Origin of the sequence: Neobacillus drentensis, from assembly GCF_021560175.1 — a bacterium.
In the GTDB taxonomy this organism is placed as follows: Bacteria; Bacillota; Bacilli; order Bacillales; family Cytobacillaceae; genus Neobacillus; species Neobacillus drentensis_A.
Genome location: NZ_CP091110.1, coordinates 5,024,322 through 5,255,007 on the forward strand (window position 1 = coordinate 5,024,322; position 230,686 = coordinate 5,255,007).

The 230,686-nt window shown below is 38.5% G+C and carries 190 protein-coding genes, 3 pseudogenes, 2 riboswitches and 1 other annotated feature (1 of these 196 running past the window's edge); of the genes and pseudogenes, 31 read left to right on the forward strand and 162 right to left on the reverse strand.

Annotated features, from left to right (window positions below; genetic code table 11):
- The 4 genes from L1999_RS24040 to L1999_RS24055 form a co-directional block, all read right to left on the reverse strand.
- On the reverse strand, nucleotides 1-658 hold the 5' portion of the coding sequence (locus L1999_RS24040; protein WP_235740824.1) for an IclR family transcriptional regulator. It extends 128 nt beyond the left edge of the window; 658 of the gene's 786 nt are visible here — the first part of the coding sequence; it begins with the start codon at nucleotides 656-658; its stop codon lies off the left edge, out of view.
- Nucleotides 659-731: 73 nt separating this feature from the next.
- Complete coding sequence (kduD, locus tag L1999_RS24045) at nucleotides 732-1,514, reverse strand: 2-dehydro-3-deoxy-D-gluconate 5-dehydrogenase KduD (RefSeq protein WP_235740825.1); 783 nt, start codon at nucleotides 1,512-1,514, stop codon at nucleotides 732-734.
- A 60-nt stretch (nucleotides 1,515-1,574) separates the two neighbouring features.
- Complete coding sequence (kduI, locus tag L1999_RS24050; protein WP_235740826.1) at nucleotides 1,575-2,405, reverse strand: 5-dehydro-4-deoxy-D-glucuronate isomerase; 831 nt, start codon at nucleotides 2,403-2,405, stop codon at nucleotides 1,575-1,577.
- 386 nt (nucleotides 2,406-2,791) lie between these two features.
- Nucleotides 2,792-3,733, reverse strand: a complete 942-nt coding sequence (locus L1999_RS24055; RefSeq protein ID WP_235740827.1) for a family 43 glycosylhydrolase — start codon at nucleotides 3,731-3,733, stop codon at nucleotides 2,792-2,794.
- A 318-nt stretch (nucleotides 3,734-4,051) separates the two neighbouring features.
- Between L1999_RS24055 and L1999_RS24060 the strand changes: the two genes are divergently transcribed.
- The gene (locus L1999_RS24060) at nucleotides 4,052-6,607 is read left to right on the forward strand and encodes a LamG-like jellyroll fold domain-containing protein (protein ID WP_235740828.1); all 2,556 of its coding nucleotides are present in this window, start codon (nucleotides 4,052-4,054) and stop codon (nucleotides 6,605-6,607) included.
- Between the two features lie 47 nt (nucleotides 6,608-6,654).
- Here L1999_RS24060 and L1999_RS24065 read toward each other — a convergent pair whose 3' ends face one another.
- From L1999_RS24065 to L1999_RS24150, 18 genes are all read right to left on the reverse strand, one after another.
- Nucleotides 6,655-7,602: an ArsR/SmtB family transcription factor gene (locus L1999_RS24065; protein ID WP_235740829.1), complete on the reverse strand. Its 948-nt coding sequence runs from the start codon at nucleotides 7,600-7,602 to the stop codon at nucleotides 6,655-6,657.
- 135 nt (nucleotides 7,603-7,737) lie between these two features.
- Nucleotides 7,738-8,586, reverse strand: a complete 849-nt coding sequence (locus tag L1999_RS24070) for an MBL fold metallo-hydrolase (protein ID WP_235740830.1) — start codon at nucleotides 8,584-8,586, stop codon at nucleotides 7,738-7,740.
- A gap of 641 nt (nucleotides 8,587-9,227) precedes the next feature.
- Nucleotides 9,228-10,202: an aldo/keto reductase family protein gene (locus tag L1999_RS24075; RefSeq protein ID WP_235740831.1), complete on the reverse strand. Its 975-nt coding sequence runs from the start codon at nucleotides 10,200-10,202 to the stop codon at nucleotides 9,228-9,230.
- A 28-nt stretch (nucleotides 10,203-10,230) separates the two neighbouring features.
- On the reverse strand, nucleotides 10,231-11,598 hold the full coding sequence (locus tag L1999_RS24080; protein WP_235740832.1) for an MATE family efflux transporter: 1,368 nt from the start codon (nucleotides 11,596-11,598) through the stop codon (nucleotides 10,231-10,233).
- Nucleotides 11,599-11,718: 120 nt separating this feature from the next.
- Entirely contained in the window at nucleotides 11,719-12,684 is a 966-nt protein-coding gene (locus L1999_RS24085; protein WP_235740833.1) for a glycoside hydrolase family 43 protein, read from the reverse strand.
- A 39-nt stretch (nucleotides 12,685-12,723) separates the two neighbouring features.
- Entirely contained in the window at nucleotides 12,724-13,674 is a 951-nt protein-coding gene (locus tag L1999_RS24090) for a glycoside hydrolase family 43 protein (RefSeq protein ID WP_235740834.1), read from the reverse strand.
- A gap of 23 nt (nucleotides 13,675-13,697) precedes the next feature.
- A complete protein-coding gene (locus tag L1999_RS24095) occupies nucleotides 13,698-14,939 on the reverse strand; it encodes a sn-glycerol-1-phosphate dehydrogenase (protein ID WP_235740835.1) in 1,242 nt (413 codons plus the stop codon).
- A gap of 34 nt (nucleotides 14,940-14,973) precedes the next feature.
- Nucleotides 14,974-16,029 carry an aldose epimerase family protein gene (locus L1999_RS24100; RefSeq protein ID WP_235740836.1) on the reverse strand — a complete coding sequence of 352 codons (1,056 nt, stop codon included), beginning with the start codon at nucleotides 16,027-16,029 and terminating at the stop codon, nucleotides 14,974-14,976.
- Between the two features lie 82 nt (nucleotides 16,030-16,111).
- On the reverse strand, nucleotides 16,112-17,623 hold the full coding sequence (locus tag L1999_RS24105) for an arabinosylfuranosidase ArfA (RefSeq protein WP_235740837.1): 1,512 nt from the start codon (nucleotides 17,621-17,623) through the stop codon (nucleotides 16,112-16,114).
- A gap of 64 nt (nucleotides 17,624-17,687) precedes the next feature.
- Nucleotides 17,688-17,960 (reverse strand): DUF6171 family protein, encoded by a 273-nt coding sequence (locus L1999_RS24110; protein ID WP_215044693.1) that lies wholly within the window; start codon nucleotides 17,958-17,960, stop codon nucleotides 17,688-17,690.
- A 20-nt stretch (nucleotides 17,961-17,980) separates the two neighbouring features.
- Nucleotides 17,981-19,468 carry an alpha-N-arabinofuranosidase gene (locus L1999_RS24115; RefSeq protein ID WP_275677232.1) on the reverse strand — a complete coding sequence of 496 codons (1,488 nt, stop codon included), beginning with the start codon at nucleotides 19,466-19,468 and terminating at the stop codon, nucleotides 17,981-17,983.
- Between the two features lie 151 nt (nucleotides 19,469-19,619).
- Nucleotides 19,620-21,107, reverse strand: coding sequence for an L-arabinose isomerase (araA, locus tag L1999_RS24120; protein WP_235740839.1), 1,488 nt, complete (start codon nucleotides 21,105-21,107; stop codon nucleotides 19,620-19,622).
- Nucleotides 21,108-21,216: 109 nt separating this feature from the next.
- Entirely contained in the window at nucleotides 21,217-21,912 is a 696-nt protein-coding gene (gene araD, locus L1999_RS24125) for an L-ribulose-5-phosphate 4-epimerase (RefSeq protein WP_235740840.1), read from the reverse strand.
- Nucleotides 21,913-22,269: 357 nt separating this feature from the next.
- On the reverse strand, nucleotides 22,270-23,868 hold the full coding sequence (locus L1999_RS24130; protein WP_235740841.1) for a xylulokinase: 1,599 nt from the start codon (nucleotides 23,866-23,868) through the stop codon (nucleotides 22,270-22,272).
- A gap of 204 nt (nucleotides 23,869-24,072) precedes the next feature.
- Nucleotides 24,073-25,539 carry an arabinan endo-1,5-alpha-L-arabinosidase gene (locus tag L1999_RS24135; RefSeq protein ID WP_235740842.1) on the reverse strand — a complete coding sequence of 489 codons (1,467 nt, stop codon included), beginning with the start codon at nucleotides 25,537-25,539 and terminating at the stop codon, nucleotides 24,073-24,075.
- A 108-nt stretch (nucleotides 25,540-25,647) separates the two neighbouring features.
- The gene (locus L1999_RS24140) at nucleotides 25,648-26,532 is read right to left on the reverse strand and encodes a carbohydrate ABC transporter permease (RefSeq protein ID WP_374104061.1); all 885 of its coding nucleotides are present in this window, start codon (nucleotides 26,530-26,532) and stop codon (nucleotides 25,648-25,650) included.
- Between the two features lie 41 nt (nucleotides 26,533-26,573).
- Entirely contained in the window at nucleotides 26,574-27,464 is an 891-nt protein-coding gene (locus tag L1999_RS24145; RefSeq protein ID WP_235740843.1) for a carbohydrate ABC transporter permease, read from the reverse strand.
- A 143-nt stretch (nucleotides 27,465-27,607) separates the two neighbouring features.
- Nucleotides 27,608-28,966 (reverse strand): ABC transporter substrate-binding protein, encoded by a 1,359-nt coding sequence (locus L1999_RS24150; protein WP_235740844.1) that lies wholly within the window; start codon nucleotides 28,964-28,966, stop codon nucleotides 27,608-27,610.
- A 632-nt stretch (nucleotides 28,967-29,598) separates the two neighbouring features.
- Here L1999_RS24150 and L1999_RS24155 point away from each other — a divergent pair.
- Nucleotides 29,599-30,732: a GntR family transcriptional regulator gene (locus L1999_RS24155; RefSeq protein ID WP_235740845.1), complete on the forward strand. Its 1,134-nt coding sequence runs from the start codon at nucleotides 29,599-29,601 to the stop codon at nucleotides 30,730-30,732.
- A 173-nt stretch (nucleotides 30,733-30,905) separates the two neighbouring features.
- Complete coding sequence (locus L1999_RS24160) at nucleotides 30,906-31,505, forward strand: YesL family protein (RefSeq protein ID WP_235740846.1); 600 nt, start codon at nucleotides 30,906-30,908, stop codon at nucleotides 31,503-31,505.
- Between the two features lie 130 nt (nucleotides 31,506-31,635).
- Here the strand turns inward: L1999_RS24160 and L1999_RS24165 are convergent, their stop codons facing one another.
- The 3 genes from L1999_RS24165 to L1999_RS24175 form a co-directional block, all read right to left on the reverse strand.
- Entirely contained in the window at nucleotides 31,636-32,916 is a 1,281-nt protein-coding gene (locus L1999_RS24165; protein WP_235740847.1) for a glycoside hydrolase family 27 protein, read from the reverse strand.
- A 120-nt stretch (nucleotides 32,917-33,036) separates the two neighbouring features.
- The gene (locus L1999_RS24170) at nucleotides 33,037-33,912 is read right to left on the reverse strand and encodes an AraC family transcriptional regulator (RefSeq protein WP_235740848.1); all 876 of its coding nucleotides are present in this window, start codon (nucleotides 33,910-33,912) and stop codon (nucleotides 33,037-33,039) included.
- A gap of 507 nt (nucleotides 33,913-34,419) precedes the next feature.
- On the reverse strand, nucleotides 34,420-35,526 hold the full coding sequence (locus L1999_RS24175; protein ID WP_235740849.1) for a GerAB/ArcD/ProY family transporter: 1,107 nt from the start codon (nucleotides 35,524-35,526) through the stop codon (nucleotides 34,420-34,422).
- Between the two features lie 141 nt (nucleotides 35,527-35,667).
- Here L1999_RS24175 and L1999_RS24180 point away from each other — a divergent pair, with 141 nt between their 5' ends.
- Nucleotides 35,668-37,266 (forward strand): spore germination protein, encoded by a 1,599-nt coding sequence (locus L1999_RS24180; protein ID WP_235740850.1) that lies wholly within the window; start codon nucleotides 35,668-35,670, stop codon nucleotides 37,264-37,266.
- A gap of 37 nt (nucleotides 37,267-37,303) precedes the next feature.
- Complete coding sequence (locus L1999_RS24185) at nucleotides 37,304-38,476, forward strand: Ger(x)C family spore germination protein (RefSeq protein ID WP_235740851.1); 1,173 nt, start codon at nucleotides 37,304-37,306, stop codon at nucleotides 38,474-38,476.
- A 381-nt stretch (nucleotides 38,477-38,857) separates the two neighbouring features.
- Here the strand turns inward: L1999_RS24185 and L1999_RS24190 are convergent, their stop codons facing one another.
- The 6 genes from L1999_RS24190 to L1999_RS24215 all read right to left on the reverse strand — a co-directional run bounded on the left by L1999_RS24190 (nucleotide 38,858) and on the right by L1999_RS24215 (nucleotide 48,101).
- A complete protein-coding gene (locus L1999_RS24190; protein WP_235740852.1) occupies nucleotides 38,858-41,056 on the reverse strand; it encodes a dihydroxy-acid dehydratase domain-containing protein in 2,199 nt (732 codons plus the stop codon).
- Nucleotides 41,057-41,205: 149 nt separating this feature from the next.
- Nucleotides 41,206-42,672, reverse strand: coding sequence for an alpha-ketoglutaric semialdehyde dehydrogenase GucD (gene gucD / locus L1999_RS24195; RefSeq protein WP_235740853.1), 1,467 nt, complete (start codon nucleotides 42,670-42,672; stop codon nucleotides 41,206-41,208).
- A 34-nt stretch (nucleotides 42,673-42,706) separates the two neighbouring features.
- On the reverse strand, nucleotides 42,707-43,609 hold the full coding sequence (locus L1999_RS24200; RefSeq protein WP_235740854.1) for a fumarylacetoacetate hydrolase family protein: 903 nt from the start codon (nucleotides 43,607-43,609) through the stop codon (nucleotides 42,707-42,709).
- Nucleotides 43,610-43,679: 70 nt separating this feature from the next.
- The gene (locus L1999_RS24205; protein ID WP_235740855.1) at nucleotides 43,680-44,453 is read right to left on the reverse strand and encodes an IclR family transcriptional regulator; all 774 of its coding nucleotides are present in this window, start codon (nucleotides 44,451-44,453) and stop codon (nucleotides 43,680-43,682) included.
- A gap of 299 nt (nucleotides 44,454-44,752) precedes the next feature.
- Nucleotides 44,753-46,498, reverse strand: a complete 1,746-nt coding sequence (locus tag L1999_RS24210) for an SGNH/GDSL hydrolase family protein (RefSeq protein WP_235740856.1) — start codon at nucleotides 46,496-46,498, stop codon at nucleotides 44,753-44,755.
- Nucleotides 46,499-46,571: 73 nt separating this feature from the next.
- Nucleotides 46,572-48,101 carry a glycoside hydrolase family 43 protein gene (locus L1999_RS24215; RefSeq protein WP_235740857.1) on the reverse strand — a complete coding sequence of 510 codons (1,530 nt, stop codon included), beginning with the start codon at nucleotides 48,099-48,101 and terminating at the stop codon, nucleotides 46,572-46,574.
- 380 nt (nucleotides 48,102-48,481) lie between these two features.
- On the opposite strand from L1999_RS24215, the gene L1999_RS24220 reads away from it, so the two are divergent.
- Complete coding sequence (locus L1999_RS24220; protein WP_235740858.1) at nucleotides 48,482-49,276, forward strand: AraC family transcriptional regulator; 795 nt, start codon at nucleotides 48,482-48,484, stop codon at nucleotides 49,274-49,276.
- A gap of 48 nt (nucleotides 49,277-49,324) precedes the next feature.
- On the opposite strand, the gene L1999_RS24225 is transcribed toward L1999_RS24220, so the two are convergent.
- The 47 genes and pseudogenes from L1999_RS24225 to L1999_RS24445 form a co-directional block, all read right to left on the reverse strand.
- Complete coding sequence (locus L1999_RS24225; RefSeq protein ID WP_430539987.1) at nucleotides 49,325-51,649, reverse strand: glycoside hydrolase family 95 protein; 2,325 nt, start codon at nucleotides 51,647-51,649, stop codon at nucleotides 49,325-49,327.
- 108 nt (nucleotides 51,650-51,757) lie between these two features.
- A pseudogene (locus L1999_RS29910) lies at nucleotides 51,758-52,021 on the reverse strand (DUF624 domain-containing protein); the annotation flags it as partial.
- Nucleotides 52,022-52,505: 484 nt separating this feature from the next.
- Nucleotides 52,506-54,707 carry a glycoside hydrolase family protein gene (locus tag L1999_RS24230; protein ID WP_235740860.1) on the reverse strand — a complete coding sequence of 734 codons (2,202 nt, stop codon included), beginning with the start codon at nucleotides 54,705-54,707 and terminating at the stop codon, nucleotides 52,506-52,508.
- The gene (locus L1999_RS24235; RefSeq protein ID WP_235740861.1) at nucleotides 54,704-56,245 is read right to left on the reverse strand and encodes a carboxylesterase/lipase family protein; all 1,542 of its coding nucleotides are present in this window, start codon (nucleotides 56,243-56,245) and stop codon (nucleotides 54,704-54,706) included. The genes L1999_RS24230 and L1999_RS24235 overlap by 4 nt, the downstream gene beginning before the upstream one ends.
- 233 nt (nucleotides 56,246-56,478) lie before the next feature.
- Complete coding sequence (locus L1999_RS24240) at nucleotides 56,479-56,676, reverse strand: hypothetical protein (RefSeq protein WP_235740862.1); 198 nt, start codon at nucleotides 56,674-56,676, stop codon at nucleotides 56,479-56,481.
- 107 nt (nucleotides 56,677-56,783) lie between these two features.
- On the reverse strand, nucleotides 56,784-57,698 hold the full coding sequence (locus tag L1999_RS24245) for a carbohydrate ABC transporter permease (RefSeq protein ID WP_235740863.1): 915 nt from the start codon (nucleotides 57,696-57,698) through the stop codon (nucleotides 56,784-56,786).
- Between the two features lie 36 nt (nucleotides 57,699-57,734).
- Nucleotides 57,735-58,724 carry an ABC transporter permease gene (locus L1999_RS24250; RefSeq protein WP_235740864.1) on the reverse strand — a complete coding sequence of 330 codons (990 nt, stop codon included), beginning with the start codon at nucleotides 58,722-58,724 and terminating at the stop codon, nucleotides 57,735-57,737.
- 151 nt (nucleotides 58,725-58,875) lie between these two features.
- On the reverse strand, nucleotides 58,876-60,501 hold the full coding sequence (locus L1999_RS24255; RefSeq protein WP_235740865.1) for a type 2 periplasmic-binding domain-containing protein: 1,626 nt from the start codon (nucleotides 60,499-60,501) through the stop codon (nucleotides 58,876-58,878).
- Nucleotides 60,502-60,670: 169 nt separating this feature from the next.
- Nucleotides 60,671-62,416, reverse strand: coding sequence for a sensor histidine kinase (locus L1999_RS24260; RefSeq protein WP_235740866.1), 1,746 nt, complete (start codon nucleotides 62,414-62,416; stop codon nucleotides 60,671-60,673).
- Nucleotides 62,417-62,428: 12 nt separating this feature from the next.
- Nucleotides 62,429-64,009: a response regulator gene (locus L1999_RS24265; RefSeq protein WP_235740867.1), complete on the reverse strand. Its 1,581-nt coding sequence runs from the start codon at nucleotides 64,007-64,009 to the stop codon at nucleotides 62,429-62,431.
- A 635-nt stretch (nucleotides 64,010-64,644) separates the two neighbouring features.
- A complete protein-coding gene (locus L1999_RS24270) occupies nucleotides 64,645-65,181 on the reverse strand; it encodes a nitroreductase (protein ID WP_235740868.1) in 537 nt (178 codons plus the stop codon).
- A gap of 151 nt (nucleotides 65,182-65,332) precedes the next feature.
- Nucleotides 65,333-66,814, reverse strand: a complete 1,482-nt coding sequence (locus L1999_RS24275) for a glycoside hydrolase family 5 protein (RefSeq protein ID WP_235740869.1) — start codon at nucleotides 66,812-66,814, stop codon at nucleotides 65,333-65,335.
- 30 nt (nucleotides 66,815-66,844) lie between these two features.
- Entirely contained in the window at nucleotides 66,845-68,449 is a 1,605-nt protein-coding gene (locus L1999_RS24280; protein ID WP_235740870.1) for a glycoside hydrolase family 43 protein, read from the reverse strand.
- A 4-nt stretch (nucleotides 68,450-68,453) separates the two neighbouring features.
- Nucleotides 68,454-69,836, reverse strand: coding sequence for a glycoside-pentoside-hexuronide (GPH):cation symporter (locus tag L1999_RS24285; RefSeq protein WP_235740871.1), 1,383 nt, complete (start codon nucleotides 69,834-69,836; stop codon nucleotides 68,454-68,456).
- Nucleotides 69,837-69,961: 125 nt separating this feature from the next.
- Nucleotides 69,962-70,996 carry a CdaR family transcriptional regulator gene (locus L1999_RS24290; RefSeq protein ID WP_235740872.1) on the reverse strand — a complete coding sequence of 345 codons (1,035 nt, stop codon included), beginning with the start codon at nucleotides 70,994-70,996 and terminating at the stop codon, nucleotides 69,962-69,964.
- A 102-nt stretch (nucleotides 70,997-71,098) separates the two neighbouring features.
- Nucleotides 71,099-72,241, reverse strand: coding sequence for a glycerate kinase family protein (locus L1999_RS24295; RefSeq protein WP_235740873.1), 1,143 nt, complete (start codon nucleotides 72,239-72,241; stop codon nucleotides 71,099-71,101).
- 281 nt (nucleotides 72,242-72,522) lie between these two features.
- Nucleotides 72,523-73,419 (reverse strand): carbohydrate ABC transporter permease, encoded by an 897-nt coding sequence (locus L1999_RS24300; RefSeq protein ID WP_235740874.1) that lies wholly within the window; start codon nucleotides 73,417-73,419, stop codon nucleotides 72,523-72,525.
- An 18-nt stretch (nucleotides 73,420-73,437) separates the two neighbouring features.
- Nucleotides 73,438-74,313: a carbohydrate ABC transporter permease gene (locus L1999_RS24305; protein WP_215044632.1), complete on the reverse strand. Its 876-nt coding sequence runs from the start codon at nucleotides 74,311-74,313 to the stop codon at nucleotides 73,438-73,440.
- A 182-nt stretch (nucleotides 74,314-74,495) separates the two neighbouring features.
- Nucleotides 74,496-75,794: an extracellular solute-binding protein gene (locus L1999_RS24310; protein WP_215044813.1), complete on the reverse strand. Its 1,299-nt coding sequence runs from the start codon at nucleotides 75,792-75,794 to the stop codon at nucleotides 74,496-74,498.
- 385 nt (nucleotides 75,795-76,179) lie between these two features.
- Nucleotides 76,180-77,490 (reverse strand): extracellular solute-binding protein, encoded by a 1,311-nt coding sequence (locus tag L1999_RS24315; RefSeq protein ID WP_235744451.1) that lies wholly within the window; start codon nucleotides 77,488-77,490, stop codon nucleotides 76,180-76,182.
- 114 nt (nucleotides 77,491-77,604) lie between these two features.
- Nucleotides 77,605-78,393 (reverse strand): response regulator transcription factor, encoded by a 789-nt coding sequence (locus tag L1999_RS24320; protein WP_235740875.1) that lies wholly within the window; start codon nucleotides 78,391-78,393, stop codon nucleotides 77,605-77,607.
- Nucleotides 78,386-80,137 carry a sensor histidine kinase gene (locus L1999_RS24325; protein WP_235740876.1) on the reverse strand — a complete coding sequence of 584 codons (1,752 nt, stop codon included), beginning with the start codon at nucleotides 80,135-80,137 and terminating at the stop codon, nucleotides 78,386-78,388. Before L1999_RS24325 ends, L1999_RS24320 begins: the two co-directional genes overlap by 8 nt.
- Nucleotides 80,138-80,269: 132 nt before the next feature.
- Complete coding sequence (locus L1999_RS24330; RefSeq protein ID WP_235744452.1) at nucleotides 80,270-80,872, reverse strand: polysaccharide deacetylase family protein; 603 nt, start codon at nucleotides 80,870-80,872, stop codon at nucleotides 80,270-80,272.
- Nucleotides 80,873-80,979: 107 nt separating this feature from the next.
- Nucleotides 80,980-81,963: an aldo/keto reductase gene (locus L1999_RS24335; protein WP_235740877.1), complete on the reverse strand. Its 984-nt coding sequence runs from the start codon at nucleotides 81,961-81,963 to the stop codon at nucleotides 80,980-80,982.
- A gap of 22 nt (nucleotides 81,964-81,985) precedes the next feature.
- Nucleotides 81,986-82,642, reverse strand: a complete 657-nt coding sequence (locus L1999_RS24340; RefSeq protein WP_235740878.1) for an SGNH/GDSL hydrolase family protein — start codon at nucleotides 82,640-82,642, stop codon at nucleotides 81,986-81,988.
- Nucleotides 82,643-82,736: 94 nt separating this feature from the next.
- Nucleotides 82,737-83,390 carry a ThuA domain-containing protein gene (locus L1999_RS24345; protein WP_235740879.1) on the reverse strand — a complete coding sequence of 218 codons (654 nt, stop codon included), beginning with the start codon at nucleotides 83,388-83,390 and terminating at the stop codon, nucleotides 82,737-82,739.
- Between the two features lie 27 nt (nucleotides 83,391-83,417).
- Nucleotides 83,418-84,113 carry an SDR family NAD(P)-dependent oxidoreductase gene (locus L1999_RS24350; protein ID WP_235740880.1) on the reverse strand — a complete coding sequence of 232 codons (696 nt, stop codon included), beginning with the start codon at nucleotides 84,111-84,113 and terminating at the stop codon, nucleotides 83,418-83,420.
- A 42-nt stretch (nucleotides 84,114-84,155) separates the two neighbouring features.
- Entirely contained in the window at nucleotides 84,156-84,632 is a 477-nt protein-coding gene (locus L1999_RS24355) for a VOC family protein (protein WP_235740881.1), read from the reverse strand.
- A 515-nt stretch (nucleotides 84,633-85,147) separates the two neighbouring features.
- Nucleotides 85,148-86,149, reverse strand: a complete 1,002-nt coding sequence (locus L1999_RS24360) for a Gfo/Idh/MocA family protein (RefSeq protein WP_235740882.1) — start codon at nucleotides 86,147-86,149, stop codon at nucleotides 85,148-85,150.
- 229 nt (nucleotides 86,150-86,378) lie between these two features.
- Nucleotides 86,379-87,752, reverse strand: a complete 1,374-nt coding sequence (locus tag L1999_RS24365; protein WP_235740883.1) for an MATE family efflux transporter — start codon at nucleotides 87,750-87,752, stop codon at nucleotides 86,379-86,381.
- A gap of 46 nt (nucleotides 87,753-87,798) precedes the next feature.
- Complete coding sequence (locus tag L1999_RS24370; RefSeq protein WP_275677234.1) at nucleotides 87,799-89,910, reverse strand: alpha-glucuronidase family glycosyl hydrolase; 2,112 nt, start codon at nucleotides 89,908-89,910, stop codon at nucleotides 87,799-87,801.
- 43 nt (nucleotides 89,911-89,953) lie between these two features.
- A complete protein-coding gene (locus tag L1999_RS24375; protein ID WP_235744454.1) occupies nucleotides 89,954-90,748 on the reverse strand; it encodes a Nif3-like dinuclear metal center hexameric protein in 795 nt (264 codons plus the stop codon).
- A 104-nt stretch (nucleotides 90,749-90,852) separates the two neighbouring features.
- A complete protein-coding gene (locus L1999_RS24380) occupies nucleotides 90,853-91,857 on the reverse strand; it encodes an endo-1,4-beta-xylanase (protein ID WP_235740884.1) in 1,005 nt (334 codons plus the stop codon).
- Between the two features lie 154 nt (nucleotides 91,858-92,011).
- The gene (locus L1999_RS29915; protein WP_430540054.1) at nucleotides 92,012-92,320 is read right to left on the reverse strand and encodes an aldo/keto reductase; all 309 of its coding nucleotides are present in this window, start codon (nucleotides 92,318-92,320) and stop codon (nucleotides 92,012-92,014) included.
- Nucleotides 92,221-92,982, reverse strand: coding sequence for an aldo/keto reductase (locus L1999_RS24385; RefSeq protein WP_235740885.1), 762 nt, complete (start codon nucleotides 92,980-92,982; stop codon nucleotides 92,221-92,223). Before L1999_RS24385 ends, L1999_RS29915 begins: the two co-directional genes overlap by 100 nt.
- Before the next feature lie 86 nt (nucleotides 92,983-93,068).
- Nucleotides 93,069-94,577 (reverse strand): annotated as a pseudogene (locus L1999_RS24390) (alpha-N-arabinofuranosidase).
- A gap of 100 nt (nucleotides 94,578-94,677) precedes the next feature.
- A complete protein-coding gene (locus L1999_RS24395; protein WP_235740886.1) occupies nucleotides 94,678-96,090 on the reverse strand; it encodes a family 43 glycosylhydrolase in 1,413 nt (470 codons plus the stop codon).
- A 133-nt stretch (nucleotides 96,091-96,223) separates the two neighbouring features.
- Nucleotides 96,224-97,153, reverse strand: a complete 930-nt coding sequence (locus L1999_RS24400; RefSeq protein ID WP_430539988.1) for a carbohydrate ABC transporter permease — start codon at nucleotides 97,151-97,153, stop codon at nucleotides 96,224-96,226.
- Between the two features lie 11 nt (nucleotides 97,154-97,164).
- Nucleotides 97,165-98,145, reverse strand: coding sequence for an ABC transporter permease (locus tag L1999_RS24405; RefSeq protein WP_235740887.1), 981 nt, complete (start codon nucleotides 98,143-98,145; stop codon nucleotides 97,165-97,167).
- A gap of 190 nt (nucleotides 98,146-98,335) precedes the next feature.
- The gene (locus L1999_RS24410; RefSeq protein WP_235740888.1) at nucleotides 98,336-100,012 is read right to left on the reverse strand and encodes an ABC transporter substrate-binding protein; all 1,677 of its coding nucleotides are present in this window, start codon (nucleotides 100,010-100,012) and stop codon (nucleotides 98,336-98,338) included.
- A gap of 106 nt (nucleotides 100,013-100,118) precedes the next feature.
- Complete coding sequence (locus L1999_RS24415) at nucleotides 100,119-101,891, reverse strand: sensor histidine kinase (protein ID WP_235740889.1); 1,773 nt, start codon at nucleotides 101,889-101,891, stop codon at nucleotides 100,119-100,121.
- 5 nt (nucleotides 101,892-101,896) lie between these two features.
- The gene (locus L1999_RS24420; protein ID WP_235740890.1) at nucleotides 101,897-103,483 is read right to left on the reverse strand and encodes a response regulator transcription factor; all 1,587 of its coding nucleotides are present in this window, start codon (nucleotides 103,481-103,483) and stop codon (nucleotides 101,897-101,899) included.
- A 395-nt stretch (nucleotides 103,484-103,878) separates the two neighbouring features.
- Nucleotides 103,879-105,030 (reverse strand): family 8 glycosyl hydrolase, encoded by a 1,152-nt coding sequence (locus L1999_RS24425; RefSeq protein ID WP_235740891.1) that lies wholly within the window; start codon nucleotides 105,028-105,030, stop codon nucleotides 103,879-103,881.
- Nucleotides 105,031-105,058: 28 nt separating this feature from the next.
- Nucleotides 105,059-106,558 carry a xylulokinase gene (xylB, locus tag L1999_RS24430; protein ID WP_235740892.1) on the reverse strand — a complete coding sequence of 500 codons (1,500 nt, stop codon included), beginning with the start codon at nucleotides 106,556-106,558 and terminating at the stop codon, nucleotides 105,059-105,061.
- 86 nt (nucleotides 106,559-106,644) lie between these two features.
- Nucleotides 106,645-107,979 (reverse strand): xylose isomerase, encoded by a 1,335-nt coding sequence (xylA, locus tag L1999_RS24435; protein ID WP_235740893.1) that lies wholly within the window; start codon nucleotides 107,977-107,979, stop codon nucleotides 106,645-106,647.
- 227 nt (nucleotides 107,980-108,206) lie between these two features.
- Complete coding sequence (locus L1999_RS24440) at nucleotides 108,207-108,845, reverse strand: YesL family protein (RefSeq protein ID WP_235740894.1); 639 nt, start codon at nucleotides 108,843-108,845, stop codon at nucleotides 108,207-108,209.
- A gap of 106 nt (nucleotides 108,846-108,951) precedes the next feature.
- Nucleotides 108,952-111,102, reverse strand: a complete 2,151-nt coding sequence (locus L1999_RS24445) for a glycoside hydrolase family 52 protein (protein WP_235740895.1) — start codon at nucleotides 111,100-111,102, stop codon at nucleotides 108,952-108,954.
- 222 nt (nucleotides 111,103-111,324) lie between these two features.
- Here L1999_RS24445 and L1999_RS24450 point away from each other — a divergent pair, with 222 nt between their 5' ends.
- Nucleotides 111,325-112,485 carry an ROK family transcriptional regulator gene (locus L1999_RS24450; protein WP_235740896.1) on the forward strand — a complete coding sequence of 387 codons (1,161 nt, stop codon included), beginning with the start codon at nucleotides 111,325-111,327 and terminating at the stop codon, nucleotides 112,483-112,485.
- Between the two features lie 72 nt (nucleotides 112,486-112,557).
- On the opposite strand, the gene mgrA is transcribed toward L1999_RS24450, so the two are convergent.
- The 10 genes from mgrA to L1999_RS24500 all read right to left on the reverse strand — a co-directional run bounded on the left by mgrA (nucleotide 112,558) and on the right by L1999_RS24500 (nucleotide 125,346).
- Complete coding sequence (gene mgrA / locus L1999_RS24455) at nucleotides 112,558-113,550, reverse strand: L-glyceraldehyde 3-phosphate reductase (RefSeq protein WP_235740897.1); 993 nt, start codon at nucleotides 113,548-113,550, stop codon at nucleotides 112,558-112,560.
- Nucleotides 113,551-113,575: 25 nt separating this feature from the next.
- Nucleotides 113,576-114,850, reverse strand: a complete 1,275-nt coding sequence (locus tag L1999_RS24460; protein WP_345790864.1) for a sugar efflux transporter — start codon at nucleotides 114,848-114,850, stop codon at nucleotides 113,576-113,578.
- A gap of 31 nt (nucleotides 114,851-114,881) precedes the next feature.
- A complete protein-coding gene (locus L1999_RS24465; RefSeq protein ID WP_235740899.1) occupies nucleotides 114,882-116,321 on the reverse strand; it encodes a glycoside hydrolase family 1 protein in 1,440 nt (479 codons plus the stop codon).
- Between the two features lie 23 nt (nucleotides 116,322-116,344).
- Nucleotides 116,345-117,781 (reverse strand): glycoside hydrolase family 1 protein, encoded by a 1,437-nt coding sequence (locus L1999_RS24470; RefSeq protein WP_235740900.1) that lies wholly within the window; start codon nucleotides 117,779-117,781, stop codon nucleotides 116,345-116,347.
- Nucleotides 117,782-117,868: 87 nt separating this feature from the next.
- On the reverse strand, nucleotides 117,869-119,260 hold the full coding sequence (locus L1999_RS24475) for a glycoside hydrolase family 1 protein (RefSeq protein WP_235740901.1): 1,392 nt from the start codon (nucleotides 119,258-119,260) through the stop codon (nucleotides 117,869-117,871).
- A 282-nt stretch (nucleotides 119,261-119,542) separates the two neighbouring features.
- Complete coding sequence (locus tag L1999_RS24480) at nucleotides 119,543-120,874, reverse strand: cellulase family glycosylhydrolase (RefSeq protein WP_235740902.1); 1,332 nt, start codon at nucleotides 120,872-120,874, stop codon at nucleotides 119,543-119,545.
- A gap of 51 nt (nucleotides 120,875-120,925) precedes the next feature.
- Nucleotides 120,926-122,062, reverse strand: a complete 1,137-nt coding sequence (locus tag L1999_RS24485) for a GDSL-type esterase/lipase family protein (protein ID WP_235740903.1) — start codon at nucleotides 122,060-122,062, stop codon at nucleotides 120,926-120,928.
- Nucleotides 122,063-122,188: 126 nt separating this feature from the next.
- Nucleotides 122,189-123,457, reverse strand: a complete 1,269-nt coding sequence (locus L1999_RS24490; protein ID WP_235740904.1) for an ABC transporter substrate-binding protein — start codon at nucleotides 123,455-123,457, stop codon at nucleotides 122,189-122,191.
- 98 nt (nucleotides 123,458-123,555) lie between these two features.
- Nucleotides 123,556-124,440 (reverse strand): carbohydrate ABC transporter permease, encoded by an 885-nt coding sequence (locus tag L1999_RS24495; RefSeq protein WP_235740905.1) that lies wholly within the window; start codon nucleotides 124,438-124,440, stop codon nucleotides 123,556-123,558.
- Between the two features lie 21 nt (nucleotides 124,441-124,461).
- The gene (locus L1999_RS24500) at nucleotides 124,462-125,346 is read right to left on the reverse strand and encodes a carbohydrate ABC transporter permease (RefSeq protein ID WP_235740906.1); all 885 of its coding nucleotides are present in this window, start codon (nucleotides 125,344-125,346) and stop codon (nucleotides 124,462-124,464) included.
- Between the two features lie 722 nt (nucleotides 125,347-126,068).
- On the opposite strand from L1999_RS24500, the gene L1999_RS24505 reads away from it, so the two are divergent.
- Together L1999_RS24505 and L1999_RS24510 are read left to right on the forward strand one after the other, a co-directional pair.
- Complete coding sequence (locus L1999_RS24505) at nucleotides 126,069-128,303, forward strand: alpha-galactosidase (protein WP_235740907.1); 2,235 nt, start codon at nucleotides 126,069-126,071, stop codon at nucleotides 128,301-128,303.
- Between the two features lie 36 nt (nucleotides 128,304-128,339).
- Nucleotides 128,340-129,278 carry an ROK family protein gene (locus L1999_RS24510; protein WP_235740908.1) on the forward strand — a complete coding sequence of 313 codons (939 nt, stop codon included), beginning with the start codon at nucleotides 128,340-128,342 and terminating at the stop codon, nucleotides 129,276-129,278.
- A gap of 29 nt (nucleotides 129,279-129,307) precedes the next feature.
- Here L1999_RS24510 and L1999_RS24515 read toward each other — a convergent pair whose 3' ends face one another.
- Together L1999_RS24515 and L1999_RS24520 are read right to left on the reverse strand one after the other, a co-directional pair.
- Nucleotides 129,308-130,318: a LacI family DNA-binding transcriptional regulator gene (locus tag L1999_RS24515; RefSeq protein ID WP_235740909.1), complete on the reverse strand. Its 1,011-nt coding sequence runs from the start codon at nucleotides 130,316-130,318 to the stop codon at nucleotides 129,308-129,310.
- Nucleotides 130,319-130,499: 181 nt separating this feature from the next.
- The gene (locus L1999_RS24520; RefSeq protein ID WP_235740910.1) at nucleotides 130,500-131,468 is read right to left on the reverse strand and encodes an acetylxylan esterase; all 969 of its coding nucleotides are present in this window, start codon (nucleotides 131,466-131,468) and stop codon (nucleotides 130,500-130,502) included.
- A gap of 200 nt (nucleotides 131,469-131,668) precedes the next feature.
- Here L1999_RS24520 and L1999_RS24525 point away from each other — a divergent pair, with 200 nt between their 5' ends.
- The 3 genes and pseudogenes from L1999_RS24525 (at nucleotide 131,669) to L1999_RS24530 (ending at nucleotide 132,633) form a co-directional block, all read left to right on the forward strand.
- Nucleotides 131,669-131,920, forward strand: coding sequence for a hypothetical protein (locus L1999_RS24525; RefSeq protein WP_235740911.1), 252 nt, complete (start codon nucleotides 131,669-131,671; stop codon nucleotides 131,918-131,920).
- A gap of 71 nt (nucleotides 131,921-131,991) precedes the next feature.
- Nucleotides 131,992-132,258 (forward strand): annotated as a pseudogene (locus tag L1999_RS29920) (DUF624 domain-containing protein); the annotation flags it as partial.
- Between the two features lie 84 nt (nucleotides 132,259-132,342).
- Nucleotides 132,343-132,633, forward strand: a complete 291-nt coding sequence (locus L1999_RS24530) for a hypothetical protein (RefSeq protein ID WP_235740912.1) — start codon at nucleotides 132,343-132,345, stop codon at nucleotides 132,631-132,633.
- Between the two features lie 114 nt (nucleotides 132,634-132,747).
- Here the strand turns inward: L1999_RS24530 and L1999_RS24535 are convergent, their stop codons facing one another.
- The 10 genes from L1999_RS24535 to L1999_RS24580 form a co-directional block, all read right to left on the reverse strand.
- Nucleotides 132,748-135,309, reverse strand: coding sequence for a beta-mannosidase (locus L1999_RS24535; protein ID WP_430539989.1), 2,562 nt, complete (start codon nucleotides 135,307-135,309; stop codon nucleotides 132,748-132,750).
- 132 nt (nucleotides 135,310-135,441) lie between these two features.
- Nucleotides 135,442-138,015: a glycosyl hydrolase gene (locus tag L1999_RS24540; protein WP_235740913.1), complete on the reverse strand. Its 2,574-nt coding sequence runs from the start codon at nucleotides 138,013-138,015 to the stop codon at nucleotides 135,442-135,444.
- Between the two features lie 690 nt (nucleotides 138,016-138,705).
- Entirely contained in the window at nucleotides 138,706-139,338 is a 633-nt protein-coding gene (locus tag L1999_RS24545; RefSeq protein ID WP_235740914.1) for an SGNH/GDSL hydrolase family protein, read from the reverse strand.
- A 20-nt stretch (nucleotides 139,339-139,358) separates the two neighbouring features.
- Nucleotides 139,359-140,306, reverse strand: coding sequence for a mannose-6-phosphate isomerase, class I (gene manA, locus L1999_RS24550; protein WP_235744457.1), 948 nt, complete (start codon nucleotides 140,304-140,306; stop codon nucleotides 139,359-139,361).
- A 12-nt stretch (nucleotides 140,307-140,318) separates the two neighbouring features.
- Complete coding sequence (locus tag L1999_RS24555; RefSeq protein ID WP_235740915.1) at nucleotides 140,319-141,191, reverse strand: ROK family protein; 873 nt, start codon at nucleotides 141,189-141,191, stop codon at nucleotides 140,319-140,321.
- A 16-nt stretch (nucleotides 141,192-141,207) separates the two neighbouring features.
- The gene (locus L1999_RS24560; protein WP_235740916.1) at nucleotides 141,208-141,921 is read right to left on the reverse strand and encodes a GntR family transcriptional regulator; all 714 of its coding nucleotides are present in this window, start codon (nucleotides 141,919-141,921) and stop codon (nucleotides 141,208-141,210) included.
- A 172-nt stretch (nucleotides 141,922-142,093) separates the two neighbouring features.
- Nucleotides 142,094-143,497 carry a glycoside hydrolase family 1 protein gene (locus L1999_RS24565; RefSeq protein ID WP_235740917.1) on the reverse strand — a complete coding sequence of 468 codons (1,404 nt, stop codon included), beginning with the start codon at nucleotides 143,495-143,497 and terminating at the stop codon, nucleotides 142,094-142,096.
- A 124-nt stretch (nucleotides 143,498-143,621) separates the two neighbouring features.
- Nucleotides 143,622-144,920: a PTS cellobiose transporter subunit IIC gene (gene celB, locus L1999_RS24570; RefSeq protein WP_235740918.1), complete on the reverse strand. Its 1,299-nt coding sequence runs from the start codon at nucleotides 144,918-144,920 to the stop codon at nucleotides 143,622-143,624.
- An 18-nt stretch (nucleotides 144,921-144,938) separates the two neighbouring features.
- Complete coding sequence (locus tag L1999_RS24575) at nucleotides 144,939-145,271, reverse strand: PTS sugar transporter subunit IIA (protein WP_235740919.1); 333 nt, start codon at nucleotides 145,269-145,271, stop codon at nucleotides 144,939-144,941.
- Nucleotides 145,272-145,275: 4 nt separating this feature from the next.
- Entirely contained in the window at nucleotides 145,276-145,584 is a 309-nt protein-coding gene (locus L1999_RS24580) for a PTS sugar transporter subunit IIB (RefSeq protein ID WP_235740920.1), read from the reverse strand.
- Between the two features lie 282 nt (nucleotides 145,585-145,866).
- Between L1999_RS24580 and L1999_RS24585 the strand changes: the two genes are divergently transcribed.
- Together L1999_RS24585 and L1999_RS24590 are read left to right on the forward strand one after the other, a co-directional pair.
- Nucleotides 145,867-146,619: an SDR family NAD(P)-dependent oxidoreductase gene (locus tag L1999_RS24585; RefSeq protein ID WP_235740921.1), complete on the forward strand. Its 753-nt coding sequence runs from the start codon at nucleotides 145,867-145,869 to the stop codon at nucleotides 146,617-146,619.
- A gap of 108 nt (nucleotides 146,620-146,727) precedes the next feature.
- On the forward strand, nucleotides 146,728-147,783 hold the full coding sequence (locus L1999_RS24590; RefSeq protein WP_235740922.1) for a lactonase family protein: 1,056 nt from the start codon (nucleotides 146,728-146,730) through the stop codon (nucleotides 147,781-147,783).
- Nucleotides 147,784-148,009: 226 nt separating this feature from the next.
- On the opposite strand, the gene L1999_RS24595 is transcribed toward L1999_RS24590, so the two are convergent.
- From L1999_RS24595 to epsC, 5 genes are all read right to left on the reverse strand, one after another.
- Nucleotides 148,010-148,132 carry an anti-repressor SinI family protein gene (locus tag L1999_RS24595; RefSeq protein ID WP_235740923.1) on the reverse strand — a complete coding sequence of 41 codons (123 nt, stop codon included), beginning with the start codon at nucleotides 148,130-148,132 and terminating at the stop codon, nucleotides 148,010-148,012.
- 28 nt (nucleotides 148,133-148,160) lie between these two features.
- Nucleotides 148,161-148,244, reverse strand: a riboswitch (cyclic di-GMP riboswitch).
- Between the two features lie 932 nt (nucleotides 148,245-149,176).
- Nucleotides 149,177-151,054 (reverse strand): asparagine synthase (glutamine-hydrolyzing), encoded by a 1,878-nt coding sequence (asnB, locus tag L1999_RS24600; RefSeq protein WP_235740924.1) that lies wholly within the window; start codon nucleotides 151,052-151,054, stop codon nucleotides 149,177-149,179.
- Nucleotides 151,055-151,639: 585 nt separating this feature from the next.
- The gene (locus L1999_RS24605) at nucleotides 151,640-153,586 is read right to left on the reverse strand and encodes a glycosyl hydrolase family 28-related protein (RefSeq protein WP_345790909.1); all 1,947 of its coding nucleotides are present in this window, start codon (nucleotides 153,584-153,586) and stop codon (nucleotides 151,640-151,642) included.
- Between the two features lie 1,138 nt (nucleotides 153,587-154,724).
- Nucleotides 154,725-155,792, reverse strand: coding sequence for a thioesterase domain-containing protein (locus L1999_RS24610; RefSeq protein ID WP_235740925.1), 1,068 nt, complete (start codon nucleotides 155,790-155,792; stop codon nucleotides 154,725-154,727).
- 127 nt (nucleotides 155,793-155,919) lie between these two features.
- A complete protein-coding gene (gene epsC / locus L1999_RS24615) occupies nucleotides 155,920-156,759 on the reverse strand; it encodes a serine O-acetyltransferase EpsC (RefSeq protein ID WP_235740926.1) in 840 nt (279 codons plus the stop codon).
- A gap of 375 nt (nucleotides 156,760-157,134) precedes the next feature.
- Here epsC and L1999_RS29715 point away from each other — a divergent pair, with 375 nt between their 5' ends.
- Complete coding sequence (locus L1999_RS29715; RefSeq protein ID WP_275677238.1) at nucleotides 157,135-157,257, forward strand: hypothetical protein; 123 nt, start codon at nucleotides 157,135-157,137, stop codon at nucleotides 157,255-157,257.
- Between the two features lie 259 nt (nucleotides 157,258-157,516).
- Here L1999_RS29715 and L1999_RS24620 read toward each other — a convergent pair whose 3' ends face one another.
- The 22 genes from L1999_RS24620 to L1999_RS24725 all read right to left on the reverse strand — a co-directional run bounded on the left by L1999_RS24620 (nucleotide 157,517) and on the right by L1999_RS24725 (nucleotide 179,637).
- Nucleotides 157,517-158,629: a glycoside hydrolase family 5 protein gene (locus L1999_RS24620; protein WP_235740927.1), complete on the reverse strand. Its 1,113-nt coding sequence runs from the start codon at nucleotides 158,627-158,629 to the stop codon at nucleotides 157,517-157,519.
- Nucleotides 158,630-159,157: 528 nt separating this feature from the next.
- Nucleotides 159,158-159,442, reverse strand: a complete 285-nt coding sequence (locus tag L1999_RS24625; RefSeq protein ID WP_235740928.1) for a hypothetical protein — start codon at nucleotides 159,440-159,442, stop codon at nucleotides 159,158-159,160.
- A 473-nt stretch (nucleotides 159,443-159,915) separates the two neighbouring features.
- Nucleotides 159,916-161,307 (reverse strand): sugar phosphate nucleotidyltransferase, encoded by a 1,392-nt coding sequence (locus tag L1999_RS24630; RefSeq protein WP_235740929.1) that lies wholly within the window; start codon nucleotides 161,305-161,307, stop codon nucleotides 159,916-159,918.
- 136 nt (nucleotides 161,308-161,443) lie between these two features.
- Nucleotides 161,444-161,620 (reverse strand): hypothetical protein, encoded by a 177-nt coding sequence (locus L1999_RS24635; protein ID WP_235740930.1) that lies wholly within the window; start codon nucleotides 161,618-161,620, stop codon nucleotides 161,444-161,446.
- A gap of 139 nt (nucleotides 161,621-161,759) precedes the next feature.
- Nucleotides 161,760-161,864, reverse strand: a complete 105-nt coding sequence (locus L1999_RS24640) for a hypothetical protein (protein ID WP_345790910.1) — start codon at nucleotides 161,862-161,864, stop codon at nucleotides 161,760-161,762.
- 135 nt (nucleotides 161,865-161,999) lie between these two features.
- Entirely contained in the window at nucleotides 162,000-163,082 is a 1,083-nt protein-coding gene (locus L1999_RS24645; RefSeq protein WP_235740931.1) for a GDP-mannose 4,6-dehydratase, read from the reverse strand.
- Nucleotides 163,083-163,084: 2 nt separating this feature from the next.
- On the reverse strand, nucleotides 163,085-164,014 hold the full coding sequence (locus L1999_RS24650) for an ATP-grasp fold amidoligase family protein (RefSeq protein WP_235740932.1): 930 nt from the start codon (nucleotides 164,012-164,014) through the stop codon (nucleotides 163,085-163,087).
- Entirely contained in the window at nucleotides 163,998-165,500 is a 1,503-nt protein-coding gene (locus tag L1999_RS24655; RefSeq protein ID WP_235740933.1) for a lipopolysaccharide biosynthesis protein, read from the reverse strand. Before L1999_RS24655 ends, L1999_RS24650 begins: the two co-directional genes overlap by 17 nt.
- Before the next feature lie 50 nt (nucleotides 165,501-165,550).
- Nucleotides 165,551-166,165, reverse strand: a complete 615-nt coding sequence (locus L1999_RS24660; protein WP_235740934.1) for an acyltransferase — start codon at nucleotides 166,163-166,165, stop codon at nucleotides 165,551-165,553.
- Between the two features lie 309 nt (nucleotides 166,166-166,474).
- Nucleotides 166,475-167,638: a glycosyltransferase gene (locus L1999_RS24665; RefSeq protein WP_235740935.1), complete on the reverse strand. Its 1,164-nt coding sequence runs from the start codon at nucleotides 167,636-167,638 to the stop codon at nucleotides 166,475-166,477.
- Nucleotides 167,639-167,661: 23 nt separating this feature from the next.
- Nucleotides 167,662-168,978 (reverse strand): hypothetical protein, encoded by a 1,317-nt coding sequence (locus tag L1999_RS24670; protein WP_235740936.1) that lies wholly within the window; start codon nucleotides 168,976-168,978, stop codon nucleotides 167,662-167,664.
- A gap of 89 nt (nucleotides 168,979-169,067) precedes the next feature.
- Nucleotides 169,068-170,165 carry a glycosyltransferase gene (locus L1999_RS24675; RefSeq protein ID WP_235740937.1) on the reverse strand — a complete coding sequence of 366 codons (1,098 nt, stop codon included), beginning with the start codon at nucleotides 170,163-170,165 and terminating at the stop codon, nucleotides 169,068-169,070.
- A 115-nt stretch (nucleotides 170,166-170,280) separates the two neighbouring features.
- Complete coding sequence (locus tag L1999_RS24680; RefSeq protein WP_235740938.1) at nucleotides 170,281-171,486, reverse strand: glycosyltransferase; 1,206 nt, start codon at nucleotides 171,484-171,486, stop codon at nucleotides 170,281-170,283.
- Nucleotides 171,487-171,580: 94 nt separating this feature from the next.
- Complete coding sequence (locus L1999_RS24685; RefSeq protein ID WP_235740939.1) at nucleotides 171,581-172,648, reverse strand: glycosyltransferase family 4 protein; 1,068 nt, start codon at nucleotides 172,646-172,648, stop codon at nucleotides 171,581-171,583.
- Nucleotides 172,649-172,744: 96 nt separating this feature from the next.
- Nucleotides 172,745-173,548, reverse strand: coding sequence for a WecB/TagA/CpsF family glycosyltransferase (locus L1999_RS24690; RefSeq protein WP_235740940.1), 804 nt, complete (start codon nucleotides 173,546-173,548; stop codon nucleotides 172,745-172,747).
- A gap of 85 nt (nucleotides 173,549-173,633) precedes the next feature.
- The gene (gene gmd / locus L1999_RS24695; protein ID WP_235740941.1) at nucleotides 173,634-174,725 is read right to left on the reverse strand and encodes a GDP-mannose 4,6-dehydratase; all 1,092 of its coding nucleotides are present in this window, start codon (nucleotides 174,723-174,725) and stop codon (nucleotides 173,634-173,636) included.
- 17 nt (nucleotides 174,726-174,742) lie between these two features.
- Nucleotides 174,743-175,684, reverse strand: a complete 942-nt coding sequence (gene fcl, locus L1999_RS24700) for a GDP-L-fucose synthase (protein ID WP_235740942.1) — start codon at nucleotides 175,682-175,684, stop codon at nucleotides 174,743-174,745.
- A gap of 16 nt (nucleotides 175,685-175,700) precedes the next feature.
- Nucleotides 175,701-176,381 (reverse strand): sugar transferase, encoded by a 681-nt coding sequence (locus L1999_RS24705; protein ID WP_430539990.1) that lies wholly within the window; start codon nucleotides 176,379-176,381, stop codon nucleotides 175,701-175,703.
- 15 nt (nucleotides 176,382-176,396) lie between these two features.
- Nucleotides 176,397-177,278, reverse strand: a complete 882-nt coding sequence (galU, locus tag L1999_RS24710; RefSeq protein WP_235740943.1) for a UTP--glucose-1-phosphate uridylyltransferase GalU — start codon at nucleotides 177,276-177,278, stop codon at nucleotides 176,397-176,399.
- A gap of 362 nt (nucleotides 177,279-177,640) precedes the next feature.
- On the reverse strand, nucleotides 177,641-178,336 hold the full coding sequence (locus tag L1999_RS24715; protein ID WP_235740944.1) for a CpsD/CapB family tyrosine-protein kinase: 696 nt from the start codon (nucleotides 178,334-178,336) through the stop codon (nucleotides 177,641-177,643).
- Complete coding sequence (locus tag L1999_RS24720) at nucleotides 178,320-179,066, reverse strand: YveK family protein (protein WP_235740945.1); 747 nt, start codon at nucleotides 179,064-179,066, stop codon at nucleotides 178,320-178,322. The genes L1999_RS24715 and L1999_RS24720 overlap by 17 nt, the downstream gene beginning before the upstream one ends.
- 256 nt (nucleotides 179,067-179,322) lie before the next feature.
- A complete protein-coding gene (locus tag L1999_RS24725; RefSeq protein WP_235740946.1) occupies nucleotides 179,323-179,637 on the reverse strand; it encodes a helix-turn-helix domain-containing protein in 315 nt (104 codons plus the stop codon).
- Between the two features lie 384 nt (nucleotides 179,638-180,021).
- Between L1999_RS24725 and L1999_RS24730 the strand changes: the two genes are divergently transcribed.
- The 7 genes from L1999_RS24730 (at nucleotide 180,022) to L1999_RS24760 (ending at nucleotide 191,715) form a co-directional block, all read left to right on the forward strand.
- A complete protein-coding gene (locus tag L1999_RS24730; protein ID WP_235740947.1) occupies nucleotides 180,022-180,381 on the forward strand; it encodes a helix-turn-helix domain-containing protein in 360 nt (119 codons plus the stop codon).
- Between the two features lie 913 nt (nucleotides 180,382-181,294).
- Nucleotides 181,295-181,711: a sequence feature (23S ribosomal RNA rRNA prediction is too short), on the reverse strand.
- Between the two features lie 115 nt (nucleotides 181,712-181,826).
- A riboswitch (SAM riboswitch) is annotated at nucleotides 181,827-181,940 on the forward strand.
- A gap of 134 nt (nucleotides 181,941-182,074) precedes the next feature.
- Nucleotides 182,075-183,187, forward strand: a complete 1,113-nt coding sequence (locus L1999_RS24735; protein ID WP_235740948.1) for a methionine biosynthesis PLP-dependent protein — start codon at nucleotides 182,075-182,077, stop codon at nucleotides 183,185-183,187.
- Nucleotides 183,187-184,374: a cystathionine beta-lyase gene (metC, locus tag L1999_RS24740; RefSeq protein WP_235740949.1), complete on the forward strand. Its 1,188-nt coding sequence runs from the start codon at nucleotides 183,187-183,189 to the stop codon at nucleotides 184,372-184,374. The genes L1999_RS24735 and metC overlap by 1 nt, the downstream gene beginning before the upstream one ends.
- A gap of 2 nt (nucleotides 184,375-184,376) precedes the next feature.
- Nucleotides 184,377-186,236 (forward strand): bifunctional homocysteine S-methyltransferase/methylenetetrahydrofolate reductase, encoded by a 1,860-nt coding sequence (locus L1999_RS24745; RefSeq protein WP_235740950.1) that lies wholly within the window; start codon nucleotides 184,377-184,379, stop codon nucleotides 186,234-186,236.
- Entirely contained in the window at nucleotides 186,214-189,663 is a 3,450-nt protein-coding gene (metH, locus tag L1999_RS24750; protein WP_235740951.1) for a methionine synthase, read from the forward strand. Before L1999_RS24745 ends, metH begins: the two co-directional genes overlap by 23 nt.
- Before the next feature lie 414 nt (nucleotides 189,664-190,077).
- The gene (locus L1999_RS24755) at nucleotides 190,078-190,491 is read left to right on the forward strand and encodes a MarR family winged helix-turn-helix transcriptional regulator (RefSeq protein ID WP_235740952.1); all 414 of its coding nucleotides are present in this window, start codon (nucleotides 190,078-190,080) and stop codon (nucleotides 190,489-190,491) included.
- Between the two features lie 15 nt (nucleotides 190,492-190,506).
- Entirely contained in the window at nucleotides 190,507-191,715 is a 1,209-nt protein-coding gene (locus tag L1999_RS24760; RefSeq protein ID WP_235740953.1) for an MFS transporter, read from the forward strand.
- Nucleotides 191,716-191,968: 253 nt separating this feature from the next.
- On the opposite strand, the gene L1999_RS24770 is transcribed toward L1999_RS24760, so the two are convergent.
- The 3 genes from L1999_RS24770 to pxpB are packed head-to-tail and all read right to left on the reverse strand — an operon-like array spanning nucleotide 191,969 to nucleotide 194,401.
- Nucleotides 191,969-192,913, reverse strand: a complete 945-nt coding sequence (locus L1999_RS24770) for a 5-oxoprolinase subunit C family protein (RefSeq protein WP_235740955.1) — start codon at nucleotides 192,911-192,913, stop codon at nucleotides 191,969-191,971.
- On the reverse strand, nucleotides 192,913-193,677 hold the full coding sequence (locus L1999_RS24775) for a LamB/YcsF family protein (RefSeq protein WP_235740956.1): 765 nt from the start codon (nucleotides 193,675-193,677) through the stop codon (nucleotides 192,913-192,915). Before L1999_RS24775 ends, L1999_RS24770 begins: the two co-directional genes overlap by 1 nt.
- Entirely contained in the window at nucleotides 193,664-194,401 is a 738-nt protein-coding gene (gene pxpB, locus L1999_RS24780) for a 5-oxoprolinase subunit PxpB (protein WP_235740957.1), read from the reverse strand. Before pxpB ends, L1999_RS24775 begins: the two co-directional genes overlap by 14 nt.
- 607 nt (nucleotides 194,402-195,008) lie before the next feature.
- On the opposite strand from pxpB, the gene L1999_RS24785 reads away from it, so the two are divergent.
- Both L1999_RS24785 and L1999_RS24790 read left to right on the forward strand, forming a co-directional pair.
- Nucleotides 195,009-195,572: an FAD-dependent oxidoreductase gene (locus L1999_RS24785; RefSeq protein WP_235740958.1), complete on the forward strand. Its 564-nt coding sequence runs from the start codon at nucleotides 195,009-195,011 to the stop codon at nucleotides 195,570-195,572.
- A 19-nt stretch (nucleotides 195,573-195,591) separates the two neighbouring features.
- Nucleotides 195,592-195,975, forward strand: coding sequence for a VOC family protein (locus L1999_RS24790; RefSeq protein WP_235740959.1), 384 nt, complete (start codon nucleotides 195,592-195,594; stop codon nucleotides 195,973-195,975).
- Nucleotides 195,976-196,028: 53 nt separating this feature from the next.
- Here the strand turns inward: L1999_RS24790 and L1999_RS24795 are convergent, their stop codons facing one another.
- A complete protein-coding gene (locus L1999_RS24795) occupies nucleotides 196,029-196,895 on the reverse strand; it encodes an aldose epimerase family protein (protein WP_235740960.1) in 867 nt (288 codons plus the stop codon).
- Nucleotides 196,896-197,099: 204 nt separating this feature from the next.
- Between L1999_RS24795 and L1999_RS24800 the strand changes: the two genes are divergently transcribed.
- Entirely contained in the window at nucleotides 197,100-198,617 is a 1,518-nt protein-coding gene (locus L1999_RS24800) for an MDR family MFS transporter (protein WP_235740961.1), read from the forward strand.
- Between the two features lie 43 nt (nucleotides 198,618-198,660).
- Here the strand turns inward: L1999_RS24800 and L1999_RS24805 are convergent, their stop codons facing one another.
- From L1999_RS24805 to L1999_RS24845, 9 genes are all read right to left on the reverse strand, one after another.
- Nucleotides 198,661-199,062 carry a cytosolic protein gene (locus L1999_RS24805; RefSeq protein ID WP_235740962.1) on the reverse strand — a complete coding sequence of 134 codons (402 nt, stop codon included), beginning with the start codon at nucleotides 199,060-199,062 and terminating at the stop codon, nucleotides 198,661-198,663.
- Between the two features lie 68 nt (nucleotides 199,063-199,130).
- The gene (locus L1999_RS24810; protein ID WP_235740963.1) at nucleotides 199,131-199,313 is read right to left on the reverse strand and encodes a hypothetical protein; all 183 of its coding nucleotides are present in this window, start codon (nucleotides 199,311-199,313) and stop codon (nucleotides 199,131-199,133) included.
- A gap of 29 nt (nucleotides 199,314-199,342) precedes the next feature.
- Nucleotides 199,343-200,518 (reverse strand): trans-sulfuration enzyme family protein, encoded by a 1,176-nt coding sequence (locus L1999_RS24815; protein WP_235740964.1) that lies wholly within the window; start codon nucleotides 200,516-200,518, stop codon nucleotides 199,343-199,345.
- Between the two features lie 419 nt (nucleotides 200,519-200,937).
- Nucleotides 200,938-201,084, reverse strand: a complete 147-nt coding sequence (locus L1999_RS24820) for a hypothetical protein (protein ID WP_235740965.1) — start codon at nucleotides 201,082-201,084, stop codon at nucleotides 200,938-200,940.
- Nucleotides 201,081-202,316, reverse strand: coding sequence for a tetratricopeptide repeat protein (locus L1999_RS24825; protein ID WP_235740966.1), 1,236 nt, complete (start codon nucleotides 202,314-202,316; stop codon nucleotides 201,081-201,083). The genes L1999_RS24820 and L1999_RS24825 overlap by 4 nt, the downstream gene beginning before the upstream one ends.
- A 144-nt stretch (nucleotides 202,317-202,460) precedes the next feature.
- Nucleotides 202,461-203,711, reverse strand: a complete 1,251-nt coding sequence (locus tag L1999_RS24830; RefSeq protein WP_235740967.1) for a S8 family peptidase — start codon at nucleotides 203,709-203,711, stop codon at nucleotides 202,461-202,463.
- A gap of 151 nt (nucleotides 203,712-203,862) precedes the next feature.
- Nucleotides 203,863-204,801, reverse strand: a complete 939-nt coding sequence (locus L1999_RS24835; protein ID WP_235740968.1) for a magnesium transporter CorA family protein — start codon at nucleotides 204,799-204,801, stop codon at nucleotides 203,863-203,865.
- Between the two features lie 222 nt (nucleotides 204,802-205,023).
- The gene (locus L1999_RS24840; protein WP_275677244.1) at nucleotides 205,024-205,920 is read right to left on the reverse strand and encodes a cation diffusion facilitator family transporter; all 897 of its coding nucleotides are present in this window, start codon (nucleotides 205,918-205,920) and stop codon (nucleotides 205,024-205,026) included.
- Between the two features lie 150 nt (nucleotides 205,921-206,070).
- Entirely contained in the window at nucleotides 206,071-206,208 is a 138-nt protein-coding gene (locus tag L1999_RS24845; protein WP_235740969.1) for a hypothetical protein, read from the reverse strand.
- A 94-nt stretch (nucleotides 206,209-206,302) separates the two neighbouring features.
- Between L1999_RS24845 and L1999_RS24850 the strand changes: the two genes are divergently transcribed.
- Nucleotides 206,303-206,509 carry a YozQ family protein gene (locus L1999_RS24850; RefSeq protein ID WP_215044455.1) on the forward strand — a complete coding sequence of 69 codons (207 nt, stop codon included), beginning with the start codon at nucleotides 206,303-206,305 and terminating at the stop codon, nucleotides 206,507-206,509.
- A 325-nt stretch (nucleotides 206,510-206,834) separates the two neighbouring features.
- On the opposite strand, the gene L1999_RS24855 is transcribed toward L1999_RS24850, so the two are convergent.
- On the reverse strand, nucleotides 206,835-207,590 hold the full coding sequence (locus L1999_RS24855; protein WP_235740970.1) for a yteA family sporulation protein: 756 nt from the start codon (nucleotides 207,588-207,590) through the stop codon (nucleotides 206,835-206,837).
- A gap of 228 nt (nucleotides 207,591-207,818) precedes the next feature.
- On the opposite strand from L1999_RS24855, the gene L1999_RS24860 reads away from it, so the two are divergent.
- Both L1999_RS24860 and L1999_RS24865 read left to right on the forward strand, forming a co-directional pair.
- Nucleotides 207,819-207,980, forward strand: a complete 162-nt coding sequence (locus L1999_RS24860) for a hypothetical protein (protein WP_235740971.1) — start codon at nucleotides 207,819-207,821, stop codon at nucleotides 207,978-207,980.
- A gap of 91 nt (nucleotides 207,981-208,071) precedes the next feature.
- Nucleotides 208,072-209,445: an amino acid permease gene (locus L1999_RS24865; protein WP_235740972.1), complete on the forward strand. Its 1,374-nt coding sequence runs from the start codon at nucleotides 208,072-208,074 to the stop codon at nucleotides 209,443-209,445.
- Between the two features lie 39 nt (nucleotides 209,446-209,484).
- On the opposite strand, the gene L1999_RS24870 is transcribed toward L1999_RS24865, so the two are convergent.
- From L1999_RS24870 to L1999_RS24880, 3 genes are all read right to left on the reverse strand, one after another.
- Complete coding sequence (locus L1999_RS24870) at nucleotides 209,485-210,111, reverse strand: LysE family transporter (protein WP_235740973.1); 627 nt, start codon at nucleotides 210,109-210,111, stop codon at nucleotides 209,485-209,487.
- 131 nt (nucleotides 210,112-210,242) lie between these two features.
- Nucleotides 210,243-211,283: a glycosyltransferase family 2 protein gene (locus L1999_RS24875; RefSeq protein ID WP_235740974.1), complete on the reverse strand. Its 1,041-nt coding sequence runs from the start codon at nucleotides 211,281-211,283 to the stop codon at nucleotides 210,243-210,245.
- A gap of 18 nt (nucleotides 211,284-211,301) precedes the next feature.
- Nucleotides 211,302-212,978, reverse strand: a complete 1,677-nt coding sequence (locus L1999_RS24880; protein WP_235740975.1) for a DUF6044 family protein — start codon at nucleotides 212,976-212,978, stop codon at nucleotides 211,302-211,304.
- Nucleotides 212,979-213,162: 184 nt separating this feature from the next.
- Between L1999_RS24880 and L1999_RS24885 the strand changes: the two genes are divergently transcribed.
- A complete protein-coding gene (locus tag L1999_RS24885; protein WP_235740976.1) occupies nucleotides 213,163-214,149 on the forward strand; it encodes a potassium channel family protein in 987 nt (328 codons plus the stop codon).
- On the opposite strand, the gene L1999_RS24890 is transcribed toward L1999_RS24885, so the two are convergent.
- The 6 genes from L1999_RS24890 to yugI all read right to left on the reverse strand — a co-directional run bounded on the left by L1999_RS24890 (nucleotide 214,150) and on the right by yugI (nucleotide 220,971).
- Nucleotides 214,150-214,560: a YugN-like family protein gene (locus L1999_RS24890; RefSeq protein ID WP_235740977.1), complete on the reverse strand. Its 411-nt coding sequence runs from the start codon at nucleotides 214,558-214,560 to the stop codon at nucleotides 214,150-214,152.
- A 144-nt stretch (nucleotides 214,561-214,704) separates the two neighbouring features.
- Nucleotides 214,705-216,051 (reverse strand): glucose-6-phosphate isomerase, encoded by a 1,347-nt coding sequence (locus tag L1999_RS24895; RefSeq protein WP_235740978.1) that lies wholly within the window; start codon nucleotides 216,049-216,051, stop codon nucleotides 214,705-214,707.
- Nucleotides 216,052-216,162: 111 nt separating this feature from the next.
- Nucleotides 216,163-217,326: an iron-containing alcohol dehydrogenase gene (locus L1999_RS24900; RefSeq protein ID WP_235740979.1), complete on the reverse strand. Its 1,164-nt coding sequence runs from the start codon at nucleotides 217,324-217,326 to the stop codon at nucleotides 216,163-216,165.
- 564 nt (nucleotides 217,327-217,890) lie between these two features.
- A complete protein-coding gene (locus tag L1999_RS24905; RefSeq protein ID WP_235740980.1) occupies nucleotides 217,891-219,162 on the reverse strand; it encodes a Glu/Leu/Phe/Val family dehydrogenase in 1,272 nt (423 codons plus the stop codon).
- A 26-nt stretch (nucleotides 219,163-219,188) separates the two neighbouring features.
- The gene (locus L1999_RS24910; protein WP_235740981.1) at nucleotides 219,189-220,388 is read right to left on the reverse strand and encodes an ornithine--oxo-acid transaminase; all 1,200 of its coding nucleotides are present in this window, start codon (nucleotides 220,386-220,388) and stop codon (nucleotides 219,189-219,191) included.
- Between the two features lie 181 nt (nucleotides 220,389-220,569).
- A complete protein-coding gene (gene yugI, locus L1999_RS24915; RefSeq protein ID WP_235740982.1) occupies nucleotides 220,570-220,971 on the reverse strand; it encodes a S1 domain-containing post-transcriptional regulator GSP13 in 402 nt (133 codons plus the stop codon).
- Nucleotides 220,972-221,185: 214 nt separating this feature from the next.
- On the opposite strand from yugI, the gene L1999_RS24920 reads away from it, so the two are divergent.
- The gene (locus L1999_RS24920) at nucleotides 221,186-221,401 is read left to right on the forward strand and encodes a helix-turn-helix domain-containing protein (RefSeq protein WP_430539991.1); all 216 of its coding nucleotides are present in this window, start codon (nucleotides 221,186-221,188) and stop codon (nucleotides 221,399-221,401) included.
- A gap of 191 nt (nucleotides 221,402-221,592) precedes the next feature.
- On the opposite strand, the gene L1999_RS24925 is transcribed toward L1999_RS24920, so the two are convergent.
- The 6 genes from L1999_RS24925 to L1999_RS24950 form a co-directional block, all read right to left on the reverse strand.
- On the reverse strand, nucleotides 221,593-221,856 hold the full coding sequence (locus tag L1999_RS24925) for a DUF1871 family protein (RefSeq protein WP_235740983.1): 264 nt from the start codon (nucleotides 221,854-221,856) through the stop codon (nucleotides 221,593-221,595).
- Nucleotides 221,857-221,906: 50 nt separating this feature from the next.
- Nucleotides 221,907-223,091, reverse strand: coding sequence for an alanyl-tRNA editing protein (locus L1999_RS24930; protein WP_235740984.1), 1,185 nt, complete (start codon nucleotides 223,089-223,091; stop codon nucleotides 221,907-221,909).
- Nucleotides 223,092-223,205: 114 nt separating this feature from the next.
- The gene (locus tag L1999_RS24935; RefSeq protein ID WP_235740985.1) at nucleotides 223,206-223,601 is read right to left on the reverse strand and encodes a hypothetical protein; all 396 of its coding nucleotides are present in this window, start codon (nucleotides 223,599-223,601) and stop codon (nucleotides 223,206-223,208) included.
- A 118-nt stretch (nucleotides 223,602-223,719) separates the two neighbouring features.
- Nucleotides 223,720-224,271: a superoxide dismutase family protein gene (locus L1999_RS24940; RefSeq protein WP_235740986.1), complete on the reverse strand. Its 552-nt coding sequence runs from the start codon at nucleotides 224,269-224,271 to the stop codon at nucleotides 223,720-223,722.
- 106 nt (nucleotides 224,272-224,377) lie between these two features.
- Nucleotides 224,378-224,587: a hypothetical protein gene (locus tag L1999_RS24945; RefSeq protein WP_235740987.1), complete on the reverse strand. Its 210-nt coding sequence runs from the start codon at nucleotides 224,585-224,587 to the stop codon at nucleotides 224,378-224,380.
- 120 nt (nucleotides 224,588-224,707) lie between these two features.
- Nucleotides 224,708-225,457, reverse strand: coding sequence for a peptidylprolyl isomerase (locus L1999_RS24950; protein WP_235740988.1), 750 nt, complete (start codon nucleotides 225,455-225,457; stop codon nucleotides 224,708-224,710).
- Between the two features lie 108 nt (nucleotides 225,458-225,565).
- Between L1999_RS24950 and L1999_RS24955 the strand changes: the two genes are divergently transcribed.
- Nucleotides 225,566-225,946 carry a kinase-associated lipoprotein KapB gene (locus tag L1999_RS24955; RefSeq protein ID WP_235740989.1) on the forward strand — a complete coding sequence of 127 codons (381 nt, stop codon included), beginning with the start codon at nucleotides 225,566-225,568 and terminating at the stop codon, nucleotides 225,944-225,946.
- Nucleotides 225,947-225,988: 42 nt separating this feature from the next.
- Here the strand turns inward: L1999_RS24955 and kapD are convergent, their stop codons facing one another.
- The 6 genes from kapD to L1999_RS24985 form a co-directional block, all read right to left on the reverse strand.
- A complete protein-coding gene (gene kapD / locus L1999_RS24960; protein WP_235740990.1) occupies nucleotides 225,989-226,612 on the reverse strand; it encodes a 3'-5' exonuclease KapD in 624 nt (207 codons plus the stop codon).
- 210 nt (nucleotides 226,613-226,822) lie between these two features.
- A complete protein-coding gene (locus tag L1999_RS24965) occupies nucleotides 226,823-227,206 on the reverse strand; it encodes a hotdog fold thioesterase (protein WP_235740991.1) in 384 nt (127 codons plus the stop codon).
- 125 nt (nucleotides 227,207-227,331) lie between these two features.
- Nucleotides 227,332-227,577 (reverse strand): hypothetical protein, encoded by a 246-nt coding sequence (locus L1999_RS24970; protein WP_235740992.1) that lies wholly within the window; start codon nucleotides 227,575-227,577, stop codon nucleotides 227,332-227,334.
- A 309-nt stretch (nucleotides 227,578-227,886) separates the two neighbouring features.
- Nucleotides 227,887-229,395: a leucyl aminopeptidase gene (locus tag L1999_RS24975; protein WP_235740993.1), complete on the reverse strand. Its 1,509-nt coding sequence runs from the start codon at nucleotides 229,393-229,395 to the stop codon at nucleotides 227,887-227,889.
- A 120-nt stretch (nucleotides 229,396-229,515) separates the two neighbouring features.
- Nucleotides 229,516-230,127, reverse strand: coding sequence for a 3D domain-containing protein (locus L1999_RS24980; protein ID WP_235740994.1), 612 nt, complete (start codon nucleotides 230,125-230,127; stop codon nucleotides 229,516-229,518).
- Between the two features lie 113 nt (nucleotides 230,128-230,240).
- Complete coding sequence (locus L1999_RS24985) at nucleotides 230,241-230,564, reverse strand: YuiB family protein (RefSeq protein ID WP_235740995.1); 324 nt, start codon at nucleotides 230,562-230,564, stop codon at nucleotides 230,241-230,243.
- Nucleotides 230,565-230,686: the final 122 nt, after the last annotated feature.

A 230,686-nucleotide genomic window follows, 5' to 3' on the forward strand; every position in this document is an offset into this window, starting at 1 on the left:
CATAGGTATACTCATTTAAATAAAGGGAAACTCCCAAACAGTACACTTCTGTCTCCGCTTCATTGTCATCAATCGCATACCCATTTCTTTTTATTTCCTTTAGTTGCATCAATAACTCATTTGGATTGGTAATCGTGTTTTCCGTAATTGCTTGTAGCTCAACACGGTTTAAATAATCGATTACTTCATTTTCTGGTAATTCTGCAAGGACCGCTTTACCCATTGCAGTACAATAAAGCTGCTTTGTTAAACCTATTTTTGAATTCGTACAAACGATTGATTTTTGAGATTCCAATTTATTAACAGTAAGAATCTCGTCACCTTCAAGAATACCCAAATGGACTGTCTCATCCAAATGCAATTGCATTTCCTTTAAATAGGGATACGCTATTTTAGAAATGTCCAGATTTGAAAGGTACTGGTGTGCATATTTTATTAAGCCGCTGCCAAGCTCAAATTTTTTTGTCTCAGCATGTTTCTTTACATATCCGATTAAAAGGAGTGTATCTAATATTTTTAAGGCCGTTGAGCTTGTTAATCCAGTTTCTTGTGCAATGATATTCAGTGCCTGCGGCTCTTTCTTTGAGGATAAAAAATCAAGAATGCCAGCAGCTTTGATCAGAACGGTACCATATGGCTGTTTTTCTTTCTCCACCATTAATCCTCCCCTCTCTTTTAATTAGAACTAGATTCCCCTCAAATCTTATTAAAAATTTTGTTTGCTACCGTTATTACCGTACTAACCAACCGCCATCAACTGGTACAATCGCTCCGTTCATATAATCTGATGCTTTACTTGCCAAGAAGACAATAACACCTTGTAAATCTGCAGGAGAGGCCCATCGTTCAGCAGGTATACGTGAGGTAATTTCAGCTCTGCGCTTATTATCTTGAATAATTGGCGCTGTATTATTTGTTTCTACATACCCTGGAGCTATCGCGTTTGTTTGTATGCCATGTACAGCCAATTCATTGGCAAATGATTTGGTTAACCCAGCTACCGCATGTTTGCTCGCAGTGTAAGATGGGACAAATTTCCCGCCTTGAAAGGAAAGCATAGAAGCGACATTAATAATTTTTCCACTCTTCTGTTCTACCATGACCTTTGCCACCTCTTGGCTTAATAAGTAAACAGAAGTTAAGTTAAGATTGATGACTGCATCCCAATCTTCTTCTTTATACTCTACTAATGGCGAGCGGCGGATGGTCCCGGCATTGTTTACTAAAATATCAATTTTCCCATATACGTCTAAGCATTTGGCTACCACTGCTTTAATCGTTTCACGGTTTGATAAATCACCTTGGAAAAATTCCACGCGGCGGCCTTCTGCTTCAATTAGTTTTTTGGTTTCTTCCGACCCAGTATGATGAGTGGTAATAAACAAATCTGCGCCGGCTTTAGCTAAGGCAACGGCAAAGCCTTGGCCAAGGCCGGTGCTGCCACCGGTCACAATCGCTACTTTGCCATCAAGTTTGAAATAATCTAATGAAAATTGTTGTAAATCAAGTGTCATTCTATATTCCTCCATCTGTTTAATAACCAAAAATTCGATAATATAGTAGAAGAGTAGAAATTACTTCAACGCTTGCATTGGGACATTGTCCATATCTTCATAGGTAATATTTTCGCCGCACATTGCCCAAATAAAGGTATAGTCACTTGAGCCAACTCCAGAATGGATGGACCAGCTTGGAGAAATACAAGCTTGTTCATTGGCAACTACCAAGTGTTTTGTTTCATCCGGTTTCCCCATGAAATGGAATACACGTGTATCTTCTTTCATATCAAAATACAGATAGGTCTCCATGCGGCGTTCATGCGTATGGCATGGCATGGTGTTCCAAGCACTGCCAGGAGATAAAATGGTATAGCCCAATTGAAGCTGGCAGCTTTCACATACATTTGGATGAATATATTGATAGATGGAACGATGGTTTAAAGTAGCTGATTCACCTGTCACTTTTGGTTCGATTTTATCTATGCTGATTTTCACATTTGGATATTTTTGATGTGCCGGTACAGATACAACATAAAATTTAGCTGGATTAGCCGAGTCATCCGATTTAAATTGAAGTTCTTTTGTTTCTTTTCCTATGTAATAGCCATCTTGTTTTTTCATTAAATCCTCTGTTCCTTCGATGATGATGGAACCAGGCCCGCCAATATTGATAACACCTAATTCACGGCGTTCTAAGAAGTATGAAACACCTAATTCAGTTGAAAGTTCGATGGTTAATGGTTGATCTGTTGGGGTTACCCCGCCAAAGATCATTCGATCATTATGTGTATAGGTTAAAATAACTTCTCCTGGTGAAAAAATTTTCTCCACTAAAAACTCTTTTCTCAGTTGTTCTGTTGAGTAATTTCGAATATCTTCCGGGCTATGCGTATAACGTGTTTCCATTAGTATCTCTCCTCTTTATCAGGTGATTTTTGCTGAATCATTGTTCAGCATCGTTTCTACTTCTCTCACTAGGAATGGATTGTAATCAGTAAACACGGCATGCTCTAAAGCGTATTTGTCTTTTTAATGATAGACCTCCATTCTTTTATTTCCAAATAGGAAATTTGATTTTTTATTTGGAAATTACTAATTTCATTATAGTAAAGCTATTTTCAATTTTCAACAATATTCAAACATTTTCTAAAAATAAAAAGAGAACAGTGTTAGGTACTGTTTGTAACTACTAGATACACTCTAAAAATAGCGGTCTACGTATTTATTACTTTTTAGTATTATTATTATTAAAAAAACTCCCTAAAGGATTCTTTAGAGAGTTTCTTCATAACCTAAATATGCGGCCACCCATCTTCGCCCCAAAATAGTGGTCTAATTTGTAATGTAGGCTTGCCTTTTTTCAAGGCATCGTACGCGTGATTAACAAGCAGACTAGAGTCTCCAGAAAAGTAAACAGCACAGTGACCAGGACCAATCCAGCGGTCATCTCCTGCATCAATCAACGTTCCTCCTCCTTTCATCATTGAAACCCCATCTTTGTCGTAATAAGGCCCGGTAATAGTCTTCGCCCTTCCCACCACAATTTTGTAGGTACTTTCAATGCCGCGGCAGCAAAAATCAAAGGATACAAACTGATAGTAATAACCTTCTCGATAGACAATAAACGGAGCTTCAATGGTATTCGGCTGTTCCGTTTTGCTAGAAATGGACAGTAGTTCGGCATTTTCAGCCGGCTTCATGGTTTCAGGATCTAATTTAAGTAGCTTAATGCCGGACCAAAAGGAGCCAAAATTCAACCATGGCTGGCCGTCTTCGTCAAAGATTAAATTGGCATCAATACAATTATAATCATCTGATTCAGTCGAATGGATCACATGCCCTCTGTCTTTCCACTCGTATGCTGGATTCTCAGGGTTAAGTGTTGTATTCGTTACCAAACCGATGGCCGAAGTATTTTTTCCAAAGGTAGACACAGAGTAATAAATATAATAAACACCATTATGGAAATAAATATCCGGTGCCCAAATACTATCTTCGTCTTTTTCTGGTACATACTCTTTTGACCACTCTGGCAAAGAAGGAAAAATAGGGCCGACTTGTTTCCATTTCACGCCATCCTCTGAGGATTTCATTTGAATGCCGCTTCCTGTATGAAAGACATACCAACGCGAATCTTCCATTGCTATGACCGGATCATGTGCCCATAAGTCTCCTTGCAATTTCCAATCTATTTCATTAAAGTTAACGCCGCCAAATTGTTCTATTTTAACCATGATGTTTCCCCTTTCTTATCGTCAATAAACTACTTACTTAATTAATATTAATATTAACAAATATACTTCTTAAAAAGAAGACTTTACTACGGGTATTTCTATAACTTTTCCTAGTTTCACAAAATAGATTATCCAGTTTTTTATTTGAAACAAGATAAAATACCCATGGGCATTTTACTTATTTATATTACTATTAATCTATTAGTATTTTTGTTAATATTGATATTGAAAGCGTATAATCAAATATCAATTAGGTGGTGATTTTTAGAAGCGTGGATTTGTATTTCTTACCGTTACATAAAGAGAGGAGAAATTCTAATGAGTAAACGCATAGTTCAAAAGTTTGCATTTATGTTCTTAACACTCCTATTGATTATCCCAAGTGCTGTATTTGGGGAGACAAATTCTTCCAATTCCCAGCCTAGTGAAAACAGCAATAAACCACGCCTTGAATATCCAGGTGTGGATCCAAATTTCCAAAATGTATCTGTCCATGACCCATCCATTGTAAAAGATGGTGACACGTTTTATGTGTTCGGTTCCCACATTGAGGCTGCCAAATCAACTGATTTGATTCACTGGCAAACCTTTACGAATGGCTATACAACACCTAATAATGCGATATATGGTGATTTATCAAAGAATCTTGCTGGTTCTTTTAAATGGGCCGGGGAAAACGATTCTGACAGTAAAGGCGGGTTTGCGGTTTGGGCCCCGGATGTTTTCTATAACAAAAACTATATCAATGCTGACGGAACAAAAGGTGCCTATATGATTTATTATAGTGCCTCCTCAACGTATATCCGTTCTGCGATTGGTTTTGCCGTATCACAAAATATTGAAGGTCCTTATAAATATGTTGACACGATCGTCTATTCTGGTTTTACCAAAAATGATGCGAAGGATGCCAACAGTAACGTTAATAAAAAATGGACCAATACAAACATCGGACCACTTGTCGATAACGGTACGTTAGCAGGTCCAAGAGATGGCTGGTTTAATAAGGATGGCTCTTTCAACAATTACAACTTCCCAAATGCCATTGACTCTACTGTCTTCTATGATAAAGATGGAAAACTGTGGATGACTTATGGGTCTTGGTCTGGCGGCATTTATGTCTTGCAGATTGATGAAAAAACAGGTAAGGCCATCTATCCTGGCAAGGACGGAAAAACGGCAGACGGACGTCTAGTTGACCGTTATTTTGGCACAAAAATTGCCGGCGGATATTATAAATCCGGTGAAGGACCTTATGTGATTTATGATAAGAACACTGACTACTATTATTTATATGTCACGTATGGTTGGTTAGGGGCTGACGGCGGCTACAACATGAGACAATTCCGTTCTAAGAGCCCAGATGGCCCTTATGTAGATGCTTCAGGTCAAAATGCCGTTTTACCAAGTGATGTCCCTAATACTCCTTATGGAAATAAAATCATGGGGAATTTCTTATTTGAACGGAAAGTTGGCGACCCTGGAACAGGAATCGGTGTTGGTTATCTTTCTCCAGGACACAACTCTGTTTACTTAGATCCGAAAACGGGGCAGCAGTTCTTGGTTTTCCACAGCCGTTTTCCACAGTCAGGAGAATATCATGAACTTCGTGTTCACCAGATGTTTATGAATAAAGACGGCTGGCCAGTGGTTGCACCGTACCGCTATACAGGTGAAACGTTAGACAAGGTGAATAGACAAGACCTAATTGGCGACTATCAATTTATTAACCAAGGAAAAGATTATTCAGCTGCGATTAATAAATCTGTTTACATCCGATTAAATGAGGATGGCACCATTACTGGCGATGTAACTGGTTCATGGAAGAAAACCAGCCATAACCAAGCCGAAATAACCATTGATGGCAATACCACCTATAACGGAGTATTTGTCCGTGAGTGGGATCCTGTTTCAAAAAGCAATGTGATGACATTTACCGCCCTTTCAAACGAAGGAATTTCTGTTTGGGGAAGTAGACTAGCCGATAAAACAGATCAGGAAGTTGTTGCAGCAGTCGTTAAAGACCTCAATCTTGGTGATACGGAAAAGGTTATTTCCAATTTAACACTGCCAACGGAAGGAACTCGTCATACTTTGATTTCTTGGGAAACTTCAAATGCCGATGTTGTAACGAATACAGGGGTTATTACACGGCCGGAAGCAGGTTCGGAATCTGCTCATGCAACCCTTACTGCTACAATCACTAAAGGGGATGTAACAGACAAAAAGGTGTTTACGATTACTGTCCTGCCATATGAAGAGGCTGGTTTAGCAGCTCAATACTCGTTTGAAAATAATCTGAATGAGAAAACAGGTACATTTGGGCCAGGAAACATGACTGGTAATCGCATTGATAATACAGGCGGGGCGATTTCTTATGCTAACGGAAAAAGCGGAGAAGCGGCCGTCTTTAATGGCGCCTCTGGTATTCGTTTACCGAATGGACTGATTTCAAGTAACAAATATTCTGTATCGCTATGGTTAAAACCTGAACAACTAACGATGTATACCACTACATTCTTTGGTGCTGCAGACCCAAATAACTGGGTCAGCCTTGTTCCGAATGGTCCTGCTGGCGGGAACACGATGGTCTGGTCGGGCAGTGGTAAATGGTACGATGCCCCTTCAGGGTTAACGATTAAGAATGGCGAATGGACTCATTTAGCGTTTACCGTTGATAATGGTACGATTAAGGTGTACGTGAACGGTGTGGAAAAGTTCTCAGGTACCAACTTTTCGAATATTTTTACAACTAACAATGCCAGCTTCAGCCTAGGAGTTAACTGGTGGGATCCCCCATTCAAGGGATTAATGGATGAATTAAAAATCTATAATGGCGCCCTAACTCCTGCTCAAGTGGCTCAATTAGCTCAATAGTTTTTCAAAAAAAAGTCGTATGGATATCCAGGATCCATACGATTTTTTTATTGATAGGAGAGTTTTTCGGTTTCTTCTTTGGATAATTCACTATCATGGTAATAGAGACGGAAAAGAATATCCTGATTATAATTGCCAAATCCTGTTCCGAATAGAGTGACTCCACCAACATTTTGACTCTCTTCCAGAACGGCAATCCGGAACGTCCATTGTTTCTCACGAATACTAACATCATCCAGACTGACATCTGATATCTTGAGTCCATCAATATAGGTTCCCTCTGGAGTAATTCGAAGCCTTTTAAGCAAACCATACTGATTAATTTCACTCGGCCACCAGTCAGGGGTGAAATTTCCTCTGCTATCACCAAAATCGCCAGGACTCGTCCATTTCCCTAATAGCACATTATTTAGGTAAAAATGGATATCGGATGGCCAATTACTGTTCGTAAAAGGAGCCTCAGATGAGAGCTCTAAAGATATTTCCAGTTCGCTTGGGTCTTGATTGCCCAGCAGAAAGTTTGGCATCTTATATTCCACGTACCCTTTCCCAAACCACAAGATCTTGGCATTCATTCTATTAGGATAGAGAAAATATCTTGGATCATCAAATTCTCCAATAATGGTGTCCGTGGTGGCAATTCCACAGGTTGGTTCGATGGAAAAATCAGTATAGTGACCAACTGACACTTCTGTTTCATGAAATTTCTTAAGTTCACGTTCCTTTGTAGGAAACAATACTTCCATTTTTTCAGTCACAAGATAGCACTTTTTTTGCAATCCGCCTCTACCAGAGACTAATTCCGACTGGATGATTCCCGCTTTCTCTAATTTCTTTACATGCATGGTCATGATTGCGCTGGTGAGCTCTAAGCTTTGGGCGAGTTCCTTTACATTTCGAGGCTGTTCCGCCAAAAGGTGAATAATTTTCATCCTTACCTTACTGGCAAGAGCCTCAAAAACTGGAAGTGATTGTTCAGATATATCTAAATTCATGTAGTTGTGCCACCTTAATAATCATTAATAAATTTATTAACAATTATAACATACTACTAATTTCCTATGTTTTCAATATAGGACTCGAAATTTATTTAGGTAATCTAAAAAAACATGCAGATGTCTGCATGCCCTTTATTTATGATAGATAAATCTTTCACCAGGAACCATCATATGAAATTTTTGATTTGGATATTGATGGAATAGGTAATCGACAAAATGAGCAGGATTGTCGCGGTTATTTGGAAACAGGTCATAATGAATCGGAACCATCAGGTCTACCCCAACCGCAGCCGAAAAGTCCGCTGCTTCCCTAGAACTCATGTTTCCGACAATTCCTCGTGCCGTGCGGAAATAGTCCCCACCATTGATTGGCAAGAAAGCAACATGTGGTTTAAACATTTTTACTTTCTCAATCAACTCAGGTGTAACTACTGTATCCCCGCTGTGAAATAGCCGAATTCCGTTAACCTCTATCAAATAGCCTAAAAATGCATGGTTTCCTACCGAATCCTTTTCATATTCCGTATGGGCCGCAGGAATAGGGGTAATTTTAAAGCCTTTAATAGTAAAGGATTCACCATCTTTAGCTGCAAGTATATATTTATTTTCCACATGCTCTTGGACTAATGAGATGAGCGGTGCGGGGATTGCAAACAAGGAGTCAGAGGCTCTTGCAATCTCTTTAATGCTAAAAAGATCTAAATGATCATCGTGTCCATGTGTAACTAAAACACCGTCTAAGTCTTGAAGCATTTCCGGGGCAACAACCGGTGGAAAGGCTCTTTTAAATTCAGTCTCCGGATCCCGTTCTTCAATACTCCCGCTTAAATAAGGATCAATACAAATTAGCCCATCCTCTTCTGTTCCCTTTAGGAGGATACCTGCCTGTCCTAAATTCCAAAAGGAAATCGATTCTCCATAAATTTTTGTTTGGCTTACCTCATTGATTAATTCCTGATTACTCTTATAAATGGCTGCCATATATTTCACCTATTTTCCTTTTTTATTTTTCTTATTACATTGAGGCCTTTTTCTATTGGACAAATTACTTTGGGGGGCTATTGGATTGTCTAATAGAAGCCTGCTATTGGACAGTTTTTCTAGATTTTACACGGTTTTGTCTAATAGACTCTTTCTATTGGACAAATTATCTGGTGGACCTATTGACTTTGTCTTATAGAAGCCTGCTATTGGACAGTTTTTCTAGATTTTCCACGGTTTTGTCTAATAGACTCTTTCTATTGGACAAATTATCTGGTGGACCTATTGATTTTGTCTTATAGAAGCCCGCTATTGGACAGTTTTTCTAGATTCCCCACGGTTTTGTCCAATAGACTCTTTCTATTGGACAAATTATCTGGTGGACCTATTGAGTCTGTCTTATAGAAGCCTGCTATTGGACAGTTTTTCTAGATTCCCCACGGTTTTGTCCAATAGACTCTTTCTATTGGACAAATTATCTGGTGGACCTATTGAGTTTGTCTTATAGAAGCCTGCTATTGGACAGTTTTTCTAGATTCCCCAAGGTTTTGTTCAATAGACCTTTCTATCGGACAAATTAAATAGAGTTCTCATTGATTTTGTCTTATAGAACTCCCGCAAATAGATAGTGAGCCGTGGCTTTACCTTAACGGTGCAAAATCTTTTACCTGTTCTAGTATGTTTTCAATCTCACCCAAAACATCCTGAGTTAATACCACATCCACTGCTTTAACATTCTCCACCACTTGCTCAGGACGGCTGGCCCCAATAATAGCCGAACTAATACTAGGGTGTCGAAGAATCCAGGCAAGTGCCAGCTGACTCAACGTTACACCTAACTCCTCAGCCACGCCATTCAATTGCTGAACACATTCTAAAACATCATTTCTAAAATAACTATTAATCACCCAGTTAGTCGAATCATTCGCTGCCCGGCTGTCCTCAGGCTTCTCCGTATTAGGTTTATACTTTCCTGTTAAAACCCCTTGGGCTAACGGCGAAAAGACAATTTGGCCGATTCCTTTTTCCGTACAAACCGGCAGGACTTCCTTTTCTATATATCTCTCAAACATGTTATAGATTGGCTGATTGGAGATAATCGGCCGTAAGTGATTGGCCTTACCGAGTCCCACCGCGTTTTCAATTTGGGCAGCACTCCATTCACTGACGCCCGCATATAATATTTTCCCTTGCCTGATTAAATCATCTAATGCATATAGTGTTTCCTCTACTGGCACCTCTGGATCAAAGCGATGACATTGGTACAAATCAATATAGTCCAGGCCGAGCCGCTTAAGACTGGCGTCACATTGTTCAACGATATGCTTCCTTGATAATCCGCGCTCATTTGGCCGATCTCCCATTGGGAAGAATAGCTTTGTGGCGACTACATAACTGCTCCTTGAATACACTTTTAGTGCTTCCCCAAGGACCTCTTCTGCTTTCCCGCCTTCGTAGGCATTCGCTGTATCAAAAAAATTAATACCAAGTTCATATGCTTTATGGATGCAGTCGTATGCCGTATTGTCCGTGACAGCCTTCCCATATGTTAACCAGCTTCCTAAACCAATTTCACTAACCTTTAAACCGCTGTTTCCAAGTCTGCGATATTTCATTATTCAAGTCCCCTTATGCTCATTGATATTAACCAGCCGTTATCGTTTTTGAATTAACAACCAATATTTTTTTCTCCCATGCCCGGCTTCTCCACCTGAAATACATGACAATGCCTCGTTCCCATTCATCGACGATAAAGGCAATCCAAATCCCAGCCAAGCCCAATCCCATATGAATCCCTAATAAATAAGAAATGGGTACAGCAATCCCCCACATGGATAGCACGCCTATTTTCACTGAAAAAGCGGCATCACCGGTTGCGCGGAGTGAGTTGACGACCAAGATGTTAAAGGTCCGGCCCGGTTCAAGTATCAAACACAATAGCAATAACTTACCACCGGTATGGATAATTTCTTTATCACTCGTAAAGATGCGCATAATATCTTCTCTAAAAATAGCAACTATAATTGAGATGAAAATGGTAATAATAAAGCTAGATTTTAAACTTTTTAATAATTGCCGGTAGGCACCTTCAAAATCTCCTGCTCCTACTCGATATCCAATCAGAATTTGCGTTCCCTGCCCCATCGCTAATCCAAATAACATAATGAACGACATGATATTCCATGTATACACTCGAGTGGAAAGAGCGGCCGCTCCAATAATCGCGGTAATAGCCGTCATCGCCATCTGGCTCGTATTATAGCTGATTTGTTCGCTGGCAGCCGGTATGCCAATTTTTAAGATTTTTTTAATTTGTGATAGTTGGAAGTTAAAATAATCTTTCTTTCTTATAGCTATTGGAAGCCTTCTATACATTAGGATAAATGCAATAAGTAAAGCAGCAGCCCGGCTTAATGCAGTTGAAATAGCCACCCCCTTAACCCCCAGCACTGGGAATCCGAATAATCCAAAAATAACAATACTATTGCCAGCTAAGTGAATCACATTCATCATCACCGAGACAAACATGGCCTCTCTTGTAAAGCCATGTGCTCTTAAAATAGAGGAAACCGTAACGAGGACAGCTTGCAAAAACAAGGTCCCACCTACAATAGATAAATATTCGTAACCTATTTCAGCAATATCCGGTTTAAGGTGGAACAATGCTAAAAGCGGCCCTTTAAACGTAACCATTAACAAGCTAACTGCCAATCCTATACCCAAATTAATGGATATGGATATCGCTGATGCCTGCTTTGCTTCTTTTCTCATACCCGCACCTAAGTATTGTGAAACAAGAACCGCCGTCCCTGTTGCAGTAAAACTGAAGATCAGTATCGTAAAAAAGACAAGCTGATTGGCAACACCAACAGCAGCTACCACGTGATCAGAAATATGCGAGAGCATAATGGTGTCGGTACTGCCCATGATCGTTTGCAAGAATAACTCTACGAGAATAGGCCATGTGATCGTTCTTAAGCTCATGTTTCTTTGATCAATTGAAGTTGCCATTTTCCTGTCCACCTTATAAAATTTCACATCATAAAAGTTCGAACGAGACCAGCCGGTCTCTTCATTTTTACAGAAAAAGATTCATATCATAAAAAGATATGAATCTAATTATTAGTAGAGTTAACTAGGAAAACCTAGATTGGGAGTACCGTCCGGATTCCAGGTAAACTCTTTCGCGCAAGTGTGGCGATTTGGATCATATAGTGGATCTCCCACAATTTCTGTATAGTTTCTTACGTGATAGACAAGAATATCCTTGCTTCCATCTTCAGAAACTGTGAAACTATTATGTCCTGGACCATATTGACCTGCTTCATAATTGGTTTTAAATACCGGTGATTCCGATTTGCTCCATGAATTTGGGTCCAACAGGTCACTTGATTCATCCGCAGTCAAAAGGCCCATGCAATAATTCTCATCCGTTGCACTTCCGGAATAGGAAACAAAAATCTTCCCATTTCTCTTTAGTACAGCTGGCCCTTCATTAACCCAGAATCCAATCGTTTCCCAATCATATTCCGGTTTAGCCATCATTACCTGCGGCCCTTTAATCGTCCAAGGGTTTTCTAACGGGGCAATGTAAAGATTGGAATTGCCGCGGATGTTAGGGTCCTTTTGAGCCCAGACAAGATAGTGCTGTCCTTTATGCTCGAAAGTTGTCGCATCTAATGCAAATGATTCCCAATCGGTTTTAATTTGTCCCTTTTCTTCCCAAGTACCTTCTAACGGGTTAGCAGATTTGTTTTCAATCACAAACATGCGATGTTGAAAAAGTCCATCGATAATTTCTTTTGATGGTGCAGCAGCATAATAGATGTACCAGCTGCCATTGATATAATGGATTTCTGGTGCCCAAATCAGAGCACTCAATGGCCCGGTTTCATGCTTTTTCCAGGCGGTAACAGGTGCTGCATCCGCTATACCCTGGATGGTTTTTGAACGTCTAACCTCGATACGGTCGTATTCAGGAACAGATGCGGTATAGTAATAATATCCATCCGTATGTTTATAGACCCATGGATCCGCTCTCTGCTCGATAATCAGATCCTGTGCTGTTTTGGCCTGTTCGATTGTTACTTTTACCATCGTAATCTTCCTTCCAAACATAATGTCAGCTATTGTTTATTATTTTGCATCGGCGACTGGGGCACCAAAATTCGGTGTTCCATCTTCGTTCCAAGTAAACACTTGTGCCCGAGTGTGGCGGTTCGGATCCCATAACGGATCGCCCTCAATATCCCGATAGTTACGAGCGTGATAGATCAGAATATCTTGGTTTCCGTCTTCTGATACTGTGAAACTGTTATGGCCCGGTCCATATTGACTGTTTTCTACATTTGTTTGAAATACAGGAGTTTCTGTTTTTTTCCATGATGCAGGGTCTAATAAATCACTATCTTCATCTGCAGAAAGGAGACCCATACAATAATTGTCATCTGTGGCACTTGCAGAATAGGAAATGAAGATCTTTCCATTTCTCTTTAATACTGCCGCTCCTTCGTTTACTAAGAAGCCGATGGTTTCCCAATCATATTCAGGCTTTGTGATCATCACTTGCGGCCCTTCAATCGTCCAAGGATTAACCATTTTAGCGATATAAAGATTAGAGTTGCCAACAATTTTGGGGTCTCTTTGGGCCCAAACATAGTACCTTTGCCCTTTATGCTCAAAGGTCGTAGCATCCAGAGAGAATGACTCCCACTCTGTTACCACTTGACCCTTTTCTACCCAAGTTCCTTCCAGAGGGTTCACGGAATCATTTTCAATAACATACATGCGGTGATCAAAAATCTCATCTGCCCGTGCAGCCGCGAAATAGATATACCATTTTCCGTCAATGTAATGAATTTCAGGTGCCCAAATATTGGCACTCATTGGGCCTTCTTCATGTTTTCGCCAAGCAACGACAGGTTCTGCTTCACCTAACCCCTGTATGGTTGCAGCCCTTCTAACTTCAATCCGGTCATATTCCGGTACAGATGCCGTGAAATAATAGTAACCATCCGTATGTTTATAGACCCATGGATCAGCACGCTGCTTGACAATGGGATTATTTAATATTTCGTTCTTCAACATATTTGATCACCTTTCTCTTTCATTTATCTCACTTCTTCATGATGATTGACTTTGACTACCCCATTTAGAAACTTTAACGCTGTAAAACGATCTCTTAAATGGTGGGCTTCGGTTAAACTTCTCATGACAATATTTCCGTCAATCCCCAGTTGGCTCGGCAGTATTTCTCCTTCAACTTTTTCGATAAGTTCACGCAGTTGTGAGGCTTTTGGGATAGCCGCGTATACCGCTTTAATTTCTTCAATGTTTTCTTTAATATTTCGAACGATACTATAGTCTTCAATTGTTTTGATCGTATCATCTAATTTTCTCAGTATATAGAGAAATGGGATAAATTCTCTTTCATATACTTCTGCCAGGAGAGCAACCGCCACCCCCACCTTGGCCCCGTGAAGGACTAGTGGGCGGTTTTGTCGTAAAAATTCCATCTCCCAATAGTGTGAGAGGTGATGCTCCCCTCCTGAAGCAGGATGGGATTGGCCAAATAGTAACATTGCTAATCCAGTTTGAATAAGGGCTTCAATTAAAATGCGGATCCCTTCTTCATCAGCGGCGGCAATTTTATCCACTTTCTCAACACATAGATTAAGAGCCTCTCTCGTAATAGTTGCAACAAGGGGACAATAGGGTTCACCATAAACTAGATGCCCAAATTGCCAATCCGCAAGAGAGGTATATTTGGCTAACATATCCCCAAATCCGGCCGCAATCATTTTCTTAGGCGCATTTTTTAATACAATTAAATCAGCAAATACCGCAATTGGCGCCTTCATTTGAAAGGTTTTCTTCATTCCTCTCACAATTAGCGGGGCTCCCATTGATGTAAATCCATCAACGGAAGGAGCAGTAGGAACAGAAATGAACGGAATTTTCATTTTCGTACTTGTAAAGCGAGCGATATCATGGATAGTTCCAGAACCTACGGCTATAATGACATCCGTATCTTGTGACGTTTCCAACAATGCTTGTACTAAAGACTTTTCGTCTGCCACTACATCATTATTCTCGTCAGGCTGCAGCAAACAGGTAGAATAGCCGACCTTTGTTGTTGATAGATGCTTGGTTAGTTCTTCCCCAGCAGCACGAAAAGTCTGATCGTCTGCAATGATGATTGCTTTTTTAAAAGATTTCTTTTCCAAATAAGCAACGGCATCCCCTAAAACATTGTTTCCTACTAAAATAGTCTCAATCGGAATCTGATTATGATGAATGCCGCAGTCACAACTATTGGCTAAACTCATCATTTCCGTTATTATTTTTTTCATTATTGTTTCTCCTGCTCCGTCAACTTTTTTCCCCCTATTTATTAGCTGCAACTCCGAATTTATACTTTGTCACAGATGTGTACTCTTGGTCTTTTTCTAAGACCCAAGAAGGAAAGTTAGGATGGTGGACGGCATCTGGCAGCCCTTGTGTTTCCAAACAAATGCCAAGGTATTTACGGGACGGAACACCGTAGATCTCACCTTCTGATTTCATTTGGTTTCCAGAATAGACAACGACTCCTGGCTCATCGGTTTCAATGGTCAATGTACGTCCGCTCTCGGAATCTGTAAGAACAATTTCTTGGTCATTGTTGGATGATAATAGAAAGGGATGATCATATCCTTGGCCGGCTAATTGATTTTGCGGATGATTGGCTTCAACCCCCGATTGAATCAATCGTTCACTAGTAAAATCAAACGGTGTCCCATAAACGTCAACCAGTTCTCCGGTTGGAAGCAATTCATCATTTAATTCTAGGAATTTATCACTTTTAATTGATAGTGAATGATTGAGAATATCCCGTTTAATATTTCCACTTAGGTTAAAATAGGAATGATTGGTCAGATTTAATAATGTCTTTTCATCCGAAATTCCAGAATAGTGGATGGTTAGTTCATTCTGATTATTAAGTGTATACGTTACCTTACTATTTACATTTCCTGGGTAACCCTCTTCACCATCAGGGCTCAAGTAGGAAAATTGAACACTTACTTCTTTGTCATTCTCTTTTATAGAAGCATTCCAAATCACTTTATCGAACCCTTTATTCCCCCCATGGAGATGGTTGTTGTTTTCATTTTTTGCGAGGGTATAGGTTGTCCCGTCAAGTTCAAACGATCCGCCCTTTATGCGGCCGGCTACCCGTCCGACAACTGTACCGAAGAAATAACTCCCACTTACATATTCTGCTAATGTATCATATCCCAAAACAATGTTTTCAAAGTTTCCGTTCTGATCGGGAGTGATGATTTTAGTAATAATACAACCATAATTCAGACAAGTAAGCTCCATTCCATGGTCGTTAACGAGTGTATAAGAATTAACAGTTTGATTGTTTAATTCACCAAACTTTTCTTGAATAACCTTCATATTCCTCCTGCCTTTCTGTCAAATAAAAAATAGTCCATATCCTCATAGTCTTGTTGACTAAGAGGATATGGAATAAAAAGAATTACTTACGTTTCGCTAAACGGATTACATTCCAAGAAAGCTTCGGAAGAATAGCTGTTACCCCGCCATTCTCGGTCTTAGCATTTCCGTTAGGATGAGGAGCTACAGGAGTTCCCTTAGCTGAATTCGTTTGCTTAAGATCGTCATTTTCTAGGACAATATGCTCAACTACTTCGTAGCCTTCAAAATTACGGATATCGACTTCCAGGTCTAAACCTTCTTGAAGGTGACGGTTTACGGCAAAAATGGTTAATGTTTCTTCCTCTTCATTGTAAACAGCTGTTGACTCTAAATATGGAACATCTGTGAAATCCTTGCTATCATATTTAGGACTTGAAATGATAGGATTCAGCGAAACTCCACGTCCGAATACAGATGTATGCATGTATGGATAGAAAATCGTTTGCTTCCAAGCAGGTCCGTTATCCTCTGTCATAATCGGTGCAATAACGTTCACCAATTGTGCAAGGCAGGCAATTTTCACGCGGTCCGCATGCTTTAACAGCGTAATCAGCATACAGCCTACTAATAAAGCATCTTCAAAGTTATAAATATCTTCTAATTGTGGCGGTGCAATGCTCCATGGTTCAATTCGTTTATCCTGTTCATTGCTGTGATACCAAACGTTCCACTCGTCAAAAGAGAGATTAATATTCTTTTTGCCGCGTTTTTTCGCTTTAATGTAGTCAGCAATAGAAATGACCGATTTAATAAAATCATCCATTTCTAAGGAAAGGGCTAAATAGTTTGAAATCTCATTGTCACGATTGCCATAATATTGGTGAAGCGAAATAAATTCTACATGGTCATAGGTGTGGTCAAGTACAGTTGCTTCCCAATCTGCAAATGTAGGCATATGTCTGTTTGAGCTTCCGCAGGCAACTAGCTCAATTGATGGGTCCACCCACTTCATTACTTTTGCCGCTTCTTGGGCAAGACGGCCATATTCAGCAGCAGTCTTGTGACCAATCTGCCACGGACCATCCATTTCGTTCCCTAAGCACCAAGTTTTAATGTTATATGGATCTTTAACTCCATGAGAAATTCGTAGATCACTATAATAAGAGCCTCCAGGATGGTTACAATATTCTACTAAATTACGAGCCGCATCAATCCCGCGTGTTCCAAGGTTAACAGCCATGTTTACATCCGCATTTACAAGCTGGGCCCATTTCATGAACTCATTTGTACCCATTTCGTTTGTTTCCGTTGTACGCCAGGCTAGTTCTAAGCGACGCGGTCGGCTTTCGACAGGTCCCACTCCATCTTCCCAATTGTATCCGGATACAAAGTTTCCGCCTGGATAACGAACAAGCGGTACTTGCAGTTCTTTTACCATTTCAATCACGTCTTGGCGGAAGCCGTTTTCATCTGCTTGAGGGTGACCTGGTTCGTAAATACCGCCATAAACGGCACGTCCTAAATGTTCGATAAAAGAACCGTAAATTCGGTTATCGATCTCAGATACTTTAAAATCCTTTTCTAAAATCATTTTTGCTTTAGTAGTGGTCATGTTCCTTTTACCTCCCATGTCAAAATGAATGATCATGTACTTGAGAATATCCTATAAATTCTAGTTAACTGACTTTATCCCATTTGGGTTTACCTGCAAATGGACAAGCTTTGTTTTTAAACTTTGCCCGGTAGCGGACGATACATCCGCTATGTGCACAAGTGGTACCATATTGCAGGGAAGGACAGCTCTCACAAGTCTTCAGTCTTACTAGGTAGACCTCGTCAGAAACAATTACAGTTGGATTCTCTTCAGCTTCTTTTACTAGTTCCTGAATGACCTCTTCTGTCACCATTACACTTTCTACGCAGCCTTTACAAAGACTTTTTTGATTCACCGTAATTCCCCGCCTTTCTTTTACTCGATTACTAATGTCACAACAGACATAGCTGGAAGCTTGATGGCTAATTTATCATTTTCAACCACTACACCAGTGAATTCAACTGGTTTCACAACATCCGGCTGTTCAAACGTATTATGAGCATTCATCGTGTCCGCAGTGATAATGGTGCCTGACACCTTTGTATTCGCTGCAATAATACCGCGCAGGTCTAAATCTAGTTCAGCCCCGTTTTGGTGATCGATATTACATAAGCTTACATGGATTTTGCCTTCGGCATTTTTCGATGCTGATACCGTTACTTGCGGCAATGTTTCACCATTGTACTCATAAGCTCCGAAGGAAGAATCAACAGCTAAAACTTCTGCATCCTGGTGAACCTTGTACATATCAAACACGTGGTAAGTTGGAGTTAGGATCATCTGCTCGCCTTCTGTTAGAATCATGGCTTGGAGTACGTTAACGGTTTGAGCAATGTTTGTCATTTGAACACGATCTGCATGGTTATGAAAAATGTTAAAGTGTAATCCGGCTACTAACGCATCACGGATGGTATTTTGCTGATAAAGGAATCCTGGATTTGTACCTGGTTCTACGTCAAACCATGTACCCCACTCATCAATGATCATGCCAATTCGTTTTTGTGGATCATACTTATCCATAATGGTGCTATGTTTGGTAATCAACTCGTCCATATGAAGAGCTTTTTTCATGGTGATAAACCATTCATCTTCAGGGAAATCAATAGCAGAGCCCTTTCCTGTCCAGAATTCACCTGGGATCGTGTAATAGTGAAGGCTTAGTCCGTCCATTAACCAATGGGCGTTTTTCATTAATACTTCTGTCCAGTTATAGTCATCGACATTGGCGCCGCCGGCAATCTTATAGATTTTGTTATCGCCGTAATTTCTTACATACGTTTGATAACGGCGATATAGATCTGCATAGTATTCAGGACGCATGTTTCCGCCGCAGCCCCAGTTTTCATTACCTACACCGAAATACGTTAATTTCCAAGGCTCCTCACGGCCATTTTCACTGCGCCAGTTGGCCATTGGTGATTCGCCTTCAAAGGTCATGTATTCAACCCACTCAGACATCTCTTGAACCGTACCACTTCCAACGTTTCCGCAAATATATGGTTCGCACTCTAACAATTCACAAAGAAGCATAAATTCGTGTGTACCAAAGTGGTTGTTTTCAACGACACCGCCCCAGTGGGTATTCACCATGCGTTTACGGTTTTCCTTAGGACCAATACCATCTTTCCAGTGGTATTCATCGGCAAAACATCCGCCCGGCCAGCGAAGAACCGGAACTTTAATATTCTTTAATGCTGTTAATACATCATTGCGAATCCCTTTTGTATTGGGGATGGAGGAATCCTCCCCTACCCAAATACCTTCATAAATACATCTTCCAAGGTGTTCTGCAAAATGACCATAAATATTCTTATTTATTTTCCCTTTTTGAACATCAGCGTTGATAATTACTTTGTTTGCCAAAAAAAACGCCTCCATTTTTTGATATTTTCTGAAACGTTGATTCGATTCCTAATCGTTTTGAAGACAATAGAAATATGTCTCAACTTAACAACAGGGCTATTATTTTCTAATAGCCCTGTTATTTTTATTTAGTAGTCTTTAACCTTTTTAATTAACGAAAGATAACGTTGTTCCAGCGGATTTCGTTGTTGAATGCATGAGTGTTTGTATCATTATTGATTACTAGGAACTCAATTCCAGCTAGCTCAGCAAAGTCTCTAAGCTGTTCAGTTGTTACCTTATAAGAGAAGCCTGTGTGGTGTGCTCCGCCCGCTTGGATCCAGTTTTCAACTGCTTGGCTTAAAGATGGCTGAGTCTTCCAAAGTACACGTGCAACAGGAAGCTTTGGCATATCCTTTTCAATCTCTACCGCATCTACCTCATTTACAAGTAAACGGAAACGATGTCCAAGGTCCACGATCGTTGCATTCAATGCTGTTAAACCGCCTTTTCCATTAAATACAATTCGTGCTGGGTCTTCTTTACCGCCGATTCCAAGTGGATGAACTTCGATTCTTGGGCGAGTTGCAGCAATAGTTGGACAAACTTCAAGCATGTGAGAACCAAGAACCATTTCATTTCCTGGCTCAAAATTATACGTATAATCTTCCATGAAGGATGTTCCTTCATTACCTGAAATAATTTTCATCAATCTTACTAGAGCTGCTGTTTTCCAGTCACCCTCACCAGCGAAACCATATCCATGTTCCATCAAACGCTGTACTGCTAAACCAGGAAGCTGACGAATACCATGTAAATCTTCAAAAGTAGTTGTGAATGCAGTATAACCACCTTCTGTTAAGAAAGCTTTCATACCAAGTTCAATTCTAGCTTGATAACGGATGGAATCACGAACTGGACCATCAGTCAAGCCTTCTGGGGTAATATCATATTGCTCCTCGTATTCAGCCATTAATTGGTCAATCTCTTGTTCTGTTACATCATTCATGCGCTGAACAAGGTCGCCTACACCATAACCGTTGACGGTCCAGCCAAACTTGATTTGCGCTTCTACCTTATCCCCTTCTGTTACTGCTACTTCGCGCATATTGTCACCAAATCTTGCAACTTTAAGGTTTTTGCTTTCCTCAAACGCTGCCGCAGTTCTCATCCAGCTGCCAACACGTTCTCTAACTTCTTGATTTTCCCAATGACCTACGACAACTTTACGCTTTACATTCATACGTGCTGCGATAAATCCATGTTCACGGTCACCGTGTGCTGCTTGATTCAAGTTCATGAAATCCATATCGATTGAATCCCAAGGGACATCACGGTTAAATTGAGTAGCTAAGTGCAGATAAGGCTTTTGAAGGGCAGATAGACCTGCGATCCACATTTTTGATGGTGAGAAGGTGTGCATCCAAGTAATGATGCCTGCACAATTTTCATCAGCATTTGCTTCTAGAATCAATTTGCGGATAGAATCAGAATCTTTTACTACTGATTTAAAAATTAATTTATAGGAAACAGACGGGTCACTATCCAAACCCTTTACAATTGTTTTTGAGTTTTCTTCCACTTGGCGAAGTACATCTTCTCCGTATAATAATTGACTTCCTGTTACAAACCAGAATTCATATGCTTTTGTAGTTAACACTGCAATTCCTCCTAAGTATGGAAATATGATAGTAATTTATTAAATTTGCACTCTATTTTAATCATCCGTACAAGTTATCCGGGAGTACGGCATTTAGTATGCTATTAGACTACTTCTGTCCGTAATATGCGTTGGCGCCGTGCTTACGAAGATAATGTTTATCAAGCAAGAATTGGTCGATCGGCTTCATTTGCGGGTTAAGCGTAAATGTGTTTAAGGCCATTTTTGCCACTTCTTCTAAAACAACTGCATTATGGACCGCTTGGTTAGCATTTTTCCCCCAGCTAAATGGGGCATGACCGGATAATAAAATTCCAGGCATGGCCACAGGGTCAAGGCCTTCCTTTTCAAATGTCTCAATAATGACATTTCCCGTTTCAAGCTCATAGCCCCTGTCAATTTCTTCTTGAGTCAACGTGCGCGTACAAGGGATTTCTCCGTAAAAGTAGTCCGCATGTGTGGTTCCGAGTGCCGGAATTGGACGCCCTGCTTGCGCCCAGCTTGTCGCACCTGGGGAGTGAGTATGAACAATTCCTCCAATTTGCGGGAAAGCCCGATACAAGGCAAGGTGTGTTGGTGTATCGGAAGAAGGTCTTAAACTCCCTTCCGCGATGTTTCCATCTAAATCTAAGACAACTAGATCATCAATTTGTAACTCATCATACGGAACACCACTCGGTTTAATCACAACAAGGCCTGTTTCACGGTCGATTCCGCTCACATTTCCCCAAGTAAACGTAACTAAACCATGCTCCGGAAGCGCTAAGTTTGCTTCCAGGACCTCTTTTTTCAAACGTTCTAACATACGGTTTCTTCCTCCCTCTTCTCTATTGCACTTTTTCTAAATCATATTCATCACATTGTTCTCGCCGCGATCAAAGTTGATTATAGGCGGGCCTATTCAATGAAAATCACATTCCTTAATAAGAATACGTTTACAAATCTAAAAAAATATTTTCTTAATCTAAGAATGATGAATAGCTAAGTCAGTCATTCTATAAAAAATATAATTATGATACGTACAAGATAATTAATAAGATTGACAATCTTATCGATAAGTTATGCAAACAACCCCAACTTGTACGTATAACCTTGATTAAATTTTACCATCTATCTGTTTTTTTTCAATGGTATTTTTAAAATTAATTTGCGTTTTTACTATTTACTTTAAATTGTCTATGGCAGCTCTTTCAATTGCAAGTCCATTGGTATAACGTTTCATAAAACTCTCATATCCCTCAACGTCCTTTTGAACAGGGGACACAGTTGTACCAGCTCTTTCAGCAAATACATGACTGCTTAAATACTCTTCCAACGTTTCATATTGGGATTTGTTAACCATATAAGATGCTAACAGTGCGATCCCCCATGCTCCTCCTTCTCCTGCCGTTTCCATAACAGAAACAGGAACATTTAGAGCAGCGGCCATGATGTTCTGTCCAACGCCTTTTGTTTTAAACAAGCCGCCGTGACCTAGGATAACATCTAGTTCCACTTTTTCTTGTTTAAGAAGAATGTCCATCCCAATCTTCAGCGCGCCCAATGCGGTAAATAAATGTACACGCATGAAATTAGCCAGGTTGAAATTACTATCAGAAGAACGGACAAACAATGGACGCCCCTCTTCAAAGTGGGTTATGTGTTCACCGGAGAGATAGCCATATGCAAGTAAGCCGCCGCAATCGGGATCCCCTTGAAGGGCTAGACTATATAGAGTTCCATATAATTTATTCATGTCAATATCCATGCCCATCGCTTTTGAAAACTCGTCAAACAATCCGACCCATGCATTTAGATCTGAAGAACAGTTGTTAGAATGAGCCATCGCTACGAGGTTACCTGTCGGTGTGGTAACAAGGTCGATTTCAGAATAAACTTTGGACAGTTCTTTTTCTAATACAACCATTGCAAATACAGAAGTTCCGGCAGAGACATTGCCTGTACGCTTCGCCACACTGTTCGTTGCGACCATCCCAGTTCCTGCATCCCCTTCCGGCGGACAAAGCGGAATACCAGCTTTTAGCTCACCGGTAACATCCAGAAGCTTTGCTCCTTCTTCCGTAAGTACACCAGCGTTCTCCCCCGCTGACAATACCTTAGGCAGAATATCTTCAAGTTTCCACGGCAGTTGCTCCGCTGCAATCAATTCATTAAATTGCTCAATCATGGTTTGGTTAAAGTTCTTTGTATTCAAGTCAATTGGAAATACACCGGATGCTTCTCCAACTCCCAATACCTTTTCTCCTGTCAATTTCCAATGGATATATCCAGCTAGGGTTGTCTGGAAACTAATGTCCGTAATATGTTCTTCCTGATTCAAAATCGCTTGATACAGATGGGCAATACTCCATCTTTGAGGAATTTGATAGTTAAATAGTTCTGTTAGTACTTTCGAAGCCTGCTCGGTAATGTTGTTCCGCCAAGTTCGAAAAGGCACTAGAAGCTCTCCATCTTTGTCGAAAGCCATATAACCATGCATCATTGCACTGAAACCGATCGCCCCTACTGATTGCAGGTTGACTCCATATTGCTGTTTCACCTCTTCAGCCATTTTTTGATAGCTGTCTTGTATGCCCTTCCAAATATCTTCAAGGCTATAGGTCCAAATATTGTTCACATAGCTGTTTTCCCAGTCATGGCTTCCAGATGCGATTGGAGCATTGTCTTCTCCAATGAGAACTGCTTTAATTCGGGTTGAACCAAGTTCAATACCAAGTACGGTTTTGCCACTTTGAATAGCATTTCTTACATCAAAACTCATGTCATTTCCCCCCTATTTATAAAAACATCTTTAATTTGTTGTTTGATCGATAAAAACAAATCATTGTTACCGCTGTCTTGATTATATTATCAGTTATCCTTACAACTCCCTTAATCATCAAAACTTGTACGTATAACTCAATTAAATTTTACCATCTACGATTTTTTTTTCAATGCTTTTTTACTATTAATTTAATCTTTTGGACTATTTATTTATTATTTTCTTTCCCCATATAACAGTACCTTCCTGATTCATCCCCGTAAAAACCAAAGTTCCTTTCCAGTTCTCCCAATCCCAGCCGGGAAGTACTTTGACCGTAAATTTCCAATAGTCCTTTGGTGCACTTCCAGGATCATAGATCGACAACTCTAGTGTGTTTTGCCCGCTTAATTTCCAGCGACTTTTCCCTTTTTCATCCTTTATTTTTCCATTAGGCAGTAATTGAAGATTGGTAGAAATTTGCATAGAATCTTCGAAGCGATTAAGGACAATCTGCTGCCAGTTTCCGATTAGATTCGACTCTATTACTTTTTGCTCTTTTTCACCTGCATATCGTTCTGGTGAGACTACCGGCCAGCCATCATCGGTCCAGACCATTTTTCTTACATGCAAATGCGACCAATACTTATCCTCGCCTGCTCTGGCGTTGTGAATCAGATAATAGTTTTCTCCATCCTGAAGTAATCCATTATGCCCGGTTCCAAGCCAGCCAGGATCTTTTCCAAATGCATATGGAGCCACTATTTTATTACCGGTATTAAAGGAGTCATCACTAGGGTCGATCATGTCCTTATGGTTATAGTCTAAAAATGGCCCTGTAATGTTCTTTGAACGGGCAACTCTCACATTGTATGTGTCTTCTAACCAATCATAAGAAACAGTTAAATAATAATAACCTGTTTTTTTGTTATATATAATTTCAGGCCCTTCAATGCCGGCACTCATATCTTTCCTCTGGGCAAGGAGCGTTCCTTGATCATTTGGATTTACTAGTTTCCCCGTATTTTTATCAATTTTTGTGATAAAAATACCGCCAAAATAGGAACCATAGACCATCCATGGCTGGCCATTTTTATCAATCGTAATATCTGGGTCAATCGCATTCACCGTATTGCCGTCGCCCTCTTTTGATTTAAAAACTGGCCCTTCATCCTTCCAGGGCCCTTCAATCTTATGGCTAGTTGCGAGACCAATATATGAGTTCCTCTTCCCTACTTCGGAGACCGAATAATATAGGTAGTATTGATCATTCATTCGGATCACGCTTGGCGCCCAAAAGGTGGTTCCATGCGTCCAATCCCATGCCTCTTGGGACACTTGGTCAAAGACGCGTCCAGCAAATTTCCAATGAATCAAATCCTTGGATTTTCTGATTTGGATGCCCGGAGTGGGCGGTGCACCGACCATATAGTCGGTAGAAAATACATAATACCAGCCATCCGCTTTAATGATAGCCCCATCATGCGTAAAATTAGTCGTCCATTTCTTTTCATCATAAAGGACATCTGTATTCACATTTTTAACAGGTGTTTTTGCCGGGCTTGAAGGCAGCTTTATTCCTGTAAAATCATTTTCCTTTGGTTGGAAGTGTTTCATTCCTAAGATAACAGCCGGTATGATGATCAGAACGGCCAAGACAACCAGAAGGATTCCTTTTGTTTTAGTTTTCATTCATTATTCTCCCAAATAAAGAAACGACATGATTATTTTGATATAAGAAAAGGCACTTATCAAAACTAGATAATAAGTGCCCTTATACTGCCTTTTATTAAAATCTAATCAACCTTTTACCCCAGAAATGGCAATCGATTCAATGATTTGCTTCTGGAAGATAATAAATACGATTAACATTGGCAGTAACGCTACCATCGATGCCGCCATAATAAGCGGGTAGTCACTTTGAATAGCGTATGACGCATTAAAGTTTGCAATAACTAGCTGCAATGTTTGTTTCTCTGGTGAATTCAAGTAAAGAATTGGACCTAAGTAATCATTCCAGATTCCCATGAACCATAAAATTAACTGTGCCGCAACTGCTGGTTTGATTAATGGAAAGATAATCTTATAAAAGATTTGGAAATAAGAGCATCCATCGATTTTTGCCGCTTCAATGATGGAATTAGGAATACTCGTTAAGAACTGGCGCAAAAAGAAAATCATAAAAATGTTACCGAATAATCCAGGTACAATTAATGGCAACAGACTATCAATCCAGCCGATATTTGAAAACATAATGAACTGTGGGATCATGACAACCGGATACGGAATCATAACGGAAGCAAAGAGTGTAATGAAAATTTTATTTTTTCCAGCGAAGTGTAATTTTGAAAAAGCAAATGCTGCTAAGCTGGATGTAAACGTTCCGATGACCGTGACGGTTACAGCTACAATCAAACTATTGCCGATACCTGATAATAGCGGCCCCATATCCCAGATTTCAGTATATTTACTAAAAGAAATAGTATGAGGAATCCATACTGGCGGTAAGGCGAAGACGTCTTCCTTCGATTTGAGTGAAGTAGAAAACATCCACAATAACGGAGCTATCATGAAGATGGCTCCAATTGTTAGTAAAACAAAAATGAATATATTGGTGATTTTATCTTTCTTCTTTTCAGACATTGGTTCTGCTTTAACCGTCTTTTTTGAAATAGCAACTTCCATTTTTTATAGCCCCTTTCTATTACACTTTCATTCACCAATTCTTAATCCAAATCGAAAGAATTCTTCTCGTTGATCTTAAACTGGACTAAGGTAACAATAAAGATGAAAAGTCCCAGTACCAAGGCCATTGCAGACGCATAACCTAATTGGAAGTTACCAAATGCTTTCTGCCAGATGTAGAATACAACCGATGCGGAACTAAATTCAGGACCGCCAGTCGGGGTCATAACGTTAATTTCTGTAAAGATTTGCGCACCGCCAATAATATTTGTCACGATAATAAAGAAGGTTACTGGTTTTACCATTGGTAATGTGATGTACCAAAAGGATTTGAATGCATTCGCTCCATCTAACTTAGCCGCTTCATAAAAGGATTTCGGAACACTTTGGAGTGCTGCTAAATACAATAACATCGTATAACCTAAGCCCTTCCAAACGGTCATAATAATTAAGGCAGGTTTAACAGTAGCTGTATTTTGCAGCCAGTTTGGACCCTTAATGCCAAACAGCTCTAAAAATTGGTTCACTAAACCATAATCACCATTGTAAGCCCATTGCCATAGTATCGAAATCGCAGCAAGGGAAGAAATAACTGGGATATAGTAAAGGACCCGGAAGGTATTTGTTCCAGGAATTCCTCTATTTAATGCTAAAGCAAGTAATAGTGCTAAAACGATACCAATCGGAATTCCCAGCATCATGAAGATGGTATTATACATAGTCTTATAAAAATATTCATCATGAAATAAATTCTTAAAGTTTTCAAAACCAATAAAATTCATCTGTCCTAAACCGTTCCAATCTGTAAATGCGCCGTAAATCGAATACAATAAAGGAACCATAGCAAATATGAGGAATCCTAAAACCGGTGCCGCAATAAATAAATAGGCGTATCTTTGTTCCGTTCGATACAGCTTGGATGCTGTTTTCATCTTCCCCCACCCTTTCAATGGATTTTTCAAGTACATTTCCCTTTCTCTAAATTTCTTATCACTAAAAAAGTTAGATAAAAGGAATAAATGGCGCTAGCATAAATCTCTTAAACTAGCACCATTTACACTATGTCAAAACGATATTATTTCTTTGCAGATTGTTTTTCTTGTTGAATGGCTGCATCCAAAAGTTTCTGCATTTTTGGCTGTTCTTCTTTTACATACTGAGCAGCTGTTTTCTTGCCATCAAGTACAGGCTGAATGTTTTTGAAGAATTCATCATACCACTCACTAGTATAAGTGTACTCGCCTGGGAAGCTACGGCCATAATCATTAATAATATCTAAGAATTCTTGTTTGTTTGCTGGTTTTGTAGAAGTATTAGCTGCCCACTCTTCAGCAACTTTCACGCTGTTTGGAAGCTGGATTTGTGCATCAACTAGTGCTTTTTGTCCTTCTTGGTCAGCAGATAGATAGGTCGCTAATTCAGCAGCTGCTTTAGGGTTCTTAGTAGAAGCTCCTACACCAATTCCTAGTGAACCGATCCATGCAGCTGTTTTTCCAGTTGAGCCTGCAGGCCATGGAATTAAATCGTAATCAAATGGTAGTGAAGCATATGTTGCCATATCCCAAGGACCAACAGGGAAGAATGCTAATTGACCTTTCATCCATCTTTGGTATGTGTCAAGAGTTTGTGCTTCTGAGATAGATGGAGTCACTTTGTATTTAGTTTGTTGATCTGCAAACCATTGTAATGCTTCAACAAATTTAGGATCATCGATAGTGACTTTTGTATGTGTTTTGTCAATAAAATCAGCACCATTACTCCAAACGATCGGCTGTAATGACCATTGTACGTTGAATCCTGTACCGAATTGATCAATCTTACCGTCACCATTTGTATCTTTGGTTAATTGTTTTGCTACATTGATGAATTCATCTAATGTATATGGCTTATCTTTGTCAGGTAGTGGAACTCCTGCTTTTTCAAACATGGTTTTATTATAGCCTAGTGCAAATCCACTGATATCTTTTGGTAAACCGTAGATTGCACCTTGACCAAGTTCTTTACCATCGTAACGGTATTTGTTTACACCTTTTTCCCACATATCACTCAGCTTAACATCTTTTGAACCTTCAACATACTTTGTCATATCTAGTAGGATACCAGAGTTTACATATGCTTTAACTTGTGCTGGGTTATAGAAGAAAACATCCGGAATTTTGTGTCCTGCAATCGCAGCTTTTAATTTTGTATCATATTGATCCGGAGCGACAGAAACAACTGTAACTTTCACATTTGGATGTGACTTTTCATATTTCTTAACCGTAGATTGATAAGCTGCTAACTCTTTGGGCTGGCCGCGGAACATAAAGGTAAGCTGTGTTTTGCCGCCTTCTTTTCCACTACTCGCTTGATTCCCACAACCTGCAAGGATTGAGCCAACTACTAAAATCGCAAGCAATAAAAGTGCACTGATTTTTTTAGATGCTTTAAACAAGTAAATCCCTCCAATAAAATTGTTTTATAAATGGTGTAAAAATTAAAACCATTGGGAGCGTAATCACTTTTCAATAAAAATTAAAGTGCTAATGTTAGTAAACTAGTTAACTCTTTAAAATTTAGATGTACGGACATGTAAAAGTGATTAGATATCAATCCCTCCTAAAAAGCCTTCTAAAGTAAGATTTTTAGGTCTTATGTTCGATATTTCGGAAGACTTTTTTATCGTTTTTTGTAAAACTGTGAAAGCGTATTCCTTATATCCCAAATATTAATATACCTGTTCGTACATGTCAATCATTTTTCTGAGATTTTTTATTTTTTGTACGTACGTGTAAACAATTTTAATAGTTAGGCTTTTATCCTCATAATCTAGCTGTTTTTCAACTGAATTTTGAACTAGATCCAGCTCAATTATAACTATGGTCCATTTCCCCACGTCAATTCGTCAGTTTTAACCAGACTTCGACATAAACTTGATTCACGTTTAAAAATATACTAAATTTGGACAGGACAAATTAAAATTTTTTTTATAGTCTTTTTTGATTATTTTTGTTACGATAATGTTATAAAAATTGTTGTACGTATAAGTTAATGATTTTTCATACAAGTTGAAAGAAGGTGAAACCAATGGCTCAGAAGACAAAATATAATATGGTCAAAGAAAAAATAACCGAATGGATCACAAGCGGGACCGTACAACCAGGTGAAAAAATTTATTCTGAAAATGAATTAGTAAAAATGTTTGGGGTTAGCCGGCATACCGTCCGTCAAGCCGTTGGAGATTTAGTTCATGAAGGGTGGCTTTACCGTGAACAAGGTGCTGGTACATTCTGTTCCAATAAGATGTTCGAATCCAGCCAAGAAGCAGAAGCACCTCCTAAGGCTCAAAGATTAAACACAAACGGAAAAAATATCGGTGTCATTACCACTTACATCTCTGACTATATTTTTCCTTCCATTATTAAAGGCATTGAATCCTATCTAACAGCACAAGGTTATTCACTAACATTTGCTTGTACCGATAACGATGTGGAAAAAGAAAAACAATGTCTGGAGACAATGCTGAGCAGGAATATTAATGGTCTTATTGTTGAACCAACAAGGAGTAGTAATTATAACCCAAATATTCAATACTACCTGCAATTAGAGCAAAATAATATTCCATATCTCATGATTAACCAATATTACTCGCAGTTGATGCCTCCTCATATCATTATGAATGATGAACACGGAGGATTTATTGCGACTGAACATGTAATTAAGCTTGGTCACGAAAAGATAATTGGCCTTTTTAAAACAGATGACCTTCAAGGTGTCAATCGGATGCAAGGGTTTATCCGCGCATTTAGAGAGAATAACCTCTCCTTCTTTCCAGATATGGTGATTACCTATACAACGGAGGATAAAGATAGTAATGTTGTAGAACGATTACAGGAGTTTTTTAAGAAGGAAAATAAGCCGACTGCAATCGTTTGTTATAATGATCAGCTCGCCTTACAAGTCATCTTCATGTTAAGAGGACTTGGTTTAAAGGTTCCAGAGGATGTATCAATTGTCGGTTACGATGATTCTTCCTTAGCAGAAGCAACAGATATCAAATTAACATCTGTTTCCCATCCGAAAATGGATATGGGAATTGAAGCAGCAAAATGGATTGTTTCTGCGGTCGAAAAACGGGGCACCAATGAGCATTCAACCATTTATGAACCAGAGCTTGTCGTGCGGAATTCTACAGCAGCACTGGTCAAAAACCATAACTAATTTACTTTGCGCACTTTCTACAAAAGGGAGTCCCAAACATCCTTGGGACTCCTTTTTCCTAACACGACTTTATTTAGTCTACTAGCTTTCCATTATAAGGGACTTCTTTTATTAAGTAAGCTATGCTTATTTTTAAGTTACAACAAACTATTTAGGAAGTTGGTGAAAATACAATGTTTAGATATGATGGAAAATTCGTTCGCGTACTTGAAGTCGTTTCAGCGTTTTTTCAGTTAAACATTCTATGGTTGTTACTTTGTATCCCTGTCATAACCATTTTTCCTGCTACAGTTGCGATGTATTGTGTGACCCGCCAATGGATCTTACACAAGGACTATAGTGTGATCAGGCCCTTCTTTCAATTTTTCAAAGAAAACTTTAAACAAAGTTTTGGCCTGGGAATTCTATGGATTATCTTTTGCGGCCTGTTTTTTTTAGATTTGATGTTGTTGAAAAATGTCGGCTCGTTTCAGCCTATATTGCTTCCGGTTTTATTTTTAATGGGGATCTTAATTCTACTAACGACCATATTTATCTTTCCGACCATCGCTAATTTTAACATGAGCTGGATCAACGCAATCAAAAATTCACTGTTTTTCTCCATTAGGTATTTCCTAACCACTCTTATTGCGATCCTTTATCTTGGATTAATGGCTCTTATTCTTTATAAATGGCCGATAACCTTTTTATTTATTTTTAGTCTTGGTGCCTATAGTATTTACCTTCTGTGCCACCGAGTATTTACCAAAATTCAATTGGTTAAAACGTCTTAAATACTATGCATAAGTACAGCCATTATTATTTTTCATAAGTAGAGGGTGCCTCCAAAGTATGATTCTGGAGGCAAATTGTATAAAGTACCTCAAACGATGGAATTCTCCTTCTTCCACATCTTCGTAAATATTAAACTAACTTTATTAAAATGGAACCGTGCGGTGGCAGCTGTTGTTTCAATCCATCTGTAATTTCACCTAGCTCTTCCTGGCTCCACACATCTCTAGCTCTTTTTCTAGAGGAAATCCCCAATTGTTCTAATGTAACCTCAACTTCTGCTGGCTCATCTGTTGCATTAAACAAGGCTGCATAAGTATTATTTTCCTGATCCTTTGCCGTCCAGACGATTTTATCGTCCTTTCGGTAGACTAGGCGATTGCTGTGGCTATTCTGATTTAATTCAAGTACTTCTTTATTTGTTAGCAATGAAAGTGTCCATTCATCATTGTCCCTTAGCTCTCCGCCAAACATAAGCGGTGAACGGAAAATAGACCAGAGCGTCATCATCGTCACTTGTTCTTCTTTTGTGAACCGAGTCCAGCGGTCTGCCCCGCCTCCATCAACGGAACGAATGCCAATATGCCCTAATGGAAGCATGTCACAATCAGGCCAATGACCTGCCCCCGTATATTCGTTCCATTTTTCACACCGTTCAAACATGCCGTATAGCAGATTCCAATGATCCCAGAAATCATCCGTCATTCTCCACATGTTTGCATTTGCTTTTAAGTCTTCCGCATATTCCAATGGAGCAGGTCCCGGAGACAGACTAAGGACCATATCTCTTCCACAGTTTTCAATTGCATTTCGAATCAATTTAATTTCATCTAAATGGGTGTCATACAGCCGTGATGCTGCGATATCATCTACTTTTACAAAATCGACTCCCCATTCAGCATACAATTGGAACAAGGAAGCATAATATTCCTGAGCCCCTTCTTTTGAGGCATCTACCCCATACATATCGGTATTCCAAGGACAAATGGAATTAGGGTGAGCAATATCTCTTGCTGTAGCCTTCGTCCCTAGTATCGGGGTATTGGCATGGACAGCCTGACGCGGAATCCCTCTCATAATGTGAATTCCAAACTTTAACCCGAGGTTATGTACATATTCTGCTAACCTTTTAAATCCTTTACCGTCAGCGGCAGAAGGAAACCGATTGGCAGCTGGAATTAACCGTGAATATTCATCCATTTCCAGCGGAACAAACGGACGATAAACGGAGGAAATTGCTCCAGGTTCATACCATTGAATATCAACAACCACATACTCCCAGCCATATGGTTTAAGATACTCTGCCATATAATCAGCATTTCCCTTTACTTCTTCTTCCCTTACCGCTGCTCCATAGCAATCCCAGCTGTTCCAGCCTAATGGAGGAGTTTTTGCAAATGTATGATGTCTCATTTTCTCATTCCCTTTCTACTAAATTATTGCTCTTTAAATTAATAATAAGGAATTGTGACATCTACATCTACGATAACATTTTGCCCTTTGTTGTAAAATATTGCTCACTGAATCATTTCTTCAATCAAACCTGAGCTCATTTAAATAAGCAAGGTCTTTGCCTTGGCGAAACTCCCCTGGTGAAAAGCCAATCCACTCCCGGAATACCTTAATAAAGTAGCTGCCATTAGAATATCCAATGTTTCTTGCAATCTCTTCGATCGTTAAATCCGTATTTCGAAGAAGCTTGACTGCCTTTTCCATGCGGACTTTTGTTAAATATTCCATAGGTGACAGTCCCGTTATTTTTTTAAATAGACGGGTAAAATGATATTTGGATAATTCCACCCTGCTTGCAAGTTCTTCGAGACTCTGCAGGGAAACGTACTCTTCCTCTAAATAACCGACAGCTTGGACTACTTTTTTAGGCCAGATTTCTTTTTCCTTTTTATAAGCCGTACTATACCGGAAAAGCTCCATAATAAATTGATAGACTATAGAAGAAGCACGAAAACCATCGTTTATCTGATTCTTGCTTGCGGCGAAATAGGTACTTTTTAAAAAAATAATCGGCGAACTGTCCTCTGGAATTTTGGGAATCTTGCCGATTAATTTGACCAGTTCTGTCCATTCTCTTTTTATATTGGTAGGCCTTACTAAAATAAAATAAAATTCCCAGTTAACACTGTTAGCTGGCAAATAATAGCGGTGATTACTTGGGATTTCTACCATAAATGCCGATCCTGCATCGACCTGATGAACCTCTCCATCTATTTCAATATTTCCAAATCCTGAGATTGTATATTGGAACAAAAGAAGCGGGCCATCTTTTCGTTTTAAACCATCCCAATCATATGAAGATTCAGTGATATTTTGATACCCCACGGCAAATAGCTGGTAGAAGGAACTATTTAGAGTATCTAAGAAACGAAAGCCATAGACCCCATATTTAGACATATCGAACCCCTTATCTTTAAAAATTGAAACTCTATTTTCATATTACTTTTTTACCTTTTAGCAGGTTGTTTTTATTGTACTTCAAGAATAAAAGAAAGCTAGAAAGAATAATGAATGAAAAAACCTCCAACTTTATTTTGAACTGTGACCCATAAAGTGGACAGTTTAAAAAAGACCTTTTTATGCAAATAATTATAAACGGGTTTTAATTCAGGGGACACAAAAAACCCGAATAAGGGACTTTTTTTAAGTGTCCATTATTCGGGTTATAGTTCACCTTATCCGGACTGTTTTTTTCGCGTCTTGTAAATAAATGGAATTTGTGCAATATCCTACTAGCTACTCCTTATGAACATCTTTCCTTTTTTTTCTTATCCACGTTATGATAGATAAAATAATAGAAAGGCAACAGAGGAATGTATAAAATACCAAAGGATTATCAATTATTACTTTTGACTGCCACGGCCAGAGATATTTTTCCATACAGATATTCAGCTCCTAATGCCCCTACAATCCACTTCTAACCATTGATTTATTTGAAAATTTTCTGCGAATACAGGCTAAGATTAATAAGAGAAAGGGAATAACAATCCACCATATTAAGCCCATATATCCTAAATTTTTTATAGAATACCAATGTTCTGAAGTGCTCCTTGATATGGTTAATCCTAAAATAAATGCGATCATCGATACAGGCATTACCAATACCCTGCTGTCACGCAGGTACAACAATAGCTGCACCCCCCGAATGACACCATAAAGTTGTAACGACACTTTAAAGAACGCCGTTCCCACAAAATACAATATCCCCAATGCATCCAGGTTTTCAAGAAAATCTGCAACAGAGATAACTTTGACTAACCGGTAAAGGGGATAGATACTGGTTGAAAAGGTACCCTCACCAAAGGTAAGAACAGCTAGTGCATCAAAAGCAGCAAGGAGAATTCCGTACAAAACAGACGCTAAAAGAGTGGGTTTTACTATCCGTTTCGGATCGATCACTAATGTCCAAATCATCGCAAATTCAAGGGTCTCCGAAAAGGACTGCTGGATCCCGTTCGGCCATACCGCTTTCCAAATACGTCCCCATCCTTCCCCTAAAACCGGCTGTAAATGCTTGAGATGAATTATATCCGAGGAGAAAATTAAGACGATCTCTATTAAAAATAAAACTAAGATAACTGGTAAAATCAATTCGGCAAGCCGGGCTAGAACCTCAATTCCACTATACAAAGCATAAGAGATGGCAATCATAAACACACCGATTATGACCCAATTAGGAGTTCCAGGCAAAATGGTGGTGGGGATAAGATCCTTTATATCGCCAAGTGTTCGTCCTGCGTTATATAAAAACTGAAGCATATAGAACCAAGAAAGGGGAACACCGATCCATTGGCCAAACTGGGCGGGAAACCATTCAACAAGAGTCAATCCCGGCTGAAGACGCATTAAGATGAGATACATAATAATGAGGCATGTCCCAATCACCGTACATATTAAAGTAGATAACCAAGCATCACTACCTGCTGCAGAAGAAAATCCAAATATGACCGAGGTACCAATCTGAAATACTAGTGTTAGCATAAATAATTGGCTAATTGAGATTCTCTCCATGGTTTCCCACCACCTTACCCATTTTTTGTTAAATCCACTTAGTATTAACATAAACAAAATTTTCACATCTATCCGCGATTTTATTTTTATCTCTGGTTAAAATAAGAAAAAAATTTAACCATCAGGAGGTGAGTTTTTAAGATGGGATTCATGAGCTGGTTTGGGATGAAAACCTCAAATTCAAAACAAAGCCAAAACCAACAGCCATCTAACCATGAAAAAGATTTCTACGAGGAGCAGCTTAAAGGCAATTTTCACAGCGATTTAGAGCAGTTGAAAACGATTTTTGAACGATCTTCGGATATTATTTTTCGTGAATTTCAGCTGGCTGGGATACAAAATGGAGCTCTTATTTTTTTGGATGGTTTGGTTGATAATCAGATCATTGATTCCGACGTGATAAAACCCTTATTGAACGTGGGGAATAATGGGACGTTTCCGTACGCGAAAATACCTTTGAAAGAGATGGAGTCTTTTCTTCGAGATCCACTAATTTATGTTTCGCAAGTAAGTATAGGAAAAACCATGAAGGAAATAGTGAATCACATTTTAAGCGGTGACACGATTCTATTATTGGATGGAATCAATCAAGCTCTTTTTATTAAAGCTCAAGCATGGGAAATGAGATCCGTCGAAGAACCGGCGACCGAAGCAGTGATTAGGGGGCCCAGGGAAGGATTTACTGAAAATCTGCGAACCAACACCTGTCTGATTCGCAGAAGGCTAAAAACGCCTCAGCTTAAAATGGAATCCATGATCGTGGGGCGGTTATCTAAAACGGAGATAGTGATGACCTATTTGGATGGAATTGCTGAGAACTCACTAATAGCGGAGGTAAAAGAAAGACTCAATCAAATCGATATCGATGCAATTTTAGAAAGTGGCTATATCGAGGAACTTATTCAGGACAACCCCTATTCTGTTTTTCCTCAAGTAAACAATACGGAACGCCCGGATAAAATAGCGGCAAATTTATTGGAAGGCAGAATCGGGATTCTTATCGATAATACCCCTTTTGCCTTAATTGTTCCAGTTAGTTTTTTTGAAATGCTCCAATCGAGCGAGGATTATTATCAGCATTTCATGGTTTCGACGATCATCCGATGGCTTCGCTTGTTTATGCTGGCTGGCGCTTTGCTTTTGCCATCACTTTATATCGCCATTACTTCCTATCATCAAGAAATGCTTCCTACAACCTTATTACTCAGTGTGGCTTCGAGCAGGGAAACTGTTCCGTTTCCCGCTTTAGTAGAAGCTTTTATAATGGAAGTCTCCTTTGAGGCTTTGCGAGAAGCCGGTGTACGCCTGCCGCGGCCAGTTGGACAAGCTGTAAGTATTGTTGGGGCCCTTGTAATTGGGCAGGCCGCAGTAGAAGCAGGAATTGTATCAGCATCAATGGTTATTATCGTTTCCATAACAGGTATATCTTCATTTATTTTTCCCGTCTTTAGTCAGGGAATTGCCATTCGTTTGCTCCGATTTCCGATGATGATATGCGCTGGAACGCTCGGATTGTACGGTATCCTGGTAGCTTGTTTAATTCTTTTAATCCATATGACCCGGCTTCGCTCGTTCGGTATTCCTTATTTGTCTCCAGTTGCACCTTTGGATTTCTCGAGCCTCAAAGATACTTATGTACGTGCCCCTTGGTGGAAAATGATTGACCGTTCCGATCAGACAGGGAAAAAGAATCGTAAACGAATGAATCATTCAATGCGTCCACGGCCGCCTAAAAACTAGAAACTAGCACGAGTCGTGGTTCGGAAAGGGAAACAATATGAAAAAACTAGGAATCCTAGTGATAAGCTGTATGATGATATTCTTGCTGACCGGCTGTTGGAGCCGGATTGAGATCAATGATATCACAATCGTTACGGCTACCGCTATCGACAAGATGAATGATGGGAAAATTCGTGTTTCACTTCAAATAGCGATCCCAAAGCAGCTTGGGCCTGTGGGAACCGGCGGTTCCATCGGCAGCAATGGTTCTACCGTAGTCATTTCAGAGACAGGCGAAAGTATGATGGATGCGCTCAGGAGACTTCAAGAAAAATTGCCTCGCCGGATTTTCTTCTCTCATAACAGGATCTTAATTATTGGAGAAAAGGCTGCAAAGGATGGAGTTTATCAAATTTTGGATTACATATCAAGAGTTAGAGAAGCTCGCATGCGCAGCTTTATTTTGTTTTCAAAAGGAGAGGCCGCACCTATTTTGAAACTGACTCCGGTGATTGAACGATACTCTTCAGAAGGAATACGGGAGGAGGAGAAGGAAGGGGTGGGAGTAAAAGTTATGATAAAGGATTTTTTCAATATGCTCACGACCGAAGGCATCTCCCCTTTGGCGGCTGAAGTAGCCATACGATCAGAAGAAAAGGGCAGGAACAGTTCTAAAGAGACTGCCGCCATTATTGGAACAGCTGTATTTCGTAAAGATAAACTGGCAGGATGGATCAATGATAAGGATACACGTGGAGTGCTGTGGATTCGTGATGAGATGGTGAAAGGGAACATTACCGTATCGATCCCAAAAGAAAAAGGTGGAGGAAAAATCAGTGTTGAGTTAAAAAAAGGCCGGACAAAGGTTAAACCAAGACTTGTACAAAGCAAAGTAAAAATGAATGTGAATATTCAAGCACAAGTTGAAGTGTTTGAAAACAGTTCAAAATTGGATTTAGGTAACCCTAAGGTTTTACAATATGTTCAAACCTTAATGGAAAAGGATGTCGAGAAAAGGTGTGAATTAGCACTTTATAAAGCACAAAAAAAGTATCATACCGATATATTTGGATTTGGAAATGCGGTCTATCGCAGCTATCCAAAAGCATGGAAAGAACAACATAAACATAAATGGTCCGAGGAATTTTCAAACCTTGAGGTTAGCGTAACCCCTCACGTTACCATCGTTAGAACAGGGTTATCTATTAAGTCCCCAGAGATGAAAGATTGATAAGAAAAGACTAAGCGGCGTTAGCCTTGAACTCTACAGGGTTAACGTTGATTTTTGCTGGCGGCGGAATAGGCACTTTTAAGTAAAAAAATATGCAGCTTGCTTAGCAAACCTATTAGAAAAATCAGCTCCAATACCGGAGCTGATTTACTATTTTATTTATTTATGGTCGATAATTGCCCAATAGGCTGGTTTCACATTGTAGTCTGGATCAAAAACAAACTTTTACTCTATTATACCGTGATAAATTGTTACTCATATTCTGTTCTATTAATCAAAAAAATTATCCCCTTTTAATTAGCATTCAATTTGAATGAAAAGACAAAGAGACTGTTAGCTAAAGTAACAGTCTCACTAATACAAGTTAATAAAAAACTGATTCTATTGATGTTTAATAGCTATTCTAGGAGAAAATGGTATGACAGCATCCATCTTAACTGCTAACGGTACGACTCCTTCAACTGCACTTGTGCAGCCAACAAGACGGTTAGAAGCTGCTACCGTTCTTTGTCTCTTTTTCATGGTTTCCTTCCTCTGTTCTCCAAGTGTCCCTCTATCGAGCTTGAGATCACCTAAGTAAGGTTTCATTTCTCCATTTGTAAAACTCTCAGCATCAAGCAGTTCAATTCGTTTTGCGCGGAAGCGTAAGTGTAATAGATCCCCTTGTTTTAGGTATAACACCCCTCCGTCATTATAAGCTTCGGGAGTCATATGGCCTATTGCTGCCCCGTAAGTAACTCCAGAATAGCGGCCATCACTAATTAGAGTAGCTAAACGTTTGAGTTGGCGATTTGCATTAATATGCTGCATCGGATTGAACATCTCAGGCATTCCAAATGCCTCAGGTCCTTGACCAGCAATAATTATAGTAAGTTTCAAACATTGATCTTTTACCATTCGATTAAATAATTGATGATAGGATAAGGCACCTGCTTCTCCATAACTTTCTGGTTGATTATGTTTCCACATTTGCAGCAAATGCTCTTGCGAAAATGCTTGCTCGTCTCTTAGTTCATCTAATAATTGGTCATTTAATAATTGGTTATTCGCATCTTCTTCATTTTCAAAATAAAGTACAAACGAAACTTTATCATCAAATTGATCTAATTGATAAGTAGTCATCCCACTAATTTTGACAACCGCACTTTCAAAAAAGTTCCCCCGTAACACATCGACTCCACTGAACTTTCTTAGCGGCTTACTTTGGATGATTGGATTTTCCTTAACCCCATCTGCACTTAGTCCTTCCGTATTACTCAGCCTTTCCTTCCAAGTTTGGCCAGTGACAGTTAAAGCATCGACATCCATCGGAACTCCATTTCGAATTAATTCATAAAAAAGAGTTTCCATTCCTCTAATCTGACCAGAGCAGCATTGCTCTGCGAGTACGAAAATATCCCTGCCTTCTGTAAGGCTGTAATGAAATAAATCTGGTATAGGATGTGATTGATGAATTTTCTCAATATCCCAAAGACTGAAGTCATATCCAGCATAGACCATTGCCCCAACAATGTGCATCATTAAGTTGGTGGACCCGCCGCCAGAGCTATGAATCCGGATGGCATTAGCAATATTAGCACCGACCAGCTCAGCCACACTGCATTCTGGGCGATTCGCTATCGTAAATAAGGATTCAATGGCTGGCTTTAGCTGATCTGAAGTAGGTGGTTCTGTTAACAGTTCCAGTTTAGGATGAACTAAGCCAAAACCTGCCATCAAATCTCTGGAACTATTTCCAGTTCCATGGAAAGCACATATTCCCCCTGCAGAGTCACAAGTATTAATCGCAAGCCTCTTTTCATAATTCTTATGCTGCTCGTGGGTAATAATCCCTTTTTCAACAGCTCGAGCAAGAACTCCTTGAAATTGTGTATTCGATGTACATTGTAAGATAAAACTTAATGCATCGTTAAGATCATCGGCAATATTCTGTTCACCCATTAATGATGCTCTTTCTGCAATTTCTTTTAATTCTACTTGTAAATCCTGCGGAATTTCTCCTCCCTTTAAAACGTGCGAAGGTGCAAATGTTGCAAATACTGGTGCTTCCCCACGATAGCGCCGGACTCGATCCAATAAAGCTAAACCACTTAATACCCCTAACGGCTGCTTATCACAACCTTGGATAACAAATGCCCCATGATAGGAATGCGCTTCCATTTGATTGACGACAATCTCAGCAATGGCATTACGGCTTTGCAGTGAATAAGACATCCCCATATTACTTTGGGCTGTACCGTCACACATCACTGGTGTACTAAAATAAAACGGAACCCCGCCTTCTTCCCAAATTTTTAAAGCTGCCCGGGAAACGGTTTCTAGATCTAAAATATGGGCAGGATGGTCGGCAGAGCCGCCAATAATGGCGATACGAGGTGCATTTTCTTCTAAACGGTTATATATTTCCCCTAATGTCCAATCGGATTTTGACCCTTGATATGAGTCTCCTAGAACCTTTTTGGCCCGATCCAATAGTCCTGCCACTGTAATCGGTTCATTTGCCTTCCCTTGGACATTTTCCCTATAAGGGTTAATTGGATTGTTAATTATTGGCCTTTTATCATTTACATTTCCGGTCATATATAAAGCCTCCTGCTCCAAGACAATTTTCATTAAAACACTAGAATCGTTTTCTAGAAATCTATGCATTTATAAAAGGGAAACCATACTATAATGGATACTATCCACCTATGTACAGTCCCCTATCATAGACTAATTTTCTTTTTTCATTATGGCTTAACAAATACTGTTTTAATGGAGGTGTAAAACTCTATCGCAGCAGTTCCTTGTTCTCGTGCGCCGGAACTGGATGCTTTCATACCGCCAAATGGAGCTTGTAATTCTACTCCTGCTGTTTCATAATTTACACGAACAAGCCCTGCCTCGCTTGCCTCGATAAATTGAAATGCATTCCCAATGTTTTTCGTGAATATGGATGCACTTAAGCCATATGGAATGTCATTAGCCAATTCGATTGCTTCCTCAATTGTTTTAACTTTTATTAAGGCTAACACCGGACCAAAAATTTCTTCTTGACCTATTGTCATGTCTGATTTAACATCATCAAATATGGTCGGCTCTACAAAATACCCATCCTGCAGTTCAATTTCTGATGGCCTGTTACCACCAACTAGAACGGTTGCGCCTTCTTCTTTTCCTTTTTCAATATAGGAAAGTACAGTGTTTAACTGTGATTCATTTACACATGGTCCCATCCAGGTCCCTTCCTCAAGACCATCGCCAACCTTTAATTCTCTTGTTCTATCAACTAATCTTTTTTTGAATTCTTCATAGATTCCTTCTTGTACAATGACACGGCTAGTTGCGGTACATTTTTGACCCGTGGATCTAAGTCCCCCGCTTATAGTTGCTTCCACTGCCTCCTCAAGGTCGGCATCATCTGCAATAATAATCGGATTTTTCCCGCCCATTTCTAATTGATATTTTGCCCCCCGTTCAATTGCCCCAAATGCCACTCTTTTACCGGTAGAATTGGAACCAGTAAAGGAGATTCCGTTTATTTGAGGATGATCAATGATGCGCTGTCCAACAACTGAACCTTTCCCCGTCACCATATTGACTACCCCTGCAGGCAAGCCGGCTTGCTCCATACATTCGATTACTTTAGCACAAGTGACGGAAGCCTCCTGTGCAGGCTTAATTACAACGGTATTTCCATAAATTAAAGCGGGTGCCATTTTCCACAACGGAATCGCAACCGGAAAATTCCATGGAGTAATAATTCCCACAACACCCAAGGGTACACGGGTTGTATACATTAACGCCTTACTATCTGTTGCTGGAATGACATCACCGGTTTTCCGTAAGCCCTCTCCAGCATAATATCTTAGAATAGCGATACCGCGCAGCGTTTCCCCCTTTGCTTCTGGAAAGGTTTTTCCCATTTCTCTTGTAAGTGTTTCAGCAATTTCATCCAGGCGCTTTTCCATGATATCCGCAGTTTTAAAAAGGAAGTCACCTCTTTGAGCACCAGATAAATTCCGCCATGGCGCACTTGCATTTTGAGCAGCAGCAACAGCTTTATCTACATCACTTGCTGATGAACTTTGAACGTACCCAACTATTTCATTCCGGTGTGCCGGACTATAACTCTTTTCAACCAAATTGGTAGATGCTGGAACCCAATCTCCACCAATAAAATTCCCATACGTTTTTACTTCAGTTTGAACTGTCATAGCTACCCTTTCCCTTCTGTTCATATCTTTTCAACTAATTTGTTTCAACTAGTTTTACTGCTTGTTTTACTACCGGATTAACCAATTTACCTATACCCGGAATTTCTATTTCAATACGGTCACCGTCTTGTAAAGTATAACTTTCAGGTGGAACAATGCTTGTTCCTGTTAAAAGGACAGTCCCATTAAACACAATATTATCTTTTACAAGATAGGAGGAAAGTTCTTCATATGTTCTTCGTAAGTCACGGGTACTCGCTGTTTCTTCAAATACTTTTACCTGATTCCGATAGATGCGACAGGTAATCTGGAAGCTATAGAAATCTTCAACTGTTTCTGCCAAACGAATAGCTGGACCAATCGAGCATGAATTTTTCCATATTTTAGCTTGCGGTAAGTAGAGTGGATTTTCCCCCTCAATATCCCGGCAGCTCAAATCATTTCCAATTGTGAATCCAAAAATCTCCCCATTCTCATCTAAGACAAGAGCTAATTCAGGTTCGGGAACCTGCCAGCTTGAATCAGATCTTAAACAGAGGTCTTCGCCTGTTCCTCTTGTTCGTTCTTTAGTGGATTTCAAGAAAATTTCCGGTCTTTTTGCCTCATAAACCTTATCATAAATGGTTGGCTCGGTATGTTTCCCACCGGTAGCTTCATAGTTTCGTTCTTCCCTGCTTCTAAGATAAGTGACCCCAGCAGCCCATACCTCCTGTGCTTCAATTGGTACGAGTAATTGAAGCTGTCCTAAATCTTCCTTCTTAGGCAAGGTATCTTGGATCGCTTGCTGAATGATTTCAACCATCGAGACTTTTCCTTGTTTGGCTGTCTGTCTTAATTCGAGGATGTTTTCAAATGGCAATTCGTAAAGTAAATTCTCATCCGTAATAGCAGCCAATCTTGATAAACCGTTTTCTTCTAAGAATCGTATAATACGCATCCAATCACCTCTAATTAGTTTTACATTATAAAACTGAGTTTTATAATGTACTCATATAAAAACTCCATTATTAATAATAAGGAGTTTTTGACACATAACCCATTTCTCGAGATATTTTTTCGCCAGTGTGAAGCATCAATGGTATAATTCGTTCCATTTCCTCATCATTTAATCGAGGAGTAGGCATCGAAACACTAAAAGCAGCTACTGCATTGCCTGTATAATTACGAATCGGAAATGCGAGGCAGCAAATACCAGGCTCATTCTCTTCTCGATCATAAGCGAATCCATTTATTTTTATTTCAGCCAATTCATTTAAAAAATCAATTTTATTTGTAATTGTTCTAGGTGTCCTTTGCTCAAATACATAGCCATCCATCATTTTGTCAATCTCTTCTTGGGAACTTAAAGCAACAAGGAGCTTTCCTACTGCACTGGTATGTATCGGTACCCTCCTTCCAATCCGAGAATATAGAACATTTGCTGAAGTTCCCTCTACTTTATCTATATATAGACCTTCTTTTCCCTCTAATATGACGAGGTGAAGGGTGTGACCGGTTTTTTTCGATAAATCAAGTAAGTATTTTTTTGCGATGTTCCGGACATCTAAGTTGGTTATAACAAAATTACCTCTTTCAAGTAACTTCATGCCAAGCTTGTATTTTCCACTCTCTCCATCCTGATCAATATAACCGCTTTTTTTTAGCGTTTTCAATAATGAATGAACAGTACTTTTATTTAAGTTCATTCGCTCACTAATTTCGGTTATTTTTAATTCAGTTGAATGTTCATCAAACAAGTCTAAAATCGTCAATGCTCTTTCAACTGATTGAATTATTGGCATTTACTATCAATCCTTTTTTGTTGGGTCTCTAGACGTAGATTACTATGTTGAAGCATTAGTTCTCTTTTATAATTTGTTTTACATTATAAAACCAGATTTTATAATATAGCTTAAATCTAGTTAAAATATTACTGTAATGATTCACATGAGTCAACATAATTTACATAAATATTCTGAATCATTGAGATTTTTTTTATGAACACTGCTCCAAAAAAGTAAAGGCTTTCAAATAAACCATTATTTGGAATATGGATTCAATGAGAAATCATACTCACCATCACCAGGCAGGACATAAAAACTTAAAAGGTATATCCGAATCCCAAAATGGTATAACATTTGTTTTCATTATCGGAAGCCATCTTAATTTCTACCTTGTGTTCCCGGCAGGCATTCTCCTGATACAAGATGACAGCATTGCAATGAGTCCAGTTAACTTCATGAGGATCGGCGGTTTTTACATGCTTTCCATCCACAAATATTTCCGCTATCCCAAACTCACTATTTCCAGAATCCTTATAAACAAGAATGAGGCTTCTGCTGTTTATTGTCATTTTGAAACTTTCATTTCCTGATGTAGTTGTATGCATCCAGTTATTTGGAAATTGAGGTGTGACGAAAGGGTTAGCATCCATCTCTACCATCTGCAAATCTACATCTGTTTCCCAAAAACTGCCCACATTTATCTTTGCATCTATTCGGTTATCTTTCCTATCCAGTAACTGAACATCCTTAAAACCATTACCATAAACCGGCGATCTATCCATTTTTATATCATTTCTATCTCTAAAGGATTTCTTCGTTTCAGAAAATAGATAAGAAAGGCAATCTGCCATTATAGTATGACCGTCGTTCGTTGGATGATAGATATCGAAAAAAAATTGCCGCTTGGTTATGATATTTCCCTCTTCCTTTGTAAGTCTAAACTGCTCTACCACTGCATCTTTTACACTTACCATTGGGAGTTCATAGTGCATTCCTATGGGAGAAAGCCTTTCCTGCAGATTCCAGTCATCTACAAATACGCTGAATAATAAAATAACAGCTGGTTTGTTTTCCGAAGAAAGTATTTTTAAACATAGGCTCTCATAACATATTCCCTTTGTTTCGTCCCCTGCATCATTTACCGCAAACTCAACAATCACGATATCCGGCTCTACTTTTCCATTCCTTAAAACATCCCGTTCATAGCGGATCATGCCGAGTTCAGATGGTGTACCTCCTACTCCAGCCTTCACAAAGTGGACATTCCTTCCATCATCTTTACCAAACATTTCTCTGAACTTCAAATAAGATTGATAGGCATAACAATGAGTATGGATTGGTTTTGCTCCAGCTCCCTGAGTAATGGAGCCCCCTATATAGGCGATGGTTACATCCTCGCCTCTTTCTGCTTTTTCAATTGCCTCTTTCAATCTTTGATTGTTTCCTTTACTTAAAAGGGATTTTCTAATCATGGACTGATAACCTTTTGAGCCAAATGTGACCGGTGGTTCCAACGATATCTCAGGGACCTTATAGGAATCATGCAAATAGAATTTTACACTTGCTGTTGCTAGTTCACCTGGATGCTCAAATTCAAAGGCAAATTTACCTGGTACATCATCAGATGGGGACCATTGGTAATCTCCCAGGTCTAAAATGATCTCGGTTCCATCTGTTGGACAAGCTATTCTTAGTAGTGTTCCAGTATCATATTTTTTTCCTTTTCCATAATTTTGTAATACAAAGTTGATTTTTCCTGCATATTTATTTCCTGTTTTTATTACTATACCTATACTGTGAACCAGCTTACGGAATCCCTTACAATCTTCAAGGAGAGTCAACATTTCCTCATCTTCCACGCCACCTACAAATCTGGCAAGACTTTTCAATTGTTCTCCTTCTAAATAGATTTCCTGTGAGGGCTTGCCTTCATTACGGGGAGTTGCCTCAATCACACTCTCAAACATAACGAAAAAGCTATCTCGTTTTATCACTTGATCTTTTGGTGCTAGGAGATCTTCATCTCTATTGTCATTTTTCAACAATCTGCTTTTTTCAGTCATTTAACCTTTCTCTCCTATAAATCATCTATTTTTTTATGACAAATTATTTAGAATTAATCACTGTTTTTCTACGCTAGATTCTAACAGTGTTCAATGAGCCTCTTTGATAATGGAAATAAGCAATATCTACATATCCGCCAATTTGGGCAGTTGCATAATTAAATAAACCAATCCGGTAACCCATGAAATGATCTAATGTATACTTCATGTTTAATGGACAGCCAATTTTACTCCAGTTTTCTCCGTCTTCAGAATAGAAAAATTCCGCTAGATCAACACTATCATCAAAATTAAACTCAATTTTCAAATAAATCTGATTGCTAGAAAATGAAATCCTTTCAACCATTTTTTCATTACCATCACCACGGTTTACACACATTGAGACGTATTTATTTCCGTCCACTTCTGCCTTAATTCCCACAGTCCCAAAGCTATTCTGGAGAGCGACCAATCCTGCATAATCACCAGGCTTCATGTTTGAAATATCCATCTTTGTTATCCCTGTACAATCAGGTCCTTCCGTTCTTTGTGTCAATGTATTACGTGCATACAAAACGCTGTTAGTTAAATGCCCGGTTTCCAAACGCAGATAGCCTGGCCTTTTTGTGAATGACCATAGCTCATGATCCGGATTATGATTCCACTGCCAATTCAAGGCCAAATTATTTTCTGTATAGTCAAACTCATCACTGATCACTAACGGATTTTTGGAAGAAGCAGGCACGTTTATTTCCAATTCTTTTGGTGCCTTACCGTCAATCCCCACCATGGGCCATCCGTCCTTCCAAGTGACAGGCAGTATATAGGGGATTCTGCCAATGGCATCATGATCTTGAAACAACATGGCATACCACTCATGTTCCGGCGTATCAAAAATCGCTCCTTGTGCAATTCCATGATTATGGTATTCCATGTCATCATCAAAAATCACTTTACGCTCATACTTACCCAAAAGCTGGCTTGCGCGATAACATATTTGCCTTCTGCGCTTGTTTCCAACTATTGGCCATTCGATAAATAATAAATAATATCGCCCGTCTATCTTATACGCGTGGCATCCTTCACATCGCAAACCGATATCTTCTTTATCGGTTACCAACAATAATTGATGGATGCCTCCCGGTTTTATTGCTGTTGCATCTTCTGTCAATTCTGTTATATGAATGTCACCATTGCCATACATCACAAATACCCTTTTTTCATCAAAAAGCAATGTGGGATCGTGATATACTCCTTCAAAAGTTGAACGTGCCCATTTTCCATTTTCTATTTCTTTTGTTTGATAGATATAAGACCTGTTCATATCGTTACTGGAAAAAGATACATAAAAAGTTTCGTTATGATGGCGCAAACTTGCAGCCCACGAACCTTTCCCATAGATTCCTTTTCCATCCCTCAAATTATGTGCATCATTGTCTTCCAAAATATCAAATACATATCCGATAATCTCCCAATCTACTAAATTCTTCGACTTCATAATTGGGCACCCTGGCATAGTATGCATGCTCGTACTTATCATATAATAATATGTCCCGACTCTTATCACATCAGGATCCGGGACATCCGCCCATATAATGGGATTCGTTAAATTAGTTTTATTCATATAATTCTATAATCCTTCCATTGTCTATCTACTTCTAACCTGCCTTGGCAATTTAGTTATTTCTTTCTTAAAGCTGCCGTCTAATTCTCCTGATGTGTTGATTTCTTTTGGTGGAAAAGTCGACGCACTCGTTCAGTTTGAGTTGATAAGCAAGTCTTTCCGATAACTGTTCAGAGATATTTCTATATGTAATATTGTAAAGGAGTGATGAAACTTATTTTAATTTATTAGAATACAATTATCTTTATAATAATAAGTTATTGGATTTGACAGAAAAATGGTACATAATATGTATAAAATGTAATAATATCGTTAAATTGAATTTTTTAAATGAGCTGAGTAGCTAATGGTCTCATGTAAAACAAGATTAGGAGGATATTATGACAACTATTGACTATGCAGGAACTGATGCCGTGCACTCAAGTAATTTTGTTTTTGATATTCCTAAAGGTCATGACTGCTGGCTCCTTGTCGTCACTAAGACTCCAGCTATTATCTGGGTCAATGGTGAACTCAAGGAATATCCCGCGCACAGTGCGATACTATATCAACCACATCAGAAAATTTACTATCGGGCTTGTGTTGAAAAATACATGAATGACTGGATTCGTTTTGACACCAATGAACCTTATGTTACCGAAACAATGCTTCCACGTGGTGTACCTTTTTCATTGGCAGACCCTGAATATTGTCACAAGTTATTTCAGTTGCTTGTCACAGAGGACTCATTTAATAATGATTTTAGAGGATCATCAATAGACTACCTGTTAAGAATTCTGTTTAATAAACTTTTGGAGTCTTACTTTCAGACTGGAATTTCCCCACAATATTATAACCTTATAAATCTTCGTACTGAAATTTACACTAGCCCTGGTGATAATTGGACAATTCCTAAAATGTCAGAATATGTCCACCTAAGTCCTGGCTATCTACAAACACTCTATAAAAACACCTTTAGGATTTCCTGCATTGATGATGTCATCATCAGCCGAATCCGCCTAGCCAAAGAATATCTGATGCATGGTTCCTATACAGTTGCTGAAGTAGCATTTCGCTGTGGATATAATAATGTTGAACATTTTTGCCGACAATTCAAACAAAAGACAGGATTGACTCCAGGCAGATTTCGCAACAATGCTACCAGTTCAAACAGTGAAAAGGAGTCAATCATTTGATAGAGTACAAGTGACCAAATCACCTGATTGTTCCAAGTTTTACTTGGATCAATCAGATAAATGCCATTGCCGATGGCTGTATGAACGCAATATATAAACTCCATCCTGTACTGTATCAAATCGACTGATTCCTTCATTAATATCTGTACATTGTATGAGACCATTCGTTTGTTCACATGTCAGTTTGAAAGAGCAATTTAACTTTAAATAACAAGGTTTTCCATTTAACGATTTGACTTTTGCTCTTACAACGCGATAATCCTCCCATTCAATATCTACCTCGAATCCACCTCTAGCCCGTAATCCTCTTACAGACCCATCCTTCCATGCTTTAGGCAGTGCCGGGAGAAAGTGAATGACTTCATCATGACTTTGTAATATCATTTCTGCAATGGCTGCAGTACCTCCAAAATTGCCATCAATTTGAAATGGAGGGTGATCATCAAATAAATTGGGCAGTGTCGATTTTTGAAGTAAAGCTAAAAGATTTGAATAGGCCTGTTCTCCATCTTCTAATCTTGCCCATAAATTGATCAGCCAGGCACGGCTCCAGCCTGTGTGACCTCCCCCATATTCCAAGCGCCTTTCGATCGTTCGTCTCGCTGCAGAAGCCAATTCCGGCGTCCTGCGAACGGTAATTTGATTACCAGGATGTAATGCAAATAGGTGAGAGATATGCCGGTGCCCAGGCTCCATCTCCTCATAGTCTTCTAGCCACTCTTGTATTTGTCCATATTTTCCAATCTTCGGCTGAGGGATGCGCTGTAAAGCATTAGTTAATTGTCCCCTGAATTCGTCGTCTATTGAAAGAATCTCGCTTGCTTCCATACAACAATTAAAAAGTGCAGATAGAATCTGACTATCCATTGAAGGCCCCATACATAAAGTCCCTGATTCTCCATTTGATAGAATATATGTATTTTCCGGAGAAGAGGATGGACATGTAACAAGATATCCTTCTTTTGTTTCGATTAAAAAGTCCAGGAAGAATTGTACCGATTCTTTAATTGTTTCATAGCTTTTCTCTAAGAACTTCACATCACCGCTGTAATGATAGTGCTCCCATAAATGCAGGCAAAGCCATGCTGCTCCCATTGGCCAATAAGTGGCTGGCGGATAGATATCTTGCGGAGCTGTGTCTGCCCATATATCAGTGTTATGATGTGCCACAAAACCCCTGCAGCCGTACATGATTTCCGCTGTTCGCCGTCCAGGTTCTCTCATTCTCTCAATTAAATCGAATAATGGCTCGTGGCATTCTGACAAATTACAAGTCTCTGCAGGCCAATAATTCATCTGTGCATTAATATTAATCGTAAATTTGCTATCCCAAGGCGGCCGCATACTATTATTCCATATGCCCTGCAAATTAGCAGGTAAAGAGCCCGGCCGGCTGCTTGAAATAAGTAAATACCTTCCAAATTGAAAATAGAGTGCTATAAGGCCATTATCCTTATAGCCTTCCTTGAGACGTTTTAATCTCTGATTTGTTGGTAGCTGTTCATTTTGACCACTAGACAGATCATATAATTTTAGACTTACCCTGTTATAAAGTTCTATATAGTCCGTTATATGAATGCTTTTTAAACAGTCATAATCCATATGTTCTACTTTATCAACGGCATGAAAACAGGCTAACTCTGGGTCACTGTGATGAAAAGTTGTATTGGCAGCTAAAAATAAGGTGACTTCGTCCGCATCATTGACCAGTAAATGTTCACCAATAGTTTGAAGACTTCCACCCTTAGAGTTCGCAGAAAGAACCACTCGAAAATTAGATCCACCTTTACCGCCACAGTTGCCTCTCATCACAAGGCTGTTGCCTCTGTTTGCTCTAACCTCTTCCATCAGCCTGCTTTGATCTCTCGTTAATCTGGCTGAAAAAGAGATGGAGGCTGATTGATTTGCTGTAAGGCGAATGACAATTAAGCCGGAAGGATAGCTTGAATAGATTTCCCTTTGAAACTTCACCCCACTGCAGTTGTATTCAACCGAAACAATTCCATTTTCTAAGTCAAGTTCACGTTTGTAGTCGCTTACGTCATTATGATTAAAGTCTAAAAAAAGATCGCCCAAACCCATATAGTGCCTTTGAGTCTCAGGAATACCCGAAAGGGCCATCATGGCCAATTTTTCTGCATCCTTTGGTTTTCCGTTCATAAGCAGTTCCCTAATCGTAGAAATATTACCAAGTGCATCCGGGTTGTTGCGGTCTCTTGGTCCGCCATACCATACAGATTCTTCATTCAATTGAATTTGTTCCATACTGGTTTTTCCATAAACCATTGCGCCAAGACGACCGTTACCGATGGGCAGCGCCTCATTCCATTCTTTTGCCGGTTGGTCAAACCATATAATGCTTTTGGACACCATAAAACCTCCTCTTACGAGTAATGACTTGTATAGATAGTTATAGTTTAGTTATTGATTACACTAATAATTTGAAATGGATCCTAGCCTGGTTTTTTCCTATGTAAGACATTAAGAGATTAGTTTTTTCGACTTTTCCTGTTGGTTTTGATCTAGCTTTTTAAACAGAACTGAATTGGATGTATTGAATAGTAGGTGAAAGTCTAAGTATAAAAAATAATCAATAATATAGTAGATGAAACCGATTATATTTCCCTTTTTAAAATCCTTTTTATAGGTCTGCCAAAAAGTTTTTGTTAGCGGAATATCTGTACAACCTTGAATCCACTTTCTTGTAATAACAAAGGTACTTATCGTTGCTGGAAATAGTCCAAAGAGAGTGAGTCCAAATTAATGAAAAAACATCCACAAAATACTTATATAAGCGAATTTAGTTATCCATTCCGTTACACGGTAAATTCCACTCATTGCTCCGGTAAACATCATTTACCTACTCCTTTGTCATAAAATATTTTTATAGTCATTATTTTCTTCCGGACTTTTTGTCGGTGTACAGACGTTCAGATAAAGACAGTCCTCGATCATATGAATATCTGGATCAACGGCCCATCCCTTGTATAGTTGTTTTTTTCATCGATTACTGTTGGGGCCTCGAGGGAGATGGGTGAACTTCATAGGCACTTAAGATACCCTCCTAACCTGGATGACAAAACGAAAAAGTAGAACCAGATGGAAGAATATCATAAAAGCGATCCAGTATGTTTATTCCTCCGTTCTGATTCTATTTTTCCTAACAAAATATTTTGAAAGGCTGGGCAATTTAATCTTCGTCTAATTCTGAATCATAAACTTTCTAATTTTATACTACAAATGAAGCGTATGTGTCATATATGCGATTTCTCTTGGCCCTTTCCTCCGTGCTGAGTTTTTGAGCGTCTGCAATCTCATAACCGCCAAAGGTATCATACAGCCTCGATGAGGGGTCGACTTCCACATACGTACACCATGGCAGCCAATGATAGTTACTTTGCAAGGTTTGACTGGTAAAATTGCCGCTTTCGTGCCCCAGCCCCGGCATGATGTAGCCGATACTGCCGTCCACGTCACTGGACTGTCGGGTATTTTGATGGATGAACTCAGCAAAGTCGAGGTAATGCTCATCGCCCGTAATCACATACAACCGGTAATAGGTGTACGAGCAGGCGGCCATATATACATCAGCGCCTCCGCCAATGGTAATGATGCTTTGTCCGCTGATGGAGTACTTATTAAACGGATGTTTCGGCCAAAGCGTACGTACCGGGAATGTCCAGGCATAGGTCCAAGTTTCCGTATAGTCTGCGGCGCCAATCGCGCCTTCCAACCATTTATCCTGACCTGTCAAATCATACAGGGCAAGGAAACCGAATAAAGCATAGATGCCGGCCTCTTTATCCTGGATGTCCATGTTGTCACATGTTCCGCCACGGTACTCCAGGTTCCGATAATTGTTTTCGTAAGACCATTCACCGGCCATAATCGCTGCCGTTTTATATCTTTCGTCGCCGGACACCAGATAGAACTGTACCAGAAAACGAATCACACTTGGAGTGTTGGACTTCGAGTCCATGCGGATGGAGTTATCGGGATTGTAGGCCCGATAAAAACTTCCGTCTTCGTTTTGAATGTTCACAAGCCAATCAGCCGTTTTTCTGCAGAATTCCAACCAAGCAGGCCGCTCGTCGCCTTTCCTGCGCATATAGAGGTATGCGTCTAAAATGGCCTCGATTCCGTCAGCAAGCATTCGTACATAATGCGGATAGGGCTCGAATCCCTTGATGTTGGGATTGTAGCACATATGCGGCAGGCCGGATTCGGTCATTGCCGTCCTCACCCAAAAATCAATAATGTTTACGCCTTTTTCAAAGGATTCCAGTACGTTTTCTTTATCGCCATATCGCAGCAGCTGATATCCGATACCAGGCTGTTGTCCTACGAAGCCGAACTGAAAGGAAACGCAAGAGATATCCATGTCAGGTAACTGGCAGGCAAAGGGTAGACCATATGAATCACCATATTGCCGCGTATATTTGGTAAACACCTTCATACAGTCGTGGAAAAATTGCTCATTATCTACTTCAAATAACTGATCGCGCATCCGGTCATAAGTTACACGCCAGATGTCTCTCATCATCGGCTGGAAGCTGCTGTAATGCCCAAAATTGATTGCCACCGTGTAATTTTGCTCAAAGCCGACCTCCACAGGGTGGTTAACGCGCTGGAATGTTTTTGACTTATCTTTGTAGTCAAGACCTGCATACTGATTTCCTCTAGGCATCTGCCCATCGCAGCCAGGATACACATAATCGATAGAAAGGCCATCAATTTTCGCCTCGAATTCCTTGCGGTAGGCAAAACCATAATACAAATAGTTTAGCGTTTTGCTTTCCGGCTTGCTCATGCCGATGGCGCCAATGGTCAATTTCGGATCCACGTTGTTTTCGGATCTCACAATGTCCACAGACTGCATCGTTACATCTGAAGCCCAGCGCGACAGAGCCGCCATTTCCCCCGATGCGATGTTTTGCATCGCAAAAACAGGCAAGGCATAACAGGTTTCCATCCGATAGAAATATTCGCAATCCAAGTCTTTGCCAATAGCGTAATCAGGAGCGAATTCGTTTTGCTTATACCAGACACCAGGCGCGAAGCAGTTATAGTCATGAGTATCGTCCGATTCCGTCATCACAAAAGAGACCTTTGTGGAAAATCCAAGGTCATCCCCCACCTTCACCACCTTGACGTTACGGCTTACCTTGAATCCGGCCCTGGTTGCTTCATACACGTCCACAAATGAAAAATCGGAGCCAGAGGGCACAGTTACTGTGCCCTTGGCGACGATTGTATCACCCGAAATGTCAATCTCACTGTAAGCATTATCGTAAAATTCGCTAACGGCAGATACCGTCTTTACCGTTACAAACATCGGGCGTTTGTTGAAATAGAGCAGTTTGCCGTTTTTTTGAACTTCAAGGCCTCCATCGTTAAAGCTAAGGCGATAGTCCCCACATACTAGGCTCATATAGATGCTCCTTTTACTGTTTTTTTCTCGAAATATTGTTTAACAAGAAACTTCATTAGATCGCTCGGTTGCTCCCTTAAAAATTCGGGTTTATCTCTGAAAACCATACCGTACGGTTCCTCGGCAGTGTAAGGATCCCACTGTGGCATATCCTCACCTGTGGAATCTTTTCCGTTTGGATCTCCCGTTCTGATGAAATTAGCCCAGTAATTACACATTTGGCGCGCAAGGTCATAATGTTTGCCGACAAAGGGCCTCCAACATTTGGAAAGGGTTTCAAAAAAGAACCAAAGATCTACGGAGTGGAATGTTCCAGGGTTATCCCATCCCGGGATTTCTGCATCAAAATTGTAATAGTACAATGGTATATTGGCGCCCGTTTCCGCATTGGCCTGTGAAGCAACGCGGATAGCATATTCGAAGACGCTCAATGAAGCATTTTTCAATACTTCATTTATATCGTCCGACTGAGCTTGGCAAAGAGCAAGAAATTCGTCGGCATCATCGCCGAACATTTCAACAGCCATGTTTCGGAATTCGTCAAGCGTCTCGACATTCGGAACACTGAAAAACTCGGAGGACGTGTGGCCCCACAGCACAGGTACCTTCCAGTGCTTATTTTCCACGATAAGATCAAATGTGTTGCCTACGGAGAATACATCATCAACAACGGTACCCCAGAACTCCTTGTATTCCACCATTTTATAGCGGACATATTCTGCATCAAGCTTACGGGCTTCAGCAAGTGAGGAAACTCCAAGAAATTCAAAGAACTTAACCCCATCATGTTCGGCATCCGCCAGATTACGCCTGCCCCTTGGAAACCGGCTTCCTGGGTAAAGCGGTGAAAAGATACCGCTTTGAATAATCGCCCTCTGGAAGAGGCCCTCATTCTGCGGCGAGATGAGCTGGCTCATTACGCTTCCGCCTCCAGCTGATTGCCCGCCAATCGTGATGTTTTCTGGGTCACCGCCAAAAGCCTCAATGTTTCGTTTGACCCATTGTGTTGCCGCTTGCTGGTCGAGATGGCCGAAGTTTGCGGGGGCATCCGGGGATTCTGCCGTTATTTCAGGATGGCATAGAAATCCGAAAGCGTTCAGACGGTAACCAACTGTTACCACAATGATCCCCCTACGGGCGAGGCGTTCGCCGTCGAACTCCATCTCAGCCGTATGACCGACCTGCAGCCCTCCGCCGAAATACCATACATATACCGGCAGCTTTTCATCGGTACTTTCAGCCGGAGCCCATACGTTCAGGTAGAGACAATCCTCGTCCATGAGGATGTCCGGATCCACAGCCCATTCCCTGGTGTAGATGTTGTTGACATCGATCTTTTGCCTTACCTGCATCGGGATTGGTGCGAAATCGTATGCTCTTAATACACCATCCCAGTCGTTAGCGGGCTGCGGAGCACGCCAGCGGTTTTCGTCTACAGGCGGCGCAGCAAATGGAATACCTTTGAAACTCGTTATACGGGGGTCGGCTGCAGGCAATCCCTCCACGTACCCGTTTTCAACTTTTACTAATCTGTTCATATTTAATGGCTCCCTCCCGAGATTACTAGAATTCTAGAATTCTTTGCAGGTAATAAAGAATTGATATTACCTGCCTTTAATCGCTATTTTAAAAGGATGTCTACTATCTATTTCGTAAGGCGAATCACATTCCATGCCAGCTTCTTTGCAACGGCTGTCACTTTGCCGTTATCCATTTTTGTATCGCTATTTTTCGTTGGCTTAATCATATCCGGATTTTCAAAACCATTTCCCTATTCCAAATCATCAGTATACATTTCAATATGCTCAGCGAGCTGAATGCCTTTAATATCAGGGGATAGCGTAAGATCCCCCGATCCATGAAGAATTAAAAACGGCGGTTCGCCGCCGTTAATATCAAGTAGAGGACTCGCTATTGCTGCACGCCCAATCCCGCTTTCTAAGTCACAGATATCCCGAGCAGCTGCCATTATCTATAGCTATTCAAGCACGCTATACGTTTTCGGCATAAACCACCCGACACTTAAAATTACATGAAACTTCATACTTATTAGATAATTGAATCTCCAATTCGGCATTATTCCTTTATGGCACCTACTAACATACCTTTGGCAAAGTATTTCTGTAAAAAAGGAAATACACACATGATAGGGAGCATCGCTACAATAACTGCTGCCATTTTCATACCTTCTGAAAATTTCTCCGCTTGTACATTCGAAACATTCATTTGCTCACTCATCTGAGAATCGATGACAATCGATCTTAAAGCAAGCTGCAATGGAACAAGGTTGCCATCCCTTATGAAAATCATTGCATTAAACCATTCATTCCAACGGTCTACCGCATAGAACAATGTCATAGTCGCCATGATAGGCATCGATAAAGGTAATATGATCTTAAACAGAATAGACCACTCACCGGCTCCATCAAGCTTGGCCGACTCCATAAGCGAATTTGGGATGGACTGAAAATAGTTCATCATGATGATTAAATAAAATGAATTGACTCCATAGACTAACACTACAGACCAAATGCTATTAATTAAGTGCAGCTGCTTCATTAACAAGTACAATGGGATAATACCGCCATTAAACAGCATCGTAAGTACAACAAAATAGATGAGAGAACGCTTAAATGGAAACTCTGGGCGACTCAGCCCATACGCCATGCTGGTAGTCAGAATCATGTTAATCGGCAATCCTAATCCGAGGATCAGCAATGTTGTCCGATAACCGATCCATATGCGGCCGTCTGCAAACAATGCTTTGTAGTTCTCAAGTGTAAATGCCTTTGGTATCAATAGTACAGTTGATTTGAGGTATTCCTGTTGTGTTGCAAATGATATGGCAAATACGTTTATAAACGGAAAAACGATGGTGAAAGCAAAGGCTATAAGGATTAGCAGAAGGACAATATCCAATAGTTGTATTTTATTACGTTTCTTTTTAGTACCGCTTTTTAGTACGGGTTGAATAGATGTAACCTTTTTCATATTTACATTCCTCTCTCTCATGTAATCGCATCTGATTTATCCCCGAGCCTTTTTCCTCATAGACGGAAAAAGTCCTTCCGAACCAAGCGCTTTACAGACACGGTCAGCAATAAGTAATAGGACTAAGTTGATTACAGCCCTAAACAAACTTACTGCACTTGAGAAAGAAAAGTCGGCAGCAGATTGGAATGTAATGTTATAAATATACATATCCAGGATTTGACCTGCTTTGGCTGTTGCAGCATTACTGATATTAAAAATCTGATCAAAACCTGTTGTCATAAGATTTCCAACTGCTAGGATAAACATTACAACAATGGTATTTCGTATACCTGGAAGGGTTATATACCACATCGTCTGCAACCGGCTCGCACCATCAAGTTGAGCAGATTCATATTGTTCCGTATCAATTCCAGTAATAGCTGCAAGATAGATGATCATAACCCATCCTGACGCCTTCCAGTCACTTGTAAGATATAATAAGTATTGGAAAAATTTCGCGTTGCCAAGAAAATTGACTCCATCTCCACCCAGCAATTTGATTATACTGTTTACCAAACCGTGAGCATCCAGAATATTAAGCATAATACTTGAAACAATAATCCACGACAAAAAATGCGGGAATGTATAAATGGTTTGTAAAGTCTTTTTAAATCTGTTAATACGCAATTCATTCAACATCAAAGCAAGAATGATTGGAACGGGGAACTCAAATATCAGCCGTCCTGCATTAATCAACAGTGTCTTCCAGAGCGAGTACATAAATTCCGGATCCCTAAAAACATAGGTAAAATTGGTCAATCCTACCCACGGACTTCCAAAAATACCGAGATTGGCTTGATATGTTTTAAATGCTAATAACAACCCATACATCGGAATGTAAGCAAAAATAACGTACCATATGACCCCCGGCAATATGAGTTGGTAACTTTCCCTTGCTTTCCACATACGGCTAATCAAGGAGGAATTATTCTTCTTTTTAATCACGGATGGTTTATTCTTTTCTACTATTGTTGTATTCTCCATATTAAACTCCTTCTGACCCGTCTTATTCATATCAATCTCTAAAAAATAAAGGAATAGGAAGGACAGCAGCATCACCTAAAATCAAGCAGCCGGGGAATACTTTGCGATTCACCGCAGCTACTTGAAGTTGATTCAACTCAAAACTTGCTTCCTATTTAGCAAGTTTTGAGTTCAATTCGTCTAGAATCGGTTGTACAACTGCATTCTTTGACTTAACCCATTTCTTCCAGTTTTTTTCAATATCACCTGGCTGAGTAATAAGATTGACATACTCTTGATTGTATTGGAACTGGGCCCTTCTATAGGATGGTGAATCATATGTGTATAAATCCCAGTTTACTTTTGAGAATGTTTCAGGAGTGCCCTCTTTAACTCTTGAAGCATAAAGCTCCTTGGACCGATCTCTTAATCTTTGATCTATATTAGGATCCTCAAATGAGGTATCATCAAACAGAACTGTACTGCCTAAAAGATATCCCCATGATTGATACTTTCCACCAGGGCCGCCAAGCGCCTTGCCTTCTTTGGCTGGGTCATAGAGCGATTTTACTTTGCCATTGCTGTCATACGTCCAATCTACATCTTTTAAACCCATCATGTTGATGATTTCGCCCTCTTTTGTAGAGTTATAATCAAGAATATCCATATATCGCACAAATTTTTCCTCTGATATATTTGGGTTAAAGATGATTGTACCCCAGAAATTAATGAGATCTGTCTGATGATACTTCCCGTCATCACCCAAAACAGTAGCCATATGAATATTCTCATAAGGATCTTTTTTGATGTTTTTATTAAAATCATTATAAACCGTTTGAAGATTTGACGTCGGCGCCTGGTTGAAGGAAGCACCTGCAGTTCCTGTTACATTAAAGTCATTAAAAAACGTTTGATTTTTATTCGTGTAGAAATCCTTGCTAAGCAAACCGGAACGATAAGCTTCCTGGAGCTGTTTAAGCCCTTTCAAAGTATCTGGAGAGGCCGCGCCCCACTTATACTTACCGTCTGTATCTTTGTAAAATTCTTGGTAATGAGTACTATTTCTTCCTACAAACAAATCAGCTGCAAAGTTAGTATCCTCAGAAAGGGGAACTAATTTGTCGCCTATCTTTCCAGGGTCCTTATCCTTTATAAGTTTGGCATACTGAAGGATCTCAGAAGTTGTATATGAGTCCTTAACTGGGAAGCCCACAGCTTTAGCCCAATCTGCACGGATATATACAGTTGGATGATTCGGCAATGGATCTCCTGGAAGGTTATTCATAAAGCGTGCCCTAGGGAGAAAATATGTCCCACCCAATTTCTTCTCCATCTCAGGACCGAGTGATGTTTTTTCATAAACTGCTGCCAGGTGAGGCCAGCGAGTTTTCCAGTCGTCAGGAAGTTTTTTGAGAAGTCCCTGTTTTACAAAAGATGCCGCATCAGCATAAATGAAATTGTATACCGCAACATCCGGCATATCGCCTGAGTTAATCCATATTCGGAGATTTGAACTCCAGTTGTCCCAGTTTAGTGATGATACTTTTAAGGTGTAGTTAAACTTATCAGAGTAATACTTAGCCAGAGGATCACCCTTGGTGTAATCATATCCATCGATACCCTGCACGGATGCATAGGAGATTGTCACATGCTTGGATAGATTATCTTTGGTACTTGTTGAACTTTTACTGCTAGTTTGAGTTGATTGATTACTGGAGCATGCCGCAAGACTAAGGAACAGGAGTGCTGAAGTTACAAGCGAAACTGGTTTTGTCCATTTTTTCGTCAGTTTTTTCATACTTTTTTCCCCTCTTTTCGTAGTGTAAACGCTATCAATTAGAACAATTTCATTGTATAAAAAATGTGTGGTTTCCAAAACCACACAAAATTTAGATTTCTTTGAGAAAAGTTTAAAATTTCCGGGTACCGAGTTGGCTCAAAATAGTTTTTAAAACCAAACTTAAAAGCTAAGCTAACGCCCGAGCTTGATCCTCGCAAACAGGGATGGAAATACATACATTCGTTCCCACACCGGCGTCACTCTTGATGTTGAACTGGAAGTTATTCTGGTAGTAAAGCTTGAGACGAATAAACACATTTTTGATTCCAACGTGTTTGTCCATTCCTTCTTGTTCCAAATAGGATAGAATGGCGCTAAGCTTATCCGGGACAATCCCTATGCCGTTATCCGATAGCTGGAACGTGAGCATGTCTCCTGTACACGTAATCTGCATCTTAATCCATCCTTTACCGCGAATCGATTCAAGACCGTGAATGCAGGCGTTCTCAACGAAGGGCAAGAAGCACATTTTCGGAATTTTATACGAAAGCACTTCCTTATCGATCTGAAAGTCAAAGGAGAGCTTATCTTCGAATCGGTATTTTTGGATTTCCAGGAAGCACTCGATCAGCTCCAATTCTTCTTCGACCGTTACCAAATCCTTTTTCCACACCAACGACTTGCGAAAGATCACCGCCATGTTTCTGATAATTTGTGCCGTCTCGTCTTCATCCTTGATCACGCTTCGCATTCGGATCGTCTCTAGCGCATTGAATAAAAAATGTGGGTTGATCTGGCTTTGCAGAGCATTCAGCTGGGCTTGCTTCTGCTGTAATTCGGCACGATATACATTCTCAATAAGCTGCTTGATATTTGTGGTCATTCGATTGAACTCTTCGGTCAGCTGGCCGATCTCATCCTTGTGCCTATTGTGTTCTATCGTCTCGAATTTTTGGTTTTTCACCATTTTCATATGCTTCAGCAATGTAATGATCCGGGTGTGCAGCGACCTGAAAATCAACAGAATCAGGATTGTCGGAACCAGAAAATTGGCCAAAATCAAGTAAAGAAAAAATCCCCCTGAATTTTTGGTTAGATCAAACCATGACGTTTTCGGAAAAACACCTACGATTTTCCAACCATTTAAATAATTGACTGTATCGTATTCTTTTTCGAGTATGAAGGATTGCCGAGGGATGTCTATCTTGTTAAAGTACACTTTCTTGTTAGCCAGGTTAGGCGCACGATCCGTTGAGAATACGATTTCACCCGAATCGTTCAGCAAATACAGGTTACCGCCCATCGCATAATCCTCGAAGGTTGACATGATTTCACCCAAGTTAAAATCAATTTTTAATATTTTTAACTGCCTGTCCATATCGGGGTAAGCATTCATCCTGCGAATGAGACTGAACGTACTGAGCTGGCTATTGGACGTCCCCGTTCGAATAAGAAAAGGGGCTGAATTCTTGGAATGCATGGCTTTGGTGAACCAATCCGACATCTTGTCCTCGTCGGAAATCATGCTGATTCCGCCGGAAGAGCTCATCGTGCGATTGTCCGTATAAATCGTAATATTTTGAATTTCTTTGTAGACAGGTGTAAATTTATTCATCGCACCCTGGGTATAACCATTGGAATCCGATAGATACTCGAAAGGGGCTGAATATCGTTTGTCCAGTAAGCTATAAAGCATATAATCGATGGAATATATAGAAGAGACACCAACGGCAGTATAGATTTTGTTTCGAAATTCATTTTTGACCCGTTCCAGATCATCCGAATAGTCAATCTTCTTTTGTTCGGAAAGGTGACTCATCGTCACATTGTAAAATAACAGATTCGTTAAGATGACTGGAAAAAAAACGCAAACAAAATAAAGAATAAGTAATTTATTGCGTAAACGCATATTATCAAAGCTTGAAAGTCTCATATTTTTAATCCTTTACAAGATGTTCGCCTGCTGTCGATACTCCGTCGGGGTCATCTTTTCCATCCTTTTAAATTGGTTGACGAAGTAATCCTGGTGTTTAATTCCGACCCTGTCCGATATTTCGTAAACTCTCAGATCCGTCTGCCGCAGCAGCCTCTTGGCTTCTTGAATCCTGATGCCCATCAAGAATTCATTAAAGTAAACTCCGTATGTCTTTTTGAAAAGCTGACCCAGATATACTGGATTGAGCATCATTTTTTCAGCGATTAGTTTCAGGGTCAAATTTTCGCTGTAGTGCATTTCGATATACGTTTTCGTTTTGTGCAAAACGGAGTGTACGCGATTTTTTCGTACCTTGCGATTGAGTTCCACGTATTCCAGCACGAATTGCATAAACATACGTTGTAATTCAGCCGGTTGGATTGGATGATGTTCCCATTCTGTTATGAAATTCATGATCAAGCTTGCAGGATTGTTATCCTCCATCGGTTTGATCCGTTCTACGAGCTTGCAAAAACAACGGCTAAGCGAAGCATGGACCGCCTGTGGAGCCATCCGCCTTTGGCGAAATTCCAAGAACATGCTTTCTACTGCATGAGCGGCGCTATCTGCATCACAATCCTCCACACACTCCAATAGAGTTGAATAGAATTTGTCATCCAGATCGGTAAACTGCATCGGGATTTCGCGCACATGCTGGTAATCAAGGATGTGCATGTCCGGCAGCAAAAACTTATACTGAGTTGTTTCGACAGCTGTCTGATACGAGTGTTGAAGCGAACGGATTCCATTCACCGGATCTCCAATGTAAATTGCCACAGGAGTGTCAAGTATGCAGAGAAGCTGTGAATGGAGCGATTCGGCGATTCCTTGCACAGACATGTGACATTCATCCGGATTTGATGTAAGCACCAGCCCGTACTTGCCAGGATGCAGTTCGATCACGGTAGCGCGGAAATGGGGATCCAAACTGGATAAACAATCGCCTATTTGCTGTTTCAGCTGATGTTCACTCTGTTGGCAATCGGAAGAAGCTGGATGGAAAAATACCTCTATGATGCAAAAATTATATTCTCCTGTTGGGCCGCTATACCAGTCAGGAGCGTATTCTTCAAGCCACCATTCGCTAAAGCTTCCCTTAATCAGCCGTTCTAGTGCCGCTTCCGATATAATTTTGCGTGTAATTCCACTTTTTTGCAGTCTCATTCTCTCTTCACCGAAATGTACGGATAGACTTTCCAGAATGGCATGCAGTTCTTTCTCACCAACCGGTTTCAGAAGGAAATCATGTACTCCGTAACGGATAGCCTGCTGTGCAAATTTAAAGTCATTGAAACCGCTCAATATAATAAATTTCGGTGAATACCCGGTATTAGAGTTCACAACAAGTTTAATCAAATCCAATCCATCAAGTTCAGGCATTTTGATATCCGTAATGACCAGATCCGGTTTTTGGGACTGGATTAATTCATAGGCTTGTACACCGTCTTCTGCTTCATCGCAAATCTCAAACCCGTATTTTTGCCAATCTATCATTTTAGTTAAGCCTTTCCGAATAAACTTTTCGTCATCTACCAGCAAGACCTTATACATTCCAGATCACTGCCCTTCTTATTCCTATGTTTTATCGGTTCTTGAATACTAGTCCCATATTCAGTCTGTATTAACTAAAGCTTTTTTAAAACTTCTCCCTATGCAGGCTCTCAAAACTTGGTTTGAGGGTTGAACGATAGCTGCTTTTTGGAATGACAATGGACACATACACACCTACTAAACTTACAAAAAGAAGCCGCCCATTAATTAAGCAGCTCGTTAAATAACCTATAGATTGACCAAAAAGTAATGTAAGAAACTTTATTCCAAAGTCATCGTTAGTCCACTCCTTGTATCTTAATAAAAAGGGTGCTTTAACCACTTTAGGTGCAGGGTTTTCTTGGATTTCCCCATTGACCCAGAATTGAACTTAAATAAAACGTTTTCAACTTAATTAGAATAATAAGATAATTACTCCTTCCATGCATTGATATTTTCCTATATGTTATTGATATATTCTAAGTTTCTGTTAGCGTAAGGCCCTTCTAATAATTGCAGAATCAGTGATTAAATCCCCCTAAAATGGACAACTTCATCAATAGGGACCCTGTTTGAAACATATTGATTATATGGATGCTCGGGGTCCGCATACCCAATCATGATACCCACGATGATTTTCTGATTGGTCGGGATGCCTAGTACGTTTCTAATATATGGGGGTAGGAAACCGAGCTTGCTGCCGGTGCTGAATCCAGTCCATGGGCCTTAGCTGCAAGCATCAGGCTGTTGGCAAACATCCCAAGATCAAACAATGACCAATCTGTAAGCGAATGATCAAGGCATAGGAAGATGGCAACAGGAGCTCCAAAAAACTGATAGTTATTTTTCCAATTTTTATATCGCGCAGCCTCGTCATCACGGACAATTCCCATGCTTTTAAATGACTCTGCAAAGCTCTTTTTCATTCGGTCATCTATATACTCAGGCCATATCTTTGGTGTAGGTAAATCCTGAGTATGGGGTTCGTGATTTTCAAAGGATTGTAGGTAAGCCTTTCTTAACTCTTCTAACTTTTTATCACTCGCTGCATATATTTCCCAAGGTTGTGAATTGGCCCAAGACGGTGCACGAATAGCTGCTGACAGTACCAATGTCAATAATTCCTTGCTTACAGGCTTATTTAAAAATTTCCGAATGGTATGCCTTTCAAAAAATATTTTGGTAGCTTCCATTTAGAACCTCCTTTAACTACTCTAAAAACCAGTTAGCTCTTATATATTTAGCTAGTTATGAAAATGGGTTAAAAGAGAAAGCTGATTTCAAAAGGCTATTACGATCACTCCTTTTGAAATCAGCCTTTATACTCAGTTATCTATCAAAAAATCAACCATTTCCCAGCTGAACTTTTTCGTTTGTATGTTTTTTCAATATATTTAGCAAGCCTTCGTTAATTTTACAGTTTTTAAAGGCAAATGACTGCATCACAAGGTCGATTTCTTCTTCCGATAAATCTTTAAAAATCTTCGCATACTCAGGCTGAATCAAAGCCCCGACATAAATGGTAAAAATGGCTTGTGATATGCTGGAAAGATTAAAGCTATGAGACATTTCAGGATTAACAACCTCTTCTAAATGGCTGGCTAACTCCTCGACTGATTCTCTTGCCTTAAACCCAGGCAGCCAAATCATCCAATCATCCGTATTTAATGCATGTTTCATTTTTAAAATCGAAGAAACCTTCTGCATATACTCTGAATTAGGGTCAAGCGTCACTAACCCCATAACCCCAACATCTTTATACGTCCAAGTCGTCCAATGTGCGCCGAAATCTTCAAAAATACTAATTTGTTCATCCATTGCACTTAAACGATCTGGGATCTCCTGTTCTGGTCCATTATAGACAGAGCCAAACTCCCCCACCCAAAGAGGAACATCATATTTCTGTGCAAATTTAGTGCCTTCATGGTTATAAAATACTTCCTCTTGGACAGATTTATCCCAATACTTGCCACTTTCTACGCGGGCCGTTTTTGCATCGGCCACCCCTGGGTACTGTCCCGGTCCAAATCCAGCCGCCGTATAGTTATGACTGCTGTAGACTAAATTTTTAGCAAACGGAGCTTCTAAGCCATCAAATAGTTTGGAATAGTTATCCCCCTCAAGGAAAATGATGTGGTCTGGATCGATATTTCGAATTGCTTCCACTACCCGTCTGTAGACCCGATTCATCCTTTCCCAATCCGGTTTATAATTCCCAAAGAATGTATGTGGAAAATCGCCGTGCGGAGTATTCACACAAGGTTCATTCATGACGTTATATCCTGCAATTACAGCTCTCCCTTTGTAACGGCGTGCAAACTCTTCCCAAAGAGCAATAAATCGGTCTTGATACGTTTTGTCATGCCAGAAAAAGCTATGACGCACATCATTATCTGAATGCCAGTGGGTATTTTGAAACCCCTGCACGGCATGAAGATCAAGTATCACGTAAATCCCGTGCTTTTCACAGAGATAAATGATCTTGTCCAAGCGGTTAAATCCAGATTCCTTGTAAGTGAATGGGGCTTCATCATCCTCAAAATGACGATAATTTAAAGGAATGCGAATGGTGGTAGCTCCCCAGCTTTTAATAAACTCAATATCGTCTTCACCGAAGAAGTAATGCAGCAGCCGATCAAATAAAAATTCAGCTTTTTCTTTTCCAATCACTTCCGCAACTGTATGACGAAGGGCATGTTCCGTTCCTGTGTAGCCATTAATAAAGTCCTCCATATTCATCCAGCCGCCAATGCAGGTACCTCTAAGTTGGATTGGATTTCCCAATGAATCCGTAATTCTACTACCTTTTACCTGAAGCATTTCCATTTTGATTCCCTTCCTTTCACTAAAAACGTATTAGAGTTCTAGATAAGTAAACTGGTCAAAATCAGCTGGTTTACTTACTCCACTAGTATCTTGGCAATGCATACCTACAAATGCCCCGGTAAATCCGTTTAACCGGACATACTCATCTGACAGTTTGTAAGATTCGAAGGTGGCAGGAAGATCAGTCCACGTTACATTTTCAAAAGAATAAGCGAATTGATAGGTATGTTCCCTAACTTTTACTTTTAAATAAACATACTCAATCGATTCCGGTATTTGTACTTCTGACCCTTGAATCGGTTGGGAGAAAGTAAAGTTATCACAGCTTACGATGTCAATAATCCTGCCTTTTTCCTCATTCCAGGTAATTTGAACAGATGTCCAGTTCTCGGTATTGTAATAGCAAACCAAGCCCGCTGCCTGCTGGAAGGTATCTGGATTAAATGATACCGATGTGCTTGCGTCAAAATGGAATGACTGCCAGCGTCGTGCAACCAGTGCTTGAGTAAAGCAGGAGGTTAACGACTCTTTTCCATAAAGGCGCAGATGTCCCGGTCTGTCAGTCAATGACATGATATTTTCCGTTAATGGAATTCGTAAGGACTGGAAGTGATGATTTAAAGCCGGGCGATCAAAGTGATCCACGATATCATAATCCCGATCCCATTTTACTTCTTCCATTTGAGGTGCTTCTACTTCAACAGAGCCCTGCTTTCCACCCACAACATACGGCCAGCCGTCTCTCCACTCTAGTTTTTGAATGGCGGTTTCTCTGCCAAGCGGACAATATCCACGATAATCCAAAACAGGTTTGTCTTCGTGAGATAGCGGTCTGCCCGTTAGATGGGCTAAATACCATTCATTTGTATGTGTGTGAACAATGGAAGCATGTCCGCATTTTTGCAATGGGTTTCTAGGATCGTGCCAAGAAGTAAGAAAAGGATGATCTGGATGCAGCTCATAAGGTCCTTCTAGATTTTTGGATCTTGCTAAAGTGCCTGTATGAGCATATCTTGTGCCTCCCTCTGCTGTCAGCAGATAGTAGTAATCGTTAATATGATATAAATGCTGCCCTTCCGTAAGTCGAATATCCGTTCCTTCAAAAATCATTTTTGGCTTACCGATTAATCGTTTTTCCTCATGGGAGTATTCCTGCAAGACAATCCCGCCAAAGGAATGCTTATAGGTTCTTTGGTCCCATAACATATTAATAATGTATTTTCTACCGTCCACATCATGGAAAAGAGAAGGGTCAAAGCCTGAACTGTTTAAATAAACAGGGTCACTCCACTCCCCGTCAATGGTTTCACAGGTAGTTAAGTAGTTATGTGTATCCTTCCAGGCACCCGAATGCATTTTTACATCCGAATAGATGAGCCAGAACTTTCCGTCAGCATATGTTAAGCATGGTGCCCAAACACCGCCGGAATTAGGATTTCCTTTCATATCAATCAGTGAAACCCGATTTAGCGGTCGTGAGACAAGATGCCAATGAACTAAATCCTTCGAATGATGGATTTGAACGCCAGGAAACCAATCAAATGTCGATGTTGCAATATAATAATCATCTCCGACCCGGCAAATGCTCGGGTCGGGATTAAAGCCTTTTAATACTGGATTCTGTATTTTTTCCATTTTCTTATCCTCTCGTCTTTAGTTCAGCAAGCACTCTTTTATGTTCTTTTTCATCCAAGTTGTAGAAGTATATGGCCACAAGCTCGATAAGAACAAATACTGCCGGAATTGCGGTCATTGTGACCAAAATACCATGTAAAGCTGTTGCGGTTTGTACTTGATTGGCAACATAACCGAAGTTGGCCAATATCAAACCTGGGACAATTCCTCCGATTGCCATACCAAACTTGAAGAAGAATCCAACTAACGCGTAAATGACACCGCTTGCACGTTTGCCAGTCTTATATTCACCATAATCAATTGTTTCAGGGATTAATGCCCATGTAAAAGCACCTGCCGTGATGGTCCCTAATGCGGCAATTAAACGCCCTGCAAATACAAGTGGAACCATAGATGCAGGAATAACGAATAAAGCAATTAAGCCGATTGCCTTAAAGGATAAAGCAGTAAATAGTAACTTTTTCTTCCCCATCCATTTATACATCATTGGCATTAATGGCATAAGAATGAGTGCAGGAAGCGTTCCCATTAAACCATACCACTTAACTAAGTCCGGTCTTGCAACGTTATAAGTGACATAATAAATTCCAACCGAGTTGACGATGGAGTTAACACCGAAATTAAGAATAAAGAAAAAACATACGATGACTAGCGGCCGATTGGCCTTTAATTGAAGAAAGATATCTTTAAAATTAACTTTTGCATCTTTGGAGTGATTAATTTGTACTCGTTCTTTTGTATTCATGAAGCTGTAAATTAATAGAAGGGCACCTAAAACTCCCATGATTGACATGGTAATTTGCCATCCAGTACTTGTTTTTCCAGTTGCATTTGTAAAAAGTCCGGCTAAAAGCGGTACTCCAAAGGAAACAATTAAGCCACCAGTATTTGAGAATAACATTCTAACGGAGGTTAAACTGACAACCTCTTTGTTATCTTGGGTAATCGCTGAAGTAAGGGCGGCATAAGGAATGTTAATTACTGAATATGTGATTGATAAAAGAATATAAGTAATATAGGCATACACTAGTTTCATAGGATCAGAAAACGCAGGAGTGGTAAAACAAAGAATTGCTACCCCAGCAAACGGAAAGGCACCATATAAAAGGTATGGACGAAATCTTCCATATTTCGTATTTGTTTTATCAACAAATGTTCCAATAAGTGGATCCGCTACTGCATCAATCATACGAACGATCAGGAACATAAACCCTGCGGCTGCGGCCGAAATTCCAAATACATCAGTATAAAAGAATAATAGATAACTACTTACTGTTTGATAAATGAAGTTACAAGCTAAATCCCCAGTGGCATAGCCAACTTTTTCTTTCATTCTGATTTTTCCTGTTGGGAGTACTGTTATTTTTTCAGCGAGATTTGTATTCATTCTAATCCTCCTTTTTTAATCCTTACTATGGATAAAATGAAGTGGGAACCTTGGCCTTTACAAGTTAGAAATCTTTGTTTGTTTGACACACAAACAAAGATTCGACAAAGAACCCTTCACTTAATTCACTTAGACCAAATAATCGAACATATTAATTCAAATAATTCTAGTATGACTTTTGGATTCTTCCCTGTTAAATTTTTAATTTTTTCCAATCTATAGTTCAATGTATTTCTATGAATTTTCAGTTTATTAGCCGTATTGTTACTATCTCCATTTTCCTCCATATATACTTGTAAGGTATGGAACAACTCCTGATGGATTCCTGAACTTTCTAATGCCGACAAGATAGAAGGATGATAATCCCTGTTATCCAAAGCCAGATGTATAAATAACTTTAAATGATTATAATAATAGACCTTTTCTGAGGGTCTTATTTTCACACCAACTGAAAATGCATTGGCGGCTTGTTCTAGTGAACTGGCGGCAAATTCCTCGCTTTCACCTATCGCTACTTTTTCGATTTCCTTACTGACTAATAAATGAGTTACTGCTTCCTTAAAGCTGTTAGTTTCTGTGATAAACAAGACTCTCTTACTATTGTCAATGGTGAGAAAATGCCTAAACCCATCAAAAAATTCCATCATGCCTTTTGAATGTAAATTTCCTTTAATTAATATGGCTTGACATTTTCTTGTAAGGTCAATACCATACATTTTTCCTTGTTGTAAAAATTCATCATCATAGCTTGCTTTTCGATAGGATAATTCATGATAAAATGTCTCACGCTTGATTCTATCATTTTGTGCTTTCTTATTTATGCTCTCCTGTTCAATTAGCAGTTTTGCTGTTGCCCCAACAAGCTTACTAAATGGCCTCACTTCATCCGGATGCCCCGTAATCCCAATAACCCCAATTATCTCACCGTTAATAATAATAGGTTCATTGACACCAGGCCTCATTCCGTCGCCTTCGGTATAAATCTCATTGTTGCTCTTTTGCTCAATGACCTTCGATGCCCCCTTATGTAAGGATCCTATCCTTTGCTTATCTCCACTCCCAATAATCATCCCTCTTTCATCCATCAGATTAATGTTATAGGGTATGATTTTCATCATTTCCTTTGTGACTTTCTCAGCTATTGGCTTCGATAATTTCATGACATCACCTTTTCTTACCAGCTATTCAATATTAGTTTAATCCCATTAAACCATTTAATAAATAGGGCAGAACTCATATTATGGCCCCTGATTCAATCACATTTATCTCACCAAACTCATTAATCTTATTGTATTTTCAGAGGCTCTTTTCAGGTTTTGCTGACCATTTGCCAATGCTTCCTCTAGAGAACAAACTCCTTGCATAATGCTGAAAATCGAATCAATTTTCTCATACAAGGAATCGATATTTTCACCGACTTTTCCTGCGAATGCCACCACTGGCTTATGATATTTCTTAGCAAGTGAAGCCACCCCAAAAGGAGTTTTTCCAAATTGGGTTTGGAAATCTATACTGCCTTCACCAGTCCAGACCATATCAGCATCCATGACTTTCTCTTCCAGCGACGCATATTCAATAACCATATCAATACCTTTTTTTAAAGTTCCATTTAAGAACATCATGAGTCCAGCACCCAAGCCGCCTGCTGCGCCAGCTCCAGGTACATCGAGGAGGTCTAAATTAAATTGCGCTTTTATAATATTTGCGTAATTCATTAAGTTTTTGTCTAATAGTTCAATCATCTCTGGTGTTGCACCTTTTTGTGGTCCAAACACAAAGGATGCCCCGTATTCACCACAAAGTGGGTTATTAACATCACAGGCTACTTCAAGGCTAATATCCTTAATCCGTGAATCCAAATGGGTAAGATCGATTCTTGCCAAGCGGCCTAACTCTCCTCCGCCAAAGCTCAGCTCTTCTCCATTTACATCCAGCAGTTTTCCGCCTAGAGCCTGTAATACTCCAGCTCCGCCATCATTTGTAGCGCTTCCGCCGATACCAATTAAAAGCTTTTTTATCCCCTGATCTAAACAGGCTTTTATTAATTGACCTGTACCGTAGGTGGTGGTAACAAGCGGATTTCTTTTTTCCTTTGGTACTAAATGAAGTCCACTTGCACTAGCCATTTCAATGATCCCTGTTTGACCGTCTCCTAAAATCCCATAGAGAGCATCAACTTCATTTCCTAGCGGACCAATAACCTTTTCCGTATAAATTTCACCGCAGGTAGCATCAACCAGCGATTGCATCGTGCCTTCTCCACCATCCGCCATTGGAACTTGAATGCACGTAATCCAATGATTTACTTTCTTGATTCCTCTTTCCATTGCTTTACATGCTTCTTTTGCTGTCATACTTTCCTTAAATGAATCTGGTGCCAATACGATGACAAAATCTTTGTCCATGATTCCTCCCCCTTTCCTTAATAGACGTTTAACAAAATCAGTAAAGCGCTTTCTATTTAGAATATTAATCTATTGACTGTTATTTTGGTATAGTCGAAGCAACCAATATTTTTGTGCATTTGCACAAAAATATTAAATAAAAACCAGCAGATTAAGTTAGGGGTAAAGGGGAGGCTTTGTGATGTTAATTTTCCAAGCCAAACTACAGTTTCTGCACATCTTTTTCTGTAAAAAAGAAGCTGATCCTTGGCTTGGATCAGCTTCTTTTTGGTAACTTATTATTATCCTTTAACTGATCCAGCGGCAATACCTTCCACAATTCGATCACTAAGAATAAAGAAAGCAATAAGAACCGGAATAATACTAATCATTAATGTCGCACCAATCGCTCCCCAATCTGTTAAATACTGTCCGACAAAGTTATTAACCCCAACCGTGATGGTTTTCCATTTATCAGAACTTAAGAATGTATTAACGAACACGAATTCGTTCCAGTTGTAAATCATGTTAATGATCACCGTTGTTGAAAGTACTGGTACAGTCATTGGCAGTGTTATTTGGAAAAATATACGATGAATCGAACAGCCATCAATTACTGCTGCTTCTTCTACCTCTCTTGGAAGGGATTTGTAAAATCCGCTTAGGATCATGATCGTGATCGGTAAGTTGAAAGCTACATACGATAATATGACTGAAATAGGATTATCGATTAAATGGACTGATTTAAAGGTATTAAATAGCGGAATCAATGTTGAGTGAAGTGGAATCATATATCCCGCCATAAATAACCCTAGAACTAACCCGCTAAGTTTCCATTGCATTCTTGTAATCGCGAATGTCACAAAGCTGGCAAGAATTACTGTCAGCACAACTGCTACTACGGTGTAAATCACACTATTAAAAAAGTAGGAGCCTATGTGCCCGGCTGTCCAAGCCTTTAGATAGTTGCCCCATTGTGGATGTTGAGGTAATGAGAATGGGGACATACCAAAGACCTCTTGATTGGTTTTTAAAGAAAAAAGGAATAACCATATAAGTGGGTAAATTTGGATAATAGCAATGATTCCTAGAATAAAATAGAGAATTCCGTAGCCAATCTTTTTCCCAAACGTATTACTAGTTTTATATGAAGCGGATAGGGTCGAATGTGTTTGTTTTTCATATGCAACTTTGCTCATCTTATTCACTCCCCTTTTTTAATAATCTACATCTTTAGTAGAAAGTAGTTTTTGAATTAACCAGGTCATCAGCATACAGATAACAAGTAAACCAAACCCGATGGCACTTCCGTAACCAAAGTTATATTTTGTGAATGCTTCTGTATACATATAGGATGCCATAACCTCACTCGCATGGTTAGGACCGCCGCCAGTCAAGACGAAAATTAAATCAAAATACTTTAATGAACCAACGATGGCTAATATGACCATTACTTTGATGACTCCTGCGATGAGCGGAACTTTAATCTTATAAGCAATTTGAAAAGCTGTGGCTCCATCAATTTTCGCTGCTTCAATCAGTTCTTCAGGAACATTCTTTAATGCCGCGTAGAAAATAATGATATAAAAACCAGCATATTGCCAAACAATTGGGATAAAAAGCGCATATAATACGATGTTTGAATCCGCCAACCAAAGGGGTGGGTTTTCAACACCAAATGTCATTAACAATCTATTGATCATTCCGTTAGACGGGTCAAAGATCTTCGCCCATAGCTGTGCTATTGCAACAGAAGATAACAACATGGGGATTAAGTAAATTTTCCTTAAAAAGTTAGCTCCCTTAATCTTACTTGCTAAAATTAACGATAAAATCAAATAACCAATCAAGCTGATTGTGGAGAAAATACCGAGTAATAAGGAATGCCATGTACTTTGCCAAAACATTTTGTCATGGATTAGATTTTTGTAATTCTCTAAACCTATAAACTTCATCTTACCGATGCCGTTCCAGTCCATTAAACCATAATAACCTGTTTGAACGATTGGGATGTAAATCAAAATAAGAATAAGTAGTAAGGCAGGAAGTACGTAGAGGCTTATGGCTAACTTGTTTGACATTACGTTTTTCATTTTCTATACTCCCTTCTAATTAAAAACGTAAGCGCCTTGGTTGGGGCGACAGGCTTAATTCGAGCCTTCTTGAAGGATTGAACTAAGCCTGTCGCTCCTAAGCGCTGAAGCTGAATAGTCTAAACTAGATAGAGGGCATATTTTGTATGCCCTCTATTTTTAAGAGAATGAATTACGCTAACTTACTTTTGTTCTTTAGCAAGAGCATCTGCCTGTTGTTTAGCAAAGTCTTTCGGCGTAATTTGTTTTCCGAATAGTGCGGTCATTAAATCATGGTGCAACTCTGATACAGCCGGGCTGGATTGAGTATCAAAATAAGTGGTAACGTTGGATGCTTCACTCAAATCCTTCAAGATATCAATGTACATTGGAGAAAGTTTCAAGCTAGATGTGTCTACCTTCGTTGCAGGAATAACACCAGCATCCGTAACTGATTTTTTACCCCATTCTTTCACTAAGAATCCAACAAAATCTTTTGCTTCTTTCTTCACTTTAGAATCTTTCGCTACGAATAAACCAACGCCAGGGCCGCCAACATAACTGTTAATGTCTGTACCTTTACCGCCTTCATAAGTTGGGAATTTAAAGTAGCCAATCTTATCTTTAAACTCTTGTTTCACATCAGGGCTTGTTGTATAGTTTGGTAATTCCCAAGTAGCGGTTAAGAACATCGCTGCTTTTTCATTCATAAAGTAACCTTTTGCATCTTCATTTGATAAGGCGCTTGCACCTTTTTCAAAGCCGCCCATATCTACTAAGTTTTGAACTTCTTGAGCTGCTTTTACAACAGCAGGGTCTGTCATTTTTGCTTTTCCATGAATTACATCTGTTAAAATCGTAGGTCCACCGATACGATCTGCTAGATACATAAACCAGAAGGATGCTGGCCAGCCATCTTTAGCGCCTACAGTCGCAGGGGTAACTCCATTTTTTGCTAATGTTTTCACGACATTTTTATATTCTTCAAATGTTTTAGGAACTTCAAGGTTATATTTCTTGAAAATTTCTTTGTTGTAGAAAACATATGAAATGTTTAATTCTAATGGTAAACCATAAGTTTTACCATTAACCGCATACGATTCTTTTACACCAGGGATAAATGCATCTTTAAGAGCTGGATCTCCATTAACGACATCGTCTAATGGCTCTAACATGTCACCTTGTACATAAGGCTGGATAAATCCATCTGACCATGTCATCCCAATGTCAGGTAATTCATTGGATGAAGCTAAAACTTTAAGCTTGTCTCTGTATTGATCAGGGCTTAGAATTTCTGTTTCAATTTTTACATCTTTATGCTGTTTTTCATAATCAGCAATGATATTTTTTACAATTGAAAACTGTGCATTTGAACTGCCTTCCGGCCATAAATGCATAAATTTAATCACTTTCTTACCGCCGCTTGAAGCGCTTTCCTTACCAGAAGAACTTGATGAAGAACAGCCAGCAAGTGCTAAGGCAGCAAGCATTACTAAGGACATCAAGACTGAAATCGTTTTCTTTTTAAACAATTGTTATTCCCCCTATGACCTTTTATTGTGTGTTTGTTTACATTTATAGAATATCATTCTGATAGTTTTGAAAATAGGTCACAACGATTAGGAAAAATACCACTATTTTTAGAAAGCCCTTTCATATAAGAAAAGCGCATGCGCCCTGGTCAGCGGCGTATGGCCTGGAGTGCTCCAACTGAGATAAAGGAAACACGAAGAGCGAAAGCGATTCGATGTTGACTTATCGTAGGGCGGAGCGCGAAGGACACTAGCCGCTAGGGCGCTGGAGCAGGACATGTATAATGGGTGTAAACAAAAAACTCCCAGCAAAAATAACTGGGAGCCTGTGTTAAGCAAATGATTGAAACTTCTTTTACTTGTGTTCTTCTGCTAATGCGTCTGCTTGTTGTTTAACGAAATCTTTTGGGGTTACTTGTTTTCCGAATAAAGCCGTAAGTAATTCATGGTGTAATTCGGATACAGCCGGGCTGGATTGAGTATCGAAATAAGTAGTAACATTGGAAGCTTCGTTCAAATCCTTTAATATATCCATATACATTGGTGAAAGTTTCAAATTGGATGTATCCACTTTTGTTGCCGGGATGATACCTGCATCCGTCACTGATTTTTTGCCCCATTCTTTTACTAAAAATCCAACAAAATCTTTTGCTACTTTTTTAACCTTTGAGTCTTTCGCTACAAATAACCCTACACCGGGACCCCCTACATAACTGTTGATATCGGTGCCTTTACCGCCTTCGTAAAGCGGGAATTTGAAGTAGCCAATTTTATCTTTAAACTCATGTGGTACATCAGGGCTTGTTGTGAATGCCGGCAATTGCCAAAGTCCAGTTAGAAACATGGCCGCTTTTTCAAACATAAAATAATCCACGGAATCCTCATATGATAATGTGCTTGCCTCTTTTACAAAACCACCCATATTAACTAAATTTTGAACTTCTTGTGCTGCTTTTAAAAGTGCAGGGTCATCCATTTTTGCTTTTCCATGAATAACATCGGTTAAAATAGTCGGTCCGCCAATACGGTCAGCTAGATACATAAACCAGAAGGATGCTGGCCAACCATCCTTTGCACCTACAGTAGCAGGGATCACTCCATTTTCCGCTAGTGTTTTCACGACGTTTTTATACTCTTCGAAAGTTTTAGGAACTTCAAGGTTATATTTCTTGAAAATTTCCTTATTGTAAAAAACATATGAAGTGTTCAATTCTAAGGGCAAACCATACGTTTTTCCATTAACTGCATAGGACTCCTTTACGCCTGGGATGAATGCATCTCTAAGTGCTGGATCGTTATTAACGATATCGTCTAACGGCTCTAACATGTCACCATTTACGTACGGCCTAATAAATCCATCTGACCAAGTCATCCCAATGTCTGGTAACTCATTTGCTGTAGCTAAAACTTTAAGCTTGTCCTTATATTGATCAGAGTTAACAATTTCTGTTTCAATTTTTACATCTGGATGTTGTCTTTCGTAATCCGAAATGATACTTTTCATGATTAAATACTGAGAATTCGAACTGCTTTCCGGCCATATATGCATGAAATGAATCACTTTCTTGCTGTCGTTTAGAGCTACTACATCACCAGACGAACTTGATGAAGAACAGCCAGCAGCTATTGCAGCAAAAAGGACCATGAATACCAATACTGAAATCATTTTCTTTTTAGACAAGGGATATTCCTCCGATGACCTATTATTATCTTAGTTGTTTAGATTGATAGGTTAGTATTCAGATCGTTGTAAAATAGGTCTTAGGAAAGAGAACCCCAATTATTGGACAGCCTTTTCATTATTATTTTTACGATAGGCGCTAGGTGTTTCTCCTTCCATTTCCTTAAAAATCTTAATAAAATATTTTGCCGTTTTGTAACCAGATTCCTCTGCAATATCAGCAATCGGAAGATTAGTCGACATTAATAATTCCTTGGCGCGCTGGATCCTCCTTCTTGTTACATATTCACTGAAAGTCAGTTTAACATGGTCCTTAAATAAAACACTTAAATAACTTGGATTTAAATGAACATGGTCTGCAACTTCCTTTTGGGAAAGTTCATTTTTCAGATGTTGATTAATATAATCGAGCGCTTCACGGATTGGCAGCCGATTGGAAGGATTTTGGGTGTTTACATCAACAAGTTTAATATCCACCACTTTTTCAATCATTCCTGCCCGTTCTTTTTTCTCCACAGCCTTCGCGGCATCCTCCACTGCTTCAATTAGATTTTTTTTACTAATTGGTTTTAATAAATAGTTAATAACCCCGAGCCGAAGAGCCTCATGGGCATATTCGAATTCTGAATACGCAGAAATAACAATAATGACAGGTGACATGTTTTGCTCTTTGATTACTTTTAACAGCTCTAAACCAGTCATTTCCGGCATACGAATGTCTGTTAAGAGGATATCAATCTTATGCTGACGCATGATTTCGATTGTTTCTTCCGCATTAGCAGCAGTAATTATTTGGTATTCCCCATTTGCCCATGTATCCAATGTCTTCTTAAGTCCTTGCCGGGTTCTTGGTTCATCATCAACTATTAAAATGGTTCGTCTATACAACTTGGGTCTCCTCCATATTTACGGGAATTTCAAAAGAAATCGTTGTACCATTATTTAACTCACTTGAGATCGTCAAGCCCCTTTTTAAATGAGCATGATAGTATAATAGAAGACGTTTAAAAACATTGGAGATTGCCATCCCATTTCCTTTTAAGGAAGGGCCTCCTCCTTCCGTCATGGACTGTCTTACAACATCTAACTTTTCCTGATTCATTCCAGGGCCATCATCATGTACAAGTATTTCGAGGTACCGAGTATCGGCTGAAGGCTGAATCGATACAGTAACCGTACATGGCTTGACCGTATTCCCAGCCCCATGAAGGACAGCATTCTCCACCAAAGGCTGTATTAATAATTTTGGTATCTTTACCTTATCCCACTCTGAAGCAACATCCAATTTCCAATTTAACTGGTCTCCAAAACGCATTTTCATAATATCCAAATAATCTTCAATATGTTTGATTTCTTCTTTGATGGATACCCAATCACTATCGGATTGTTTAGTAATGGTATAACGAAATAAGTTGGACATCGCAATGACAAGATCGGCAAGTTCCTCTTCTTCTTTATCATCAAGTGACCATCTGAGGGCGTCTAATGTATTAAAAAGAAAATGGGGATTGATCTGTGCCTGCAGTGCCTTTAGTTCACTTTGACTGCGAATAATTTCTTTTTGATAAACCATTTTTATGAGATGATTGGTTTCCTTAACAAGCTGATTATAGGTACTGTTCAATTCGTTGATTTCATTAACAGATGGAACATAAGGATTCAAAGATAAAGAACCTTCGCTTGCTTTTTGCATTGTTTTTGTCAGTTTAATAATAGGTCTTGTAATGATGGTTGATAGAAATAATGAACTGATAAAAAAGATAAAAAGCCCTATAATTCCGGAAAGCATAATCCCCATTCTCAAAACATTAATCCCTTTAGTAAGCGCTTTAACAGGAGTTAAGATAATAAGCGTCCATCCGGTATTTTTCGAAGCTTGTTTTGTAACCATATAATCCTTATGGTCTATGGAAATAATTGATTTATCATTGTTTATAATCGGGGCAGGCGAACCAGAATAGTTTGACAAAATGGGCTTTAAATCCTTGTCTAGTAAAATAGAATATTGATTGATACCATTATTGTCTTGGTTTGCAAATTGAAAATAGTTTTGATAAACCCTAATAAGGAGATAACCACCCTTCCCATAGTCATTCCCCATGAGATTCACTTGTCTAAGTGCTAAAATATAATCAGAATTATGAGGATCTTCCCCTATCCAAACCAAACGGCCCTTTGCTTCATCGGCCTGCGTGATCCACCGCTTGCCAATGCGAGAAGTTAACTTGGAGTCGTCGTTTGGTAACAAGCGATTCTGATTTTTCGTAAAAATCTCGAATGAGAAGATTCCTTCCGTATTAGCTTGAATGGTATTAACCGTTCCTTTTGCTTCTTGAAGATCAGAAAAACTTACTTTTCTGTCTAAATAGGCTTTTGATAAAATCCCCTGAATTTTATCATTTGTCATAACAAGCTTTGAGGCCGTATTGACTTGTTCATATAGTGATTCCAATCTTCCATTTGCCTCAATGGCTGTTTGCTGGATTTGCTTTTCTCCATTATTGTTCAGCATATTGGAAACTTGATTAAAAGTTAAACTGCCAACGATTAATAAAACAATAGCCATGACTATTAAAAAGACGACTAAAATTTGATTTCTCATTGTATTCCATCTCTGCAACTTTGAAAGCATTTGGCCACCTTCTACCAATATTCATTTATACTATAATCATAACTTATTTTAGTATAAAAATAAGTGAAAACAGCAAAAAAAAGGACCAGCAAAATTTAGTAATTTTCCGACCCCTTTTTACTATAAATTTACCTAGTCTAAGTTTAATAATTCACTTACGGTTAGAAGCTGATAACCTTCAGATTTAAGCTCGAAGACAAGCTTCTTAACCGCTTGTATCGTTTGAGAACGATCTCCAAAGCCGTCATGGAAAATTAAAATACTACCATTCCTCACACATTTTTTTGAGGCTGATAGAATATGTTCCACTCCAGGCTGTTCCCAGTCCTGAGCCTCCATATTTAATGCTCCAATCATTGGATATCCCTTATCCTTTAGGATTGAGATCGTATCATTATTATAGTCTAGATATGGAGGCCGGAAGACAACGGGGAGTTGTCCAGTCAATTCTTGGATAATTTCCTCATTTCGTTCAATTTCCGATAAGCAGTCAGCAGGACTTAACTCCGATAATTTAGGATGTGAAAACGTATGATTGCCGATTTCATGCCCTTGTTCCGCCACTTCTTTTACTATTTCGGGATATCTCTCCATTTGTTCACCAATCATAAAAAACGTTGCTTTTCCTTCTGCCTTTGCAAAAATATCCAACACTTCCGGTGTATAAATCGGATTCGGACCATCATCGAACGTAATAGCAACTGCCTTTTGCGATGTAGAAACTTCGTTAATCATAGTAACCTCTGCCAATGGGACTCACTCCTAGTTTAAGTTTTGTCAATCACAATTACACACTAAGGAAGCCCCTAGTGGAGGTCAGAACACTTGGGGCTAATAGGTTTTTAATAAGGTCCTCTAATATAACTCTGTACTTTTTCCTGATAAAAGTTTTGGAGATTATGTTTTTCCTCTTCAGAAAATGACTTTGTTTCCAGTGCTAATAGATTATCCTCGACTTGTTTTACATTTTTAAAGCCCGGAATAATGCAAGTAATCTCCTTATGGTCCAAAATCCAGCGAAGGGCCGCACTTGCCATAGAATTCCGTCCCTCTGAAATCCATTTAAGCTGATCAGCTAATTCCACACCCTTTTGAAAGCCAAGCCCTGCAAAAGTTTCTCCTACATTGAAGGCCTCTCCATTTTCATTAAAACAGCGATGGTCATCCGCTTCAAATTGATGATTATTTGCGAATTTCCCCGTAAGCAGTCCGCTTGCCAGTGGTAATCTAACGAGAAGCCCTACGCCTTTTTGATAGGCCTCAGGGATTAAATTCTCTAATGGCTTCTGCCTAAAGATATTAAAAATAATCTGAAGGCTTTTTACATTTGGGTTTTCCAAACAAATTAAGCCTTCTTCGACGGTTTCCACACTAACCCCGTATTGCTTGATTTTCCCTTCTTGCTTCAATCGGTCAAGTACTTCAAATACACTGCCATCCCGCAATATTTCAGTTGCCGGGCAATGAATTTGATACAAATCGATTGCTTCCCGCTTCAAGCGGCGGAGACTGTCCTCGCAATAAGCACTTACCTTTTCATAGCTGTAGTTTTTTGGATCAAAGATATCTCCCTGCCGGCAAAACTTAGTTGCGATATGGATTTGATCCTCACGACCCTTTGTAGCTTTGGCCAATAGCTCTTCACTATGGCCGTCCCCATAAACATCGGCTGTATCAAAGAAGTTTACACCTTGCCCAATTGCATAATTCAATGATTTCAAGGCCTCTTCGTCGCTTGTCTTGCCCCATGACCCGCCGATCGCCCATGTTCCAAAGCTTACTTCACTGATTTTGATTCCTGTATTTCCTAATTCCCGATAATTCATGTCATCATCTCCAATAAATAAATTAAATACGGTCCCACTGAAAACCGATTTCCTGCAAGAATGCCCTGGCCAATACCATGTGCCCAGCAGCGGAAGGATGAACCCGGTCCCAGGCAATGGTCGCCGGATAGAGCTCCTCTAATAGTTCATTAAAAGCAGCTTGTGTATCTACAAATAAACAGCCAGTCTCTTCGGCAATTTTTTGAACGATTTGTCCATATTGGTCCATCGTTTTGCGCATCTTGTCCTGTTCATTGGTTTCCAAGTAAAATGGAGTCATAAGGACAAGTCCCTTTGTGAGTGGCTTCATTTCTGTCACAAGCTTACGAAGTGTTTCCTCGTATTCGTCAGCATAGACATGCCATTCTTTAATAAATGGGGTATCATACTGCCGCCAAACATCGTTGATACCGATCATAATCGATAACCAGTCGGGTTTTTGATCAAGGACATCCTCCTGCCATCTGTGCTTTAAATCACGAACGGTATTCCCGCTGATTCCTTTGTTCACCACCCGGATGCCCAATTCTGGATATACGGCCTGCAGAAGTGCATCCACATTTGCCACATAACCTTTCCCTAAGGCACCAAATAACCCTTCTCCTTCAGGGTTCGCTCTCTCACAATCCGTTACGGAATCACCAATAAATAATAGTTTCTGAGCTGCTTCAAGCCTCATTCATTTTTCCTCCATATCAATTAACTTGACATACCAAAAAATTCAAGCGAATACTACTTGCCCTAAGTCACTTTTCAACTAATTTTTAGCAAACTTACTTAGAAGTAATCCAATTGATGCAGCTTCCCAAAACGTTCAAAAATTCTTGATTCAACAGACCTTGTTTGGTATGAGCGGGTGTTAAACAACATACCCTTCCCATTCCAAAAGAATGTGACCACCCCGCCACAGCTTGACCATCAATGGATTCCGCTTGTAAAAAGACATTGGTATTAGCCTCATCACACTGGACGAAATAATGTTCATCCGAAAATTCAAAGTAAGATGGACCAGGAAGGAATGAATCTTTTTCTACAGTAGAATACTTTACGATCTGATGCTTTTCTGGATGATAAAGAAATAAGCCTCTTAACATCTTGGTGTAGCCGCTTTCAGAAGAATAGGATGCTAAACCAGAGTGCCAAGCCAACCAGCCTCCGCCATTCTCTACATATCTAGTAATCTCTGAAGCAAGCTCCTCTGTCATCCAATCCTTTACGATTTCATCCGTCGGGTTTAAGCGATTCTCTTTAAAAAGAATGACCCCATCTGGCTGATCTAAAAGCTCTTCTTTTAATGTTTCATAGGAACCAAAAATGAGTTGAACATCTTTACGTCCCAAAGTGGTACGAACCGCCTCCTCAAGCGACACTTTAGCCCACTCTGCCCGGTGATAATAATCTCCTAAAATTGCCAGCAATTTTACCATTCGCTATCCCTCACAAATTTTGTTTAATTAAATTGGCATAGGGTTTCCTTTATAATCAATGAACACATATTTACTTTCTATTGACGGTCTTTGTTCAATAAGATTAAAAATTCCCTTTGCTGTATCTTCAGGATTTCCAGGGGCATTTATACCACCCATATCTGTCTGGATCCATCCAGGATGAACAGCGTAAACCTGAATGTTATTCCCATTCACATATTTACTCAATTGTTGAGAAAACATATTTAGGGCTGTTTTAGATGCAGCATAAGCATAATCTCCACCATAAGCGGTTTCCATACTTCCCGCTTCAGAAGAAATATTGATGATCGATGAACTGTCGCCCAATAACAGTAAAGGCAGGAAATGTTTGACGACTCTCATTGGCCCAAATAGATTGATATCAAAGGACTCTTGAACTTGATCCAGATCCAAATCTTCTATTTGTTGCTCCCGTCCCAGCAGGATTCCAGCATTATTAATAATAGCGTCAATTGTACCAAACTGCTCTTTTACAAAATTGGCAGCTTGTCTAACAGAATCTTCTTTTGTCACATCTAATGGAACAATGCTAATGGACTTTGGGAATTCAAGATCAGATAATTTTTCTCTTCCTTGTTCTGGATCTCTAACTCCTGCAATAATATGATGGCCTTTTTCTGCCCCTAATTTAGCTAGCGCTAATCCTAAGCCTCGGTTGGCGCCTGTAACCAAAATCCTCATCTTATAAACACCTGCCCTGTAAATTTTAATAAGGAATCTCTTTTAATTATCATTTTCTAATAGCTCTAAAATAATTTTTAAATCCTTAAAGGTATCCATGTATGCATACCTTCCTCCGGTGTACTCGCCTTTTTGCATCAACGGCATTTGGCTTCTTTCCATTAAAGTAATTTTTTCTTTCATTCCTTTTATAATGAACGCAATATGATGCGGACCTTCACCATGCTCGTCGAGATATTCTCTCCATGTACTTGGATGCTGGTCTGGTTCAATTAATTCTAATTGAAGAGAACCCATATCAAAGAAAGCGAGCTTGGCACGTGCTTCGGTTGAGTTCCCTTTATATTCAGTCTCGGCTTTATCCACCGTATCGGTAAGACTCCAGCCAGGATTTTCCACTCCAAAAAAATCAGCATAAGCTTGACTGGTTTTTTCAATATCATGAACAAGGATTCCAATTTGAGCAATGACATTTGTACCGAGTATATTTTTCTCTGCAACTTGATCTTTATTAGCCATAAAATTCCCTCTTTTCGAAAATTTAAATTGATTTAGCCGGCTGGTTTCTGGTTCAAATTCCACAACTGCCACAACTGTTAATGAAAAGGCCTACTGCCTGCGAGCGATCAAACTTTGTCTATTCTCTTCCTTAGTTGATAGATTACTGGTCAATTAAGATTTCTAATTTTATTATAGCACCAGTAACTTAGTTTGCGTAATCAACAAACTAAGATTTTTAAAAACCTGTAATGGACCGTATCCAAAAGCTAAATAGACGGAATATTCCCTGGCCCAGGAGGACGGGCGCAAGAGGCATATTCCTGGTAATTCTTGACAAGTTTAAGTGATGCAAGGAATCTTTTAATGGGCCATTTTAAAAGCTAAGGTTATCTTCTCTTACTCTCAATTCCCTGCAAAGACCAGAAAATTGTTCTAATTGTACTCTGTGCTTTTCGATTTTAGCAGCGTCTCCTTATATAAAAGCTTAATGGTTTACTATTTTAGTTATCTCCCGTAGGAATGAAATTCTGGTTTTAAGTAAGTGCCACACGTTGTTTATTTTTTGCGGATAATAAACACGCATCGATGACTTTCATATTACTGATAGCATCTTCTGATGGAAAACGGAGCGATGTGCCGTCCATAATACTTTGGGCAAATTCATCCACCTGGATGGTATACTGATTTAGTTCCTTACATGGTTCGGTTCGTGTTTCCCCATCAACGGTAACGTTAAAATCTCCCCCTAAATCGGAATTCACGATAAAGGCGTTTAGAATATCTATTTTTCCTTTAGTCCCTACAATTTGAAGGGTGTTTTGAAAATGGGCCCACATACCGCACAAAAAGGTTACTCCAATATTTTCAGGAAATTCTATTAAGCCGGATACCATCATGTCAACATCGTCATGTTCTGGTGAGTAAAAAGCTTGTACCGTAACCGCTTCCGGTTCCCGATCCAACAAATATCGTGCGGCACTTATCGGATAACAGCCGACATCGTAAATGGATCCCCCGCCCCATTCAGCACGATAGCGGACATTGTTTTTGTCTGCGGCATTATTAAAGGTAAAGCTCCCATGCAGTCCGCGAATGGTTCCTATTTCTCCGGAATTTAAAATTTCCTTAATACGTTCATATCGAGGGTGATAACGGTACATAAATGCTTCGCCCAATTTGACCCCCGCCTCTTTGCATGCCTTAACCATTTCCCTTGCTTCTTCCTGGTTTAGCGCAAGCGGCTTTTCACATAAAACATGCTTACCCGCTTTTGCGGCTTTTATGGTCCATTCTTTATGCAAATGATTTGGCAATGGAATGTAAACCGCATCGATATCAGGATCTTGCAAAAGTGCATCATAACTATCGTATGCTCGCTCGATGCCTAACTCAGCAGCAGTCGACCTTGCCTTCTCTAATCCCCGGCTGGCAATCGCAAGCACCACACTAGTTTCAGAGTTTTTAATAGCTGGAATAACAGAATGGATGGCAATATTGGCACATCCTAAGACTCCCCAGCGCAGCTTCTCTTTCATTTCAATTTCCTCCTATTCACCAACCAGCATGTTTGTTGGATGACTGAATTAAGTGTATAAAAAAAGATATTTTTGACTTGTCTCTTCCAAGCAAAACAAGGAGACTAAGCTTATATATTCTTCATGTCCTAACATGTTCCTTCTAATCTCTCTCTTTTTCATTAATTTTTCACCGATTACCATAATCCCTGCCTTTTTAAGAAGATGAAAATTTTTCGATCATTCTTTGTTAGGCAGTTGGTGAAACTTGATTTTGAACCAAGACTTTTTTTTCCCATGCCCTGCTTTTCCATCTAAAGAACATGGTAATCCCTCTAACCCACTCATCTACAATAAAAGCGATCCAAAAACCCGGCAGTCCAAATCCGAGATGAATTCCTAAGAAGTAAGCCAGCGGCACGCAAATCCCCCACATCGAGATAACGGCCATTTTAACAGAGATGGTAGTATCACCAGCTGCCCTTAGTGAACTAATGACGACTAGGTTAAACGTTCGGCCCGGCTCCAAAATGAAGCAAAACAATAATAACTTGCTTCCCATAGAAATAATCTCTTTATTATCCGTAAAAATTGATAGGAGAGATTCCCGGAAGAAACAAATAAAGACAGCAACCGTAAAGGTGAGAATAAAGCTGTATTTTAAACTATTTAATAATTGGCGATAGGCACCATCGAAATCACGGGCACCTACCTTATAACCTATTAAAATCTGTGTTCCCTGCCCCATGGCCAAGCCAAATAAAACAATATAAGAATTAACACTTTGTGTATAAACACGGGTGGTTAAGGCGGCAGCACCAAGAATCGCGATCATCGACGTGATTACTAACTGACTGGCGTTATAACAGAGTTGCTCACTAGCAGCTGGAATACCAATGTTTAAGATTTTTTTTACTTGTGTACGATCATTTGTTAGGTAATCTTTTAACTTAATATTCATTGGAATCCTTTTATACATAATTGTGAGAATCACCAATAGCGCTGCTGTTCTGCTTATTCCTGTTGAGATAGCCGTCCCTTTCACACCCAATTGGGGGAATCCCAATAAACCAAAAATCAAAATACTATTGATCGCTAAATGAACCACGTTCATGAACATAGACACAAACATCGCATCCCGCGTGTAGCCATTTGCCCTTAAAATAGAAGATACAGTTTGCAATAATGCCTGAATAAAAAGAGTTCCGCCAACAATGGAAAGATACTGCTTTCCTAAACCAGCAAGATGTTCTGGGAGATGAAAAAATGCCAGAAATTCGCCTTTGAAAATGACCATGATGATACTAATAAGGAACCCCATGATGAAATTTAGCTTGATTGACATGGTCGTTACGATCTTAGCTTGTTCACGTAAGCCCGCTCCTAAATACTGGGAGAGGACTACAGCGGTCCCCATTGAAACAAAATTAAAGATAAGAATGGTAAAGAAAATAAGTTGATTCGATACCCCAACTGCGGCAACTGCATCATCGGAGATATGGGACAGCATGATCGTGTCCGTGCTGCCCATAATCACTTGAAGAAAAAGTTCGATAAAAATTGGCCATGTTAACCTAAGCAAACTGATTTGTGGCGCCGCTCCCTGACTATTCGCAATTTCCATTACAGATCCACCTTTGACGTGAGGGTAGCACCATTAACACATCATCTTAATAGATTTTTCTATTTTGTTCATCGGCAATGCCTGATTTTCTGTAAAAATAAGTGTTAATGATATCCCGCCACTCTTTAGAATGTGATACTTGTTCTTCCAATTTATTTAAAATGTCTTCATAACGCTCGGAATCTATTTTGCCCTCTAATTTTGTCCATCGTCCTTTTAATTCCTCTGCTTCTTGAACGCCCTCAAAGTGGGTATTGTAAATATGTTGAATCACTGTATCGCCCGATTTTAACCTATGGGTATATGGAACATGATGGAAGAACAATAACAATTCATCCGGGCAGGTTTCTAATGATTCATACATGTCTGCATTCTCTTTAAAATACTGTGCTGAATAACCAGTACCTGTTTTTACGGTACGGTCAACGCCAATACCACGGCAGTCAGCAAAATGATAGGTACCCCAAACTGAATATTCATAACCATCAACATTGGGTCCATAGTGATGATGCGGATTCACCATCCAGCCAACTCCAAGTGGTGAGGTATAATGTTCATAGATTTCCCACGCTTTAAGAAGCATCTGACTGATTTGATCGTTAACCAAACCATCTTGGCCAAAGGTTTGCCCAATCCATTCATTTGTAATGGTTTCTGCTTCAAGGTCAGGATTCCATGTTAAACGGCCAAAACCATATAGGTTCGCTTGTGCCAATGTATGTCCAGTCCAGTTGTAGTCATTCCCAATATTCGAAACGGCTGAGATACCTGAATAACGGTACGGGAACATAGAACCATCGACGACCTGTTTTACGGGTGAGCCTTCTCCGTTTGCATAGGTGTCAAAATCAAGGATTCCCTTCCACTGAGGAACCAAGTAACATAGATGTTTTTGCTGTCCTGTGTATTCTTGGGTGATTTGGAACTCCAACATTTGATTGGTTTGCGGCATAGCACCAAATAATGGGGAAACCGCCTCCCGTACTTGGAAATCCATCGGTCCATTTTTAATCTGCAAGATCACATTCTCATGGAACTTTCCATCTAAGGGTTTAAAGTGGTCATAGGCCGCCCTCGCACGGTCGGTTGAGCGATCACGCCAGTCCTGCATGCAGTTATAGACGAAACATCTCCAAATAACCAAACCGCCGAATGGCTCTAATGCTTCAGCTAACATATTTGCACCATCTGCATGATTTCGGTTATAAGTAAATGGACCAGGCCTATGTTCGGAGTCTGCTTTAACCAGGAAACCTCCAAAATCGGGAATATACTGGTAGATTTCTTTCGCTTTATTTTTCCACCATTCTTTCACTTCAGGATCAAGCGGATCTGCCGTTTCCAAATCGCCCAGTTGAATCGTACTTGCATAATTAATACTAAGAAACGTTTTAATTCCATAAGCTCTAAAAATGCTGGCAACCTCCACTACACGAGGAAGTAAGCTAGCAGTGATTAGATTAGTTTCTACTTGGTGGACATTTACATTATTAATAGCGATGGCATTGATCCCTACAGAAGATAGCAATCTTGCATAATCTTGAATACGATCTAGTTCATCGGAAAAAGCATTTTCTTTGTAAAAAATAGACTTTCCAGCATAACCACGTTCAATGCTGCCATCCATGTTATCCCACTGATTAATCATTCTTAATTGATTTTTAGGAGATTCCACAATGTTTAAATTTTTTATGCTTTCCCGATTCTGCATCAATCTTAACAGATGAAAAGCGGCATAAAGAACACCTATATCTCTTTTGCCCACTAGATAAATGGTAGTATTTTCATTAGTCGTAACCATCTTGATAAAATAACCAGCATCATTGATTTGATTAAAATCTACTTCAATCTTATTTTCCAACAAATTTAATTCCGTCTTGGTAACTAATACAATCCTATTTTTAGGTTTAGTCCCCGATGATGTTTCTGGATGTATATCAAGCATGGAAGAAAGGGCCGAGCGAAGCTCATTTCGTGCAGATTCTATGACGACGGAATCTGCAAAACTTTCTATATGGGCAGTGAGTTGTTGGTACTCCATTACCAATGTAGGATCATCTACTTTTTTATACTGAAGCCACGCGGAATAACTCTCTTTATGCTTTACCTTGTATTGTTGGGTTAGATTGTTCCAAGTATGATCGATTGTACTTTCCATTACAGAGCATCCTCCATTGAAATAATGTTTTATGGGAAGTTGATTATACAACTTTGAAAAGTGGTTTTTCAGGAATAAAATGGACAGGAATGCCAGGGAATTCAGATTGGATCCATTTTGCTAAATATTTCATACCAGGTGCCTCGCTTTCAGCATGTCCTAACACGATTAATGCTTTTCGTTTCCCCTGATAGACTGCATCCCTGACAAACTCTGGAGTTTCCCACTCTGGACCTTCACCTGAAATAATTAAATCTACATGCTCCTTCTCAAAGAGCGGGATCGACAAAGTTCCACCCCCTCTATACCCTGCCAACAAACCAATACGTGAACAAGTATCAGATAGCTCTCCAACTGTACGTACAAATTGAATTCCCAGCTTATCTTTTACGTACTCAGCAATTTCCCTAACAGACATCGGAGGAATTTTTACTACCGTTGATGTTGGGGTGTCCTTTTCTATAAATGTTTTCCATTCCAAGGCTTCTATCAAGCCAGTCATAATCCCATCTGGCTGGCAGCGATGTAGATAATCATGAAACCGATAGATCGATAGCCCAGACTCTGTAATGATCCTATTTTTTTCAGAATAGACAGTGTTTTCTTCCCATAACTCTGGATTGTCGATATGGCTATAAAAAAGGCCCTCATGGGTAATCAAAAGATTGACCCCTAGATGAATCGCCCGCTTTATGACTTGCTGTGTGGCCATAAACGTGGTGGCAATTCCTTTTACTTCCATGTTTGGATGGCCGAATTTAAGCATGTCTACAGTATTTTGAATGTGGTCCACTGGCTCCATTAATCGATCTAAAACATGTTGAACGGTTAATGTCATATTTTTACCTTCTCTCAAAAGAATCTTCCTTAAAAGAAAGAGTTGCCAGATCATCTGAGGCAACTCTTTGGCATAAGTTCTATCTCCTGCTTGTTGGTCTATTCTTAAAAGTTAATAACCTTCCAAAAAGCCTCTTTTGGCTGATGATTTTCATCAAATAAAAATGGCCAGTTTTTACGACCTCTTACTGGAAAATCATTTAACCATGTATAATCATCGGCAGCACCCCAGAACGTTACGGCCGTAAATACCTCTCGATATTCCCTAAGTAATTCGAATACCTGTTGATACCTTTGGGTCTGCAGTTCAATCATTTCGGTTGTTGGGTTGGTAAGGTCTGTGCGCTTGTCTTCATGTTTAAACACAGATATATCTAATTCTGTCAGTTGCAGTTTCAACCCAAGGGATGCATAACGTTCAATAGCCGCACGAATGTCCTCGAGACTTGGGTTTGTTAAATTCCAGTGTGCCTGAAGACCGACTCCATGAATCGGGACCCCTTTGTCAACCAATGATTTCACAAGCTGATAAATCTTTTCCCGCTTCCCTGGATTGGATTCATTATAATCATTGTAAAAAAGCAATGCATCTGGGTCAGCAGCATGCGCAAATTCAAAAGCTTTTTCGATGTAATCTTCGCCGATGATGTCTAGCCAATTGGTTTTTCTATACAACTCTGGACCTTCATCTGTTACTGCTTCATTGACTACATCCCAGCAGTAAATTTGCCCTTTATATCTCTGCATGACAGTGTTCATATGGTCTTTCATTCGTTGTAACAATTGATCCCTAGTAACCTGTTCTCCATTAGAATTCACAAAAACCCAGTCAGGAGTTTGATTGTGCCATACCAAAGTATGCCCACGCATCTTCATCCCGTGCGTTTGTGCAAACGCTGCCAATTTATCGGCTCGTTCAAATGTAAATTTGCCCTCTTCCGGTTGTAGTAACTCAAATTTCATATCATTTTCTGCAGTAATACTATTAAAATGTTTTGCTAATAAATTCTGCTGTGTTTCAATTGTACGAAGATTTACCGCTGCACCAATGTTAAAATAGTTTTCATATACTTTCTGCAATGAAGAAACCTCAACACTAGTCTTTGCCATCTTTCATCCATCTCCTATTAACATAATTTCATCTATATTCGGTGAGACTCCTCCTGCCCGTCATATGGACAGGCAGGAATTAATTATTAATCCGTTGTAAATGAAGTGTAAATTTCTTGGGTAATACAGACTTTTTAGATGGGTTAAACAAAGATTATGCCTGATAAAAATTACGAATCCACCTATAATCTTGCAGCTTCTTAACCGATTCTTGAGAAAGCCCTTTTCCGTCCCCAACCTTACAGTTTTTTTCGACATTTTTGATGGTACGCATGCCGGGTATAACGGTAGAAACCGCTGGATGGCTTAAAATGTATCTTAAAGCAGTTTCAGCCATATCCTCAATAGAAATGTTAAGATCTGTTACGATTTCTTGTATCTGGTTGTAGACTTCAAGTTTTCTTTCCCCTCTAAAATAGTGGTTTCTAAAATCTCCCTCATCGAACTTACTTTCAGGAGTAATTTTGCCGGTAGCCCCCCTTCATCCAAAGGTACACGGGCAATAACACCGACATTATGTTTTTCACAAGCAGGGAAAAGCTTATCCTCCGGTCTTTGTTCAAAAATATTGTAGATGACCTGAACGGTATCAACTAAGCCTGTCTCAATCAGCTTGATGGCATTTTCCGGCTGGTGATCATTAATGGAAACACCAAAATATTTAATTTTTCCCTGCTCTTTCAGTTTTTTAATGGCTTCAAGCCAGTCCCCCTGATTTACCCATTCGTCAGACCAAACGTGAAACTGTTGGACATCGATCGTATCGACACCAAGATTGCGCAAGCTCTCTTCCGTGCAGGAAATAATATGATCTGCCGGGAAGGCTTCTTCTGCCGGAATACCAGCCGGAGCAGGCCATTTTAAATTTTTCGGAGGAATCTTGGTTGATACATAAATCGTTTCTGGACGTTCTCTTACTACTTGTCCAACCAAGCGCTCACTGTGGCCATTACCATACCCTAGGGCCGTATCAATAAAATTCAGGCCAAGATCAATTGCTTTGTTGAGTGCCTTAATGGATTCTTCATCGTTTGCTCCCTGCCATCCGGTATTCCCTATACCCCAGGCGCCATATCCTATCTCGGAAACTTTTAAATCTGTTTTTCCTAGTAATCGGTAATTCATTAGTATTCCTCCAGTTATTACTATCATTTTTACGCTGCCATAAACTCCATTTTCCAATGAACTGTAATATGGATTTGGATTCGAAACTATTTACGTTTTGCTAACCGGATTACATTCCAAGATAATTTTGGCAACACTGCTGAAACCAAACCATTTTTAATCACGGCATTACCATTTGAATGAGGAGCAACCGGTGTTCCCTTAGCCGAATTGGTTATTTTTAAGTCTTCGTTTTCAAGCACGATATGCTCCACAACCTCATATCCTTCAAAATTACGAATATCGCACTCTAGTTCCAAGCCTTCCTTTAAATGGCGGTTTACCGAAAAAATGGTTAACTGTTCATTTTCTTCATTATATACAGCGGTTGATTCTAAATAAGGTACATCCGTAAAATCCTTGCTATCATATTTTGGACTTGAAATAATCGGATTCAAGGAAATGCCGCGCCCAAATACCGATGCGTGCATATATGGATAGAAGATGGTCTGCTTCCAGGCTGGTCCATTTTCTTCCGTCATAATAGGTGCAATTACATTTATCAACTGGGCAAGACAAGCAATTTTTATGCGGTCAGCATGCTTTAATAACGTGATCAGCATACATCCAACCAATAGGGCATCCTCAAAATTATAATGATCTTCCAGCTGCGGAGGTGCAATGCTCCAAGGTTCAATTTTCTTATCGGCATCATTACTGTGATACCAAACATTCCATTCATCAAAAGAAAGATTGATATTCTTCTTTCCTCGTTTTTTCGCTTTAATATAATCGGCTATGGATATGACTGAACGGATAAAGTCATCCATTTCGAGTGTCATAGCCAAATAGTTTGAGATGTCATTATCACGATTACCGTAATATTGGTGAAGCGAAATAAATTCAACATGATCATAGGTATGATCCAAAACAGTTGCTTCCCAATCTGCAAAGGTCGGCATGCCTCTGCCTGAGCTTCCGCAGGCAACTAGTTCAATGGCTGGGTCAACCCACTTCATGACCTTGGCTGCTTCAGCAGCAAGTCTCCCATATTCTTCAGCACTTTTATGGCCGATTTGCCAAGGACCATCCATTTCATTTCCCAAGCACCATGTTTTAATTTTGTGCGGCACTTTAAACCCGTGTGAAATCCGTAAGTCACTATAATAAGAACCGCCCGGATGGTTGCAATATTCTACCAGGTTTCTCGCAGCATCAATCCCGCGTGTTCCTAAGTTAACGGCCATGTTTACATCGGCATTTACCAGCTTTGCCCATTTCATGAGCTCATTTGTACCAATTTCATTGGTTTCAGTGGTGCGCTAGGCTAAATCAAGCCTGCGTGGGCGATTTGCAACTGGTCCTACGCCATCCTCCCAGTTGTAACCAGAAACAAAGTTACCACCTGGATAACGAATGATAGGAACCTGAAGCTCTTTTACCATCTCCATCACATCTTGACGGAAACCATTTTCATCTGCCTGCGGATGACCGGGCTGATAAATCCCGCCATAGACTGCACGTCCTAGATGTTCGATAAACGAACCGTAGATACGATTATCAATCTCAGAAACTTTAAAATCCTTTTCAAGAATCATTTTTGCCTTTTGTCCCATATTTTCCATCCTCTCATTAGTAAGTTAGTTTAAACTTTATCGAATTCAGTATTTATTCCTTTTTTATTCCAATTTTTAAGGAGGTTACTCATAAGTATATTTATTCCAGAGTAAAAGAAGCGAGACTTGCATTACCGATCCCCTTATAAGTAAAATACAATGCCTGTATACCGTCCGGAATGGTAATATCAGCGGCATATTCTGTCCAAATGTTTGTAAAATCAACCGGTATTTCTCCGAGGGCCAGCCCGTCCCAGGCTGTTTTGACTTCAAAACTCCCTTTGGCATACCCACGCACCTTGATTTTGACTTTTCGAATACCGTCGCATTGGAAATATTTAAAACCGGCTGTTGCAGTATCCCTCATATTCGCAATGTATGCGTTTTCTTCATCTCCATCCTTACCATCCTGCGTAATCCTCGGAAATCGTCCGTCCATCCATGCCCCGAGAGAACCCGAATACAATTCCTCATCCTTACAGAATAGATTGCATGCCACATAAGCTGGATACTCCCCGCGTCCTACTAGTGGTCCTCCATTGGGTCCGCAGGATGTCATCTCTACTTGGGGTATTGTGCCGTCGTCTCTAAACTCGATCGGTTCAACACAGCCTTGCCTGCTGTAAACGGTTCCGTTGGTATGCCTGTGATAAAAGATGTACCATTTCCCATCAATTTCAACAATGCTGCCGTGATTATTGTGACCATAGTACATAGGCTTGTCCGCTGGTTTGTAAGTATCGATATGAAGATCGGCATTGCTTACGATGACTCCCTGGTAGACAAAGCCTTCTGTCGGACGCTTGCTAGTCGCATAACAAAGCTCATGCATGACGATAGAGGAGTAGATCAAATAATATGTATCGCCTTTTTTCCTTATGGACGGCGCTTCAAAGAACTCATGTCCTTCGTACCCGCTGCCCTTGCTGTAGGGCTCACTTGGTGCAATAAAAACGGGTTCTTCCATAATGGTAAGCATATCCGGACCAAGTACCGTCGCTATGGCACCCTTTCTTGATTTGTCACCTGCTGCACAAAATCCAGTGTACAAATAGGTTTTCTCACCTTCGGTTAGGACCCCTGGGTCGAATTGAGACTGGTCGCCTTCTCTTTCCCCCAAGCGTGTTCCATCTGGATAATGCACATAACCGTAAAATTCGTAACGTCCTGCCGGCGAATCACAGACAGCTACCGACACAATGGGAACTTTGTCAAGCACATAATAGAGATAATATCGACCATCTGGACCCACCGTGACATCCGGTGCATAAAGACACATTCTTCCATCAGGATTGAGTGGATCATCTGTTTTTTTGTAAATGACGCCTTCATACCGCCAATCACCTAAATTATCGATCGGTGCAGACCAGCACGCATAATCGTTTACGCAAAAGACATGCCCATTAAAACGATCATGAGAGCCATAAACATACACTCGATCATTAAAAACATATGGTTCTGCATCAGGAATATATTCCCATGATGGAAGATACGGATTGAATCCTTGCTTCATTGTCTTTCCACTCCTTGTATCCTAATAAAAAGTTTGCTTATACCACATCGTTTTTTTTACAAAATACTCTCTAATTCATTCAACGCTAGATGTTCAATAAAAAAGGGACATATTGTCCCATTTTTTTTAAGAATCATCCCTTAACTCCACCCAAAGTTAAGCCTTTTACAAAATATTTTTGCAGGAATGGGTACACCATAATAATTGGTAAACTTGCAATTATCGTCATGGTTGCCCTTATGGAAGTAGGAGTTACTGTGTTTGCAGCTGAATTACTGCTAGCAAATGCATCTGCCGCAGTCTTGCCTGACATAGAAGCATTTGAATTCTGTAAAATTTTCATAAGCTCATATTGTAAGGTACTTAGTTCAGGAGTGGAAGAATTGTACAAGAAAACATCAAACCAAGAATTCCATTGACCAACAGCAACAAACAATGAAACCGTTGCTAATACAGGAAGTGATAATGGTAAGACAATTTTTATAAAGGTAGTAAAATCTCCTGCTCCATCGATTTTTGCTGATTCAAATAAACTCTCCGGGATGCCTTCAATGAAAGAACGAATAACAATGAGATTAAATACGCCGATAATTCCAGGGATAATATATACCCAAAAACTATCCAATAAATTAAGTTCTTTGATAAGCAAGTAATTTGGAATTAGTCCGCCACTAAAATACATGGTTAGAACAAAAGCAATTGTCACAAACTTTTTAAAGACAAAATCCTTTCGACTAATCGTATAAGCTACCATTGCTGTGCCAAGTACGGATGTCAATGTTCCGATCAGTGTTCTTAGAACTGAAATCATAAATGAATGGAAAATACTAGATTCACCAAATACATATTTATAATTTGACCAGGTAAATTCCCTCGGCCAAAGGTAAATACCTCCCTTTATGGAATCATTCGCATCATTCAAGGAAACAGCCAACTGATTAATAAAAGGATATAACATCACGACACATAGGAAAAACATAAAGGTATAGTTAAAAATATCAAAAATATAGTCGCCTGCACCTGTATGGCTCCTGGTTGCTTTGAAAAGTTGTTTCTTTCCCATAAAATCCCCTCCTAGAAAAGCCTTGGCTGGTCAAACTTTTTGGCAATACTATTTGCTGCAAATAAGAAGATGAAACTCACGACTGTCTTAAAGATCCCCGCTGCAGTGGCAAGTGAAAAGTTACCTAGAGAAATACCGTACTTTAACACATAAATATCAAGGTTTTCTGAGTAATCGAGGTTTAATGGATTCCCCAGTAAATATTGGGCTTCAAAACCAGATTCTAAAATATAGCCCAAATTCATAATCAGCAAAATGATGATCGTTGGTTTTAAAGATGGGAGCGTGATATATTTGATTCGCTGCAATCTAGTGGCACCGTCAATATCTGCCGCCTCATATTGCTCTGGGTCAATCATCGTGATAGCCGCCAAATAGATAATGGTGTTCCAGCCTACGTTTTTCCATACATCAGAAGCACCAAGGATTCCCCAAAACCATTTCTCTTTGCCTAGCCATAGAATGGGTTTATCAACAATCCCTAATTTCAGTAAGACAATATTTACAATCCCGTTATCGAGTGAAAGTGCATAGGAAACAATACTAGCAGCAACAACCCATGAAATAAAATGTGGCATATAGCTAATGGTTTGGACAACTTTTTTAAACTTTAAAGCTTTTATTTCGTTTAAAAGTAGTGCTAATCCAATAGCTGTAACAAAACCCAATACCAGGTTAATGGTGCTCATCCCTAAAGTATTACGAAGCACGCGGTAAAAGTTCGGGTCAGCAAACAAAAATTTAAAATGTTCAAATCCTATCCACTCTTGATCGAACAAACCTTTTGCGGGTTTAAAGTCCTGAAAGGCAATGGACCAGCCCCATAATGGAATATATTTAAAAACAAATAGCCAAATTAAAAAGGGAAAACTCATTGCAATGAGTGCTTTTTGTGACATTGCCTTTTTCAAAAATGTTTTTTTAGTTTTTTTCGATTGAACCGATACGGAAGAATCCACAACAGTCTTTGTTGTTTCAGTCTGAACCTGCATTTTTTACCCCTCCTCTTAAAAAGCAAATACATACAAAACTCAATCATCATAAGCCACACCTTAGATACTCATTCTCTCTCTAACCAAGATGAGGCTTATAATCTCGAAGATAAAACATTGTAAAAAAACAGGAAGCCGATAAGCCAATTTGGCAATATCGGCCTCAGTTACGCAAGTTAGTTATGTTAAATTACTTAGAGTTGGACTTAGACATTTCAATCAGCTTTTTAACTTCCGTGGTCATTTTCTTTTCATATGGTTTTACATCGAGAGCATTGTACTGTTTTACATACTCATTCCAAACAGAATCAAATTTAGAAGGAGAGGCTAAAACTAACTTAGGGAAATATTTCTTTTCCAAATCAGTTTGTCGTTGCGTGAAGATTTGCTCCTTAGAACCTTCTTCTAACTGTACACCCCATGCAGGATACCAAGGACGGTCATCTGGCTTAGCAAATAAATCAGAGAAAACTTTAACTCCATATGCATCAAGCAATTTCTTGTCGCCCTCATCATAGGACAATTGCGCTACTTCAACTTGTCTTCTAGGTTCATATGCATTTCCGTCAGAGAATAGTCCATTTCCGCGAGGCCAGCCCCACTCATAAATCTTAGAACCGAAATCTTCTCTAAACTTATCATCAGCAGTTTTGTTGATTTGTTCTTGGGTACGAACGAAACGGCCTTTATCATTCACATCATATGTTTGTCCTTTAATTCCCCACAAAATCAGCTTTTGATTTTCTTCTTTAAGCATATTGTCCATATATTTTATAATTCTTACTGGATCCTTTGCACTTACTGTGATACCTATACCGCGGTTGCTTACAAAGTTAGGCGGATCCAAATATTGATCTTTTGTATCTTTGTCAAATACAATTGGCAAAGCCATATAACGCTTATCGTCTACACCGGCATTTTTCAGGTTCGTTTCTGCCTGTCCAATTTGCCATCCGTAATCAAAGAATCCAAGTACACGGCCTGAAGTTAATTTAGCAAGATATTCATCATAGTTGGCAACAAACGATTCTTTATCAAATAAACCTTTGTTGTTAATTTCATTCAATTTCTTGAAATAACGCTTAGTATCTTCATTATTACCGTAAACTTTTGCTTCATGAGTTTTCATATCAACCTGAACGCCGCCATCATTTGGATACCCGGCCAAGTGATTTGGTGCATTTGATAAAGCGAAGAATCTCCAATCATAAGTTAAAGCTGTAAATCCAATTGTTGATTTACCATCTACTTTCGGATGATTCTTTTGATACTGTTCAATTAAGTTGAAATATTCATCAAGTGTTTTAATTTTCGGATAGCCTGCATCTTTTAAGACAGCACGCTGAATCCAGAATGCGCCTTGGTCAATATTCGGATTTGGCAGATATCCTTGATAAGCTTCCATAGGAAGGAAATAAATCTTTCCATCTTTATCTTTCATTTTATTCATGTATGGGCCATACACTCTTTTAATATTCGGAGCATACTTATCGATCAAATCAGAAAGATCAATAAATGCACCTGCATCTAAAATTTTAGGTAATGCTGCATCTGGAACTAAAAGATCAGGATATTTACCGCTTGCAATCATGGTCCCAATTTTTGTGTTAATATCACCAACAGCGTATTCTACTTTAAAGTTAACACCAGTTTGTTTTTCTAACTCTTTCCCGATAACGGTTTCATTCGTATTTCTGTCCTTACCTGCCTGAGCGGCATTATAATACGAGAATGTTACCGGTTTCGAATTTTCCTTACCTCCGGATTCGCTTGGCTTTCCGCTGGCACTTTGATCTTTTGAGCAGCCGACTGCCGCGAGTATCAGCATAACTAAGGTGAGTACTGCTACAATTTTTTTCCTTATCATTTTCTAACCCCCCTATTTATTTGGTACATCCTTATTATATTTTGAAAGGGTTTACATCGACCATTTAAAAACTAAAGGTGTTACTTAGAAAAGTATAGATGGTTTTCTAAAAATTTAGTTTTTTTGAAATTCCTCTAGTTTGATTCGGAATCTTTATGATAATAACCGTTCCTTCCCCTTCTCTACTATCCAGCTGGAAGTGAAATTGGTCCTGATAATAAAGTTTCAATCGATAATACACATTTTTGATTCCAACGCTTTTTCCCATATCATTTTCATTCTCGAGTTCCTTAATTAATTGTTGCGTTTTAGATTCCGACATCCCCACACCATTATCCATGACTTTACAGACTAACAGATCATCTTCAATAGAAATATGAACCTCAATTTTGCCATTTTCCTTCAACGGCTCAATTCCATGAATACTGGCATTTTCGATAAATGGCTGCAGTGCCATGTTGGGTATAATACATTCATCCGCATCGTGATCGATATGAATCTCATAATCCAGCTTATCTCCAAAGCGGTATTTTTGAATTTCCAAAAAACTGATAATAAGGTTTATTTCTTCTCGTACCGTTACCATATCTTTCCCCCATGTCAGGGAATTGCGAAAGATTTTCGCCATATTATGAATAATCTTAGCTGTCTCGATCTCCTCCTTCATTAAACTTCTCATGCGAATGGTTTCGAGAGCATTGAATAAAAAGTGCGGATTAATTTGGCTTTGGAGAGCGCTCAGCTGCGCACGATTCCGTTTAATCTCCATCTCTTGCTTTTGGATATTAGCCATAAATACGTCTTGAATTAGTTCCTCAATTTTCCTGATCATTCGATTAAACTCACTCGTTAAGGTACCAATTTCATCCGTGTATTCTGGATCAGGAATCTTTTCAAAATTCTGATCGCCCATTTTTTTTACATGCCTAAATATGCGCTGTAACCTTCTTAAAAAGGATCTATTAATTAGAATAATGATAATCGAAGGAATGATTATATTGATAAAAGCCAAATAGAGAATAAAACGTCCTGACTTGTTTACTGTATTAAGCATCTTTTTTTCAGAGACAGTCCCAACGAGTTTCCAGTTTAGAAGATAGGATTGGTCCAAGTAGGTCGAATCTAGGATATCTGCCTTCTTTTTATTCGATATCTGACGAAATGGAATAACCTTTTTTCTCCATCCTAGATCTTTTTTTGTTGAATATTCAATTTCCCCCTTTTCATTTAGAAGGTACACATCTCCTTTAAAGGTGACATTATTGAATATATTTTCAATGGTTGCGGGATTGATTTCGATTTTTACAATCTTTTGTTTATTATTAAAGTTAAAATAATCGAGTTTCCTTATAATACTAAACGTGGATGTTTGGTCATCTACTGATGATCGTAATACGATAGGAGAGGTAATACTGCTTCCCATTATTTGTCGATACCAATTTGACTTTTTGATTTCTTCCGTTAATGGATAAACTCCGCCTGAATAAATAATCGTTGGGTTATCCGTATAAAAACGGATAGAATTGATCGAAGGATTAATTGGACTTGATTGGTTAAATGTTCGTAAATAAGTGTTATAATCATCAACATAATCAGCATCTGAAAGATATTCTTTCTCTAGAAATAAGTTGATATTGGTATTCGTATAGAGAGAGGAAGATATCCCAACGGCATCGTCGATAATCTTCCCAAAATCATGACTAATTTGGTTCAATGCCAACTCCGAGTCATGCATTTGCTGCTGTTTTACATTGTTAATCGTAACGGTGTAAAAAATAATATTGGTTAAAACAATCGGAATTAGGACTGAAAAAATATACATAATTAATAGTTTTTTACTTAAACGTACATTATGAAAACTAAATTTCTTTTTTTTCATGTTGATCACACTTTTCTTTTCTCCAAGAGTTTATTCCGATATTCAGACGGAGTTAACTTTTCAAACTTCCCAAACATCGTTACAAAATAGTCCGTATTATTAAAACCTACCCTTTCCGCAATTTCATATATCTTCAGTTCCGATTGCCTTAACAGTTTTTTCGCTTCATTAATTCTTACCTGCAATAAATAATCTTTAAAATAAATCCCATAGGTTTTCTTAAATAGTTGTCCCAAATAGACAGGATTCATATAAAACTTTGCTGCGATGGATTTCAAACTTATATTCTCTGTATAGTGTGAGTCTACGAATTGTTTAATTTTATGAGCCTCACCATCTGAAGATTGTTTGCGAAGGATCGTGATCATTTCTTTACTTTCTAACACAAATTCGAGAAATTGTTTCCTAAGTTGTTGTAACGTTAAATTATAGTTTTGCAGCTGAAGCATCGTCCGGAATTTTTTTAAATTCGATACTTCCCCTTCCATGTTTTTAATAATTTTTAAAATCGCGTGTACAAATCGATTGATAGATGCTTTCACTGCTACATGAGCCATTTTTTTCGAGACAAACTGAAGGAAAATTTTATCTATAGTCTCCATAATGGCCATGGTCGTATTTTCTTCGATTTGCTCCATTAATAGATGATAGTAGGAATCCTCGAGCTCTGTATAGGTAATTGATTGATTGTTTTCTATATCCTTTGAAAGAATAATATTTTTATCTTCATACACATACTTATACTCGCGTGCATTTTTGGCTGCTTCAAACGAATTTTTTAACAAATGTAATTCAGAAACAGCAGGTCCAATATAAAAGGTGATCGCTTGAGTCATATTACTTGTAAGTAGTCCGTTAATCCAGCTCACAAAATGACTGATTTGCATTTGGAAGTGATGCAGATAGGTGGACGGAATTAACAATCCATAGCTTCCTTGTTCTAACTCTTGAATAAATACCCCCAGATGTGGATCACATATATCGCGCATAATGTTAGTTATTTTTTCTTCCACTTGATAATCAGGGGCCGCTTCACTTAGAGATTCGGGAAGTCCGTTTACCTCTAAAATCAGATAATAATATTCAGCTGAACTGCTTAACGACAGTTCTCTTGAGAAAGCGTCTGCATCCTCCTCATTCACTTTTCCATAAATCAGATTTTCAAGTAAAACAGCTTTCTTTATTTCGATGTTCCGTTCAACAACGAGCTTTTGTTCTGTTATCGTATTGGAAAGCGATTGCAAGGTTTCCTCGATTTCCTCCTGATCAATCGGCTTTAGGATAAAATCATGAACACCGTAACGTACCGCTTGTTGGGCGTATTTAAAATCACTGTGACCCGAGATAATAATAAATTTAGGAGGATCGCCCTCTTTTTGCATAACATGTTTAATTAACTCTAATCCATCTAAGACCGGCATTCGGATATCGGTTATGACGAGTTCGGGATTTACTTCATCAATAAGTGCTAACGCATCTTCACCATTTGCTGCTTCTCCTGCAACCCTAAATCCACATGCTTCCCAATCTATTAAACTTCTTAATCCTTTCCGGAAAAAATTTTCATCATCAACTAAAATCACTTTATGCATGTCTATTCAACTCCAATTAGATGATATTAGCGATTCGACGCTTTAAAGTTCTGAACATTAAGCGCTTACATAATAAAAAGACATATCTCACCTGACATTTTTACTAGTGTTCTATTGTTATTGCTGCTGAAAGACTAATAAATAAAAAACAAATTAATTTCCCAATCAGAACTTATTTATTCTCATTTTATCACGGAACATAGTTTAGCGGTTAAACTATCTGAAAATTTTTTGAAATCTCTCTTATTTTAATGTGCTTTCCAAACGACAAAGTCCCTCAAGTTCAATACTTGAGGGGCTTCGTTTGATGTCCTCTAAATTTTTAGTCCTATGTAAAAAAAGAATACCCTTCGCTTTAATAAATACGAAGAGCATTCTTGTAGTCTATCTTTCACTTAATAAGGCATCCAAATTTTATAATTGCCGCTTAATGCCAGCAAACTGAAAAAATACAAGCAGTTATCATAATACCGTCTTTCCCCAGTTCGAACAGGAGTATTCCAGAATAATTTCACCCATCTTAAACGCTCTGGACCATCGGCAGCAAGGGAAGCCATGGCATTAGTCGCAAGTAAACCGACCGGGTGGAGGGATTTTTCCTTGAATGGAACGCCCGCAATCGTATAACGACGATAATCAGACGGGTCCTTATCTGCAAAAAAGGCTTGAATCTTATTCGCATCTTCCGTTTCCCATTCATCTCCTCTAAACCACTCATAATCAAGACCGATATTCCCGGCAACACGATAAGCATCACTGAAAAAATGACCATAGCCTTTTTCATTATTTGGTGTGCCATCATAATAGGCATACTCCGGTGCTAAGCCTGTTTCAGGGTGACAGGAAATTTTCAAATACTCTCTGCTTGCTGTACTTGCTTCCTTCCAGAATGCACGGTCCTCTTCATATGCCCACAGAGCAAATAATTCATAAAAATGCGGTAAATGATAGGATGGATCTGAGAACTCACAATTAGGGATAAATTTAATTAGCTTATTCTCCCTATTCCACATTGGGAAGCCGACTCCGTCTTCGCCCTTATGAAGGCAGGTTCGGAGTATATCTTTTGCCTGAACACTATAGTTAAAAGGCTCTGGACCATCCCCGAAACGGTGAGCAGCAAAGAATAAAGCCATCGCGAAGAACTCTTCTCCATCAGGAGCAGGACCGTAGGCATTTTTCGTACCATCAGGCTGGCATGACCAGGCAAAGTAACCTGCATTTTCTCCTTCCGTCATATACATGTACTCAAATGTCCATTTCCAAAGCCGGTCAAAAACATCCTTATTATCCATTTGTACCGCCATCATCATTCCATAGGACATACCCTCTGTCCGCACATCGAGGTTCCCGGTATCGAGCATGTAACCTAAATCATCGCCGACTGGATAATAGATTCGTGTATCATCGTTACCATTAAAGAGTTCTTCCCAATTATCCTTGATTCTTTGATTGATTTCCTCTTCTGTTTTGCCGATTTCTTTGAAGAGATTTCGATATTCCCCAGTGTAAAAAGAGCCATCTTGCTTTTTAACTAACTTTGTCATATGTCCCCTCCACCTATCGATCTACTGCTTATCTTCTAAATTCTTTTAATTGATCATTAAGCGTTTTGGTTTGTGTATAAACTTGTTGGTAAATAGCAAATAGTTTTTTATATGCTTCTACATTTCCCTCAATAGGATAATAGGTTTTTGACGTTTGAATAAACTTCTCTGCACACTCTTTCAAAGAGGTAAACCAGCCGCTGCCATAAGCCGCTAACATTGCTGCCCCCATACCTGGACCTTGTTCGCTTGTCAGTTTTTCAATTTTAGCATTAAAGATATCAGCCTGCATTTGCAGCCATGTTTCATTTTTAGCACCGCCGCCAATAGAAATGATCGAATCAATGGTCTTACCACTGTTTCTAAAAATTTCAATGGACTCATTTAATGAAAAAGTGATTCCCTCCAGAACCGCACGGGCAAAGTGCTTCCGCTCATGGCCAGCATCCATTCCAATAAAACTGCCCCGGATATTTGAATCCGCATGCGGTGTTCTTTCTCCAACGATATACGGAGTGAATAATAAGCCATCACTGCCGGCAGGTACCCCGTCAACACCTTCTAAAAATTGATCAAAGGCTTCCTCTTTTGCAAATGTATCCTTAAACCAACTTAAACTATAACCGGCAGCAAGAGTAACCCCCATCGTGTAATAAGTATTTTCCTCACCATGGTTAAAATAGTGAACTTTACCTTCAAAGTCTAGGTCGTTTCTTTCTTCATATGAAAGGACAACACCAGATGTACCAATGCTGCACAATGATTTACCTTCTGAAAGAATACCTGAACCGATTGCTCCACAAGCATTATCTGCTCCGCCCGCAAACACCTTGGTTGCTTCTGATAATCCAGTACTTTGCGCAAATTCAGCTGTAACTGTGCCTACACAAGCATGGGATTCTACCAGCGGCGGACAAAGTTCAGGAGCAATACCAAATAGATTTAAGATTTCCGGGCTCCACTCCCGTTTACTTACATTTAACATTAATGTTCCGGCTGCATCCGAATACTCCATATGAAGATTGCCGGTAATGCGGTAACGCAAATAATCTTTTGGAAGCATGAATACGCTTGCACGTTTGAATGTTTCAGGCTCCTGCTCTTTTACCCAAAGAATTTTCGGTAATGTGAAGCCTTCCAATGCCGGATTTTTTGTAATCTCAAGAAGTCTCTCTTGACCCACAGTCTCATAAATTTCCTGACACTGCTTCGTGGTTCTTGTATCATTCCAAAGAATTGAATTTCTCAAAACTTGGTTTGCCTCATCTAGTAAAACCAACCCATGCATCTGTCCTGAAAAGCTGATTCCTTCTATATCCTTTACATCGCCTTGGAATGCTTGGACCAATTCAGCCAATCCTTCAGTGGTCTTTGCCACCCATTCTTCCGGGTTTTGTTCACTATAACCTGATTTCTCGATAATTAAAGGATAAGATTTGGAAACTTCCTGGCATACATCACCATTTTGATTAACAAGGAGAATTTTGACAGCGCTTGTCCCAAGGTCAACACCAATAACGTATTTCATTTGCAGCATCCCTCTCTATAAAAATGTGCTGGACAAGTAACTTCCAGCACATTTTCCATTTTATTTTGTTAGGTTCATTGTTGTTTTTATCGAACTGTAACACCTGAAAGTGTTTCTAATAGATATTGGTTAAGGGTAGCTCTTAATACTTCTGTTCTGCCTGAAGTATTTTTGATTTCAGTTAAACCAAGAGCGTACCGTTCTAATTCACGGAAATTCGTTCTTCCTTCAACGATGTCCAGACCAATGCCTTTTGTATAGCTGCTGTAACGATCGTCAATGAAGTTTTCGAATACACGATCTTCTAGTAATTTGTTTGCAACTTTTAAGCCGATTGCAAAAGCGTCCATTCCAGCGATGTGAGCATGGAATAAATCTTCTGGATCGAAAGAGCCTCTGCGTACTTTAGCATCAAAGTTCGTACCGCCTTTTCCTAGGCCTCCATTTAGAAGAATTTCATACATTGCTAATGTTGTAGAATACAAGTCAGTCGGGAATTCATCCGTATCCCAGCCAAGTAATGTATCGCCTTGGTTTGCATCGATTGATCCAAGCATGCCATTGATACGAGCCGTACGAAGTTCATGTTCGAATGTATGGCCAGCTAATGTTGCATGGTTTGCTTCAAGGTTGAACTTGAAGTGATCAGTTAAGTCATATTTTTGTAAGAATGCTAGTCCAGTTGCTACATCAAAGTCATATTGGTGTTTTGTTGGCTCTTTTGGTTTTGGCTCTATTAAGAATGGCACGTTTAGCCCGATCTCTTTTGCATAATCTACTGCCATATGGAAGAAACGTGCTAGGTTATCTTGCTCAAGCTTCATATCTGTATTTAATAGTGTTTCATATCCTTCACGGCCGCCCCAGAATACATAGTTTTCTGCGCCTAATTCCTTCGCTACCTCTAAGCCTTTCTTAACCTTCGCAGCAGAGTAAGCGAATACATCTGCATTTGGAGCAGTTGCCGCACCATGTGTATAGCGAGGATTTGTGAACATGTTAGCCGTGTTCCAAAGAAGCTTTGTCTTGCTTGTTTTCATATATTCTTTAATCATGTTAACGATAATGTCTTGGTTTTTGTTTGATTCAGCTAATGTGCTTCCTTCTGGAGCAATATCCACATCATGGAAAGCAAAGAATGGAACATTTAATTTTTCAAAAAGTTCAAATGCTGCTTCAACGCGTGCTTTTGCTAAATCAAGTCCTGTTAAGTGGTTCCAAGGACGAATGGCAGTACCTACGCCGAATGGATCTGTTCCGTCAGCTGTGAATGTATGCCAATACGTAACAGAAAAACGTAATAATTCCTCCATAGTTTTTCCGTTGATTACTTCTTGTGGATTATAATACTTAAATGCTAAAGGATTCGATGAATCTGAACCTTCAAATTGAATGTTTTTTACATTTTCAAAATATGCCATGGGTGGATTCCTCCTAATGTTTTCCGGTTATAGACCTAGTCTTGTAAATGCTTACATGTCTTTTAATCTCGTAGTCTTTAACCTAGGTTTAATTAGAGTATAGCACCCTCCACTTCGTTTGTCTATCGGATAAACAAAGATTTATAAAATTTTTTTAAAACAAATTTTGGCAAATAAAAAAGCTGTCATATTTTTGCGTAGACAGCTTTTTTCGGAAGTACAGTTTATTAATTTTGTACACTGAGTTTTTTTTGTTTGGCTTCAATCCGATTAAAACTTTGTTTGGCTCCCGTCATCACCATGAGAGAGAACAAACTTATGCTAAAAAACGGAACAATCCCAGGAATAGAACGATACAAGATGCCTATAAGGATCGTTACAGCAATCATCAAAATAGTGATATGCATGTTAATGATTCCAATATAAAAGGAATTCTTAATATATTGAATCAGGCGTAATTCGTAATGAACATAAACAGGAAAAAGATAAAGCATCGTGATAAAAAATAAAATCGTAACAATCACAAGCGGGATGGAAAGCACGTATTGTATCGTTCCTCCAACCGTAATCAGATACTTGAAATCCAAATAGAGGAACATCCCGATCAGCCCCATTATCCATCCAAGCTGATTGGATTTGACAAACTCCTTTTTATAAGTACTTAAAAAAGTACGAAAGATCGGTACATCCGTTTCATTCATCAACCATTTTCTTAAAATGGTAAACAATGCGACAGATGCAGGGGAAATGCCGAGTAAAATAAGACCGCCCAATGAAAAGAGCACCCATAAAATATTTACATAAGCTAGTTTCATAACCCACTCACAACCCGTGTATGCCTTGCCGACTACCCAATTAAATTGCATGTTCTTTCACCTCTCGATGAGTACTATCTTTAGTATAAGACAAGTATCGCATTACTTCTATTAAAAAATAGGACTGTCCAGTTACTACCAGACAGTCTCAATTTCTTTATTCAGTCATTGCAGAAGCTGCTAACGGTGCTGATTTCTTACTTTCCTCAAGCCATAAAATACTTGTTACTCCACGCGGGTAATATTTACTTCCGGCAATTTCACCAGAAATAATTTGATCACTCCAGCTCCATACGGATAAAGTTGGATGTGTCAGCCATGCGACATGGGCAGCATCTGCCTTCGCCCCTTTTTCATCCCACTCAAGCCCAAGAATTTCACGGGCAATAAACTGGCTTAAGTAAACCTTACTTAACCAAGAATTATTACTTGTAGACGAAATCTTCCAGCCGCCATCTTCAAACAAGCAAACACCGTCAGTTAATACCGTTGTTAAGTGCTGCTTCAACACTTTTATATAGGCTCCAAAACGGCCATTAGGGTCAAGTGCTTCATTGTTATTGGTATAGTAAGGGAAAATCAATCCTTCAATCGCAGGGATAATCTTCGAATCGTTTCCTTCCTTAATGACGGCAGGAATATAACCGCCAGGTGTTATATGGCTCGCAATCGTGGATGCACATTTCTCCGCCAGATCTCCAGCCTGTTTTGACAATTCCGCTAGTCCATTCTCTTTAAAGATTTTCTCTAATGCCACATAGGATGCCCATGTCTTGCCGGCTAAATAAATATTGTTTCTTGCCTGACCTAGCGAAACATCTAAACTATCATAAGTCGTAATCTCTGCACCGCCCATTACGCGTGTGGAGTCAAGACCCATTATGCCATCCCGTTTATCTGCTTCAGGATGATCACGATTGATTATGCTTTCAAAGCAGCGGACAACTACATCTAAATTAGCCTTTAACCACTCTGCATCACCAGTTTGTTCCACATAGACGGATGCACACAAGACCCAGTTCACTAGCTGCTCATAGGTCATATGAGAGAAACAGCCGTCCAAACCATATAGCTCGTAGGAAGAATAATGCGGACGAGAAATCGTATTGGCAACCCCCATATCATGGGTAAAACTAATACCGCCAGGATATTCCGTTTCATCTCCTGGGAAACGAACTTTGTCTTCATAACTAAAACGGCTGACAAACATGTCCAACTCATTTTTGACGGTCCATGGGTTCATTTTTAATTCAAAGAAAATTTGGTCGACGGTTAGGTCAAAAGTATTCATCATCCGATATTCACCTTCATTTACTACCCAGAACGGCTCTCCATCCACATCAAGCAATTGAGTAGATCCATAATAGCTGCGGATCGAATGAATCATCATAAATCTTTGATCATCTGATAAATCCCCATCACTTACTAATTGATTGGATTCTTTTGCAACAGCTGTAAATTGATCAAAATTCTCTAACGCAAAAGCCGCTACAGATTCGATATTTGGAAAATATCTTGTATATAAGTAGGATGCATCTAAGCCAGCTGTTACATAGCCTCCGCGGTAAAAGCAGACGGCAAATTTATAAGTTCGTTTTTGCCCGGCAGGAACATCCGCCACTAGTGCACCGACAGGTCCTAAACCGAAGGCCCAGTTTTCTTCAAACGGTGTGGTTAAAATATTCTCCAAGCTGAAGTGCAGAGCTGAATTGACTTCAGGATCGTTTGTGGCAATGGCGGTTAAACGGCCTTGGCCAACACCAGCAATCCCATCACAGGTATCATCCAAACGACGCATCGAGCTGTAGGCGTCACTGCCTTGATAGCCAAAAAAGGCTCTACGGCTTTTCGGTCCCTGCGTGTTATCTATGGTAAGCTCTGCCCAAACTGCTGGTATTAATATATTTTTTAGTTCTTCTTCTGAGGCTGTAGCAGGATCTGGTACAGATTGGACTTGAGAATAAACGGTAAAGGTTAAATCGCCGGCCTTCCAAGAATCTGTTCCCAGTTGGAAGTTCCGCTCTATTTGTTCCTTTTCAAAAGGTAAAATGATGCGTGGCTTATCTGGGTTTGGATCCATATTTTCAATATCATAGCGCTTACTTTCATCATCTTCTAGTTCAAAAAATGGCAGTGCCTCATAGATTCCTTCACGTTCTGCCGATTCAACACCAACATAAACATTTTTTCGTGGTGAGCGGCCAAGCTCAAGATCGAGTCCCCCGCCATTCCCATAAAAACCAAGGGTAAAACTTGAAAAGGCTCCAATTGGTGAATGATGGGCGTTGAAAAACATATTTTTTGACATATAATTCCCCTGCTTTCTCCAAATAATAGTTATTAGTTTCAGAGATGTCCCTAACTTTACCTCACGTTTGGCTTGTAATGAGGAAGCGATTACACACCAAGTTTGTGGTCATTTCTTACCGTTTCCATTTGTATTATAGCACGCTTTTCTTTGTTTGTATATCCGATAAACTAAGTTTATGTTAAGATAAATATACAATAACGAACATGGGGAGATTTTTCATTGACAACCATTACATGGAATCAGCAGGTAGTAAAAAGAAACAATAAATCTTTGGTGCTTCAAATGATTATAGAGAAAGAACCGATCTCACGTGCTGACATTGCTCAGGTAACCGGTTTAAATAAGGGCACCGTTTCTTCTATGGTGAATGAATTATTAAATGAAGAGCTTATTTATGAATCAGGTCCAGGTGAATCAAGCGGCGGCCGGCGGCCGGTCCTTCTCCACTTTAATAAAACGGCAGGATATGCCATTGGGATTGATGTTGGTGTTAATTATATCCTAAGTGTTTTAACAGATTTAAAGGGCAATATCATCATTGAAAAAAACCAACTAATTCAAGATTCTAGTTTTTCAGTTGTGAAAGAGATTGTTAAAACAGGTATCCACACCATTCTTACTGAAATGCCTCCAAGCAAATATGGCGTAGTTGGTGTGGGTTTGGGGGTTGCTGGTATTGTGGATAAAGAAGGTATGGTTTTATTGGCACCCAACCTTGGCTGGAAAAACGTATCCTTAAAATCAGAAATTGAGAAAGTTTTTAAACTTCCAGTTATCATTGAAAACGAAGCCAATGCTGGCGCCTATGGAGAAAAACAATTTGGTGCAGGCCAGCATCACGAAAATATCATCTATATTAGTGCAGGAATTGGAATTGGAGTTGGAATCATCCTGAATAGCGAGTTGTATCAAGGGAATAATGGTTATTCCGGAGAATTCGGACATATGATTATTGAAGTAAATGGACGCCCCTGCAGTTGTGGAAGCAGCGGATGCTGGGAGATGTATGCTTCCGAACATACCCTGTTACAAATGACGAACCAACAGGACGCAACGCTTGAATCATTAATCCAACGAGCGAAAGAAAATGACAAGACTACCCTTGAACTTTTTGAAGAAATTGGTCGCTATCTGGGGTACGGTATTAATAACATTATTAATAGCTTTAATCCACAGCAGGTCATCATCGGTAATCGATTAGCCAAAGCAAGGCAGTGGCTCGAAACACCAATAAAAAGAACGATTGAAAATCATTCTTTGTCCTTTCATCAAAATGAAATGGAAGTACTTTTCTCGTCACTTTCGATTTATTCTTCGGCATTAGGTGTGGCTGCCTTTGTAATTGAAAACTTTATTAAGGATATTGTCATCACTCAATAGTCTCGCAGGATTGCTTATGACTAAAAAAAGGGTGTCCCATTTTTATTTCAGGACACCCTTTTTCTCTGTGAATTAACTTTTTAGAATATCCTCAATCCTTACTATCTCTTGATTAGAAAATTCAAGATTATTGACTACAGCCACATTTTCTTCAATTTGACTCACTTTACTTGCTCCAATTAGAACGGAGGTTACCCTTCCTTCCCGTAAAACCCAAGCAAGGGCCATTTGTGAAAGTGTTTGTCCTCGTCCTTCGGCTATTTCATTTAATCTCCGAACACGCTCTACAACTTCAGGTGTTATTTGTCCCTCATTCAGGAACTGAGACGAACCTGCAGCCCTGGAATCATCAGGAATACCTGTAAGGTACTTATTGGTTAACAAGCCCTGGGCAAGCGGGCTAAATGCGATCGAACCAACACCATTTTCCTGTAAAACATCTTGTAAACCGTCTTCAATCCATTTGTTAAACATGGAGTAGCTTGGCTGATGGATTAATAATGGTGTACCCAATTGCTTTAAGATTTTAATAGCTTCAGTTGTTTGCTCAGCACTGTAATTCGAGATTCCCACATAAAGCGCTTTTCCTTGACGTACAATCGAATCTAGTGCTGCCATCGTTTCCTCTAACGGTGTATTAGGATCCGGGCGGTGGGAGTAAAAAATATCGACATAGTCCAGACCGAGACGTTTTAAACTCTGATCTAAACTTGATACTAAATATTTCCTGGAGGCCCACTCTCCATATGGTCCCGGCCACATATAGTAGCCTGCTTTAGTAGAAATAATCATCTCGTCACGGTAGGGAGCAAAGTCTGTTTTTAGAATTCTGCCAAACATTTCTTCCGCTGAACCTGCTGGAGGTCCATAATTGTTTGCCAAATCAAAATGAGTAATACCAAGGTCAAACGCCTTTCTTACCATTGTGCGTCCATTTTCGTAAGTATCGACACCACCAAAGTTATGCCATAAACCTAATGAGACTGCTGACAGTAATAATCCCGAATGTCCACATCGATTATATTTCATAGATTTATAGCGATTTTCAGCTGCTTCATAAACCATTATCCTTCTCCCCCATTCATATTATTTACAAGCTTTGCATTTTCCTTTTACAGACTTTAGCATTATTTACTTTTTCTTTACCAAAGAAAACAAGTAAAAGTAAGGCAACACCTGCAAAAATCGTATAAACGATTATTAAACTTCCATAATTTATTATTTGAGAAATAAATCCAAATAACAAATACCCAATGGTTGATCCAATTGAAGTCGTATTCATATAAAGCGTTGTAGCAGTTCCTTGTGCTTGGGGAATAAAATCCTGAAAATAGGCAATCGCAATCCCGGCTGTAATGGAAACTTGAGCAGCACTTAATACTTGAATTGGATAGACTTGCCATGGTTCTGTAACAAAGCTTAACAATAAAAAATAAGTAAATGCTATGGCAAACCCTATTTTTATCAGAATTGCATTTTCAATTTTGGTTGCTACTATCCCTACAAAGATCATCAATGGAACTTCGAACATTGGAGGGACACTAAAAATAATCCCCACATCCATCTCCGTTCCATGTAATACTTTTGTCACAAATTGAGACATGTTCAACATGTGGATTGAAGTAGCTGTTGATAATAAGAAGGCTGAAGCCAGATAGGCAAAAATATGAGGTTTCTTCACATATCTACCTATTGCTGGTGCCTTTTTTATGGATACCTGTACTCTTGGAATATCCTTTAAAAGAAAAAGGATGGTTATCAATGAAAGAAAATTGCCTGCTGCAACAGATAAGAACAATTCTTTAAAGCCAGCGGTTTGCAGCAGTCCAGACCCAAATGCTGGACCAACAGTCCAAGATAATGCAAAAAACATCCGAAAAATATTCATGACAAATGGTGTTTGTTCACTTGGAATATTTGCTTGTTTAAGAGCATCGCGAGCATATGCCCATAATTGTGGAACCGCTGCCCCCGCTGTCCCTAAAACAAAAAAGCCAGTTAACGCTAAGCCTATATAATTTCTAAGGAAGGCGAACAGCGTATACCCGATTACTCCAGCCGCAGCCGCTACAACCATTATTTTTTTTCTACTGGTGATTGTATCCGATCGTTTTGCAATATAGCTGCTGATTGTTACTCCGCCAATTGCCATAATCGTCATAAAAATTCCAAACCCAATGTTACTCATCCCTACCTCATCAATCCCAAAAAGAGAGGAAAAGGGTGCAAAAAAGGATGAAGAAAGGCCAAAAATAAAGTTTATTAAAAATAGGACTGGAAAAGAAGGTATCCGCCATACAAATAAAATTTTATCACTTAAATTGATCAAAACATTTTTTTTCATATTTTCCTTCAATCCCATCATTAGTTTACTCTAGGGTGTCTTAAAGATTAATTTATAGCTTCGCTCCATTTGATTCTATAATTTCTTTATACCAATAAAAGCTTTTCTTCTTAATCCGGCGCAAATCATGTTCCCCTTCTTCATGCTGATTCACATATACAAACCCATATCTTTTTTGGAAGCCATTTAGCCAGCTTAATAAATCAGTAAAGGACCAGACACAATAGCCAAGAACTTCTACTCCATCAGAAACAGCCCCCTGAATTGCTTTTACATGTGACTGGATAAATTCGATTCGATAATCATCATTTATCACATCATCTGCTTCTACCTTGTCATACTCACCTAAACCATTTTCACTAATCAGAACTGGAAGATCATACCGGCTTGTAATTCTGCGAAGTGCAATTCTTAGTCCATCAGGATCAATGTTCCAATCCCAGTTGGTTCTTTTCAGATTAGGATTGGTTGCCGTTTTAAATCCGCCCGGAAGCCCGGAATGCTTTGAGGTCCCTTTTTTCCCTGAAGTATTCATCTCTCCTTGGGAAACGCCCCCTTCAAATGGATTTTCTTCAAATGTATGTGTTTGATAATAATTAAGCCCCATAAAATCAGGAATGCCCTCGCTTAATAATTCCAAGTCACCCTCTTCAATGGTTGGAGCTAATCCAGTACTTTCCAAGTAAGTCCATGCTGCCTTTGGATATTTCCCCCAAGCATAGACATCCATCCACCAATGGCTGTTTAGTTCTTCCGCGTTTTCCGCAGCTAAAATGTCTTTAGGATTAGCAGTTAGTGCATAAGCTGGAGAATAAGCAAAGCTAGGCCCAATCTTTCCATCTGGGACATATTTTCGGAACTCCTTGATTACGTTCGCATTAGCTAAGTTTGCATGATGATTTACTTGATAAAATAATTTTTCATCTTTAACACCTGGTGGGTGTGCAGCCATCCGATAGCCAAGCCCCGTAAAAATATTTTGTTCATTTAAACTGACCCAGTATTTCACCCGATCACCAAAATGCTTAAATAATGTAACACTGTAATTAGTGAAATCCTCAATAATTCTTCTTGATTCCCAGCCCCCATATTCATCCTGAAGAGCCTGTGGTAAGTCCCAGTGATACAAGGTTAAAATAGGCTCAATGTTATTTTCTTTCAGTTCATTAATTAAATTATGATAAAACTCTAAGCCTTTTGGATTGATTTCTCCTTTTCCGTTTGGAAAAATTCGAGTCCATGCAACAGAAAAACGATAGGCCTTCAATCCCATTTCTTTCATTAGCTGGACATCTTCTTTGTATCGATGATAATGATCGACGGCGATGTCACCCGTTGTTCCTTTAAAGGTTTTTCCAGGGATACGAACAAACTCATCCCAGTTTGAAACCCCTTTACCATCTTCATTCCACGCGCCTTCTACTTGGTAAGCAGCTGATGCTGCTCCCCAAAGGAAATCCTTTGGAAAAGGATTTAATGTTTTAGAGATCATAAATCTTTTCCTCCTTTGATTTATTATTTATATACATCCCGATCAATTTTTAATTCTCTTTTCTTAATAAGCTCACTAAACCAATACGCAGATTTCTTCATCTTTCGATTCCGATTTTGTTCCAAATTAATTTCAACAAGACCGTATCTATTTTTAAAAGCATTCATTGGTGAAACATTATCGGTAAAAGCCCATAGCATGTAACCTACGCAATTAGATCCTTGTTCGACTGCCTTCAATAGCCATTGTAAATGCTCGCTAATAAATTCAATTCGGTAATCATCCTGAATGATTCGGTTGTCGTTTTTATAGGTAAACTCGTTTTCTACTCCCATGCCATTTTCAGCAATGAACCATTCAATATTTCCATACTCTTCTTTCATCCGCATCGCCATATCAAACATAATTTGCGGGTAAATCTCCCAGCCCCGAAAAGGATTCATTTTTCTGCCCGGAAGTTCAAACATCTCATAATAGTAAGCAGGATGAAAGGGAGTTCTCTCATTCCATGCATTGGTTCGAGCTTTTACTCGGTGAGGGAAATACAAATTTAATCCAACATAGTCCACGGTATTTTCCTTTATAATCTCTAACTCTTCTTCAGTTGATTCGAAGGCAATTTCATGCTTTTCGAGTAATTCCATTAACTCTTCAGGATATTCTCCTTTAATAGAAGGATCTAGAAAGACACGATTATAAAATAAATCATACATCCTTGCCGCTTCTTTATCATGTTCGGCGGTAGACCTAGAATAGGTAACTTCAGGATTTAAAATGATGCCAATCTTTGCACCATATTTTTCCTTATATCCTTTCTTCTTGAACAAACGAACCACCTTCGCCGTTGCCAGTGCTTTATTATAGTTCCATTGCATCCACTTTTTTGTGTTTTGCTCAAATGGATAACGGATTGCATCTAAATACACTCTCGTTTGGACAACAATCGGTTCATTAAAAGTAAACCAATGTTTAACACGATCTCCGTAACGCTCAAATACCTTTTCTGCATACCGAACGAATAAGTCTACCACATTCTTAGAACCCCAGCCTCCATATTTTTCAAACAAAAAGCCTGGCAATTCATAGTGTTCTAAACAAATCATCGGTTCCACACCGTTCTCTATTTGTGCATTAATAACATGATCCATAAACTCTGCATATTCCTCGTCCACAGTGATATTTTCATAGTCGATAAGAAACCGGGACCAATTAATTGAGGTGCGATAATGGGTTAATCCTATTTCCTTCATTAATCTTGCATCTTCTTGGTATCGATTATGAAAATCAGTTGCAATAGCCGGTCCGTAACCATTATGCCAAACATGCTTATTATTCTTATACCAAAGGTCAATATAAGAATCCTGTGTTTCCTTTTTCCCAGTCCACCCTTCTGTTTGCCAAGCAGAGGCTGCTGCGCCCAGAATAAAATCGTTAGGAATTTTTATAGTCATTGATTCCATATCGTTCTCCTCCTATACATAAAATGGAGATTAGTAATATTACCAATCTCCATCTATTTAGGTCCCTAAGATTACTCCAGCATCCTATTATTTTAGAGAAACACTTTCCTTAGATTCTAAATCTTGTCCGTTCGTAGAAATCACTTTCTTAAACCAATCAAAACTCTTTTTCTTATATCTCTTTAAATCTCTCATATCGGTTTCACCGCGGTTAACAAAGATGAATCCGTAACGCTTCTCAAATTGACCGCCGGAGCTGATTAAATCAGTTGACCCCCATGTAAGGTAACCAATTACATCTACGCCCTCTTCCATCGCCATTTTCATTTGCTTGATATGTTCGCTTAGGTATTCAATCCGATAATCGTCTTCAACCGTATTGTTTTCGTTTAACTTCTCGCGGACACCAATTCCATTTTCAGTGATAAAAATAGGCAATCTATAGCGCGCATACATATCTTTTAAACATACCCTTAAGCCGATTGGATCGATTGCCCACCCCCACTCATTTGTCTTTAAGTTTGGATTAGGAGTCATCCCAGAAATAAGCCATTTACCATCTGCTTTTTCTGCACTAACTGTCTGACTTTGATAGTAGCTGATGCTTAAATAATCAACTGTATTTTCTTTCAATAATTCAGCATCGCCTTCTTCAAATACTGGCATAATGCCTTTTCTTTCAAGTTCCTTTGTCACATACGTTGGATATTCCCCATGGGCAAATACATCAAAATAGAAATCGACTAACAATTCTTTTGCTTTCATATTCGCAATCGCATCTTCAGGCTTGCATGTATTTGGATACGTTACTTGATAAGTAACCATCCCAGCCATTTGCCCTTCTTGTACTAGTTCATGAAGGGCCTTTACTGCCTTAGCATGTGCCACAAATGCATTGTGAGTCACTTGATATCTCAACGCTTCTTCATTTTCGGCACCATCTAGTTTTACACCCCAAAACTGAGGATTCGTTAATACTAAATTTTGCTCATTAAAGGTTAACCAGTATTTCACCTTATGTCCGTAGCGCTTAAATACCGTTCTTGCATAGCGATCAAATAAATCTACCACTTCTCTTGAAGCGAAACCATTGTATTTTTCAGCTAATGCCAACGGTAAGTCGAAATGGTAAAGAGTAATGACTGGCTGGATGCCACTAGCTAACATTTCATCAAATAGATCATCATAGAATTGTAAACCTTCTTCGTTTACTTCCCCTTCACCATCTGGGAAAATTCTTGACCAAGAAATACTTGTCCGGTATGCATTAAAGCCCATCTCTTGAAAAAGAGAAATATCTTCCTTATAGCGATGATAAAAATCGACTGCTGTTGTCCAATCCGATTGACCTTTCTTTACAGGACGGGCATCGACGATGGAAGGACCCTTTCCTCCTTCATTCCAAGCACCCTCTGTTTGAAAAGATGTTACAGCGCCACCCCATAAAAATCCTTCTGGTATTACATTTTTCTTTTCCATTTTTGTTACCCCTCTCAGCATTTAATTTTTTTCTATCAAATTCATCAACAAAACTAACTTTAACGTAACGCTCTAATGGATCGGCTCAAGTGGTTTATTCATTTTTAAGCAAAGATGGGATTGTTCTTAATGAGCTTAATATGTTTCTAAAACGCTTCCACGTTCTATTATAAATCTTATTTTAAATTTGTCTATTCGTTTTTAATGAAAAGTATAGACATTTAGTCAAAATGACTACAATATTTGAATTACGTACTATTATCCATATTAGCTGATATACCTTTACTTACTACTTACTTTATTATCTACCGCTTCGACATTGGAGGGTACAGATGGACCCGCTTGATTCAGAGCTTTGATTCTATAAAAATATCGGCATTCACCTGGAGGAGTATCTTTAAAAGGTACATATGGGATAGAATCTTCTAGCATATTGTCTGAAATGACCTCCCACGGCCCCTCGGGTTGTTCAGCTCGTTCAAGAATATACTTTTCAGCACCAGCTGCGCCTCTCCATTTAATCATTTCAGGAGACTCAATCGGTAAAAGTATTGGCGCGTCCGGTTCATCAACTTCAGGTATTGGACTGTTTCTAATTCGATAGGCAGACTCTCTTAAAAATTGAAGTTTTTCTCTTTCACCCGTGACTTCTCTAGAAGGAAACCCAGGCCAGTTGAAACAAGGATTATTAGGCTCACTAGGTTCACCATGATAATAAAATCCACCATCTTTACTATGGTAACGAAGGCTCCAAAGGAGAGCCCCAGCCATTCCTTTTTCTATTCCCGTTTCTAGCACTTCCTTTACTATTTGGGTATCCTTATGATTAAATTCCCCAATGATAAACGGCTTTTTCCCTTTAGCTAGTTCCACATCTGCGGTAACCCGGCCAACGATGTCATGTCCACGATCGACATAATAGTGATTTGAAACTATATCAACATTGGGATTATCTAATGAAGCTTCTGATATCCCATATTTACCGTCAATAATGAGATGATTTTTATCTAGACTTCCAATATAGTCCGTGATTTCTGCTGTCCATGAATCAGGACAATCATCTAATTCATTGCCTGTTTCCCAGGCCATAATAGCTTTATCCTCTTTATATGGGACGCCAGTGTATGAATTTTTGCGATTGATAACATAATGAAGCAGTTGTTTAAAGTCTTCAATTAATTCTCGATCTGTCCAAAATTCAGTTGCTGATTTCCCCCTTAATGCAGCAAAGTGCTTGATACCGCCAAACCAATCCCAATAATCAATAAAGGGAATAATCAGTCTTACATTATGTTTGTTGGCCAGTTCAATTACCTTATCCAAATCCTGAAATAGATCTTCATCAAATTGTCCTGGACCGTAGATATGTGCTTTTCCACTTTCCCCTGGACGAATTCCGCCTTTAATGGAAAACGTATACGTCCTTGTGACCTGTCCTCCCATTAAATGGATGGTTTTCAAAGCATCCTCCACTTCCCATGGATCAATACGATGCCAGTTTGGTAATGGATCTTCATTAATATGAAGATTGGGTATATTAATAGAAACAAAGCGAAACTCATCTTGGCCATTGAACAACTTATCTTCTTTTCGGGTTATAAAATGTTCCACCATTTCCTCCTACAGATAGAAACAACTTACAGGTTGCTCCTTATTCATATGAAATTAAAAAATATCCAAATCTATGAAATCAGACATTGCTTTAGCGCCCTGTTTACTAGGATGCAAATGATCACCTGAATCATAATCTGGTAAAAGTTCGTTCTTTTTTTCAGGATTCTGTGTTGCCGCATCAAAATCGATCACACCATCAAATTTTCCGGACGTTCTGATCCAGTGGTTGACTGCCTGCCGTTTTTCTTCCTCTAAAGAAGTATTCCCTGCATATCCGCCAAACGGCATAATCGTGGCCCCCAATATTTTCATATTGCTTTCATGTGCCCATTGGATGTATTTATGTAGACCATTAATAATTTCTTCCGCCTTAACCGATTTTGAAATCGGATGCGGACCGCAGGAATGAATGATGTCATTTACACCATGTAAAACAACAATATACTTAGCGCCCGTTTGGTGGACGACATCTTTCCGAAATCGTTGGATTCCGGCAGTACCATACTGAAGGGATTCCGGACTATCATTTAATACCTTGTTTCCGCCGATAGCTTGACGTAATACCCCGATTTTCTTACCCGCTTTTACTAAACGCTCTGCTAAATATCCTGGCCAATCCATAGCAGTAATGGAATCCCCAAAAGTTACTACAGATGAGTATTCCTCACCATTTAAAACATCAACACCTGTTAATAACGGTAAAGCTGGTTGATTATCCGCCTCTTTAGCAATCGGAAATATAGAAGAATCCGTATAATCCCCCTCTACAGAGGTAAAACACTGGCTGCTTCCTAAAAACGCAGTTGAAATTTTAGTTTTTCCAGAAAAAAACAGACTAATAGAAATAGACCCTAAATCCACTGTTTTTATGTCTACCTCATCACTCAAAACAACTTCCTGATTGGGCATGATCATGATAGCTGGCTCTCCATTAAACGTAACCACACGATTTGTGCCCTCTGCAATATCACTATCTTTTTTGGATAAGGCAACCGATACCCCTGATAAAAATATTGGTTGATGGCCAAATCGATTCGAAAATTTTAACCTGATTTTGGTACCACCAATGGAAAGTTTAATTCTTGCTCTGAGTGTTTGGTTATTAAGGTAAAGCGGTGCCTTATTAAAGTCCACGGGGCTAACACTCCAAGACCCTACCCATTTTGGTGTAATCTCTAAATTCTCCAATTTTATCCTCCATTTAATTTTTGGCCGTATCAATTTATGATGTGTTTTCTTCACCAGTAAATCCATCTTCACAAGAATCTAGGGAAAAGGGTACCTGTTTGAGACCCAACAAGTACCCTTCATTCATTATTTCAAGTTATAATCTCTACGAACTTGATCTGCGAATTTCTTTAATTCTTTAGCAGGATCTAAGTTTTTTAAATTAATATTATCTGTTACCGGAACAAACTTTGAATCAATCTCCGAATATGCTGGAATGTATGGAGCAGTCATGACAGTCTTTCCTTCTGACAAAATATTAGCTAATGACTTTGCGTTTTCTGGAGCATTAGCCATAGTTGTAATCTGGTCAGCATTACGTTTTACAGTAGGAACAGCTGAGATAATCTTCGCTTGAATATCTTGACCTTTACCAGTTGTTAAGAATTGTAATAATTTGTAAGCCTCTTCTGGATGCTTAGTACTCTTTCCAATTCCAATTGGTAGATAGGCCGCAGGTGAAATGTTTCCGGCTTTACCAGCAGGAACCGGTACAATATCCCACTTAAACTTAACGTTTTTATTATATTCAGCCCAATCCCATGGACCTGTAATCTTCATAGCTGCCTTACCAGTCATGAATAGGTTAGTCATACCTTGTGATTGTGCACTAGTTGGCTGTACATGATATTTGTTAATTAAATCACGAGCAAATTTAACTGCTTCAATCGTTTCAGGTGAGTCGATAATGACCTTTTTACCATCTTGACTTACAAGTCCACCGCCATTTGACGTTAGTAGAAGACTTAAATAAAAGTTTTCAATCCCAAATTGAGTTGTTTTTCCATTTTCAACCTTTGTTAATTTCTTTGCAGCATCTAGGAAATCATCCCAAGTCCAGTCATCCTTTGGATATGGTACGCCTGCTGCATCAAACATATCTTTGTTATAACCAATCATTTGTGTAGAAGCATCACGGATTAAGGCATATTGTTTGCCATCAACTTGTCCTAATTCAAGAACATTTGGCATATATTCATCTTTATTAATTTTTCTATCCGATAAATCCATTAAAACACCTTTTGAAACAAATTGACCCATAGCAGAAGGCTGAAGCCATACTAAATCAGGCTGATCTCCACCGGCAGACATGGTTAAAAATTTGTCATTGTACTTATCATATGGTGCATAAACTGGCTTTACTTTGATACCAGGGTTTTCTTTTTCAAATGCTTTAAAGATTTCACCTTCCAGTTTCGTTCCTTCTGGGTTATTGTTCCATGTTAAGATTCGAAGTGTTACATCTTCGGAATTGCCACTTGCAGAATCTGACTTGGAGCCGCATCCTGTTAAGAAAACGGATAGTGCAAAAACAAGAGATAAAAGCAAAATTCCTAATCCTTTTTTGTTCCTCATGTCATTGTTACCCCCTAGGTAATTTAAAAATATGTTAATCAGAAAAAATGAATTAGTATATTTCATTTTTCCAAAGTGAAACCAAAGTGTAGAAATCTTTAACCTTTACCACCTGTGGTAGCAATACCCTGGATAAAGTACTTTTGGCCTACAAAGAATAGGATGATTAACGGTAAGATAATGAGTACACTTGCAGCCATCATAGGTCCCCATGAGATGATTAAGGCACCTTTAAATTGCAGAATTCCTAAAGCGAGCGTATACATTGAATCATCATTTAGGTAAACTAAAGGCCCCAGGAAATCATTCCAAGTCCACATAAAGCTTAATAAAGCAACCGTTATAACGGCTGGAACTGATAATGGTAAGATAATTCTCCAGAAGATCCCGAATGTCCCGCACCCATCCAAAAAGGCTGATTCTTCCAATTCTTTTGGTATGGTTTTAAAGAATTGACGCAGCATGAAAATGAAGTATGCGTTTCCAAAAAAGGCAGGAACAATTAGAGGTAAAAACGTATTAACCCACCCAAGCTTAGAAAAAATCATATAGACTGGAATCATGGTTACTTGAGGTGGCAGCATCATTGTTGCTAGCAGTAAAATAAACCATACATCTCTACCTTTCGCCTTAATCCGGGCAAACCCATAGGCTACTAGGGTAGAGGATAGAACAGTTCCAAGAACGGTTAATAGTGTAACTATAATCGAATTCCAATAGTACCTCCCAAAATTAACCATTGTAAAAACATCTTTATAGTTTGAAAACTTCCATGTTTCAGGAATAATAGTTGGCGGGAAACTTAATGCTTCACTCTCCGGCTTTAACGATGTTCCAAGTAACCATAGGAATGGAAAGATAAATACAATCGATAAGCCAATTAACAGAGCATAAGTTACAATTCTTTCAATAATTCTCCCTTTTTTGATACTTCTCTCTTTTTTCACTTTTACTTTCGGGTTTACTTTGGCAGCTAATTCCATCCTTATTCCTCCCTCCTGCAATTACTCATCGAACTCGTAGTAAACTTTCTTACCAAATACTTTAAATTGAATGACAGTGAAGATTAAGATAATAATGAACAAGATCCATGCAAGGGCGGAAGCATATCCCATCTTAAAGAATTTAAAGGCATCTTGATAGAGATAGAACACATAGAAAAGTGATTTATAGTTTGGTCCACCATTCCCGCTGCTGACTACATATGCCTGCGTGAATACTTGAAATGAGCCAATAAGACCCATAATTAAGTTAAAGAAGATAACGTTTGAAGTCATTGGTACAGTAACATTCCAGAATTTTCTGAGTTTTCCTGCCCCATCTAATTCTGCTGCTTCATATAAACTAACTGGGACACCTTGGAGACCAGCGAGGTAGATAACCATTCCTCCACCTGCACCCCAAAGACTCATAATAATTAATGATGGTTTTACCATTTCTTCACTTAATAACCAATTAGAAGTCGGTAAATGGAAGAATTCTAAAATAGCGTTTGCAATACCAAAGTCAGGTTGGAAGATTAATATCCATAAAAGGGAACTAGCTACTGTTGGCACCAATGATGGCAGATAAAATATGGTTCTAAATACTCCCATAAATTTCACTTTGCTATTTAATAACACAGCTAACAAATACCCAACTACCAAACCAAGAGGAACACCTAAAACGGTATAAAACAATGTATTCCATAACGATTGCCAGAATAATGGGTCATCTGTGAATATCTTCTTGTAGTTTTCTATTCCTACCCAATTGGCTGTTCCAAGTCCTGAATAATCAGTAAAGGACATGTATAAAGAGTAAATCATTGGTCCAGCTGTAAAGATAAAGAAACCGATTAACCACGGTAATATGAACATATAGAATAGAAATGTTCGTGATTTATTCATCTTCCGCCCTCACTTTCCTGTGTTTTTCATTACACTAAACATATTCTGTAAACCTTTTCATTTGTGATAAAAAAAATAAATCCTCCTCTCTTAATTTAGTAAGTTATTAATTCAGCTGTAATAAAGGTTTGCTATATGTAAAGCAACCTTGTTACACCTATTAGAATATAAAAATAAAATGTAAGAAGGTTAAGCGTTGAAAGCCTTGCCAACTTTAATTTTATCTTAACTCCATTTTTAGTTTTTAGCAACTTGTTTTTAAAGTTATTTTAACTAAATATTACTTTAATAATTAAGTAACTTACTTTGTGTTTTCATTATAAACTCCTTTCCATTTAAATGTCTATACTTTTAAATGGAATTTTTTTAAAAATTTACTCTTTTACTTAATCTCACATTCCTTTTCAACTTTCTATTAAATTCAGCCTTAGATATTAAACATTTCAACAATTGAATTACTAGATCAATATCTTCCTTAGTAAATAAGAAAAGTTTATTTATTACCCAAAGTTATTAATGTTTACAAATAACTAATCGATTACCTTATTTTTTTAAAAAATACATTGTAATAGATTCATTAAATTGCTAAAATTTTAACTAACAGACAAGTAATATGCCAAGGTTAAGCTTGATTTATTTAGGTTTTGTCACAAAGTGTAAGGGACTCCATAACTTAATTCCTTTAAAGTTCTTTAGTACATTATTTTATAGAGGTGAAAAAATTGACAATTAAGGTAAATACAGAAACTAGAGAATTTCATTTATTTAACAATCAAGTTAGTTACATTTTTAGAGTGCTCGAAAAGAGCATCCAATTAGAACATTTGTATTTTGGTCAGAAAATACAACACCGTGAATCATTTAAACACTTAATTGAAAGAGAGATACGTCCTTCTTGCAATATGTTTGAAGGTGATCATACATCATCACTTGAACATATAAAGCAAGAATATCCAAGCTTTGGAACAACGGACTATCGGCAGCCTGCCCACATGATTACAAGTAGTATCGGCAGTCATATTACGAACTATCAATATGAAAGTTATCAAATTATTCCGGGTAAGCCTGCCCTCGTTAACTTACCAGCAACCTATTCGGAAGACAACACGGAAGCCGAAACATTAGAAGTTACTTTAATAGATGAAGTTTTACAAAGTAAATTAATTTTAAGTTATACCATTTTTTCTGAGCGGAATGTGATTTGCAGGAATGCTAGATTTGTAAATGAAGGGAAAGATTCCTTCTATATAAACAACGCTATGAGTACGAGTGTCGATTTTCCAGATGATCAATTTGAAATGCTGCATCTTTACGGAGCATGGGCACGTGAAGCGCATGTCGAGGTTCAACCATTATCTAAAGGAATCCAATCCATCTATAGTGCAAGAGGAGCAAGCAGCCATGCACATAATCCCTTTTTAGCCTTAAAAAGATTAGACACATCTGAACATACAGGGGAAGTATATGGATTCAGTCTTGTTTATAGCGGTAATTTCTTAGGACAGGTCGAGGTTGATACCTATAGTGTCACCCGTGTAACCATGGGTATTAACCCGTTCCAATTTAGGTGGAAACTAAAACCAAACCAAACCTTCCAAACCCCTGAATGCGTGATGGTCTATTCAAACGAAGGGTTGAACGGAATGAGTCAAACCTACCATGATTTATATCGAACACGTTTAGCCCGGGGATATTGGCGTGATAAGGAACGCCCAATTTTAATTAACAACTGGGAAGCTACTTATTTTCATTTTAATGAAGAAAAAATCTTATCCATCGCAAAAACAGCTAGAGATCTCGGAATTGAACTATTCGTTTTAGATGATGGCTGGTTTGGGAAACGAAATGATGATACAAGTTCTCTAGGAGATTGGTTTGAGGATAGAGACAAACTGCCAAATGGGATTCAAGGGTTATCTGAAAAGATTGATGCCTTAGGTATGAAATTCGGACTTTGGTTTGAACCTGAAATGGTTTGCAAGGATACAAAGCTGTTTAAAGAACACCCTGAGTGGATTATTGCGACACCGAACCGCCGGCCATCCCATGGACGTAACCAGTTTATTTTAGACTTTTCTAGAGAAGAGGTCGTCGATCATATCTTTTCTTTAATGGATACTATCTTAGAAAAATCAAAGATATCTTATATCAAGTGGGATATGAACCGCTATATGACGGAAACCTATTCACAAAGCTTAGATTACGATCAGCAAGGAGAGGTAGCCCATCGCTATATCCTTGGTGTATACAAACTATACGAGAGACTAATAGAGAAATATCCAGAAATCCTGTTTGAGTCTTGTGCAGGCGGCGGTGCCCGCTTTGATCCAGGCTTACTCTATTATGCTCCACAGGCTTGGGCAAGTGATGACACAGACGCAGTTGAGAGATTAAAAATCCAATACGGAACATCAATGGTTTATCCACTAAGCTCAATAGGCAGCCATATTTCTGCTGTACCAAACCATCAAGTAAGCAGAATAACATCAATGGAAACTAGAGCAAATGTTGCTTATTTTGGTACCTTTGGATATGAGCTTGACATTACCAAACTAAGTGAAGAAGACAAGACTAAAGTACAGGCACAAACCTCATTTTTCAAGGAAAAAAGGCAGCTTGTTCGGAATGGTCATTTTTATCGCTTACTAAATCCATTTGAATCCAATGAAGTTTCCTGGATGGTGGTATCACAAGACAAAAAGGAAGCGATGGTCGGTTATTACAAAGTTTTAGCAAAACCAAATGACAAATACTATCGTATTAAATTAAAGGGACTGGATCCTAGTAAACTTTACGCAATTGAAGGAAAAGACACAACACACTACGGTGATGAACTAATGAATATTGGAATTGTCCTGGCTGAAGATTATACCGATCGTGCTGGTGAGTACTGGAGCCGAGAAAAATCAGGTGATTTCTCTTCTAAACTTTTCCTATTAAAAGAGGCCAATGCATAAACTAAACTATCGTTTGGAATAAGGAGAGAGCAATCAATGAGAAACTACATGGTATTTGATGTTGGAGGAACAAACGTTAAATATGCGGTCATAAATGAAAATGGAGACTTCCTAACCAAGGGCGATTTTCCATCATCCCCGTATGATTTTGACAAATTTCATTCTGACATTGTTTCAGTTACATTGGAAAATAAAGAAAAATACAATGTTACTGGGCTTGCATTTAGCTGTCCTGGCGGAGTTGATAGTGAGACAGGGATCATAGGCGGCGCAAGTGCTCTTCCCTGTATACATGGGCCAAATTTCAAAGAAATTTTTGGCGGGTCTACAGGCTTACCAGTTGAAATTGAAAATGATGCGAACAGTGCTGCACTAGGGGAAGTGTGGAAAGGTGCTGCAAAAGATAATCAAAATGTGATGTTTACGATTATTGGAACTGGAATAGGCGGAGCTGTCATAAAAGATCGGAAAATCCATAAAGGGGCCAATTTGCATGGCGGAGAAATTGGCTATATGGTTGTAAACGTTGAAAATGATAATGGCCAGTATACTTTTCGCACCTGGAGCCATGTAGCAGCAACAGGTGCCCTAGTGAAAGATGTGGCGAAAGTAAAAGGTGTTGCAGCATCAGAATTAAACGGTAAAATGATTTTCGAAGCAGCTGAAGCTGGTGATCAAGACTGTATAGATTCGATTGAGAAATTCTATCTTTATTTGGCACAGGGCATCTACAATATTCAGTATGTATATGATCCCGAGAAAGTCATTCTCGGCGGCGCAATAAGCAGCCGGACTGATTTAATTGAAAGAATTAATGAAAAGCTTGACATTATCTTAGATTCCATTGAGATTGCAAAGGTACGTCCAGTCATTGAAATATGTCATTTCAAAAATGATGCGAATCTACTTGGTGCATTGTTTCATTACTTACAGCGTCAAGAAGAACAGATTGCCAATAGCGTTTCCATCATTTAAACAAAATAAAACAAGGCAGATGCCTTGTTTTATTTTGCTATATTTTTGACTGAACCTCTGTAAATAATGTTTCCCTTTACAAATGTTCTGCCGTATTTTTTATTGGGATTTTTTAACTTTTCCATGATAAACTTAACCGAAACCTTTGACATTTCTTCGATATCAACTGCAACCGTGGTTAAAGAAGGTTCAGTTAAGGTAGCAAAGATCGAATTATCAAAACCTACGACCGAACAATCCTCCGGTACATTTATACCTCTCTTTTGCAGCTCGTTAATAAGGTTATAGGCCACCTCATCATTATTACATACAAAAGCTGTAGGCATATCTTTAGGAAATTCAATGTCGATATAAGATCCACGTTCATCTCTATCTTTAATGATATATTCATTTTTAAGGTCAATTCGATGCTCTAGCAGTGATTTATAATACCCAAGGAATCGGTCTTGGATACTGCTGGTTGCATGAACATCCCCGACAAAAGCGATTTCCCTATGACCATTACGGATTAAATAATTTGTAACTTCATACATTCCATAGAAATTGTCCGTCAATACCGAATCAATTTCGTTTTGATCTGTATAAAAGTCCAAAAAGACAGCTGGAATATCTATTTTTTGAATTTCTTCTACATAATGCTTATTTACTTGACCAAGAAAAATAAGACCATCTACCTTTTTCTCGGTGTAAATTCTTGGCAAGACAAGCTGATTCTCATCATCATGACTTAATATGTGCAGGATTCCTGAATAATGGTAGCTTTCCAGGACCCTTGATAATAATTGATAAAATTGCAGATAAAATGAAGTAGTAGTGCCAGAAAAACGTTCGTGTATAACAATCCCCAAATTATAGGATAATCCTTCTTTCATAGACTTTGCATGAGTATTAAATCGATAACCCATTTCTTCTGCGACCACTTTTATTTTCTGTTTTAGTTCTTCACTAACTCCTTCTTTATCATTAAGCGCCTTCGAAATGGTAACACTGCTGACTCCTAATTTTTCTGCTATGTCACGCATTGTAACATTGCTTTTCACAAAAATTCCTCCGATTCGCATTTTACATAGTTCATTTACTTTAGAATAACTTTTTATTATGGTAATAGTAAATAGAATATTAATTACAAATATACCTCTTTTTTTAGAAAACAGAAAGAACCCTCCTTTTTAGGGAGTAACAAAACTTCCATCAAGGAACGGTTCCATCTGATCATAAACTTTATTTATCTAAAAGCTCAGAAAAATACGAGTGGACTTTATCACTAAAGGTACGAAGGTGTTCATGTCCATATTCATAAAAAACCATGATTTGTTTAGGTGATTGAATTTTATTATAGGCAGCAAACTGGGTTGACGGCGGACAAATATTATCCTCCATACCAACAGCCCATAAAACTTGTGATTTTACTCGATCTGCAAGATGTTGAATATCAATATACCCAAGCTTATTAAAAACTTCCTCTTCTCGTTCATGATTTGGGTCAATAAACTTGAAATAATAGTGTATCTCCTCATAAGCAGAATTGGAGATATCTAAATCCCATGCCCTTCTATAATCTGATAGGAAAGGGTACACTGCTACTGTTTTCTTGATTCTAGGCTCTAAAGCAGAGCAAACAATAGATAAAGCCCCACCTTGTGAAGCCCCATAGACCCCTACTCTGTCAGCATCCACATGTTCCATAGAAAATAGTATTCTGGCAGCTTGTATCGTATCTAAGAAAACATTTCGATAATAAAGCTTTTCAGGATTTTCTTCTTCAATTCCGCGGATAATATGCCCCTTTAGGGTTGTTCCTCTTACCTGGTTATTATCTACTGATAACCCACCCTGTCCACGACAATCCATCGCTAAGATTGTAAAACCTTCAGCTGCATAGCCAATCTTATCCACCCATTCCCCACTGCTTACATGGTAGCCATGGAACCAAACAAGTCCTGGACCCTGTCCAACTTGATTCTTCGGCCTCACGAGCTGACAATGAATTCTTGCTCCGCCAACCCCTGTAAAATAGAGATCATAGCAGTCTGCTACTCTACTAGTAAAGTTTGCAGGGATTAATTCATAATCCATCGGTTGTTCGCTTAACTCTTGGAGCCCCTTATCCCAAAACTCATCAAAGTCCTTTGGTTTCGGATTAATTCCCTTGTATTCCTTTAATTCATGTAAAGGCATGTCGAATTTCACTACTAATTACCCCCTGAAAAATGCCAGTTAATTTAATTCTATCCTTTTTTTAATTACCTTACCGATAACTTAATTATAAACATGATTATTAGAATGGTCAATTCGATTATGGTATAATACTAAATAAATGTATTAAGGAAAGTAGTGATATTAATATGGAAAATATAATCCTAAATGGTCTAACGTTGGAGAATATTAGAATGATTGAGGTTAGCAGTTATAGAGGTTTTGATATTCACTTTACAATCCAAGGAATGCTGTATAATTTTATGGTTGCAAAAACCACTCCGCCCACCCCTTTAAACATCCTGCATCGCTTTAAAGAATCTGGGAATTGCCCGCTATGTAATCGCACCATCGCCCATTTCCCAATCGGGAACCAGCCATGCATGGAGTTAAAAAAAATTGATCGGTTGCTTTTAGAAAAATTAAAGAAATACTTGCCGTCCTAGTGTTTATATAACCTTTTATATTAAAGTAAATTATGGTATTTTTAAGTTATAATAGACTAATTAGAAATTAGGTGAACGAATTGAAATTTATTGACAGCAGGTTTTACTCCATCCTTGTTTTCATTTCCAACATATTTCTTCTGAATGTGCTATGGCTTTTATTTTGTTTGCCTATCCTTACGATTTTTCCTGCAACCGCTGCCATGTTTGGAGTAGTCAGACAATGGATTATTCATAAAGACTCTAGCGTCTTCCCGACATTTGTACGTTGTTTCAAAGAGAATTTTAAACAAAGTTTTATAATTCAATTAATATGGGTATTTCTGGCTTCCTTTCTATTTTTAGACTATACGATCTCTTTAAAATTAGGCTTTTTAAAAACTTTCATTTCACCGATTTTAATTTTCTTGGGATTTTTCTTTATGATGGGGTCAACCTTTCTTTTTTCATCTATCGTTCAGTTTAAAACGAGCATACGGAATATGGTGAAGAGCACTATCTTTCTATCGATTGTTTATTTCCCTTTTTCACTGCTTATCTTTATTGTAATCCTTTTAATCGCTTTGGTACTTTATATCTTCCCTTTATCCATGTTATTTATCGGCAGTCTCGGTGCATATATCATTTATTGGTTATCCCAAATCGTTTTTACAAAGGTGAGTAAGCGCCTGGATTCACATCTGGAAGTTAAACAGAATGAAGTAATAGAGTAAGTTCCATATAAAAGAGGAGGCCCATGAATCGATCATGGGTCTCTTCTTTGCTGGCTGAAGCTTTTATATGTTAAAAATTACTTTTCTTATTAAGCATTAATCCTTTGAAGCCAACTAATATCTCATATAATCGACGATAGAAGAAACCTCGAGTTTTTCCGGGCATTCCATATTATAATCGTTCACTCGTGACCTGAAGCATACTCTTCTTGGAACACCTGGAACTAAATCAAAATAATTATCTGTAAAGATGCCTTCCGTTTCGCTGGATAGTTTGACTTGCTTTGCCAGTACATTGGTTGACAGAATCAATTCGGCTCCATTACTGCCTTCTACTTCCGTGATGACAATTTCCGGTTTCTTTAATTCCAGCTCTTTTGTTGTGACAAAATAATGTTCCTTCACATCCAGGATACTTCCATTCTCTTCTAGTTCAGCAAGAAGCACCACGTTTTTAGGATTATGTCCTTTTAATAGCTCTTCCGTCTTTAGTTCTATTGCCAACAGAATGGAAGTTGCTTGGATCTGAACCGGTTGTGATACTTCTGATAGTACTTGACCATCAAAATCAACCAGCTTCAGTATTAACGTGCCGGTTAGGACTTTAAGTAAATCATTAACAGCATAAACTTCAAGAGTTTCACCTTTTTCCACAAATGAAATCATAACATCCTGGAAGCTCCGTTTCGTATAATAATGTAGTGCCTTCCATCTGCCGTAATAATCCATGCTTGACCACGAGGCAACCGGCCAGCAATCATTCATTTGCCAATACAAGGTGCCCATGCAGTATGGCTTATTGCTGCGATGAGCTTCAATGGCACGTTTGATCCCTTCCGCCTGCAGGATTTGGCTCATATACAAGAAGGATGGAAAATCCTTAGGCTCTGGGCTGTATTTCTCCATATATTCGTTAATAATTTGGTTACCGCGGTTATTTTTTTGATGATTCAACATCACCTCGGTATAGATGGCCAAGTCCTTTTCTTCTGCAAATGTCCGGACTGTTTTTAATTCCGGAAAAGATTGGAAGCCATACTCACTCATGAAACGGCCGATGTTATGTTCATAATCCTCAAACGGCTTTAAACCATGCCAAACATCCCAATAATGGATGTCTCCACTTGTGGAACCACCTGAAGCATGTTGGCTGCTATCCCCCGTTAAGGCTGTTAATGGGGAAGATGGCCAGTAGTCGATATCTGGTGATAATTGCTTCACCGCTTCAGGAAGAATCTCATGAAAAACCTTTTCGTAGTCATTCCAGATCTTTTCACGAATTTCCGGTTGATACTGCTGCTTCCATCCCCAGCCCGCATTCTCATTATAATGGGACCAGGCAGAATCTATCTCATTATTACCGCACCATAAAACAACCGAAGGATGGTTTCTTAATCTTTTAATGTTATCAATCGCTTCCATTTTCACATTTAAAAGGAAAGCCTCATCTCCGGGATACATACTGCAAGCAAACATGAAATCCTGCCATACTAAAATCCCATACTCATCACATAATTGATAGAATGTATCATATTCATAAATACCGCCGCCCCAAATACGAAGCATGTTCATATTGGATTCAACGGCGCTAACAATTTCATGCTTATAGCGCTCATAGGTTACTTCTGTTACAAAACTATCATTTGGAATATGGTTTGCACCCTTGGCAAAAACCGGAACACCGTTTAACTCAATATAAAAACTGGTTCCCCGATCATCTTTTTCCGTGATCAACCTGGCTGACCGCAGGCCGGATTTAACTGTTTTTTCAGCCACAATCTCTCCATCTTTAAAAAGAACAGCGGTAAACTCGTATAAATACTGGTCACCAAGTCCCCTGCTCCACCATAATTTTGGATAGCAAATATCCATATTAATATCCAGTTCATTGATTCCGTTACTTATTTGCACAGTCTTCTCAACAATCATTCCATCTGCACTGAGCTGTAATGTACCCTCCCATTCTCCGTCAGCTTCAACTTCCACCTTCCCTGTGATACTTGCTAAAGTGGAGGAAACTGAATTTTGACGGATGAACAAATCGGTCACCCTGCACTCTGACCAGCCTTCAAGATAGATGTTTTTCCAAATACCGCTTGTTACAAATCTCGGCCCCCAATCCCAGCCGTAATGATATGGTGCCTTTCTCGCAAAAACACTAATTCTTTGATCACCCAATCCTCCATCCTCAGAGTGGTCATTAGCTGCTGGCAAACCATACCCTAACCTTTTAAGCTTTGGAAGGTCCTCGTTTATTGGGGAACGAAAGTAAATGTGTAATTGGTTAGCCTGTTTTTTCACAAGAGAACTTACATCGGCTTTCCATCCTCGGAACATATTATCCGCCTCAAGGATTTTTTCATTATTCAAATAGACGGTTGCGTAGGTATCTAGCCCTTCAAAAGTGAGCTGCAAATGCGAAGAATCTAGTAAGCTTTCAGGAACACTAAAGCTTGTCTGATATTCCCAATCCTTTTTATCAATCCATTGCAGATTAAGCTCATTTGTTCCAACAAAAGGTTCATCTATTTTTTTATTCCGTAGTAAATCCGTGTGTACGCAGCCAGGAACCTGGGCCGGCAGCCATTCCTGTTCATCCTTTTGCCTAAAAGCCCAACTCTGTAATGACAGATTCATCGTGTTTATATTGCTTGTTTCAAGGCTATTTTTAACCATGTTTTAGTTCCTCCTCTTGATAAACTAGGCAATTAACTTATAGTATGACTTTTACGAAAAGCAGCCATATTAGTTTTTCAGACATTATAACTAAAGGCCCGCATAAAAAATCCGGGGCCTTTTGTCATTCACTTAATTATTTGTTACACAAATATCGTCGAAATAAAGCACACTCGACAATTGTGTTCCTGGTTGTTTCGCATTTACATAAATGGAGAATTCTTGAACTTTCTTTGTGTTAATGGCATCTAATTTTGAACCGGCATGAGACGTATCCCATGACGCCACCGTGAACTCGCTGAATGGAATCTCAATCAATTGCGGTTCAGTTCCAGCAAGCGTAGAGTACGCTTCAAAAGCAATATCGTTTGCTTTAACCTGAATAACAAGCTTTTGGTCATGACCATCTGGCGTATACCAGAACTTTAAGGTGTTCTGACCAGACCAATCAACACCGCCCAGCATCTTAGTGACACCGCCATAGCCGGAACCTCCAAGATTATATTCATACTTTAACCCAAAGTCACCAGAGGATTTGTGAGTGCTATCAAGAGAGACTTTCACAGGATCTCCTTGGGAAGCAATCGTATACTTCGCTTCAAGCTTCGAGTTATTTCCGTTATAAGTATCAAAGCTGTCGATTACGAGTGGATCCTGGACAGACTCTACATAACTATTTAAAAGCTGAACATTATCTATATATATAGGGCCATTGTATTTGAGATTGCTTGTAACAATAGAAAATGCTAACCCGCTTGAAGAAGCAAGTTCTTTAGAAGGGCTTAAATCAATCGCAGCTGTGTACTTCCCATAAACTGTATCACCAACGGTTACTTTCTCTAGGCTTGAAAGAGTCTTGGCCTGATCCATTCCGTATTTGTCGCTCCAGTTCGGAGGAACATTGGCAATTCCCTGGATCGAGGCATTTTCATTACCACTTACAGGAAGATATACATCATAATTTAACTTATTTACTTCATGAAGATCTAGCTGATTGAGTTTGAGTTTCAATTCCTGCCATGATTGCTTTTCATCAGGAATATTAACATTTAGTTTAATCGCTCCATGGTCCAGCCATTTACTATGCTCAATTGACATGGAAATCGAATCCGGATAAGTTCCTAGTGATTCTACACCTGCAATAGATGAATCAAAATCGTAAGACTTAACTAAGATGTCTTTTGCTTCTACTTTGACCGTAATCGGTTCCTCATAAACTACGCGGTTTCCTAAATAGGCTTTTACATTTAATACGACACTTTTCCCATTCTGGCTTGGAAGAGGTCTCCAGTCAGCCGTATAATAGTTTACATCAGAATTGTAAGTAAGCTCATGCTCACCAGAGATCCCCTCAACCGAGTAAACCACTTTTGAAACTGGCTGATTGACCGCTCGAACACGAATTGTTGTGCTTTCTGTTTTAATTGTTTCTTTATCTGTAGGAGAAGCCGTGTGAATAAATCCTTTTTCCTTCGTTGTATTTATCTTAAAATCATATACACCTTGAATATCACTATTGAAGGCTGTGTAGCTGTCCTTATAATAATTAATAAAGTCAGGCAGCAGCTCGTGGTCTCCATATGTCTGTTGATTCTTAAATGGAGTAAATGCCCCTTCCGGTGAGAAGTTTGCCCAAGTCAGCATATAAGCCATTCTTTTGGCATCCGGATCCGACTTCAGTGCGTTTAGTAATCTTGTAAACCATTGTGTATCATTGTTTCCAGTTACCTTCATGTTGCTATAACCAAATTCAGTAAAAGCAGCAACTTTCCCTTTTACATCGGCAATTTTTGAGATTAAGCTGGCGTCCTGAACCACTTGTTTTAGCCATAAATCAGTACCTTCGCCATTATTATAGGTATCAAAGCCAAGAATATCTACGTAGTCATCCCCTGGACAAGTAAGCAAGTACTTTGACTCGTCATTATTAAACGGACTTCCCGGTGAAAACGCATATAAAAAGTTGCGGACATCTTTCTTATCTCTTAAATATTCAACGGTGTAACGGTACAATTCCTTATATTGAGCAGGAGTAGTGAAAGCCGCTCCCCACCAGAACCAGCTTCCGTTATTTTCATGGAAGGGACGAAATATGACTGGGATGGTATTCCCCTGATCATCCTTTAAGTTGTGAGCAAAATCAGCAATCATGTCCAGGAAGTGATTAAATTCCTCATTTTTATCTCCACCAGGTAAAATATGTGATACAACATTCCCAGTGGTATCATAAAAACTGCCGCCAGTAACAAAGTTAGGCATATGCGAACTTAAAGTTAGTACTCCCCCGCGATCATAAGCTTTCTTCATAACCTTAATGAGGGCATCTTTGTTTGCCTGTTCAGTTCCTCCCCATTGCCCTGGCTTTTCTTTCCCTTCAAGACTAAGTGTATCCCAGCCATATAAAGCAGGAAAATCGCCAACAGCATTTTTTACATCTGATTGGGTGCCATCCTGCGTTGTGATGGTCGCCCCTTCTGTAGTGGCGTGCTGATGCCCAAACAATACGGCATTACCACGAACATTTTGTAAGTAAGTGAAGAGAGACTTGGTTTTGTCAGTTGCTTTTCGGTCTACTAAATCAATCGGTGAGGCAGCATGTTTTTTATTAGTTATTTCGGTCTCTTCCTTTGCAAACACCGGAATTGCTAAGGTAAATAGCAATAGTACCGATAAAAGCAAGGAAACACTTTTTCTTAATTCCTTCATCCTTTAATCTCCTTTTCATTTTTGTACACACATCTACTAAACTAATTTAAATAGAAGAAACTACTGGAGTTTCTTCTATTTAAACTATGAATTCACCAAATTACTCAGAAAAAAATAATGACATTGTTAATGCCGAAACACTTGCTGTGACCATAAGTTTTTTCATTTTACTGCAAATTGATTTTTGAGTTTTACCTCTTTCCACTTGTTTCCCTCCTTAAATTTGGTTTATACAAATATGAAAATATTTGTCCAAGTCAGCCCTTCCCTACTGGGTGCTTTTAATCTTGTCCTCTCGTAAGCCCTTTCAATTCACCACAAGGTTTAATAGTGAATTTTTAACCAACAAGTAACCTTAATTAAAGTAAGATTTACTTTATAATAACTTAATTTATAGAAAAATAATACAATAAAATTATATATTCACTTCCAACTAACTGTCTATATAATTCTGACAAAATGTAAAATACTGTAGTATTTCCCTATAAAAGCAGAGAAATTACACGATAATCTAGTTCTTTATATCTATTTTTTATAGGTAATCGATTAGTTGATTTTTAGTTTAAAAAATAAATGGAAGAGTGTAGCTAACCACTAACTACTGCCTTCGTAGCTCTGGACTTCCACCCTGTAGACTTCACCAATGCCGGCGCACAAAAAAAAAAAAAAAAAAAAAAAAAAAACGCTACATCATTTTAGATGTGCGTTTTTAAAAGATTTTATCCAAGCTTTAGCCATCAGCATATTCCCAATCGAATTCATGTGGACACCATCACTGGTTAGCCTTTGAGGAGAATCCTGGTTTAAATAGTCAATAAAAACTTGATGGGTCTCTACTAAAATAGCGTTATATTCCTTCGCAAGTTTTCGGACTACTTCTACATAAGGAATTAGCATTTTGTTTCCCGGAGATTCAACTACTTCTCCATGAATGGATGGCTCCATTAAGATTAATTTTGCCTTTGTTTTCATTTTGACTTCGTTTAGTAAATTTCGGTAGATTCCCTCGTAACGGTCCGGAAAAACGAGTTCCTTTTCGGGATGATCCAGACGTCGCCACACATCATTGATACCAATCGAGATAGAAACAAAGTCAGGATTAATCCCAATTACATCTCGATCCCATCTAGTAACTAAATCAGTTATGTGATTTCCACTTATTCCTTTGTTTACAACTCGGGGGAGCTGATTTGGAAGATTTATGGCTAAATAATCACGAATAAGCCTGACATATCCAAAGCCGATTTCTTCAGCATCTTCGAATCTTCCAGACTCTGTAATACTATCACCAATGAAAAGTAATACATCGGATTGCTTTAACATTTGCCCTTTTCCCCCTCCTATTATGGGTGAGAAACAATCAGTTGACATTCACCATCAAGGACAAACTCTCCTAGTCCTGCAGGAATAATAAAATGTGTTCCTTTATGAAGAGAATACTTTTCTCCCTTATGAATCAATGAGCCCTCCCCTTTGAGCACGCTGAAAAGGCTGTATTGATCATTTAATAAAAAGGTGGATTTACCACTTACCTCCCACTTATAAACAGAGAAAAAATCTGATTCTACAAATGTGGTAATTTCCACATTTTCTTTTACCCCTACAGAAGGTTTACTTCCAGTTACCTGGTGCGGTACAGTGGTTACATCAATGGCTTTATCTAAATGCAGTTCCCGTAGATTTCCCTGGTCATCTTCACGGTCATAATCATACACTCGGTAGGTTGTATCAGAGCTTTGCTGTGTTTCTAATACAAGAGTTCCTTCACATAAGGCATGAATGGTTCCACTTGGCACATAGAAAAAGTCTCCCGGTTTGATTTTCACTCTACGAAGCAATTCATTCCAATTTCCATCGTTAACCTGAGCAATTAATTCCTCTTTAGTTTTAGCATTATGACCAAATATCATATCGGCATCTTCTTTACAATCAATGATATACCAGCATTCCGTCTTCCCTAGTTCTCCATTTTCATTCACTTTGGCATAAGCATCATCCGGATGAACTTGAACAGATAAATCCATATTCGCATCTAATATTTTCGTTAATAAAGGAAAAACTTCTTCTGTCGGGTTTCCGAAAAGCTCTGGATGTTCCTTCCAAAGCTTGTCCAGCGTTACACCAGCAAAAGGACCATTTTCAATGATAGAAGGTCCATTAGGATGTGCTGAAATAGCCCAGCATTCCCCTGTCTTATCAGATGGAATGGAATAACCAAACTCGTCTTTTAAGGCAGTTCCTCCCCAGATTCGCTCTTTAAATACCGGTTTTAGAAATAATGGCTGCATAATGTGTTCTCCCTATTATAGTTGATTTTCTTTTTTTAACTCTTGATAAGCGAGCAAGAGGGAACCTGTAATCCCAGCATTGTCTCCTAAACCAGGACTAACAATATAATCGGAAAGCTCTGGTAAGGACACATATTGATTAACTAATTCAGGCAAATACTTATAGACATAAGTAAATACTTGTTTTTGATTCATGACGCCGCCGCCAAGAATGATCTTTTTCGGTGAAAGAATCAAAATATATTGCATAAGCGCTTGAGCAATGTAATACCCTTCTAGCTCCCATACTTCCTCACGTTCTACTAAGTTAATTCCCTTTTCACCCCAGCGTTCTTCTATTCCAGGGCCTGCTGCAAGGCCTTCAAAGCAATCTTTATGATATGGGCATTTCCCTTGATAAGAATCATTCTGATGGCGTCTTACCAAAATATGCCCCATTTCAGGATGGGACAGGCCTTGAAGTAATTTCCCTTGTACCCTTGCCCCTGCTCCGATGCCTGTACCAATTGTGATATATAAACAACTATCCAAGCCTTTAGCAGCCCCAAAGGTTGCTTCACCTAAAGCGGCAGCATTTACATCCGTATTAAAACCAACTGGGACTGAGAATGTCTCCTTTATCGTTTGCACAAAAGGGAAGTCCTTCCAAGCTAGTTTAGGTGTAGAGGTAATAAAGCCATATGTCGGACTATCTGTGTTCACATCAATAGGTCCGAAAGAACCAATTCCAATAGCTTTGACCGGATATTTTTTAAAAAATTGAATGACTCCTGTCATCGTTTCTTCAGGTACCGTAGTAGGGATTTGTATTCGGTCAATGATTTTCCCTGTTTCATCCCCGACTGCACAAACAAACTTGGTACCCCCTGCTTCAATTGCACCTAACATCAACATTTCCCCCATATCATCGAATAGGATTAACCGTTGTTATTTCAAATTTATCATAGCGATGGCGTGAGAATGAATACTCAAAAGGGATTCCATTATTCAAGAAACCAACATGCTCAACTTCTAGAATGGGATCACCTGGCATGCATTCCAAATGCTCTTGGTCTAACTGATCCGCTTTGCAAGCTCGGATAATCCGATGAGAACCTGCCATCGTTAACCCCAAATCCTTCTGGATATACTTATAGACAGAACCATGCAGAATCTCATCGTTAATTCCCGGTATAAGCGTGGTTGGCATGTATGTTTTTTCCATAACATATGGTTCCCCATCAACCAATCTTAGACGAATCAAAAAATATACTGGAGTTTTCGGATCGATTGCAAGGTGAACGGCAATATCCTCGGTTGGAAATTGAACCTCAAATTTTATCACCTTACTAGTAACTTGCTTATCCTTTAAAAGATTCGATAACCCCAGAGATTCATTTGTAGTAACATGTACTCGACTTTTATTTATAGCAGATTGTACAATAAAGGTCCCATGCCCTCTTTTTCGATAAAGCAAGCCTTCCACAACCAATAGATCAAGTGCCCTTTTCATAGTCATTCTACTGCAGCCAAATTCTTTTGCTAAAGAAATCTCGTCAGGAATGGGCTGATCGATGGGATATTGCCTGCCCTTAATCCTTTGTCTAATTTCTGAAGATATAGATTCATACTTATTCATACCACAACCACCCAATTAAAAAGATACACTGTTTAATTATATTATATTTTTTTATACCGCTTACACTTTTTAAAGAAAGATGGTCAAACTCGACCATCTTTTTTTAGATTTATTTTCAGATAAATAGTCAGGTTTTTGGTCAGCTTTAATAGTTCCTGCTAAAAATGCATTATTAGAAACCGTTATGTTCTGATACCGTTTTAAACCATTGGCCACTCTTTTTAATTGTTCGTTCTCCATCTTTATTCAAGTTTACAGACACAAACCCATAGCGGTTTTTAAAAGCATTCGTCCACGACCAGTTGTCCATAAACGTCCATAGATGATAGCCTTTCACATTTGCACCTTCTTGAATCGCTTTGTAAACCCATTTTAAATGCTCCTGGATAAATTCAATCCGATAGTCATCTTGAATCATTCCATTTTCATCACGGAATTTTTCTTCGCCTTCTACACCCATACCATTTTCAGAAATAAAGCATTCAATATTACCGTAGTTTTCTTTTAGGTTCGTTAAGATGTCGTATACACCTTTTTCATAAATCTCCCAACCGCGATGTGGATTCATTTTGCGTCCAGGCATTACGTAATAATCAAAGTAACGCTCAGGCATAAATGGTGCCTCTGGATTTGGAAGATTTTCCTTTGCCTTGACGCGCCTTGGCTGATAATAGTTAACACCTAAGATATCAACGGTATTATTTTTAATAATATCCATATCTCCCTCATTGACTACAGGCATATAACCTTCTTCTTTTAAAATTTGTACAAGCTCAGCTGGGAATTCACCTTTTACTGAAGGATCTAAGAATGAGCGATTAAAGAAGGCATCACAAAGCACAGAAGCTTTTACGTCAGCCGGGTTCTGACTTCTTGGATATGAAGGCGTTAGATTTAAAACAATCCCAATCTTCCCATCTTGGTTTAATAGTCTATACGCCTTAATAGCCTTTGCACTAGCTAAAATAGTATGATAGCCAACTTGAACAGCTTTTCCGAAGTCCACTTCATTTGGATAGTGGAAGTCATATAGGTAACCACCTTCGACCGGAACAATCGGTTCATTGTGTGTAAACCATTTTTTCACACGGTCTCCAAACAATTCAAAACAAGTTCTGGCATACACTTCATAGGCATCGACTACTTCTCTGTTTACCCATCCGCCTATTTTTTGCAATTCCATCGGCATATCGAAATGAAATAAACCGACAAAAGGTTCAACACCATTTTCAATCAGGTCATTAATAACATTATTATAAAACTCGACTGCCTTTTGATTGACTTCCCCTGCACCATTCGGAATTAACCTTGACCAGGAAATGGACATGCGGAATGAGTTATGGCCAATTTCCTTCATTAATCTAATATCTTCTTTATATTTGTAATAGAATTGGGATGTCTTTTCCGGTCCTATTCCATCAAAAAATCGATTCGGCTCTATTTCATACCAATGATCCCAAATGTTCTTCCCTTTACCATCCACGTCTGCTGCACCTTCCGTTTGGGTTGCGGATGCTGCAGAACCCCACCAAAAACCTTCTGGAAAGCGGAATTGAATTTCATTTATGTTAGCCATAAGCTGTTATTCTCCTTTTCAATAGTCTACTAAATGTGAAAGGGCAGAAGAGGACGGCCCTGCAATATGAACTTGCATCCTCCGTTCAGCACCTGCCCTTTACTTTGATATCGATTCTTAAGAATTATGCTGCGTTGTTGTTTGAATCTTCTTGTTCTTTCTTTACGTTGACACGATCAATTATTTTTAGGAATGGGAACCAAATCACAAATACGATTGCCAAGTTAACAAGCTGTAACAATCCACCAGCAAGAGAGTTGGTTGCCATAATACCATTAATGAAAATTGGAACAGTCCAAGGAACCGTGACACCAGTTGGCGGTGGAACAAGTCCTGTTTTCATGGAAAAATAGGATACTAATGTAACAATCATTGGCGAAAGGACCCAAGGAACAACAATTAATGGATTCATTACAATTGGTAAACCAAAGATAACTGGTTCGTTAACATTGAAAATGCCAGGTCCGATTGCAAGCTTACCAACCTGTTTCATTTGTTTGCTCTTTAAAAAGAACAGAATCGTTAAAACTACTGCAAGAGTCATTCCTGTTCCACCCATACCAACCGTGTAGATTTCCATAAACGGTTTGGAAATGATATGTGGAATCGGCTGTCCTGCTGTGTAAGCATTTAGGTTTTCTATTTGTAATGTATTCCAAATTGGGTCCATTACAGAGTTGATGATGATTTGGCCATGTAAGCCAAAGAACCATAAGATCTGAATAAAGAAAATAGCAATTAACGTAGGAATGATGCCACTTCCCAAACCTACAAGTGGTGCTTGAATAGCTTTATAGATTACATCATGCATATTAGTTTTAAATATTTGTGTTACAAGAATATTAATTGCCAAAAATACAGTTAACGTTATAATTGCTGGAATAAGTGCCGCGAATGATTTTGCTACTGCTGGTGGAACACCCGGAGGCATCTTAATGGTAATATTTTTTTGAACAATAGTACGGTAAATTTCTGCTGAAATAAATGCTGTAATCATTCCAAGGAACATACCTTTAGCTCCAAGCCGGTCAATAGGTATAACACCTGTAATCGCTTGTCCATGCTCAGGTTGCAGCACAAATGGTGTTAAAATTAAAAAGGAAACTAGTGCTATTGCCCCACCAAATATGGCTTCCACATCGTAACTTCTTGATAGATAATAACCAATACCAAAAACAACAAATACAGACATAATTCCCATTGTTGAAGAGGATGCAATTCCGAACATATCGCGAAAATTGTTGATCGCAGCTTCACTCATCAACTTATTTAAAAATGGTAAATTGGTTAACACAACAAAGATGGAACCGAAAATAGTTAAAGGAAAAGATAACATAAAGGCGTCTCGTAAAACAGTTAAATAACGATTGTTATTTAATCTCCCCGCTATAGGAACGAGATATTGACTTAGTTTTTCAAACAAAGGACTTACCTCCTCTTTTTATAAATTTTTCTGTTTAAAGATGTCCAACAGCTCTCTAACAAGCTCTTTCATTGTCAAGGTAGACATGAGATGGTCCTCGGCGTGCATTAAAAGTAAGGCGAACTCCACTTTCTCACCAGAAGCTTCCTTTTGTATCATCTTAAAATGAATTTCGTGTGATGCTTTTAAGTCTTCTTCCGCTTGAACGAGCAGATTGTCTGATTCTTCCACGTTCCCCTCGCGGTATTCACGAAGGGCTTGAATGATTTTGCTTCTAGCGTTGCCACTATGCAGAATAAGCATAAAATTTATTTGCTCGGCAGTTAATGTGTCTAAATCGATATTTTCCATTGAATTATTCCCCCATTAACTTAACAGCTTGCTCATAAGCTTTTTTACCATCAGCTAATCCATAAGCCATCATGTCAATTACATCTACTTTAATACCATATTTATTTGCTTCTTTTTGTAAGTCACCTTTTAAAAAGCTCATTTGCGGTCCAATTAATACCACATCTGCATTAGCCATTTCTTTTCTCGCTTGGTCTTGTCCAACCGCCCAAATTTTCGCATCTCCATTAATAGAAGCAACATGCTGTTCCATTTTTGTTACCAAAAGGCTAGTTGACATTCCTGCACTACAAGCTAATAAGATTCTTTTCATTATTATCAAACTCCTTAAAGTTTTTTGGTTTAAGCGTTTTCCAAAAGCGTTTTCAACAACCGCTTACAAACTCTATTATAATCATTTTGTTATAAATGTCTAGACATTTATTCAAAAAAACCTAAACATTTTTTAGTGAATATTTCTTTTCAGCTTATTTTCTATCTATATCAAGTATTTATCCATATTACTTTAATATGCACTTTATTTGTAATATAATTTACCTCAACGATAAGTTTATTTTTTAAACTAATAGATTAATAGAAAAGGAGAGGATTTCGATTGGTTGATGTTAAAGGGAGATGGGCACTTATTACAGGTGCCAGCAGGGGTGTTGGATATCAGACAGCACTATTTATGGCAAAGCAGGGGTGCAATCTCATCCTTCATAGCAGAAGTTTAGAACATACGGAGAAAGTACAAGAAGAAGTATCTGCACTTGGAGTTGAAACAATTTGTGTAGCGGCTGAGTTAGCTAACCATGAAGAAGTCGTTGCTATGCTAGACGAGATTGAATCAAAAGAAATTCCTGTAGATATCGTATTTAATAATGCTGCCGTACAAATTGCTTATCGAAAGGATTATTGGAAAACTCCTCTTGATGATTTTGAAATGAGTTTCCGAATTAATTTTATCTCCATTACAACCATTTGCTACCGTTTAATTCCTAAAATGATTGAACGAGGATTTGGCCGTGTGATCAATACCACAAGCGGCATTAAAAATGAGCCGGAACAAGCAGCATATGCAGCAAGTAAAGCAGCATTAGATAAATTCACTAAGGATTTAGCATCTAAATTAGAAGGAACAAATGTCATGATTAATATTACCGATCCAAACTGGTGCAGAACAGACCTGGGAGGTCCCAATGCTCCTAATTCAGTCGAAGATGCGGTACCAGGTGTGGTCGTTGGAGCATTTGTTGATGATCAAAAAAGCGGTCGTTTCTTCCATGCAAAAAAATTCTATGGTTTATCATTGGAAGAAGCCGTTGAAAAAGCAGAAGCAATCGAAGCAAATCCTTACATCATTTAACTGCCATAAACTCTGCCTATTTTCGGGCAGAGCTTTATTTTTAGTTTTTAGTAAAAATAGGATATTATAATAGAGAAAATAAATTTTATCTATGCAAGGAGAATAAATATGGCTGAAACAAAATTCAAGGGTTATATCGGAACCTATACAAAAGGGGATAGTAAAGGAATTTATTCTTTTACTTTAGACACAAACGAAGGGAAAATAGTAGATGTTCAAGTGGCTGCAGAACTTGGAAATCCTACATACCTTGCCATCAGTAAGGATAATCGCTACCTTTACTCGGTTGTTAAAGAAGGGAATACTGGCGGTATTGCAGCTTTTTCCATCGGTGAAGCAGGCAGCCTATCAGCGATTAACAGCCAACTATTAGAAGGCGCACCACCTTGTTATGTGAGTGTAGACAGCAAAAACCGAATGGTATTTGGGGCTAACTATCATCAAGGGTTGGTTCAGTCGCATTTGATTAATCAAGAAGATGGCTCGGTGTTACCGTATGCATCGATTAGAGAGCATGAAGGCTCTGGCCCTGACCCAAGACAGGAAAAGCCTCATTCCCATTTTTCCGAATTGACGCCTGATGGGAAGTTTCTTGCAGTATGTGAGTTAGGGATTGATGCGCTGATTACATATGCTGTTGAAGAGGATGGGACTCTTACCAAGGCACATCTTTTGCCATTAAAAGCTGGCAGTGGTCCAAGACATCTTGTTTTTCATCCAAATCGGGATATGGCTTATGTTATGACTGAGTTCAGCTCTGAGGTAATTGCATTAAATTACAATCCTGAAAATGGACGTTTTAGTGAGGTTCAATATATTTCTACGCTGCCTGAAGATTTTAAGGAAAATAATCAAGGTAGTGCGATTCATATTTCTGCGGATGGACGTTATGTTTATGCGGGCAATCGCGGGCATAACAGTATTGCGGTGTTTAGTGTCGATCCAGGTTCTGGTGAGCTTACGTTTGTGGAGCATACTTCTACTGAAGGGGATTGGCCACGGGATTTTGAGATTGATCCGAGCGGGAAGTTTGTTGTGGCTGTTAATCAGGAGTCTGGCAATGCGGTGTTGTATATTAGAGACGAGGTTTCTGGCCGCTTGACGTTGATTACTTCTGATATTACGGTGCCTTATGGGGTTTGTGTGAAGTTTTTAAATTATTAATTTACATTTTAAAAAACAGCTAACTAATTGTTTAACAATTGGTTAAGCTGTTTTTTTGTGTTGTTGGGCATTTATTAATATTTCTCCTAAAAAAAATACTATAGGTAGCGGTAGAGTTTCTATTGCATATTGTGAATATTATGTAAAGTTACCACATAGTACCCCTTATGAATTGTTCAGTAAATTGAACTCTATAATCTGCTTTTAAAACTTTTCAAAGGAATTATTACTTAGGATTTGATATAAATTCCCTAATTTCATCAATGGAAAGTCCTAGATTTTTAGCTTCGTTAATTAGGTCTACCCATTCACTATCTAGTTCTTTTTCAGCAGTAACTAATACGGACACAATTTACCCTCCTAAAAATGTTACTATTTTAGGTAACTCAGCCATCCTAGTTAAAAACCTTAGACCTGGAGCTTTGCGTCCCATTCTTTCGAATGGTTTGCCTTTATCTTGTATAGTATTAAAGTGTTAGAGTTTTAAAGTATTAAATATTTAAATAACTATACTAATAGTACTATAGTCTACTTTAAACCTAAATGAAAAAATTTCCAAAACTTTCGACAAATTTTGTAAATTCCTGATTAATAGTTAAGAAGTTTTAAAATACATTTTTCACAGGTTACATGATCTAATTCAATAAATTTAATTTTTCTCAGGGTTTTCCTTTTAATTTTTCTCTCCAAATTAAATTCCAGCCCACATACACAACAGAATGAGTCTTTCACTATGTGTATTTGATCTCTTTCTTCAATTAATGGATATATCATGAATTCCCTTCTTTTCTAGGTATTAGTTCCTAATAAAGAACAATATATGTTCATTATAAAGAATATGTAGGATTTTGTAAATTACTTTGATTATTTTTCCTTGATAAAAAATCTAATAATATGACTTTTTGAGAAATTTAACAATTTTATTGCCTTTTATCGATAATAATATATCAGAGTCTGGATTCAAAGATGATAAAGAGATTGTTTTTGGTCAAAGTAACTTTATTAGGAATCTGCTAATGACAAAGGCTGAACTGGCTTTTATTACTTATATAAATAAATGAAGCACTAGTCCAAAGTTAAAATGCATTGGTGTAAAACCAGTGATATAATCCTCAAAATAAACGGATAAAAAGTCCTAAAAAATATTAAATTTATTGAGAGATCAAAGATACAATCTAATGACTTTCCGTTAAGTAAAAGTTCCTAGTCTGGACACCTATCTATTAGACATTATGTATACTTTGGCAATAACTTAACCTTAATTCTTCATTATATAGTTACTGTAATCATTCACCTATGGACTAAAAAGGGCCACGAGTATATCCCTGTGGCCTTACATTTATATTCGAATAACCCTAATACCCTAATTTTCTTACTTTATAATTTCCTTCATTTATAAAATGGATTCTATATACTTACTGTACCATAATTGAAATACATAAAAGCTCCAGATAACCCTATTTTCTAAATCAGTACTTTTATTTTCATAAAGTTTATTTATAAGCTCTGAAAGTAATTCATAATCAAAAATTCCCTGTTTCATAATAGTCGTTCTCTCAGAAAACTTTTTAAGGTTGTAACTTAATGAAGTTTTAAGCCATGTATCAATTGGTACTCCAAAACCTCTTTTTGGACGATCTAATAATCTGCTAGGAATGTAATCAAACGCTAAATCCTTTAAAATGCGTTTCTTACATCCCTTATAATATTTAAATTCATGTGGAAGTTGAAATGAGAACTCAATTATCCGATAATCTATTATTGGACATCTCGCTTCGAGAGAATATTTCATTGACGCTCTATCCACCTTCGTTAAAATGTCTTCTGGTAAATAAGTCTGCATATCAAGGAGCATTCGACGCATTTGCCAATTATCCAGCGGGAATTTATCCTCAGCGTAAAACAGAACTTTGCAACTTTTATCTCTAACTAATTTAGTAGGAAGATCATCAAGGGTATGATATAATAATTGGGTTTTCGTTCTTTCCTCACGGTTTAGTACAACTGCTCTAGCTGAGGATGGAAATTTATCATTTAAATTAAATTTTTTCATTTTAGTTTCTTCTAACAAATAGTGTAAAAAGCCCCCATATCTATCTATTTTTTGTGCTAAAGGTAATTTATCATAAATATTATAACCGCAAAATAGTTCATCACCGCCATCTCCGGAAAGCGCAACTGTTACATCTCTCCTAGCAAGTTGGGAAACTAACATCGTAGGAATTTGTGAAGCATCTGCAAACGGCTCGTCATAGTATTCAGGGATGCTTTCAACAAGATTAACCATATCATCTGTATTTATTTGCATTACGGTATGTTGCGTTCCTAAATAATTTGCAATCTCATTTGCAAAGATTGACTCATCATATTCAGGGTCCTCAAATCCTATTGAATAGGTCTTAATAGGTTTTCCACTTACGCTTTGCGCTATAGCAGTAACTAAACTAGAATCAATACCTCCGCTTAAGAAAGATCCTAAAGGAACATCTGATATCATTCTTTTACTAACACTATCTATCATTAAATTATTTAACTCAAATTTTGCTTGTTTGTAGTCGGTTATTAATTTATTATTTAAATCCATATATTTATCTATTATGTCCCAGTATTTTTGTATATTTATATTGTTATTTTTATATACCAAAAAAGTGCCTGGCTCTAATTTAAAAGTATCCTTAAAAATTGTATTTGGTGCGGAAATATATTGATGATAAAGGTAACCTGATATTACATCTTTTCTAATCTCTTTTACAAATTCTGGATATTTCATGATTGCCTTAAGCTCCGAGGCAAATACAAAATGTCCTAATTTATGATAATAATAGAGTGGTTTTTTACCAATTCTGTCTCTTGCCAATATAAGTTCATTTTTACTTTTATCGTATATTGCAATGGCAAACATTCCATTCAACCTATTAAAGCAATCTGTTCCCCACTCTTGGTATGCAGATATAATAACTTCTGTATCCGTGTTTGAACGAAACCGATATCCAATAGCAATAAGTTCCTCTCGTAATTCAATAAAGTTATAAATTTCCCCATTAAATACGATGGAGACATTTGAATCATTTGAATGCATTGGTTGATGGCCCATCTCTGATAAGTCCAAAATCGATAATCTACTTTGCGCCAATCCAAAGTAAAAATCATCTTTTTTGAAGATTTCCGAACCATTATCATCTGGTCCTCTATGTACCAGTGTATTGTTCATCTTTTCTAAAATATTAAGGTTATAAGGGTCTTTTGTAATAAATCCACAAATTCCACACATGTTAATAGTCCTCCTCTTAATTTCTTAAAAATTCTGATTAATTTTTTATGAATTGAAAACCATACTTTTGCAATTATATTTTTCTTAGATAGGTAAAATTGATAGATGAAATAGGAAGTTGGACAATGGGATTTATTAAATTCCAAATGTTTTTTAACACCAAAATACAATTCTCAGTTATAAAATAATCTGGTTTTCTTATGTTTTATGCATATTGGAGTCAAGATTTTTTGAAATATTTACCCTTTCTAGAAAAGTTTTTGATATGATATCTTAGCTTGTTTCTATTCTATATAACCCAAGTATTTAGATAAAAATTATATTTATAGCTTTCTGTAAGATATAGATTTAACAAATCTATGATACCAAAAAATTTTTTTAATCCGACACATTTTTCTAAATAGAACAATAGTGTTCATTAAAACGAACTTGCTGTCAAAAAAATGTATAAACATAGTACATTTATACCATATTTTAATTATACTTTAAACATTTAGTTTAAAATAATTATTTTTATCGACAATTTTTTTATTCTAATTTTCTTAGTTTTAAATAAACGGAGAAAATGACTTGTTTTTAGTAGGATTACATACCTATTGCCCCGAATGGTTTAAATACTGCTTTTGCCGACACATACCTCCAAGTACACCCTCCGTCTGATATACTAGTGCCTGTTCCAGTTGGTGCATTTGGACCAGACGTACCACCCTTCGTACATTTGTATACGTTTGTACCTGAGGATACAAGTGTGTCAACAGCGTAAGTCTTTCCGTTAGCCCATGAATTATTATTAGCTGTACCTGCTGTTATGCAAACCCAACCTAAGAAACCACCTGCAACTGGTGTAGCATTAATGACTTGTTGGGCAACTTTATATGTTCCTGTAGTTGGTTCTGCATTAGATATTCCACTTATCACAAAGGAAAGTCCAAAATTCTTTATTCCTTGGAACCATCCTCCATTAGCATCTATAATGTCGTTAAGTGCCAATGCAGAATTGGTAGCTATTGGAAAACTTGTATTTACGAAAACGTTTGTTATATCAATAATTATGAACTCTTTGACAGAAATTGCGTCCCAACCACTACTCCTCCCATCGTTTATTTGTAGTTCATACGAACCTGTTGTATCGGTCATCCTAAAAAAGTTTGATAACGTTTCCCATGTACCCGAACCCCTTGCAGTCGCACTAACTTTACCATAAACAGGATAAGGAGAAGAATTCTTTAATACACCAAGACTTACACTAGTCGATGTTGTTTGCACTTTGGCACTAATGAAATAATTTCTTCCGTTTGCTAAGGTGACTGTTTGGCTGAACCTTGAATAGTTTGCGCTTGCAGTAAATGTCGCAACACCGTTAGAAATAGTTGGTGTGGTGATTGCTACCATATTCCAGCTTGTAAGGCCACCTGTCCATTGACCGTTTAGAATAAAGTTGTTCAATGTTTCATTTCCATATTTAAAACGATTCATCAAAGCATCCATATTTCTTTGGATATTGATATTTAGGTCGGATGATATTTGTAAATCCCTTGCACAGTTGTTGTCTGTTTGATAATCGATGAAAATATTGCTGCTTGTTCCATCAATATACAATGGACGATCTTGTGTTTTTTGTGGTTTAAAGTTTGTTGCCTGGAAACTGCGAATAGTAATATTGGTCGAACCAATAATCTGCATCCCATCTCCTGCAACAGGTGTTCCAGCCACCGCTAGATTTTTATACCCATTGGCATCTGTTACAACACCAGAAAAGTTAAGATTCTTCGTGTTTTTAATGATAAATCCGTGAGCATAGTTTTCTTGGGCTTCGACATTTACGAAGGTTTGTCTACTTGCATTTTCAAGGTAGAATCCGGCGGTGTTTAGGTAATCCATAGAACCATTCCCATTAAAAATGGATTTTAGAGATACATAGCGATTATTTGCACCTTTGTCATAAATGCCATTTCCTTTACAATTCCCTACGATGATGGATTCATAAGCATTATCGGTTGATGTTATATACATTCCATGACCATCACAAAATTCAATATCAACCTGTCTAATGGTATATTGCCAAACAGGGTATAAACTTGAAAAACCGTTTTCGGCAAAGTTTTTAATCCATAGTCTTTCGATAACAAGACCGTGAACTACCGCTCCTGAATCAGTATTAGAAAATCCTGTGCCATCAATGACTATTCCCGAACCTAGAGTGTTATTACCATTCCATTTATTTCCGTCAAGAAACATATCCGTTATTCCTGTAAATGATACTCCATGGAAACGGAACATATTTTTATTTGACCCTTTCAGCATTTGTAAGGTTGTTTGTCCTACTCCTGCACCTTTTAAACGAACATTGTTAACCATTTCAATGCCACCACTCAGGGTATATATGCCTGTAGGAAAATAAATAGTTCCCCCTCCTGCATTAGCTACATCTGTTATAGCCTTTGTGATTGCAGGACTCCAATTCGTCCCAGATTTATAGGAAGCATAATCGTTTATATTTACATAAACATATGAATCTTCTACTATTTTTATCCTCTCCTTTTTAGTCTATTTTAAATACATTACATTATATTATAAAAAAAAGATAAAGCTTAATTAAATCGCCCAATTATATTAAATATAGTGAAAAATGCCTATTGATATTGATAGAACACCATTTACAAATAAGAGTGAATTTAACTAACCTACGCTATCGGGGCTTGTAAACAGTCGTTGTAGTAGATGAGGGGCACCTTTTTGACCGTTAAATGCATGAGGAAGTACGGTTCTTAACTAAATTTAAAATGGATGAACAAAGTCCAATGGCTATCATTTCTGTGGGTCAGAGTGACTTATGAAAGGTTTATGCATTTAATAATTTGCGGCAATACGCTCAAGAATTGATATACAATTTAAATTAGGACTTAATGATCGTGTACAATTTAGTGAGTATGTCGAAAAGCCTCTACAACAACAGGTTTTTGTATGTTGACCAACAAATATTTTACGATAATTCAGGATCAAATTCAGCTTTTCCTGGCAACCTACCAAGCTTATTTATAAGGTTTATACACCAAAACTTCTCTATGGAACGCAGAATGAGCACTGGATAATCGATGATCATATGATTAAGCATGGCATTCAGGTGGAATTAGCTTGAGAGACCAATGGATGGAAACGAAACATAATAAAGCGATGAATTACTGTTCTTGAGGTACATCAAGAACATGAATTTATGATGCATGGTGGGGAATAGTTATATCTACAAACCGGAGACAATGAGGGTTTCCCCTGTCGAATAGAGGTGGGTAAATTTGGTATATCATACTGGGGCGTGTAGGTGTAAAGCTTAATCTCATGCCAAAGGAAACTTATCAAGTTTGAGTTTAGATTGATGGGAAGCATGATACGCCAGATAATCATACTTTTCATTAATCGTAATTATTTACTTGCAGGAAAACAAATGCCTTTTATCTCACTAAGATCCAAAAAAAGGAATCTAAGTTTAAACTTAGATTCCTTTTTTTGGATCTTGTGGACAAAAATTTCTACTTATTTTTGATTTATTCCCGGGGATAGAAATAAGTAGGATAGACTAAATCAAGAATGTAAATTCTAAAACTTCAAAAGTATAAATATTTTGTCAACCACTCTAAGTAAGAAAAAAAGGATTTTTGACGTTCTTTTCTCCTTACTTCTCCATTTCTAAATGCCTTTGTAAGTATTTCCCGACAAATTGAATGTTGGGCTTCTTTAAAAACCTATCATGATCGACTCCTATTTTGTAAACTTCAATGCTTCCATTATCAACTGTTTCCCAACCGAGATTTTCTTCATAATCGTTATATCTAACTCCAGAAATCAATAATATCTTTCCTGGATATGGATTTGGCTTATAGCCTCTAATTGCAGTCCTAAGGGTCATTCTTGTTTGTGCCATTCCGTTAATCGCGCTATTTTCTATCGTATTTCGAGCAAATAATTTACCTAAAGCTTTTTGGAACGTCTCTTTGACGAATAAAACACGCTGTTTCATTGACATTGCATATATTTTTGTCATCTTATTTATTATCTTTTTGTTTAATGGCATTTCCTTCGGAATTATTAGAGGGATTTTATGGGGATTGGCAAAATTGAGAATGGTTAACACCGAAACTTCCTCTCCAGCTTCAATAAGCTTTTGAGCCATTTCATAGGCAATAGCTCCACCAATACAAAAACCCAAAAGTGAATATGGCCCATTTGATTGTATTTTTCTTATTTCTTTTACATATTTTTCAGCAAGTGATTCAACCGTTATTTTATCTGTCTTTCCACTATTTGGATATCTTAATCCATACAATTGTTGGTCACTCCCTAATTCCATAGCTAAATGTCTATAAATTAAAACTTCACCGCCTCCACCATGAATACAAAAAAGAGGCTTCTTTGAGCCAAAAGATTGTATTGCAACTAAGGATGATGACATTAGGGCAGTTTGATTATTAGATGACAATATCCTTGCCAGATTTTCTATTGTTCCTTCCTGGAGGATAATTGAGGTAGGTAATCTCTTATTAAAAATCTTTTCTATTTCCGAAAACATTTGAATAGCTAAATAAGAGTTGCCACCTAATTCAAAGAAATTATCCCTAATTCCTATTGAACTAACATCTAATGTAGATTCCCATATTTCTAAGAGTTTCTTTTCAGTCGTATTCCTTGGTAAGGAATCTTGAGCACCTCTTTTCGATACGGATGATACAGACACATTAACCATTTTATTGCCTCCTATCTTTTACATGAGCCTTCTAAAGAACAACTAAAATTTATTCCTGATGGGAGAATATAAATATAAAGAGTAATCAAATAAATAGTTTGGAATTATACTAATGATTTAAAGTACACTAACTATTTTGCGGATAATAAATTTTATTTTCAAACTTAGAAACGACTTTACTATTTGGCAAAACACTTTCCGTAAGCCACGCATTCCCACCAATTATAGAATCTCTCCCAATAATTGTCTCTCCTCCAAGAATCGTTGCACCTGCATAAACTGTTACATTATCTTCGATTGTTGGGTGTCTCCTCAATCCTTTAATAATGTTTCCATTATCATCTCGATGAAAAGAAAATGCACCAAGGGTTACATTTTGATAAATTGTTACATTGTTACCAATCATGGTAGTTTCACCAATAACAATTCCAGTACCATGATCTATGAAAAAACTTTCCCCAATAGTTGCCCCAGGGTGTATATCTATTCCTGTTTTGCTATGGGAATATTCCGATAATAATCGAGAAAAAAAGAAATACCCCAGCTTATATAATTCATGAGAGAATCTATGAACCATTATCGCAAATAATCCTGGATAGGTTATGGCTACTTCTTCATAACTTTTTGCTGCAGGATCCTTTATGAAGGCTGCCTCAATGTCCTTATTGACCATCTTTTTAATAGTTGGGATTTTCCCAAGAATAGTCATAGTATCCTCTTCAGACAAACAATTACTATACTTTGTCAACTCAAGAATATTGTGGAGTAATTTTTTAAAGTTAATTAATTCCTGAAGTGTGATCTCTCTATTATAGATATATTCTGGTAACAATACCTTTCTATAATCGTTTAAAAATATTATTATATCTTTTTCTAATATTCTTTTTTGAACCGTATTTGAAGTAACGTTTGTTTGATAGCTTTTCGTAAGCTGGTTATGGATTTCTATTAAAATTGGTTCTTCCATCTGTATCTCTTTTCCTCCCTTAGGAATCTACGATTTTTATAGGAAACCATACCGTTCCTTATTAAGAACAACATATACATAAAAAAAATGCTTTCGCATTTAAATTAAATTTGGTATTAATAAAGAACAAGAATTTCCTTAATGGTTAAATAAATTATAACATAAACTTTCCTTGGCTAACAGAAATATTATTCAATGTAATTGGCATAGACATAAATATAATAACAAGACATAAAATTTAATCTAATGATCATCATCCACTTATCTCTAAACTCTTTCTAACTATTTATAAACCGTTTAATTTCACAATAATTTATCATAATAGATTAAAACCAGAAAGATTGCTCCTTTTATAAAGGTTAAGGAGGTACTATTATGAATCATGAAGGAGTTTTCCTTATGGGGTTAGTCTGGGGTGTATCATTAAGAATCACTCTTTGGATATCATTGATTGGTTGGGTTGAATTGATACTTCGTTTTTTCTGTGAAAACAAATAATAATATTGGTATCTCTCTATACATTAGATCAGATATGAGAATTCTAGAAATAACCCAAAAAACAATAAGAAAGTAAATGTACCTGTGAGAAGCTAATTATTTATATTATTCGGTTTGATTATTACTGATTAAATTGTATTTCTTCAAATGGCTTGTATATAAGCAAATGGTCTTTCTCGCTCCCGCTTTTTTATTTTTTTATATAGTGCTAATCATTGAATAGCACAATCGTACCATTCGGTCTCCGATTTTGCTATTTTTATTTAACATTTAAACCAAGTGCTTTCGAAGTTTCTTTGTCTACGGAACGCTCACCAGTCACACTTGAACGAGAAGAGAATATACCAAATTGATTATCATCATAACTCCAAAAAGCCCATCCAATATTATATTTCTCTACCGTAGTGCGAACATCACGGACCCAAGCATTTCTATCTTCAGGTTTCGCATATTTTTTATAAACACCGAATTCATTCAAAATAACTTTTGTTTTATGTTGGTCACGCCAGTTTACAACCTGCTTAATTTGTTGTTCAATTTTTTGCTGAAACCATTTCTCACTTCCATACCATTTTAACATTGACTGTGCTTCTGGTGATAGTCCTTTAAGAAATGGCGCTACAATCCCAGGAGATGCTGGGTATGGAATATTTTTCAATTCTTTAATAGGAGAATCCCCCCACCATTGCCATCCTTGATGAGTAAACACAAAAGGGGCATAATAATGAAAAACATAAACTAAATTATTATCACTAAAAGGCTCACTTGAAACAAGTGTTTCTAGATCAGAAAATGTGTTTGAATCAATTAAAAGCGTACGCTTAGTATCATGTATGCGAATCGCTTTAATGGATTTATTCATAAAATCATGCCAAGCGCTATAGTTTGTAAAGTTCGGTTCATTAAATAATTCAAAAGATAATTGGTCAGAAGGATATTTCTCTAACTCTTTCGATAATACACTCCAAAGTGAATACAGCTCTTGTTTTATGCTAGGATCATTTTGTTTACCAGTAATTTTTTCTGTTGGATGCAAATCTAAAATTACTGCGAGTCCTTGACTATTACTTATATCAATAGCTCGTTTTATTTCCGACAAGTGTAATAATTGGTCGTTTTCATAATTCCAAATATAATTTGGATCAACTGGAATACGAACATAAGTAAATCCAAGATTTTTTATTTGTTTAGCATCTTTTTTATTGTAAAAAGTCAGTGGATTATTTCCAAATTTCCATACAAACAAACCATTAAGATTTATTCCTTTTGAAAAATCCATTTGCTTCGTAGCTGGGACAGTCGTTTGAAAACTAAATAGGAGAAATAAAAAAAGGAAGATTAACCATGTCCTTTTTATTTTCGTTTTTATCATAAATCATGATCACCTACATAAAAAAAACATATTTTCACCTTTAATTTAGTAATGGGCCCCTGTTGACATACCTGCCAACATTGTTAAATGCTGATTTATATCATATGTAGAATTCCTTAATCTGTAAACCGAAAATAGGCATAAAATATAACCCACCCGAAGGTAAGTTATCTTTAAACAATTAATTATTATACGGTTACTGTGTTAACGTGAGTATCAACATCCACAAGTAATCCATTTCACTTTGTGTTATGGATTACTTGTGGATGTTGCAGCCTGAACTTCATCAGATGTAGCTTTTAATTCATCGACCTTGGCATTGGCCTTGTTAACTTCACCGTTAGCACAATTTGCTTCATCTTAGCAGCCTTTTTGTCAGTTTTAAGTTGTTCGTTCTCGGCCTTGTATGACTGAATTGTTATTCCAGCATTGTCAGGGTCGATTTTTAATAGGAAAAAGGTGTGAGCTGCTCCAACAAATTCATCAATTTTTGCTGAATTTGTTGATTTTGGTCCTTAATTTTTAAATTCAAGTCATAGATCTCTGATGATTGTTGATAAAGTTGACCTTAGCATTTTCAAGCTCGTCCTTTGTTTCTTGTAGTTCATCATTTAAAGCTGTTATTTGACTGTTCAAGTCAGTAATTGTAGCTTTTAGTTTTTCAATTTGACTTTTCTTATCGGCGATTAAAGCATTTACTGCACCGATTTCACCGTTAGCAGTTTCCTTCATTACATGAATCTTTTTAAGGAATGAACCTTCATTTGACTCATAAATAACCTTGTTTTGCAAGGTATGTAGTTGGTCCTTCACGCCATCAATTACTGCTCCACCTGAATATTGAACCTCCTAAGATCGTTGTTGCTGCCACCATATTTAATACTTTTGTATTTACTAACATTTGAACTTCTCCTTTGGAATTTTATTTTTATATGGAACAATTTGTTCCACATATTTAATGACAACTAGGAAACTATTCCATCCACATTGAAACTCCATTAGAATCCCATTGCGGTTCATATCATCCTGTTAATGCAATAAAATAACCGTCTATTAGCCTGAAAAAATAGAGATAGGTCCTCAGATGAAAAAAAAATCATTATAGGCTGTATTCCGAGTAAAGTTGGTTATTCCTACAAAAGGTATATTTGCCTCATGGCAGCAAAAAAAGGAAAGGAGGACTATCTCCACTAACTAAGTCAATCATATGTTGCTTTAAAAATTCGCTTTTCCTGTTAATCATTGAAACGGATTTTTAAAATTTTTAATTGTGATCGCTATTTGTTTTACGATATCACCTTTGACTTTGATTGTTGAAAATGACTAATAACTTCATCCCAAGCCATATATAATCTTGTAAAGTCTTCATCTGTGATACCTGAACCTGTTTGAACTTCTACAAACTCTAAGTCACTAATTGCAAAAATTCCATGTTTTCTTCCTGCTGGAAGATGAATAATATCCCCTGGTTTTACACGATTGATTGTATCATCTAAAGCTAGTTCTCCCTCACCTTTTATAATAGTCCATACTTCATCTCTTAAATTATGATAATGGTAGCTTGAATTTTTACCTTTATGGATACAAATTCGCTTTGTAACCATTTCCTGTCCATTGTCAAATTTTGCATAATCTAATACACGAGACCATCCCCATATCCGTTCTTCGTACATTTGTGGCTGATTGAAGGAGCCAATTAATTCTTTTATTTTTGGACTAGATGCTTTATCTGTAACAAGAATTCCATCGGGACTTGCTGCAACAACTACATCTTTGACACCATGAACAGTTATAGGAATATCTAATTCATTGACTAAATGTGTATTGGAAGTATCATCACTAATAATACCTTTACCAATTTGAGTTGTAGCCATTTCCTCTGTTAACGTATTCCATGTTCCAAGATCTTTCCAATATCCATCATAAGGAAGCACTATAAGATGATTTGCTTTTTCAACCACCTCATAATCAAAGCTTATTTTAGGGAGAAATTGATATTGTCTTTGTAGTTCATCAAAATGAAGTGGCAAGCCTTGTTCGTAAAGTAAATCAATGAGATATCTTAATTTAAATGCAAACACACCGCAATTCCATAATGCGTTTTTTGCAATAAGGGTTTGTGCCTTTTCTTCACTTGGTTTTTCAGTAAAATGGTTTACAGTTAAATATTCAACTTCTTTATCCGTATTTTCTTTTGGAACAATATATCCATATTTTGAAGATGGATATGTTGGTTTTACTCCAATTAATGCTAGATCCGCTTCCGAATGAGCTAATATAGTTTCTAGTTCTTTTACCTTTTCAAAAAAGTGATCTTCTATATATGGATCTACTGGTAAAACAACAATGACCTCATTTTCTGAGACACTTTCAACCGAGTATAAATAAGAGGCTGCCAATGCGATTGCTGGAAACGTATCCCGTCTTTCAGGTTCAATGATTAAGGGAACATTGATTCCGATTTGGCTGTATATCATGTCTCTTTGCATTTTTGAAGTTGAGATAATTGAATCTTCTGTAAGTCCTGCTTTTTTTAGCTGTCCCCACACCCTTTGCACCATCGATTGTTTTTTTCCATCTTCCCCTTCAAGCACTTTCAGAAATTGCTTGGAACGTGTATCATTTGACAGCGGCCATAACCGTTTTCCTGAACCTCCAGATAAAAGTACTAATCTCATGATTTCCCTCCATAAAAAAAGGCAGACCAAGGGGTTGGTCTGCACTTTCCGTTTTAAGTTAGTTATTAATAATTTATTCTACTATAAAAAGATTGAATACTGGTAAAATTAAGGGCGTTTTATCTTCAAATATCACTTATAAAAATGACAATTCTAAACTTTTTATAGTTTCTCTTCCGATGGAATAACAATATGTGATTCCTTGCGGATATAATCTATTAAAGTTTTCTATGCCCACAGGATCCATTGCTTTCACATTTTCACCATCTTCAATCATAAATGGAATATTTGCAAGCGTAGGGGCTTCTCTCAAATCATCTGTTGCAGGTTTGAAGGTTAACCCTAGGACGGCAACATTTTCAATCCTTTTAAGCTATCAAAATATTTTAGAGATTTTTTGAACAATTTGAGTTTTTAATTTTCATTTACTTCAATAGCTGCTTTAACAGTTTTTAGCTCATTGTCATGGAAATTTGCAACCAATGCAATGATTTTGTGTCTTTAGTGAAGCAAGACCCTCCATATCCTATACCTGCTTTTAAGAATTTATTTCCTATTCGGCTATCATACCCTACCCCATTTCGATTGAAATTTTATTATCATCGACATCTACACAAGAAACTAATGGCCTTTTACTGCCAGACAGACCCCTGTGACTAAGACTACATACCCGGTTCCAGCTACTGCTATTTTCATATTTGTACCGCCTTTACTTTGTTTTCAAAATAATATTCCTTATACCACTTAGCAAATCGATTAAGGCCTTCTTCAAGACTAGTATTAGGTTTAAAACCAAAGTCTTTTACAATTTCATCTACTTCTGCAAATGTTTGGTAAACATCACCGGGTTGCATAGGAAGAAATTCTTTCTCAGCAGGTTTATCTATAACCTCTTCTCTCATCAGGCACTTCTCGAGTGTCTCCACAAAATACATGAGACTTTCTGGTTGATTATTCCCGATGTTGTATATCTTATATTTCACACCATCTTCATTTGTTCCTGGTGTTTTACTCATAACATTAATGACTCCGGTAACAATATCATCGATATAGGTGAAATCCCTCATCATGTCTCCATAATTAAAAATTTGGATTTTTTCTCCTTTAACAAGTTTATTAGTAAACCCAAAGTATGCCATGTCTGGCCTCCCCATTGGACCATAAACTGTAAAGAAACGTAAACCCGTAGAGGGAATTCCATATAATTTTGAATATGAATGGGCCAACAGTTCATTTGACTTCTTTGTAGCGGCATATAAGGATACAGGATTATCTACCTTGTCATCTGTAGAATACGGAACCTTTTTATTAGATCCATAAACTGAAGAAGATGATGCATACACAAGATGCTCAACACCTTTCCCCCCATGATCAAAGGAATTGCGACAAGCTTCAAGAATATTACAGAAACCGACCAAGTTTGATTCAATATATGCTTCCGGATTTGTAATACTATAACGAACTCCAGCTTGGGCAGCAAGGTTTACAACAATTTCCGGCCTGTACTTATTAAACACATAATCAATTAGTGTTTTGTCTGCTAGAGAACCTTTTATAAAAGTGAAGTTCCCTTTAGATTCATCAGATGCTGTTTCATTTAAAATCGACAATCTCATTTCCTTTAGATTAACATCGTAATAGTCGTTCATATTGTCGAGCCCTATGATTGAAACCGTGTTATCGTTTGTTTCTAAAATCTGTTTAGCGAGGAAAAAGCCAATAAAGCCAGCTGCTCCAGTGATTAAAATTGATTTATTGCTGAATTTTTTGTTCATAATTATAACACCTTTTTAATATTTGTATTTTTTGGTAATTCAAGCAACCTTCCAACTTGCAAATCATATTCTGGAGGTTGTATTGGAATAAATCCGCTCGTAGGAGAGAATGTTAATTCAGAGAAATATACACGACCATTAATTTCATATAAGTCAACACGCAAAAAAAGGTGTCCCTGTGATAGCTCTTCTGCAAATGTTTTCATTAGTTCAAAATTTAACGGCTTTGGAGGTATTTTATCTATTCGTAAAAAATCGCTTCTTTCAAACGGTAAACGTTCCCAATCTAAATTTAAAAAAGCCATAGATGCCGTACTATGTTTCTCCATACCCTGAGATAATTGTACGAATTCTGGCTTTCCATTAAAACAATAAAACTTATAATCTTTTAAAACGATTGATGAAGGATCTCTCATATATTTTTCTGCAATTACCCTAGGTTTTACATTTTTATATGGCCATTCTCGCCCATTATAAAAATAGTTTCTTTGCAAGCACCTATTGATTTTACTTCGGGCCGACTCCATATCAAGAGTCTTTTTATCTCTACATATTACTAACCCACCGCAATCATGTGTACATTTTAAAACAAATTGGTCCGGTAATCTTTCAATATTTATATCATCAAAAGAGTCCCACACCCCATAAGTTGGTATAATAAAGTCTGGTCCGATTTTTTCCGTAATATATTTTTTCGCTTCATACTTATCTACCATTTGTATATATTTTGGATTCCGATCATAAATTTTAAGCCACTGTAGTTTCTCGTTAAATGTTTTTGGATTATTCAAGTCCAGCTTTTTTTTCATTCTAGAAATATACATTATATTAAGGTAGGCTTTATCTGGGAGCCAATTCAAGTACCCTTTCCAATTAGCCCATAAAATAATCTTTTGTGGTTGTTTAATTATTTTATTAATTTTCTCTAGCAATGGATTCGCCTTCCTTTAATTTTCTTAAATGTAGCTTACTATTTTTACCTAACTTTTTAATAATGATATCACTTAAGTACAAAAAGCTATCAAGTTTAAACATATAAGAAGAACCAAGATATATTATTCCGCCACAAAAAATTTGCAATGCTAATGTTAAAATAGCTGGGAGAGAAAGCCAAGAAAAAGTATAAACAATTCCGCCCATTGCAATAGATAATAATAACGCCGGTGCTATATCACGAATTTGTTCTCTCATCGAGTAATTTATTAACTTTTTATTAGGAATCATGTTTATAATCATTGAAATACCCGCGAAAACAGCATTTGATATCGCTAAGGCATATACACTAATATTCATGCTTATTAAAAGGATCAACACACCAATAACTTTTTTTAAGATTTCCAAATTCATTAACAAATCACTTCTACCTAAAGCTTTAATTGCTTGCCAGTTCGCAGTTTGCATTGGTTGGAATAACCAATATACGCAACATATCTGTAAAAAGGGAACAACAAACAACCATTTTTCAGTGAGTAAAACCATAATTAAAGAATTTGCAACACTCATAAGGCCTATCATAAGCGGAAAAATTAAATAAGCAGTAATTTTCATAGCTCTTCTAGTTAGAGTTTTTAAACTCATAATATCGTCATTAACCTCTGCCATCGCAGGAAATACAACTTTTGAAATCGCTGTGTTAATATTAGTAATAATAATACTTGGAAATTGATTTCCTCTATTATAATAGGCCAAATCAGACATGGTATAGACTTTACCGATTATAAGACTTCTTAACTCGCTGTATAGGCTAATAATTAAATTGGTTACAACAAGTTTCCATCCAAATCCCATTAGTTCCTTAGCAGATTTTACAGAAAATATTAATCTAGGTCTCCATGATATGGTAAAAAATAGGATAATTGTACCAACTATCGTACTAATTAGGTATTGAGCTACTAATGCCCATATGCCAAATCCGTAATATGCCATTAAAATACCAATTAATCCTGATACTAGTGTGCCACCTAGGTTTGACAAAAAGAATTTTTTAAATATCATGTTTTTAGACACGTATGCTTCTTGAATGGTACTTATAGATGAAACTGGTATTACCAATGCAAGTACTCGTAAAACCCATAATAATTCAGCATTATCATAGAATGACGCTATAAATGGAGCTGTAAAAAATAGAATTACATATAGAAAAATAGAAATAACAAAACTGCAATAAAAGATTGTAGAAAAATCTGTCTCATCCGCGTCCTTTTTTTGTATCAATGATTCACCAATTCCAGTTGAAACGAAAACGTTTGCCAAATTAATAAAAACAAGAATTAGTGCTATTACACCATATTCATTAGGCATTAGCAGCCTTGCTAAAATAATCGATAAAGCAAATGAGACACCTTGCGTCATCATTTTCTCACCAAATGTCCAAAACAATCCAGAAACAACTTTATTCTTAAGATTTTTTTCCTTCATAATAACCTCTCTGTCGATTACTTCATCCTCCGGTTAACAATTAAAAATATTTAATCAGTGGCTTCATCGATTTTTCGTATGAATTTTGCTGGATTTCCCGCCCATATCTCATTTGGTGGAATTTTACCCACAACTACTGAACCGGCACCAATAATACTGTTTTTTCCAATATGACTTCCTTTTAATATAAACGAACCTCCTCCTATAAAAACACCATCCTCAATTACGATTGAACGTTTTCTTACTTTATTATCATTTTTATATTTACCATATCGGTACTCTGTCTCCAACGGATGAAAGTCTGTGTCAAATATTTTACATCCTGCGCCAATTAATACGTGATTTCCTATTTTAATAGACTCCATACTTGTAATGGCCGTATTTGAGATACCAGTATTATCACCGATAGTCACTGAAGCACCTTGAAATATCTGGAAGTACATTCTATCTCCTAAACCTATCGGATTGGCCCAGCTTGCAGAATTCATAGTAACATGGTTGCCAATTTTGATTTTCCCATAATTTTTAAAATATATAATACCTCTTGTCTTAAAATGTATACCGACTTCTACATGATATAGTTTACATTTCAAGCAATTCGTTCGAGTGTATAATTTTGTAACAAACGGTATCCACACTCGATCAATTATTTTTTGTAAAATCATTAAACAGCCCCTCCTTTCTGATTATTTCAATAATTTTACTATTCATTTTTAGCCAATACACTTTATTATTTTTTATGTTGTTTTTTCAACTTATATCATATACGCAAGTAATAAACTTCAATCTTAATACTTGTAAAAAGCAAATAAAATTAACCGACAGTATATAACAAGGAAATAAAAAAATCCGTTATTAAATTACAAAGTGTACTTTATATAGAACAAAAGTACACAAAATTCATTTTGTTTAGAATTTATGTCTATCAGTAATTCCAAAACTACTTGTTCTTAAAGCTTAATATCATAATCTCCTTACATACTCTCAAGAGCTAAATGGATTTTTCCTACCCAATTTCTATAATCAAATTTCTTTTCAGCACATTCTCTAGCTTTTAATGATAAATTTAATATTTCTTCATGCTTCATAGTCAAAGCTTTGCGGATTTTCTCTAAGCATAAATCTATCTTACAACCATCAAAAATCAGACTATTAACATTATCTTCTAAATAATATTTAGTATAATCACCTACACGCGATACAATTGGTATAACACCATAGCACATTACCTCTGGAACTTTGCTTGGAAAATTTGCTAAAGTCATTTGATTTTCTTCTCTAGCTAATATCAAAAAGTGCATAGATTGATACAATTCTACTAGTTCTTCATAATGCATCCATTTGTGTATTATAAGAATATCTTTTAGACTATCATATTCAAGGGAAGACAATAGGCTTTTAATTTTCTCTTCCTTAATTCCGCATAAATGTAATTCAACTCGTTCTTTTTCTTGGAATGTCAATTGACTAAAACTTTTAAGAACTACCTCGATTGAATCTTTCATTAGTCCATTACCTGGAAAAATAAACTTAATTTTATTAAAAGTTTTTTCTCCTACTGGGTATTCAAGTGCATCTGCCATAATTGGTAAGCGGAGGCTTTTGCACCTGTTTCCAATTAACTGATTTTCTATATATGAAGAAATTGGAAAAATTAAATCATGTTTTGGTATAAAATCTTTTAAATAAGTGTTGTATCTCTTTTCTCTTTCCTTTGAATCAAAATAGCTGTTAGGAAACCATTCAACAACAATATTTACTGATTTAAAGCCAATCTTTCTTTTTAATTTTAAAATCTCACGATTAACATCCAAGTCTCCAGAATATACCAATACAATATCTTTACTTGTTAAATTATATTCCTTTAAAATATTGACTAAGATATGCCCTAGAAAATAGTGATATTGTAAGCGACGTAGAACTCTTATTTTTGTTACATTGAAGGGAATGATTTTAATTCCATTATATGTAAGGTGACCTTCTTGCATTTGAAGTTTAAATTCGGCATTTATATCTGTAATAACAAAGACATCATATTCTGCCTCTTTCAATGCTTGACTTAAGTATTGGATATAATTGGCCTTTGCTGATCCTCTAGGGAAATTTGAATTTCCAAAAATAAAAATTCTTTTCTTCATTATAAATCCTCCATTTGATCTGACTAACTAATTAGTTTATTTACTTTTCTCCTCATCACATTCATGATTTTGTTATTGTCGTTCCCGTTTGAATATAATTGTTTTTTAAAGGCAACCTTTCTTGATTCCTTTACCATTTTATGTGCTCTTCCAATAAAAACAAATACAAGTAGGGTACCCACATTCCACCCTATTTTATAATAGACTGATAATCCACCTAAGGCTGCTAAAAAGAGGATACTCATTAATCTGCAACCATTAATAAAAGCTTTTTCATCTCTATTTAAACTGCCTATTTTTATTTTTCTAAATAAATCACTAATTACACCAACCAAACAAAAAATTGGTATGATCCCATAATGAAACATGAAGTAAATATATTGATTATCAAAGTACTTATAGTTGGGATTTCCTAAAAAATTATAACCAGCATTAATACCATTCCCCAAAATTAAACTTAGTGGATTTACTTGTGAAAAAAATATTTCGTACTGTCCAGATCTCGTATCTTCACCTATACGGTTAAAAAGAGCTCCTGTAATATTGGGAAATAAGTATATAATTACGATAAACACCAACAACAAAATACATAAAGACAATAATTTCCTAAGGAAACTTTTTTTCCCCGAGGTGAGAGCCATAATAAAATAGAGTATTAAAACACACTGGATAACCCAACTTCTTGAACGAATTAGAAAAGCACAAATTAATAAAAACATCCCTAGAATATACTTCAAAGACTTTTGATTACCTCTATTATCAGACATTCCTAATGCGTAACACCAATAAGCGCTGATTAAAACCGAAAACATTTCTTTACTTGGTGATGATCTAGTCTCAACTGAAACTCCATACTGCAAAATAAAAGAAATACTATTCCATAAAATAAGTATAATCATAATAACAACTATATATGGAATAACTTTTTTTGAACTATTAAAGACAGTCTTATCGTAACCAAGTAAATAAAATAACGGAATTAAACTTAAATTTATCGAAATATCACTTAGAAATATTTCTTGAAAATTTGCTTCAAATATTGAAATGATACACCAAATTAAAAAAACAAGAATGCTTAAATCAATAATCAAATGAATTTTTCCCTTTTTTTGATGTCTATGTATGCTTAAAGCCAATAAAATATATACTAAATAAAAAGCTATTTTTAAGCATCTCGATGTGAAAGTAGAGTAATTAAATACATAAGTGTATGCCAATGCATCATCTGTTTTGCTCCAAGAACCTGTAATTCCTGGCAAAATTAAATTAATTAACATTAGCAATATTATGCTATTAAATAGTAATCCTTTTATATTAATTTTCAACTCATTTAGATGCATAGTAATACTCCTATTAGCGTTTCAATGGTCAACTAATCTAGTACAATTCCCCATTGACTGCCGATTAATATTGATTCTGAACATTCCTTTCACCAACGCATCTCAATTAAATCATTTATTTCTCTTTTAAATCTTTCTATTACTATATCAGCCTGAAATTCTTCTTTTACTTTTTTCTTAGCTGCACTTCCCACTTCATGACAAAACAAAGGATTTTCAACACAATAATTAATTGCAGCTACTAATTCACCTATATCGTTACTTTTAATCAAAATACCATTTTCCTTATTTTGTATAAGATCTTTAGGACCAGTCGGACAATCTGTCGATATACAAGGCAATCCAACAGCCATGGCTTCCATTAGAGCATTTGGCATCCCTTCATAATTGGACGATAAAACAAAAAGATCTGTAGACATTAACGCATCAGTAACATTAGAAACTCGTCCTTTAAAACTCACAGCATTCTCAATTCCTAAATTTTTTACTAAAATCCTCAAATTATTTTCTTCTTCACCTGATCCATAGAGACTCAATTTTAGAGATTTATTTGTTTTATACACCATTGCGAAGGCCTGAATTAAGAGGCACTGGTTTTTCTGAGCACTTAACCTCCCGAAGGTGGCTATTTCTGAAATAAATTCCCTATTCTGATAATTACACTCTATTAAGACATTACTTACCGGATTTGGAACCACAATAATTTTTTTACTTGAAAATTTCGGAAAAAATTCAGCTTGTTCTTCAGTTTGCAGAAAGATCCCAGTAGATAATAATGCAATCATTTTCCCAAGCAGCCTCATCTTTTTAGATTCAGGATAAAGAAAAGGATTGTTTCTTACAGTAAATATGAAGGGAATTTTCATAAATCTCGAAGCTATAAAGCAATGATTTACTGGGGCAGGTAAAAAAGGGATGATAATATCAGGGCTGATTTCATAAATCATTCTTCTCAATAATGAAAATTTTTGTAAATAATATTTAATTTTATTTTTTCCATTTCTTTTAGGTAATAGGTGGAGTTTCACTTTATCTGAAATTGGATATTCACTTTTCACTCTCTCATATAATATTAGGTGAACATCATAACCCTTCTCAGCCATGCCACTTGCTAATATAGAAACGACTCTTTCTGCTCCACCAGATGAGAGAGAATTTGTTACAAAAAGGTACTTTTCAACAGGCATATCAATAAATCCCCTTAGAAAATTTTCAAATATAGTAAATTCTATTTTTACAAAAATAGAAGCAAAGTGTTTCAAGGCATCTTTTACTAATTTTAAAGAGTGCTAGATTATTATTTTAGTTGATTTGATTGTAGTACATTTCAATTAAGTCCTCGTTGCCATATTCATGTGATTGTAAGTATTCACACAAGTGATTCCGTTTATGGGGATTGTTTAATAAATCTATAATAGCCAGTGCGATTTGGTGAGGTTCAAGAGGTATGACTATTCCTTCTGATCCCTCTAAAATTTGATCCCTAACAGTATCGTAATTGGAAACAACGATCGGTTTAGCCAAGATTTTAGCTTCATCCAGTACTACAGATTTTCCTTCATATCTGGAAGGCTGAACAACTAAATCACAATAATAGCAATAGGGATAAGGATTCTCCCTGGTCCCTAATAAAATTACTTTGTCCTCTACCTTTGCCTCATTTATTTGCTTCTTTAATTTTTCTTTTAGTTCCCCCTGCCCGATAATATACCAGATAAAATTAATGTTTTGATCCTGCATAATTTTTGCCGTTTGAATCGCCACATCAAACCCTTTTTGGCTGCTTAACCTACCAATTGATAATAGTATTGCTTTCTCAGGTTCCATTGCTCTAACTTCCTTATATTCATTTGGAAGAAAATCAAGTGCCAATTTCTTAATTAAGGAGGATGAAGTTAGATTCGGTATACATATTGACTTGTCAGCAAAGTCAGGAAAAATATCACTAAATATTTTTATGCATTCATCAGATATTGAAACTATTCTATCGAATTTCGCAAAATAAGGCCTATCTAACTCTTTATCAAAACCATCTGCATTATAATCATTGTGTACCCATGTAATCTTCTTCTTGGCGTTTACCTTATCAGCTACATAGTACATAGCTTCACCGTGCATATAAGAAAAAGCTACGTCATATTGTCCTGGTAAATCCTTAATAGCATTTCTATAAAATGTGTTCCATCTAATTTGTTTCCCTTTGTTAGTATTGCCGTTATATCTCAACCTTGTATAAAATGTACCAAGATATCTCCTAAAACCTGCATTTAATGAAGATATTTTTCTCACTCCATCAGAATCCAACGGTTTGAATGCATATTTTAATGTACTAGGTATGTTTAATATATTTACTTCTTTCGGTACTTGTTTAATAAAAATACCCTCATGTTTAAATAACAACAAATCTACTTTATACTTTGAATAATCAAAAAGACTTAGTAGATTGACTAAGCTTTTTTCTGCTCCACCAGTTGTTAATGCTGATATGACAAATAGAACTTTTTTCATTTACTTGACTCCTATTTATTGATTTATTAGCAATAAAATAAAATAGGGACAACTTATGTCACTTATTGAAAAGATTTACGCTAATCCGATGTAGTTAATGTTTTGTATATAGTCTAGCTAATCGTTTTATATGCCCTTCAAACGAGTATCCTTGTTTTACTATTTCCACACTGGATTCACCATATTTCTTACGAATCTCTTCATTCATTAAGATTTTTATTATTGCGTTACTAAATGCTTGAATATCACCAGGTTCACAAACATATCCATTTTCTCCATTATGAACAATCTTTGGTATCCCACCTACATTGGTGCTAACAATTGGCAAACCATAGCCCATAGCATCCAAAATTGACATCGGCATCCCTTCGTTATATGAGGGCAGAAAGAATATATCACTTTCTCTGAGTAATCTATCTTTTTCTTTGTTCCTTACCCACCCAGGGAAAATTACATTTTTTTCTATACCTTTTTCCCTTAACAACTTTTGTATCGATCCGATATCACCAGTACCACCTAAAACAAACTTAACATTAGGAAAACTTTCCACAACTTTTTCAACTACAGCCGGGATGTCGTAACACCCTTTTCTTTGTCCAATCTCACCTAGAAAAAGAATCTGTTCATTTCTTTGCCGATTTACGTTTTCTTTAATTGCAGCCTCACGGATTCTACTATAATTCTCAATAAGTTCAATTTTATCATTTTGAACAATCAAACTCAGTCGTTCCTTCCACTCATCAGAAAGGGCAATAATTACAGTACATTTGTTATATACTTTTTTTATCAATATTTTTTTCTTCTTACTTGCATTCAAATAAAAACTATCAAAATCTGCCCCGTGGCAGTGATTAATTATTGTTTTTTTCGCCCAACTCGCCATATAGATAAACGGAATCTTCCGATAAAAACTAGGACCAAATGAAGAATGAATATGAATGAGTTCGGGTTTCTCTAACAAAAGAACTTTCGCAAAATGAAAATATCCTTTAATACTTTTTAGCAGTTTTGTAAACTTCCTACCGTCTTTATATGATTCGACATAACTTATTGTAAACTCTTGATCTAGCATGGAACCTCTATACCCATTAACTACAGCAGCAATCCCGCCTTTAACCATTGGATTTTGGACTATCATACAAATTTTCTTTTTTTCACTCATATCAATCACCGACTATTTATTGTTTCACTTCTATGTGATTATAATGTTCATATAAATCCGCAGAAATCTAACCTTTATTTCAGGCCCGAATTCACATTATTTCCCTCTTAAAACCAACCATATGAACTTTGTGTTAGTATAAAAATATCTCTTAAACAATCTTTTCGGGTCTTGCATCAACCGGTAGAACCATTCCAAATTACTCTTTTGCATCCACTCAGGTGCCCTAGAAATGTTTTCTGCATAGTAATCAAATCCGGCACCGATACCAATCATCAAGCCTTTTACCCTACCTTGGTGAGCTGCCATCCACCTTTCTTGCTTCGGTGCGCCAAGACCAACCCAAACAAAGTCAGGCTCCGTCCCATTGATGACATTAACAATAGCCTCATCCTCCTCCTTTGTCATCGGTCGAAAAGGAGGACTGTACATTCCGGAAATTTCTAAACCAGGATAATTTTCTTTTAGTTTTTGAAATAGTTTTTCTAGAGTTTCTTCCGTTGACCCATAAAAGTAATGACGGTAACCCTCCTTAGCGGAAATCTTGAAAATTTCTCCCATTAGACTCGGACCAGTAGTTCTTGCCATGTTTTTATGGCCACGTTTTCTGCCAATAGTAGATAGTGGGCCACCATCTGGAATAGCCATAATGCCACTGTTCTGAATAGCACAGTAATCTGGTTCTTCATAGCTAGTTATTGTAGTATGAACATTTGAAACACAGATGTATTCACCGGTTAAATCTTTTATATTTTTATTTAAATAATCAATTAACCACTCCATATTAATCGCGGCAATATTTACCTCTAAGATATTACATGTAGGAATCTTCGATTCATCAACTGTTCGGACAAAACCCTCAACAGGTTCATCTGCAGTCTTTCTCAACACATTAGACATCTGTGTCTTCCCCCGAGTCAATTGAAAATAATTTATGAGTATTCTGCCAATTTATTGAAAACTTCTGATACAAAAAAGGTAATGATTACACTAAAACATAATCAAACATCTTTTTAGCTACATCTTCCTTCTCAACTTTCTTCATATCGGCCTCAACCATTATACGAACTAACTCTTGGAAAGAAGTTTTTGTCGGATTCCACCCCAATAATGTTCTTGCTTTTGTTGGATCGCCCAATAACTGCTCTACTTCAGCAGGTCGGAAGAATTGAGGATCAACTTCAACAATTACTTCACCTGTTGCTTTGTTAACACCTTTCTCTTCTACACCTTGCCCTGTCCATTCAATATCAACACCAACATGTTTAAATGCTAACTCTACGAATTCTCGTACAGTATGCATTTCACCAGTTGCAATTACGAAATCTTCAGGATTATAGTGCTGAAGGATTAACCACATACATTCAACATAATCTTTCGCATAACCCCAATCACGTAAAGAGTCTAGATTTCCTAATAACACTTTCTTTTGTTTCCCCTGAGCAATTCGGGCTGCTGCAAGTGTGATTTTGCGGGTTACGAAAGTTTCACCACGGCGTTCTGATTCGTGGTTAAACAAAATCCCATTTACTGCAAACATATGATAAGATTCACGATAATTCTTTGTTATCCAGAATCCATATATCTTTGCCACTCCATATGGAGAACGCGGATAAAATGGAGTTGTTTCTTTTTGTGGAACCTCCTGTACTTTTCCATAAAGTTCAGAAGTAGAAGCCTGATAAACACGTGTTTTATCTGTTAATCCTAAAATGCGAAGAGCTTCCAAAATATTCAATGTACCTTTTGCATCCACATCTAATGTATATCCTGGCATGTCAAATGAAACACGAACATGGGATTGGGCTGCAAGGTTGTAGATTTCATCTGGTTGAATTTCACCAATTATTCTAGTAATGTTTAAAGCATCTGTAACATCTCCGTAGTGAAGGTGGAAATTTTGGTTATTTATTAATACATTTGCTTCTTCAACAGTAAGAATATCTTCTAATCGTTCTTGGTTATAAGAAGAGCTACGGCGAATTATACCGTGGACTTCATATCCTTTTTCTAATAAAAACTCTGCTAAATATGAACCATCTTGCCCTGTCACACCAGTAATTAATGCTTTTTTCATGTTAGTCCTCCAATTTATTAATGTATTTTTGATAATTCATTTTTCAAAAACCATTTATATGCTTTTTGTAGTCCTACTTCTAAAGGAATACTCGCTTTCCAGCCCAGAGAATTTATTTTCGATACATCCACTAATTTACGAGGTGTTCCGTCGGGTTTTTTCGTATCAAATTTGATTTCACCCTCAAAGCCAATAACCCTCTTAATGGTTACAGCAAGATCTTTAATTGAAATGTCCTCTCCAACACCTACATTTACTATTTCATTTCCTTCATAATGATTCATTAGGAACACACACGCATCAGCCAAATCTTCTGAATATAGGAATTCTCTTTTTGGCGTTCCTGTTCCCCATACCTCGACCTCAGAAATGTTATTTACTTTAGCTTCATGGAATTTATGAATTAACGCTGGCAATACGTGCGATGTATGTAAATCGAAATTATCATTTGGGCCATATAAGTTTGTTGGCATAACGGAAATGTATTTTGTTCCAAATTGTCTATTGTATGATTGACACATTTTAATCCCGGCAATTTTTGCAATCGCATATGGTTCATTCGTTTGTTCTAGTTCACCAGTTAATAAGTACTCTTCTCTTAGAGGCTGAGGAGCAAACTTAGGATAAATGCAAGTACTTCCTAAGAAAAGTAGTTTCTTTACGCCGGTTTTATATGCTGCATCGATTACATTGGTTTGTATTAAAAGATTATCGCGAATGAAATCAGCTGGATACTCATTGTTTGCTACGATTCCTCCAACTTTTGCGGCAGCTAAATACACATACTCGATTTCCTGTTCTTCGAAAAAGTTTAAAACTTTCTCGAAATTCCGTAAATCTAATTCACCGCTAGTTTTATAAATTAAATTTGTAAATCCTTCGTTCTCTAATTTTCTTAAAATCGCAGAGCCAACTAGCCCTCGATGTCCAGCAACATATATTTTTGAATGTTTTTTCATTCAAACACCCCTTTATTTAAAAAGCATTCTTGGATCCAAATAAAACGAGAAAGGTTTTCAAAATAATTTTAATGTCCATCCAAATATTTCTTTCAAAAATATATTTAATATCCAGTTCAACCATTTCCTTAAAGCTCAGACTATTTCTCCCGCTAACCTGCCACAAACCTGTACATCCTGGTATGACAGTTAATCGCAGCTTATCGTAATCATCATATTCTTCAATTTCTCTGGGTAATGGCGGTCTAGGTCCAACTAGGCTCATCTCACCTTTCATTACATTCCAAAGCTGAGGAAGCTCATCAATACTGGATTTTCTTATAAACTTGCCTACCCTCGTAATACGGGGGTCATCTTTCATCTTAAACATAGCCCCACTTATTTCATTTTTTTCTAATAAATCCTTTAATAAATCCTCCGCATTGGTAACCATTGAACGAAATTTGTACATATAAAACCTTTCTCCATTTTTACCAATTCGTTGCTGCTTGAAAAAAATGGGGCCTCTTGGATCCTGCATTTTGATAAGAATTGCAACAATCATAAAAAAAGGTGATAATAAGATGATTCCAGCGAAAGCTCCAACAACATCTAAGACACGTTTCGTAAGTAAATAACCCAATTTTTGATTATCAAAATTTTTCGGATAAAAATCACTAACCATGTTTACTTTTTCTTTCGTTTTAGTAAGGGCCAACAATCTCTCCTCCTACTAGTTGGATACTTTTTCAATTTCAAGATATTTTTCTAAAGCCTGTAAAAAATCTTCTCTCAACTCTTCATTTTTTAATGCAAAATCAATGGTTGTAAGAATAAAACCAAGCTTCTCTCCAACGTCATATCTTGTTCCTTCAAAATCATAGGCATAGACTTCTTGTAATTGATTTAATTGTTGTATTGCATCAGTAAGTTGGACTTCTCCCCCAGCACCAATCGATTGGTTGTCTAAGAATGAAAATATCTCAGGAGTTAATACATATCTCCCTATGATTGCTAAATTTGACGGTGGATTTTCTTTGGGTTTTTCAACAAAATTGTTTACTTTATAAAGTCTTCCTTCTTGGCCAAGGGGATCAATGATTCCATAGCGGCTCGTTTGATTTGCTGGAACAGTTTGTACTCCTATAACAGATGATCCTGTTTGTTCGAATTGTTCAATCAACTGCTTTAATCCGGGCTTTTGAGCCACAACAATGTCATCTCCAAGGAGAACGGCAAATGGCTCATCACCAATGAACTTGCGTGCGCACCATACAGCATGCCCTAATCCCTTCGGCTCTTTTTGACGAATATAATGGATATCAGCAAGCTTTGAGGAATGCTGGACTTTTTCTAACAAATCATATTTTTCTTTTTCCACTAAAGTTTGTTCTAGTTCAAATGAATGATCAAAATGATCTTCAATTGCTCTTTTCCCTTTTCCAGTAACGATTATGATGTCCTCTATGCCGGATTCAATTGCTTCCTCTACGATATATTGAATAGTAGGCTTGTCAACAATTGGAAGCATTTCCTTTGGCATCGCTTTTGTTGCAGGTAGAAATCTCGTCCCTAGCCCTGCTGCAGGAATAATTGCTTTTCTAACTTTTTTCAAATAAATCTCTCCTTGTTTTTTTAAAAATAAGAAAAAAAATTAAGAGTAAGAAATCATAAATTAATAGGGCATCAAACCCCTCCTCACATTACACTCTTGACGACTAGCGTCTAAGGCATCTTCCAACCCACAGCATAATCGAGTGCCTCCATTGATAGTGGTACAGGAGACATCACCAAAATTTTCGTAATAAAACAACCAGACGTTCTTTATAAAGAACTTTAATGTAAAAAAAAATACAATTAAAGTAACACATATAAATTAATAGATTTTCTTCTATAACACGCTTTTAAAGTAGGGTTTTTTCTTATTTTCAATAAATAACATACAGAAAATTTGAATTTTATCAGAATGTTAGCTAGTTATTGGCTTCCGTTGTAATAGTACTGGTCACCTTTTTGCTTTTTATTATTTAAAACAATACCTAAAAGCTTTGCATTTGCAGAATTTAGTGACTCTAATGCTTTCGTGCCAGTGTCCTTTTTCGTTTTGCCACTGTTTACAACTAATACAACACCATCACCTAAATTAGAAAGTATTTGCGTATCGGCAACAGCATTAACAGGCGGCGAATCAAATAAAACCAGATCATACTCTATTAGGGCTAGCTCCATAAGCTCCTTCATTGCATCTGAACTTAGTAATTCCGCTGGATTTGGAGGAATAGGTCCACTTGGCAAGATATCTAATTTTTCAATATCCGTTTTTCGTATAGCTTCTTGTAATAAAGTTTGTTGTATAAGAACGTTAGTTAATCCGATCGTATTTTCTGTTTTAAAGGTATAATGCATCATTGGTTTGCGGAGGTCCGCATCAACAATGAGAATCTTTTTTCCTTGTTGGGCCATTACAACACCTAAGTTTGCCGTTGTCGTTGTCTTTCCTTCACCAAATCCTGCGGAAGTAATAATTATCGTTCGATAGGCTCTGTCAATGGATGAAAATTGGATATTCGTACGAATCGTACGATATTGCTCTGAAATAATTGATTTCGGATTAATGAAAGAGATCAAGCTTTTTTCTCTTTTTATATTTACTTTCTTATTTCGTTTGTGCATCAATTGATTCACCTCTGACTGCTAGATTAACATGCTTTCTCTTTTTCATGTGTTTGCCTTTTATCTCAAACACATCCCCTAAAACTGGAAGACCAAAGTACTGTTCGACATCACGTTCTGTTTTAATTGAATCATCTATCTTTTCTAGTAAAAAACAAAGTCCTATACTTACTATTAGTCCAAATATAAAACCAACGACTACAATTAATTTCGAACTCGGATTTGTTGGTGATTGATTTACTTCTGCCAATGATAAAACATTTACATTATTAACATTCATTAATTTTGGAATTTCTTCATTAAATGTCTCGACAATAGTGTTTGCAATTTTTGCTGCAGTTTCGGGATCTTTATCTTGTACTGTTAAAGTAAATACTTGTGATTTCTCACCACTGCTTATATTTATTTGACCAACTAACATCTTACCAGGGCGAGCTAATTCCAATTTGCTACTTACTATATCGAGTATCATTGGACTCTTGATAATATCACTATAGGTTTCTATTAATTCTAGGTTGGATTGAATTTGGTTATAATCAATTCCTTGTCCATTTTCTTTTGATTGATTTACAAGAATTTGTGTAGAAGATTGATATATTGGAGTTATAAAATAAAAACTATAAATACCACTTGCAATTGTTGCGAGCAGTGTGACTATCACTATCATCCACAACCGTCTCTTAATAGCATTAATTAAATCTTTCACCGTAATAAAATCCAATTCTTCCATAGTTTCCTCCAAATATTTCGGCTATTTATCGTTAATATTTTGACTAATCCAACAAATAAATCTTTTTCATATCTATATTATTAATGATAAACAACCATGGTATCCAATAACCTATTTAATATAATTTTAAGATTATTAAATTGGTCAAATATAACAATTTACGTTATATCCTATTCTACGTTCGTTATATAGAACCTGTCAACCTAAAAAGTGAATAATTACCAGACAAAGTCAAATGAATTAGAAAAGTACACTTTTAAGATTTAAGTGTTTCAACAAATTCTCTTATTTCTTGTAATGTAATATTTTTTTGTTTCATTTCTTCAGATAACTTAACCCAATCTCCATATTCTTTTAAAGTCTTTTCATTCTTTCTAAAAAAATAGGATATTTCAATATTAAAATAATTTGAAAGTGTTTCTAAGAATCCAATTGTCGGCTTACGAATTCCTCGTTCAATTTTAGAAAGATTACTATAGTTAAAATCGATTACATCCCCTAATTCCTTTAAAGTCATCCCGTGGTGAATTCGTAAATCCTTTATACGATCTCCTACATGCTGACGTTCCATTTTGTTAATACCACCTCTATTTCTAATAAATAGTATTTATAGTGTTCTTTAAAAAGAACCTCTTTTTTTAAAATATAACATACATTTTCTTATTTGAACAATAATAAAATGGAAAATTTTAAATTCAACTTAAGGCGTTCAAAAAAAAAAAAACGTAAAAATATCATCTAAATTCCTTTACTCCACCATCTCTTTTATAAAGCCACTTGTAATATAAAAACTTGTTCATTATAATGAATAAGTGAAAATCTCATTTTTTTGTTTTTTTTCTAACTTTCTTTTTTTAGAAAATACTTACATTTTTTTATACAAATTGTTCGTTATAACGTATATTTTTGTACAAAAAACGATATTTTCGTAAATAATATAATAAAGGAGATTAAAATGATTGGAGATCGTATTAAAAAATTAAGAGAACGAAAGGGGTATTCCATAACAGAATTAGCAGAACTTGCAGGAGTATCAAAATCATACTTAAGTTATATGGAACGAAATCTTCAAAATAACCCTTCACTCCAGTTTTTATCTAAAATTGCTGCATCATTGGACACCACTATTCCTTTTTTATTAGGGACTGATGGTTTTAAATCACACCCTTGTATTGATCATCAACTTGATGAAGAATGGAGGACCTTAATTCAAAAGGCAATTAATGAAGGAATGAGTAAAGAGGATTTTAAAAATTATCGAGATTATCTACTTTTTACAAAATGGCAAAATCATAAAAAGAATTTTCGTGAATAGGGATTTCAACAACTTTTATGAAAGCAGATCCTACTATTCATTTGGATGGTGACTAGAAGCATTAAATAGCGCGTGCAAAAACTTGGGTCTTTTCTAGAAGACATACTTGAATTCCAACAAAAATAGTACGAATGAATAACATAAATAGCTGTAAGAGTACTATTCTTATAACCTTTTAAAGTGGGATGTAAAATTATAATCAACCCGGTTGAGACTAAATTCAGGCAATGATTCAACTACCATAAGCACTGAGAGGCTTAACTTTTGTGTTCGTTTTGTAAACAGGTCTCAGAGTAGTTCCTTGCTAACATCACTAATTTGTAGTTTTTGCTGGCCTTACAACTAGGTCAATATTAGCTTCCATGAAGCGGATATGTTTTAGGAGCAGGTATTCAATATGCCATAATTTTTGAAATTAAGTTAAGTAAAATAGATCCTTGGAGGTTCCATTTCCTCAAAAACCATATATTGTAGAAGAAGTAATATACGAGATCTCATTGTTCATTTGACTTATCTAGCTTTGGCTCCTAACTTCTCGACCGCTCAATCCCATCCCTTAATATCCAAAAACCAGGATTTGCAATGCCAGCTCTCAAACGTCCGTCGAAGTTGACCAATCGCCATGGCTTTCTTTTTGGTTAAGTCCGCCAACAATTAATATTAGTCAGCTCCATATGTCCATGCTTCCATCTATGACCTTTCAACCATCTTTTTTCAGGGTTCTTACTAGATTGACAAAGAGAAAAAGTTATCTGCAGGAGTCCTTCATTTTTAGATGCTTTCTGCACATATCCTGTCGCACATACACCCAGTGATGCCTTTGGTCAAACAACTGGTATACTACTTGTTCGTCCATCCCAGTCATGGCATACTAAGGATTTTTCTCTAATTTCTTATATCCTCTACGGATTGGGACCCAAAACAGCCCCAGAATACAATAAACCACATTGAAGTGCAAACCTTCTCGTCGATGTGGATCTTGGGGAAATTAGCATGTTATACCAGGGTAGCTTTTATCCGTTGAACGCTGTCCCTTCCATGCAGACCTCTTTGGATCACTAAACCCGACTTTCATCCTAGCTAAATAGGGACTTTAGACTTTGCATATGTTTTCCAACCATCCTGAGGGCACCTTTAAGCACCTCTGTTACTCTATAGGAGATTACAGCCTAGTCATCTGCCCACATGACTCTGTCTCCCACCCTAATCATTGATTAGGCTTAGAAATTTCATTATATCAGGTTAGTATCCCTCCCAAGCTGGAGATACGACTCCTACTTAGTAACTTGGTAGAACGTAATAAAATAAGTTAATATTTTAATGGAAGTTTTAACAATTTCTTGTGAGAAACCTAAGAAAAACTGGAAGGAATATGAAGAAGTTAAAAATAAATTGACATACCGCAAAATTTGTAGTAAATTTTATAAATAATCTAAATAATTGATTTCTTATCAAGAGAGGTTGAGGGAAGGGCCCTGCGACACCTCAGCAACCTTCAATGTCTATTCTCATTGAAAAGGTGCTAAGTCCTGCAAATTTACTAATTTGCAAGATAAGAAGAATGACAAATGCGTGGTGCATCCAAAAGTCTTCTTCTTATAAGAAGACTTTTTTTATTTATCTAAAAGCTTTATTACTCAATCGCGTTAATGCGAAACATTATAAACTTTATTCACTACAAGGAGTGTCCGACATGTACAAAATCGATACAAAACTTGCCCAAATCGGCAACCGCAGCGAAACAACAACTGGAACCGTCAACCCGCCTGTATACTTCTCTACAGCCTTCCGCCATGAAGGAATCGGGCAATCAACCGGGTTTGACTATACCCGCACAGGAAACCCGACCCGTCAGCTCCTTGAAAAAACAATTGCGGATTTAGAAGGTGCGGATCAAGGATTTGCCTGCAGCTCTGGTATGGCTGCTATCCAACTGATTCTTGCCTTATTTGAATCTGGTGACGAATGGATCGTCAGCGATGATTTATATGGCGGAACTTACCGCCTATTAGAAAAAGGCTATAAAAAATGGGGCTTAAAGACTCAATACGTAAATACCTGTTGTCCGAACGAAGTGGAGAAAAAAATCACTCCGCAAACAAAGGCGATTTTTCTAGAAACACCAACCAATCCACTAATGCAGGAATCGGATATTGCGGCGATTTCAAAGATTGCTAAGCAGCACGGATTATTGTTAATCGTAGATAATACGTTCTATACACCGCTTTTACAACAGCCGATTAGCCTTGGTGCGGATATTGTCATCCACAGCGGAACAAAATACCTTGGAGGTCATAATGATGTCTTGGCTGGCCTTGTTGTAGCGAAAGGCAAAGAACTTTGTGAAGGATTAGCCTTCCATCATAACGGAGCCGGAGCGGTGTTAAGTCCATTTGATTCTTGGTTATTAATGCGCGGCATGAAAACATTGTCACTACGGATGGACCGGCATGAAAAGAATGCGAAGGCCATTGTTGAATTCCTTTCAAACAGTGATGCGGTAACAGATGTTCTCTACCCAGGACGCGGTGGAATGGTTTCTTTTAGAATCAAGGACGAAGCATGGGTAAATCCATTTTTACAGAATTTAAATTTAATTAGTTTTGCCGAAAGCTTAGGCGGAACGGAAAGCTTCATTACGTACCCAGCAACGCAAACACATATGGATATCCCTGAAGAGATTCGCATTCAAGCCGGCGTTTGCAATCGTTTATTACGTTTCTCTGTTGGAATTGAAGATTCACAAGATATTATTGAAGACTTACAGAACGCTTTTGCTAGAGTTCAAGAAGGAGTGACCGCATAATGGCGCACGAAGAATATAGTTTTGAAACCAGACTGCTCCACAATAAGCATAAAATTGATCCAGTAACAGGGGCAGTTAGTGTACCGATCCAGCATGCATCAACCTTCCATCAAGCTGATTTTGATTCATTTGGGAAGTATGATTATGGCCGCAGTTTGAATCCAACTCGTGAAGCACTTGAGGATGTAATCGCAGAACTTGAGGGCGGAGTGAAAGGATTTGCGTTTGCATCTGGAATGGCGGCTATTTCAACTGCCTTCCTTCTTCTATCATCTGGCGACCATATTGTCATAACCGAGGATGTGTACGGCGGTACCTTCCGGATGGTCACTCAAGTTCTGACAAGACTTGGGATTGAACATACGTTTGTCGATATGACCAATTTGGCGGAAGTAAAAGAAGCGATTCAGCCGAATACAAAAGCCTTTTATGTCGAAACACCTTCCAATCCATTAATGAAAGTAACGGATATTAGAGCGGTTAGTAGGATTGCACAAGAAATCGGAGCGTTAACATTTGTTGATAACACATTCCTGACGCCTTCCCATCAAAAACCGTTAGCACTTGGGGCAGATGTTGTCCTTCATAGTGCAACGAAATTTTTGGCCGGACATAGTGATGTGGTAGCTGGTCTTGCCGTTGTTAAAGACGAAGAGTTGGCTAAACGATTAGGATTTCTGCAAAATAGCTTTGGGGCTATCTTGGGTGTTCAAGATGCCTGGCTTGTTTTACGAGGAATCAAAACGCTAAGTGTCCGACTTGAGCAATCACAAAAATCAGCGATAAAAATTGCAGAATTTTTAGATGCGCATCCACTTGTGGAAAAAGTTCACTATCCAGGGCTTGCAAGCCACCCGCAATATCAAATTCAAAAAGAGCAAGCAGATGGTCCCGGAGCTGTTTTATCGTTTGAATTAGCGACTGAAGATGCGCTTCGCACTTTTGTAGCAAATGTTAACATACCTGTATTTGCGGTCAGTTTAGGTGCGGTAGAATCCATTCTCTCTTATCCAGCGAAAATGTCTCATGCTGCTATGTCTCGTGAGGAGCGCCATCAGCGTGGAATTACCGATGGACTCGTCCGCCTATCGGTGGGACTTGAAAATCCTGATGATTTAATAAAAGATTTTTCACAAGCACTTGAGCAAGTTCGTACTAAACATTTGGTCCTACATCAAGGGGAATGATTATGAACCTTTTAGAAAAATTACAAAAACAAATCCTAATTGCGGATGGTGCGATGGGCACGCTGCTTTATTCATTCGGCGTGGATACGTGTTCGGAAGAGTTAAATTTATCTCAACCGGAGCAAATCCAAAATATTCACCGAGCCTATATTGATGCCGGGGCAGATGTGATTCAAACCCATACCTATGCAGCCAATTATTTAAAGCTGCAGCGATATGGCTTGGAAGACTCCGTAAAGGAGATTAACAGCGCTGCCGTCCGGAATGCTAAAAAAGCCGCCCAATCAAATGCTTTTGTCGTCGGGACTATCGGCGGCAACCGTGGAATTAAAACAAGTTCGATGACCATAGAAGAATTAAAGCGGAGCTTCCGGGAGCAATTATATTGTTTGCTCCTTGAAGGTGTGGATGGACTATTACTCGAAACCTTTTACGACCTAGAAGAACTTGAAACCGTCCTAACGATTGCCAGGAAGGAAACAAAGCTGCCCATTATCGCTCAAGTTTCCCTTCAGGATCCTGGTTTCTTACAGGACCGGACACCTGTTAATGATGCGTTAAAAAGACTGGAAGGCCTTGGCGCCGATGTTGTCGGTCTTAATTGCCGCTTAGGTCCGCATCATATGTTATTGGCTTTAGAACAGGTGGAAATCCCGAAGCATGCCTTTCTCTCTGCGTATCCAAACGCCAGCCTTCCTACCTATACGGACGGAAAGTTTCATTATGAAGGCGATGCCGATTATTTTAAAAAATCAGCGCAAAGCTTTCGCAGTGAAGGAGTGCGGTTACTCGGGGGCTGCTGTGGTACAACGCCTGACCATATTCGCGCCTATGCATCTGAATTAAAGAATAGTATCCCTGTGACTGAAAAAGTTGTAAAATTGAAACAACGGCCGATTATTGTCGAATCAACTCCTAAAAGGGAATTCACTCCCCTGCAGGAAATCGTGAAAGAACGGCCTTCAGTGATTGTTGAATTAGATCCTCCTCGAAAGCTGGATACGACTAAGTTTTTCGAAGGGGCTAAGGCGCTAAAAAAGGCGGGAATCGATTCGATCACACTTGCGGATAATTCACTGGCAACCGTTCGGATTTCTAATGAATCCTTAGGCTATCTTTTAAAAAGTGAATACGCTATGCGCCCGCTGATTCATCTTGCCTGCCGTGACCGCAATATAATCGGGCTGCAATCGCACCTAATGGGACTTCACACCCTTGGAATGAATGATATCTTAGCGATTACGGGAGACCCTGCTAGAGTCGGAGATTTCCCTGGTGCCTCTTCCGTTTATGATGTGTCGTCGTTTGAACTGATTCAAATGATCAAACAGATGAACGAAGGCTTGTCCTTCTCTGGTAAAGATTTAGGACAAAAAACAGCTTTTAGTGTAGCGGCAGCCTTTAATCCAAATGTCCGCTCGGTTGAGAAAGCCGTGAAGCGTTTGGAGAAAAAGATTGAATACGGTGCCGATTACTTCATTTCTCAGCCTGTATTCTCAGAGGAAAAATTGATTGAAGTCTATGAAAATACGAAACATCTTGATACACCGATTTATATTGGCTTAATGCCGTTAACCAGCAGTAAAAACGCAGAGTTTCTTCATAATGAAGTGCCTGGGATCAAAATTGCCGACTCGATTCGTGACCGGATGGCTCTCTTGAATGATAACCCGCTTCAGGCCGCTAGAGAAGGAATTGCGATTACGAAGTCCTTGATTGATACAGCATTAGATTTATTTAATGGAATTTATTTAATTACACCATTCTTAAGGTTTGAATTAACAGCAGAACTTGCTGCTTATACAAACCAGCGGGCAAGTGAGATTAGGGGGGGCAGCTATGCCGAAAACACCATTTTCTGAACAACTTAAAAAGCGCATCTTAGTCATGGACGGTGCAATGGGTACAATGCTGCAGCAAGCCGATCTTACAGCAGAAGATTTTGGCGGCGAGCAGTATGAAGGCTGTAACGAACACCTCGTTCTAACAGCTCCTTCCGTCATTTCTCGTATTCATCGGGAGTACTTAGAAGCCGGTGCAGACATTATTGAAACGAATACGTTTGGGGCCACGAGCCTTGTTTTAGATGAATATGATCTTGGATTTAAAGCTTATGAGATTAATAAAATTGCAGCGATGCTTGCTGTCAGAGAAGCGATGAGCGTATCGACCGATCAATGGCCGCGTTATGTAGCTGGTTCCATGGGTCCGACAACCAAAACGTTAAGTGTTACGGGCGGAACCACTTTTGATGCTCTCTCTGCTACTTATGAAGAGCAGGCGATTGGGTTAATCGACGGCGGCGTTGATTTACTTTTACTAGAAACAAGCCAGGACTTATTGAATGTGAAAGCAGGTTTTGTCGGAATTCAAAGTGCTTTTTCAAAAACGGGTAAAACCCTGCCGCTGTTTATTTCTGGAACCATCGAACCGATGGGGACAACCTTGGCCGGGCAAACGATTGAGTCGTTCTTTATTTCTGTAGAACATATGAACCCGATCGCCGTCGGTCTTAACTGTGCGACCGGTCCTGAATTCATGCAGGATCATATTCGTTCACTTGCAGGTTTGGCAACAACCGCTGTCAGCTGTTATCCAAATGCCGGCTTGCCTGATGAAGACGGCCACTATCACGAAACACCAGAAATATTGGCGAAAAAATTGTCCGATTTTGCGGCGCATGGCTGGTTGAATATTGTCGGCGGCTGCTGTGGCACAACGCCTGAACATATCAAGGTGATTGCTGAAGCGATGAAACAATACCAGCCACGTCCTTTCCAATCAACAAGCACTCACATGGTTTCTGGTATTGAACCATTTATTTACGATGATCCTACTTTACGACCAATCATGGTTGGAGAACGTACAAACGTTATCGGTTCTCGTAAGTTCAAGCGATTAATTACAGAAGGCAAATTTGAAGAAGCGTCTGAAATTGCCCGCGCCCAAGTAAAAGGCGGCGCCCATGTTATTGATATCTGCCTTGCCGATCCCGATCGTGAAGAAATGGTCGATATGGAGAATTTTATTAAAGAAGTGGTTAAGAAGGTTAAGGTTCCGCTTGTGATCGATTCCACGGATGAAAAGGTCATCGAAAGAGCTCTTAAGTACTCTCAAGGTAAAGCGATTATCAATTCGATTAACCTTGAGGATGGCGAAGAGCGCTTTGAAGCGATTGTACCATTAATTCACCGATATGGTGCGGCTGTCGTTGTCGGAACCATTGATGAAGAAGGAATGGGAGTCTCAGCTGAACGGAAACTGGCGATTGCCAAACGTTCCCATGACCTGTTAGTTAATAAATATGGCCTTAAGTCACAAGATCTCATTTTTGACCCGCTTGTGTTCCCAGTTGGTACAGGGGATGAACAATATATTGGCTCAGCTAAAGCAACGGTTGATGGAATTAGGATGATAAAAGAAGCCTTGCCAAAAGTTCAGACCATTCTTGGAATTAGTAACGTTTCCTTCGGGCTTCCTCCTGTGGGACGCGAGGTGCTGAATTCGGTCTTCCTCTACCATTGTACACAGGCTGGCTTGGATTATGCGATCGTGAATACAGAAAAGCTGGAGCGGTTTGCTTCCATCTCAAAGGATGAAGTGCAATTAGCAGAGGCTTTGTTATTTGATACAACGGATCAAACATTAGCTACCTTTACCGAGTTTTACCGTGGGAAAAAGAAGGAAGCAAAAACAACCATTCCAAATATGACTTTGGAAGAGCGCTTAGCCTACTATGTGATTGAAGGAACAAAAGAAGGTTTGCTTCCTGATTTAGAATTAGCCCTTGCCTCCTACCCTGCTCCATTAGATATTATTAACGGTCCATTAATGGACGGCATGAAAGAAGTCGGCCGCCTCTTTAATGATAACCAGTTAATTGTCGCGGAGGTTTTGCAAAGTGCGGAGGTCATGAAAGCCTCTGTTTCCTTCTTAGAGCCTCATATGGAAAAAGGCGATGTGTCTGCTTCTAAGGGAAAAGTTATTTTAGCAACGGTTAAAGGTGATGTTCACGATATCGGTAAAAACCTTGTAGATATTATCCTAAGTAATAACGGCTATAACGTTGTTGACTTAGGGATTAAGGTTACTCCAACGGATTTGGTGCAAGCGATTCGTGAAGAGAAGCCGGATATGGTCGGATTGTCAGGTTTATTGGTGAAATCAGCGCAGCAAATGGTGTTAACGGCCCAAGACATGAAGGAAGCAGGGATTTCTGTTCCGATTCTTGTTGGCGGTGCTGCCCTTTCTCGTAAGTTCACCGATACAAGGATTGCCAAAGAATATGATGGATTGGTTCTTTATGCAAAGGATGCTATGAACGGTCTATCCCTTGCCAATCAATTACAGTCACCGGAAGAGTATCAAAAGCTGCTTGATGATAAAGAAGAAAAGCTGGCAGCATTGGAGATTCCACGGGAATTACCAACACGTGCGGCTAGTGCTGTTGCAGTAAAAGTAAAGCCTGCGGTGTCAACAGAAGTACCTGTCTTTACACCAATGGACACGAAGAGACATATTTTAAGATCTTATTCTCTTTCTCATATTGAGCCGTATATCAATATGCAAATGTTAATCGGGCATCATCTTGGTTTGAAAGGAAAACTTTCGAAGCTGCTTGCAGAAAAGGATGAAAAAGCCTTAAAAATTAAGGGAACGGTAGATCAATTGTTAGCAGACGCCAGTGCAAATAACTGGATTACACCTGCGGCAGCCTATCAATTTTTCCCAGCGCAATCGGATGGTAATAAGGTATATATCTATGATCCAGAAGATCAAAAGACCATTATTGAGACCTTTGATTTTCCTCGTCAGGAATCCGCCCCATTCCTTTGTTTAGCTGACTTTTTAAAGTCGGTTGACAGTGGTGTGATGGATTATGTTGGCTTCTTTACGGTGACAGCTGGAAGAGGGATTCGCCAAAAAGCAGATGAGTTTAAGGCAGAGGGACGTTTCCTTGAAAGCCATGCACTTCAATCATTGGCGCTTGAGTCTGCTGAAGGCTTTGCCGAGTTGATTCACCGCCAGATACGCGATCGCTGGGGATTCCCGGATCCGCTTGATTTCACAATGCAGGATCGTTTTACGGCCAAATATCAAGGGCAGCGCTTCTCGTTTGGTTACCCGGCATGTCCGGAGTTAGAGGATCAGAAGAAGCTGTTTAAGTTGATTCACCCTGAAGAGATCGGGATTGAGTTAACAGAGGGCTGTATGATGGAGCCGGAAGCATCGGTATCAGCGATTGTGTTTGCGCATCCTGAGGCTCGGTATTTTAATGTGAATAGATAATGAAGAGTCCGCGGTGCTTCCGCGGATTCTTTGTTTTGGATGGGATTTGAGGATTTTGCGTGTGCGATTCTACGAAGTTTTGGTTTTTTCGTGGAATTTTGATTGGATTCCGCGCTTTTTTGCGTTATTTCCGTGGGAAACCGGAATATTTCCGTGCATTTTCTAATTAATTACGTGCACTTTCTAATTATTTCCGTGCACTTTTTATTTAATTCCGTGCACTTTCTAATTAATTCCGTGCACTTTCTATTTAATTCCGTGCATTTTCTAATTAATTCCGTACAAATTTCAATTATTTCCGTGAACCCCATTCTCCCACAAATCCTGCCCAATTTTTCAATCCCGCCTTGACAATTTCTACAATCCCCATTATAGTTACCTAGGTAACTAATTTTAAAAACATTGGAGCGAACCATGTCAACCCACGAACTATTCCATACACTTCATCAACTATCGAGACATCTCACCAATAGACTCAATGAAGCACTAAAACCATCAGGATTATACAGTGCCCAGTGGTCTGTGATCTATGTCCTAAAAAATAAAGGATCGCTGACACAAAAAGAAATTTGCGATTACCTATTTGTTGAAGCGCCGCCCATGACAAGAACCATTCAACGTTTAGTGAAACAAGGATATGTGACTCAAGTCCCTGGCAAAGACAAACGCGAAAAACATGTTCAGCTAACAGAATTGGCTGATCAGGAATATTCAAAATGGGAGCATATTGTTAACTCGGTCAACCATGAACTCATGAGAGACTTTCCCATTGAATCTCGAGAACAACTCGTAAAACTCCAAAAAAGCTGGTTACAGCAAATTTTATAAATTGAGGTGCATCAAATGAACAAACCTAAACTATGGACAAAAAACTTTATTAGTATTTCCTTTAGTAATCTTTTTCTATTTTTAACGTTTTACATCTTGCTTGTTACACTTCCCTCTTACGCCCTTGATGAATTACATAGTAGCTCTTCGATGGCAGGCTTGATGACAACGGTCTTTTTACTATCAGCGATTATTTCCCGCCCTCTTGCCGGACAATGGCTTGAACGGGCAGGAAATAAGAAGGTGTTGTTAACAGCACTCATTCTTTTCGCTGCAGCCTCACTTCTTTATTTCTTACCTAAAACCGTTGGTGGTTTCTTAGTGATCCGTCTCTTACATGGGATTGGGTTTGGTATGGCGACAACAGCGGTTGGGACAATTGTGGCAGATATCATTCCTGCTTCCCGTCGTGGTGAAGGAATGGGCTATTTTGCGATGTCAACGAATTTAGCGATGGTTTTTGGCCCGTTTGTCGGGTTACTGGCGATGCAGCAATGGGGTGCTCGTCCATTATTTATTCTAAGTGTGATTGTAGCTTTTTGTTCTTTAATAACAGGGTTAATTGTGAAACATAATACATTTGAAACTCCTGAACAAACGAAAGCTCACTCTTCTTTTTCCGTCAGCAGCCTGTTTGAGGCTTCTGCCGTGCCAATTTCAATCGTTGGCAGCTTTTTGGCAATTGTCTACTCTGCTCTTTTATCATTTGTATCCATTTATGCAAGTGAAATTCACTTAGAGCACATTGCCAGCATGTTCTTTGTTGTCTATGCCATCGTCTTATTAGCGTCAAGACCCTTCACAGGTAAATGGCTGGATCAGCATGGTCCTAATGTGATTAGTTTCCCATGTATCGTTCTTTTCGCGATTGGAATGTTTATTTTGAGTCAAAGTAATGGAGCGGTTACCTTCCTTTTATCAGCAGGATTGATTGGGATCGGCTGGGGTACCCTTTTTCCAACCTTCCAAACGATCGCAATCCAAGATGCAGAACCTCGAAAAAGAGGTTTGGCAACGGCAACGTTTTTATCCATCTATGATACCGGAATTGCGTTAGGTTCATTTATTATTGGGGTCATTGCCTCAAAGATGGATTACAGTACTCTTTATTGCTTCTCTTCGTTTTATATCTTAATTGGATTAGTTCTGTTTTACTTCCTTCATACGAAAAAAAGTGCTTCGGCAAAGGAATCCGTCCAACAAACAAAAGCACAGGAAATTTAAGTTTTTTAACATTGCTCCTCGATTTGTTATATAATGAAATGAACCAAATCAGAGGAGTGGTGATTATGGCAAAGTCAAAAGCCAAAAAGCTTAGAGAAAAACTAGCTCGCGAAGGACAAATGAATCCCGAAGCGAAGAGAAGTCCATTTGTTTTCACGGATATGAGAACAAGAACAACCAAAACCAAAAAAGACCATTTATATCTGTTCAAACACAAGAACCATCAATCCCTCGAAGGAAATGATGGTTCTTTTTATTTTGCCGCCCCCAGCTGCAAATACTTTAATAACCGCAGCCTTTCCAGATAATGCTGTTGTGCTTCCTCTACTGACACCATGGAAAAGTGAAGAATGGTGTCAGGCACCGCTTGAGCAACTTTCGGAATGTCGGCTGAGATTACTGTTCCGATTCTTGTGTAGCCGCCGGTGGTTTGCCGATCGGCGAGGAGGATGATGGGCTGGCCGCTTGCGGGGACTTGGATTCCGCCTAGCGGGATGGGGTCGGAGATGATATCAGGACCGCCGATGTGTTCGAGCTTCGGACCTTTTAGCTGATAGCCCATCCGATTGGCTTGATGGGTCACTACATATTCCTCCGAGCAAAACCGGCGAATACTCTCCTCCGTAAATCGATTCTCATGAGGTCCAATAACGACCCGAATGGTCATTTCTTTTGCATATTGGGGAACCAATTCCGGATGAAGCATTTTGTATGGCTTTCTTATTAAAGGGTTGCCAACTAGTACATCCCCCTTCTGCAATGCCCGTCCCTCAAAGCCGCCAAACTTTCCATTTAATAAGGTGGATTTACTTCCTAACACAAAAGGAACATCAATGCTTCCTCCAATGGCTATATATGCTCGAGCACCTCGGTGACAATGGCCAACTGTAAGGACCTGCCCCTTCCGTAACAGGAAGCTTTTCCACATCGAAACTTCCTCCCCATCCACTTTGGGCGTAAAATTACCGCCGCAAATGGCGATTGCTACATCATTTAATGCCTCGATCTCGGGCCCTATGATAGCTGCCTCGAGTACGGCTTCGCCATTGGGATTTCCAACAAGAATATTTGCCACTTGCATGGAATAGGTGTCCATTGCACCAGATGGACTGATACCATATTGTTGATACCCATATCTGCCTAAATCCTGAACCGTTGTTTGCAGACCGGGTTTCAATACTTTAAAGATAGCCTCCATTAGGTTCGCCAGCTTTTTCTAATCTGAATGTTTTCTTGTTGAAAAGCCTGCTTTAAATTTGAGACAAATTCTAACGCCTGTGGATCATCTCCGTGTACACAAATCGTATCCGCTTGAATCGCTATATCTGAGCCATCAACAGCCTCTACTTTTCCTTCCTTAATCATGCGAATAACTCGAGTGATCGCAAACCCAGAATCATGGATCATCGCATTCGGCTCCCCGCGGGATGTTAATGTCCCATCAGGCTGGTAAGTACGATCGGCAAACACTTCCAGTGCAACCAGCAATCCCCTCTCCATGCCCGCCTTCGCTAATTCACTGCCTGCAAGTGCAAATAAAACAAGTTCAGGGTTAACATCAAATACAGCTTGCGCAATCGACTCAGCCATTTCCCTGCTCCTGGCCGCCATATTATATAAAGCGCCATGCGGCTTTACATGAACAAGGTTCGTTCCGTTAATGTTACAAACAGCATTTAATGCACCGAGTTGATAAATTATGAGATTATAAATCTCTCGAGGTGCCAGCTTCATTTCTCTCCGTCCAAAACCAGCTAGATCAGGAAAGCCGGGATGTGCACCTATTTGGACTCCATATTTTTTGGCACGGCTAACCGTCTCAAACATGACATTGTGGTCACCGCCATGATATCCGCAGGCAATATTCGCAGAGGAGATATGTTTTAAAACTTCCTCATCGTTCCCAATCTTAAAGGCGCCAAAACTTTCCCCCAAATCACAATTCAAATCAATCACAATCATACTTCTTCTCCCTTTTATAAGTTATTAGCTCATAAGTTTTATTAGCAATTAATCGCTGGATTTTTTTATACTCTTTAAAATCTATCGGACGAAATTTGATATAGTTTCCTGCCGAAAAAAGAAACGGTGACGGGCGATTTATGTCAAAGAGAGTAACGGGTGTAATTCCTATGATGCGCCAGCCGGAAGGGACCTTAGTGGGATAAATGCCCGTTTGATCCCCGCCAATTCCAACTGCCCCTGCCTGCACACTTGGCCGTGGATGTTCGAGTCTTGGAACCGCTAGGCTTGGCGGTAGTCCTCCTAAATAAGGAAAGCCTGGAACAAACCCCATCATATAAATCAGATATTCCTGACTTGAATGTAGGCTTACTACCTCTTCTTCGCTTAACTGATGATAGCTGGCCACAAATGGTAAGTCAGGACCTGTTTCCCCACCATAATATACAGGTATTTCATAAACGATAGTCTTTTCTCGCTCAACTTTGTCAGCGTTAGAATAATTACTTTTGAGGATTTTTTCTAAAACGTGATAGCTAATAACCTCTGGTTGATAGTAAATAACAACCGTACAATAGGCAGGCACCCATTCGATAATTCCCTTTATTTTTGATTCTTTAAGACCTGCAATAAATCGCTGGATTTCCCTATGTATCTCCTCATTAATTTGATTCCCAAAAGATACTTGGATAGATAAATCTCCAATTGATTTTATCTCAATCATGGTAATCCCCTATTTTTCGTTTGTTTTTAAGTAATGGTTATGTACATTATAATTATTAAATTAATTTTCTTATAATTGCAATTTTAATTTAAAGTTCACTTTAATAGTGCCCAAATTGTAGAGTATTTCTTTTGATGGAGAAGTATCAAAAAAAAAAGCATCTACTTTTATGCAGATACTTCTCATCGGTAATGCCACTTTTTACTTGAAGGCAATCCAGCTATCCAATGACAAACCAATTCCATTGATTTACTATCAGTATTGTTTTATTTTTTTTTCATGATAAATAATCTTTTTTGTTATATTATTTTTCAAACGATCATCTAGGCAACCATCCAATAACAGTTGATGATAGTTTTTCCTTATTAAATGCCATTTGTAAAGGATCTTAGATATTAACGAAATGATGTCCGCCCCCTATCCTTGATTTCTATATTTTACGATTTGAAAAGCGATTAAACGGGGGTATTAAATGATTTAAATTTTCACCTTAAAGAAACCCTAACTTGTTATGTACGTAAGCCCCTCAAAAATGTAAGCACTTCATTTTACAATCATTTTTAATTACGCTAAGCTAGAATCATTACTAAATATTGGAGGGATTTTGATGTTTGATGTGGTTATTATTGGAGCAGGGGCTGCAGGGGCAAGTGCTGCCTTATTTACAGCTAAAGCTGGGAAGAAAACCTTGATTGTCGACAATGACAAAAGCATGACCAAACGCGCTTGGATTGAAAACCATTATGGTGTTTCTGAAATCACTGGACCAGATTTGATTGATATCGGTAAAAAGCAAGCAACAAAATTTGGGGCAGAAATAGTAGAAGCTACTGTAACCGATGTTCAAAAAAATGAAGAAGGTTTCAAAGTCGTAACCGACCAAAACGAATACCAAGCCAAGCATGTAATTGTGGCAACTGGAGCTTTAACTGCTCTCGCTGAACCTATTGGTCTAAAAACCAAGCCTGGAACGGAACCAAGAATCAAAACTGTTTTGGATGTTGATGCTGCAGGAAAAACCAATATCGATGGTATTTGGGCTGCTGGAACGGTTGCTGGTGTAAGTGTACATACCATCATCACAGCAGGCGACGGCGCAAAAGTAGCAATCAATGTGATTAGTGAAATCAATGGTGAACGTTATGTTGACCATGATGTATTAAAATCTTAATTTATTAAGGAGCATCCAAATGCCTGCAAAGAAAATGGACCATGTTGGCGTATTTGTTAAAGACCTAGATGCATCACTGACATTTTATCAAGAGATTGTTGGTATGGACCTTAAGGATCAGTTTACCATTAATAATGGAGCTTTAACTTTAGCATTCCTTGGCTTCAATGGTTCTGATGAAACTGAATTGGAATTAGTATATGGCGGCAATCCCGATCTTCCAGAGGAAGGGAAAGTCAACCACATCGCTTTTTTAGTTGATGATATTGAAGAGGAATTTAACCGTTTAAAGGGGTTAGATGTTTCATTTATTAGTGAACAAGTCGACACGCTTCCAAACGGGTATCGTAACTTCTTTGTAAACGGTCCTGACGGAGAAAAGGTTGAATTCTTTCAGAGATAATAGTAAAAAACCTCCTTTTTTAAGGAGGTTTTTTAGATATTATCACGTATTCACTATTTGACCGATATGACTAATGATGTATGCAGTGATTTGCCGGGTTCAACCATGACTAATTCTTCTTTACGATTGAGTTCATCGGTCATGGCCATCCATGGTTCTACACAAATAAATTCTTGGCCTTTTTCAGTCCATAACACAATATACTTAAATTCATCCCCATACCTCATTGTAACGGTCTTTTTTTGATCGGAAAGATCAAATGATATCTCCCTTTGGGCTGCATCTAATAGAACAATGGACTCCTTTAGGTCGGTTAAATCCAATGAATCTTGTATTGATTTTTTGCGCATGTCATTATAATCTAAGTAGGTTTTCGCATCCGTTTGATAGATTAAATCCTTATAGCTTGTTTTAAAGTAAGGATGAAATCCAGCATAAATTGGCATGGCATTCTCCGAAATATTTCGATAGACTTGATCAATCCGAAGGTCATTTTTTGTAATGGTATAAGTAAAGATCACTTCAAACTTAAAAGGATATTCTTTCAGTGTGCCATCATTACTAGTTAATCGTAAGGTAATAGAGGCGGTCTTTTCATTCGTACAAGTCTCTACTACTTCCCAGGGATAATTTCTGGCTACCCCATGATTTTTCATTTTATACACCTGACCGTTCCATTCATACTGCCCATTTTCTAATTGTCCTGAAATGGGAAATAGAATCGGTATTCCGCCTCTAATATTCTTTTCTGCATCATAAAGTGTATCTTCATTTAAAAAGAAAATTTCCTCATTTTCAACCCCAAGTCCAGTAATAATTCCTCCCCGTTCAGGAACAACCTTCAGCCAGCTGCCGAACTCGGTATCGAATAATTCATATACACTTAATCCCTTCTCTTGATGAACCTTCACTTGGTACATATCTATGTTCATCCTTTCTAGTATTTAGATAATTTCACTTAAATTTGACAGGTTTTCAGCTAACCTTTTAAAATTACTTTAACCTTCTAATTAATTGCCATTCAACAATTAATCGGATTTATTTAATCCTGAAAATTTTTTGCAAAGGAGAGTACTTTTACCAAAGTCAAGCTACTTCCATTTCGGAATATAAAGGGGATATTTATGATAAAAAAAGATAATAATCTTAAGCTCGTTGTGACGGGACTCTTGCTCGCGATATTAATGTCGGCCATGGATAATACCATCGTGGCAACGGCAATGGGAACCATCGTCTCAGACCTCGGCGGCTTTGACAAATTTGTCTGGGTCACTTCAGCCTACATGGTCGCCGTCATGGCAGGAATGCCGATCTTCGGCAAGCTATCCGATATGTATGGCCGCAAACGTTTCTTTCTTTTTGGGTTAATCGTCTTCCTGATTGGCTCAGCACTTTGTGGAATTGCTCAATCCATTGTTCAGTTAAGTATTTACCGTGCCATTCAAGGAATTGGCGGCGGCGCACTTATGCCAATTGCGTTCACAATTGTATTTGATATTTTCCCGCCGGAAAACCGCGGCAAGATGACCGGTTTGCTCGGTGCTGTTTTTGGCGCCTCCAGTGTCCTTGGACCATTACTTGGTGCCTATATAACGGATTACATTAGCTGGCATTGGGTCTTTTATGTAAACGTTCCAATTGGCATTGTTTCCATTATTTTAATTGTTCGTTTCTATCATGAATCCTTACAGCATTCTAAACAAAAAATTGACTATCTTGGTGCGATTACGCTGGTCATTTCAGTCGTAAGTCTGATGTTTGCTCTCGAATTAGGCGGTAAGGAATATGATTGGGATTCTGTGCAAATCATTAGTTTATTTGCAAGCTTTTTCATCTTTTTTGTGGCCTTCTTCATTGCCGAATTCAAGTCGGCAGAACCCATTTTACCACTTTGGCTTTTTAAACGCCGCTTATTTGCCACATCACAGATCTTGTCGTTCTTATACGGCGGAACCTTTATTATTTTAACTGTGTTTATTCCGATTTTTGTTCAAGCCGTTTATGGGGGAACCGCGAAGAATGCCGGATTAATTTTAACACCGATGATGCTAGGGTCGGTGGCAGGAAGTTCGATTGGAGGGATCTTTTTAACAAAAACGTCTTTCCGTAATTTGATGATCTTATCGATTGTTTCCTATGTAGCTGGTATGTACTTACTTGGAACGATGACGGTTGACACCGCCCGTTATTTACTAACGATTTATATGATTTTGGTTGGTTTTGGAGTCGGCTTTTCCTTCTCCCTTCTGCCCACTGCCTCGATGCACAATTTGGAGCCGCAATACCGGGGAACGGCTAATTCAACTAATTCCTTTTTACGTTCTTTCGGGATGACACTTGGGGTAACCATTTTTGGTACGCTGCAAGGTAATCTGTTTACGGATCAATTAAAGGAAGCCTTTAACGGAATGCAAGGCGGGGGTGGGCAACAATTTCAAATGGGTGACCCCCGACAAATTTTCCAGGCAAGTGAACGGGCAAAAATCCCTGATTTTATTTTAGATAAAATTGTTCATGCTATGTCTTATTCGATCACACACACCTTTATACTAACCTTAATTCCAATTGTGCTTGCAGCGATTACGATTATTTTTATGGGGAACGCCCGCGTCGAAGTCAGCAAGAAACCGGCAAAAGGTTGATAAAAAACAAGCACTGACCTAAAAAGCGGTCAGTGCTTGTTTTTTAAACTTTAAGGTCCTTGCCAGCTTCCACGATATGAAACAATAAGTGGGCAAGATGATGGATTGCGCCATACTCTTGTTCTTCCTCTTCCTCAGCTTCTTCCTCACTGACTTGAAGGTCACTTAAAAATAGTGCCATAAATTCATAGAAGTCTTTCAATTGAAAGGAATAACAGCCGACCGGATCTTCATTGTCATCTTCATATTGCAAGACCATGTAAGAGAGATTCCCATCAATGTCTGCCGCATCAAAAAAGACAAAAAAGCCAATATTGGTATCAAGCTCGAATAATTGTCTTGTCCCGCCCTCGGTTGCTTTATTAAATTCCTCTTGATTTATTTTCTGTATTTGCATGCTGTCTACATTATCTTCTTGGTGAAACCCAACCACAAATGATTCCATAATATCCTCCTTAACCTCTATATAAAGTACAAACACATGTTAGTAGGATACCCAACATGAGATTCATTTCATTCAGAATTATTGTTATCATTACATCGATCTTGGTAATATTCCGTTAAAAGCGGATTTTCTGTTGTGGCGAACCTTGCTGTTTGCAGCGTCATTTCCGGTTCCACACCATATAGTTGTTTCATCGCCTCTTTTTCCCATTCTTCATCTTCAAACAGCCGACGCTGTTTTTCATCGCTCATACCATTCACCTGCTTTCGATTTGAACTCTTTACTTACCTAAGGCCTGCTCTAAATCACGCAGTAAAACATTCACATCCTCGAGACCGACTGCCAGACGAATTGTCCCCGGACTGATATGTTCCTTTAGCAACTTTCCCTCGTTGTTTTTTAGATTAGGGGTAATAACAAGGCTTTCAAACGATCCCCAGGAAACCCCGATTTTAAAGGCCTTGAATCTGTTAATAACCTTTTCCACTTGCTTATAATTTGCTTCTGCTAATTCAATGCTCATCAGACCGCTGTAACCTGTTAACTGTTTTTTTCCCAGCGTATAATCCGGATGGGATTCAAGTGCGGGAAAATTAACCTTGGCCACTTTGGGATGTGATTCCAAATAGGTTGCCACTTTTAACGCATTCTCCTGATGGGACTGCATTCGCAATGGTAATGTTCTTATTCCTCTCAGCAATAACGCTGCTTCAGACGGTGGCATGGCAGCGCCCATTAGCAAGTATTCTTTCGTAAATAAGGTGTTCATAATTTTTTTACTCGTAATTAAAGCCCCGCCTAGGACGTCACTATGGCCGCCAAGATATTTGGAGGCTGAATGGACGACGACATCGATTCCGAGAGTTAGTGGCTTTTGAAATAGTGGCGTTGCCCAAGTATTATCGATAATGGTACGAATCCCGTTTGCCTTGGCCAGCTTACTGACTGCCGCTAGATCAATTAATCGGTAGGTCATATCTGTCGGGCTTTCGAGAAAAATGACTTTGGTGTTGGATTGGATCGCCTGAGATATTTCATCAGTATTAGTAGAATATACAACTGAATGACTTATATGAAACTTTCCTAAATATTTTAGGAGTTCCATCGTCGAGTAATATAAATTACTGACGCAAAGGACATGGTCTCCACTCTGAACACTATTGATAAGGGCCGCGCTGATTGCTGCCATTCCCGATGAAAAGGTCTTGCTTTCTTCCCCACGTTCCAACGCTGCTAATTTTTTTTCCACAATTTCAACCGTAGGATTCGTTCCTCTTCCATACACATAATGGTGTTTTTCTGACTGAACAGCATCCACCAATTCACTCAATGATGGATAGGTAAACAATGTGTTTTGGAATGTGGGGGGAACAACAGCTCCGTGAAAACGATCACGGTCATCCTCATACTGCATACAAATCTGTTTATCTTGCTCAAACTCTTTTACCTGTCTCATTGGGTGGACTCCTAAAAAAGTAACTTTTTGCTTATTTTCTGCCTTCCATAGTCATTCATTCAATGAATAAAAAAATCCCTTGAGAAATAGGGACATTGAAAGATCTTCGGTTCATTAAGAATCTTAAAGTAACAACAAAAAAGGTATAATTCTCTTAATGATGAGAAATTATACCTTTTTTATTAGACTAAGTAAAAGAACCTGTTGATTGGAGCGGAGGGCGGCGAAGACTCCTCGAAAATGCTATCGCATTTTCTTCGTGCGTGGGCGGATTCGAAGATGCAAATTCAAAGTCCTGCGGGAGTACGGGACAGGGGAGACCCCGCAGGCGCTTTAAGCGCCGAGGAGGCTCCCCGGCACGCCCGCGGAAAGCGAAGCCGCCTAGAGCGGAAATCAACAGCCCAATTTAGACAACATTATCATACTGGAGGCAGAATAGGAGGACCTTGTGGCCCTACATAAGCATAGTTATGTGTATGAGATACAGCTTCGCTTTTAACAGCGTGATTGGATGCAAAAAGAACAAGGAACGAAACGGAAAGTAATAGGACAGCCATTTTTTTCATATGATTCCTCCAGTAATTTTATTAAGATAGCTTACTGCTTTGTGAACCATCCCGTTTTCATTGTAATAATCAGCGAGCATTTTATAAAAACGAGTAAGATAGTCGATTTGTTCATGAGTCTCCTCAAAATAAGGAATGACCTTTGCTTCTAAATATTTAAACGCTTTTTGCGTTGAAGCCATATGAAATAAATAAAATTCTGCCAAAAGACGATATTTCTTATTTCCTAACTCTTTCGATAGTGAATAGGCTTCCTGCAAGTATTTTTTTGCTTTTTCAGTAGATTGGAGAGAGAAATAAATTTCACCTATAGAATAAAGGGTAACTAAATAGTGCTGGTTTAAGTTAGACTGAAGAGCCAAACTTTTTTCATAATAAAACAGTGCTTCCCTGTCATTATTCATTTTATGTTGTAAGAAGCCCATGTTATGGTAAATCTGCGGCAGCATTTTTTCTTCCTTTAACAATTCAGCATTCCGGATTAAATGCTGAAAACAGCCTTCTGCTTCCTCGTAAATTTTCGAGTGCGTGTAACTAATACCTAAGAGCATTAACGTATGCAGAATGCGTAAGAAGTTATGCTGGTTCATAAAAATCTGCAGAGCCATCTTTCCGAAATGAATGGCATGTCCTGACTGTTCTAGCGAACTTTTTACAAGTGCCCGGTGATAAAGGAATTCGCCGCTCGTTGCATCATGTTCATTTTCTATGTACAAGGTTTCAAGGATGTCATCGGCGTTTTTATGCTGTCCTTTTAAAATTAAGAATATCGCATTATAGTAGCGAAAAAAATAGCTTTCATGTTGGGAAAATTTTTTCTTTTGCTTAAATAATAAATCCCGTTGCGACTCAGCTTCCCCAATTTGTCTTTTAAATAGGAGATAGCGATATTTCGTTAGCTCCCAAATATAAATATGTTTTGAAAATGGGGTGAGATGTTCTCTATTTTTTAATTTCTGATAGGTCTCATCCACTTCTTTAGTCAGGTAGAAATTTATTTTATTATTTACATCTCTAAGGAGGTGTTTAATTTCTTCTTCCTTTTCTTCCATTTCTTCAAGGCTAATGCTGAGCCGCTCAAGTAAAAGTGCAATCGTTTCTTCGTTTGCTTCTTTTGAATTGTTTTCAATTTTACTTAAATGCGGAACAGAGCATATTCCTTTTGCAAGCTCTGTTTGGGTCATTCCTCGTTGGGTTCGATAGTATTTAATTAGGGCTCCAAATTCCATCATGCCACCAGCTTGCCTTTCTTTTATTACCATTTTACTATATTAAAAAATTCTCTAACAGCCATTTTTATATTATTTTCAAAAAAATGAATTTTTAAAAACTTAAGCAACCACCCGAAAGGCGAGTTCCGGATGGCCTAATACAGTTTACTTCACTCTAGCGAACCCAAAACCTGATGCGTTATCATCACCTGACGCGGAGCTTATGCCCCCTTTTATATCATACAATTTAGCTCTATTTTGCAGTTCTGCACGGATCTGAAAATTAGACCATGTTGGATTTGCAGCCCAAATCTTTGCCGCAAGGCCGGAAATATGCGGGGTTGCCATGGATGTTCCACTAATGGTGTTATAGCCTCCATCCTTCCAAGTAGATTCAATTGCTCTGCCAGGTGCAGAAACCTCCACATCCCGTTCTTGAATGACATAGTCACCATCTGTAACTGAATTACCTCGAGAAGAGAAATCTGCGATCCGATAAGTTCCATTTTCCTGAACATTTTCAAGTGCAGCTACTGCCACAACATTTGATAATGCCCCAGGGTAGCCAATCGTGTTATCGGCAGAGCCATCATTACCGGCCGCTGCTACAATCAGGACACCTTTTCCATAGGCATAGTCCACAGCATCGGAAATTAACGAATCCTTAGTGCTTGATCCCAATGACATTGAAATAATCACCTTTTTCCCCGCTGCTTGATCGGCTACCTTCCGGATAGCAGCTGCAATATCATCGGAATAGCCGCTGCCGCGATCATTTAATACTTTATAGGACCACAGTTTTGCCTCTGGCGCCACCCCGTAAATTCCCGTTCCCGTGCCTCCATTCGCTAACACCGTACCCGAAACATGCGTACCGTGACCATTTCCATCCGAACAACTGTTATCTACCCATGACACCTTTATTTGGGAAAAGTCCTGACATTGTGCCACATTGTTTGATAAGTCGGGATGGTTCCGATTCACCCCTGTATCAAGCACAGCTACGACAATGCCGCTGCCCCCGGAAGTACTAGCAATGGCTGAATCATTATAGATGGCCTGTATTCCCCATGGAGTTCTATCACTAGGGGCTGTCCCTGTAGTTCCGCCCGGTTTTGCTGCTTCCTTTACAACCTCGATATGGACCTCAGGAACTTTTTCAATCGTTAAATTTTTGTTATGGAGCAGAGCCTGATATGCTTCAGCATTGACGGTGGTTGTAAAACCATTAGCATTGAATTCCCAGCGGACACCATAGCTTGCTTTTGCTTTCGTCTTTTCAGAGGCGGGACCTTGAATTAGGACACGGTATGTTTCATTTGAATTCACCTGCTGACCAAATGCCCCTGTTGCAAACAAAGAGACTCCCATGACCACACTCATAATGGTTGCACCTATGGTTTTCTTTTTTCTCATCCAAACTCCCCTTTCTACAATGGTACAGAACAAGTCAATAGCGCTAAAGTATATTCGGACTTGTCTATCAATAGTAGAAAAAAAGTTGGGAAAATTTTTGAAAAAGTGAAAAATCCCAATAAAAAAACCAGCCTTTTAAAAGACTGGTAATCTAGAAATATCTCTTTTTCCAAAAAATGAACGCTGTTAGACTAGTTAAAAATGCCGAAATGATCAGTGGTATGGCATACGAATGGGTAGCGTGCTGAAAAGGGATATCCACATTCATCCCATAAAAGCTTGCGACCATCGTCGGGAAGGATAAGATAATTGTAATCGACGTTAAAAATTTCATGACAATGTTCAAGTTATTAGAAATAATCGAGGCAAAAGCATTCATCATACCGGATAAAATCGAACGGTAGGTTTCCGCCATTTCGATCGCCTGTGTTTTTTCAATAATGACGTCTTCTAATAAATCTTTGTCTTCTTCATACATTTTTAAATAATTGAACCTCAAAATCTTATCAAGGACAACCTTATTCGATTTTAACGAAGTGGTAAAGTAAACTAAACTTTTCTCTAAGGCAAGAAAGGCATAAAGCTCTTTATTTTTTAAAGACTGGTGTATTTCACGTTCTATTTCATTTGTTTTCTTATTAATTTGCTTAAGATAACGAAGGTAATAAGACGAAATCACAAACAGGATTTGCAAGGCAAAGCGTGTTTTTTTAAAGGTAAAAAATTCTTTCACACGATTCTTACGGAATTCTTCGATAATCGGTGAATCCTTTAAGGAAACCGTAATAATATTATCTTCTGTTAAAATGATGCCAATCGGTATGGTTTCATAAACAGCAAGGCCTGATTCATCGTGAACAATATACGGAAAGTCGACGATAATGTAGACTCGGCCGTCATCACGTTCAATCCTCGGACGTTCCTCATCATCCAGCGCATCTTTAATAATATCGACATCCACCTGGGCATCAGTTGAAACCTTATTAATTTCTTCTGCAGTTGGGGCATACATATTCACCCAGCAGCCTTTTGAAACTGCGTCAACCTGTTCAAGAACCCTTGTATCGGTACTTTTGAAAATTTCTAACATGTCAAAACCTCCTCTGATACTTTAGTCGAGGAAGCCAACAACCTTTTGAAGAGTTGATATTCTGATATTCAATTTAATCAATTCTAAAATTATATTGACTTCCCCCCGCCTACTTGGGTCCGGGTCTATGGAATAACTCAAAAATATCAACTCCCTTTTCTTTTATATCCTATCCTATCATAAACCGAAATGCCTCAAAGTACAAAGGAGTTTTTTTAGGAATTATTTGTCTTCAGGAAAATAAGGATTTAGATGGATTAATACTTCACGAATATTATCATTCTGATCCATAAGTGCCCCTTTAATGGATTTGGCTAAATCATGACCCTGTTTAATGGTTTTAGAATGATCGATTGCAATACGAACGTCCACTAATACATAATGGCCATGCTCTCTTGCTCTTACTCGGTCGATCCTTTTTACCTCTGGAAAATTGTTTATCACAGCTATGTATTCCTGTAAAATTTCTGAGTCGATATTCCGCTCTAATAAAATATCAAACGCTTCGGTTAACATTTCTTTTGCTATTTTAAAAATTAAATAAGCCACAAAAACACTGGCAGCCTTATCACCGTAAAGTAATAAGTGAATATCCATCCGACTTCCGATGATGGAAAGAAGAACCCCAATCGCTGCTGCAATAGAGGCAACAATGTCGGCCTTATGATCAAAAGCGATCGCTTCAATGGCTTTACTATGGTTCTCAGTAGCCACTTTTAGGGAACTTCGATATAAGATGATCTTCGTGATAAATGAAAAAAGAGCCACCCACATTGCTAACAGATTTGGTGATTCTACCTTATGAAAGAAACCACTGATTCCTTCGTAAGCCACGTAAATTGCAACTATAAGAAGAAGAATCCCGATGATCTCCGAAACAATAACCTCAGCCTTTCCATGGCCATATGGATGTTCCTTATCGGCCGGTTTATTGGCAATCTTAATCACAAGCAAAACAATCACAGATGCAAAGACATCTGCCGCCGAGTGAATACCATCTGCAAAAACCGCATCACTATGTCCGTACCAGCCAATGACAATCTTCCCGATTGTCAGGATGACATTACTTATCACACTTATCCAGGCTACTTTTTTCGCCAGAGTTTCTCTCAGTACCATTATGAAACCACCTTTAAAATTTAAAGAAACATTCAACTTTAAGTATTAGCAGATTTGCCTAAAAAATCATATCAAAAAGGACCTGGGTGGGTCCAGAGAAAAACTTTTGTGTGATTTAAACAATATTGAATAAGGACAGCAAATATGCCCTTACTCTTCTTCCCCCTCTTTTTCCTGCTGTTGCATCTCCACTTCTTCGACAACAGAAATCCAGTTGATTTGATCATGGAGATAATGGAAGGCCTGATCTAACTCCTCACGTGATGGAAATTCATTTTTTTGTTTCATCGTCATTCCCCTTTCAAAAATTTTTAGGAGTAATAAATGTAAAATAAGAAAAAATACGGTTGTACCATTAATCCAAAAAAGGGAGGTTACAAAGGTGGAACATAAGAAAGCAAACCCTAAAAAAGAACTTGCGGGAAGTTTTTATCATCCAAGCTACTACACTGAAAGCGACGACCTATCCTCTGGCATCGCTACTTCACATGAGCAAGTAAGCGACACTTATGCTGAAGGCGAAATCGGGGCCGTCATTGACGATGTGAATGGAAAGGATATTCCGATCCCAAGAAAAGGTTTTGAATAAGTAGAAAAGCGCAAGGCGCCTGCCTATCGGCGACAAGCACAAGACGAGCCGGCCGAAAGGTTGTTCTTTAACCTTTTGGACGGATTGATCTAAATGTGGAGGCGACTGTTCTGGGACGAATGCATAAGACGCACCCTGTAAGAAGGCGTTTTTGGCCTTCTTCAGGGTGGCTTATGACTTCAGTCCCAAGGAGCCGCAACTGGATAAGCTGTGACCTCGAGCCGATGGCCCCTAGAGCTGGACAATTATCTAAGTCAAAATTTTAATAACTTTTTTTGAAGTAGGAAAACAGCTCTCAATCGAAAGCTGTTTTCTTTTTTCGTCATCATTTATCATCGTCAACATATGGGTCATGTTCAAAAGCAGGCAAATCGCCAAAGCTGGTCATGATTCCTTCTTCATCAAGGGCATCCTCGTATTTTTCATGCTGGGCATTTGGATAAACGGTTATATTCTGTCCATACATATCATTGCCAACAAAGTTTTCATAGTCCTCCACATAGCCAATACTCTCTTCAGATTCATTATAGGTGTCATTATAATGGTCTTTAGGAAAAGCTAAATCAGAAGGTGTATCAGAGGTTCCAAACTCCGCTACTGCCTGCCAGGAATCCTCTGCATCAAAGGCTACATTCTCGTCCGATTCGTCCATATCAAACTTACCAAACGGAGGCATTAGGACTCCCTCTTCGATCGGACGGTCATGTGAGGTTACTTGGTCCGGACTATGCTCAATACAATACGTCGTATTTGGCAAAGCTTCCAATCTTTCCATTGGGATTTCTTTTCCACATACCTCGCACTTTCCGTATGTTCCTTGTTCCATTGCCTCTAGGGCATGGTTGATGTTTCCTAATTGTAATTTATAGTGCTCTAGCAAGGCGTTATCTTTTTCACGCTCATACAGTTCGGTCGCATCATCAGCGGGATGGTTATCGTAGCTGGATAGCTCCCCCATTGATTCGTGATCGTGACCTCGCTCAAATCCCAAATGGTCGTTCTGGTCTAATCGTTCCTCCACATCACTTTTTTCCTTTAACAATTGTAACCTTAACTCCGCTAACTGCTGTGTTGATAACATGTGAAAAACCCCTTTCACTAAACGCAATTTCACCATCTATTTACCCATCAACGTTTTTATTTAATCGTTCCTTTCTATTTTCATTTTTTTTATGGTTGTTTATGTAATGAAAATTTAATTCCAGTAAATTTCCCATTTGTTTTTTGAAGGATCCATCGAATAAGTTTCAGGTGGTCGTGTATCTTAAGAATGATAAAGCAAAAATGAAGAGAAAAGAGGAGATTTAGTGTGGTTAATGAAAACTTTGATCAATTTAGGAAGGTTGAGCTTAAACATCAGGGAAAATATCTGGGAAGCGATAAAAATCAACAGCCTGGTCTAAATGATCGTGAATATAATAATCAATCGAATACAGATAAATCACCAGGTGCGACAGGTCGTGACCTATAAATAGCTACCCTCTCAGCAGGAACAATAAGGCTGTGAAGATCATTCTTTAGCCTTATTAACAGCGGCTATGATCGATGCAAAGGAGAATATAATGAGTAAATCCAAATCAGGTGCAAAAGAAAAAAACAATATGAAATGGTGGCAGCTATCCCTATTTGGAGTCGGCTGTACGATTGGAACAGGCTTCTTCCTTGGCTCTGGGCTTGCCATTAAAATGGCAGGACCCGCTATTTTACTTGCGTTTTTAATGGCTGCGCTTGGTACTTACTTTGTTTATGATGCCTTGTCTAAAATGACCGCGAAAGAGCCCCTAAAAGGCGGTTTCAGGTCCTATGCCAAGAAGGCCTATGGGCGGTGGGCCGGGTTTAGCAGCGGCTGGGTCTATTGGTCGTCAGAAGTGCTGATTATGGGTAGTCAATTGACCGCACTGTCCATCTTTTCACGCTTCTGGTTTCCGAACATTCCATTATGGATATTTACCGCAATCTATGCGATTTTGGGCTTAACGATTATTTTAATTGGAGTGAAAGTGTTAAACAGGCTCGAAAATATTTTAGCCGTCTTAAAAATTTCAGCGATTACCATGTTTATTGTGATTGCTTTATTAGCTCTTTTTGGAGTTATTGAGGGCAATCGTCCGATCCAGTTTCCGAATAGCAGTAATGAATTGATCCCGCATGGGACGATCGGTTTATGGTCTGCTGTTATTTTTGCCTTTTATGCTTTTGGCGGAATTGAAATCTTAGGTTTAATGGCCACACAACTTAAAGATCCAAGTGAAGCACCGAAGGCAGGAAAAGTCATGCTGTTTACACTCATGATTATTTATGTATTATCGATTGGCTTGGCGGTCATTATTTGTTCCTGGAATCAATTCAATACAAAGGAAAGTACCTTTGTCGTTGCGTTAAATGCATATCATCTGCCTTTTATCCCTCATTTCTTTAATGCTACGCTTATTATTGCCGGTTTTTCTACCATGACAGCCTCGTTATATGGGGTCACAAGCGTGCTGGAAACCTTGGGTGAAGAAGAAGACGCTCCTGCTTGTTTTGCTAAAAAAGGAAAGCTTAAGGTGCCATTATGGACTTTAATCATTACCATGCTTGGAATCACGGCATCGATTGTCTCGGCCCTGGTACTTCCGGATAAAATTTATGAGTGGGTTACAACGGCGGCAGGATTAATGCTTCTATATAATTGGCTTTTTATTCTGGCATCCTCTCGAAAAATTTTAGATTTAAAGCGCAAGGAAAAAATCATGTATACCATAGGCGCTCTCTTCATCTTGGTTGCAGTTAGCGGAACTTTATTTCATGATACGAGCAGACCAGGCTTCTTTATTAGTTTAGCCTTTATCGGGGTGATCGGAATTATCACCCTCATCTTGAGTTTCAAATGGAAAAAGGAAAAGAAGAAGGAAAAAAGCAAGAGTAAGGTACTTAAACCTTGGCCTACGGCATGAGATATAAAAAAGTCAGCTATTCTAAAGCTGACTTTTTTGTTACCCAAACATATTATGAAACGCCTGCATGCCAAAATAAATACCGAAACCAACCAAGGAAATTCCCGATAGACAAGATATACCCACTAGTAAGTGGGAAGTTAAAAATTTGCGAGCGCTGCTGGCTACACCTGCCATCATGATATCCCAGGTTAATAGGCCGATAAAAATGGCACTGCTATAAAGAATTAATTGGCTGGTATCATAGGTAGCCGCGGTTTTCGCAAGGACTGATCCATAAATCCCTAACCAGAAAAGGATGGTTAATGGATTGGAAATGGACATTAAAAAACCGGAAAAGAACGATTTATAAAGCGGTTCTTTCCCTCTGGCATTCTGCAAATTGATTTTCCCGGCATTCATAAATGTTTCAATTCCTGTATACATTAGCACAAAGCAGCCAAAGAACCACAGGAAGGTTTGCATAAAGGCGGTTTCTAGGAATTGAACCACTCCTACGTAAACGACAAGCATATAGATCCCATCTGCTAAGACAGCTCCAACTCCAATCAGCCACGAGTGCATAAAGCCATTTCGAATTCCACGATCTATTTGGGCCGCATTAATCGGCCCAATTGGAGCGGCTAGCGATAATCCCAAAAGTATGTAACTTAAAAATACATTCATTAATACCTCTCCCCCCAAAGCAATGGATAGATGCCTGTCTATCCATGTTTATTCAGCAGGAGAGGGTTGTACAACTAAAAAAAGAAAAAAAGAGCTTCCCCTTAATCTCTAAGGGAAGCCCTGTGGAAAATTCACTGATTGGTTTCTGATACCTTTCTTAAATCAAAACTAAATCCTCCCTCTTCCCCAGTCTGATGAAGTAAGTGGTGCCTAGGCTTTGGTACCGAATAGGAATCAATTTCTACAATATATTTAGGCCTTTGCTTGGTTTCCTTATAGATTTTCCCAACATATTCACCAATTAAGCCGATCGCAATCAATTGAAGGCCGCCAATTAACCAAATGGAGGTAATTAAGGACGTCCATCCAGTTAAGGTTGTACCAAAAAATTTAAGGAATAAGAAATATCCGCCAAACAGCAAACTCATAAAAAACGAAACAAATCCTGTTAGTAAAACAAAACGAATCGGGGAAATAGAAAAAGATGTAATGCCGTCGAAGGCAAAGCCGATCATTTTTTTGAAAGGGTATTTTGTTTCTCCCGCCTGTCTTTCTAAACGGTCATAATAAACAACATCCGAGCGAAAACCTAGCAGGGGAACAATGCCTCTTAAAAATAAATTTACCTCATTGAACCGTTCAAGTTCCTGCAGGGCACGTTTGCTTAACAGCCGGAAATCGGCATGATTATAGACGAGATCGACTCCCATTTTTTTCATTAGTTTGTAAAACCCTTGTGCGCTGCTTCGTTTAAAGAGTGTATCCGTCTCCCGCCCTTTGCGGACGCCATAAACAATTTCGAAGCCCTGATGGAACTTGACGATAAATTCACGAATGACCCGGATATCATCCTGAAGGTCAGCATCAATCGAAATAACACAATCCGAATGCTCCTTCGCGGTAAATAGCCCCGCCAGTAGAGCATTTTGATGGCCCACATTCCGTGATAACTTTAGGCCGCGGACAAAATTATTCCGCAGCCCCTCCTTATAAATCAGCTCCCATGTGCGATCCTTACTACCATCATCAACCAGTAAGATTTTACTTTGCGTCGAGATAAGTGCATCAGCGATTAACTCTTTTAACTGTCCCTCGAGCTGCCTTATGGTTTCTGGCAAAACCTCTTGTTCGTTATAACATGGTACAACAATTGTAAGGACTGGTTCTATCATTTGTACTACCCCCGCTGTCTACATTGTTTTGTATAAATAAATCTTCCAAGCTGCATTTTTTGAAGAAAACACCTTTTCAAGGAAAAGCTTGTTCTGCTGGGCGTTGTCAATCGGAATCGCCGAGAAGATATAACGGCCGCCCATCTCTTTGAAGACTTCTGTATTTAGCTGAAGATTTTTTAAGTGCCTTTTTGAATCTTTTTTGATCATGTATCTTTTCCCAAGCTGGGCTGTAAAAAGATAGCAGCGTCCGCCCCACTTGTCATAGTATTTTTGGATCGTTTTATTTTTTTCTAATTCCTTTGCAATGATTTTCCTAAATTGATGTTTATAGCTTAATGGATAAAAATTATTATAGGTATCAATGGTGTAGAAGCCATTAAATTGTGAAACAGCCGGATGGATCCCGATACTGGCGACGCGATATTCTTCCGGGTTATCGCCGATATAATCCTTTATCTCGGTAAACAAGTCTTCTGCAAAAAACTCCTTAACCGTTGGCTTTTCCCGATAAATAATTTCATCATTTAATAATCCTAAAAAAGCAATTTGAGAAATGACCAGCCATTTCGCTAATTTCACCCCATCAAGGCCGTGTCCGGCAATAATTTTTAAGGCGAGGGCAAAGCTTGCATAAATCACCATCGGTCTTAAAAAATGGTAGCGGGCAAAATTAAAGGTATCCATAAAGTGAAAGACCTTTGTTAACGGCAGCCAGCCCTCATAAAACCAAAAGGCATACCACAACGACAGAACGATATTCAATCCAAATAAAAAGACATACAGCTTTTCCTGCTCCCAAAGTTTTTTGGTCACGACAATGTACATCGCCATAAAGGTTGCTGGCAAAATAATGAGGGTATGGACGGTCATGACATGGGTGTGTCCAAGTACGTAGTTTTTTACAAAAAGCCTAACGGCTCTCCAAAATGGAAGATGCGCATGGAAGTATTCATCCCGGCTATTAGGTTCGGAGGAAAACATAAACGAATAAATCAGTCGGTACTCCACCAGCATAAAAATTCCCGTCATATAACCAATCGCAAATAAAAAACGCAGGTTCCATCCCTTTCCCCGAAAACAATCCCACAGCCAGAACACGCCCATCGCGCTAAGAAAAAAGAAAAACCCTAATACTATGCTTGCATATAAAGGAATTAAGGTAAGGACAAGATAGTCCTTCCATGTATCTTGGTGCTTACGAATATTCAGAAATGCCCAAAGGGCTAATGGCATCCCTAATGTGCTCAGCATCCCTGACGGCCAAAAAGGAGTTAGAGCAAACGCAAGAGCACTGCCAACTTTGATGACAAGCCATTTTTGATCAGGCATGAAATGGTCTTTTAGCAATAAATACATCCCAAAGAAAGCCACGACCCTTGTGAGTGCTTGGCTTAATCCGTAGGCAATCATTGTCGGAAAAAGAGTATATAACCAAACAATCACACTGTATTCCGTACCAAATGCATTTCTCGATAATTGTCCGTTGATAATTTGCGGAATGACGGCATTCACGCTGCCAAACATTTCTCCACTTCTTGCTAATACCTTATACCAGGCTAAATTGGAATCCAGATTATCATGAACCCGGATATGGGCATTTTCCTGCAAAATGAATAACGGAGAGAGATAGACCGCAATCACAATTAAAGCGAAAAGGATTAAGCTGCGCTCCTTTTTCGTTTCAATAACCACTCTTTAACACCCCTATATTCGAGAAGTTCTTCCATTTTAAAATTTACTGATAGGTTGGAAATTATTCCAAAAAAGCAAAAAACCCCCCATTTTTTTAGGATGATCCACGTGTCTTATGTGCTAAAAGATTATGAGTTTTGCTTCTTTTGACCATAATAGTTAGTACAGAAACGAGGTGCCAGTTATGCCAAATAGAGTATATATAGGCTTTTTACGCTTGCCGCTTCTAGTCCGTATCCTAATGATGGCTTTATTGGTGTTTCTATCATTCGGGATTTCCATACATTTTTTAGAACCTGACACCTTTCCAACGATCTTTGATGGGATCTGGTGGGCGATTATTACAGCATCTACTGTTGGATATGGAGATTATGTACCACATTCATTTTTTGGCAGATTAACGGCCTTACTATTAATCCTATTTGGGGTAGCTTTTGTCTCCTCTTATTTTGGGACATTAGCTGCTGCGGCTGTCACCAAACAAGATGCCCTTTCTGAGGGAAAAATTGCTTTTAAAGGAACCGGTCATATCATCATCATCGGCTGGAATGAGCGCTCAAAAGAATTAATCCACAAACTTACTAGTGAAAATAAACAACAAATGATCATCTTAATTGATGAAACACTCGAAGCAAATCCTGTTAAATCAAGATACGTCCATTTTATCCAAGGGAAAGGCCATGTAGATGATACGATTGTAAAAAGTGATATTATAAATGCGGAAAAAGTACTCATTACGGCTGACCGGGGCAACGATGAACTTCAAGCCGATATGAACAGCATCTTAACATTACTGACCATTAAGGGCTTATGCCCGCAAGTAAAATGTATTATTGAAATTTTGACTGCTGAACAAGTTGTGAATGCAAAGCGGGCTGGAGCAGATGAGGTCATTCAGTCTAATAAGCTAACAAGTGTCTTCATGATTAATAGCCTTCATTCTAAAGGGGACGGACTATTGTTGAATGTGATTAACCAGCTGCAGGAAAGCAGGCTCTTTACTAATCCTGTCAAAACAGCGGATATCGGGAGGAGTTTCCGGGAAATAGGAATGAATCAGATGGAGGATGGCTTATTATTAATCGGAGTAAAAAGGGGGGATGAAACGATTCTTAATCCCCCGCACTCATTTGAAATTAAAGAACATGACCAATTATTGTTATTCAAGTAGTTATTCGCTGGATAAAAGGACGTTTTCTAATTCGGCCACTAATCTTTTTCCTCTATCGACATTTTGAGCAGGAATGTCTGCATCTTTATCAATAGGTGCTTGAAATTGATTTAAGGAAGCTGAAAAATTACCAGTGTCACCGTGCTCATCAATGCCATATTCGTATTGATGGCCCAGAAGAAAGGGCCGGCCCATCTCGACGGTACAGCCTCTTGTATCCAGTTCGCCATCGACCGCCGTAAATGGCACCCTTAGAAACTGATAACTTTCTTCGTCATTGAGTTTATAGTCGAATGCTCCATGGTCATAATCCCAATTACCGCCAATCGTATAGCCGATTGGTTTTAATTTTTGCTCGAGCTTGTACAGGTCAAATTGTTTTCCTTCGACTTTGGATTGTATTTCTAGCATAATAACTTCCCCCCTTTTGGATAGCGTTAGTTTCCCCAAACAAAAGAGTGCTGATGCAAAATGGCATCAGCACTCTTTGTTAAATTTATCTCACGTACTTTTAGAATTTTCTAGCACCAGCGCCAAGCGCATCCGCTTTTCTGATTATAAACGTTTTTCAAGTTCTGCTTTCTTTTCTTCAAAGCCTGGTTTGCCTAATAGTGCAAACATATTGACCTTGTAAGCTTCAACACCTGGCTGGTCAAATGGATTCACACCTAGAAGGTATCCGCTCATCGCGACTGCTTTTTCAAAGAAATAAACAAGGTAGCCAAAAGAATATTCATCCATTGCAGGGATGGTGACAATTAGGTTTGGCACACCGCCATCTGTGTGGGCAAGCATGGTTCCTTCAAAAGCTTTGTTGTTCACAAAGTCGATGGTTTTTCCTTCTAAATAGTTAAGACCATCCAAATCATTTTCAAAGGCTTCAATCGTTAGCTCATGACGAGGCTTGTCTACTTTCACAATCGTTTCGAATAGATCACGTCGTCCTTCTTGAACATATTGTCCTAATGAGTGAAGGTCTGTTGAGTAGTTGGCTGAAGATGGGTAAATCCCTTTTTGGTCTTTCCCTTCACTTTCACCAAACAATTGCTTCCACCATTCATTAAAATACTGTAAACCTGGTTCATAGTTAATCAGCATTTCAATTGTTTTGCCTTTATTGTAAAGAATATTTCTTACAGCCGCATATTGGTAGGCTGGATTTTCTTCTAGTTCAGAATGACTGAAATCATTTTGTGCTTGACGAGCACCTTCCATCATCTTGTCAATATCTGCACCAGCTACTGCAATTGGCAATAGACCTACAGCTGTTAAAACAGAATAGCGTCCGCCGACATCATCCGGAATTACAAAGGATTCGTAGCCTTCTTCATTTGCCAATGTTTTAAGCGCGCCTCTTGCTTTGTCAGTAGTTGCGTAGATGCGTTTACGAGCTTCCTCTACACCGTATTTCTCTTCTAGAATCTTACGGAAGATACGGAAAGCAATGGCTGGCTCTGTAGTGGTTCCTGATTTTGAGATGACGTTAATAGAAAAATCTTTACCATCAAGCAGGTCGATTACATCGTGCATATAAGTTGAGCTAATGCTGTTTCCAACAAAGATGATCTGTGGATTGCTGCGTTTTTCCTTTGGTAGTGCGTTGTAAAAGCTGTGAGAAAGCATATCAATCGCTGCTCTTGCACCAAGATATGATCCGCCAATACCGATTACAAGCAGAACATCTGAATCTGATTTAATCTTCTCTGCTGATTTCTGAATCCGTGAGAATTCTTCTTTATCATAGTTTGTTGGAAGCTCAATCCAGCCTCTAAAGTCACTTCCAGCTCCTGTTCCCTCATGCAGGGAATGATGGGCCACCTTGACCGCATCGCGTAAATATGTAATTTCATGTTCTCCAAAAAAGGAGAGGGCCTTCGAGTAATCAAAACGAACGTGTGTCATGTAGTGATCCTCCATTATTTTATTTTCAGTTATCACTTTACCTAAGCTTGGGTAAATAATCAAGAAACCCAAGCATATGAAAACGTAACCATTTTCGACAATTTGCTACTTTTATAAAGAAGCCCGGTAAATAGCTAGTACATCGTCACGGTTTAGCTTTTTAAAGTTACCAAATTCGCCATTCACCATTGCACGGTCAGCCATCAATTCAATCTTACTGTCATCTATATCGTAATCTGCCAGGCGCGCAGGAGCCTCTATACTGTTCCAGAATTCGCGCAACTTACGAATTCCTTCTAAACCAGCTTCCTCCGCAGTCTTTCCTTCTGGATTTACGCCGAACACTCTAACCGCCAGCTGCTTAAAGCGCTCCGGTTTTACACTTAGGTTATGCTCCATCCAGTGTGGGAAAAGAATCGCTAAGCCGCCGCCATGAGGAATATCATAGACTGCAGATACTGCGTGTTCTAGATTATGGGTGGCCCAATCGCCATGATAGCCCATGTTTACCATGCCGTTCAACGCCATGGTGCCGGCATATAGAATTGTAGCTCGGTGTTCATAATTTTCTAGGTCTGCCAGTAACTTAGGAGCGGTCTCCATTACCGTAATCAGCAGTGATTCACACATGCGGTCCTGAAACTGTGTATTTTCTTCTAGATGGAAGTAATGTTCAAACACATGTGACATCATATCGACCATGCCATAGATGGTTTGATTTCTAGGAACGGTATAAGTATTTACCGGGTCTAGGATTGAAAACTTAGGGAACGTTACGGCACTTCCCCAGCCGTATTTTTCATTGGTTTCCCAATTGGTAATAACAGAGCCGGAATTCATTTCAGATCCTGTTGCTGCAAGTGTTAAAACGGTTCCGAACGGCAGTGCTTCGCGTGCGAAGGTCTTCTTTATCACGATATCCCATGGATCTCCGTCGTATTTAGCACCTGCGGCAATTAGTTTGGTGCAGTCAATAACACTGCCGCCTCCGACTGCTAAAAGAAACTCGATTCCTTCTTGTTTACAGATTTCTACACCTTTTCTTGCGGTTGAAATGCGCGGATTTGGTTCTACTCCGGAAAGTTCAAAAACCTGGGCGCCTATTTCATCCAAGATGCTGGTTACTTGATTATAAAGGCCGCTTTTTTTAATACTGCCTCCGCCATAAACAAGTAATACCTTTTTCCCGTATTGTGGGATTTCGGTTTTTAATTGTTCAAGCTGGCCTTTTCCAAAAATTAATTTGGTTGGGTTTAAAAATGTAAAGTTCTCCACTGATAACACCTTCCTTTTCATTTACTATTATTATTTATAATGTTTTATTTTGCAAAAAAACTGGTTTGGGGCTTCCGGGGCTTAGAGGATTTCTTATCTGTTGCAGGTCTTAATTCCCTTTGCCTTCGGGGCTGTGACCCCTTCTTATCTGTCGTAGCTCTCGATCCCTTTCGCCTTCGGGGGTTGTGACCCCTTCTTATCTGTCGTAGCTCTCGATCCCTTTCGCCTTCGGGGGTTATGACTTCTTCTTATCTGTCGTAGCTCTCGATCCCTTTCGCCTTCGGGGGTTGTGACCCCTTCTTATCTGTCGTAGCTCTCGATCCCTTTCGCCTTCGGGGGTTATGACCTCTTCTTATCTGTCGTAGCAGCTGCTTCCCTGCCTCTTCGGGGGTTATGACCTCTTCTTATCTGTCATAGCAGCTGCTTCCCTTACCCTCCGGGGGTGTAACCTCTCCCTATCATGTTGTAGTACCCGTTTTCCTTAAAAACAAAATTCTCCAAATAATATTCTTTACTTACTTACACAAAAAAACCCTGTATCATTTTCATGATACAAGGATTTTTTTAAACCCAGCCTCTAAAAAGACATGCCTCTGCCAGCTTTTTGACGCCTGCCATATAGGCTGCTAACCGCATATTAATATTGCGGCTTTGTGCAAGCTCATAAATACGATCGAAGGATTGGACGATTTTTTCACGCAGTTTCCATTCAATTTCTTCTTCTTCCCAGTAAAGACCCTGGTTGTTTTGAACCCATTCTAAATAGGCTACTGTCACACTTCCGGCTCCTGCTAATACATCAGGTATTAGCAAAATATCCCGCTCTTGGAGAATCATTGTTGCCTCCAGCGTAGTTGGTCCGCTTGCAGCCTCTACCACTATTTTCGCTTTAATATTATAGGCATTTTCAGCCGTTATTTGATTCGCAATGGCTGCCGGCACTAAAATATCACAATCCTTTAAAAGAAGCTCTTCGTTTGGCATCACACGATCAAAGAGCGTTGTGATCGTTCCAAAGCTATCGCGGCGATCGAGAAGATAATTGATATCTAAACCATCGGGGTCATATAGTGCACCATAAACATCAGATATACCGATAATAATTGCACCCGCGTCATGTAAGAACTTGGAGACATATCCACCAGCATTGCCAAAGCCCTGGACAATAACCCGCGCCCCTTTAAGAGAAAGTCCACGCCGCTTGGCCGCTTCCTCAATACAAATCGTTATCCCTTTTGCTCCTGCTTTTTCCGAACCCACAGACCCTCCGAGTACCAAAGGTTTTCCAGTGATAAAGCCAGGAGAGTCGTATTGCCGGAGACGGCTGTACTCATCATACATCCAAGCGATAATTTGCGAGTTCGTGTAAAGCTCGGGAGAAGGAATATCTTTTGTTGGTCCAACCATTTGGCTAATGGCGCGGACATACCCGCGGCTTAACCGCTCTAGCTCTCCAAAGGACATGGTTCGCGGGTTACAAATAATCCCGCCTTTGCCGCCGCCAAATGGAAGGTCACATATTCCGCATTTTATGCTCATCCACATCGATAAAGCCTTTACTTCATCTTCTGTTACGTTTGGATGAAAGCGGATGCCTCCCATCGTAGGTCCGACTGCATCACTATGCTGGGCACGGAAGCCTTTAAAGACCTTGGTGGAACCATCATCCATTCGAACGGGAATTCTGACGGTGACGGATTTCAATGGTTCCTCTAAAAGATGAAACATATCCTGATGATATCCGAGCTTTTTTAAGGCATCATGTATTACTATTTTTGTTGAAGTAAGAAGATTTAAATCATCTGCAGCCACTGTATCCTCATCAATCGTCACCATGTTTGCACCCCTAGTTATTTTCGTGATTACCCAAGTACTTTGTTAATCCGTTCAATAGCCCAATCTAATTCTTCTTTAGTAATGACCAGCGGCGGCGCAAACCGAATGACTGTTTCATGTGTTTCTTTGCATAACAAACCATATTCTTTAAGTTTTTCACAATAATTTCGGGCTGATTCTGTCAATTCAACCCCAATAAATAAACCTCGGCCGCGAACTTCCTTTATCTTTGGATTGTGGATGGCTTTCAATTTATTGATAAAATACTCCCCAAGCTCTAAGGACTTTTCGGCAAGCTTTTCGTCGACAAGAACATCAAGAGCTGCTATTGAAACAGCGCAGGCCATTGGATTTCCTCCAAAGGTCGAACCGTGTGATCCCGGATTAAATACGCCTAAAATCTCTTTATTGGCAACGACACAAGAGATTGGGAAGACGCCGCCGCCAAGGGCTTTACCGAGGATATACATATCCGGTTCGATCCCCTCCCACTCACAGGCAAACATTTTGCCAGTTCGTGCTAACCCCGCTTGAATTTCATCGGCGATAAAAAGGACATTGTTCTCTTTACAAACATCGAATGCCGTCTTCATAAAGCCTTCAGGCGGAATGATGATTCCAGCTTCCCCTTGAATAGGTTCAATTAAAAAAGCGGCGGTGTTGGGAGTAATGGCTGCTTTAAGCGCTTCAATATCTCCATATGGTATTAGCTTAATACCAGGAAGCATGGGCCCAAAACCGCGCTTATATTCAGCATCTGACGATAGAGAGACCGCTGTCATCGTTCTTCCATGAAAGTTCCCTGTACAAGCGATGATTTCAGCTTGGTCTTCGGCTAAGCCTTTGACATCGTAGCTCCAGCGTCTGGCTGCCTTAACAGCTGTCTCAACCGCCTCCGCACCTGTATTCATCGGCAGTACCATATCTTTGTTCGTCAATTGGCAGACTTTTTCATACCATGGACCCAACTGGTCGTTATGAAAGGCACGAGAAGTTAATGTAACCTTATCTGCTTGGTCTTTTAATGCTTGGACAATCTTAGGGTGGCGGTGACCCTGATTAAGGGCAGAATAGGCACTTAGCATATCCATGTATTTGTTGCCCTCAGGATCTTCCACCCAAACCCCTTCAGCGCGGGAGATCACGATTGGCAGGGGATGATAATTATGGGCACCATACTTCTCTGTTTGCTCGATCAATTTACTTGAGCTGCTTTTAGAATCCATGTTATTTCCTCCAGTTAATTTTGGCTTTTATGTATAGATACTTCTATTGTAGCCGAGGTCTTCTGAAGAATGAACAATTTTTAAAGTATTTTTTTATCAGGCTGGTATTCATTCCTATATTTCCCTAAAAAATAAGCCTGGTTCAAACTAGAAATTAGTTTGAACCAGGCTTATGGTTTCCTTACTTTTTGATTAAATCTTCACGTGAAGATTGGTCAATCCACTCTTGCAGCTTGTCTTTTAAGGTATTGAAACCTTGTTGACCTTCCGCTTCAGGAATAATAGCTGCAGCAGTACGTTTGCGCGGTTTCTTCGGTTTAGCAGCCTGTTGTACAGGTGCTTCTTCAGTAGCACGGATTGAAAGACCAATTTTACCTGCGGCTTCATCTATTGATAAGACTTTAACCTTAATTTCATCTCCAACTTTTAGGTGCTCATTGATATCTTTTACATAACCGTGCGTGATTTCAGAAATATGAACAAGACCTTGTGTATTTTCATCTAATGCAACAAACGCTCCGTATGGTTGAATTCCGGTTACCTTACCTGTTAAAACACTTCCAACTTCAATTCTTTCTGTCATGAAAACACTCCTAAATAAATATTTATTTTTCCATTATATACGCATTAAAATATTATATCATAAACAATGAGTTTAATCAAAAACCTTATCAAATTAGATAAGATGTTGCACTATAGTGAAAACTTAACATAAAGTTCATCGATGTATAAGGAGTGGGGAGAATTTCCATGATATAATAATAGGGAATAAATAATTTTTAGATGAGGTGAACAGTATGCATTCAATTGGGGAAATCATTAAAACCGGCCGTGAAATGCTTAATATGACTCAAGAAGAACTGGCTCAAAAGATTAGAGTTGGAACGCAGACAATTGCAAAATATGAATCTGGGGAACAAATTCCAAGTAATCAGACAATCTTAAAATTATCTACTGTTCTCGATATACCTGCATCAGAACTATTACAGCAAAGCACCTCTGTGAACCCTTAATGGAATAAATTTATTAAAACGGTATATTTTGCCGTTTTTTTATTTTGGCTCCGTTTTTTCTGTATAAAAATGGGGAAACTGGAAAAACTTTAATTATAAAGCTTTCTAGTATTCCCCCCTTTTTGAGAGGACAATCCGTCAGGTTGTCCTCTTTTTTTATCTCTTATTAGAACTGATCCTTCAAAAAGTGCTTACAAGGAGCAAGATTGATTGGCTTTAATCATCAATAAATCTATGGCGATTCGACGACATTCCTCGATCGAGATTATTTTTTCAAATGAAAACTCATAAATCGCTTGGATCCGCTTTGCTAACTTCAAGGGGTCATCCAGTTCATGAACGGCTTGGATGGTATCAGCAATTTCTGGATCATAATCGCCATTTTCTAACTGGAATGGATTCCATTGATTTAAGACATCTACATATTGTAGGTTAATCAGTACCTCTTTCCGCATCTTTCTTCTCCATCCTTTTATATGAACTTTTCTACTATAATAAGCCGGGATTAATTTACCAAGGTTACTAGCTTATCTAGGATTTGTTCCCCCGTCAGGAGAGCCTCTCCACCACCCTGAGCAAAGGAATCATTCCCGCCGCCTTTACCCTTTATCAACGGCAAAATTTCACCGATCAGCTTTTTCATATTCTCGGTTCGCGCTTTCCCTTTTGCACACACCAACTGCAGACGAGTCCCATCCGTGGCAACAAAAAATACAAGACTGTTTTCATGCTCTGATACAATCATCCGTGCAAGCTTTTGAAGCTCTTGAATCGTCCTGTTCTCAAAAACCTTTGTCATGACCGTCTGATCCTGCTCTGCCAATTCTCTCGCTTCATATAGAAGCAAGGATTCTTTTGCCTGTTCAAGTGCTTGGGTTAGTTGTTTCTCATTTTCTAACAAACGGATGACAGCCTTGTCCATGTCTTTTTCTGGTACATTCAAGAGATTGGTTAATTGCAGTAACACGTTTTGTTTCTCCCCAAGCTTTCGGATGACACGAGAGCCGCAGGAGAATTGAATCCGAGTATTTTTTCGTTGTTTTTCCCAATCTAAAATTTTAACGGCACTTACCTCACCGGTTGCCTTTGGATGTGTTCCGCCGCAGCCATTATAGTCAAAGTCCGGGATAATCACAAGCCGTATATCTTCTTTTACCTTAGTTTCTTTCCTTAATGCATACTGGGACAACTCTTCCTCTGTTACCCATTTTATTTCAATGGGCCGGTTCTCTAGGATTATTTGGTTGGCAAGCTCCTCTGCTTTCGCAGCTTCCTCCTTCGTCAATTCTTCCGTTTCTAAGTCAATAGTCAGGTTTTCAGCTCCCATATGGAAGCCCACCGTTTTATAGCCAAATAAATGGTCAAAAGCAGCCGACAAGATATGCTGCCCTGCATGCTGCTGCATATGATCGAATCTTCTATCCCAATCAATGGTACAACTCACATCAGATCCTGCCTGCTGTATTGGCGTCTCAAAATAGTGCCGAATTTCACCGTTCACTTCTTCCACATTATGAACCGCTCTGCCTGCAATTTGACCGGTGTCATGCGGCTGCCCGCCTCCGGTTGGATAAAAAGCTGTTTGGTTGAGGACTACAAAATTATTACCTGTTTCATCGCACTCCTGCTTGAGTATACGTGCGGAAAAGGTTTGTATGTACGCATCTTGATAATATAGTTTTGCTTGCATTAGAAACACACCCCGTAACGTTTTTGAATGTATTCATTGTCTTAAAATAAAGAATTGAAATCAAGCAAAAAAGAAGACCTGTCCCTTATATTGAAAGAACAGGTACTTCTCTTATTAATGTTTATTTATTTTTTTCCGCTGGCCGAAAGAAGTGGGTGTATGCCCCTGCATGGACCCGCCCATTCCTTGAGGAAAGCCCATTTGCTGTTGACCGCCCATCATTTGCGGAAAGCCTCCCATTTGCGAATGGCCTCCCATCTGCGGATAGCCTCCCATTTGCGGAAAGCCTCCCATTTGCGAATGGCCTCCCATCTGCGGATAGCCTCCCATTTGCGGATAACCTCCCATTTGCGAATGGCCTCCCATTTGTGGATAGCCTCCCATTTGCGGATAGCCTCCCATTTGTGGGTAGCCTCCCATCTGTGGGTAGCCTCCCATTTGTGGAAATCCTCCCATCATTTGTGGATAACCCATTTGCCCTGAAAATCCGCCAAATTGTCTTTTTTCCATACGATCGCCTCCTTGCATTCTCCCTACTAGTGTATGTACCACTTTTTGGATAAGCTTAGATGGATACCTATGAGATTGAAAATAAAAAACTAAACTGCTGCTCGGGATCGCTTGTACTCTATTTTTTTTCGTCCTGTGCCTTTTTTTGTCCTGACTGTTTCTCTTTAGAAATTTCACCACAAGCAATTCGGTTTCCCGAATCTCCCGCTGGCTGGGTCATCCCATCATCTTTTCCTTCATGAATCACAATGGAAGTTCCTTCTTTGGTAAACAGCGATTGTTTACCGTTTTTCAAGGTAACATTAGGCGCCATTAAATCGGCCTTTACTGACCCGTCATCCTCGACAATTAAATTTGGCAGATCCCCTGCATGAGCTCCTTTCGGATGGAGAAGACCGTGCTCTTTATTTTCAGGATTAAAATGGTTACCGGCTGATTTGAAATCAGGAGCTTCACACTTACCGGTTTCGTGTATATGTATGGCATGTTCTCCCGCGGGAAGTCCCGTTAAATCAACGGTCATTTTCACACCACTTGACTGCTCAGCGAGTGTTATGGTTCCAAGTGAATCTCCTGATGGATTATACACTTGTACATCTAACTGTTTAACTTCCTTTTCCGTACAACCTGAAAGCAGGAGAAGCGGGATCATCATCCAGCTTTTCTTCATAAGTTTCTCCCCTTTTTTAGACATTTTGGGATTAGTATAGGCAATCGTTGCTAGAGCTATTCCAAAAGGGGGTAAGATAAAGCTTTAAAAAAAAGGAACAGTACGGTTAACTGTTCCCTTGTGTCGTTTGATTCTTGTTTACTTGTTCTTCTAATTCTTTTGTTTTTAGTGCTTCCTTGTTGGAAATTTTAATAATGAGACGCATGGTTACTAATGCACCGATTAAAAAAATAACACACGTAATGGCAGCAGGGATGTATTCTCTTTTGTCTTCAGGAAAGTACAAAAATAAGGCTAGTACGGATGGCAGAAACATTTCTCTTCTCCCTTTCTTTTAAGGCACCTAATCATTCACTTCATTATAGCAACAAAAAAGTTTCCATACCAACAGAATGCGCTAGCTCCCATATAGCGGCGGATAGAGCAGCACCTTACACTATTTTAATACCTTAATTCCTTTGATCACGACATCTTGTTCTGGTTTGTCCTTTGCATCTACTTTTGTATCTGCAATTTTATCCACAATGTCCATTCCCTCAATCACTTGGCCAAAAACGGTATGGCGATGGTCAAGCCACGGAGTACCACCATTTTTGTCATAGGCATCAATGATTTCCTTTGGATAGCCCGCCTTGTCCATTTCCTCTTTCATCGCAGGGTCCAATGATGTTTTTTGAACGATAAAAAACTGACTGCCATTTGTATTGGCCCCGGCATTTGCCATGGATAATGCTCCGCGTAGATTGAAAAGATTTTCAGAGAATTCATCCTCAAATGGAGTTTTCCAAATGCTTTCACCGCCGGTTCCGTTACCCTTAGGGTCGCCGCCTTGAATCATAAAGTCTTTAATGACCCGGTGAAAAATCAATCCATCATAGTAGCCATCCTGACTGTGCTTAACAAAGTTTTCGACAGCTTTTGGAGCATACTTTGGGAACAGTTTAATTTTAATCGTACCCATTGACGTTTCCATTTCCACTAGTTTTTCATTTTCAGCTACCTCTGTTGAAAGCTGCGGATATGTTGTATCTGCCACTTGCTTTGCTCCTTCCTGTTGCTCTGTTTTTGGCGCTGCAGTCTTTTTGTTTGTTGATCCTTTGTCTTCTTTCTTCTGGCTTGTCCCACATGCAGCCAACATGAGAACAATCGTTATAAAAATTGATAGAAATAGCCATTTCTTGCTCATTTTATCATTCCTCCATTTTCTCACTTTAAACTTTTTGCACTATGTTTTTAATTTAGTCATAATGGAGAAGTGGAATCAAGTGAATTTTATACATAAGGGGTGGTTAATGTGACAGACTTACAGGTTGGCAATGTAGTGACAGGGATTTATAAAACGGGAAAGTATATCGGGGAAATAACAGAAATTCGCCCACAGCATTACTTAGTCAGGGTGCTGGCAGTGGTGAAACATCCGATGCAAGGTGACCTCCACCATCCGAAGGATGCGGATGTCCACATGTTTCATGAAAGAAAAGCCCTTAGCTATAGGGAGCAGACAAATATTCCCAAACAAATGGTGAAGTCGTTTGAGGGTGAGGTTCCTGATTACCAAGAGTCTTTAAAAGAAGCTTTAGAGAAAATGAGAAAAGAGTTGGCAGAAGCCAATTCAGAATGGGCGGACATGAGCCTTCGCGCGTTGGAATCCTTGGAAAGAGATTATAAGATTTGATCACACATATAAAGGCCAAATCAGTTTGAATGATTTGGCCTTTTATGCAAATTCATTTAAAAGTTTTGAAAAATCAATTCTATCTCCAATAGTGGTTGGTTTTGGTTTTTCCAAATAGCGTTTATCCTTCTCGACTAGTTTGAATATATTATAGGTAGTCAAGGCATCATCTAGTGCCCGGTGATGTTTGCCTGTCCCTTCTTTCCCATATTCCTGAACAGCTTTCCAAAGACCTGTTTGATTTTGGTCGCCAAAGAAGCGTTTATATTCCATTGATAAATCTAATTCTGCTCCATTAAACGGGAATGGAACTCCCGCCATTAAACAATTTTGCCGAAGTACCTTCATATCCATATTTCCCCAGGTAACGATGGTTGTGTCAACATGCTCCTTATTGAATTCCGCCAATTTCTTAATGAGCTCGTAAATGGTTAAACCCCTGTCCACCTGTTGCTGCGTGATATGTAAGAATGATTTGCAGCGTTCGGATAATCTCGGAAATTTTAACGGGGTTACATAAGAAGAAAATTGTTCGGTTACTTGGTCATCCATCACAGCAACAATTCCTACTTCAATGATTTCCGCGAAAAAATCCTTCATACGAACATTTCTCTCTGGCATTGTAAACTCAAAATCAATAAATAAATATTGTTTCTTCGTTCTCAATTCATTCACCACCTTTTCTTTTTCCATCTTACTACCATTATATAAAGATACCTGTACAAAAAATTGTGCTTTTTTTCTATTTTTTTATTATTATAGCACGAATTTCATGGAAGTTTTTTAAATTTTTGTACAATGGCCAAAAGAAAAGCGCAAGCGTTCTGGTGGAGTGGAAAAAAAAAAGAATGGCAACACCATCCTCTTACAAACGGATTATTTTTTTAGTTTAATGACAGCCATTGTACATCTAGACACACAAATGAGCCGGTCTTGTTCATCGGAGATTTTAATATCCCAAACCATGGTGGTTTTGCCCTGATGTAAGATTGTACCCACTGCCGTGACCATTCCGTCTGTTTTTGGGCGGACATGGTTAGCGTTTATTTCCAATCCGGCAACGGCTTCTGTTTCTTTGTCAACAAGTTCATAGGCTCCAAGGCTGGCAACTGTTTCCGCTAAGGCCACTGATGCCCCCCCATGCAACAATCCAAACGGCTGTTTTGTGCGATGATCAACAGGCATGACGGCTACTACTTTCCCTGGTTCTAATTTAGTAATTTCTATTCCGAGCGCTTCAATTAGTGTGTCCTTAATCATCTTACCCCTCCGGTTCATATTCTGATTACATATTAACCTATTCTTCACTTTTGTTGATATTCCTTTAACTTTTATAGAGCAGGGAAAAGAAAAAAACAGCTGCAAGAGCTGTTTTTAATTTAAATTTAATAAAAACCAGGGTATCCGAATCCAGGACCACCAAACCCAGGTCCACCAAATCCTGGATAACCGCCGAATCCAGCGTATCCGCCAAATCCATAACCACCATAGAATGGCCGAGCGGCAAAAGATGCTCCGAGTCCTCCTCCAAGTAAGCCTCCTAAAAAGCTAAGTCCACCGATCGCTAATGGCCAGCCAAGACCGATAAATCGCTGATCCTGTACTGGGTACGGGCTTTGATATGGGTACATACCTTATTACCTCCTTTTTCTATACTTGCCTACACTATTTCATATGCGAAAACACTAGGTTTGGAGTGGGCAAATAGAAAAGCGGAGGCGCCCGTTTAGCGGCGTATGACCTGGAGCCCTTTGACTGAGTACCTTTTTTTGCCCGGTTCAGCTTCATTTTTACCACAGCGGGCACTATTCCTTTTTATTTTGACCGTTCCAGCTTCCTTTTTACTACAGCGGGCACTATTCCTATCCCCTGGAGCCTTCATGCGGACAGTTTCTTTTCACGCAAAAAGAGCTGCCGGTCTTCCCCGGCAGCATCACCTATTATTTTTCAATTGGTTCAAAACGTTCCACAAACAATGCAAGGGTACGGGTCATGACACCGGTTGCCCCCGCTGGACCAAGGTCATAATCCTTCGCTGTGGTGGCTGTTCCGGCAATATCTAAATGAACCCATGGCGTTCCTTCCGTAAATTCACCAATAAACGCACCCGCTACAAGGGCGTGTCCTTCACTTCCAGGAGAATTATTTAAATCGGCCACTTTACTATTGCGCACCCGTTCTTTTTCCGTCTCAAACAACGGCAATAGCCACATCTGCTCTCCGGCTTCAACAGATGCCTCCAACACTTGTTCATACAAACCATCATGATTGGTCATCGCTCCAGTAGTATGCAAACCAAGTGCCGTAATCACCCCGCCTGTTAAGGTAGCCACATCAACTAAATAATTAGCCCCATGGTGTTTAGCATAAGTAATTGCATCTGCTAAAACCAGACGTCCCTCGGCATCCGTGTTTAAGACCTCAATCGTTTTACCATTCATAGAGGTAATCACATCATCTGGTTTAAAGGCTCCGCCAGAGATCATATTATCGGTGGAAGGAATAACCGCGACAACGTTTTGCTCCGGTCTAATTTCTCCGATAATTTCCATCGCACCTAAAACCGCAGCTGCCCCGCCCATATCGGTTTTCATTCCAACAATACCAGCTTTCGTTTTAATCGAATAACCGCCAGTATCAAAGGTAATCCCTTTTCCAACCAGACCAATGACATCGGTCCAATCCTCTTTTCCTTGATATCGTAAAACAATCATTTTTGGAGGCTCTAATGACCCTTTATTAACGGCAAGGAATGCCCCCATTCCTAACTTCTCAATCTCTGCTTTATCAAGAATTTCGACTTCAAAGTCGTATTTTGCAGCTAGTTCTGAAGCATAGTTCGCTAAATCGGCAGCCGTCAATAAATTACCTGGCGTATTCACAAGCGTGCGGGCTGAGTTTGTAGCCTTTCCGAATGCATATCCAACCGTTAAAGATACCTGCACATCCGCTTCTTCAGCAGCACCACTATAAACCGTTACATTCTCAAGTCTTTTCTCCGGCTCATTGGATTTTTGTTTATATCCTTCAAATTGATACGTTGCTAGCGCCATAGCTTCACCCAACGCATGGGCTGCGTCTAAACTATTAAGTTCTTCTGTCACAAACGTATCTAAATAAACCGCTGCTTCCTCCTGTTTATTTACCTTTAACTGCTTAAAGACCTTACCAAACGCTTCTCGAAGCTTATCAAAGGATGAATCCTTTTCTTTCCCTAGACCTACAAAATAAATCCTTTTTGCACCAATTTTTCCAAAGCTATGTACTTTCGTTATGCTTTTTAACTTAGCGGAAAGATCCCCCGCCTTTACTAATTCTGTTAACTGCCCCTCAAACTTTTCATCTAAGCCGGCTAATATTCCAGTGAACTTTTCAGGCTTTTCAAACAAGCCCACGACTAAGCCCTCGTTGCTCGCTGATAAGTCTAACTCTTTTTTTACTTGATACATACTCCATCACCTCCATAATATATATTACATTATATCGAAAATTATCTTTTACTTCGATAATCTAAGTATTTTTTCAATTATAAAAAGCAGGCACAAGGCCTGCCGATTACAAATGTATTGTTATCTTTTTTCCGAACTTGTATACTGCTGGCGGAATACTTGGAGTGTTTTGTCATTATTTAATGTTTGCAATTCCTTTTCCGTTAGATGCCCATTTCCTCTTTGTACGACATAAACCTCCACCTGCTTTTTCCCCCATTGCTTATAAACATCCTCCACCGTTTTATAATAAAGGTCTAATTCATTTCCCTTTATCGCGCCTCCCTTATCCGCCACAACCCCATATCCATAGCCTGGGATAAATAGAATGGTTCCGATGGGAAACACATTTAAATCAGCGGCTACGGTTGAAAATAAGTCACGTTTCACTTTAACACCTGAGTAGGTAATTCCATATTCAGGATGACCCTGGCTTTTCCCAGTGGATTCATATCCTGCTGTATATCCTGTAGCTGTTACGGCATATTTTGGGTACTTGGACCAATCAAAAGCGTCCTCAAGAGGCGGAGTTGGTACTCCAGAAACTACTTTAGTAAACGACAGCGCTGACGCAAATGGCAGAATGAACGATTTTGCACTTACGCCAGAAATGGACTGAAAAGTTGCGGCTAATGCCATAATAAAAAGACAAATCATCGCAAATCGTTTTGTCCAATTTTCAAGTTTATCCATTGAATTTTTCACTCCTCCAAAAATATTCATTCCCAATGCGTTGGGAAATATACAACTAGAGGATGAAAAGTATGATAAAAAAGTAAAAAGACCTTTACGCACTTGTAAAAGTCTTAAAACATTTGATATCCATTTTTCCGTAATAACTTTATCGTAAAACCAGCAGCAATCGCGCCTGCTAGTCCACTAATCAAAATAAGTATATCGGCAGTTGCTAGTCTGCTGATTCTTGCCCCAAGATCTTCAAAGGCGAATTTACTATTTGTAAAATACTCCGAAAACCCCACTTTATCTACAATAAAAATGGCTACAATCGGGTAAACTATTGCCATTACCCATGACATTCTTAGGAGCATATTCAGGATAAAACCGATTCCAAAAAATAAGACAAAAAATAGCACGATCGAAATGATTAGGACTACAATGCTCATCTGCACCCGACAATTCCCCCTTTTATACATCCATTAGTGTACTTAAAAAGCCCTGGGAGAGTCAAGAAGAAAAGAACAAATACCGATTAGCATACGACTGAGTGGGATGGATAATTTTTAATAAAAAT

What these genes read in the sequence shown, in the direction of transcription:
- kduD (WP_235740825.1), bottom strand. Translation starts at nt 1,514, where the DNA reads ATGACACTTGATTTACAACAATTTTCATTAGATTATTTCAAACTTGAT.
- kduI (WP_235740826.1), bottom strand. Translation starts at nt 2,405, where the DNA reads ATGGAAACACGTTATACGCATAGCCCGGAAGATATTCGAAATTACTCA.
- L1999_RS24055 (WP_235740827.1), bottom strand. Translation starts at nt 3,733, where the DNA reads ATGGTTAAAATAGAACAATTTGGCGGCGTTAACTTTAATGAAATAGAT.
- L1999_RS24060 (WP_235740828.1), top strand. Translation starts at nt 4,052, where the DNA reads ATGAGTAAACGCATAGTTCAAAAGTTTGCATTTATGTTCTTAACACTC.
- L1999_RS24065 (WP_235740829.1), bottom strand. Translation starts at nt 7,602, where the DNA reads ATGAATTTAGATATATCTGAACAATCACTTCCAGTTTTTGAGGCTCTT.
- L1999_RS24070 (WP_235740830.1), bottom strand. Translation starts at nt 8,586, where the DNA reads ATGGCAGCCATTTATAAGAGTAATCAGGAATTAATCAATGAGGTAAGC.
- L1999_RS24075 (WP_235740831.1), bottom strand. Translation starts at nt 10,202, where the DNA reads ATGAAATATCGCAGACTTGGAAACAGCGGTTTAAAGGTTAGTGAAATT.
- L1999_RS24080 (WP_235740832.1), bottom strand. Translation starts at nt 11,598, where the DNA reads ATGGCAACTTCAATTGATCAAAGAAACATGAGCTTAAGAACGATCACA.
- L1999_RS24085 (WP_235740833.1), bottom strand. Translation starts at nt 12,684, where the DNA reads ATGGTAAAAGTAACAATCGAACAGGCCAAAACAGCACAGGATCTGATT.
- L1999_RS24090 (WP_235740834.1), bottom strand. Translation starts at nt 13,674, where the DNA reads ATGTTGAAGAACGAAATATTAAATAATCCCATTGTCAAGCAGCGTGCT.
- L1999_RS24095 (WP_235740835.1), bottom strand. Translation starts at nt 14,939, where the DNA reads ATGAAAAAAATAATAACGGAAATGATGAGTTTAGCCAATAGTTGTGAC.
- L1999_RS24100 (WP_235740836.1), bottom strand. Translation starts at nt 16,029, where the DNA reads ATGAAGGTTATTCAAGAAAAGTTTGGTGAATTAAACAATCAAACTGTT.
- L1999_RS24105 (WP_235740837.1), bottom strand. Translation starts at nt 17,623, where the DNA reads ATGACCACTACTAAAGCAAAAATGATTTTAGAAAAGGATTTTAAAGTA.
- araD (WP_235740840.1), bottom strand. Translation starts at nt 21,912, where the DNA reads ATGTTAGAACGTTTGAAAAAAGAGGTCCTGGAAGCAAACTTAGCGCTT.
- L1999_RS24130 (WP_235740841.1), bottom strand. Translation starts at nt 23,868, where the DNA reads ATGAGTTTTGATGTAAGAAATGCTATTCAAAGTGGCAAAACCGTACTT.
- L1999_RS24135 (WP_235740842.1), bottom strand. Translation starts at nt 25,539, where the DNA reads ATGAAAACTAAAACAAAAGGAATCCTTCTGGTTGTCTTGGCCGTTCTG.
- L1999_RS24140 (WP_374104061.1), bottom strand. Translation starts at nt 26,532, where the DNA reads ATGGAAGTTGCTATTTCAAAAAAGACGGTTAAAGCAGAACCAATGTCT.
- L1999_RS24145 (WP_235740843.1), bottom strand. Translation starts at nt 27,464, where the DNA reads ATGAAAACAGCATCCAAGCTGTATCGAACGGAACAAAGATACGCCTAT.
- L1999_RS24155 (WP_235740845.1), top strand. Translation starts at nt 29,599, where the DNA reads ATGGCTCAGAAGACAAAATATAATATGGTCAAAGAAAAAATAACCGAA.
- L1999_RS24160 (WP_235740846.1), top strand. Translation starts at nt 30,906, where the DNA reads ATGTTTAGATATGATGGAAAATTCGTTCGCGTACTTGAAGTCGTTTCA.
- L1999_RS24165 (WP_235740847.1), bottom strand. Translation starts at nt 32,916, where the DNA reads ATGAGACATCATACATTTGCAAAAACTCCTCCATTAGGCTGGAACAGC.
- L1999_RS24170 (WP_235740848.1), bottom strand. Translation starts at nt 33,912, where the DNA reads ATGTCTAAATATGGGGTCTATGGCTTTCGTTTCTTAGATACTCTAAAT.
- L1999_RS24175 (WP_235740849.1), bottom strand. Translation starts at nt 35,526, where the DNA reads ATGGAGAGAATCTCAATTAGCCAATTATTTATGCTAACACTAGTATTT.
- L1999_RS24180 (WP_235740850.1), top strand. Translation starts at nt 35,668, where the DNA reads ATGGGATTCATGAGCTGGTTTGGGATGAAAACCTCAAATTCAAAACAA.
- L1999_RS24185 (WP_235740851.1), top strand. Translation starts at nt 37,304, where the DNA reads ATGAAAAAACTAGGAATCCTAGTGATAAGCTGTATGATGATATTCTTG.
- L1999_RS24190 (WP_235740852.1), bottom strand. Translation starts at nt 41,056, where the DNA reads ATGACCGGAAATGTAAATGATAAAAGGCCAATAATTAACAATCCAATT.
- gucD (WP_235740853.1), bottom strand. Translation starts at nt 42,672, where the DNA reads ATGACAGTTCAAACTGAAGTAAAAACGTATGGGAATTTTATTGGTGGA.
- L1999_RS24200 (WP_235740854.1), bottom strand. Translation starts at nt 43,609, where the DNA reads ATGCGTATTATACGATTCTTAGAAGAAAACGGTTTATCAAGATTGGCT.
- L1999_RS24205 (WP_235740855.1), bottom strand. Translation starts at nt 44,453, where the DNA reads ATGCCAATAATTCAATCAGTTGAAAGAGCATTGACGATTTTAGACTTG.
- L1999_RS24210 (WP_235740856.1), bottom strand. Translation starts at nt 46,498, where the DNA reads ATGACTGAAAAAAGCAGATTGTTGAAAAATGACAATAGAGATGAAGAT.
- L1999_RS24215 (WP_235740857.1), bottom strand. Translation starts at nt 48,101, where the DNA reads ATGAATAAAACTAATTTAACGAATCCCATTATATGGGCGGATGTCCCG.
- L1999_RS24220 (WP_235740858.1), top strand. Translation starts at nt 48,482, where the DNA reads ATGACAACTATTGACTATGCAGGAACTGATGCCGTGCACTCAAGTAAT.
- L1999_RS24225 (WP_430539987.1), bottom strand. Translation starts at nt 51,649, where the DNA reads ATGGTGTCCAAAAGCATTATATGGTTTGACCAACCGGCAAAAGAATGG.
- L1999_RS24230 (WP_235740860.1), bottom strand. Translation starts at nt 54,707, where the DNA reads ATGAGCCTAGTATGTGGGGACTATCGCCTTAGCTTTAACGATGGAGGC.
- L1999_RS24235 (WP_235740861.1), bottom strand. Translation starts at nt 56,245, where the DNA reads ATGAACAGATTAGTAAAAGTTGAAAACGGGTACGTGGAGGGATTGCCT.
- L1999_RS24240 (WP_235740862.1), bottom strand. Translation starts at nt 56,676, where the DNA reads ATGGCAGCTGCTCGGGATATCTGTGACTTAGAAAGCGGGATTGGGCGT.
- L1999_RS24245 (WP_235740863.1), bottom strand. Translation starts at nt 57,698, where the DNA reads ATGAAAAAGGTTACATCTATTCAACCCGTACTAAAAAGCGGTACTAAA.
- L1999_RS24250 (WP_235740864.1), bottom strand. Translation starts at nt 58,724, where the DNA reads ATGGAGAATACAACAATAGTAGAAAAGAATAAACCATCCGTGATTAAA.
- L1999_RS24255 (WP_235740865.1), bottom strand. Translation starts at nt 60,501, where the DNA reads ATGAAAAAACTGACGAAAAAATGGACAAAACCAGTTTCGCTTGTAACT.
- L1999_RS24260 (WP_235740866.1), bottom strand. Translation starts at nt 62,416, where the DNA reads ATGAGACTTTCAAGCTTTGATAATATGCGTTTACGCAATAAATTACTT.
- L1999_RS24265 (WP_235740867.1), bottom strand. Translation starts at nt 64,009, where the DNA reads ATGTATAAGGTCTTGCTGGTAGATGACGAAAAGTTTATTCGGAAAGGC.
- L1999_RS24270 (WP_235740868.1), bottom strand. Translation starts at nt 65,181, where the DNA reads ATGGAAGCTACCAAAATATTTTTTGAAAGGCATACCATTCGGAAATTT.
- L1999_RS24275 (WP_235740869.1), bottom strand. Translation starts at nt 66,814, where the DNA reads ATGGAAATGCTTCAGGTAAAAGGTAGTAGAATTACGGATTCATTGGGA.
- L1999_RS24280 (WP_235740870.1), bottom strand. Translation starts at nt 68,449, where the DNA reads ATGGAAAAAATACAGAATCCAGTATTAAAAGGCTTTAATCCCGACCCG.
- L1999_RS24285 (WP_235740871.1), bottom strand. Translation starts at nt 69,836, where the DNA reads ATGAATACAAATCTCGCTGAAAAAATAACAGTACTCCCAACAGGAAAA.
- L1999_RS24290 (WP_235740872.1), bottom strand. Translation starts at nt 70,996, where the DNA reads ATGAAATTATCGAAGCCAATAGCTGAGAAAGTCACAAAGGAAATGATG.
- L1999_RS24295 (WP_235740873.1), bottom strand. Translation starts at nt 72,241, where the DNA reads ATGGACAAAGATTTTGTCATCGTATTGGCACCAGATTCATTTAAGGAA.
- L1999_RS24300 (WP_235740874.1), bottom strand. Translation starts at nt 73,419, where the DNA reads ATGAGCAAAGTTGCATATGAAAAACAAACACATTCGACCCTATCCGCT.
- L1999_RS24305 (WP_215044632.1), bottom strand. Translation starts at nt 74,313, where the DNA reads ATGAAAAACGTAATGTCAAACAAGTTAGCCATAAGCCTCTACGTACTT.
- L1999_RS24310 (WP_215044813.1), bottom strand. Translation starts at nt 75,794, where the DNA reads ATGTCCTTAGTAATGCTTGCTGCCTTAGCACTTGCTGGCTGTTCTTCA.
- L1999_RS24315 (WP_235744451.1), bottom strand. Translation starts at nt 77,490, where the DNA reads ATGATTTCAGTATTGGTATTCATGGTCCTTTTTGCTGCAATAGCTGCT.
- L1999_RS24325 (WP_235740876.1), bottom strand. Translation starts at nt 80,137, where the DNA reads ATGCTTTCAAAGTTGCAGAGATGGAATACAATGAGAAATCAAATTTTA.
- L1999_RS24330 (WP_235744452.1), bottom strand. Translation starts at nt 80,872, where the DNA reads ATGATTAACGAAGTTTCTACATCGCAAAAGGCAGTTGCTATTACGTTC.
- L1999_RS24335 (WP_235740877.1), bottom strand. Translation starts at nt 81,963, where the DNA reads ATGAATTATCGGGAATTAGGAAATACAGGAATCAAAATCAGTGAAGTA.
- L1999_RS24340 (WP_235740878.1), bottom strand. Translation starts at nt 82,642, where the DNA reads ATGAGGCTTGAAGCAGCTCAGAAACTATTATTTATTGGTGATTCCGTA.
- L1999_RS24345 (WP_235740879.1), bottom strand. Translation starts at nt 83,390, where the DNA reads ATGGTAAAATTGCTGGCAATTTTAGGAGATTATTATCACCGGGCAGAG.
- L1999_RS24350 (WP_235740880.1), bottom strand. Translation starts at nt 84,113, where the DNA reads ATGAGGATTTTGGTTACAGGCGCCAACCGAGGCTTAGGATTAGCGCTA.
- L1999_RS24355 (WP_235740881.1), bottom strand. Translation starts at nt 84,632, where the DNA reads ATGGCTAATAAAGATCAAGTTGCAGAGAAAAATATACTCGGTACAAAT.
- L1999_RS24360 (WP_235740882.1), bottom strand. Translation starts at nt 86,149, where the DNA reads ATGAAAGAGAAGCTGCGCTGGGGAGTCTTAGGATGTGCCAATATTGCC.
- L1999_RS24365 (WP_235740883.1), bottom strand. Translation starts at nt 87,752, where the DNA reads ATGGAAATTGCGAATAGTCAGGGAGCGGCGCCACAAATCAGTTTGCTT.
- L1999_RS24370 (WP_275677234.1), bottom strand. Translation starts at nt 89,910, where the DNA reads ATGGAAAGTACAATCGATCATACTTGGAACAATCTAACCCAACAATAC.
- L1999_RS24375 (WP_235744454.1), bottom strand. Translation starts at nt 90,748, where the DNA reads ATGACATTAACCGTTCAACATGTTTTAGATCGATTAATGGAGCCAGTG.
- L1999_RS24380 (WP_235740884.1), bottom strand. Translation starts at nt 91,857, where the DNA reads ATGGCAAAGACTAGTGTTGAGGTTTCTTCATTGCAGAAAGTATATGAA.
- L1999_RS24385 (WP_235740885.1), bottom strand. Translation starts at nt 92,982, where the DNA reads ATGAATTACCGATTACTAGGAAAAACAGATTTAAAAGTTTCCGAGATA.
- L1999_RS24395 (WP_235740886.1), bottom strand. Translation starts at nt 96,090, where the DNA reads ATGAAGCAAGGATTCAATCCGTATCTTCCATCATGGGAATATATTCCT.
- L1999_RS24400 (WP_430539988.1), bottom strand. Translation starts at nt 97,153, where the DNA reads ATGGGAAAGAAACAACTTTTCAAAGCAACCAGGAGCCATACAGGTGCA.
- L1999_RS24405 (WP_235740887.1), bottom strand. Translation starts at nt 98,145, where the DNA reads ATGCAGGTTCAGACTGAAACAACAAAGACTGTTGTGGATTCTTCCGTA.
- L1999_RS24410 (WP_235740888.1), bottom strand. Translation starts at nt 100,012, where the DNA reads ATGATAAGGAAAAAAATTGTAGCAGTACTCACCTTAGTTATGCTGATA.
- L1999_RS24415 (WP_235740889.1), bottom strand. Translation starts at nt 101,891, where the DNA reads ATGAAAAAAAAGAAATTTAGTTTTCATAATGTACGTTTAAGTAAAAAA.
- L1999_RS24420 (WP_235740890.1), bottom strand. Translation starts at nt 103,483, where the DNA reads ATGCATAAAGTGATTTTAGTTGATGATGAAAATTTTTTCCGGAAAGGA.
- L1999_RS24425 (WP_235740891.1), bottom strand. Translation starts at nt 105,030, where the DNA reads ATGACAAAGTTAGTTAAAAAGCAAGATGGCTCTTTTTACACTGGGGAA.
- xylB (WP_235740892.1), bottom strand. Translation starts at nt 106,558, where the DNA reads ATGAAATACGTTATTGGTGTTGACCTTGGGACAAGCGCTGTCAAAATT.
- xylA (WP_235740893.1), bottom strand. Translation starts at nt 107,979, where the DNA reads ATGGCATATTTTGAAAATGTAAAAAACATTCAATTTGAAGGTTCAGAT.
- L1999_RS24440 (WP_235740894.1), bottom strand. Translation starts at nt 108,845, where the DNA reads ATGCAATTTAATTGGGTAGTCGGCAAGGCATACACGGGTTGTGAGTGG.
- L1999_RS24445 (WP_235740895.1), bottom strand. Translation starts at nt 111,102, where the DNA reads ATGTCAAAAAATATGTTTTTCAACGCCCATCATTCACCAATTGGAGCC.
- mgrA (WP_235740897.1), bottom strand. Translation starts at nt 113,550, where the DNA reads ATGGTTTATGAAGCAGCTGAAAATCGCTATAAATCTATGAAATATAAT.
- L1999_RS24460 (WP_345790864.1), bottom strand. Translation starts at nt 114,850, where the DNA reads ATGATGGGATTGAAGGAAAATATGAAAAAAAATGTTTTGATCAATTTA.
- L1999_RS24465 (WP_235740899.1), bottom strand. Translation starts at nt 116,321, where the DNA reads ATGATCTCTAAAACATTAAATCCTTTTCCAAAGGATTTCCTTTGGGGA.
- L1999_RS24470 (WP_235740900.1), bottom strand. Translation starts at nt 117,781, where the DNA reads ATGGAATCAATGACTATAAAAATTCCTAACGATTTTATTCTGGGCGCA.
- L1999_RS24475 (WP_235740901.1), bottom strand. Translation starts at nt 119,260, where the DNA reads ATGGAAAAGAAAAATGTAATACCAGAAGGATTTTTATGGGGTGGCGCT.
- L1999_RS24480 (WP_235740902.1), bottom strand. Translation starts at nt 120,874, where the DNA reads ATGGTGGAACATTTTATAACCCGAAAAGAAGATAAGTTGTTCAATGGC.
- L1999_RS24490 (WP_235740904.1), bottom strand. Translation starts at nt 123,457, where the DNA reads ATGAGGAACAAAAAAGGATTAGGAATTTTGCTTTTATCTCTTGTTTTT.
- L1999_RS24495 (WP_235740905.1), bottom strand. Translation starts at nt 124,440, where the DNA reads ATGGAATTAGCTGCCAAAGTAAACCCGAAAGTAAAAGTGAAAAAAGAG.
- L1999_RS24500 (WP_235740906.1), bottom strand. Translation starts at nt 125,346, where the DNA reads ATGAATAAATCACGAACATTTCTATTCTATATGTTCATATTACCGTGG.
- L1999_RS24510 (WP_235740908.1), top strand. Translation starts at nt 128,340, where the DNA reads ATGAGAAACTACATGGTATTTGATGTTGGAGGAACAAACGTTAAATAT.
- L1999_RS24525 (WP_235740911.1), top strand. Translation starts at nt 131,669, where the DNA reads ATGATTGAGGTTAGCAGTTATAGAGGTTTTGATATTCACTTTACAATC.
- L1999_RS24530 (WP_235740912.1), top strand. Translation starts at nt 132,343, where the DNA reads ATGATGGGGTCAACCTTTCTTTTTTCATCTATCGTTCAGTTTAAAACG.
- L1999_RS24535 (WP_430539989.1), bottom strand. Translation starts at nt 135,309, where the DNA reads ATGGTTAAAAATAGCCTTGAAACAAGCAATATAAACACGATGAATCTG.
- L1999_RS24540 (WP_235740913.1), bottom strand. Translation starts at nt 138,015, where the DNA reads ATGAAGGAATTAAGAAAAAGTGTTTCCTTGCTTTTATCGGTACTATTG.
- L1999_RS24545 (WP_235740914.1), bottom strand. Translation starts at nt 139,338, where the DNA reads ATGTTAAAGCAATCCGATGTATTACTTTTCATTGGTGATAGTATTACA.
- L1999_RS24555 (WP_235740915.1), bottom strand. Translation starts at nt 141,191, where the DNA reads ATGTTAGGTGCAATTGAAGCAGGGGGTACCAAGTTTGTTTGTGCAGTC.
- L1999_RS24560 (WP_235740916.1), bottom strand. Translation starts at nt 141,921, where the DNA reads ATGAATAAGTATGAATCTATATCTTCAGAAATTAGACAAAGGATTAAG.
- L1999_RS24565 (WP_235740917.1), bottom strand. Translation starts at nt 143,497, where the DNA reads ATGGCTAACATAAATGAAATTCAATTCCGCTTTCCAGAAGGTTTTTGG.
- L1999_RS24575 (WP_235740919.1), bottom strand. Translation starts at nt 145,271, where the DNA reads ATGGAAAATATCGATTTAGACACATTAACTGCCGAGCAAATAAATTTT.
- L1999_RS24580 (WP_235740920.1), bottom strand. Translation starts at nt 145,584, where the DNA reads ATGAAAAGAATCTTATTAGCTTGTAGTGCAGGAATGTCAACTAGCCTT.
- L1999_RS24590 (WP_235740922.1), top strand. Translation starts at nt 146,728, where the DNA reads ATGGCTGAAACAAAATTCAAGGGTTATATCGGAACCTATACAAAAGGG.
- asnB (WP_235740924.1), bottom strand. Translation starts at nt 151,054, where the DNA reads ATGTGTGGAATTTGTGGATTTATTACAAAAGACCCTTATAACCTTAAT.
- L1999_RS24610 (WP_235740925.1), bottom strand. Translation starts at nt 155,792, where the DNA reads ATGGTTAATGTGTCTGTATCATCCGTATCGAAAAGAGGTGCTCAAGAT.
- epsC (WP_235740926.1), bottom strand. Translation starts at nt 156,759, where the DNA reads ATGGAAGAACCAATTTTAATAGAAATCCATAACCAGCTTACGAAAAGC.
- L1999_RS29715 (WP_275677238.1), top strand. Translation starts at nt 157,135, where the DNA reads ATGAATCATGAAGGAGTTTTCCTTATGGGGTTAGTCTGGGGTGTATCA.
- L1999_RS24620 (WP_235740927.1), bottom strand. Translation starts at nt 158,629, where the DNA reads ATGATAAAAACGAAAATAAAAAGGACATGGTTAATCTTCCTTTTTTTA.
- L1999_RS24630 (WP_235740929.1), bottom strand. Translation starts at nt 161,307, where the DNA reads ATGAGATTAGTACTTTTATCTGGAGGTTCAGGAAAACGGTTATGGCCG.
- L1999_RS24645 (WP_235740931.1), bottom strand. Translation starts at nt 163,082, where the DNA reads ATGAACAAAAAATTCAGCAATAAATCAATTTTAATCACTGGAGCAGCT.
- L1999_RS24655 (WP_235740933.1), bottom strand. Translation starts at nt 165,500, where the DNA reads ATGAAGGAAAAAAATCTTAAGAATAAAGTTGTTTCTGGATTGTTTTGG.
- L1999_RS24660 (WP_235740934.1), bottom strand. Translation starts at nt 166,165, where the DNA reads ATGATTTTACAAAAAATAATTGATCGAGTGTGGATACCGTTTGTTACA.
- L1999_RS24665 (WP_235740935.1), bottom strand. Translation starts at nt 167,638, where the DNA reads ATGAAGAAAAGAATTTTTATTTTTGGAAATTCAAATTTCCCTAGAGGA.
- L1999_RS24670 (WP_235740936.1), bottom strand. Translation starts at nt 168,978, where the DNA reads ATGCATCTAAATGAGTTGAAAATTAATATAAAAGGATTACTATTTAAT.
- L1999_RS24675 (WP_235740937.1), bottom strand. Translation starts at nt 170,165, where the DNA reads ATGCCTGTTGAAAAGTACCTTTTTGTAACAAATTCTCTCTCATCTGGT.
- L1999_RS24680 (WP_235740938.1), bottom strand. Translation starts at nt 171,486, where the DNA reads ATGAAAAAAGTTCTATTTGTCATATCAGCATTAACAACTGGTGGAGCA.
- L1999_RS24685 (WP_235740939.1), bottom strand. Translation starts at nt 172,648, where the DNA reads ATGAGTGAAAAAAAGAAAATTTGTATGATAGTCCAAAATCCAATGGTT.
- L1999_RS24690 (WP_235740940.1), bottom strand. Translation starts at nt 173,548, where the DNA reads ATGTCTAATGTGTTGAGAAAGACTGCAGATGAACCTGTTGAGGGTTTT.
- gmd (WP_235740941.1), bottom strand. Translation starts at nt 174,725, where the DNA reads ATGAAAAAAGCATTAATTACTGGTGTGACAGGGCAAGATGGTTCATAT.
- fcl (WP_235740942.1), bottom strand. Translation starts at nt 175,684, where the DNA reads ATGAAAAAACATTCAAAAATATATGTTGCTGGACATCGAGGGCTAGTT.
- L1999_RS24715 (WP_235740944.1), bottom strand. Translation starts at nt 178,336, where the DNA reads ATGCACAAACGAAATAAGAAAGTAAATATAAAAAGAGAAAAAAGCTTG.
- L1999_RS24720 (WP_235740945.1), bottom strand. Translation starts at nt 179,066, where the DNA reads ATGGAAGAATTGGATTTTATTACGGTGAAAGATTTAATTAATGCTATT.
- L1999_RS24725 (WP_235740946.1), bottom strand. Translation starts at nt 179,637, where the DNA reads ATGGAACGTCAGCATGTAGGAGATCGTATAAAGGATTTACGAATTCAC.
- L1999_RS24730 (WP_235740947.1), top strand. Translation starts at nt 180,022, where the DNA reads ATGATTGGAGATCGTATTAAAAAATTAAGAGAACGAAAGGGGTATTCC.
- L1999_RS24735 (WP_235740948.1), top strand. Translation starts at nt 182,075, where the DNA reads ATGTACAAAATCGATACAAAACTTGCCCAAATCGGCAACCGCAGCGAA.
- metC (WP_235740949.1), top strand. Translation starts at nt 183,187, where the DNA reads ATGGCGCACGAAGAATATAGTTTTGAAACCAGACTGCTCCACAATAAG.
- L1999_RS24745 (WP_235740950.1), top strand. Translation starts at nt 184,377, where the DNA reads ATGAACCTTTTAGAAAAATTACAAAAACAAATCCTAATTGCGGATGGT.
- metH (WP_235740951.1), top strand. Translation starts at nt 186,214, where the DNA reads ATGCCGAAAACACCATTTTCTGAACAACTTAAAAAGCGCATCTTAGTC.
- L1999_RS24755 (WP_235740952.1), top strand. Translation starts at nt 190,078, where the DNA reads ATGTCAACCCACGAACTATTCCATACACTTCATCAACTATCGAGACAT.
- L1999_RS24760 (WP_235740953.1), top strand. Translation starts at nt 190,507, where the DNA reads ATGAACAAACCTAAACTATGGACAAAAAACTTTATTAGTATTTCCTTT.
- L1999_RS24770 (WP_235740955.1), bottom strand. Translation starts at nt 192,913, where the DNA reads ATGGAGGCTATCTTTAAAGTATTGAAACCCGGTCTGCAAACAACGGTT.
- L1999_RS24775 (WP_235740956.1), bottom strand. Translation starts at nt 193,677, where the DNA reads ATGATTGTGATTGATTTGAATTGTGATTTGGGGGAAAGTTTTGGCGCC.
- pxpB (WP_235740957.1), bottom strand. Translation starts at nt 194,401, where the DNA reads ATGATTGAGATAAAATCAATTGGAGATTTATCTATCCAAGTATCTTTT.
- L1999_RS24785 (WP_235740958.1), top strand. Translation starts at nt 195,009, where the DNA reads ATGTTTGATGTGGTTATTATTGGAGCAGGGGCTGCAGGGGCAAGTGCT.
- L1999_RS24790 (WP_235740959.1), top strand. Translation starts at nt 195,592, where the DNA reads ATGCCTGCAAAGAAAATGGACCATGTTGGCGTATTTGTTAAAGACCTA.
- L1999_RS24795 (WP_235740960.1), bottom strand. Translation starts at nt 196,895, where the DNA reads ATGTACCAAGTGAAGGTTCATCAAGAGAAGGGATTAAGTGTATATGAA.
- L1999_RS24800 (WP_235740961.1), top strand. Translation starts at nt 197,100, where the DNA reads ATGATAAAAAAAGATAATAATCTTAAGCTCGTTGTGACGGGACTCTTG.
- L1999_RS24805 (WP_235740962.1), bottom strand. Translation starts at nt 199,062, where the DNA reads ATGGAATCATTTGTGGTTGGGTTTCACCAAGAAGATAATGTAGACAGC.
- L1999_RS24810 (WP_235740963.1), bottom strand. Translation starts at nt 199,313, where the DNA reads ATGAGCGATGAAAAACAGCGTCGGCTGTTTGAAGATGAAGAATGGGAA.
- L1999_RS24815 (WP_235740964.1), bottom strand. Translation starts at nt 200,518, where the DNA reads ATGAGACAGGTAAAAGAGTTTGAGCAAGATAAACAGATTTGTATGCAG.
- L1999_RS24820 (WP_235740965.1), bottom strand. Translation starts at nt 201,084, where the DNA reads ATGAAAAAAATGGCTGTCCTATTACTTTCCGTTTCGTTCCTTGTTCTT.
- L1999_RS24825 (WP_235740966.1), bottom strand. Translation starts at nt 202,316, where the DNA reads ATGATGGAATTTGGAGCCCTAATTAAATACTATCGAACCCAACGAGGA.
- L1999_RS24830 (WP_235740967.1), bottom strand. Translation starts at nt 203,711, where the DNA reads ATGAGAAAAAAGAAAACCATAGGTGCAACCATTATGAGTGTGGTCATG.
- L1999_RS24835 (WP_235740968.1), bottom strand. Translation starts at nt 204,801, where the DNA reads ATGTTAGAAATTTTCAAAAGTACCGATACAAGGGTTCTTGAACAGGTT.
- L1999_RS24840 (WP_275677244.1), bottom strand. Translation starts at nt 205,920, where the DNA reads ATGGTACTGAGAGAAACTCTGGCGAAAAAAGTAGCCTGGATAAGTGTG.
- L1999_RS24845 (WP_235740969.1), bottom strand. Translation starts at nt 206,208, where the DNA reads ATGAAACAAAAAAATGAATTTCCATCACGTGAGGAGTTAGATCAGGCC.
- L1999_RS24855 (WP_235740970.1), bottom strand. Translation starts at nt 207,590, where the DNA reads ATGTTATCAACACAGCAGTTAGCGGAGTTAAGGTTACAATTGTTAAAG.
- L1999_RS24865 (WP_235740972.1), top strand. Translation starts at nt 208,072, where the DNA reads ATGAGTAAATCCAAATCAGGTGCAAAAGAAAAAAACAATATGAAATGG.
- L1999_RS24870 (WP_235740973.1), bottom strand. Translation starts at nt 210,111, where the DNA reads ATGAATGTATTTTTAAGTTACATACTTTTGGGATTATCGCTAGCCGCT.
- L1999_RS24875 (WP_235740974.1), bottom strand. Translation starts at nt 211,283, where the DNA reads ATGATAGAACCAGTCCTTACAATTGTTGTACCATGTTATAACGAACAA.
- L1999_RS24885 (WP_235740976.1), top strand. Translation starts at nt 213,163, where the DNA reads ATGCCAAATAGAGTATATATAGGCTTTTTACGCTTGCCGCTTCTAGTC.
- L1999_RS24890 (WP_235740977.1), bottom strand. Translation starts at nt 214,560, where the DNA reads ATGCTAGAAATACAATCCAAAGTCGAAGGAAAACAATTTGACCTGTAC.
- L1999_RS24895 (WP_235740978.1), bottom strand. Translation starts at nt 216,051, where the DNA reads ATGACACACGTTCGTTTTGATTACTCGAAGGCCCTCTCCTTTTTTGGA.
- L1999_RS24905 (WP_235740980.1), bottom strand. Translation starts at nt 219,162, where the DNA reads ATGGTGACGATTGATGAGGATACAGTGGCTGCAGATGATTTAAATCTT.
- L1999_RS24910 (WP_235740981.1), bottom strand. Translation starts at nt 220,388, where the DNA reads ATGGATTCTAAAAGCAGCTCAAGTAAATTGATCGAGCAAACAGAGAAG.
- yugI (WP_235740982.1), bottom strand. Translation starts at nt 220,971, where the DNA reads ATGACAGAAAGAATTGAAGTTGGAAGTGTTTTAACAGGTAAGGTAACC.
- L1999_RS24920 (WP_430539991.1), top strand. Translation starts at nt 221,186, where the DNA reads ATGCATTCAATTGGGGAAATCATTAAAACCGGCCGTGAAATGCTTAAT.
- L1999_RS24925 (WP_235740983.1), bottom strand. Translation starts at nt 221,856, where the DNA reads ATGCGGAAAGAGGTACTGATTAACCTACAATATGTAGATGTCTTAAAT.
- L1999_RS24930 (WP_235740984.1), bottom strand. Translation starts at nt 223,091, where the DNA reads ATGCAAGCAAAACTATATTATCAAGATGCGTACATACAAACCTTTTCC.
- L1999_RS24935 (WP_235740985.1), bottom strand. Translation starts at nt 223,601, where the DNA reads ATGGAAAAAAGACAATTTGGCGGATTTTCAGGGCAAATGGGTTATCCA.
- L1999_RS24940 (WP_235740986.1), bottom strand. Translation starts at nt 224,271, where the DNA reads ATGAAGAAAAGCTGGATGATGATCCCGCTTCTCCTGCTTTCAGGTTGT.
- L1999_RS24945 (WP_235740987.1), bottom strand. Translation starts at nt 224,587, where the DNA reads ATGTTTCTGCCATCCGTACTAGCCTTATTTTTGTACTTTCCTGAAGAC.
- L1999_RS24950 (WP_235740988.1), bottom strand. Translation starts at nt 225,457, where the DNA reads ATGAGCAAGAAATGGCTATTTCTATCAATTTTTATAACGATTGTTCTC.
- L1999_RS24965 (WP_235740991.1), bottom strand. Translation starts at nt 227,206, where the DNA reads ATGATTAAGGACACACTAATTGAAGCGCTCGGAATAGAAATTACTAAA.
- L1999_RS24970 (WP_235740992.1), bottom strand. Translation starts at nt 227,577, where the DNA reads ATGTACCCATATCAAAGCCCGTACCCAGTACAGGATCAGCGATTTATC.
- L1999_RS24975 (WP_235740993.1), bottom strand. Translation starts at nt 229,395, where the DNA reads ATGTATCAAGTAAAAAAAGAGTTAGACTTATCAGCGAGCAACGAGGGC.
- L1999_RS24980 (WP_235740994.1), bottom strand. Translation starts at nt 230,127, where the DNA reads ATGGATAAACTTGAAAATTGGACAAAACGATTTGCGATGATTTGTCTT.